This window comes from Arthrobacter sp. zg-Y919 (assembly GCF_030142045.1).
In the GTDB taxonomy this organism is placed as follows: Bacteria; Actinomycetota; Actinomycetes; order Actinomycetales; family Micrococcaceae; genus Arthrobacter_B.
In genome coordinates, this window is the sequence record NZ_CP126242.1 from 114,124 (window position 1) to 340,318 (window position 226,195).

The window sequence follows — 226,195 nt, forward strand, 5'->3', positions numbered from 1 at the left end:
GGCAGGCGCTGCCTACCTTCATGGCCGATCCGGCGGAGATTTCCGGCGGCGGGTTTGGACAGTACATCCTGCCCCTGGTCATCGGGACGGTCATTGCCGCCCTCATCGCGCTGCTCATCGCAACCCCGGTGGGCATCGGCGTCGCCCTGTTCATTTCGCACTACGCCCCGCGCCGGCTGGCACAGGGACTGGGATACCTCGTGGACCTGCTCGCCGCCATCCCGTCGGTGGTCTACGGGGCCTGGGGAATGACGGTGCTGGCCCCGGCCCTGGTGGGGCCGTATAACTGGCTGGCCGAAAACGCCGGATGGATTCCGCTGTTTGCCGGTCCGGCCAGCCAGACCGGCAAAACCATGCTCACGGCCGGCATTGTGCTCTCCGTCATGGTGCTGCCGATCATTACCTCGCTGACACGGGAAATCTTCCTGCAGACGCCCAAGCTGCACGAGGAAGCGGCGCTCGCAATGGGCGCCACCCGTTGGGAAATGATCCGGATGGCCGTCTTCCCGTTCGCGCGTCCCGGCGTCATCAGCGCGGTCATGCTGGGACTGGGCCGCGCATTGGGTGAAACCATGGCGGTGGCACTGGTGCTTTCCTCCGGCGGGCTGATCGCCAGCCTGATCCGGCCGGGCAACCAGACCATAGCCGCCGAGATTGCCCTGAACTTCCCTGAAGCGTTTGGGCTCCGGCTCTCGGAGCTGATCGCGGCAGGGCTCGTGCTGTTCCTGATCACCCTGGCGGTCAACGTGGTTGCCCGCTGGATTATCAGCCGTCACAAAGAATTCTCGGGAGCCAACTGATGCTCGATACATCCCCCGTCCTGAACCGTCCCGGCTCCCTGCTGACGAAGAACAGGCTGCCGCGCTACACGCCCTGGATCGTGCTGGCTGCGGCCTTGGTCCTGGGTGCGGCCCTGTCCGCCCTCCTCGGTTTCTCCGTTACATCCTTCGCCATCTTCACCGCCGTGCTTTTCGTCATCGGCGGCACGGCGGCCACCTGGGTGGTGGAGGGCAGGCGGCATGCAGTGGACCGCCTCGCCACAAACCTGGTCTGCGGTGCGTTCCTGTTGGCGCTGCTGCCCCTGGTATCGGTGATCTTTACCGTCCTGGCCCGCGGCCTGCCCGGCCTCAACCCGGACTTCCTGCTGACCTCCATGGGCGGAATGACCGGGGCCGTGGACAACGCCACTGTTGAAAACGGGACAGCGGTGCTCGGCGGCGCCTACCACGGCATTGTCGGCACCCTGCTGATCACATTCTGGGCCACGGTCATTTCCGTGCCGGTGGGCCTGCTGGCTGCCGTGTACCTGGTGGAATACAGCCGCGGCGGAACGCTTTCGCGGGCCATCACGTTCTTCGTGGACGTTATGACCGGCATCCCTTCGATCGTGGCCGGCCTGTTCGCCGCCGCGTTCTTCGGGCTGGTTTTCGGACCCGGCACGCGGACGGGCTTTGTTGCCGCTGTAGCCCTCTCCGTACTGATGATCCCGGTGGTGGTCCGGTCCACCGAGGAAATGCTGAAGATTGTGCCCAACGAGCTCCGGGAGGCGTCCTACGCCCTGGGTGTGAGGAAATGGCGGACCATCCTGAAAGTAGTGGTCCCCACCGCTATTTCCGGCATTGCCTCCGGCGTCACCCTGGCCATAGCCCGCGTGATCGGCGAGACCGCCCCGCTGCTGGTCACGGCCGGCTTCGTGAACACCATCAACTTCAACGCCTTCGCGGGCTGGATGAGCACGCTGCCCACGTTTATCTACCGGCAGCTGATGAGTCCCACCTCACCGACCAACACCGATCCCAGTACCCAGCGGGCCTGGGCGGCCGCCCTGATCCTGATCATCATGGTGATGCTGCTGAACCTTGGCGCACGCCTGATCGCCCGGATCTTCGCCCCCAGGACCTCCCGCTAGCCCGTCTTCGATCCACCGAGAAGGAAATCATGTCCAAGCGCATCGACGTCAAAGACCTCAACGTCTACTACGGCAGTTTCCTGGCCGTCCAGGACGTCAACATCAACATTGAACCCCGCTCCGTGACTGCCTTCATCGGCCCCTCGGGCTGCGGCAAGTCCACCTTCCTGCGTACCCTCAACCGGATGCACGAAGTCCTTCCCGGGGCCCGTGTGGAAGGCGAAGTGCTGCTGGACGGCGAGAACCTGTACGGCCCCGGCGTCGACCCGGTAACCGTGCGCAGCCACGTCGGCATGGTTTTCCAGCGGCCCAACCCGTTCCCCACCATGTCCATCCGGGACAATGTGCTGGCAGGCGTGAAGCTGAACAACAAGCGGATTTCCAAATCCGACGCGGATGCCCTGGTGGAAAAATCCCTCACCGGAGCCAACCTCTGGAAGGAGGTCCGGGACCGGCTGGACAAGCCCGGTTCCGGTCTTTCCGGCGGGCAGCAGCAGCGTTTGTGCATAGCCCGCGCCATCGCCGTGTCCCCGGAGGTGATCCTGATGGACGAGCCCTGTTCCGCCCTGGATCCCATTTCCACCCTGGCCATCGAGGACCTCATCGAGGAACTGAAGAGTGAGTACACGGTGGTGATCGTGACGCACAACATGCAGCAGGCGGCACGGGTGTCGGACAAGACTGCGTTCTTCAACATTGCCGGAACCGGCAAGCCCGGCCGGCTCATCGAATACGCGGACACTCCGGTCATCTTCAGCAACCCCGCGGAGCAGGCCACGGAGGACTACGTCTCCGGGCGTTTCGGGTAAACGCCGGCTATAGGAGTGGACTGAGGGCCAGCAGCAGGATTCCGCCGAGCACCGCCGTCACCGGTGCCGTGACCAGCCAGGTAACGAGGATTTCCCGCAGCGGGATCAGGCGGACGGTGGAGAAGCGCTGGTTGGTGCCGGCGCCCACGATGGCGGAGGTCATGGTCTGGGTACTTGAGAGCGGGATGTGCAGCCAGAGGGCGCCGAGGAAGAGCATGGTGGAACTGACCGCCTGGGCACTCATGCCCCGCAGCGGGTCCATCCGCACCAGCCGGTAGCCCAGGGTGTGGGTGATCCGCCAGCCGCCGAAGAGCGTGCCGGCGGCCAGGGCAAACGCTGCGAACAGCTGGACCCAGAGCGGGATCTCCGTTTCCACCGCCTGTCCGGCGGCCAACAGGGCCAGCACCACAACAGCCATGGTCCGCTGCCCGTCCTGGATGCCGTGTCCAAGGGAGAAGGCCGAGGTGAAGACGGACTGCGCTATCCGGTTTCCCGCATCGCCGCGGCGCGGGGAGCTGTAACGCATCAGCCAGGTGGCGGGGAAAACCAGCAGGTACGCCAGCGCAAAGGCAATTGCGGGCGAGAGCAGCAACGGCAGGGCCAGCTGCTCCCAGATCAACCGGTTGGACTCGGCGATGTTCTGCCCGCCCACCAGGGTGGAGGCCGCTCCGGAACCCACAATCCCGCCCACCAGTGCATGCGTGGAAGAGGACGGCATCCGCCGCCACCAGGTCCATACGCCCCAGCCGCAGGCCGCCAGCAATCCGGCAACCAGGATGCCCAGCCCCTCGGGGCCGGCCGGCAGGTCCACGAACCGCACGGTCAGGGCGACGGCCAGGGCGGTACTGACCAGGGCACCCAGAAGGTTGAACGCAGCGGCGAGGATGATCGCCACCGTGGGGGTCAGGGCCCGGGTGCGCACCGACGTCGCCACCGAGTTGGAGGCGTCGTGGAAGCCGTTGACGAAGGCATAGGCTCCGGCGAGCAGGACGACGCCGGCCAGCAGGAAAGCGGTCACCCTAGGATTCCCGGACGAGGATGCCGCCGACGAAGGTCGCTGCACGGCGAAGCTGGGCCGTGGCGCCGGAAAGCTGATCGGCCAGGTCCCGGTGCCTGGCGTAGGCCAGCGGCTTGTACTCGCGCATCAGTTCCGCCACCCAGATCCGGCGGGAGCGCTCCGCACGCCGGGCCAGCCGGAGCATTTCAATCCAGTACTCCTCCAGGTCCTCCAGCGAGGCAAGCCGGCGCATGGCGGAGGCCGTCAGTTCCGCCTGCCGGCCAATGACTTCCAGTTGCTCGGAAGCGCGGCGGGATACGCCGGTGAGCTTGTAGAGGGAAATAGTCTCCGCGGAGGCGTCCAGGCATTCCATTGCGGACATCAGGACCAGCGACAGTTCGTACAGGTCTTCCCGGGGCAGCGGGTTGATGAAGCTGGTCCGCATCTGCGTCATCAAGGCAAAATGCAGGTCCGTGGTTTCCGCATCGATCTGATGCAGCTGCTCGGTAAGCCGGTCGAATTCCTCCGGGCCTGCTCCGAGTATCTCGGCCAGAACACCGGTGCCGCGCAGCAGCTGCGACGCCATCCGGGAGAGCAGTTCAAGGCCCGCATTCTCTTGGGGAAACAGCTGAAGTTTCACGCCGTGCACATCATGCCGGCCGGAGGGGAGGTTCTCACAGGCCCAAGATTATCTGATCGCGGCGCCGGTTCAGCGAGCGGCAGGCCAAACCCGCGCAGTGCACGGCGGGTTTGACTCAGGAGGGGAAAGTAGCGGTGCCGGACCGGGAGCGCCTCTCGGCGGAAGGCCGCTCGAAGCGGCTCAGAGTTGAAGCCCGGGGGTTCCGCAGTCCGACACCGATTTCAGTTTTCTACTCTCTGCCGGTGATGTCAACACGGCCCCGGGGGACTGTGAGGACCGCCACTGGGGGATGCGTCACGAGCCCTTACCCAGGCGGCTGTCCTGCTCCCCGCCGGCTCCGGCTAGTCGAGTTCGCCCCGCCGCCAGGCGGCTGCCGAATGCTCCAGGTCCTCCGCCGTGTGCACCAGCTGGCGTGCGTTGCGGGTCAGCAGGGTCGCCCGGTCCCCGTTGGACGCCTCGGAGGAATCCGCGTGGTTGGCCTGGCCGAGGGCCACCACCCTGCAGAAGGCGGCGAAACGCTCCAGTGCGACGTCGAAATCACCCTCAAAGGCACCGGAGAGGATGGTGTCCGCCATGGTGCGTACCTCGTCCGCCCCCAGCGGTTCGGCTACTCCGGCAACGACTTTGGAAACCTGTGCAACGTCCTTCCCGGCCGCGTAGAACGCGGCAATGCGCTCGGGATTGCGCTGGATGGATGCACGGAGCGCGTAGAGGCGCCAGAGGGCTCCCGGCAGGGACCGGGCAGGGCTTTCAGCCCACATTTCGGCGACCGCTTCGACTCCCTGCTGGTCGGTCAGTTCCACCAGCCGGCGGGTGACTTCCGGATCGGTGCTCCTGCGGCCGTGGTGGACGAGCGCCTGGGCGGCCAGATGGGCCGCCTCGGAAACGCGTGCCGGATCGGCACCGCCGGGGAAGTTGGCGAAGTCCACGGGTGCAAGAGGCTTTGGCTTGTGATGGCGCGGCATTGAATTGGACTCACTCATGCTTTGAGAATACTCCGGGATCAGCACCGAATCGAGGCGGGTTGGAGGTGCCCGGGAACTGCCCGCCGGGGCGCCGCACCGGCTGTATCCCGCGGTCCCCGCCCGGGGTTTTCCACGATCTGTGCGGTGTGCGATAAAGTGGGACAGTCGGTCCGCGCTGTAACCAGCCGGAGCCGGTGGCGCGCCTATAGCTCAGTTGGTAGAGCAACGTCCTTTTAAGTCGTGGGTCGCAGGTTCGAGCCCTGCTGGGCGCACCGCAAACAGAGCACCGAAAAAAGAGCACCGCAAAAAGAATGGCTTGCCGAGGCAAGCCATTCTTTGTTTAAGCCCTTTTCCTGGCCGGCGGGACTGTTCCTTCGCTTAGCCTGCGGCTTCTTCCGCGGCCCGCCGCGCCGGTTCCGGTACCGGACGACGCCGGGTGGTATCGAACTTCATCAGCTTGTGGGTGCCGTCGCAGTACGGTTTGATCGCGGAGCCGCCGCACCGGCACAGCGCCACGGTTTCCCGGTCCCGCGGCACGGGGACCCCGTCAGGCGTGACAATTTCGAAGTCGCCGCGGACCAGCAGGGGACCATTGGGGCAGGCCACGATGGACGCCGGGGCGCTGCCTTCCCGGGTCTCCCAGGCCTGGAGCCCGGCAGCCTCAACCTCAGTCGCCGGGTCCGGCATGGCCGCCGTGTCCTCCGCGGGGGATCCGCTGACCGTCACGGCGTGACACCGCCGGCCATTGCCGTAGCTGCCAGTGCGGCACCTGCGGTGCCGCCGCCGTCGTTAGCCAGGGGCGTGAGCAGCGCGGTCTCGCCTGCCTGCCAGGCCGTGAGCTGGTCTTCGGCGAGCATGGCGTCGATGGCCAGGACGGTAGCGGCGCCGAAGATGATGTCTGCCAGCAGGTCGGGTTCGGCCTCGGCCAGTCCACCGGCCAGGTCGCGTGCGGCGATCTGCTCGTGCACCGCGTCCGCTTCAACGTGTTCATCGAAGTAATACGTGACCTCATCGCTGAAACCGTGCCGCCGGAATCCGCGGGCGTAGAACGAGTTGGGGATGGAGGAGGTCATTTCGAACGCCGCCAGGTGCCCGGCAATGGCGCCGCGCAGCCGCCGGTTCAAGCCAAAGAGGGACATGGCGTTGGAGGAAGCCAGGGTCAGTGCGGGAACCAGGTCGATGTAGTACCCGTAGCCGGAATCCAGGCCGAGACCCTCCATGGTGGTGCCGAACAGCTTCGAGTGCATCCGCTCCACGCGCCCGCCGCCGTATTCATCTGCCTGGATCTCCACCAGGGCCGCCTTGGCGCGTCCCACAGGAAGCCGCGGGATGGCCCAGCTGTGCGGGTCCGCCTCCTTCAGCTGGTACACCGAGCGCAGGATCAGGAATTCCTGCAGCTGTTCGACGCTCGCCTTCCCGGCCACGAAACGCGAAGCGCCGGGACTCTTGTCGTCGGCCGCCAGGCGGAAGAGGGACTCTGCAACGGCTTCGCTCTCCGGCGCGGGCAATGCGGGGACGGGCACTACCGCGCGCAGCACGTCCTCGAACGCCGCTTCCATCCGGGCGCGCACGCGGATCAGCTCGGGATCCCATTCAGCCGCATCCTCGACTCCATCCAGTCCGCTGTAGTGCAGCTCGTAGAGGCAGAACAGGGCCAGCTGAAGGTCTTCGTCACGGAGCAGGTCCGGGGTGCCGGCCAGGGCTTCGTCCACCAGGAGATTCAGGGAGCCGTAGGCGTTGGCGTGGCCCGCGCCGCCGCGGTTCTGGAGGAGGTCTAGCAGGGTGGCGCTGACGCGCCCCCTCGGGGCGGGAATCTTCATTGCTTTCCTTACATCTGCAGGCGCTTTTCCGGCGGTTTTCATCGGATTTTGTCGGGCTGCGGGACACAAGCCACAAGTCAGCATACTTGGTGTTCCCCCACCCGGCCCTTTTTCAGGTGCACCGTACCGCCATTGACCTTTGCAGCCGGGTTCGGTGCAATGGAGGCACAAGGCGCAGGAAGGCAACAGGGCGGAGCGGCGATGGTGGAGGGTGTTTTTCCGATCCTGCTGCTGGTGCTCGCGCTCACCGCCGGTGCGGCCGGTATTGACCGGGCCCTTCGCGCCGGAGACGGCGAGAACCTTTTCTGGGCCGGGTTGACGGCGTTCCTGGCGGTCCTGCTGATTGCCGCGTGGGCGTCGACTGCCACGGATGCCGGAGCCGCTGCAGCGGGGTCGGTTGTGATGGCCGGCAGCATCGCCGCGGCACTCTGGGTGGCCCGGCGGGACCGCCGTCGTCGGCTGATCCGTGAAGACCGGCAGCTGCAGGCCGAACTACACGCTGTGGCGGCCCGCCACGAGGAGGTCCTGGCCCGCTGGCGCGCCTATGAACTGGATCCCTGGCTCGCCGCGGAGCACCCTCAGCTCCTGGATGTCCGGGCCCCGGAAACACGCAACTTCATCCGGGCGCTGAAGGCGGCCGAACAGCTGCGCCCCGAAGCAGGGAAGGCGTCGGATGCGGCTGCGTATGCCCAGGCCGTCGGCAGGCTGGAAGATTCCTTCCGCCGCGCCGAAACCGCCGCAGGCGGCGGAAGGGCCGCATAACCGCGCGAAGGGCATTGGGCTGGACCACCGGGGGATTGCGTGACAGTCTCGGCCCATGACTACCAAGGACATCAGCGTCTCGCGCAATGACGGGCTGGACAGGTACGAACTGCGGCTGGACAGGAAGTTGGTGGGGATTGCCGACTACGAGGTGCACCCGGACGGCGTAGCGCTTACCCACACGGAAATGGAGCCGGAGTTCCGGCACCAGGGCTACTCTTCGCAGCTGGCCCGGTATGCGGTGGAGGACATCGTCAACGGCGGGCGGAGGATCAAACCCTACTGCTCCTATATGGCCGAATATCTCGGCAAGCACCCGGAATACAGCCATCACGTTTCGTGGCCCCAGGGGGAATAAGGACGGCGGGGCATTAACGGCCGGAATCCGGCCGTTCTCCGTGCCGCCGTTCTCCGTGCCAGAGCCAGTCCCAGCGCAGGCAGCCAAACGGCCCGTGCGTTAATTGAAGCTGGTGCCTTAATTGAAGCTGGCTTCCCGCTCTGCATATGGGGGGAACGCAGAAGGGGAAGCCAGTCCCACCAGTATAATTCTATTTGTCCGGGTAAATCCAATCGAGGGGGGCAAAATGGCAGTGCCTGCCAGGTCCTTCCAAAGTTGGCGGGCAGTGGTTGCCCCCGGAGCCTCAAATGCGGACCTCTGCCGCCGGACGGGGATCAAGCGTTCCACCCTTGGCCAGCAGATTGTCCGGGGCAAGGTCTCGGAGATCACTGTGGTCCGGGTGGCCCGGGCGTACGGGAAAAATCCAGTGGAGGCACTCTCCGAATTCGAGGAATACTCGGATCTGCTCGGCGGGCCGTGGCGGCCCAGTGCCGCGGAACTTATCAGCCAGGTTTCCTATATCTGCATCCTGCAGGTAATCCTCTCCAGGGCCACTCCGAGTGACGGTGTTGGGCAGGGGTGGCCGGACCTGGTCCGGTATCCGCATCGGAACGCCATCCGCTCCTGGTTCGAGGCAGTGGACCCCGGGGACCTGCGCCAGCGCCTTAGTGCCAAGACGGGTGTGGCACCCCAGAATATTTCGGCCCAGCTCTCAGCAGCCCGGCTGGCACCCGAGCTGGCGGTGGAGGCTGCACGGATTGCCCAGGCATCACTGCCGGGAGGCCTGGTGGCGACCGGCCTGGTCACCGCTGACGAGGCCGGCTGGCCCCCCAACGGGCAGGAAGAGGCGTTGGCAGCGCTCACAGATTCTGAGCTGCTTTTCCTTGCCCGGGACCGCTTGGACGGTGCAGGAAAACAGCTGCGGAAGTACGAACACGATGTGGAAAATGATCTAACGCTTTTGGAGAACCTGGGATGAGTATCGTTTCCGCCATTCAATATGGCGCACTGGCCGTTGCGGCCGTTTTTACCCTGGTGCGGCTGCCCCTGGCTGTCCAGGGCCGCAATCCGATGCTCTTCTGGGGACTTGCGTTCGCCACCATTGGCGTTGCGCTTAGTATTCCCTCGATTTACCTTCCGGTGGATGCATTGCTTGGCGGAACAAACCAAGCCAACCTGATTCTCCGTTATGCCACCTACGGTGTGGTGGCGATGATCGGCGGCAGCGCCGCAGCGGCGTTCCGTGCCCCCCGGGTGCGCGGGCTCATTCTCGGAATCCCCGGACTCGCAGTGCTGGCAGCGACGGCCATCACGACCACCGTGCTGTTCAGCATGTGTGACCTGCCTGTGTCCTCACCCGGCCTCAACGGCTACATGGGCCAGGAGTCGGTCTGGGCGTACTCCGTCCTCGGTCGGGTCTACCCTGCCTACATCGCCGCGTGCCTGATCATCCCGGCATTCCGCGTTGTTGTTACCGCCCGCCCGGCCGCCCTGCGGATCGGTTCCGCCCTGATCGGCGTTGCCCTTGTGGAGATTGTCGTCTGGTCCGCGTTGTGGGTCACCGGACAGCAGACGGGCGTGTGGGACTACATCCTGCCGCATTCGGCAGTGATTGTGCTGGCAGCGGGACTTGCATCTGTGGCTTTCTACGGGGCGGCAGCGAATAGGCGGAAAAAGCAAAGCCTGCTGACTTCCGACTACGTATGGTGACAATTAGATAAACTTGTTCACGGTTTCATGTTTGTGTGCCAGAATAATGAATATGTAACGTCCGCTGCCTGTGGGGGGTCAGCGTGAAGTTGCAACGAAGCCAGCGGCAATGCCGTTGGCTTCGTCATTTTCCGGAATCACCCGGTTCTGGAAGCAAGGGCGGGACATTCATAGAACGGTGAATGCCCCGCCTCTTGCCGCCTACGTGGCGTCCAGATCCGTTTCCAGGATTTTCGCCAGCTCCTCAAGTGCTGCTTCCGCCCCTTCGTCCTCCGAGCGCAGCACCACAACGTCTCCGTGCGATGCGCCCAGGCTCATCAGGGAAAGCATGCTTGAGGCATCCATCGCCTCGTCGGCCGGGTCCCCTTCCCTGGCAATGGTGACTTCAACGGGTTGGGCCGCTGCCGCTTCCGCGAAGATCGACGCCGGCCGTGCGTGAAGCCCTACCCTGCTGGCTACTGTGGCTTTGCGTTCTGCCATTGGTGTTCCTTCCGTGGTTTTTACGCTGTGGTCGTCGTTGGGTCCCGTCCGGGCCGGCTACAAGCCAAGCTGCTCGAGGACGGGCAGCCGGCTGCGCACAATGGTCCGGGCCTCGGCGGCGGAATGGGCAGCCAAGGCGCGGGCCGAGAGCTCCTGCGCCTGTTCCAGGGTGACGGATTCCAGGACTGTGCCCACGCCGGACAAGGCGCGCGGCGTCATGGACAGCGTGTTTACCCCCATTCCGGCGAGCACGACGGCGAGGGCAGGGTCCGCGGCCGCCTCGCCGCACACTCCCACGGTCCTGGCGCCGGCTGCCGGCTCCGTCCCCGCAGCCGTGGCGCGGGCTGCACCGGCAACGGTGGCGGAGATCAGCTGCAGGACGGCCGGCTGCCACGGATCGTTCAGCGAAGCGAGCGAACCCAGCTGCCGGTCCGAGGCCATGGTGTACTGCGTGAGGTCATTGGTGCCCAGGCTGGCAAACCGGACCCGGGCCAGGATGGCTTCGGACATAATCGCCGCCGCCGGGACCTCGACCATCACGCCGGGCATGCCGAGTCCCGCGCCGGCACACATCACGGCGAAGTCGGCGGCCTCCTCGGCGGTGGACACCATGGGTGCCATGACCCAGACATCCGCGGTGTGCGCGCCCGCGGCGGCGGCAATGGCTTCCAACTGGCGGGCGAGCACCCCGGGGGAGGTGCGGTCGGTACGGAATCCGCGTACCCCGAGTGCCGGATTCGGCTCGGAAGCGTCCGTCAGGAACGGCAGTGGCTTGTCCGCCCCGGCGTCAAGGGTGCGGATCACTACCTTCCGGCCCGGAAACGCCTCGAATACCGCTCCGTAGGCGGCCACCTGTTCCTCGATGGTGGGTTCCGTGTCACGGCCCAGAAAGCAGAACTCCGTGCGGAGCAGCCCGATTCCCTCCGCGCCGGCTTCCGCTGCTGCACGGGCGTCCTTCCCGGAACCCACGTTGGCCAGCAGTGGCACCCGGTAGCCGTCAGAGGTTTTTCCGGTGCCGTTGAACACCGGCAGCGCGGCGCGCGCGGCGTACTTATGCGCGGCTACGCGTTCCTCGTCGCCGGGATCCACGACCACGCTGCCGGCCGCGCCGTCCAGATAGATTTCGGCGCCGTCGGGAACCTCGTCCGCGCCGGCAGCCCCCACCACGGCGGGCAGGCCCAGGGACCGGGCAAGGATGGCCGTGTGAGACTGTGGCCCACCCTCGCTGGTGACCAGGCCGATTACCATGGCCGGGTCCAGCGTCGCAGTGTCCGCCGGTGCCAGCTCCACGGCCGTGAGGATAAAGGGAACCTGGGACCCCGGAATCCCCGGCGCCGGCAGACCGTTCAGTTCCGCCACGATCCGGGCGCGGACATCGAGCACGTCCTGGGTCCGTTCCGCCATGTAGCCGCCCAGGCTTTGGAGCATCGCGGCGACTTCCATGCCCGCTTCCCAGATGGCCCTGTCCGTGGCCATGCCCGCGTTGATGTGTTTGCCCGCGGCTTTGAGCAGCATGGGATCGGAGGCCATCATTGCCGTGGCATCCAGCACCGCTTTGGCGTCCCCCGAGGCGGTTTCCGCCCGGCGCTTCAAATCCCCACGGACTGCTTCAGCGGCATCCTTGAGACGTGCCTTTTCGCCGTCCACGGTGCTGCCCGGCGCCGGCTTCGCGTCTGCATCGGGCTCGGGCACCGGAGGCGGCATTCGGCGCGAGGGACCAATGACGCGTCCGGCACTGACTCCGATTCCCTGGATGGTCCGCATCATCTAAGCCTTCCTCTTCGTGGGCGTTGCCTTACGCAATGGCCGGTTCCTCTGCCTTCTTCCGGGGCCGGACGTACCGTTTCAGGGCCACGTAGACGAACCCGGTGACGGCAGCCCCCGCCAGGATGGCGACGACGAACATGAGGAGGTTGCCGATGGCAAAGAAGACAAAGATGCCGCCGTGCGGAGCCTGGGAGGTGACTCCGGTTCCCAGGCAGATCGCGCCGGCCACCGCGCCGCCCAGCATGGTGGAGGGAATGACCCGGAAGAAGTCGGAAGCGGCAAACGGAATGGCACCCTCCGAAATGAAGGCGGCACCCAGCAGCCACGCAGCCTTGCCGTTCTCCCGCAGGGCCATGCTGAACTGGTTTTTCGCCAGCACAGTGGAGGCAAAAGCCATGCCCAGCGGCGGAACCATGCCGGCTGCCATGACGGCCGCCATGATTTCCCACGGCACCTGGTTCTCGAAGCTGCCTTCCCCGAGCCCGGCTACGGCAAAGGCGTAGGCAACCTTGTTGATCGGGCCGCCCAGGTCCGAGCCCATCATCAGCCCCAGGATGATGCCCAGTCCGATGGCAGCCACTCCGGTGAGGCCGGTGAGCCAGTTATTCAGGCCCAGCGTCAAGGCCGCAATGGGTCCGCCCAGGACCAGCATCATCAGGCCGGAAGCGATGATCGACGCCAGGAGGGGGATGATGACCACCGGCATGAGCCCGCGCATCCAGGAGGGAACATTCCAGGAGCCGATCCACCGGGCCGCGTAGCCGGCCAGCAGGCCGCCGATAATGCCGCCGATGAACCCGGCGTCCATAAACACCGCCACGGCCCCGGCGGTGAAGCCCGGGGCAATGCCGGGCCGGTCGGCCAGGGCATAGGCAATGTACCCGGCCAGGGCCGGCACCAGGAAGCCCATCGACAGGGAGCCTATTTTCCAGAACACGGCCCCGAGATAGGCGATCAAACCTTCGGGCGGCGGACTCAGGATCGAGGTGCCGTCCAGCATCCGGTCGCCGTTGGCGACGTCGTCCACTGAGAGCGCCAGCTCGTAGCCGCCCAGCAGGAAGCCCAGGGCAATCAGCAGGCCGCCGCCGGCGACAAACGGAATCATGTAGCTGACGCCGGTCAGCAGTGCCCGCTTGAGCTGTCCGCCGAAACCTTCCCCGCCGGACCCGGAGCCGCCTTCATTTTCGTCTCCGCCGCCGCCCCCGCCGGACACGCGCCGTGCGTTCGGGTCGTTGACCGCGTTGAGGGCTTCGTCGATCATCACGCCCGGCTCGTCGATTCCGCGTTTCACCGGTCCGCTGATCACCGGCTTCCCGGCGAACCGCCCCTTGTCCCGGACATCGACGTCGACGGCGAAAATCACCGCTTCCGCATTGCGGATAACCGTCGGATCCAGGGGAGTGGATTTTGCCGATCCCTGTGTTTCCACCTGAAGATCGACGCCGCGCTCGGCGGCTGCAGCGGCCAGGGAGTCAGCGGCCATGTAGGTGTGCGCAATCCCCGTGGGGCACGCGGTGACAGCGACCAGGTGACGGGACCGCGAGGTGTCGGTCTCCGTTGCGCCGGTGCCGCCCTCGGAGGCCGGAGCATTGGCTCCGTGTCCGCCGTCGTCCGTGCCCCCGGGTTGCCTGCCGCCCGTGGAGCCACCGTCCGCACCCACTGCCGTTGCTCCGGTGGTTGCCCCTGCTGCTGCGGCGCCGCCCGCTCCGGTACCCGCCGGTGCAGGGCCCAGTCCGAGGGCCCCGTCGACGAGTTCCACGATCTGCACCGCAGATGTGGCCGAGCGCAGGGAAGCGGTGAAATCCTTGCGGATCAGGGACCGGGCCAGTTTGGCGAGCAGCTGCAGGTGTTCCTGGTCCGCGCCCTCCGGGGCCGCAATGAAAAAGACAATATCGGCGGGGCCGTCCTTGGCTCCCCAGTCCACTGCGGGCCGGATCCGTGCCATCGCGAGCGTCGGCTGGGTGACCGCCGCGGACCGGCAGTGCGGAATCGCAATGCCGCCGGGCACGCCGGTGGCCGTCTTCGATTCCCGGCCCATGGCATCGGCGTATAGGTCCTCGTAACTGGTCGCGCGCCCTGCGGAAACCACCCCGCGGGCCAGATGACCGATGACTGTTCCTTTGTCTGTACCCAGATTCTCGTCCAAAGTGACCAGATCCGGTGTGATGAGGTCCGACATCAGCTTTCCTCCTCCTTTGACGACGACGACTGCCGTGGGGTGGCGCTCCCGGCAGGGGAAGGCCCCCGCAGGGTACCTTCGGGGCCATTGAGGGCGGTGACGGTCACAGCCCCTGGATCCGTTGCTGCCAGCGCGGGAACGGTGGTTCCGGGAAGGGACGCCGCAGCCGCCCCATGGGCCACGGCCTGCCGCAGGCAGTCCGCCGGCGAAGCCCCCGCGACGTCGGCCAGGAGGTATCCGGCCAGTGCCGAATCCCCCGCGCCGACGGTGGAGCGGGCCTGCACCGGCGGTCGGGTTGCCAGCCAGCTTCCGGAGGCCGTGACCAGCAGCGCGCCCCTCGCGCCAAGGGTGGCAAGCACGGCACCGACGCCGCGTTCAATGAGCATTCCCGCGGCACGCGCCGCCAGCAAGGGGTCTGCCTCCAGTGCCGCCTCCGAGGAAAAGCCGGTGGCCTCGGCGAGTTCCTCCGCATTCGGTTTGAGCAGGTCCGGCACCGCTCCGTGCAGCAGCGCGCCAAGCAAAGGCGGTCCGGAGGAATCGATCGCGATGCGCGGAGCGGCGCCCCCAAGCCGCTCCCGTACGGCGTGTGCCACTGAGGCATAAAAATCCGGCGGTACCTCCGGCGGGAGTGAGCCTGCCAGCACCAGCCAGGAAGTGCCGCGGCCTTCCTGGGCGGTGCAGGCGCCGATGAGCAAAGCGATCAAGGCCTCCTGCTCCACGGGCCTTAAGGGCGGTCCGGGCGCGTTGATCTTCGTGGTGGTGCCATCCGGCTCAGTAAGGGTGATGTTGCTCCGCAGGGGCGCCCCGATGGGCAGGTTCAGGTAGTCCACTCCCGCGGTCCGCAGGCCGGCCATCACGGGATCGCCGTCGGCCCCCGGAAGCACCGCAAGGGACCGGACACCCGAGGCAGTGAGCGCCCGGGACACATTCACGCCCTTGCCGCCGGGTTCCTCTCCGGCTGACACGGCCCGTTGGACAGCCCCGCGCGCAAGTGCGCCGGGGAGCTGGACCGTGCGGTCCAGGGAGGGATTGGCGGTGAGGGTGAGGATCATGAAGGGGATCCGTCCAGGCCGTGCCTGCCGGGGCCGGCCGGTGGTGGGATGAAAACGGCTTGCCGGTGCGGTTCCCGTTTTCCGTTGGGGTTTGTGCACATGCATACCCGCGATCTGTGGCGCTGGCCACTGTTTGTGCGCTGATGCGACTTTACTTTTGCGGCACCGCCCGTGGCAATGGCCGCCGGGCGCCGCCCCGCCGGCATCGGGGAAACCGCAGCGCACCGCTAGGCTGAATCGATGGAAAACGTGACGTGGTCCAAGCCCTCCGATCAACGGCGCGGGCGCGAACTTGTGGTCCTGCTGCACGGCTACGGATCCGGCGAACAGGCCATGGAAAGGCTTTTCGCTGCGCTGCCGGATTCCGCCGTGGGAGCTGCCGTCCGGGGACCGTTGGATGTAGGCGGAGCCAGCGGCTGGTTCCTGTTGGACCCGCTGCTGAATTCGGACACCGCGGAGGTCATGGAATCGGCGCTTTCGCTGCTCTCCTGGCTGGACCGGACCCGGAGGGAATACGGTTTCAGCGGTATCTCCCTGCTGGGTTTTTCCCAGGGTATGGCGATGGCCGGGACGCTCCTGCGGCTGCGGCCGCAGGATTTCCGCGCAGTCGTGGGCCTTTCCGGTTTCATTGCCCGCAATGAGCTCCTCGCAGCAGCTGAACCCCTGCCCGTCCGGGTGCCGTTCTTTTGGGGGCGGGACCGGCAGGACTGGGTCATCAATGCCGATGCGGTTGATTACACGGCGCAATGGCTTGAAGAGAATGTCGCGCTGACGGCACGGACATATTCCGGGATGGGGCATTCCATCGACGCCCGCGAAATCTCGGACGTAGCCGTATTCCTCCGCCGATACCTTGCCTCCGACACGCCGGAGAGGACAATGGGGCACACACGCCCGCGGTAACTACCACAGGACCCGCGGAATGGAAAATTCCGTCCGATCTACGAGCTAAGGCTGCTGATCAAGTAGGCTGGGGGAAAGCGTGGCTCAAAAGGCTGCGCAAAAAATCACTGTCACTCACATAGCAAGGAGAATCTCATGGGTTTCATTGCGTTCCTTATTCTTGGTCTCGTCGCAGGTGCAATTGCAAAGATGATCCTCCCGGGTCGTCAGGGCGGCGGCTGGATCGCCACTCTGGTTCTGGGTGTCATCGGCGCCCTCCTGGGTAGCTGGCTCGGCAGCCTGTTCATGGGCGACGGCGGCGAGCTCTTCAGCCTGACGTCGCTGTGGACCTGGGTCCTGGCCATCGTCGGCGCCCTCATCGTCCTCGTGATCTACGGCTTCGTTACCCGCAAGAGCGGCAACCGCGCCTAGTATCATCAGACGCCGCTGATGCGGCGTTGATTCAAAGGGCGGGGCCCGGACGGAATATTCCGCCGGACCCCGCCCTTTGCTTTAAGTAGGCGCCCGTAGAGTTGAAGCCGGCATCGGATTTCCCCAAGGAGAGTTCTTGTGAAGCGACGTAAGTTCAATCCCGCAGCGAAACTGGCCGGACGGGCCACCTTCGACGCGGACGGCAAGCCCAAGCCGCAGGTAGTTCGAGCCATCGAGCGTGCGGTGGAAGTCCAGCGCCCCCTGGTACTGGCAAACATCCGCAGGATGCAGCGCAAAAACCCGTCCGCCAACGCGGCCGAACTGATCAGCATCCTGGACCGGCACTACCTCAACGCGGTGACGGGAGGCGGTGCAGCCATCGGCGCCACCGCCGTGGTCCCGGGCGTGGGCACGGCCGCGGCACTTGGCCTTTCCGCCGCAGCAACGGTCGGCTTCCTCGAGGCCACTGCCCTGTACGCGCAGTCAGTGGCTGAACTTCACGGAGTGCGGCTGGCCGACCCGGAGAAGTCCCGCACCATGGTGATGGCCGTCATGCTCGGCGAGGAGGGCACCTCGATGATGCAGCAGCTCTCCGGACGCGGGAGCGCCAAGGCGTGGGGCAGCACCATGGGCAGCATGCCCCCCGGCCTGATGGGCTCGGTGGGCGGCAGCATCCGCAGGCAGTTCCTCAAGCGGTTCATGGCCCGCCAGGGCACAGCCATGCTGGGACGGGCCCTCCCGCTGGGCGTAGGCGCCGTCGTCGGGGGCGTTGGCAACCGTGCCATGGGCAAGGGAGTCATCACGGCCACCCGGACGGCCTTTGGCGAACCCCCCACGTCCATCCCCGGCCAGTTGGCCGACGAACTGGACCAGATTGAGAAATCCGCCTAAGGATTCAGACGAAAAGGCCCGCCGGCGTTGCAGCCGGCGGGCCTTTCTTGTCTGACGTTTTGTCTGACGTATTGCGTGACGGCGCGCGCCTACCCGAAGACCGCCGTGGCGACGGTGAAGATCGCCAGGCCGGCCAGCGACCCCACCACGGTGCCGTTGATCCGGATGAACTGCAGGTCCTTGCCGACCTGCAGCTCGATCTTCTCCGACGTTTCCTTGGCGTCCCAGCGTTCCACCGTCTCGGTGATGACGCCGGCAATATCGCTGCTGTACGTGCGGACCAGATAGCCTGCGGCGTCGGCCACGTAGCCGTTTACCTTGGCGGCGAGGTCCGGCTCGTTGATCAGGCGCGTGCCGAAGTCCTGCAGCGCTGACTTGAAGTTACGGGTGAGTTCGCTGTCCGGATCATCCGCAGCAGTGATCAAAGCGTTCTTGATGGTGGTCCAGGTGTTGGTCATCAGCTCGCGGACCCGGGGATCGTCCAGCACCTGTTCCTTGACCGCATCGGCCTTGGCCATGGTCTTGGGATCCTCCTGCAGGTCCCGGGCCACTCCGGTGAGGTAGTTGTCCAGCGCCACGCGCAGCTGGTGGTTGGGGTTTTCCTGCACATCCACCAGGAACCGCTCGGCCTGGATCTGCACCCGCTCGCCCACCAGGTCATCCACGAAGGCCGGAACCCACGACGGCGACCGCTCGGTCACGAGCTTGCCGATGACTTCGGGGTTCGCCAGCACCCAATCCGCCAGGCTGTCCACGACCAGGTTCACCAGCTGGTGGTGATGGCCCTCCTCGAAGATCCGCTGGGCCATCCGCCCGGCGGGCGGTCCCCACTGCGGGTCCACGACATGCCGGCGGAACATGGATTCCAGGACGTCCCGGACGGCGTCGTCATCAAGAACACGCAGGGCTCCGCGGATGGCTGCCGCCCCCTCCGTGGCCACCCGTTCCGCCCCCTCGGGACGGGCCAGCCAGGCGCCCGCCTTGGCTGCTACGTGCATGGAGTCGAGCTTCTCCCGGATGATTTCCTCGGCCAGGAAGTTCTGCTCCACGAACTGGCCCAGCGAGGCCCCGATCTGGTCCTTCTTTTCGGGAATGATGGCCGTGTGGGGGATCTTCACGCCCATTGGATGCTTGAAAAGCGCCGTTACGGCGAACCAGTCGGCCAGGGCGCCCACCATCCCGCCCTCGGCGGCGGCGCGGACATATTCCAGCCACGGGTACCTGTCCTGCAGGGCGAAGGAGAAAACAAAAATGACAGCCAGGAGGATCAGCAGGCCTGTGGCCAGCATCTTCATGCGCCGCAGGGCGTAGGCACGCTGTTCGTCGGTAGGCGGGGCAACCACGCTCACGCGTGTACCTCCTTCGCGGATAAGGACATCTTTGAGGTTGACGCGTGTTTCACTACCGCTCCCTAATCCAGTGCGGTCCGCCGCCGGAAGTTCTGCGCGGGACCACCCCAATCTAATCAGTGATTGCGGCCGACGCGCTACGAGCGCCGGATCCGTGCAGGGGCCTTGTGGTTGAGTAGTGCCATGGCATCCCCAATAGAGGATTACGCGCTGGTTTCGGACCTGCACACCGGAGCACTTATTTCGCGGAACGGCAGCATGGACTGGCTCTGCCTGCCCAGGTTCGATTCGCCGTCGGTCTTCGGCGCGCTGCTGGGGGACAGTGACCACGGCAGGTGGCTGCTGGCACCGGACGACCCAGCGGCGACCGTCACGCACCGCGGCTATGTTGAATCCACCTTCGTGCTCCGCACACACTGGCAGACCCCCACCGGCGCGGTCCGGGTCACGGATTTCATGCCGGTGAAGGACCGGCGGGCGTCCCTCGTGCGGCGGATTGAGGGCCTGAGCGGCAGTGTGGAGATGCGGCAGGAACTGAAAATCCGCTTTGATTACGGCACGGTCATTCCCTGGGTTTTCCGGGGGCGGGACGACACCGGCGAACACCTTTCCGCCATCGCGGGTCCCGGTGCGCTGGTCCTGCGCGGCCCCAGCCTGCCGGAAGCGGACAACCACCGCCACGTGGGGCGGTTTACGGTCCGGGCAGGGGACTGCGTGGACCTGGACCTCACCTGGTACCCCTCACACCGGCCCGTGCCGCCTCGGATGGACGTGGACGCAGCCCTGCTGCGGACCACCGCCTACTGGCAGGACTGGGGGCGGCGCGGCCTCCGGGATGTTCCCTACGAACAGGCGGTACGGCGTTCCCTGCTGGTCCTGCGCGCCCTGACCCACGAGGACACCGGCGGGATTGTCGCGGCACCCACCACCTCACTGCCGGAGCTGGCAGGCGGGGACCGGAACTGGGACTACCGGTACTGCTGGCTGCGGGACGCTGCCCTGACGCTTGAAGCCATGATGACCCACGGATATGAAGACGAGGCCCTGCAGTGGCGCAGCTGGCTCCTGCGTGCCGTAGCCGGCGATCCGGAGGACCTGCAGATCATGTACGCCGTGGACGGCGGGAGGGAACTTCCCGAGAAGATCCTTGCGCAGTTCCCGGGGTATGCCGGAGCCTCACCCGTGCGGATCGGCAACGGCGCGGTGAACCAGTACCAGGCGGATGTTGTGGGTGAAGTGATGGTGGCCTTGGATCGGCTGCGGGACCGGGGGGTGCCGGAGGACCATTTTTCCTGGCCCCTGCAGCGGGCCTTGCTGACCTTCCTGGAAAAGCATCTGGAGGAGCCGGACCGCGGCATCTGGGAAATACGGGGGGACCCCCGGCACTTCACCCATTCGCGGGTTATGATGTGGGCCGCCTTCGACCGGGCGGCCAAGGCAGCCAGGACGTACGGGCTGGACGGCCCGGTGGAGGTCTGGGAAGGGCTGCGGGACGGGCTGCGTGACGAAGTGATGGAACGCGGGTGGGACCCTGCCCTGAACTCCTTCACGCAGTACTACGGCAGCGGCACGGTGGATGCTGCCCTGCTCCAGCTCCCGCACGTGGGTTTTCTTGCCTACGACGACGAAAAAATGCTGGGCACGGTCGCCCGGCTGGAAAAGGAACTGCTCGACGGCTCCGGACTGCTGCTGCGTTACACCACCGACTCGGGTGTGGACGGGTTGTCCGCGGGGGAGAACCCGTTCCTGGCCTGCAGCTTCTGGCTGGTGGAACAGTACGCCCACACGGGCCGGCTGCCCCAGGCCCGCGCACTGATGGACCAGCTGGTGGGGTACGCCAACGAGCTCGGCCTCCTCAGTGAGGAATATGATGCAGACAACGCCACGATGGCCGGGAACTTCCCGCAGGCGTTTTCCCACCTGGCCCTGGTCCGGGCAGCCGATGCGATTGCCGTCGCCATCGCTGCACAGCGGCCACCCCTGCCGTCCCGGCCGGCGGCAGCATCCACAACCGAAGGAAACCGATGAACCGACAGACGCTCTCGGCAGCGGCCATGGCGGCCCTGCTGGCCACCAGTGCCGTCAACCATTTCCGTAACCCGCGCTTCTACAATGCTGTGGTTCCACGCAGCATCAGCACGGATACGGAGGGGAAGTACGGCGTGCTGTCGCGGCGGCAGTGGACCCACGTCAGCGGTGTCATCGAATTCGCGGCCGCGGCCGGCCTGCTGCTCCCGGCCACCCGGCGGGCAGCAGCCACCGGTACGGCTGCCATGTATGTCGCTTTCCTTTCGGGGCACGTCACCGCCCTGCAGCGTGCCTTCGGCCCCCGCGGCAGCGACCGGGAGAAACTGATCCACAGCCTGCGTCTGCCGCTCCAGCTGCCGTTGATCCTCTGGGCGTGGAACCTGCGGAAATAGCGGATGGCCACCAAGCTCCTGCTGCTGTCGGACACCCACCTGCCCAAGCGGGCCAAGGTGCTGCCGGAAATCCTCTGGGCGGATATTGAAGCCGCCGACATCGTGGTGCACGCCGGCGACTGGGTGAACGAGGAACTGCTGGACCAGCTCCAGTCCCGCTCCCGGCGCCTCATTGCCTGCTACGGCAACAACGACGGCGCCGGCCTGCGGGCACGGCTGCCGCTGGTGGCCCGCGCCGTGGTCGAGGACGTGCGGCTCGCCGTCGTGCATGAGACCGGTCCCGCCGCGAAGCGCGGGGAACGGATGGACGCGGAATTTCCGGAGACCGACCTGCTGGTCTTCGGGCACAGCCACATTCCCTGGGACTCGGTCACCCCTGGGGGAATGCGGCTGCTGAACCCCGGTTCGCCCACGGACCGCCGGCGGCAGCCGTTCTGCACCTACCTGCGGGTGGAGATTGACGGGAAGACAGTAACGCCCGATCTCCGGCGGCTTCCACCACGGGAGACCGGGCGTTCCTAGGGACGCACCGTGTGCCGCTTATCGGCGGCCCGTCGGCTCAGGCTGGGACAGTGTCCCCGCGGAGCGCGGCTCCGGCGGCCTTCCGGCGGGTTCCCCGGAGGCAGGCAATGGCTGCACCGCCCACCAGCATCGGGACAATGAACAGGAAGTAGAGGTTGCCGGGTTCCCAGCCGCCGTCGATCAGTGCGCCCGCCACGATCGGGGAGATGATGGCACCCACCCGGCCCATTCCGGTGATGAATCCGACCGCCGTGGCGCGGACATCCGAGGAGTAGTACACGGGGCCGATGGAGAACATGCCGGCGATGCCGGCGTTCACCAGGAAGCCCAGCAGTGCTGCCGCCAGCAGGGCCGTGGGCAGGGCGCCGGTGGAGACGGCGTAAACGGCAAATCCGCCCGCAGCGAGGACAAAGAACGTGACCAGGACCCATTTGACCGCGAAGCGGGCAGCGATCAGCCCGAAGACGATCGAACCGATGATTGCGCCGAGGCTGAAGAGCACACCCGCGTCAATGCCGTCCTGCGCCGAGAAGCCGCTGGCGGTCACCAGCTTGGGCGTCCAGGAGTTGGCGAAGTAGAAGCTCGCCATCAGCATCATGAAGGCAATGGACAGGAAGACAGTGGTCGCGGCGTACTTGCCGGAGAACAGTGCCTTCCAGCGTGAGCCCGTGGTCAGTGCCGTTCCCGTGGGAATGGCGGGCAGTTCGGTGATCTGCGGCTGGTCCAGGCGGGCCAGGATGCGGTTGGTTTTATCCAGGGCGCCGTCCGGGCGGCGGGTCATCAGGTAGTCCAGGGATTCCGGCAGGAACTTGAGGATGAACGGAATCATGGCCAGCGTGACGACGCCGCCGAAAATGAACGCCGCGTGCCAGCTGTAGGCGGAGATAAGGATGCCGGCAATGATTCCGCCCAGCATGCCGCCGATGGGCTGGCCGGCGCTGTAGAAGCTGATGGAGGTGGAACGCCGCTTGGCCGAGGAGTACTCGGAGACGAAGACATTGAGGCTCGCCTGCATGGTGCCGATAGCCAGGCCGGTGATGAAGCGCAGGATGAACAGGACCGTGTAGCTCGGCGCGAAGGCAGAGGCGAACATGCCCGCGGAAATCACGATGGCGCAGATCAGGATGGTTTTCTGGCGGCCGATGATGTCTGCCACCTGGGCCACCAGGATGGACCCCACGGCCATGCCGAAGAGGGCGGAAGAGAGCAGCATGCCCAGCTGGGCGCCGCTGAGGTCCCAGTCCTCGCTGATGGCGTTGGCGCTGAACGCCATGACCAGGACGTCGAAGCCGTCGATCATGTTCAGGGCGACACAGATGGCGACGATGCCGACCTGCATGCGCTTCATGGGAGACGCTTCGATGCGTTCCTTGATTTCCATGGGGTGTACCTAACTTGCTCTGGGGTCGTGGGGGTACGGCGGTGTACGCCTAGCGAACGAGTGTTCTCAAGAAGAACCTCAATGAGTGTAGGGCCACATCCCAATGTGGCGCTAATTACAGTGACTGTGCCCCGGGCGGCCTCGCCGGGCACTTAAACACCGGAAGCCGGGACCCGCGGTGAGCGGGTCCCGGCTTCCGTGAAGTCCGGCTAGTTCTGGATGCCGGGCTGGAACACGACCTTGATGCAGCCGTCTTCCTTCTTCTGGAACTTCCGGTACAGCTCCGGGGCGTCGTCCAGGCCGGCCTGGTGGGTCACCAGGTTGGTCACGCCCAGCGGATCGGCGGAATCCTCGACTAGCGGCATCAGGTCATCGGTCCAACGCTTGACGTTGCACTGGCCCATCCGCAGGTTCAGCTGCTTGTCGAACATGGCCATCAGGTTCATCGGGTCGGCCGTGCCGCCGTAAACGCCGCTCAGGGACACGGTGCCGCCGCGGCGGACGGCGTCGAGTGCTCCGTGCAGGGCAGAAAGGCGGTCCGTGCCTGCGGTTTCCATGGCCTTTTGGGCCAGCTTGTCCGGGAGCAGGCCGACGACGGTCTGGGCGGCCTTGCCGGCGGGGGAGCCATGGGCTTCCATGCCGACGGCGTCCACCACCGAGTCCGGTCCGCGGCCGTCGGTCATTTCACGCAGCTCGTCCGCGACGTCCTTATGCAGATCCAGCACCTCGACGCCGTACTGTGCAGCGAGGGCTCGGCGCTCCGGAACCGGCTCCACGCCGATCACGCGGTAACCGAGGTGGGTGCCGATGCGGGCAGCGAACTGGCCCACCGGTCCCAGGCCGTAGACGGCGAGTGTGCCGCCGTCGGGCACGTTGGCGTACTGCACGCCCTGCCAGGCGGTGGGCAGGATGTCGGAGAGGAACAGGTAGCGGTGATCCGGGAGTTCGGTGCCAACCTTGATGGGGTTGTAGTCGGCCAGCGGAACCCGCAGGTACTCGGCCTGGCCGCCGGGAACGGAGCCGTACAGCTCGGAGAAGCCGAAGAGTGCGGCGCCGGAGCCCTTTTCGCGGACCTGGGTGACCTCGCACTGGGTCTGCAGGCCCTGGCGGCACATGTAGCAGCTGCCGCAGGCGATCTGGAAGGGAATGACCACGCGGTCACCCTTCTTCAGGCTGGTGACGGCCGATCCGACCTCTTCAACGATGCCCATGGTCTCGTGGCCGAGGATGTCGCCTTCCTTCATGTACGGCATCAGGACGCCGTAAAGATGAAGGTCCGAGCCGCAGACGGCCGTGGAGGTGACGCGGATGATGGCGTCGGTGGGTTCCTGGATGGTGGGATCAGGTACCTGCTCCACGCTTACGGAGTTTTTTCCCTGCCATGTAACTGCTTTCACGTGCGATCCTCCTGCTGGTTGCATTCTGAGTGCGTCGAAAGAACTAACTCCATTGTGCCTATTGGTAAGTGTACTGACAAAACGGGCGGCGGTTCGGAGGGGTGCACCCAGTGGCGGCAGGAAATGCGGGGCGGCTAGGGGTTTCCGGCGGGAAGAACGGGCCGGTCCGGGAGGGTTTCACTGCTCCAGCCGGCGTCGGGAACGACGTGCGGGCCGGCCAGCACGCGGGAGTCCCGGCGAAGGACTAATTCCAGTGCCTCGTCGTTGTCCAGGGGCAGCTGGTCCGCTGGCGGCTGGCTGGCGGGAGTCTCCGGAAGCTGGATCCGGACCCGCAGCGGGGGATCGGCAGGCGCCGACCGTTCGACGTCGCCCGCGACTTCGGTCAAGACGGCCACGGCGGCGGCATCGATCCGCGCCGCGCGCGTGAGGTTGATGGTGATGTTGGCCCCGAGGGTGGCGGTATGCCGGAGGATGTTCAACAGCGTGCCGCAGCTGGGCCCCGTCAGCGCGCCCCGGACTTCGATTGAGGCGGCGGCATTACGGGTGTCTATCTGGACCAGGACACGCAGGGGCTTTTCCATGTCTTCTCCACGCTGACAGGTGCCCCCGGCCGCTCCTTAACCGGGTATCCAACCGTATCAACGCGGTGCCCTGCTGTCTTGGGTTCTCCACCATCCGGCGTGCAAAAGGTGCGTAACTGCCGTCAGAAGGACTCCGCGGCGTCCTTGCTGCGCGCAACGACGGCGGCCGTCGCCTCCGCAATGGCTTCCTCTTCGTCGGTGGGCACCACCAGTACGGAAATGGCGGAATCCGCCGAACTGATCCGCCGGGCCTCCTTTCCGGCCGCCCGGTTGGCCTCCGGATCAAGACGGATCCCCAGCGGGCCCAGCTGGTTCACCACCAGTTCGCGGAACATCCACCCGTTTTCGCCGATACCTGCCGTGAAGACCACCGCCTGCGCGCCGCCGACGGCCACGTGGTACGCCCCGATGTACTTGGCCAGCCGGTAGGCGGCGATGGCCAGCGCCAGCCGGGCCTGCTCATTGCCGTTGCCGGCTGCTTCCTCGATGCTGCGCATGTCGGATTCGCCGGCCAGGGCACGCAGGCCCGACTCCCGGTTGAGCAGGTCGTCCAGGGCGTCGGCGTCGTAGCCCTGCCGGGCCAGGAAAACGAGGATGGACGGGTCAATGTCGCCGCTGCGGGTGCCCATCACCAAACCTTCCAGCGGAGTGAAACCCATGGAGGTGTCGATGCTCTTGCCGCCCTTGATGGCCGCCACCGAGGCGCCGTTGCCCAGATGGGCGATGACGCCGTCGAACGCCCCGGGTTCGAGGCCCAGGAAACGGGCCGCAGCGGGCGCAACGTAGGCGTAGCTGGTGCCGTGGAAGCCGTAGCGGCGGATGCCGTAGCGCCGGTACAGGCTGTTGGGCAGGGCGTAGCGCCAGGCGCGTTCGGGCAGGGTGCGGTGGAAGGCGGTATCAAAGACGGCCACCTGCGGGATATCGGGCCATTTGTCGTGCACGGCCCGGATGCCCATGGCGCTGGCGGGGTTATGCAGCGGAGCCAGCGGGCTGAGCCGTTCAATCGAGCGGACAATTTCGTTATTGACCAGCACGGGTTCGCTGAAGCGCTCGCCGCCGTGCACTACCCGGTGCCCGACGGCGTCGACCGGACGTCCGTCCAATTCATCCCGCAGCCGGCGGCTGAGTTCTTCCAGCGCCGCGGCATGGTCGGGAACCACATCGCCGATCCGGTCGATGATGCCCTTCGTCAGCAGTTCCTGGGTGTCGGTCTCCCGGACCTGGTACTTCAACGATGAGGACCCGGAATTGATGACCAGAACCAGCATTTAATCCTCCTGTGCCTGCACCGCGGTGATCGCCACGGTATTCACGATGTCTTCGACGGTGCAGCCGCGGCTGAGGTCATTGACCGGCTTGCGCAGGCCCTGCAGGATCGGGCCGACGGCCACGGCTCCGGCGGACTGCTGCACGGCCTTGTAGGTGTTGTTGCCGGTATTCAGGTCCGGGAAGATAAACACCGTCGCCTGCCCGGCCACCGACGATCCGGGTACCTTGGAGGCGGCTACCGAAGCGTCCACGGCGGCGTCGTACTGGATGGGCCCTTCCACCGGCAGGTCCGGGCGGGCTTGGCGGACCAGCTCGGTGGCCTTCCGCACCCGGTCCACCGACCCGCCCGTGCCCGAGGCGCCGGTCGAGTAGGAAAGCATGGCCACCCGCGGCGTGACACCGAACTGTGCGGCGGTGGCTGCGGAAGCGAGGGCAATGTCGGCCAGCTGCTCGGCGTCCGGGTCCGGATTCACCGCGCAGTCGCCGTACACCAGGACCCTGTCCTCGAGCAGCATCAGGAACACCGAAGAGACGATCTTGACGCCCTCTTTGGTGCGGATGAATTCCAGTGCGGGCCGGATGGTATTCGCCGTGGTGTGCGCAGCACCGGAGACCATGCCGTCCATCCGGCCCAGCTGGACCATCATGGTGCCGAAGTATGCGCCGTGCAGCATACGTTCGTTCGCGTCCTCGAGGGTGACGCCCTTGTGCTTGCGGAGGGTGGCGTATTCCCGGGCAAATTCTTCCCGGAGCGCACTGGTGGCCGGATTGATGAGGTTGATGTTGGAGAGGTCGATGCCCTCGCTGGCAGCCAGTTCGCGGATCTGACCCTCCGGTCCCAGCAGGGTCAGGGCACAGACATCCCGCCGGGTGAGGATTTCCGCCGCCTGCAGGACCCGCACGTCCAGGCCCTCCGGCAGGACAATCCGCTGCCGGCCGGCACGCGCCCGCACAATCAGTTCATTGAGGAACCGCAGGGGCGTGGTGGTTGCGGGGCGGGGAAGGGCCAGGCGTTCCAGCAGTTCCGCTTCGTCCACGTGCCGGGACCAGGCTCCCAGTGCCGCTGCCACCTTCCGGCGCTCGCCGCTGGAGATCTCCCCACGGACGCGGCTGACCCGGCGTGCGGTCGTATAGGTGTCCGCTTCGACCTCGAACACCGGGAAGGGTGCCGAGGCGAGCAGTTCCAGGATGGCCGGTTCCACGTCCAGGCCGCCGGTAAGGATCATGCCGCTGGCCACCGGGAAGTCGGAGGAGAAGGAGGAGGCCAGGGTCGCCACCATCACGTCGGCCCGGTCAGCCGGAACAATCACCAAGGTGCCGTCCGAGAGCTGGGGGATGAAGTTGCCCACCGTCATCGCGGCAACCTTAACGGCCGAAACGTCCCGTTCCAGGGAGGAGCTGCCGGCCACCTGCCGCGCCTGCAGGGCGCTCTGCACTTCGGCGATGGAGGGCTGGGAGATTTCGCTGTGCTCCGGAATGACGTACACCGGCCGTCCGCTGTGTCCGGGCCGCATCGCTGCGCGGATGGCCTCGACGTCGGGCGGCGCCGCCCGGTTAACCAGCACGGCCAGCAGGTCGCACTTTGCCTCCGCCAGCTGGCGGCGGGCCACGTCCACCGCGTCGGCGGTTTCCGCAGCGGTCGTCTCCTGGGCATTAACGACGGCGAGCACCACAGTGCCCAGGTCATTTGCCAGCCGGGCGTTGAGGTCAAACTCCAGCGCGACGTCGTGCCCGGAGAGATCGGTGCCTTCGACAATCACAACGTCGCAGTTGGCCGCGATTTCGCTGTAGATGGCCAGGCAGCGGGCGTCCACCTCCCCACGCTCTCCGGCGACCAGCAACGCGCGCAGCTGTGCCCTGGTCAGGCCACCCCGGCAGGTGGCCGGGCCCAGGTTGAAGCGGCTCTGCATCAGCTCCACCATGGGATCCTGTGCCGGATCCTCACCTTCGACGATGGGCCGGAAGAAGCCCACGCGGTCCGCATGCCGGCCGAGCATGTCTGCCAGCCCCAGGCTGATCAGGGATTTGCCGGATCCGGGCGTCATGGCACTTACATAGATTCCGCGGGCCATAGCTGCTTGTCCGATCGTTGCGGTGGAGTGGTCCGCCATCCCAGGTGTTGGGGGAATGGTGTGCGTCACATCCATCCTCCCAAAAGGCTGCGGTACTTGCCAGCAGCCGCGTCGTGGAGTGCCCGGCAGGCGGGGTTTCGTGGAATGCGCAGTCTCAGCATTTGAGACTAAAATTATTCACGCGTACGGCCCAGCCTACGATTATTTGGTTAGTTTCCCCTCAGACAAGTCGAGGAACCACGTGAGTCTCTTCCGTACCAAACCCATTGAGAGCTCCCTCGCGGATGCCGACGAGCCCGGCCGCCGGCTGAAGCGCTCGCTCACCACCTGGGACCTCATGATTATGGGTGTCGCGGTGGCTGTAGGCGCCGGGATCTTTTCGGTCGGTGCCCGCGCCGCCGGGCAGTTCTCCGGCCCCGCTGTCACCCTTTCGTTCGTACTGGCCGCGATAACCTGCGCGCTCGCCATCATGTGTTACGCCGAGTTTGCCACGGCAATCCCGGTGGCAGGGTCGGCCTATGTGTTCACCTATGCCACGATGGGCGAGCTGGCTGCCTGGATCATCGGCTGGAACCTCATCCTGGAGCTGTTCACCGCAGCCGCCGTGATTGCGAAGTACTGGGGTATCTATCTCAGTGAGGTCTTTGGGCTCATTGGGTGGGACATCCCCGCCACGCTGGAACTGGGCGTCATTTCGCTGACCTGGGGCCCGTTCCTGATTGTCGCGGTGTTCACCTTCCTCCTGGTGATGGGTACAAAGCTTTCCGCCCGGGTGGGCAACGTCTTCACCATCATCAAGGTGGGCGTGGTGCTCTTCGTGATCGTCGCCGGCTTCTTCTACGTCAAGGCGGAGAACTACACGCCGTTCATCCCGGACCCGGTCTCCACGGCCACCGGCGAAAGCTCGGGAGTGCTGCAGCAGTCCCTGTTCTCCTTCCTTACCGGCGCCGCTCCCGCCCAGTACGGACTGTTGGGTGTCTTTGCCGGCGCTGCCATCGTGTTCTTCGCCTTCATCGGCTTTGATGTGGTGGCCACTTCCGCCGAAGAGGTCAAGGACCCGGGCAAAACCCTTCCGCGGGGTATCTTCGCAGGCCTGGCCGTGGTCACCCTGCTGTACATCGGCGTTTCGCTGGCACTGACCGGTATGGTCCCGTACACCGCCCTGGCTGCGGCCGAAGACCCCAACCTCGCAACGGCCTTTGCTCTGGTGGGCAACACCGGTGCGGCATCGGTCATCGCCGTCGGATCCCTGATCGGCCTGACCACCGTGATTATGGTGCTGCTCATGGGCCTGGCCCGCGTGGTGCTGGCAATGTCCCGGGACGGCCTGCTGCCGCGCTCGCTCTCCCGGACCAGCGACAAGCACTCCACGCCGGCGCGGCTGCAGATTCTCCTCGGTGTCCTGGTTGCCGTGGTGGCCGGGTTCACGCGGGTGGACGTGCTCGAGGAAATGATCAACATTGGTACCCTCTCCGCCTTCGTGGTGGTCAGCCTGGGCATCCTGGTGCTGCGGAAGAAGCGCCCGGACCTGCGCCCCGCCTTCCGGGTCCCCTTCGGTCCGGTGATCCCGGTCCTCTCGGCCGTTCTTTGCCTGTACCTGATGACCAATCTGGCCGTCGAGACCTGGATCTACTTCGCGGGCTGGCTGCTCATGGGCTTCCTGCTGTACTTCGCTTACGGCCACCGGCATTCCCGTCTGAACGAGAAGTTCCAGAACGTCGCCGCCGCCGGCGCACCCACGGATACGTCCGTCTAGTTCCGGTCCATCAGGCCCGCGCACGCTGACCACAGCGTGCGCGGGCCTTTTCGTGCGTCGAGTGGCACACTGGGCAGATGCTCGCAGCCTTCTCCGTCGCTCCCTCCGGTACCGGCCCGCAGACACCCGCCGGCGGTCCTTCCCCGGATGCCTCCGTGCACGATGCCGTGGCCGCCGCCGTCAAAATCGTCCGGGAGTCCGGCCTACCGAATTCCACTGACGCCATGTTCACAACCCTTGAAGGCGAGTGGGACGAGGTCATGGATGTTATCCGCCGCGCCACGGAAGCCGTGGGCCAGTACGGCAGCCGCGTCTCACTGGTGCTCAAGGCGGATATCCGGCCGGGACACACCGGCGAACTGGCCGGCAAGGTGGAACGGCTGGAACAGGCGCTGGGTGAAATGGACGAGTACGGCGGGCACGCGTAGCTGCCGGACGTGCCGGCGCGGACAGGAGGAAGACCATGCAGCAGTGGGCACAGGTCGAGGAGTATCTGGGTAACCGCGTGGTCCGGCCGGACGGCCAACTGCAGGCCATCGTTGCCGCGACCACTGCAGCCGGGCTTCCACCAATAGAAGTGTCGGCAGCGCAGGGCAAATTCCTGATGCTCCTCGCCCGGATCTCCGGTGCGCGGCGGATCCTGGAAATCGGCACCCTGGGCGGGTTCAGTACGGCGTGGCTGGCCCGGGCACTGCCCGACGGCGGTGAACTGGTCACGTGCGAGTATGAGCCCCGCCATGCGGAGGTGGCCCGTGCCAACCTGGCCGCTGCCGGGCTCCTGGACCGCGTCACCATCCGGGTGGGGGCTGCCCTGGATACCCTGCCGGAACTTGCGGAGTCGGAACCATTCGATCTGTTCTTCATCGACGCAGACAAGGTCAACAACCCCGCCTATCTGGAGTGGGCGGTCAAGCTTTCCCATCCGGGGAGCGTAATCGTTGTGGACAACGTGGTCCGCGGCGGCAGCATCCTGGACCCGGACGGCGATGACGCCGTGCAGGGCACGCGGGCAGCCGTGGACATCCTGGGGTCGCATCCGAGCCTGGATGCCACTGCCCTGCAGACGGTGGGGACGAAAGGGTGGGATGGGTTCGCACTCGCCCTGGTGCTGTGATTTCCGCTGCCGTCGGCCGGAGCGGAGTCCTGTCCCGCCCTAAGCTGGAGGTATGAGTTTCAGTATCCGGCGCGCAGCCCCCGGCGACGCCGAGGACTTCGTGTCCGTCCATCTGCAGTCCTGGCGGGAGAGCTACGCCCACGTGCTGGGGGAGGAGGTGTTCCAGCGCCGGGAAGCGGACCGGAGCGCCGCCGTCGAATTCCGGCGGGCAGCCCTGGCCCAACAGGCATCGGATCCGGCCATTCGAAACTGGTTGGCCCACTCCGAAGACGGCCGGCTCCTCGGTTTCGCGTCCGCCGGTCCCGCCCGGGACAGTGACGTGGAGGTACCGCTGGAACTCTGGTCCATTTACGTCCTGGCGGAAGCGTACGGCACGGGCGTTGGCCAGGCCCTGCTGGAGCACGCGCTGGAAACCGATCCCGCCTACGTCTGGGTGCTGGAGGATAACGTGCGCGCCCAGGCGTTCTACCGGCGCAACGGCTTCGTGGCGGATGGACTGAAAAAGGACCTGCCGCAGGTCTGGGCCGGTACGGGCATGGTTGAGATCCGGATGGTGAGGAGCTGATGGGCCGCAAGCGCCCGGGTAAGGACCCGGTTGAAGCAGCCGCAGGGACAGGCCCGGTAGCCGGGACCTATCCCATTGATACCGGAACCTGCGAACTGGTTCCGGATTCCCTCAGCCCGGACGGCTGGATCCTGATGGTCAACGGGGTGCACAGCTCCCACATCGACCTGGCGGACCCCCGCCACCTGGACTTCGAATACATGCGCTGGATCGCCGCCCTGGTGGAATCGCGCTGGCGCCCGGACGCCTCCCTCCGCGCCCTGCACCTCGGTGCCGCGGCGTGTTCGCTCGCCCGGTACTTCTCCGCGGTGTATCCCGGCGCGCGGCAGGTGGCGGTCGAGTTGGACGGACGCCTCGCCGAGCTGGTCCGCGGCTGGTTCGACCTGCCCCGGGCGCCGCTGCTGCGGCTGCGGGTGGGGGAGGCGCGGGCCGTCACGGAAACCCTGCACGAAGACAGCCGCGACCTGGTGATCCGGGATGTCTTTGCCGGGGCCAAGACGCCCGTGCCGTTGACGACGGCCGAATTCACCGCCCACGTGGCCCGCGTGCTGGCCCCGGGCGGCGTGTACGTGGTCAACTGCGGTGACACTCCGGACCTGCGCGGTGCACGGGCCGAAGCGGCAACCATCTGCGCGGCCTTCGAGTACACGGCGGCAATTGCCGATCCGGCAATGCTCAAGGGCCGCCGGTACGGCAACATCATCCTGGCCGGCAGTGACACCCCGTTCGCGGAGGATCCGTCCCTGCCCCGGGCCCTGCTGGGGGGAGCGGTCCCCGCACACCTGTGGGCGGATGAAAAAGTACGCAGCTTCGCGGCAGGTTCCCGCCCCCTCCATGACGCCGTTGAGCCGGCAGAGCGGCCGGTGGGCACCCGCCGCTTGTAGCGCCCACGGGAGTCGAAGGACGGCTCAGTCTCCGGCTAACAGTCAGCATGCTTACTTCAGTAGGGTGGGTAGATGGCCGCGGCCTTCGGGCGGCGGCTGGACCAACCACGATGGAGGCTTACATGTTCAGCAAGAGCAAAACCGACCTGTCCGTCCCGGGCGCACCGGCGCCCCAGGCCCCCGAATTGGCCGAACCGACGCAGCCACGCGAACCGCTGCCGCCCAAGCCGGATCAGGATGGACCGGCGACCGTTTCCGCCACGGGTGTGGACACCGGGGCGCCGAAGACCTCCAACGCGCAAAGCGGACAATTTCTCACCACCGCCCAGGGTGTGCGCGTGCGGGACACCGACCACTCCTTGAAGGCCGGCCCCCGTGGACCGGTGCTGCTGCAGGACCACCACCTCCGGGAGAAAATCACCCACTTTGACCATGAGCGCATTCCCGAGCGTGTGGTCCACGCCCGCGGCGCTGCCGCCCACGGTGTGTTCACCGCCAACGGCGCCGCCGAAGGAGTCACGCAGGCCGGGTTCCTGGCCAAGGGCGTGGAAACCCCGGTCTTTGTTCGCTTCTCCACCGTGCTGGGCTCCCGCGGTTCCGCGGACACAGTCCGGGATACCCGCGGCTTCAGCACCAAGTTCTACACGGACGAGGGCAACTACGACCTGGTTGCCAACAACATTCCGGTGTTCTTCATCCAGGACGCCATCAAATTCCCCGACGTCATCCACGCCGGCAAGCCCCACCCGGACCGTGAAATCCCGCAGGCCCAGAGTGCGCACGACACCTTCTGGGACTTCGTTTCCCTCCACACCGAGGCGCAGCACCACACCATGTGGAACATGTCCGACAGGGGCATTCCGCGGTCTTACCGCACCATGGAGGGCTTCGGCGTCCACACCTTCCGGCTGGTCAACGCCAAGGGCGAAACCACGCTGGTGAAGTTCCACTGGAAGCCCCGCCAGGGTGTGCACTCGCTGGTCTGGGAAGAAGCGCAGATCATCAACGGCATGGATCCGGACTTCCACCGCCGCGACCTCGCCGACTCCATTGAAGCCGGCGCCTTCCCGCAGTGGGACCTGGGTATCCAGGTCTTCCCCGACACCGAAGATGAAATGTTCGAGGGCATTGACCTGCTGGACCCGACCAAGCTCGTTCCCGAGGAGCTGGCACCGGTACAGGTCATCGGCACCATGACCCTGAACGCCAATGTCACGAACTTCTTCGCCGAAACCGAGCAGGTGGCCTTCCACCCGGGGCACCTGGTGCCGGGTATCGACGTCACCAACGACCCGCTGCTGCAGGGCCGGCTGTTCTCCTACATCGACACGCAGCTGACCCGGCTGGGCGGCCCGAACTTCAGCCAGATCCCCATCAACCGCCCGCATGCACCGGTCAACGACATGCTCCGGGACGGGTTCCACCAGAGTGCGGACCATTCCGGCGTGGCGCCGTACCAGCCCAATTCGCTCGACGGCGGCTGCCCCTTTATGGCCGGAGCGGACATGAGTGCCTTCATCGATGTTCCCGTCGAGGTGCCTGCGGCCCGCAAGGTCCGTGAGAATCCGGCCACCTTTGACGACCACTACAGCCAGGTCCGGATGTTCTTCCGCTCCCTGACCCCCGTGGAGCAGGATCACGTGGTCCAGGCCTACACGTTTGAACTGGGCAAGTGCTATGAGGAAAACATCCGGCTGCGCCAGCTGCAGTCGCTGGCTAACATTGACGAGCGTCTGGCCTCGGAAGTGGCCACGGGCCTGGGCCTGGAGGCACCGGCACCCAACGTTGCCGTCGAGGACACGGAACCGAGCCCTGCACTGAGCCAGCTGGGCGGATCGTGGCCGGTGGCCGGCCGCATGATCGGCGTCATCGCCGATGAATCCACCGATCTGGACGCCCTGGCCGAGGTGCTGGCTGCAGTGGACGCCGAAGGCATGGTGCCGCTGGTTGTTGCTCCGCACGGCGGCAAGCTTGGCGGCGCGGTGACCGTTCAGCGGACCTACCTCACCGCCCGCTCCACCGAGTTCGACGCCGTGGTGGTGGCAGCCTCGGGTGCCCCGGCCCCCGACGCCGTCGACAGCCTGGATGCCAAGGCCGGAAACCCCGAGGGGCACCCCTCGGTGGACCCGCGCATCACCCTGCTGCTGACCGAAGCGTTCCGCCACGCCAAGGCCATCGGCGCCTGGGGCAACGGCGCTGCCGTGCTGCAGGCGGCCGGCGTTCCGGTTGAGGCACCCGGCGTCGTCGTGGGGGCCGGTGCTGACGTAGCCGCCGGACTGACCGCGCTGCTGGCCAAGCACCGGGTGTGGGAGCGTTTTCCCACTGCCTAGCTGACCTGGCGGCCGGTGCCGAAGCCGGTAAACAGAAGGGATCCCCGGCTGCGGCCGGGGATCCCTTAGCGGTACAGGTGAACGTCCCGCCTAGATTCCCGCTATTTCCCTGATGGGACCGATGCCGAAGAACAGGGCGAATGCCGCAGCCACCACGTACATCAGGGGGTGGACTTCCCGGCCCCGGCCCTGGAAGAGGCGGATGAGGGTGAAGGAAATGAATCCGGCACCCAGGCCGTCAGCAATCGAGTACGTGAACGGCATCATCGTGAAGGTCAGGAAGGACGGCAGGGCGAGCCCGATGTCGCTCCAGTCGATCTTGCCCACCTGGGAGACCATCAGGTAGCCCACCACCACCAGGGCGGGTGCCACGGCCTCGAAGGGAACCAGGTAGATCAGCGGGGTCAGGAACATGGCCACGATGAACAGCAGGCCCGTCACTACGGAGGCCAGGCCGGTGCGTGCGCCCTCGCCGATGCCCGCGCCGGATTCCACGAAAATCTGGTTGGAGGAGACGCCGGCACCGCCGCCGGCCACCGCGCCTGCGGCGTCGACCAGGAGGACACGCTCCACGAGGGGGATGTTGCCGTCCTTGTCGATGCTCCCTGCCTCGGTGGCAAGGCCCACCATGGTGCCCATCGCGTCGAAGAAGATGCTGAGGAGGATCACGAAGACCAGCAGGGTGGCGGCAACTCCGCCCAGGGTCTGGAAGGAGCCCACCAGGCTGACATCGCCGATCAGGGAGAGGTCAGGTGCAGCCCACTGGGGCATGCTCGGGGTCACCAGCGACCATCCGGTAGCCACGCCGGCACCCTGGCTGCCCGGTTCGGCGAGCCATTCGACGATGACGGCGAAAATGGTGGAGGCGACAATCCCGATGAGGATCGCGCCGCGGACCTTGCGCGCCATCAGCACGATGGTCAGCAGCAGGCCAAAGACGAACACCAGCGTGGGCCACCCCAGCAGTTGGCCGCCGTTGCCCAGGCCGAGCGGAACGGTGGTGCCGGCCGCATCCGGGTTACGCCGGACAAAGCCGGCATTGACCAGACCGACCAGCGCCACAAACAAGCCGATGCCCACCACGATGGCGGTTTTCAGGCTGGGCGGAACGGCCCGGAAGACTGCGGTGCGGAAACCGGTAAGGACCAGGATCACCATCGCCAGGCCGGCAATCACCACCAGTCCCATCACATCCGGCCAGGTCAGTCCCTCATTCGAGGCGACCGTGACGGCTATGAAGGCATTGACGCCCAAACCGGTGGCAATGGCGAAGGGGTGCTTGGCCCAGATGCCCATGATGAGCGTCAGGATGCCCGCCACCAGTGCGGTTCCCGCGGCGATTGCCGGTCCGGGCATGGTGTTGCCCATCGAATCCTCGCCGCCGAGGATCAGCGGGTTGAGGACCACGATGTAACTCATGGCGAAGAACGTGGCCAGGCCGCCGCGTATTTCGGTTGATACGGAGGAACCCCGCTTGGTGATTTCGAAGTAACGGTCCAGCTTTGAACCTTGTTTGAGCATGGCGCGTCCTCTGAATGGAACCAGCAGTGGGATAGTGACGGAATCCTGCCCTTAGATCTTATCCCGGCACTGCGTCCGTGCCCCGGGCCCGGGCCGGTTAGGCTGAAACGGTGATGAATACCGTGAGCACATTCTTCTCCAAAACCGGTTTCGCCGCCGCCGCGGCGGCATTCCTGCTGGCTCTATGCGCGGGGCTGCTGGTGTCCGCACCGCCCGCTGCGGCGCATGACGAGCTCACGGGAAGCACCCCGGCCGCCGGCGCGGTGCTGGACGCGGCCCCGAAGTCGGTGGAACTGACCTTCTCAAGCATTCCGGCCGCCATTGGCTCCCAGGTGCGGGTCCTGGCTGAGGATGGGACCGACTGGGCCGAAGGACAGGTGCGGATCCTGGACAACACCGCCACCCAGTCCGTGCGCCCCGAAGCGCCCGCGGGCGAGTACACCGTGCAGTGGCGGGTGGTTTCCTCCGATGCCCACCCGATCGAGGGGACGTTCGGCTTCACCGTCTCGGGCGGTGGTGCCGGAAACGGAACCGGCACTGAGTCCAACACTCCGTCCAACGCTCCGGCGGGCAGTCCGTCGAACAGCCCGTCGAGCAGTGCGTCCCAGCCGGCCGACACCACGCCGACGCCGGTGCTGAACCAGTCCGACGACGCCGGCTCCCCGTGGCTGGTGATTGTGCCGGCCGCGGTGGTGCTGCTCGCGGTGGCTGTGCTGATTGCCCTGATCATCCGACGGCGGCTCCGCGAGGACTGATCTTTAGGTGCGGCTGTGCGTCTATGTGGGGCACTCCCAGGCCGGAAGAGCGGCATCTGCGATGGCTGTTCCAGCAGCCTTCGCCTGCCGCACGAGCCCGTGGAGTGACGGCAGCAGGTTTCCGCCGACCCCCACCAGATACACCCCGATGTCCCGCAGTGCGGCGACAGCTTCCGGTCCGGCGCCAACCCCCAGGCTGCGTGCCAGCTTCCGCAGATCGGACCGCGAGCAACTGGTGAGCACCACATAGTCGGCCAGCAGCAGTTCCCTGCCGGTGCGTACCGCCCATTTGCCGGTGCCGGCCACGGGCGTGGGCAGCAGGCCGGCGGCATCTGCCCGGGTCATCTCCCGGGCTGCGGAATCCTCCCGGACATCCAGGCGGTGGCTGACTGCGTAGGCATGCAGCAGGCGAAGCAGTTCGGCCCGCTCGGGGAGCACCTCCGGCTCCACCGCTGCCTCCCGTATGGTGGCTGCGGCCGGCGCCGGACCGTGGACCACTATGGAGTCCACCCCCTGCCGGTCCAGTTCAGTGGCGACGGCCAGGCCGCTGAGTCCGCATCCGATCACCACGGCTCCGGTCAGCTGGGTCGGCGCTGCCTCAGGCTGGGTTTCGCCATGCAGGGACTCCGAATATTCAATGGAACCGGTTTGCTCGCTCATGGGCGGTCCTCCTGCGGTCCTGGTTTCGTTCCTGGTTTCGAAACCTCCCCAGAGGCTTGGGTCCTGAGGCGGAACCATATATCTGCCCGCCCCGGGGCGGTAGCGTAGGCCGGTACCCGGAGCGGTACGCTACTGCTAACGACAGCCGGAGGGGGAAGCGCCGGTTGGGGACCCGAAGGAGCGGCATATGACTGATTCGACCTGGGGTGCCGGGGCCGGCGAGGACGGACCTGCGGGCATTGTCGTCGGCGTGGACGGATCCGATCAAAGCATCTGCGCCCTCTTCTGGGCGGCACGGGAGGCACGACGGCGGCAGTGTCCGCTGCACGTGGTGACCGCCTATACGGTGCCCATCTTCGCGGCGTCCTCCATGGATGCCGGCTACACCACTGTTGATGACGCGATGATCCGGGACGGCGCCCAGCAGGTGCTGGACGAGGCCATTGAGCGGATCAGCCACTACGGGGTGGAAGTGATACCGCGGGTGGAGACCGGAGACGCGGCTGCCGTCCTGCTGGAGCTCTCCGAAGACGCCGACCTCATGGTGGTTGGCTCGCGCGGCCGCGGCGGATTTGTTGGACGCCTGCTGGGCTCCGTCTCCAGTGCCCTGCCGGCGCATGCGAAATGCCCCACCGTCGTCGTGCCGCTGCGGACTGCGGGACGGCTGCCGGATTCCGGGATACGGCCCCCGGCCAACTCACCGGACCCCGACGCCGTCCACCACGCCGTCGTTGTGGGTGTGGACGGTTCGGAACAGGGCCGTGCCGCGTCCCTGGTGGCCGCAGAGCAGGCCCGGAGCATGGGCCTGCCGCTGCGCATCCTATGTGCGCTGCCGCCGTTCACCGGCTCGCTCGCCTGGGTGCCTGCCCCCTTGGACATCGAGGCGCTGCATGCGGAACTGCGTGAACAGCTCGACGCCGGCCGGGACTGGCTGCAGAGCCATTTCCCGGGATTGGAAATGACCGTTGAACTGGTGGACGGCACCCCGTCGGAGATTCTGGTGGAACGCACGGCAAGGGTTGAACTGCTGGTGCTGGGCACCCGCGGCCGCGGCGGCTTCGCCGGCATGCTGCTGGGCTCCACCAGCCAGAGCGTGATGCACCACGCCAAGGGTCCGCTCATGGTGGTGCCGGACCACGATGATCCGCGGCTGCTGGACCGGGCGAACTTTGGGCCGATGATCGCCGAATAGCTGCCGGTCGCCGGATAGCGGCCGGGTGAAGCGCCTATGCGTGCTGCTGGCCTTCGTGGACCGCGTGGCTGGCCGGCTCGAGCTGGAACGTGCAGTGGTCGGTGTCGAAATGGCTGCTGAGGCACCGGGTCAGCCGGTCCAGCACCAGGTCCAGCCCGTCCGGGGTCAGGTGCTCCTCCTCCACCACCACATGTGCCGAGAACACCGGAACCCCTGAGGTGATGGTCCAGATATGGATGTCGTGCGCATCGGACACACCGTCCACCGAGACGATGTGGTCCCGGATCAGCCCAACATCCACCCCCTGCGGGGTGGCCTCGAGCAGCACATCGATGACCTCGCGCAGCAGTGACCAGGCACGCGGCAGGATCATCACGGCAATCAGGATGGAGGCCCAGGTGTCGGCCTGCTGGTAGCCCGTGGTCATAATGACGACGGCGGACACCACCACCGCCGCAGAGCCCAGTAGATCGCCCAGTACCTCCAGATAGGCGCCCCGGACGTTCAGGGAGTCCTTCCGGCCGGCATGCAGCACCAGCAGGGAGACGAGGTTCGCCAGGCCGCCCACGATGGCGAAGGGCAGCATCAGCCCGGTGTCGACGTCGGGAGTGCCGCCCAGCCGGCCCAGCGCCTCGACAAAGATCACCACCGCTATAACGATCAGAAGCACCGCATTGGCCAGCGCGGCCAGGACCTCGGCCCGCTGGTAGCCGTAGGTCCGCCGGGACGTGGCAGGACGTGCGGCAAGCCAGGCCGCTACGAGGGCAATGGAGACACCGGCGGCGTCGGAAAGCATGTGGCCCGCGTCGGCCAGGAGTGCCAGCGATCCCGAGAACAGGGCTCCGGCCACCTGGATGAGGACCACGGAGATGGTAATGAGGAAAACGATCAGGAGGCGCTGCCGGTGTTTACCGGTCGCCGTGACTATGCCCAGCCCGTGGCTGTGCCCGTGATGCCCGCTCATGGTTAAAGGCTAGCCCCAGCCCAGTTCGTGCAGCCGCTCGTCGTTGATGCCGAAGTGGTGGGCTACCTCATGGATGACGGTGATCCGGACCTCGTCCACTACTTCCTCCCGGCTTCCGCACATCCGCAGCAGCGGCCCGCGGAACACCACAATCCGGTCCGGCAGCGAACCCGCGTCCCACCAGGAATCCCGCTCGGTCAGCGGTGTTCCCTCGTAGACGCCCAGCAGCTCGGTGTCCGGATCTTCATGCGGTCCGGGCAGATACTCGTCCTCGATGAAGACGGCCACGTTGTTCATGGCGCGGGACAGATCCGCCGGAATGGAGTCGAGGGCTGCTTCCACGCAGGCGTCGAACTCGTCCGGGTTCATCTCGATTGGCACCCCTCCACTGTAGTGGCGCAGCACTCACCCGTACGGTTTTGGATATTCCGGAATTAGGCCCTATAGTTTTAGAGGTCCACAACGGAGAGAAACGACTGGAATCCAGCCGCTTCAAACCATGTGTGTTCTGTTGGCCCCCATCGTCTAGCGGCCTAGGACACCGCCCTTTCACGGCGGCGGCACGGGTTCGAATCCCGTTGGGGGTACTCAGGAGTGGTAAATCAAGCCGGTGAGAATCTGGTAGAGTTTACACTCGTGAAAAGCAAGGCCCTGTAGCGCAGCTGGTTAGCGCGCCGCCCTGTCACGGCGGAGGTCGCGGGTTCAAGTCCCGTCAGGGTCGCTCAGATTTTCTGAAGCGATTTGGAAGATCTCGGTGATCATCGGTTGATGATGCCAGGCTCTGTAGCTCAGTTGGTAGAGCGTTCGACTGAAAATCGAAAGGTCACCGGATCGACGCCGGTCGGAGCCACCAGCTAAAACCCCGTAGCTGTCTCGCAGGAGACAGGACGGGGTTTTTCTTTTGCCCGCTGACGGGCTGCCGTCTGCTGATGTCGCGGACGACGGGGTCGCGGCGGCCGCGGATCTCGACTGCCAAGCGGGCCAGGCGTTCTATCCCCTCCTCCACGCGGCTATGGCAGCCTTCCCCAGGCGCTGAAGCCTGGTAGATATCAGTTCTCTGCGCCCTTGCCGGCGGCGGGACGGTTGGAAGGTTCCTGTCAGTTTTAAGTAACAAAACAATCTATTCGCCGGAAATTACGCCACTAACCAGTCGGCCAGTCTAACGAACAGGGGCTCCGACTTGTATGAACCGACTGCCTGAACCGCGCTCTTCAGTGCTCCCTCCACGGCATCGGGAGTATGTAATCCAGCGTTCTTTTTGAGCTCTTTACCGTAGACAGCTAATAGAAGGGCCGCTATGTCGTGACCGTAGGCGTACCGACGAACGTCTTCTTCGGAGGAGCGGTCGTATTTGGCACACGCAGACGCAATCGAAGGATCCACGGTCTTGGCGACTTCGAACTTTGATAGATCCTTACCTTTCTTTGGGAACCCTGCGTCATAGTTTGGTTGCTTAAGGTGGGGGTGCTTCGCGCGTACTGCGTACAGTTCTCGTAAGGCATGTCGTAGACCTTCAAACACTTCCCTGGCGGGCGGCAACCGTCCCGCAAAACTAAGGAGATTAGCCCGCTCAAGCGTGGGTATATCAGCGGCGTAGCTTTCCAAGGAGGGGTAGTCGGTCCAAAGCAGCGTTGCGTACTGGTGCTCCTCAATACCGTATCCAGTGTCGCGGTCCGCCACGCAACGAAGATGCGAAACGATTGTCGGACTCGTTCGCGCTAATTCTTCGGCCTCTCGGGCGACAAAAATTACCCTGCTCCGGTTTCCGTCGTTGAGGCCGGCGTCGACCAGACAACTAGCAGGAACATCCAAATCTTCCACGCACGTTACTTCGAGAGAGTCAGGATTTGGCATATCCGCTGACCAAGCACGAAAAAACCGGGAGTCATTTCGCCCCTCCACAATCAGGTATCGAGTACTAGTGAGATCGACCCCCAGCAAGAACTCGCCAAGATTCATTCGCGGGACCGAAGTAGGCTCTTTCATGCCTTTTCGCTCGGCTGAATTATCGTCTCCCGGGCGACGGCATTCATTACCTGCAACGAATGTGAAGCCACGACGAACTGAACATTGCTGGACCGACTGCATCTCAGCAGCTCGGGGAGAAGATCCCGCTGCCATTCAATCCCGAGAGAGATTTCAGGCTCGTCGATGAGGAGCAGGCTCTCATCTGCCGTGGCCAGGACGGCGCGGGACAGAAGAACAATGAGGTGACGCTCGCCGCTCGAGAGGCTCTCCGGATCAAGTGGTTCCCCGTGCCTGTCTACCAGGCTGATGCCATCGGCAGCTGTGAATCGGAGGCTCTTTCGATCCAGAAATTTATTGACGCCCGTCACGTAGGTATCGATAAGATTGTGAACCGTAGTCATAGCTTCGATTTGGTCTTCAAGACTTTCAAAATAAGGTTCAAGAATCTGATGAATTACTGGAAGTTGCCGGCTATTTGCTCGAGTGTTCCTGATCTGAGTAGCCACATTGCGGACTTGCCGGAGATTGAGTAATCCGTACTCTTGCAAGGGACTGCCGGCAGACAGCAGGCGGTCGATCTGTTGTTCAAGCGCTTCCCGCGCACCAGTCGTAGTTAATGCAGTCTTTCCCTGAAGCGTGGTTTGCGTTATCTGTTCGTAGACCCCTGCTTCACTTCCCCCACGGGATAGTCCACCGATTGCAGCTCGGGTAAGCATGCGTTCCACTGTTTGCAACAGACTTGATACTGCACCTCGACGCCTTGAAGCTAAACGTCCTGTGTCGCTTCGAAGGGAGTCGTGACCATCATCCATTTGAAGGGCCAGGCGATCATCACCGATGTATACAGCGCCTCTGCTCAATTCGGCCATCGATTTCGCGAACTGGACATACTCCTTGCGCTCATCCCAAACTCGGCGATACAGACGCCCAGCAAAGTCAGCTGGGTCAATATGAACGGTTTGTATTGGACCTTCTGGCGCCAGACATACACTGATCTCGAATGATCCCAGTTCAGCTCTATCCCGGACTAACTGTGCCCATCCGCCGCTATAAAAGTCGATTTTAAGGCTTGTAATTGGAATGTCTATAAGTGTCTGCAGCGCCTCTGGCGTGGGTGTCAACATGGAAGCGATCCCGCGCAGGAGATTGGTCTTACCTCTGCCATTCGGGGCATAGATGACACGCATTCGACCGTTGTCAGTGCTGTCGGGGAATGCAAGATCATAGGAGAATTCCCCTAAAACTCCTGCAGCTTGGATCCTGCTGATTGTCTTTGCGTGGTCAATTGCCACAAGATCCCCCAAAGCTGATATCACCTGAAATTCACCAACCGGGATGGCTAGCAACTCGAAGACACGATATATCATCTGCATCGCGAGTCTCGTTCACTGGAAATTGGAGGGTCGCGCGTCGGGATCGAACCTGCCTGCGGGCCGACGGGACTCATGAGGGTGCCGGGGGCCGCCCCGAAAGGCCCGGAACAGCTGCAGCCGCTGCGGCCTGCACAACGTTCCGCCCCCGGGATACGCTGAACCCATGGATGAGCCCCGGAACACTTCAGCGAACGCTTCCGTCACTGCGGCACCAGCCGTGCCTGCACCCGCCCCGCCCGCACCCGCCGCGTATGCCGACGCCGACGGCGTCCCTGCCGCCGTCGGCGGCCGGACATCCATCAGTGAACAGGCGGTGGCCAAGGTCGCCGCAATTGCAGCCCGGGCTGTTCCCGGCGTCTTTACGCTCGGCAATCCTTCGGGGCGGGCGCTCGGCGCGGTGCGCGACGCCGTCGGCGGAACAAACGCCACGTCCGGCGTCCATGTGGAAGTCGGCGAGCGTGAAGTCGCCGTGGATATCAGCCTCGTCGCCGCCTACGGAAATGCCCTGACCGTCGTCGCGAACAACGTCCGTGCCGCCGTTTACGGAGCGGTGGAGGAACTTGTGGGTCTCCGCGTCGTCGAGGTCAACGTGGAAATCTCCGACGTGCACCTTCCCACCGATCCGCCCGCTCCCGTACCGGTCTCCGGAGCCAAAGCGGTATAGGCTTTCAGCACGTTCCACCCAGGACGTACCGGTGATGCGTCAGGCAAGAAGGCAGGGGAAATGAAACCGACAGTGGTGGGAATGGCAATTGGAGCCGTACTGGCTTTTGCCGCACTGATTTTCGACTTTTGGGGCTTTCTGCTGACCGCCCTGTTTATTGCGGCCGGAGCGCTGCTGGGCCGCGCTGCGGAGGGCAAGATTGATTTCCGCAGCGTCTCCGATGCGCTGACCGGCCGCCGCTCCTCTTCGTGAGCACCATAGCTGCGCCCCCGGCGGCGGAAACCGCCGCGCACCTGGCGGGACACAACCGGATCAGCACCCAGGCCCTGAGCAGCACCGCTAAGGCGGCAGCATCCGAATACTTCGGTGTGCCCGCCCAGCAGGTGCGTGTCCAGTGGACGGATGACCGGGGGAAGCTCGCCCTGTCGGTGTCCCTGCCCATCACGCTGCCACCGCTGCAGGCGCTGACCCCCGGCATGCTGGACCGCGCCGGCGGAACCGTCTGGGAACGGGCCCACGCCGCCAAACCGGTGCTGATGCAGCGCGTTGCCGAACTTACGGGTTCCCGGCTCTCCCGGGTGGACATCCGTGTCACCGGCGTCCTGCCGGCCGAAGGAAGGCGGGTGCGGTGAAGCAGGCGGACCTGGCGGTAACCAACAGAATCCTTCGGCGCGAGACACATTCGGCACGCACGGCCGCGGCCGCCGCGGTCGCTGTCCTGGGCATCCTCTTTTTCAGCTATGTCCTGCTGGAATCCGTGCTCCAGGTGCTGGGACAGGAGGCCTGGCTGATCGATCCGCCTACCTTCGGCAACTGGCTGGCGGGCCTCCCGGCGGACTCCGACCCGCTGATCCTCGGCCTGTCCGGGGCCCTGATCTTCTTTGCGGGCCTGCTGTTCTTCCTGCAGGCCGTACTTCCGGGCCGCCGGGCCCGCTATTCCCTGCCCAACCCCCGCGCCGCCGTCGTGGTGGACGGCGAAGTGCTGGCCGCGTCGCTGGCCCGGTGTGCCCGGATGCGGGCAGGCGTCACCCCGCAGCAGGTGCTGGTGACGGTTGGCAGGACCGTTGTGGAGGTGCAGATCCGTCCAACGTCGGGTACTCCCGTGGACGCCGAAGCCGTGCGTACGGCAGTGGAGGATGAGTTGCTGCTGACCAAGCTTGACCCGCAGCCGGCCGTCCGGGTCCGCGTTGCCGAAACCGGGGTGATCGGACAGTGAACGCCACACCAAGGGCCTTGAACCGGTTCCTGCTCGGACTGCTCGGACTGGTGCTGATGGGCATCGGCGGCGGTCTGGCGCTCATCTCCGCCTGGCCTGCCGCCGCGCGGGCCTGGCACGGGTTTGCCGCCGACGCCGGTCCCGCCGTCTCCTCCTCGCTCGACGCCACGGCCCTGCCCGGGGGCAGAGGCAGCTGGATCTGGGTGGCGCTTGCCCTGCTGAGCTTCCTGGGCATCGTGTTGATGGTGGTGTGGATGGCCGGGCAGGGCGGCGGCCGGACCGGAACCCTCGTCTCCGAATACGACGACGACGGCGCGCCGGGCCGGGTTGAGATCAGTGGAACCGTCGCCGAACAGGCCCTGCGCAGCGCACTGCAGGAGAACCCGGATGTCGCTGCGTCTTCGGTCAACGCCTACTCAGTGAAGGGCCGCAGCGCCCTGCGGGTGCGGATCACTCCGCGGCAGGGAGCGGCTCCGCACCTGATTGCGGCCGACGCCACGGCCCTGGTGGAAACCCTGGACACCGTCCTCGGGCACCAGACCCCGGTGCTGCTGAGCCTGGAGGCCGGACGCCGGCTGCGCTTCGGCAGGGAAGACCGGGTCCGCTAGGACGTCCTAGGAGGCCCGGGCCAGCTGCCGGATGGGAATCCAGCGCGAGGCCAGCCGGCGGTAGGCGGCCGCGGCACCCGTCATGTCGCCGTCGGCCAGTGACTCGATGCCCAGCCGTACATCGGACGGGGAGTCGTCGGGGAAGACCAGGTCCGCCACCGGACCGTAATCGAGCTCCAGCACCGCCTCCGGATCAAAGACCTCCAGCCAGGCCGTGAGCTCGGCCAGCTCATCCAGCAGGTCCAGCTCCGGTGCTGCCATGGCCAGGGCAGCCGAGGCCGAACGTGCCCGCTCGATGCACTGCAGCACCGGGGCGGAGAGCCGCACGGTCTGGACATGCCCGTCATCCTCCACCACCTCGGTGTGGTCCTCTTCGTGGAGCAGGACAAACCAGCCGAAGGGAACACCCCAGGTAGCGGAGCGGGTGTGCAGCTTGGCCAGGGAATCGGCGAAGGAATCCGGATCCAGGCGCGCGGCGTGGGCCTCCCGGGCGACTTCCGGCACCAGCACATCCACCAGGGGCCCGCGGATGGAATCGCCCAGGGATTCGGCGGCCAGGGAGGTGCGGACCGCCAGCTGGTTCGGGCAGTACAGGCGGGTGGTGACACCTTCCTGCGCCGGATAATGCAGCACCCGGACCAGGTCCGTGGCGTTGTGCGGGAACGGATCGGACACCACCCGGACCAGCCGGCGGACGGCATCGGTACGTTCGAGGACTTCGGTTTCGTGGCGTCCGCGGGCGCGCTGTTCCATGATGGCCAACTGCTGGGTGTCATCAAAGGCGTCCAGCGGCTCGTAGACGCGGAGGTAGGAGACAAACGGGAAGGTGCGGTACAGCGACTGCTGCGGATGCCGCGTCACGGCTAGTCCAGTTCCACAATCACGGGAGCGTGGTCCGACGCACCCTTGCCCTTGCGCTCTTCCCGGTCGATGACGGCGCCGGTGACCCGCTTGGCCAGGGCGGGGGAGCCCAGGACAAAGTCGATGCGCATGCCCTGGCGCTTGGGGAACCGCAGCTGGGTGTAGTCCCAGTAGGTGTAGACGCCCGGCCCGGGGTGGAAGGGACGGACGACGTCGGTGAACCCGGCGTCGAGGAACTCGTTGAAGGCCTGCCGCTCGGGCTCGGTGATGTGTGTGGCGTTCTGGGCACGGAACCAGTCGATGTCCCACACATCGTCATCCTGCGGGGCAATGTTCCAGTCACCCATCAGCGCCAGCTCCAGGGAGGGGTTTTCGGTGATCCACTCGGCGGCATGGTTCTTGAGGGTCTTGAGCCACTGCAGCTTGTACGGCATGTGCGGATCATCCACGGCACGGCCGTTGGGCACGTACAGGCTCCACACGCGGACGCCGCCGCAGGTGGCGCCGATGGCACGGGCCTCGGCCACGGTGGTGTCCTCGGTCTTGCCGAACATCGGCTGGTCCGGGAAGGTGCGTTCGACGTCGTCGAGCCCCACCCGGGAGGCGATCGCCACGCCGTTCCACTGGCTCAGCCCGAAGTGCGCCACCTCGTAACCGTTCTTTTCAAACAATTCCCAGGGGAAATTGTCGTCCTTCGCCTTGGTTTCCTGAATTGCCAGGACGTCGACGTCGGAGCGCTGCAGCCAGGCCTCGATGCGGTCGGCGCGGGCGCGGATGGAGTTCACGTTCCAGGTAGCTATCTTCACACTGCTACGTTACCGAATCCCGTCCGCCTCCACACTGCGCCCTGCGCCACACGGCCGGCGGCTGCTATTTCCACCAGGTGTCGGAAAGGGTGACCGGGATGGTGCGCTTATGCCGGGTCATCACAAAGCGGGCCTCGATCTTTTCGGCGGCGTCAGTGGGGATGTCCCCGCCTTCCAGATAGCTGTCGATGGTGTCATAGCTCAGGCCCAGCTCCGTTTCGTCGGTCTGGCCGGGCCTGTCATCCAGCAGGTCGGCGGTGGGGGCCTTGGCGATCAGGGTTGCGGGGGCACCCAGCTCGGCCAGCAGCGCCCGGTTCTGGCGCTTGTCCAGGCCGGAGAGGGGCAGGAGGTCCGCGCCGCCGTCGCCGAACTTGGTGAAGAATCCCGTGACCGATTCCGCGGCGTGGTCGGTGCCGATCACCAGCAGGTTGTGCTGGCCCGCCACCGCGTACTGCGCGGTCATGCGGACGCGGGCCTTGATGTTGCCCTTGTTGAAGTCGGTGATCTTTTCGCCGGTCATCTTCACGTACTCGTCTTGGAAACCGTCCACGGCCGGTCCGACGTTGTAGACCAGGGACTCCGCCGGAGCAATGAACTCCAGGGCGGCCTGGGCGTCCTCCTCGTCATGCTGGACCCGGTACGGCAGGCGCAGGGCGATGAACCGTGCTTCGGTGCCTTCGGCCTTCAGCTCGTCCACGGCCAGCTGGGCAAGCTTGCCGGCAAGGGTGGAATCCACCCCGCCGCTGATGCCCAGGACAAAACCCTTGGAGTGTGAGGCGTGCAGATAGTCCTTGAGGAAGTCCACCCGGCGGCGGATTTCCGCGGCCGCATCAATCGTGGGCTGAACTCCCAGCTCGGCAATGATTTCCTCTTGTAGTTTCCGCATGGACCACAGCCTATATCCGTCTGCCGCACCGTGCCCGGGAAAGGTCCGCGGAAGTTTGACGGCGCCAAGGCCGCAATCCGGGCCGCCACCCACCGGTCCAGCGACCGTGGCTAGGATTGGCCCATGACATCGCCCGCGATTGCCCCGTCCCGCGCCCGCCTGCTTGAACTGATCAAGGAACTGGCGGTGGTCCGCGGCCACGTGGTGCTTTCCTCCGGCGCCGAAGCGGACTATTACATCGACCTGCGCCGCGTCACGCTGCAGCACGAAGCGTCGGTGCTGGTGGGCGACGTGATGCTGGAACTGCTGGACAACGCCGGGATCGGGTTCACCAATGCCGGCGGCCTGACCATGGGTGCCGACCCGGTGGGCACCGCAGTGATGCATGCCGCTGCCCGTGCCGGCCGGGCCGTGGACGCTTTCGTGGTGCGCAAGGCGCAGAAGTCCTACGGCATGGGCCGCCAGGTGGAAGGCCCCGACGTCGCGGGGCGCAACGTGGTGGTCCTTGAGGACACGTCCACCACCGGCGGATCGGCGCTGACCGCCGTCGAAGGCGTACGGAAAGCGGGCGGCAACGTGGTGGCCGTGGCAGTGATCGTGGACCGGGACACCGGCGCGAAGGAGCGCATCGAGGCCGAGGCCGGCGTGCCGTACCTGTTTGCGTTTGGCAAGGACGAACTCGGCCTCGACTAGCCGCAGGATCAGATGGTGTTGATCAGGTCCGCCACGGAATTCATGATCTGCGTGGGCCGGAACGGGTACCGGTTGATGTCCTCGCGCTGGGTGATGCCGCTGAGCACCAGGACGGTGTGCAGTCCCGCCTCGATGCCTGCCACGATGTCGGTGTCCATCCGGTCACCGATCATGGCCGTGGTTTCGGAGTGGGCGTCAATCTTGCGCATGGCGGACCGGAACATCATGGGGTTTGGCTTGCCCACAATATAGGGCTCCATCTTGGTGGCCGCCGTGATCAGCGCCGCAATGGCTCCCGTGGCCGGGAGTGGACCCTCCTGCGAGGGACCGGTGACGTCCGGGTTGGTGGCGATGAACCGGGCGCCGTCCAGGATCAGCCGGATGGCCTTGGTGATGGTCCCGAAGGAATACGTGCGGGTCTCGCCCAGCACCACGTAGTCCGGTGCGGTGTCGGTGAGGATCATGCCCGCCTCATGCAGCGCCGTCGTCAGGCCGGCCTCGCCCACCACGAAGCAGCGCCCGGGCGTCCCGGAGTTCTTCACCTGGTCCTTGAGGAACTCCGCGGTGGCCAGCGCCGACGTCCAGAGGTTTTCCTCCGGCACCTCCAGCCCCGAGGCCCGCAGGCGGGCGGCCAGGTCCCGCGGCGTGTAGATGGAGTTGTTGGTCAGCACCAGGAAGCGCTTGGACGTTGACACCCAGCGGTCAATGAGTTCCGCGGCACCGGGGATGGGATGGTTCTCGTGAACCAGCACCCCGTCCATGTCCGTCAACCAGCATTCAATGTTCTCGTTTTCGCCCACGGTCTCCCATTTCTCGCATACTGCATTACTGCTTCGGCTTACAGTGCACCGCACGGCCCGGGAACCTGTCCCGGAGGCACTGGAAGCGGGCGCTGCCAGTCTTTCACCTTAGGCTGGAAGGGTGATAGACAGCCCCTCAGAACTTAGTGACGACACCGTCGATGAAGCCGCAGCCCCGACCCACCAGATAGGCGTGGGTCCTTGGGAGGGTCCGTTGCCCGAAGGGGATCACTGGGACCCGGAACTGCTGGCCAACGGCGACGCCCGCAACGTGGTGGATGAGTACCGGTACTGGAAACATGACGCGATCGTGGCGGACCTGGATACGCGCCGGCATCCGTTCCACGTGGCGATCGAGAACTGGCAGCACGATTTCAACATCGGCACCGTGGTGCGCACGGCCAATGCGTTTATGGCAAAGGAAGTGCACATCATTGGACGACGCCGGTGGAACCGCCGCGGCGCCATGGTCACCGACCGCTACCAGCACATCCGCAACCACCCCACCGTGGAGGACTTTGTTCAGTGGGCCCGCGGCGAGGGCCTGAGCATCATCGGCATCGACAACTTCCCGGACTCGGTGCCGCTGGAGACCTATGAGCTGCCGGAGAACTGCGTCCTGGTGTTCGGGCAGGAAGGTCCGGGCCTGAGCCCGGAGGTCCATGCCGCCGCCGACGCCACCCTGTCGATCGCCCAGTTCGGCTCCACCCGGTCCATCAACGCCGGTTCCGCGGCGGCCATTGCAATGCACGGCTGGATCCGGCGGCACGTGTTCGGCCAGAAGGTGAACTAAAGCGCGTGCCCGGGCCGACGTCGTAATCCGTCAGCGGTACCTGATGCCGCGACGGCACTTGTGGCTAGGATGTAAGGAGCCAACGAGGGCTGAAGGCCCTGCCGTATCGACCTTGGAGTCAGCATGCCTATTGCAACCCCGGAGATTTATGCCGAGATGATCGACCGAGCCAAGGCAGGGGGCTTCGCGTATCCGGCAGTCAACGTCACCTCCTCGCAGACGCTCAACGCTGCACTCGCGGGTTTCGCCGAAGCAGGCTCGGACGGCATTGTGCAGGTGTCCACAGGCGGTGCGGCTTACTGGTCCGGAGCCTCCGTGAAGAACATGGTCGCCGGTTCCCTAGCCTTTGCGGCGTACGCCAAGGAAGTAGCCAAGAGCTACAACGTGAACATTGCGCTGCACACCGACCACTGCCCCAAGGACAAGCTGGACGACTTTGTCCTGCCGCTGCTGGCCGCCTCCGAAGCCGCCGTCAAGCGCGGCGAGGACCCGATCTTCAACTCCCACATGTGGGACGGCTCGGCCGAGACCCTCGACGATAACCTGCGCATCGCGCAGGAGCTGCTGGCCCGCACGGCGGCCGCCAAGATCATCCTCGAGGTTGAGATCGGCACCGTCGGCGGTGAAGAAGACGGCGTGGAAAACGCCATCAACGACAAGCTCTACACCACGGTCCAGGACGGCATGGCCACCATCGAAGCCCTCGGCGACGGCAGCAAGGGCCGCTACATCACCGCCCTGACCTTCGGCAACGTCCACGGCGTGTACAAGCCCGGCGGCGTGAAGCTGCGTCCGGAAATCCTCAAGGAAATCCAGGACTCCGTGGGTGAATCGATCGGCAAGGACCGCCCGTTCGACCTGGTCTTCCACGGCGGCTCCGGCTCCTCCGCCCAGGAGATCGCCGACGCCGTCTCCTACGGCGTCGTGAAGATGAACATCGACACCGACACCCAGTACGCCTACACGCGTCCGGTGGCTGACCACATGCTGCGCAATTACGACGGCGTGCTGAAGGTGGACGGCGAAGTGGGCAACAAGAAGCAGTACGATCCGCGCGTCTGGGGTGCAGCCGCTGAAAAGGGCATGGCCGCCCGCGTGGTGGAAGCAGCACAGAACCTAGGATCGGCAGGTAAGGCACTCTAATGTCAGACGAATTCCGCAAGAACCTCCTCGGCCCCGACGCCACCTACCTTCCGGAGGAGACCGACGTCGTCGCCCGCCTGGAGGCAGGCGACGAGCCGGTGGACCTCGCCGCGAAGTACCCCACCTCCTCGCAGGTGTGGGCCGCGCTCGCGGACGAAGCGTTCGAGGAGGGCCAGAACGTGGAGTCCTATGCGTACGCCCGGGTGGGTTACCACCGCGGACTGGATTCCCTGCGCCGTGCCGGCTGGCGCGGCATCGGCCCCATCCCGTGGTCGCACGTGCCTAACCGCGGTTTCCTGCGCTCGCTGTACGCGCTCGGCCGGGCCGCAGCGGCGATTGGCGAAACCGAGGAAGTGGACCGGATCCGCAAGTTCCTCGACGATTCCGATCCGCAGGCCAAGGCGGCCATCGAAGGTCTGTAGGCTCCTGCTCCAACGCTAAAAACGGCGGTCCCCGGTTTCCGGGGGCCGCCGTTTCTTTTCGGTTGGGAGTCCGGGTTTGGTGCGGCCGGACCTCCCGGGAACGGGGAGGTCGTGCCTACGCTGGGAAGCCGGCCGGAAGGTGGTGTGTGCGTGGAAAAATTCGACCTGAAACGGTCCTATCCGGAACTCTATGCACCCCGCGGCGGCGACTTCACCCTGGTGGACGTGCCGATCATGCATTACCTCGCCGTGGATGGGCACGGCGACCCCAATACCTCGGCTGAATACAGCCAGGCCCTCGAGTGCCTCTATCCGGTGGCGTATTCATTGAAGTTTGCCTCCAAGGATGAGCTGGAGGCGGACTTCACCGTCGGCCCGCTGGAAGGTTTGTGGCGGGCCGAGGATCCGGAGGTATTTACCCGCCGGGAGAAAAGCACCTGGGACTGGACCATGCTGATTGCCCAGCCGGAGTGGATCACGGAGGACATGGTGGAGGCCGCTGTGGCTTCCGTTGCCGCTAAGAAACCGCTTCCGGGTCTGGACCAGCTGCACCTGCTCACGCTTACGGAGGGCCTGGCGGCGCAGATCCTCTTTGTGGGGCCCTACGACACGGAGGGTCCGGTCCTTGCCCGGCTGCACTCCACCTGGATGCCCGGGCGCGGGCTGACGTTCAACGGAGACCACCACGAGGTGTACCTCAGCGACCCGCGCCGGGCAGCGCCGGAGAAGCTGCGCACTGTGCTGCGCCAGCCGGTGCGTCCTGTGACGGGCTGACCGTTCCGCCGGTCCGTCCTGTTTCCGGGGGAGTCAGGGCAGGATCGTGGTGGTGACGGCGACAATCTGCGGGGCGGCAGGCACGGAACTGAAACCGAACTGCACCGGCGGCTCCACAGGACGCAACCCGCCGAGGTCAGCGCCGTCCCACGCGGCCGTCGCGGCGGCCAGGGACCGGATGGACCGGACGCCGTAGAACTCCCGCCGTCCACCGCCCGCCGATCCGGCCGTCCGGACCCCCGGAACCAGCAGCCCGGCCACGGGGTTGATCAGCTTCAGCCACCACGGGGCCACAGCCAGCGGGGCGGGCACGTGTTCCAGCACCCGGCCCAGGAAAGTCACCGGTCCCAGTACGGCCTCCATCCGCAGCGGCCCTGCGGCCACCCGGAGCGCATCCCGGGAAAGAACGGCGTCCACGGGGGTCACCACGGTCCGGTCGAACCGGTAGGTCCCGCCGACATACTCTGCTGGCGCCTCGGAGGGTGCCAGCAGAGTCCGCACACCGGTGGCGTCCTCCGCCATCACGTCCGTGAAGGGGCCCAGCGGGGACTCAAGCCAGTGCCCCACCACCAGCCTCGTGCCGGAGGAGGTGCCAAGACCGGCAATGTAGCCGCGGAATCGGTCCATGCGCCCACGCTACCTGCGAAGCGCCGCGGATAGTTCCCCCTACAGCGCATTCCTAGAGTGAGCAACGGCATGATCGGCTAAACTTGGCAGGTAAGAGCCCCGCAACTTGCGCCGAGGTATGCCGTGACGGCAGGAGGTGCGAGTCCAGGGGCGTTCTCATGCACGGTAGCGGATCTGCAACCAAGCAGCTTCGCCCCGTATCTAATGGGGGAGGATCCCATGCCAGCTATTGTCATCGTCGGCGCCCAGTGGGGCGACGAAGGTAAAGGTAAGGCCACCGACCTGCTCGGCGGCCGCGTCGACTACGTCGTCAAACCCAACGGCGGAAACAATGCCGGCCACACCGTCGTCGTCGGCGGTGAAAAATACGAACTTAAGCTGCTGCCCGCGGGCATCCTCAGCCCCAACGCCATTCCGGTCATCGGCAACGGCTGCGTGGTGAACCTCGAGGCGCTCTTCGCCGAGATCGACGGCCTCGAATCCCGGGGTGCGGACACTTCCAAGCTGCGGATTTCCGCCAACGCCCACTTGGTGGCCCCGTTCCACCAGGTGATGGACAAGGTCACCGAACGCTTCCTGGGTAAGCGCGCCATCGGCACCACCGGACGCGGCATCGGCCCGGCCTACATGGACAAGGTGGCACGCCTGGGCATTCGTGTGCAGGACATCTTCGACGAGTCCATCCTGCGCCAGAAGGTTGAAGGATCCCTGAAGCAGAAGAACCAGCTGCTGCTCAAGGTCTACAACCGCCGGGACATCGATGCCGAAGAGGTCGTCCAGTACTTCCTCTCCTACGCGGACCGCCTGCGCCCCATGGTCATCGACTCCACCTACGAGCTGAACAGCGCCCTGGACGAGGGCAAGGTGATCCTCATGGAGGGCGGCCAGGCCACCTTCCTGGACGTGGACCACGGCACCTACCCGTTCGTGACGTCCTCCAACCCCACCGCCGGCGGCGCATCCGTGGGCTCGGGCATCGGCCCCACCCGGATCACCCGCTCCGTGGGCATCATCAAGGCCTACACCACCCGCGTCGGCGCCGGGCCGTTCCCCACAGAACTGTTTGACGACATGGGCCTGTACCTGCAGAAGACCGGCGGCGAGTTCGGTGTGAACACCGGCCGACCGCGCCGCTGCGGGTGGTACGACGCCGTCCTGGCCCGCCACGCTTCCCGCGTCAACGGCTTCACGGACTACTTCGTGACGAAGCTGGACGTGCTCACCGGCATCGAGAAGATCCCGGTCTGCGTGGCCTACGAAGTTGACGGCGTGCGCTTCGACGAGATGCCGATGACGCAGACCGATTTCCACCACGCCAAGCCGATCTTCGAGTACTTCGACGGCTGGACCGAGGACATCACCGGTGCCAAGTCCCTCGAGGACCTGCCGGACAACGCCCGGAACTACGTCCTGGCGCTGGAGAAGATGTCCGGTACCCGGTTCTCCGCCATCGGCGTGGGTCCGGACCGTGACCAGACCATTGTGGTGCGGGACCTGATCAGCGAATAAGTCCCTCCCCCGCCGGAAGGCCCCGGAGCCGTTGAGGCTGCGGGGCCTTCCTGTGTTGTGGACGCGCACTGTTGCCGGGCATTGGTCCCGCCGCTAGCCTGTGGGCGTGCACAAACGGTGCGCCCGCAGATGAGGGGATAGCGAATGGTCAACGACAATGCGCAGCTGTACAGCATGGACGTGTCCGCCACTGCGGATCAGGCCTGGAAGGCACTCACCGATCCCGAAGTGGTCCGCCGCTGGTACTTCGGCACCGCGCCGAGAACCAGCTGGGAGGTGGGCTCCACCATCGATTACGTCGACGACGACGGCGGCACGCAGATCACGGGCATCCTGCTGGAAGTAGATGCCCCACGCACGTTTTCACACACGTTCATCGCCACCTGGTACGGAACCGAGAACGACCAGGGGTCGCTGCAGTGGCAGCTGGAACCGGCCGCGGAAGGAACCAGGATCATCCTGGTGCACCGCGACCGGCACGCCGGCTCCCGGGAGGGCAGCGAGACGGACGAAGGCTCACAGCGGCTGATGGACAGCCTGCGGAAGGTGCTGGAGGACGGGTAACGGCTGGGGCTGATTCACCGGGCCGGACCATCGGGCCGGACCACGCGCCCTGACCGGCTACCAGCGGTTGCGGGCCTCCTCGATCCAGCCGCCCAGCCCGTCCAGCGAATACCCGGTTCCGTCCGGGGTGCGGGCGGTGCCGGTCCAGGTGCCGAACGCCTGCCAGGTCCGGGCGCTGATCACGACGGCGTTCGTCGCTGCCACCCGCCGGTGGAACGGGGTCAGTACCGCGTCAATCCACGGACCGTGCACCCGCCAGGACGACGCCGGGTCGGCGAGATCGTACTCGAACTCCAGTTCGCCGTCGTAATGGTGCAGCTGCCCGTCCACGATCAGGGCGTTCTCCGTGGCCGGGGTGCCGGCGGTCCATTTCCCGCCGATCTGCAGTCCGAGCCGGGTGCCGTCCACCGTGCCCGACCCCACTCCCCAGTTCCAGCGCTGCGAGTACGGCCAGCGCCCGCGGCCGCGGTCCAGGACCGCGAACGAATCCTGCCCGCCCACTGCATATTCCCGTCCGTCCACGGTGACGGTGCCCGAAACCCGGCGGGCTACGTCCTTGAGCGTGTACTGGTAGCGGTGGGTGGACCACGGCACCACCACTCCGAGGACGTCGCCGTCAGCTTCCGCGAACAGGTCCGCGGAGACCCGCGGGGAGGACGCCTGCAGCCGGGTGCCGCCGTCGGCGTCGTGGAACCGCAGGCTGGCACCGCCAAAGGCCCCGAAGGCGGTCAGGGGCGGGCGTGTATCCGGCAGGGAGACGTCCGCAGGGGAGGGCAGGATCTTCAGCGGTTCCACGCTGATCTCCTTGCCGGTGCTGCGTTCGTACACGTACAGCTGCAGGGTGGACGCGTAGTCCAGGTGGGCAATGGTCAGGCCGACGGCGAGCTCGGGGGTGAGGACACCCCAGTACTCCCAGCGCTTGGTCCGCCAGCCGCCCTTGAGGCCCGAGGGGACCACCGGGTGGTGCAGGGCGCTGCGGGCAAAGCCCACGGCGGCCGGATTCAGCACCCCGGCAGGTGAGCCGAGGTCAACGGGTGCGGCGATTTCATCCATGCCGCCCAAGTCTAGGGCGGGCGTAGGGTGAAGACGTGCCGGAACGCCGCCGCAGATCGTGTCGGGTGTCCCGATCCGGCCGGGAAAGGCAGACATGACCAGCACAGCTACGGCCGCCGTCCTGCGCGGCACCAACCAGCCCTTCGAACTTGCAGAAGTGAGGCTGGATGATCCCCGTCCGGACGAGGTACTGGTCCGGGTGGTGGCCAGCGGAGTCTGCGGCACCGACCTGGGTGTGCAGGCAGGTCACATTCCTTTTCCGCTGCCCGGTGTCCTTGGCCACGAAGGTGCTGGCGTGGTGGAAGCCGTGGGAAGTGCCGTGACTTCGGTGCAGCCCGGAGACCACGTCCTGCTGACCTTCACCAGCTGCGGAGTGTGCCGCAACTGCCGCAGTGCCCACCCTGCGTACTGCGTTGAATTCCTGTCCCGCAACCTCCTCGGCGGGGAACGCGCGGACGGCAGCTCCACTCTTTCGGAAAACGGCACCGACCTGCACGGGCACTTCTTCGCCCAGTCGTCCTTCTCCAACCGGGTCCTGGCGGACGAACGCGGCGTAACTAAGGTGGATCCGGCCGCGGATCTATCCCTGCTGGCACCGCTGGGCTGCGGCATCCAGACCGGCGCCGGAGCCGTGCTGAACGTCCTGAAGCCCGAGCCGGGATCCGTTCTGGCCGTGTTCGGCGCCGGCCCCGTAGGCCTGGCCGCCGTAATGGCCGCGGCCCTGTCCCCGGCCACGCGCATTATCGTTATGGACCTGGTGGATTCCCGGCTGGAACTGGCCCGGGAACTGGGGGCCACCGACGTCGTGAACTCCGGGAACACCGACGCCGTCCAGGCGCTGATGGAACTGACCGGCGGCCAGGGCGTCACCCACGCCCTGGAGACCACCGGCAGCGTCAAGGTGGCGGAAACCGCCGCCTCGGTGCTGGCACCGCTGGGCAAGCTCGGACTGATCGGTGCACCCGCCGCGGGCAGCACCATGAGCCTGGACGTGAACTTCATGCTCAACGGGCGCCAGATCCTGGGAATTACCGAGGGGGATTCCAACCCGCAGCTGTTCCTGCCGGCGCTGGTGGATCTGGTGCAGCAGGGCCGGTTCCCGCTGGAAAAGATGATCACCCGTTACTCGTTCCGGGACATCAATGAGGCGGCCGCGGCAGCCAAGAGCGGAAGCGTCCTGAAACCCGTCCTCCACTTCGAGGACCTGGTCTAGGCTGGGGACAAGCGAGCTCGAGTGAAGGTGGTCGAAAGTGTTAGTCAGCGTCGGTCAGTTCAGCCCTTCCGGCAACGTCCGGGAAAACCTGGACACCATGCGTTCCCTGACCGGAAAGGCCCGGGCCGAGGGGTCGGAACTGATTATTTTCCCCGAGGAATCCATGTTCAGCATCGGCAAGGTGGAAGGCTCCCTGGCCGCCGCCGTCGACGCTTCCTGGACCACCTTCGTTTCGCAGCTGTCCCTGCTGGCGGCGGAACTGGAAATCGCCGTGATCGCCGGCGGCTATGAGTCCAGCGGGGAGGAACGCCCCTTCAACACGCTGGTCCTGATCGATGCGGCCGGACGGATAGTGGACACGTACCGGAAGCTGCACCTCTACGATGCTTTCTCCTACGCCGAATCCACGCGGATCAAACCGGGCGACGGCGGCGTGAAGGTGATGCGGGTCGGGGACCTCCGGGTGGGGGTCATGACCTGTTACGACCTGCGCTTCCCGGAACTGGCCCGCGCGCTCGCCGACCTCGACGCCGACCTGCTGGCCGTCCCGGCGGCCTGGTTCAAGGGTGAACACAAGATTGACCACTGGGAGACCCTGCTCAAGGCCCGTGCCATCGAGAACACCCTCTGGGTGGCCGCTGCGGGAACATCCAGCCGCCACACCGTGGGCCACTCCGCCATCCTCGACCCCATGGGGGTCCCGCAGGCGGCGCTCGAGGACGAACGCGAGGCGGTTGTGACAGCCGATGTCACCCGTCAGCGGATCGATGATGTCCGCCGGTTCCTGCCGGTGCTGAAGAACCGCCGTTTCGCGGAAAACGCCCAGATTGTGGAAGCGCACTAGGGCCGGGACAGACCCGCCGGAAAAAGCCGGGCCGGGTGCGTAACCTTTTCCTACCTGCGGGCGATTACCTGTTTGTAACGGCCGCGCCGAGGCTTATCCCCCCAACAAGCATCGGTGCGGCCGTCCAACGTGTGTTTACGGCATTGGTCCGACGGCGGAGGCGGTAGCATGTGGATCACTCCGCATCCTAGGAAAGTGATTCCGCCGTGCCCTCATCGCTTACTGAGCAGACGCTCCGTGATGCGCGCGCCCGGAAACCGGTGGCCCTGCGGGAAATCTACGACGATTTTGCACCGGGAATCCTGGGTTACCTCCGTTCCAAGGGGTGCCAGGACCCCGAATCGCTGACGCAGGAAGTCTTCCTGACACTGTTCTCCAAGCTGGACACGCTCGACGGCGGCCTCCGGGGGGCCCGCACCTTCGCCTTCTCCGTAGCCCACGCCCGCATGGTGGACGATGTCCGCCGCCGCGAGCGCGAGCCGGCAACGGCCGTGTTTGATCCGGATTTGGACCGCCGTGCAACGGAGTCGGCGGAAGAGAGCGTGCTGGGTGCCGGTGTCGGAGTCGACGCTCTCCTGGCAGGACTCACACCGCAGCAGCAGGAAGTCCTGCTGCTCCGCGTGGTGGCCGATCTATCCATCGAAGAATCGGCGAAGATCATGGGACGCAGTACAGGAGCGGTCAAGCAGCTCCAGCGCCGCGCACTGGGAATACTGAAGAACCAACTGGAAGGGAAGGAGGCACCGGACAATGAGCGAGCATCCTGAGGAACAGGACAGACTTTCCGTCCGCGGCCTCCTGGCCGAATCCGGCGTCGAGGAATCCCCGGAGCTGGTGGAGGGACTGCTGGTCCTGCGCCAGGAATCCCGCACGTCCGCGCCGGAGCCGAGTGGGGAACTTGCCGCCCTGTTGGCGGGAACACCCGTACCGCTGCGCCCCCGGCCTAAGCGCGGCCGCGGGATCATTCTCGGTGCAGCCCTCGTTGGCGCGATGGCAGTAGGCGCCGGTGGAGTGGCGGCACATCCTGATTTCCTGGTGCGGGCGGACCCCTCGCCGTCGGTCAGTTTCACCCCGGAAGCTCCCGAGTTGCTGCGGTCCACGCCGGCCCCGTCCGCTCCGGAGGAAACCCCGGTTCCGGCGGCCCCCGCCGCGGAAACCGTACCGGAGCCCGCTGCGCCGGCGGCCGTCCCCGCCCCTGTGCCGGCTCCCGTGGCGGTGCCCACTCCGGAAACGCCGGCCCCGGCCCCGGCCGTGGTTCAGGGAGATGGGTCCTCCCCGGGAAACACTCCGGGGATCAGCAGGGACGCCGTCCCGGGTCCCACCACCGGATACATCCACCCGGAAAACCGCCGCGCCGACGGCCTGGTCCGCGAGACCATGGGCCCCGGCGGGGGCGCGGTTTCGTACGGGGGCGCGGTTTCGTACGGCGGCCGGGAGAACCAGCGAAGCTACGGCCGGGACAGCTTCGATCGTTCCGGCACCTCCCACTGGGACCGGTAACGCTAGACCGTCAGCTGCCGCTTCGAGGAGATCACGCCGGTGTTGAAACCGGCCAGGTTCAAGCCCCCGTGGAACCGGGCATGTTCGATTTTCACGCACCGGTCCATCACCACATTGAGGCCCGCCGCTTCGGCCTCCCTGGCTACTTCCTCATGCCAGGACCCCAGCTGCAGCCACAGGGTCCGGGCTCCGGCGTCTTTCGCCTCGGCCAGCACTCCCGGCAGGTCCCCGTGCCGGCGGAACACGTCCACGATGTCCGGCACCTCGGGCAGGTCAGCCAGCGAGGGATACACCGGCCGCCCCAGGATTTCCTTCACCACCGGGTTCACGAAGTACACCCGGTACTGCGAGGAAGAGAGCAGATACGTGGCCACGAAGTAGGACGCGCGTGCGGGTTTGTCCGACGCACCGACGATGGCGATTGTCTTGGCTGAACGCAGCAGCGAAAGCCGCTCCGGCGCCGTCGGGCCCGTCCAGGTACGTGCCGGTGAACCGGTGTCAGCGGACATGGGTTGTCTCCTCCAGGAAGTGGACGGCAGGCGCGGCTGTGAAGCCCTGGTCATCGGCGGCCGCCGTCAGTGCCGAGTCCAGGTCCCAGAGGATATCCGCCAGGTCTTCCAGCCCTACGGAAATGCGGATCAGGTCCTCGGGAACACCGGCACTGGGGAGCTGCTCCGGTGAGAGCTGCTGATGGGTGGTGGACCCCGGATGGATCACCAGGGTGCGGGAATCACCCACGTTGGCCAGGTGCGAGGCCAGCTGCAGCGACTCAATGAAGGTCTGCCCCGCCGCCCGGCCGCCCCGGACCCCGAAACTGAACACGGAGCCGGGTCCCTTGGGCAGATATTTGCGGGCCCGCGCGTAGTGCGGATGGGAGGGCAGGCCTGCATAACTGACCCAGGACACCCGCGGATCAGCTTCGAGCCATTCGGCCACGGCCTGGGCGTTGCGCAGGTGTTCATCCAGGCGCTGGGCCAGGGTCTCCACCCCCTGCAGCAGCGCAAAAGCGGAGGTGGCACTGAGGGCGGGACCAATATCGCGCAGCTGTTCGGACCGCAGTTTGGTCAGGAAGCCGTATTCGCCGAAGTTCCCCCACCAGGAAATGTTCCCGTAGCTGGGGACCGGCTCGGTCATGGCGGGGAATTTGCCGTTGCCCCAGTCGAAGCGGCCGCTTTCCACAACGACGCCGCCCAGCGTGGTGCCGTGCCCGCCCAGGAACTTCGTGGCGGAATGGATAACGATGTCCGCGCCGTGGGCGAACGGTTGAACCAGGTACGGAGTACTCAGGGTGGCATCCAGGATCAGCGGCACACCGGCGTCGTGGGCCACCCGTGCCAGCGCCTCAATATCGGTAACCTCGCCGCTGGGGTTGGCGACGACCTCCGCATAGACCGCCTTGGTGTTTTCCTGCACCGCGGCGGCGTAGTCCGCCGGATCGGTGCCCGGGACGAAGGTGGTATCGATCCCGAACCGGCGGAGGGTCACGTCCAGTTGCGTGAGCGTGCCGCCGTAAAGCTGGGCGGACGCGACAATGTGGTCCCCGGCGGAGCAGAGCGCCGCGAAGGTAATGAATTCCGCAGACATGCCCGACGCCGTTGCCACCGCTCCGATCCCGCCCTCCAGGGAGGCGATGCGCTCCTCGAACGCGGCGACGGTGGGGTTGCCGATCCGCGAGTAGATGTTGCCGTACTTCTGGAGCGAAAACAGGTTGGCGGCGTCGGCGGTGTCCTTGAAGACGAACGACGTCGACTGGTAGATGGGAACGGCGCGGGCACCGTGCAGGGCATCGGGGGTGCCGCCTGCGTGCAGGGCACGCGTGCGGAAACCGAACTGGTGGTCGCTCATGGGAAAGGAATCCTTCCTCGGGTGGTGCCGGACGGAATCGGGCCCGCCCCCGTTGTGCTTCGGGGTGGGCATGGGTTTAGGTTGCTGTCAGGGACGCGGGCGCCGCAGGCACTCAGGAGGCCGGAGTGGACGAATACGTGATTGTCATCGAGACGGGCTACAAGCTGGCCTCCGCCGCCCACCGGGTGATCTACACCGAGCCGATGGCACGGGCGGAGGCCACCCGGCTGTTCCTGGACCTGATGGCCGGCCAGCGTGAGGACCTGCTGCCCGGCCGGCTGGACAGCACAATCCTGGAGGTCTCGCCCACCGAATTCCTGCAGGTCCACCAGGCCATGGGCGGCTCGGTGGTGATGGACCGGGTCACGCTGACCCGCCGCCTGCACTGACCGGGCGGCCGCAGCTGTAGCTGCCGCACTCAGGCCCATCTCCGCACCGCCCGCCGCTCGGCGATTCCCAGCAGGGCATCCGTGGCCTTGCCGATGACGGCCAGCGCAATGATGGCGAGGAACATGCGGTCCGTCCGCCCGTTGTTCTGCGAGTCCATCAGCAGGAACCCCAGTCCCATCGAGGACGCAATCAGTTCCGCCGCCACCAGGAACAACCAGGACTGGGCGAGCGCAAGCCGCAGGCCGGAGAAGACCGCCGGTACCACGGCCGGGAGCTGCACGGTGGTCAGCAGCTTCACGCCGCGGAGCCCGAAGGCCCGGGCCGCCTCCACCAGGTTCCGGTCAACATGCCGCAGGGCCAGGGCCACTGTGGTGAAGACCGGGAAGAAGGCTCCGATGGTGATCAGCGTGATTTTGGAGTCCTCGCCGATCTTCATCCACAGGATCAGCAGCGGCACCCACGCCAGGGATGGAACTGCCCGAAGCGCTCCAATCGCCGGTCCCAGCAGCGCGTCGGCCAGCCGGGACAGGCCGAGCAGGGCACCCAGCACCAGTCCGAGCGCGGAGCCGAGGGCAAAACCGGTCAGCACGCGCTGGGTGGAGATGGCGATGTGGGTGCCGAGCTGGCCGCGCCGCACCAGATCCGCAGCCGCCTCATAGACCGCGCCGGGGGAGGGAAGCTGCACGGCGCTGAAAATCCCCGCGGCGGCGGTCAACTGCCAGGCCGTGAGCAGCAGAGCCGGGACCAGTAAACCCAGGCCGAGCCGTGGAAGCCACCGGCCCAGCCGGGCCCCCGCCGGCGCCCCTGCGGCCCGGGTTGCTCCGGCCCGGGTGGCCGGGGCGGTAACCGGGGCGGCAGCAGGGGTGCTCACGAGGAGGCTCCGAGCGCATCCGGGTCAGCATTCCGCACATAGGAGTCCTCCAGGAGGCTGTCCAGGGCCTCGTCAATCTGCTCCTGGCTGGCCACATCCCCGGTCTCCACCAGTGTGGGGCCGATCTTCGCCAGGACGCTGCGCTGCGCCGCGCCGGGGGCCGGCTCAACGTCGAGGTTGCTGCGTTCCAGGATCACCGTCTTGGCGACGGAGGGATCCAGCCCGGCCACCTCGGCCAGGATCCGGGCAGTTTCGTCCGGGTTCTCCGCTGCCCAGGCGCGGGCTTTTTCATACGCGTTGACCACGGCCTGGGCCTGCTCGGGGTCCTCATCCAGGAAGGATTCGTTGGCCGCGAGCAGGCCGTAGGTGTTGAAGTCCAGGTTGCGGTAGGCCAGCCGGGCACCGTTCTGCTCGGCGTCGGCCATGATCGGGTCCAGTCCGGCCCACGCGTCCACCGATCCGTTGTCCAGGGCGGTGCGGCCGTCGGCATGCTGGAGTTGTTCCACGGTGACGTCGGAGAGGCTCAGGCCCGCTTCGTCCAGGGCCTGGACCAGGAAGAAGTACGGGTCCGTACCCTTGGTCGCGGCGACGGATTTGCCCGCCAGATCCGCCACCGAGGTGATTCCGGAATCGGGGCCCACCACCAGGGCTGACCATTCCGGCTGGGAGAACACGTCGATGGCCTTGATCGGGGAACCGTTGGCGCGGTTAAGCAGTGCTGCGGAACCGGCGGTTGAACCGACGTCGATGGCGCCTGAACGCAGGTTTTCGTTGGCCTTGTTCGAGCCGGCGGACTGGACCCACTCCACCGTGACTCCCTCATCCGCCAAGCCGTCCTCCAACCAGCCCTGGTCCTTGATGATCAGGCTCAGCGGGTTGTAGGTGGCGAAGTCGAGGGTCAGGGTTCCGCCGTTGGTCTCCTGCACGGCGGAGGTAGCGGTGGAGTCCTCGCCGGCAACGCATCCATTGAGGGTGAGGGCGGCGACGGCGGCGGCGGCCGCTGCGAAAGCTCTGGGGTGCCGCGGGAGGGGTCGGGAAGAAGTGCTGGTCATGGGGATTCCTTAGGGGAGCAGGGTGCACTGAGGGCACCCGGGGGCTGAAAGGGGGTAGGTGGAGACAGTTCCGCCCTCACACGGGCAGGGGGATACCCGCTCGGGGGAGAGCTTCGGGGGAGTGCTAGTGGCGCTCGACGCCCAGGAGGGTGAGGAGCTCGCCGCGCATTCGGGCCAGCTCCGCCGAGGCGCGGTCCCGCGGACGGGAGCCCGGGACGGTGACGACGTCGGTGATGGTGGCACCGGGGGTGCCGTCTTCGGTCCCGAGGACGATAATGCGGTCAGCCAGCTGCAGGGCTTCATCCACGTCATGGGTGACCAGGAGGACGGTGGCAGGCGCCGCCCGGTGCAGGGCGAGGAGCAGGTCCTGCATCTTCAGCCGGGTCAGCGCATCCAGGGCGCCGAAGGGTTCATCCAGCAGCAGGACCCCCGGTTCACGTGCCAGTGCCCGGGCAAGCGAGGTCCGCTGGGCCATGCCTCCGGACACCGCCCGGGGCCGGTGCTTGGCGAACGGTGCCAGCCCCACCAGGTCCAGGAGTTCGGCAACCTTGGCTTTCCCCCGCTTGGCGCTCGCGGACTTAGGCAGCCCGATCGCGATGTTGGCCTGGAGGGTCTGCCACGGCAGCAGACGCGGCTCCTGGAAGGCGACGGCGCAGCGGTCGTCGATTCCGCGGACGGACTCGCCATCAATCTGGATGCTGCCGGCGGTGGGCAGGTCCAGGCCGGCTGCGGCCCGCAGCAAGGTGGACTTGCCGCAGCCGCTCGGACCCAGGATGGCCAGCACCTCCCCCGGATGGACCTCGAAGGTGATGTCCCGGAGGACAACGTGTTCATCCGGGCCGGAACCGAAACTGCGGCCGAGTCCGGCGAACCGGACAGGCAGGGCGGCGCCGGAGGGAGCAGCGGGTCCGGTGCCGGAAGCGGACGTGGAAGAGGGCAATACTGCGGTCATAGAAACACTCCATCGATCCTGGCAGTAGCACCCTACGGAAGGTGTCCTGAGCCGGGGTAACGGCTTCCTGCGACACCAGCCTCGCTATTGCCGCGCCTCAAGGAGGAGATGCGGCAACCAGGGTTGCTGCGGCTTCATCGATCCAGGTCTCTCAGCCGCTCGGGATGGTCAAGGACTACTAAACTCCGGAACGGCGGATCCGACAACCCCCTGCAGGTGGCCCCGGTTCACATAAAGAAATGTTCGACGCCGGCACTGCCGGGCAGGGGCATTGACCTCCCGCGGCGGCGGCTCCTAGTTTTGATGCAGGGTGTGGATGGAGTGGCTTAGCGTCCGGCACCCGGCTCTTCCCAGCGTCTTCCCCCAAAAAAGAGCAGGAGCCTGCCATGGAATCAGCCTCGGGTGCCTCCGGAATGGTGACGTCCGCTGACGGAACCCCCATTGCCTGGTCACGGCAGGGAAGCGGCCCGCCGCTGGCGATCGTGGGCCCGCTCCTGGCGCACCGGAGCAGCCCCGCCACGGTGGTCCTTGCGGACGCCCTTTCGCGGAACCACACCGTCTACACCTATGACCGGCGGGGAATCGGGGAAAGCGGCATGGGCGAGGAATACACCGCGGAATCCGACGTCGACGACCTGCTCGCCGTCCTCCAGGTAGCGGGAGAATCGACCGATCTCTACGGCTTTGATGAGGGGGCGTTCCTTGCCCTGCGGGCGGCGGAGGAGTCCACGGTGGTCAGCAGGGTGGTGGCCCTGGAGCCAACCCTTTCGCTGGCCGACGGGGAGGATGAACTGATGGTCCTGCAGAGTGAGATCGAGGGCCTCAGCGGCGTCCGCATCCCTGTCTTGGTGATGGCAGGGAGCAGCAGCGGCGATGACACCCAGGACCTGGCGCGGCAGACGGCCGACGCACTGGATTCCGGCGAGTTCCTGCTGGTCGAGTCGGACACCACGGGCATCCCGGACGCAGTACTTGCCGAGGCCATCGAGTCCTTCCTGGATTAAGCTGGATGTCTCACTCCGGCTCCCGGCAAAGGAAGAACCTGTGGCACACGTCAACGACCCTGCGGTAATCGAACGGCTGCTTCGGAACAAGGGCGCCCGGTGGGCGGTGGTGGGCCTGTCCAACAACCCGCTCCGTCCCGCCGTCGGCGTCTCCCGCTTCATTCAGGACCACCTGGGCATGGAAATCATCCCGGTAAGCCTGAAGGGGGACGAGGTCCACGGCAACAAGGGGTACCGCCGGCTCAGCGAGATTCCCGGCAGCGTCGACGTGGTGGACTGCTTCGTAAACTCCGCCCGGGTGGGGGACATCGTGGACCAGGCCATTGAAGCGGGTGCCAAGGCCGTCTGGCTGCAGCTCGGCGTGGTGGATGAAGCCGCCGCCGCACGTGCCGCGGCGGCGGGGCTCGACGTCGTTATGAACGCCTGCCCGGTGATTGAGGCCCCGCGCTTCGGACTGTAGGCCTACAGTTTGGCGAACCGGGCCCGGATGATCCCCATGTAGAGCCCGTAAAGGATCAGCCCGATTCCCACGGCGGCCAGTGCCACAACACCGAAAGGCTGGCCGCGGAGCGTATGCAGCGCACCGTCCAGGCCCGTGGATTGCGCCGGATCCGCATGCACGGCGGCCAGCGTCAGCAGCACGCCGAGGATGCCCAGCGAGACTCCCTTGGCGATGAAGCCTGCCACGCCGGTGACGTCCACCGCCTTCGACCAGATACCTCCGGGGATGCCCGTCAGTTTCCGCCGGAAGCGCCGGGTGGCTCCCTTGAAGATGAAGTAACCGCCGATCCCCACCACGACCAGGCCGGTCAGGCCCAGCAGCCACTGGCCGGCCGGCACCGACAAGAGGCGCGCAGTCCAGTTGACCGAGGACGAGCTGCCGCTATTGCTGCCGCGGCCAAGGGCAAAGGTGGCGAAAGTGGTGCCGACGGCTGCGTACACGAGCACCTGTCCCGCGTTAGACGCCCGGTCCTTCCACAACTCCTTGTCCCGGAGCTGCTTTCCAGCCAGGAAAATCCGGCTCAGCTGGAACAGTGCCAGGGCGTAGCAGCCGAGGAAACAGAACCAGACCAGCGCGTAGCCCGCGGGCTGTGCGGCCACGGCGGCGACGGCGCCGCTGGTGTCCGCGTTGCCGGGATCTCCGGCATTGATCCGCAGGGCGAGCACCCCGATGACGACGTGCAGGATTCCGCTCGCCACGTAGCCTGCGCGCGCAAACCGCTCGAAGGCCTTGGAGCCTGCGGCACGCTCCGCTGCCCCGCTTACGGACCTGCCACTGTGCTTGATCTGGTTCAAACCGTTAGTCCTCCGCTGTTCTGCCGGACGCCCCGGCGGTACCCGATCTCCCAATCCTGCCATCTGCCCGGCCGGAGCGGTGCCATGACGGGGCCTGCGGCGATAGGATTCCGGCATGGACGCAGGTGAACTTCGGCAGTTGTGCCTGGCCCTGCCGGGAAGCTTTGAAGATTTTCCCTTCGGCCCGGAGTCCTCGGTCTTCAAGGTCAGGGCTGCGGGTGGGAAAGCGAAAATGTTCGCCCTGACGGAGCTTGACGGTGAGCCCCTGATGATCAGCCTGAAATGCGAGCCCGAACTGGCGCTGCAGCTTCGCGCCGCACACCCGGAGATTACCGGGGCCTGGCATATGAACAAGACGCACTGGAACCAGGTGGAGGTTGCTTCCGGTCTGCCGCACGGCATGATCCGGGACATGGTGGAGGACTCCTATGACCTGGTGGTGGCTTCGCTGCCGCGCAGGGACCGGGAGTCGCTGGCCTGGAAGGGCCTGGCCGGCGGATGAGGGGTGGCCTTACCTACGGCGAGCCGGGGCGGACCGAGCGGCCATATCCTGAGCCGATGACGGACCGTTGGCCGCCGGGCTACCGGCTTGTGCTGCGCAAGGAGGAGCTGGACGTTCCCGACCCGCAGGCCGGGTTCCTCCGGCTCACCAACGGGCTGCTCGACTGGGACCTGCACCGACGGGCGGGACTGCGCGTGGCCGCCGGAACACCCCGGGCAGCGCCGGGGGTGGAGATGGCCTCCGGAGTGGGACTGTGGCGGGTGCGTTACTACGCGCCGTGCCGGGTCATCTGGGCGTCGGAGGCGGTGCTGGACGACGGCGGCGCTCCGGTCCACGGGCAGCGCAGCGGTTTTGGCTACGGCACCCTGCCGGGACATCCCGAAAGTGGTGAAGAGGGTTTTTACGCCGAACTCGACGGGGACGGACGGCTGTTTTTCCGGATCGCCGCGTACAGCCGTCCGGGCAGCCGGCTGGTGCGTGCCGCCAACCCGGTGAATGTGCGGGTGCAGCGGTTTTACACCAACCGGTACTTCGCCGCCGCCTACGGCGTGGCGTCGGGGAGCTGATCCCGCCGGAGCGTGAACTTCAACGTCAGCTCGTTTTCCTGTTCAGGCATAAAACCGGCGCTCAGGAGCAGGGACTGGGAGGCGTCATTACCGGGTTCGGTATAGGCAATGATGGTCTCCACCTCGGGGCTGGCGAGGGCGAAGTGCGCCAGGGCCAGCAGCGCCTCCGTGGCATAGCCCTGCCCCTGGCAGGAGGGGACCACGTTGTAGGTGACTTCCACCGTGCCTTCATCGGGAACACCCTCAAAGCCAATGGTTCCCACCACCAAGGAGGTGGAGTTCTCCCGGAGGAGCCGGGTGCCGAACGTTTCCGCTGCGGGACCCAGCAGCCCGGCCTCGAAGAACTGGCGGGCGGCGTCGTAGTCCGTTGGCTGGGGGAAGTCTTCGGCCCAGTCAGGGCGGCGCGTCTGGATGATCAGGGCGTCGACTTCGGCCACGGTCATCAGGTCCAGCGACAGGCGCTGGGTAGGGATGCCGGTGCTGGCCGTCAGGTCCTCGGGGATTGTGCTCACGAGCTAATTCTGCACGTCTTTTCGGGATTTGTTTCATCCGGCGGATCGGGACGCGCCGGGCCCGGCACCGAATGGCACCGGACCCGCCTGGAGTACTAGCCGAAATGCTTCGGCAGGGTCCCTTCGTGCGCAGCCTTCAACTCATCCAGCGGCAGGACGAAGTTGCTCTGGAAGTCCAGGGCCCCGATCTCGGTGTCCACGACGCCGATCCGGCTGTGCGCGAAACCGCGCGCCGAACACATGTCCTTGAAGCGGACCTCCTCGCTCCGGGCCACCGCGACCACGGCACGGGCCTGGGACTCGGAGAACAGCAGGGTGAACAGGTCCACCCCATCGCGTTCGCACACCTCGCCCAGGCCGATCCGGGCACCCACACCGAAGCGCAGGGCCATCTCGGACAGCGCGGCGGCGAGGCCGCCTTCGGAAAGGTCGTGGGCTGCGTCGATCATGCCGTCGCGGGAGGCATTGACCAGCAGTTCCCCGAGCAGCTTCTCCGCCTGCAGGTCCACCTTTGGCGGCTGCCCGCCCAGGTGGCCGCGCAGGTTCGCGTACTCCGAACCGTCCAGCTCGTCCTGCGTGGTGCCCATCAGGTAGATGGCCTGGCCGTCCTGCCGCCAGCCCGACGGCGTGCGGCGCGCAACGTCGTCGAACACACCCAGGACGCCCACCACGGGGGTGGGATGGATGGCGACGCCGCCGGTCTGGTTGTACAGCGAAACGTTGCCGCCGGTGACGGGGACACCGAGTTCACGGCAGCCGTCGGCCAGTCCGCGGACGGACTCGGCGAACTGCCACATAACCTCGGGGTCCTCGGGGGAGCCGAAGTTCAGGCAGTCGGTGACCGCCAGCGGCTTCGCTCCGGCGGTGGAGACGTTGCGGTAGGACTCCGCCAGGGCCAGCTTTGCGCCCTCATACGGATTCAGGTAGGAGTAGCGGCCGTTGGCGTCGGTGGAAATGGCCACGCCCAGTCCGGTGGTTTCATCCACCCGGACCACACCGGCGTCGTCCGGCATCGCCAGGGCGGTGTTGCCCTGCACATAGCGGTCGTACTGGTTGGTGACCCAGGATTTGTCGCACATGTTCGGCGAGGCCATAAGCTCCAGGATTGCGTCCTTGACCGCGGCGCTGCCGAAGGGCCGCTCGGCGCTGAAGGAGTTGGACTGGATGCTGTCCTGCGCGGCCGGGCGGGCCATGGGCCGCTGGTACACCGGGCCCTCGTGGGCGACGGTGCGCGGATCCACGTCCACAATGGTTTCGCCGTCCCAGTCGATGATTAGCCGGCCGGTGCCGGTGACCTCGCCGAGCCAGGAGTACTCCACGTTCCACTTGTCCATGATCGCCTCGAACGCTTCAACGTTCTCCGGCGTCACCACGGCCATCATGCGTTCCTGGGATTCGGACATCAGGATCTCGCCCGGGGTCAGGGTGGGATCGCGCAGCAGCACATTGGTCAGTTCCACGTGCATGCCGCCGTCGCCGTTGGAGGCGAGCTCCGACGTCGCGCAGGAAATACCGGCCGCGCCCAGGTCCTGGATGCCCTCCACCACGGAGGATTTGAACAGTTCCAGGCAGCACTCGATGAGCACCTTTTCCGCGAACGGATCGCCTACCTGCACGGCGGGGCGCTTGGAGGGCTTGCTGTCATCGAAGGATTCGGAGGCCAGCACGGAGGCGCCGCCGATGCCGTCGCCGCCGGTGCGGGCCCCAAAAAGGACCACCTTGTTGCCGGTGCCGGACGCGTTGGCCAGCCGGATATCCTCGTGCCGCATCACGCCCACGGCCAGGGCGTTGACCAGCGGGTTGCCCTGGTAGACGGAATCGAAGACCAGTTCCCCGCCGATGTTCGGCAGCCCCAGGGAGTTGCCGTAGCCGCCGATGCCGGAGACGATGCCGTGCACCAGCCGGGCGGTGTCGGGGTGGTCGATGGCGCCGAAGCGCAGCGGATCCATCACCGCGACCGGGCGGGCACCCATGGAGATGATGTCGCGGACAATGCCGCCGACGCCGGTGGCAGCGCCCTGGTACGGCTCCACGAAGGAGGGGTGGTTGTGGGATTCGACCTTGAAGGTCACGGCCCAGCCCTCGCCGATGTCGACGACGCCGGCGTTTTCGCCGATGCCCACCAGCAGGTGTTCCTTCATCTTGTCGGTGACCTTCTCGCCGAACTGCTTTAGGTGCACCTTGGAGGACTTGTAGGAGCAGTGCTCGGACCACATCACCGAGTACATTGCCAGTTCCGCCGCGGTGGGGCGGCGGCCCAGGATTTCCCCTACCCGGCGGAATTCGTCTTCCTTCAGGCCGAGTTCGGCCCAGGGCAGCGGGGTATCCGGGGTGGCGGCGGCGTGCTCCACGGTGTCGATGTTGAACTTCTGTGCGGCGGGGGAAACGGTCATGACTGGCCTCCGGCAACGAGCGAATTGAGGACTGAGCTGAAGATCCGGAGCCCGTCGGTGCCGTAGCCCAGGCCCACTTCACCGTAGGCGGAGGAATCCGGGCCGAAGCCGGGTTCGACGGCGTGTTCGGGGTGGGGCATCAGCCCGACGACGTTCCCGGCAGCGTTGGAGATGCCGGCGATGCCGCGGCGGGACCCGTTGGGGTTTTCGCCGTCGTAGCGGAAGACCACCCGGCCTTCGCCTTCCAGCTCGTCCAGGGTCTTCTCGTCCGCAACGTACTGGCCGTCCTGGTTTTTCAGGGGAACAACCATTCCGGCGCCCTGCCCGTAGGCGTTCGTCCAGGCGGTGGTGTTGTTTTCCACGCGCAGCAGCTGGTCCGCGCAGGAGAATTTCAGGTGGTTGTTCTTGATCATGGAACCGGGCAGCAGGTGCGCCTCGGTGAGGATCTGGAAGCCGTTGCAGATGCCCAGCACGGGCATGCCGCCGGCGGCGGCGTCCACGATCTTTTCCATCAGCGGGGCGAAGCGGGCAATGGCTCCGGCACGGAGGTAATCCCCGTAGGAGAAGCCACCCGGAATGATCACGGCGTCCACGGACTGCAGGTTCGCTTCGGCATGCCAGAGCCCGACGGCGGTGCCGCCGGCGATGGTCACGGCACGGGCGGCGTCGCGGTCATCCAGGGTGCCCGGGAAGGTGATCACACCTACCCGCACCGCACGCAGTGCATCGTTTTCTGGGGCGACAGAGAAGTCGCCAATCAGGGGAGTACTCAAGATCAGGCCTCCGGGATTACTTCAACGCGGGTGACGTCCTCGATCACGGGATTGGACAGCAGGGTGGCTGCCGCCGTGCGCGCCTGTTCCAGGACTTCGGGGGTAACCTCCCCGTCCACGGTCAACTCGAACCGCTTGCCCTGGCGGACTCCGGCGAACCCGGTCAGTCCCAGGCGGGGCAGTGCCCCTGCAATGGCCTTGCCCTGCGGATCGAGGATTTCAGGCTTGGGCATAACATCAACAACGATCCGGGGCATCCGGCAGCTCCTCTAGACGAGATGGGTGGCCGCGGACCTTGCCGTCTCACGCTGATTCAGCGCTCCGCGAGCTTGCACTTGTCATTCTAGCGGCGTTACCTACGTTACGGTGACGGCTCCGGGCTAGGCCGGAATTGCCAGCTGGAAGCCGCAGGCGCAGCGGAGCACGGTGGTTTCCAGCTGCACCTCCACCGGCTCCTGCGGCATGGATTCCACGCTGATCGGTTCGAAGATGGAGAGCTGCCGGCTGTCCCGGGGCTGCATGGGTTCACCGCAGTGCATGTAGTCGGCGTCGTCGGTCTCGAGGATCCCGCGGGCCCAGAGATATTGGTCCTCAGGGCTTGCTTCAATAGACAATTTCTGTGCTTTCAGTTGGTCCGGAACTCCGTTGTCCGGAAGAATACTAAGCATGCTTATTCAATAATAGGCCATGAGGTGCAGGATCAGGTGCAGGTCGGGGCCGTTGTGTGAGCTGGGTTACCTCTGGTTAGAGTGGGGCCGTGAGACTCCTGCAGGCAAGCCCGGCCACGGTCCGCCGGCTAATGAACGTGTGGCCGCCCTTTGCCTTTACCGGCATCCGGATCACCCGGCTCGATCCGGACTATCTGCGGGTGTCCGTGCGGCTGCGGTCCTACTGGTGGAACAAGAATGTGGCCGGCGTGCATTTCGGGGGCTCCCTGTTCGCCATGACCGATCCGTTCTGGATGATGATGCTGCTCCACCACCTCGGCCGTGACCACGTTGTCTGGGACCGTGCAGCGGAGATTGATTTCCTGAAGCCGGGAAAGGGCGAGGTGCGGGCCGAGTTTGTCCTGGACCCGGCCGACGTCGAACGTTTGCGCAAGCAGGCCGAGGGCGGGGCGAAGGTCCTCGAATGGTTCTCGGTGGACGTGACCGACGGCAGCGGTGACGTGGTTGCTCGGATACGCAAGCAGGTGCATGTGCGGCGCAAGCGGGACCGGCCCGGTGTGCAGGAGCCCAGCGGAGCGGCGGCAGCTCATGAATAACGGTGCCAACCCGATCATCCCGGCCGCCGATACACTCCTGGTTTCCGGCATCACCGCAGCGCTGCCGGTAACTAGAGGGAGCCGTCCGCGGGGCCCAGCAGGGCGGTAAGCCGCTCCCACCGGGAAATCTCGCATCCGTCCGTGAGGGCAAAGGTGGTGTCCACCTGCTCGCCGTTCACCGTTCCCGTGACGTGTGCGCGCTGCATTCCGCGGATCTCCTGGGTGCACATGAGGTCCGCAGCCGGCTCGGCGAAGGCGTCACTGCCTTGTTCCGCAAGCAGGGCACAGGCAGCAACTGGGTCCGGCACATCGGAGCCTTCCCGTGGCTCGGCGCCGTCGCACTGCAGTGTCCAGGTGCCGCTCGGCGTCGTCCCGTCCGCACGGAAATCGATGGTCAGGGACACCGGGGCCCCGGCGTCACCGGCGGGCGGGGCGGAGGATCCGGACGGGGTAGGAGAGACGCCGGGCGTGGCCGATTCGCTGGGGGACTGCGGAGACTGCGGAGACGGGCCGCCGGAGTCGGCAGCGCAGGCTGCCAGCAGGACCGCGGTGCACAGCAGCAGCGGGATTACTACGGTTCCTCGAATGATGCGCACGACGCGGCCTCCATTGGTAGCGGAGCCACCAGCCTAGCCAACCCTGTCAAGCAGGGCCGGGGGAACCCGCGGCAGCCAGCTGCTCTCCAAAGGGTTCCAGCAGGCTTAGGATCCGGGCCCGCAACTGCTGCGATTCTTCGGTGAAGCCGCGCTGGGCGGCAACGTACTCTGCCCGGCCTGCCGGTGTCTCCACCGCGATGGGGGTGTACCCCCAGTCGGCCAGTTCATAGGGGGAGGCACGCATGTCCATTTCCCGGATGCGCCAGGAAAGTTCGAAGGTATCCATCACCAGCTCGCTGGGCAGCAGCGGGACCAGCTTGTACGCCCACTTGTACAGGTCCATATTGGCGTGCAGGCAGCCCGGCTGCTCCAGGTCCCGCTGGTTTTCGCGGGTCGGCGTGAGCTCGTTCAAGGGAGCTGCTTCCGGCGTGTAGAACCGGAACGCATCGAAGTGGGTGCAGCGGATGCGGCTGCGCTCCACCAGCTCGTCGGTGCCCGTGGCGCCGAGCCGGAGCTGGAGGTAGTCGTGCCGGATTCCGTTGTCCTCCGACTTGTAGGCCATGGCCCACTCATGCATGCCGAAGCAGCCCAGTACGGGTTTCCGCCCGGCGGTGCGGGAGAGCAGCATGGTGGTGAACCCCAGCGCGTCACCCCGCAGCGCCGCGAAGGCGTCCAGATCGACGGTGACGGCGGGCGTCCCGGCGTCGAGCCCCGCGGCTTCGCGTTCGGTGTCCGTCAGCGTCCGGTAGAACTTCCAGCCGACGCGCTCCATTGCTGCCGGACCGGACAGGACGACGCCGGCGCCAGGGTGCCAGCGCAGCAGCTGCCCGGGTTTCTGCGAGTAGTAGGTGAACAGGAAATCCTCCACCGGGTGCTTCCGGCCAGCGGAGCGCCGGGCGAGGAATCCTTCGGTGAACGGGCGGACGCGTGCTTCGTGCGCTGCCTGGCGGGGCAGCCATTGATCCTCGGTCAGGACAGCGGGGCGGGCGGGGGCAATCACCGTTCCATTATCCTGCCTCGCCGGGCGTCCGTCACCCGGTGCGCGGACCGGCTCACGGGCAGTGCCCGGGCCCCAGGGCAACGGACCAATCCTTAGTACGATGGGAGCGGCAATGCCCGTTGGAAAGGTGCAGCATGGTTGAGAAGGAAAGCTTCGTGTCCCGGTTCATGCGGACCACGGGCAAGGTGCGGCTGATCTTCGGACCGGCGCAGCAGGGGTCGCTGGACCATCCCATGACCGAGGAGAACAAGGCCCTGCTCAAGGTGCAGCAGGAGCAGGAGAAAGCCATGTGGGAAACGGTCACCCGCGCGGACGGCAGCAGCTACATCGTCTCCCGCGAGCGTCATTAGCCACTTCCTGGGCACCCATATGTGGCTGGTGCAGACCGCGTTCGTAGCGCTCGTCATCGTCGGACCCCTGCTGGGGGCGTGGCTGATACCCCGGGTGCGCGCGGCCCGCGTGCTGCTGAATCTGTACACGGCCGCCATCCTGCTGCTGACCCTGTTTCCCACTACCTACCGCACCGTGGATACGCGGTGCATGGTGGACGGCGGACTGGCGCGTCTGTTGGACCCGGAGCCGCTGGCCAACATCGTGCTCTTTGGTCCGCTGGTCCTGCTGGCCGGCATCGTAACCCGCAGGCCCCTGGCCATGTTCCTTGCCGGCGTGGCCTTGTCGGCATTGATCGAGGCGGTCCAGGCGTTCGTCCCCATGCTCGGCCGCAGCTGCACCGCCACAGACTGGCTGGCCAACAGTGCCGGCGCCCTGATGGGAGCCGTGCTGGCGGCAGCCGCCCTGTGGATCCACCGTGCCCGCAGCAGGCGGGTCCTGCCGGCGGATTCCCCGCTCCAGCCGGTTAGGCCGGAACCCTAGCGCCCGGTGCCGCCGTAGACCGTGGCCTCGCTGTCGCCGTCGAGCCCGAAGGCCGCATGCACCGCACGTACGGCGGTGTCCAGCAGCTTCGCGCTGGTGACCACGGAGATGCGGATCTCGGAGGTGGAGATCATGTCGATGTTCACCCCGGCGTGGTGCAGGGCCTCGAAGAAGCGGTGCGAGACGCCCGGGTTGGACCGCATGCCGGCGCCGATGAGGGAGAGCTTGCCGATCTGCTCGTCGTAGTCGATGCTGTCGAAGCCCACGGCTTCCTTGGCGGCGTTCAGCGCGTCGATGGCTTCCTTGCCGTCGATGATGGGCAGCGTGAAGGAGATGTCGGTCCGGCCGGACCCCTGCGTGGAGACGTTCTGCACGATCATGTCGATGTTGGAGTTGGCACCGGCCACGATGCCGAAGATCTCCGCGGCCTTGCCGGGGATATCCGGGACCCCCACCACGGTGACCTTGGCTTCGGAGCGGTCGTGGGCGACGCCGGAGATGATGGGCTGTTCCAAGGGTTCTCCCTTTTGAATCTTGATTTTGTCATCGGGACTGGGCAGCACCCAGGTTCCCTCGTGTGAGCTGAAGGACGAGCGGACATGCAGGGGAACACCGAACCGGCGGGCGTATTCCACGCAGCGCAGATGCAGGATCTTGGCGCCGGAGGCGGCCATTTCCAGCATTTCCTCGCTGGAGATCTTCTCGATTTTCTGGGCGCTTGAAACCACCCGGGGATCGGCGGTGTAGATGCCGTCCACGTCGGTGTAGATTTCGCAGACATCTGCGTCCAGGGCGGCGGCGAGGGCCACCGCCGTCGTGTCCGAGCCGCCGCGGCCGAGGGTGGTGATGTCGTGGCTGTCCTGGCTCACGCCCTGGAAACCGGCAACGATGGCGATGTCGCCCTTTTCGATGGCGGTCTTAATCCGGTGCGGGGACACATCGATGATCCGGGCCTTGCCGTGGATCGCATCGGTGATCATGCCGGCCTGGCTGCCGGTGAAGGACTGGGCGGAACCGCCGAGTTCATTGATGGCCATGGCCAGCAGCGCCATGGAAATACGTTCTCCGGCACTGAGCAGCATGTCCATTTCCCGGGCGTTGCTCAGCGTAGTGATCTGTCCCGCCAGATCCAGCAGCTCATCGGTGCTGTCACCCATGGCGGAAACCACCACGACGACTTCATTTCCGGCGGCATGGGTATCCACCACGCGGGTGGCCACGCGCTTGATGCCTTCGGCGTCTGCCACGGAGGAACCGCCGAACTTCTGCACTATCAGGCTCATGCGTACACTTTCTCAAGTTTCGTTGTGGTTGCTGGTGCCCGGCATCTTCGGCGCGGCAGGATCTTTCCCCCGGGAAAAACGGGCCGTAGTACCCACGACGTCCGTCCAGAAAGTCTATCGCCGCCGTCGTGAAGTCCCGAAATACGGGCACAAAGCGCGCTTAACCTGCTGTCTCCGGCGAGTCTGCGCGGGGCCGCAGTGCCAGCTGACCCTAGGGTGGGCGTCATGGGGAAGAGAGCCGACACCGGCACCGGCGTGGTCGCCGAAGGTATCAAGCGCAGCTTCGGAAGTGTCGAGGCGGTCCGCGGTATGAATTTCACGGCGCCCGCCGGTGAGGTCACGGCGCTGATCGGTCCGAACGGCTCCGGCAAAACCACGCTGCTGCTGATCCTGGCGTCTCTGCTGGCTCCCGACGCCGGCACGGTGCGGATCAACGGGTTCGACCCCTTGGCCAATCCGCAGGAGGTACGGGCCGGGATTGGCTGGATGCCGGACACGCTGGGCACCTGGGGATCCCTGACGGCCCGGGAAATCCTGGAAACCGTGGGTGCCTTCTACGGCATGGAGCAGACCGTGGCCTCGAACCGCGCTGCGGAGCTGCTCGAAACCGTCCACCTGACCGATTTTGCCGACAAACCTGCCCGCGTGTTTTCCCGCGGTCAGCAGCAGCGGCTGAGCCTGGCCCGCGCCTTGATCCATGACCCCTCCGTCCTGCTGCTGGACGAACCGGCGTCGGGGCTCGACCCCGGATCCCGCGTGGACCTGCGGGTGCTGCTGCGCCGGCTTGCCGCCGAAGGCAAAACGGTGGTGGTTTCTTCGCACGTGCTTTCGGAACTGGACGAAATGGCAGACGGCGCGGTGTTTGTTGCGCGGGGCGAAACCGTGAAGTCCCAGACGATGGCCGACGCCGGAGCCCAGGAACGCTGGTACACCATCCGGTCCCTGAACACCGGTTCCCTGCTGCGTCAGATCGACGCACTCGGCATCTCCTACCGCCAGCAGGGCGGCTCGGCCCGGCCCGAAGTACAGGTCCGGCTCGCCGGGGAGCCCGCGGCCGCGCAGCTGCTGCGCACACTGGTGGAGGCCGACGTCGCCGTGACCGCCTTCGCGCCCGCCGGCGGCGCCTTGGAAGAGACCTACATGAGTTTGGATGCTGATCGCCGATGAGTACGCAGATCCTCAACCCCGATACTCCGGTGCTTGGCTACTGGAGCGGGGTGCGCTCGGTCTTCTCCCTGGAGATGAAACAGCGGCTGCGCTCACGCAGCTGGTACGTCCTGCTGATTGTCTGGTTTGTGGTGATCGGCCTCGTGGCCACGCTGACCGCCTTGAGCTCGTCATCCAGCGCGGGACCACGCGGACCGGTACTTTACGAACTGATCCTTGGCTTCATCCTGTTCTTCGGGCTCCTGCTGGCGCCGGCCCTTTCGGCCAATGCCGTCAACGGCGACCGTGCCGCCGGCACACTGGCCATCCTTCAGGTCACCCTGCTGCGGCCCGGCCAGATCCTCGCCGGCAAATGGCTGGCTTCGTGGGTGGCGTCGCTGGGGTTCCTTGTAGCCAGCATCCCCTTCCTCCTGTGGGCGCTGGCCCTGGGCGGGGTTCGGCCGTTGTCGGCCGTGGTGGCACTGGTGATGCTGGGCGTGGAACTGGGAATTGTCTGCGCCGTGGGTGTGGGTGTTTCTGCGCTGGCCGCACGCCCGCTTTTCTCGATTGTGGTTACCTACATGCTGGTGGCGATGCTGGGGCTTGGCACGCTGATCACGTTCGGGCTGAGCACGTTCCTGACCGAGGGAAAGCTCCAGGCCACGGCCGCAAGCTATGCCAACACCGGCACGGGAATGGGGGAGGTTACCTGCACGGGTGAGCTGACGGAGATTACCGTTGCCCACACGGAACGCATTGCCTGGATCCTCGCCCCGAATCCCTTCGTCGTGGTGGCCGATTCCATTCCCGTCACGCCCCAGTCGGACGAGAACGGAACCAACCCCAGTGGAGTGATGGAAGGGATCAGCTACGTGGTGCGCCTGGCCCAGGCCGGACCGGAGTACACCACCGAATGCCTCAACGGGGAACCCCGGCAGGGCGGCAGCGAACCCGATGTGCCGCCCATCTGGCCGCTGGGACTCACCCTCCAGGCCGCGCTGGCCGCGCTGCTGGTTTTCCTGGGCAGGCGGAAACTGCGGACACCGGTCCGCAACCTGGCTGCGGGAACCCGGATCGCCTAGGCGCGTAACGTCTGGTTAGGACATGCTCCGGCGGCCCTCGAAGGCACGTCCAAGGGTGATCTCGTCCGCGTATTCCAGGTCTCCGCCCACCGGCAGGCCGGAGGCCAGGCGGGTGACCTTGATCCCGAGGGTCTTGAGCATCCGCACGAGGTAGGTTGCCGTGGCTTCGCCCTCGAGGTTCGGGTCGGTGGCGATGATAATTTCCGAGATCTGTTCGTCTGACAGCCGGCTGAGCAGTTCGCGGATGCGCAGCTGGTCCGGACCGATGCCCGCGATGGGGTTAATGGCCCCGCCCAGCACGTGGTAGCGGCCGCGGAAGGACCGGGTACGCTCCACCGCAATCACGTCCTTGGATTCTTCGACCACGCAGATCATGGTCGGATCCCGCCTCGGGTCGCGGCAGATGGTGCAGGTTTCCTGCTCCGTGACGTTGCCGCAGACACTGCAGAACTTCACCCGGTCCTTGACCGTGACGATGGCTGTGGCCAGCTTCTTCATGTCATCGGGATCGGACTCGAGGATATGGAACGCGATGCGCTGGGCGGACTTTGGACCGACGCCGGGAAGACGGCCTAGTTCATCGATGAGTTCCTGAACCGCACCTTCGTACACGTAACCTTCTCTGCTGGGTTGAACTTAAGTAGTTGCTGGTGGCAACCAGTGGGAGCCGACGGCGGTCAGCGGCCGTCCAGGCTGCGTTCCTCGATCAGGCGGCCGCCCAGAATCCGTTCGATCGCCTTCCGCCCCACCATGCCGGAGTCTTCAAGCGTGATGTCATCCGCGCTGGGAACATCTTCGACGTATGTCGAGTCTACTGGCCGGCCACCGCGGACGGGGGCGTTGCCGCCGCACTGGGCAGCTTCGTTGAGCAGCTTTTGGTAGCGGCTCAACGGCTGGTTCGGCTTACCGCCGGGAGCTGCAGGGCTGGCTGCTGCCGGGGGAGCGGCCGTCACCGCCGGTGCTGCCGCCGGGCCGCTGGACTTAGCCGGTACGGCCGTGGTGCCGGGCTTGCTGGTCCGGTCGGTTAGGCCGGTGGGCGACGCCGACGCCGGTACACCGGTTCCGGGACCACGTGTGCCTGCTGCCGGTACGGGCTGTGAGGCCGGGGCGGCGTTGCCAGCTGCTGGCCGGGTGGTGGATCCGGTACCGGCCCAGTCGGTGCTGGCCCACTCGGAGTCCGAAAGATGCCCACCGGAGTAAACGTCCACAGGCGCCTCGGCGGTTTCCCAGGCATTGCTTTCCGGAGCGTCGTTGAACGGGTCGCTGGGTTCGTCCGGCCAGGGCTCGTCGGAGGCACGGTTGCCGCCGGACCGCCCTGCAGCCCGTCCACCGGCGGCGGTGCCGGCCTTTCCGCTCCTGCCGGAGTTGCTTCGGCTGGTGTTTCCCTGCCCGCCTGACGGGCTCGCACCGGAAGGAGACCCGCCGGAGGGAGTGTCAGTTCCGGCGTTCGCGTTTCCGGCGCGGCGCCGCAGGGCAGCCGTGGCTGCATTGACCGGGGCGGCGTTCGCCGGAGCGGCTGCTGCCGGTCCGGGGACATGCGCGGCTGATGCCACCGGTCCGGCGGGGGACGGAGCTTCGTTCGGGCCAACAGCTGCTGGCCAGGCCACCGGCGCGGCAGAAGGCTTCGCTGATGAAACCTCTGTGGCCGCAGCCTGCGGCTGCTGAGCCACAGCAGGTGCCTGATCCGCAGGTGCCGTGCCACTGTTGTTGTCCGCTGACCCCTGAGCGGGGTGCTCCGGCTGGGCCGGAGCAGGTGCCGTGCCACTCTTGTCCGCTGACCCCGGGACCGATCCCTCGACGCGTTCCTGGGGAGCTGGAGCCTGCACCGCCGGTGATGCCTGTACTACCGGCGGTTTTGCGGCCGGTGCGGATGCCGGCGGTCGCCGGCTATCGGCTTTTGGGCCCGACTCACCCGCTGACGCCGAGCTGTCATGGATCGGTTTGATCTGGCAGTCCAGCGCCAGGACCTGATGGATTGCCTTGCGCAGGTTCTCCAAGTGGTCGGGGCGGTTGAAGTTGGTGGCAGCGCCGGGATTGGTGAAGGCCAGTTCGAGCACCTTGCCGTCGAAGGCGCGGGGGCTTGAGTTCTTGCTGACGTTCAGCCAGGTGGCACGGCGGATGCTGGTGAGCGCGTCCATGATTTCCGGCCAGGCCCGGCGGATCATTTCGATCTGCCCGGCGCCAGCGGCGGGAGCACCGGTAGGTGCCTGCCGGGTAGCGTCCTGCTGCTGCGGCTGGCTTTGCTGTACCGGGGTGGTGCTGGTGGATTCGGCGGGTGCCGGGGTTGCCGCCGGCGCTTCGGCCGGTGCGGCTCCGGCCGGAGCCGCATCGGGCCGGGAGCCGTTGGAACCCTCTGCGGGCCGGGAGCCGTTGGAACCCTGCGCTGCTGCCTGGGTGGACGCAGCAGCTGATTCCGGCGCCTGCGCCGGGGTGGCCCAGGTGCCTCCCCAGTCCAGGGAACTTCCGGCAGGCTTGTTGTCCCCGCGTCCTGCCTCCGGGGCAGTGGGGCTGTTGGCTGCGGCTGCGTCCGGCGTGGGAGTTGCCGCGAAATCGATGCCCCGAGGTGAGGACGGAGCCTCATCCACGGCGGGCGCTGAAGCAGCGGACTGCGACGCCGTAGGTGCAGCTGCGGGAATGGTGTTCACCGGAGACGCAGCTGCGGCCGCGCGGCCCATCGCTTCGGTGGGATCGCCTGCATAGCTGAGGCGGCGCTCGAGGCGGTCCACCCGGGCGGCGGTTCCACGTTCGGCCTGGTCTGCGGCAGGAAGCAGGATCCGGGCGCAGAGCAGTTCCAGGTGCAGGCGCGGTGACGTGGCGCCGGTCATTTCGGTCAACGCCGTATTGGTGATGTCTGCTGCGCGGGAGAGTTCGCTGCCGCCCAGCTGAGTGGCCTGGGTCTGCATCCGGCTGATCTGGTCCTCCGGCAGCCCGCGGAGAACGGTGGCTGCACTGTCCGGCATGGCGTTGACGATGATCAGGTCGCGGAAGCGTTCCAGCAGGTCCTCGACGAACCTGCGCGGGTCCTGGCCGGTCTGGATGACGCGGTCCACGGCGCGGAACACCGTACCCGCGTCTGCGGCGGCAACTGCGTCGACGACGTCGTCGAGCAGGGACACGGGGGTGTAACCCAGAAGCGAGACGGCCAGTTCGTAGTCCAGTCCGTCGGGGCCGGCGCCAGCCATGAGCTGGTCAAGGACGGAGAGGGTGTCGCGCACGGATCCGCCGCCGGCCCGGATCACGAGGGAGAGGACGCCGGGGGCCACACTGACGTTTTCCTGGGTGCACAGCTTTTCCAGGTACGCCAGCAGCGGTTCCGGCGGAACCAGCCGGAACGGATAGTGGTGGGTGCGGGACCGGATGGTTCCAATGACCTTGTCCGGCTCCGTGGTGGCGAAGATGAACTTGATGTGTTCCGGGGGTTCTTCGACGATCTTCAGGAGCGCGTTGAAGCCCGCGGACGTGACCATGTGGGCCTCGTCGATGATGAAGATCTTGTAGCGGTCCCGGACCGGGGCGAAGGTGGCGCGCTCCCGGAGATCCCGGGCGTCGTCGACGCCACCGTGGCTGGCCGCGTCAATCTCGATGACGTCGAGGCTTCCGGAACCGTCACGGGCCAGCTCAACGCAGCTGTCGCACTTGCCGCAGGGTACGGGCGTGGGACCTTCAGCGCAGTTCAGGCAGCGGGCCAGAATGCGGGCGGAGGTGGTTTTACCGCAGCCGCGGGGGCCGGAGAAGAGGTACGCGTGGTTCACGCGGTTCTTCTGCAGGGCCGCCATCAGCGGCTCAGTGACGTGCTCTTGGCCGATCACGTCTGCGAAACTCTCGGGACGGTAGCGGCGGTAAAGGGCTGTACTCACAGATAGAAGCCTATCGGTCGGCACTGACGGTTTTTCCTCCGGCAGCAGGCACGGTGGAAGAACCACTTCCTCAAAAAATTAAAGACCCCCCATGCACCTGCCAGAGCCCGCTTACCCTTGCTACCTTCCGGTCCTGGGGGAGTTCACAGGATGACACCACATGAGGGGCCGCGAACCAGTCTACCCGATTTTTGGGGTGCTTTTGCGGGGCCCGGAAGCAGCGGGTTTTTCCGCCCTTATATAGCGGTACATGTCACGCCAGGCGGTGCCCACTTTCTGCCATGCCGGCAGCAGGGCGTCCCGCTGGTAGCCGGCCTTTTCCGCAGTGCGCCACGACCCCTCGTTCCACGGCTCTATATACAGGTCGATGCGGGGCATCTGCTGGACCGTCATCGCCCAGTCGGTCAGCACGGCCAGTGCGGCGCCGGCATATCCGCGTTTCCGGTGGTCCGGGCCGACCCAGTAGCCGATGGTGTCCGGGTTTCCGGTGCGGCGGGAGGACTGCCCCGGCCAGAGTCCGATTTGGCCGACGGCGGTGCCGGTGGCCTCATCCGCAATGGCGAAGGACCAACCGGCTCCACTCGAGGCCCGGTGGTGCTGGCGTTCGATGAAGGCGAGGGCTTCCTCCCGGCCGCCGGTGGACGGCACGCTGGTAATCAGGGGAATCAAGGGATCCGTTGAGGCTGACTGCACCAGGGCGACGTCGTCTGCCGTAAAGGCGCGGACGGTTACCCGGGGACCGGGGGAGTGCTCGTCGGCTTGAACGGCCGAGACTCCAGTGAGTACTGGGAGCACTAGAGGCCCGGTGATCCGTTGAATCCTGCTTCCCGGCGACATGCGTTCCTTTCGGATTCGGTGGGCTGCCCGGCCAGGCTGTTTCCCAGTATGCAGGCAGCTGCCAGGTCTGCACTTGACGGTGAGCGCTGGCAGGGGGGTTGCACGGGTCGCCATCGAGGGGGTGCCACCAGCGGTTTGTCGCCGCCGGGAGAGGGTCGACAGGGTGCTCAATGAGGCACGCCGGCACCGTCCGGGAGCCGATTTGCAGGCGGGTGGATTCGTGTGTAAAGTTTTAGAAGTCGCCGCGGCCGGGACGCTGGAAAAGCGCCCGAGCATGGCGGCCAAACCCCATCACAAAACAGAGTCCAACCAGTGCGCCCTTCACGGGGCAGGTGGAAAAGACTCCGGTAAGTGCTGGGTCCGGAACGGCGGAAACGCTTTTCACGGTGGTCCGGATCACGGATACCGCGAATTGCGGAAAACGCCGGAATGGAATAAGATATATAAACATTGCAGCGAAGAAGAAAAGGAAAACATTTGTTTTCCCGAGTATTTTCGGATTGCGTCTGTTGTTTGAGAACTCAATAGTGTGCCAAGTTTATTGATACCAATTTATTTATATTGATTGGTTGAACAGGCCGTTTCCGCCCACCCCGTGGGTATGGGACGGTTTTTTTAGCCGGTTTCGAATTTAGTGCAGGACGGACGACCAATTTTCCTTGGTCCCCGGACTGTGTCTGTAACACATTTACGGAGAGTTTGATCCTGGCTCAGGATGAACGCTGGCGGCGTGCTTAACACATGCAAGTCGAACGATGACTTCTGTGCTTGCACAGAATGATTAGTGGCGAACGGGTGAGTAACACGTGAGTAACCTGCCCCTGACTTCGGGATAAGCCTGGGAAACCGGGTCTAATACCGGATACAACGGACCACCGCATGGCGGTCCGTGGAAAGCTTTATGCGGTTTTGGATGGACTCGCGGCCTATCAGCTTGTTGGTTGGGGTAATGGCCCACCAAGGCGACGACGGGTAGCCGGCCTGAGAGGGTGACCGGCCACACTGGGACTGAGACACGGCCCAGACTCCTACGGGAGGCAGCAGTGGGGAATATTGCACAATGGGCGGAAGCCTGATGCAGCGACGCCGCGTGAGGGACGAATGCCTTCGGGTTGTAAACCTCTTTCAGCAGGGAAGAAGCGAAAGTGACGGTACCTGCAGAAGAAGCGCCGGCTAACTACGTGCCAGCAGCCGCGGTAATACGTAGGGCGCAAGCGTTATCCGGAATTATTGGGCGTAAAGAGCTCGTAGGCGGTTTGTCGCGTCTGCTGTGAAAGCCCGGGGCTCAACCCCGGGTCTGCAGTGGGTACGGGCAGACTAGAGTGATGTAGGGGAGACTGGAATTCCTGGTGTAGCGGTGAAATGCGCAGATATCAGGAGGAACACCGATGGCGAAGGCAGGTCTCTGGGCATTAACTGACGCTGAGGAGCGAAAGCATGGGGAGCGAACAGGATTAGATACCCTGGTAGTCCATGCCGTAAACGTTGGGCACTAGGTGTGGGGGACATTCCACGTTTTCCGCGCCGTAGCTAACGCATTAAGTGCCCCGCCTGGGGAGTACGGCCGCAAGGCTAAAACTCAAAGGAATTGACGGGGGCCCGCACAAGCGGCGGAGCATGCGGATTAATTCGATGCAACGCGAAGAACCTTACCAAGGCTTGACATGAACCGGAAAGGCCTGGAAACAGGTCCCCCACTTGTGGCCGGTTTACAGGTGGTGCATGGTTGTCGTCAGCTCGTGTCGTGAGATGTTGGGTTAAGTCCCGCAACGAGCGCAACCCTCGTTCTATGTTGCCAGCGCGTTATGGCGGGGACTCATAGGAGACTGCCGGGGTCAACTCGGAGGAAGGTGGGGACGACGTCAAATCATCATGCCCCTTATGTCTTGGGCTTCACGCATGCTACAATGGCCGGTACAAAGGGTTGCGATACTGTGAGGTGGAGCTAATCCCAAAAAGCCGGTCTCAGTTCGGATTGAGGTCTGCAACTCGACCTCATGAAGTTGGAGTCGCTAGTAATCGCAGATCAGCAACGCTGCGGTGAATACGTTCCCGGGCCTTGTACACACCGCCCGTCAAGTCACGAAAGTTGGTAACACCCGAAGCCGGTGGCCTAACCCCTTGGGGAGGGAGCCGTCGAAGGTGGGACCGGCGATTGGGACTAAGTCGTAACAAGGTAGCCGTACCGGAAGGTGCGGCTGGATCACCTCCTTTCTAAGGAGCACCTCAGGGTGGCATTGCCTTCCACAGTGTGGGTGGTGTGCCCTGCAGGAGATGCCCATATCGGAGACATATGTTCTCCGGTGGGTGCTCAAGGGTGGAATATCAATGGATAGGCGCCGGCATGCCGGTTTCAGAGGCCAGTACGTTCCCTTCGGGGTTCCTGGAAAACCTCCTGTTACCGTGTGGGTCCGGTTAGTCGTTTGGCACACTGTTGGGTCCTGAAGCAACAGGCACCCGCATGTCCTTCCCTTCGGGGCGGGGGTTGCGGGTAACCTGGTTTGTTTCTGTTTGTTCCTGCGCAGGCCGGAACCGTATCACTGACACCCTTTGCGGGGTTGTCCGGTGCGGGGACGGGTGTGACGGGGTTGTTGTTTGAGAACTACATAGTGGACGCGAGCATCTTAAAATATTAAGTGCAATTTCAGAAAAACCTGGTAGATCCGGGTGCCCTTCGCGGGTGCCTGGTGAGACCGTGGTTTTCTCGATAGCGATAATAAATTGATCTTAGTGGTCAAGTTTTTAAGGGCACACGGTGGATGCCTTGGCATCAGGAGCCGAAGAAGGACGTAGGAATCTGCGATAAGCCTGGGGGAGTTGATAACCGAACTTTGATCCCAGGATGTCCGAATGGGGAAACCCCGCCCGGCGCGCGAGTGACCGGGTGACCCGCATCTGAACACATAGGGTGCGTGGAGGGAACGTGGGGAAGTGAAACATCTCAGTACCCACAGGAAGAGAAAACAACAGTGATTCCGTTAGTAGTGGCGAGCGAACGCGGAAGAGGCTAAACCAGTGGTGTGTGATAGCCGGCGGGCGTTGCATCACTGGGGTTGCGGGACTTTCCGTACCGATTCTGCCGGATCGGTGAAGTGAGTGCAGGTGCATAGGTGAACTGGTTTGAAAGCCAGGCCGTAGAGGGTGTTAGCCCCGTAACCGGAATGTATGCTGCCGCTTGGAGAGGATCCCAAGTAGCACGGGGCCCGAGAAATCCCGTGCGAATCTGCCAGGACCACCTGGTAAGCCTAAATACTCCCTGATGACCGATAGCGGACAAGTACCGTGAGGGAAAGGTGAAAAGTACCCCGGGAGGGGAGTGAAATAGTACCTGAAACCGTGTGCCTACAAACCGTTGGAGCAGCCTTGTAGCTGTGACAGCGTGCCTTTTGAAGAATGAGCCTGCGAGTTAGTGTTACGTCGCGAGGTTAACCCGTGAGGGGAAGCCGTAGCGAAAGCGAGTCTGAATAGGGCGATGCAGTGGCGTGATCTAGACCCGAAGCGGAGTGATCTACCCATGGCCAGGTTGAAGCGACGGTAAGACGTCGTGGAGGACCGAACCCACTTCAGTTGAAAATGGAGGGGATGAGCTGTGGGTAGGGGTGAAAGGCCAATCAAACTCCGTGATAGCTGGTTCTCCCCGAAATGCATTTAGGTGCAGCGTTGCGTGTTTCTTACCGGAGGTAGAGCTACTGGATGGCTAATGGGCCCTACAAGGTTACTGACGTCAGCCAAACTCCGAATGCCGGTAAGTGAGAGCGCAGCAGTGAGACTGTGGGGGATAAGCTTCATAGTCGAGAGGGAAACAGCCCAGACCACCAACTAAGGCCCCTAAGCGTGTGCTAAGTGGGAAAGGATGTGGAGTTGCCCAGACAACCAGGAGGTTGGCTTAGAAGCAGCCACCCTTGAAAGAGTGCGTAATAGCTCACTGGTCAAGTGATTCCGCGCCGACAATGTAGCGGGGCTCAAGTACACCGCCGAAGTTGTGGATTTCAGATATTAGATAAGCCTTCGTGGTTCAGTCGTCTGGAGTGGTAGGGGAGCGTCGTGTGGGCAGTGAAGCCGCGGTGGAAACCAGCGGTGGAGCCTACACGAGTGAGAATGCAGGCATGAGTAGCGAAAGACGGGTGAGAAACCCGTCCGCCGAATGATCAAGGGTTCCAGGGTCAAGCTAATCTGCCCTGGGTAAGTCGGGACCTAAGGCGAGGCCGACAGGCGTAGTCGATGGACAACGGGTTGATATTCCCGTACCGGCGAAGAACCGCCCATACCAAGCAGGGGACACTAACCGTCCGGAGCCTGCCCGATCACCCTTGTGGTGTGAGGGTTTTGGCCGAGCACGGGACCTGATCCTGGGAGGTAAGCGTATTAACAGGTGTGACGCAGGAAGGTAGCCGGGCCAGGCGATGGTAGACCTGGTCTAAGGACGTAGGGTCCGTGATAGGTAAATCCGTCACGGTGTCTTGGATGACGAACCTGAGATCCGACGGGACCCCCTCACGGGGGGATCCGGTGATCCTATGCTGCCTAGAAAAGCATCGGCGCGAGGTTCCAGCCGCCCGTACCCCAAACCGACACAGGTGATCAGGTAGAGAATACTAAGGCGATCGAGAGAATTATGGTTAAGGAACTCGGCAAAATGCCCCCGTAACTTCGGGAGAAGGGGGGCCCCAACCTTGATGGACACTTGCTGTCCGGAGGGGATCGGGGCCGCAGAGACCAGGGGGAAGCGACTGTTTACTAAAAACACAGGTCCGTGCGAAGTCGCAAGACGATGTATACGGACTGACTCCTGCCCGGTGCTGGAAGGTTAAGAGGACCGGTTAGCCCTTACGGGCGAAGCTGGGAATTTAAGCCCCAGTAAACGGCGGTGGTAACTATAACCATCCTAAGGTAGCGAAATTCCTTGTCGGGTAAGTTCCGACCTGCACGAATGGAGTAACGACTTCCCCGCTGTCTCAACCATAAACTCGGCGAAATTGCAGTACGAGTAAAGATGCTCGTTACGCGCAGCAGGACGGAAAGACCCCGAGACCTTTACTATAGTTTGGTATTGGTGTTCGGTGTGGCTTGTGTAGGATAGGTGGGAGACTGTGAGACCCGGACGCCAGTTCGGGTGGAGTCATCGTTGAAATACCACTCTGGTCATACTGGATATCTAACTTCGGCCCGTAATCCGGGTCAGGGACAGTGCCTGATGGGTAGTTTAACTGGGGCGGTTGCCTCCTAAAGAGTAACGGAGGCGCCCAAAGGTTCCCTCAGCCTGGTTGGCAATCAGGTGTCGAGTGTAAGTGCACAAGGGAGCTTGACTGTGAGAGAGACATCTCGAGCAGGGACGAAAGTCGGGACTAGTGATCCGGCGGTACATTGTGGAATGGCCGTCGCTCAACGGATAAAAGGTACCTCGGGGATAACAGGCTGATCTTGCCCAAGAGTCCATATCGACGGCATGGTTTGGCACCTCGATGTCGGCTCGTCGCATCCTGGGGCTGGAGTAGGTCCCAAGGGTTGGGCTGTTCGCCCATTAAAGCGGTACGCGAGCTGGGTTTAGAACGTCGTGAGACAGTTCGGTCCCTATCCGCTGCGCGCGCAGGAAATTTGAGAAGGGCTGTCCTTAGTACGAGAGGACCGGGACGGACGAACCTCTGGTGTGTCAGTTGTACTGCCAAGTGCACCGCTGATTAGCTACGTTCGGATGGGATAACCGCTGAAAGCATCTAAGCGGGAAGCCCGCTTCGAGATGAGATTTCCATACACCTTGTGTGTGAGAGGCCCCCAGCCAGACCACTGGGTTGATAGGCCGGATGTGGAAGCGGGGACTAAAGACCCGTGAAGCTGACCGGTACTAATAGGCCGATAACTTACACCACAACAACACCTGGACGGACACGACTTCAAACGGTCCGTCAAAGTATAAAGGGTGTTGAAGATCATGCTGCTTGCGTCCACTATGTGGTTCCCGGACAACAACCCGTGTTGTTGCCGTAGGAACCGAACCCACTCCCTTGTCCGGGGGGTTGGTTCACCTTTTTTACCGCACTGCCGGCACCCTTGCAGCGTCTTTTGGCGTGATAGGGGTTCCGGGACGTGTTGTAACCAGAGATTTCCCCACCCCGCTTTGCGGGGGTGCGGGTAGCAGGGTTACGGCGGTCATAGCGTGGGGGAAACGCCCGGTCCCATTCCGAACCCGGAAGCTAAGACCCACAGCGCCGATGGTACTGCATCCGGGAGGATGTGGGAGAGTAGGTCACCGCCGGACAACATTTGTTCAGAGGGTCAGGTCCGCACCAATGGTGCGGGCCTGACCTGTTTAAGCGGCACTGTCTTTCCGGGCCTGCTCGACCAGGCCGATTCAACCCCGCCGATTCAACCCCGCCGATTCAACCCCGCCGGCCGGAAGCTATGGGATAAATAACAACCCCCGAAGAGCGGCCGGTTCGGTCAAAGCAACCCCAGACACGTTGTAGAATAGAAGAGTACTTCCCGCCGCACTGCGGCCGGGGCAAAAGTTACGGCGGTCATAGCGTGGGGGAAACGCCCGGTCCCATTCCGAACCCGGAAGCTAAGACCCACAGCGCCGATGGTACTGCATCCGGGAGGATGTGGGAGAGTAGGTCACCGCCGGACATCCTTTATAAAATGAAGGCTCGCACACTGATGTGCGGGCCTTCATTTGTTTAACATCCCGGCACTCCTGACCGCGGCAGCCAAGCGCGCAACAATGGGCCTGTGCCCGGTGTGAGCAGGAACCAGCTGTACAGGCGGGAGTTCAACTCAGGACCCGATGTTGACCGCACCGCATTCTTCAGTGATGCCGTTTTTGCGATCGCGATGACTCTGCTGGCTGTGGGGATCCAGGTTCCCCGGGTCCCGGCGGACCAGCTCGGTGAGGCTGTAGCCGGGCAGTTCCGGGAGTTCGCAGCATACGCGCTCTCCTTTGTTGTCACTGCCGCATACTGGCTAAGCCATCACCGGCTCTTCCGCAGCCTGCGCGGTTTCACCCAAAGCCTTCAGCGGCTGAACTTGTTGCTGCTGCTGTTTGTGGCCCTGATCGGATATGCCACGGATGTATTGGCGTTTTATGCTGACGAAGCGGTCGGCGTCGCCATCTATGCGGGGTTGCTGGGCCTCACCGGAACGGTGGACACACTCATGTGGCTCTACTGCAGCCGCCGGGGCCTGTTCCGGGACGGGTTGCCGCCCGAGTTGCTTCGCACGGCCTGGATCCGGGCCGGAATCGCTCCCGCAGTGTTCCTGCTTTCCATCCCCATCGCCTTCCTGGACGAGGACGCGGCGAAGTACTCCTGGCTGGCCATGGTGGTCATCAACCTCCTGGTCGGGATCCATGACCGCAGGCCATTGCCGGGTCTCTAACCCTGCTTGTACCACCCCCGATTCGTTGGTTTGGCCCCGTGTCGGGTAGTCTTATATCTGCTTCTACGGGAGCAAGCCTGGAGGATTCGCCTAGCGGCCTATGGCGCACGCCTGGAACGCGTGTTGGGTTAACGCCCTCGGGGGTTCAAATCCCCCATCCTCCGCCAGAGCAAAGAAACACCCCGGTCCTCGGACCGGGGTGTTTCTTCGTTAAGCCCCGCCTGCGTTACGGCCGCAGTGCCGTGCGCGTGGCTACCGCGATGGATCCCAGCCCCAGGGCCGCCGTCGCACCGGCCAGGCCGAGGTACACCGCCGGCACGATGGTGGGCAGCGGCATCCCCGAGACGCTGACGGCAATGCCCATCAGCGGGGGAAGGGCCAGGACGGTACCGATGACGATGGCAGCCGCGACGATCAGCAGGGACTCCGCTCCCATCATGCGCCGCAGCTGGGTATCCGAGGCGCCCAGGGTGCGCAGCAGCATCATTTCCGGCCGACGGCGTGCCGTGGCCATCACGAGCGTGTTGACCACGGAGACGGCCAGGTACCCCAGCAGGACCAGCATGGCGATGATGGAAACCCACTTGTCGGCGTTCCGCTCGGCCGCACCGGCGGCACCCAGTTCCTCCTTATCGAGCAGCGTCAGCCCGAGTCCGCTGACCGCGGTGGCCAGCTCAGCCGGATCGGTCTCCGGCTCCGCCGTCACCAGCAGGTAATCGTTCAGTCCGCTGGTGGTGTGGCTGCGCAGCGTTTCATTCGCCACGGCGACGTCGCCGAACCCCAGCCCCCGCTCGTACGTGGCGACGACGACGGCGGTCGCCTCGGTTCCGTCGCCGTAGTAGAACTCGAAGTCCTCACCCACTGCCGTACCCGCTTCACGGGCCAGTTCCGCGCTCAGCGCCACGGTACCGTCGTCGGACAGCCGGTCCAGCGACCCTTCCCGTACAGCGAGGTCCAGTGTCCCGTTGACGTCCTGTGCCGCCAGTCCTTGAATGGCGTAGGGTTGGACACCGTCCTCCATCCCGGCGAAACCGGCCTTGGCCAGGATCGCGGAACGGGCCACCGGTGAGGTCGCCTCCACCCCGGGCAGCGCCGCCACCCGGTCCGCCAGATCAGCGGAAACCCCGGATCCCGGAGCACTGACCAGGTACCCGGCCACCACCCCGTCGCGGGACTGCCGTTCGGCTTCCGATTCCACGGTGGTCGGCATAAAGAACTGCACCGATCCAAGGGCAATGGACAGGGCCAGCGGAACAATCCCGGATGCCAGCCGCCGCGGGAACGCGGAGGCGTTGGCTTCGGCCAGGGCCAGCGACGCGGAGGGGCTCCGGCGGACCAAGGGCTGCACCAGTTTCAGCGCGCCTGTAACCAGCCAGGGGCCCAGCAGCCCGGTGCCGATGACCAGCAGCAGGATGCTGGAGGCCGCTGCGGCAAGTCCTGCGGTGCCGGGGACTGCTACCGGCACCAGGGCCGCGACGAGGCCGGCGGCCAGCAGGGAAACGCCGGTGATGACCCGTCCGCGGCCCAGTTGGGAGGCTTCCGTGACGGAGTCCCGCAGGGCGTCGGTCGGCGCGGCACGGACCGTACCGCGGGCGGAGACCAGGGAGGCGCCCACGGCTGCGGCAATGCTGATGGCCACGGCGGCCAGTGCCGGCAGTGGGCTGAAGGCCAGCACAAAGTCTTCCGGAATCACGCCGGCAGCGGCGAACCGGCCGCCCAGGAACCAGGCGAGCAGGAAGCCGGGTGCAGCGCCCAGTACCGCGGCAGCGCCGGACACCAGCAGGACTTCACGCACTACGATGCCCAGGGTCTGGTTGGCTCCGGCCCCCACGGCACGCAGCATGGCGAACTCGCGCCGTCGTCCCATGATGGACAGGGACAGGGTTCCGGCGGTGACAAACACGGCGGTCATCACGGCAACCCCCGCCAGCGAACCGCTCAGCAGGAGCAGCGTCGACCGGGCGGCGGACCCGCCCAGGTTCTCCACATCTCCGCGGCGGTCTCCGGTGTAACCCACGACGCCGGCCACCTGCGCCTCGATGTCGGCGGAGAGCTGCTCGGGGCTGACACCGGACTCGGCCGTCACCCCTACCGTTGCCACCGTCTCGCCGTGCGGCCAGAGGGCCTGCGCCCCGGCGGTGCTGAGGAAGGCGGCAGGGCCGGAGGAGCCGGTCCCTGCGTCCGCCGCAACCAGGCCGGAGACGGTGTACTCGGACGGTTCGCCGCCATGGCTGAGGACCAGGCGTCCGCCCGGAGCCACACCGAAGGACTCATCGACCACGACGTCCGTCAGCGTCGTTGGTGCGTCCCCGGCGGTCAGCTCAAAGGGAGCCAGGGCAGCGGAGTCCCAGGCCGCCGCCGAAACAGCTGTTCCGTCGGTCGTGGCCAGCGGCACGTCGATGTTGCCCACCGCCCGGTCCACACCGGGGACGGCCGCAATCTCCTCGACTACGTCCGCGGGGAGCAGGACCCGCTCGGCGAAGGGGGCGTCCATGTCCTCGACGACGGGGTGCGACTGCGGCGCCCCCACAACGACGTCGGCGCCCTGCATCCGCTGCGGGGCGATGCCGCCGCGGGTGCCGGACTCAATGAGGACACCCATCGCGGTGATGAGCGCGGCGCACAGGAACACGGCCACGAAGACCCCGGCGAAACCGCCGCGGTGGTGCCGGATCGAAGCTTTGGCAAGTGTCCACATGTCAGTGCTCCCCAAGGGTCGCCATGCGTTCGCTGACATCCAGCGCCGTGGCACCGGTCAGGCTGCCGTCGAGGCGTCCGTCCGCCAGGAAAATAACGGTGTCGGCGGCGCCGGCGGCCACGGGATCGTGGGTCACCATCACCACCGTCTGGCCCAGGGCGGAAACCGTGTGCCGCAGCAGGTCCAGCACCTGGCGTGCGGTGCCCGAATCCAGGGCGCCGGTGGGCTCATCGGCGAAGACGGCGTCCGGGCGGGTGATCAGCGCCCGGGCAATGGCTGCGCGCTGCTGCTGCCCGCCGGAGAGTTCCTGGGGTTTCCGTTCGCCCAGTCCGGCCAGCCCCACTGCCTCCAGCACGTAGTCGAGCCAGACCTTGTCGGTGCCGCGTCCGGCCAGCAGCAGGGGAAGCGTCACGTTCCGCGACACGGTGAGCTGGGGGAGCAGGTTGTAGGACTGGAAGACGAAACCGACGTGGTCGCGGCGGAAGCGGGTCAGGGCCTTGCTGCGCAGCTGCGAAATTTCGGTGGTTCCCAGCAGCACCCGGCCGCGGTCCGGGGCATCCAGTCCGGCCGCGCACTGCAGCAGCGTGCTTTTGCCGGAGCCGGAGGGGCCCATGACCGCGGTGAAGGTGCCGGCCGGAACGGCGAGGGAGACATCCCGGAGGGCCGGGACGGTGGTGTTGCCGGAACGGTAGCTCTTGGACACGCCCTGCAGCTGCAGGGCTGCCGGGCCGGAGAATTCGGAAGCATCGGTAAACATCGGGTCATCCTTTGGTCGAAGCGGTGATGAATGGGGGAACCTGCTGTCTTCGACGCTACGGATTGCGGAAACCGGATCCGATACAGCCAACAGCCCGGTTTGGGGTATAGCTGGCTATACCGACAGCGGGAGGGACGCAGGGCATAATTCAACGGGTGAGACTCCCCAACCGCGCCAGAACCCGTATCCGGGATGCGGTGTACCTTGTGCGCGAGGGCGGCTACTGGCTCGTGTCCCTGTCCCTCCTGACGGCCGGGGTCGTGCTGCTTCCGTTCCTGCCCCTGGGCATCGGCCTGTACGCCGTCCCCACCCTTCTGGACGTCCTGGACCGGTTTGCCGCCCGGGCCCAGGACCGCGCCGCAAAGTTCTCTTCGGCCGTCATCCCCTTTGACCGGCGCCGCCTCACGGGCCGGTATTCCTTTGCCGAACTGGCGGCCCTGCTGAGTGCACCCGAAACGAAGCGGGATCTGTCGTGGCTGCTCTTCCACGGCGCGTTTGCCGTGCTGGCCGCGTTGCTGACCCTCGCGCTTCCCTTTGGCGCGGTGCTTTATGTGGTCGCGGCACCGTTGTGGCAGCTCTTCCCGCCGGAAGCACCGCTGGAGTTGACCATCTTCGTCCGGAACTGGGGCGACGCCTTCCTGATGATGCTGCTGGGCGGCGTGTATGCAGCCGCGACGTGGTTGCTGCTGCCCTGGCTCGCGCGCCGGTTCAGCGGGGCGACGCTGGCCATCCTTTCGCCCCGCCGGTACGCGGACCTGGCCCGCCGGATCTCGGACCTTTCCGCAGCCCGCGCCAGCGCCCTCGCCGCCCACGCGGCCGAACTGCGCCGGATTGAGCGGGAACTGCACGACGGCGCACAGAACCGGCTGGTCGGCGTCGTCATGATGCTGGGACTGGCCCAGCGTGCCGCCGAAACCGACCCCGCCGCCGCCGTCCCGTTCATCGGCCGGGCGCAGGACGCCGCGACCGAGGCGCTCGCGGGACTGCGCGCCGCCGTGCATGACATTTATCCGCCGGTCCTGGACGAACTTGGCCTGGGCGGGGCAGCCTCGGCGTTGACCAGCCGCTCGCCCATCCCCACCTCCCTGAACGTGGACGGACTGCTCCGTGCCCCCGCAGCGGTGGAATCAGCGGCGTATTTTGTCCTGGCCGAAGCCCTCACCAACGCCGCGAAGCACTCCGGTGCGTCGCGGATTGACGTGGTCCTGCGGACCGAATCAACCTCCCGGGAGGATGTCCTGGTGATCCTGGTGAACGACGACGGCCGCGGCGGTGCGACGGCGGCCCCGGCCGGCGGCGCGCAGGCTCCGGCCGATGCCAACGGGTCCGGAACCGGGCTGGCCGGGATCGCCCGGCGTGCGGCCGCGTTTGGCGGCAGGCTGCTGCTGAGCAGTCCCGACGGTGGACCGACGAACATAAGGGTGGAACTGCCATGCGCCTTCTAATTGCCGAGGACGACGCCCTGCTGCGGGCCGGCCTGGAACTGCTGCTCCGCGGGGAGGGGTTCGAGGTGGCGGGGTCGTGGGACAACGCCGATGATCTGCTGGCCGCCTTCGAGCCCGGCAGCGCCGATGCCGCCGTGCTGGATGTCCGGATGCCGCCGACCTTCACCAATGAGGGGCTGCGGGCCGCCCTGGAACTCCGGTCGCGGGTGCCCGGTTTTCCGGTCCTCGTCCTCTCCGCGTACGTGGAGGACCGCTACGCCAGCCGGCTGCTGGCCTCAGGTGCCCAGGGTGTGGGCTACCTGCTGAAGGAACGCGTCGGCAACGTGGGCGAGTTCGTGGACGGCCTGCGGCGGGTGGCCGGCGGCGGAACGGTGATGGACCCGGAAGTCATCGCCCAGCTGTTCAGCCGCCGCAGCAACCAGGACCCCATCCGGTCCCTGACCCCGCGGGAATTCGAAGTGCTGGGGCTCGTGGCCGAAGGGCTGGGCAACACCGCCATTGCCTCCGCCATCTCCGTGTCCGAGACCGCGGTCAGCAAGCACATTGGGAACATTTTCGCGAAGCTCGGGCTCGCCCAGTCGGACAGCGGCCACCGCCGCGTGCTCGCGACCCTCGCCTACCTGCGCTCCTGACCCGTTCCCCTGCGGCCTTTTCACAGCGGGTCTTGTTCCCGGACGGTACCGGTGACAAGGTGTGATGCACTACAGCCGGGCGCAGGAGGAACGCACGTGGAACACAGCGGCGGAAAGGTAGCGCTGATCACCGGTGCTTCGCGGGGGATCGGGCGGCGCGTGGCCGAGCGGCTCGCGGCGCAGGGGACCGCCGTCGTCGTTAGTTACCGCCGGAACGCGGAACTGGCCAAGGACGTGGTGGCCCAGCTGCAGGATCTGGGCGGCGGCGGAATCGCGGTGCAGGCCGACGTCGAAAACCCCGAAGACATCATCCGGCTCTTTGACGCCGCCGCGGAGGAGTACGGCCGGCTGGACTTTTTCATCAACAACGCCGCTGCCGCCGCGTTCAAGAACGTGGTGGACCTGAAAACCCACCACCTGGACCGGGCCTACGCGGTGAACGTACGCCCGTTCGTGCTCGGCGCGCAGGAAGCGGTGAAGCTGATGGACGACGGCGGCCGGATCGTCGCGCTCACCAGTTACGGGAGTACCCGGGCCTTCCCCACCTACGCCGCCCTCGGCTCCTACAAGGCCGCAGTGGAATCCTTTGTCCGTTTCATGGCAGTGGAATTCGGCCCCTACGGCATCAACGTCAACTCCGTGAACGGCGGCCTGATCGAGTCCGATTCCCTGGACTACTTCTACACGATGGACGGCATGGCACCGATGGGCAGCGTCATCTCCCGCCTGCCCAAAGGCCGCCCCGGCACGGTCGACGAAATGGCCGCCAGCGTGGAGTTTCTGCTGTCTCCCGGCGCCGAATACATCACGGGCCAGGTCCTGGCGGTCGACGGCGGCCTGTCGGTCATTGCCCCGCCGTTCCACGCCGACGCGTCCGGCCCGCCGGTCGCCCTCCCGGACCGGCCCACCCGGGGCCGCAGCCGGTAGCCCTCCCCGCCGTATGGAGTGAAAGGAAGCATCAGTGAGCTACGATCCCGCCCGCTACCGGAACTACTTTGAACACTCCCTGACCTACGCCGCGGGCTTTCGCCGCAATGTGTCCCGGTATGCGGACCGCGTGGCCCTGGTCGATCCGCCGTCGGGCCGGGAATGGACCTACGCCCAGCTCGGCGACGCAGTCGACTCGGTGGCCCGCGCGCTGGCCGAACGCGGCGTGGGGCGCGGGGACCGGGTGCTTTACCAGCTCTACAACGGGGTCGAGTTCGCCCTGCTGTACCTGGCCACGCAGCGTCTCGGTGCGGTCAGCGTCCCGGTGAACTACCGGCTGGCACCGGCCGAGACCGCGCACATCCTGAAGGACAGCGACCCGGCAGTATTCATTGTCGACGCCGAGCACACCGACGCGGCGGCGCAGGCGCTGGAACTCTCCGGGGTTTCCCCGGTGGTCCTGGTGGCCGGCGGCAGCGAGGCCGGGCACTGGGGGATGGGCTCGGGGCAGCTGGGACAGGATTTCGACGCCGCCGTCGACGCCGCGTCCGGAGACCTGCCGGACCTGCCCGCGGATTTCTCCACCTTCGAGGAGAGCACCCGCTTCTACACCTCCGGGACCACCGGCATGCCCAAGGGGGTGCCGCTGCCGTCCATCGCCGAGCTGATGAGCGCCCACGACGTGATTATGCACTTCCCGCTCAGCCCGTCGGACCGCACCCTGAACATGACCCCGTGGTTCCACCGCGGCGGGCTGCACTCCGGCGGGCCCAATCCCCTCTTCTACATCGGCGGGTCCGTGGTGCCGATGCGCAGCTTCAACCCGGCCACGGTGCTGGACTGGGTGGGGGAGCAGGGGTTGACCTACCTGATCGGGGCGCCCACCACCCTGGAGATGATCGCCGTCGAACAGGAAAAGGACCCGCGGAACCTGGACTCGCTGCGCGGCATCGTCACCATGGGTGCGCCGCTGGACCGGGCTGCGGCCATCCGGTACCAGGAGCTGCTCACGCCGCGGATCTTCAACGGTTACGGCACCACCGAAGGTTTCTGGAACACTTTCCTGCGGCCGGAGGACCTCCCGGCCCACGCCGGCAGCGCGGGACGGGCATGCACGGACGACGACGTCGCCGTCATCCGGGTCTTCGAATCCCGCCGGGGGCAGCCGCACGAACTGGCCGCCCGCGACGGCAGTGAAATCGGCGAGGTGATCATGCGCTCGCCGAAATCCGGGTTCAGCTACGCCAACCTTCCCCATGTGGAGGAGGAGAAATTCCACGACGGCTGGATCTACCCCGGCGACATGGCCACCTGGGACGCCGAAGGGTTCCTCACCATCATGGGGCGGACGGATGACATGATCATTTCCGGCGGGGAGAACATCCATCCGGTCCAGGTGGAAGCGGCCCTGGCGGACCATCCGGGTGTCCTGGACTCGGCGGTGGTCGGTGTCCCGGATGAGCGGTGGGGCCAGCGCGTGGTGGCCTACGTGGTGCGGCGGGATCCGGAGCTCGACGCCGACGGACTGGACGAGTTCTGCCGGGCCCACCCCGGGCTTGCCGACTTCAAGCGTCCCCGGGGCTACCGCTTTGTCGACGACGTCCCGCTGACCGCGACCGGAAAGAAAATGCACTACAAGGTAGCCGACGCCGCGGCGCAGGACTGGCTGGACGGCCGGATGGATGTTCCGGCGCCTGCGCGGAAGGCGGAATAGATGGACGAGCGCGTGGTCATCACCGGCATGGGGGCGGTGACCCCGCTCGGCAACACCTGGGGCGAAACCTGGGCGGGGCTGAAGGACGGGCGCAGCGGGATCGACAAGATCACCGCGTTCGACGCCTCGGAGTTCCCCACCCGGATTGCCGGGGAGGTGAAGAACTTCGATCCTGCGGCGTACCTGCCGGTCAAGCGGCTGCGGCGGTCCTCCCGCGCTTCGCACCTGGCGGTGGCAGCCTCACGCGAGGCGGTGGCCGACGCCGGACTGGGCACCACGCTGGAAGACACGGACGCGGCGGTGATCATCAACAGCGCGGTCTCCGGGTATCCGGAAATCTCCGCCGCCACGGAAATCTTCGGCCGCGACGGGCTGCGTCCGATCAGCCCCAGCTTCGTCGCCTCGTCCCTGACGAACATGCCGGCCTGCGAAGTGGCCATCGACCTGGCGGTCCACGGACCGGTGAATGCCAGCGCCCTGGCCTGTGCCAGCGGAACCGCCGCCCTGCTCGAGGCCCGCCGCACCCTGCTGGCCGGCGACGCGGACGTGGTGGTGGCCGGCGGCACGGACGCGGCGATCACCCCGGTGATGTTCGCCGGGCTCAGCGCCATGCGTGGCCTGTCCCGGAACAACGAGTCACCGCAGGAGGCCAGCCGGCCGTTCGACGCGGACCGGGACGGGTTTGTCTTCGGCGAGGGTTCGGTGGTGTGCGTGCTGGAACTGCTCAGCCATGCCCGTGCCCGCGGCGCCGAGGTGTATGCCGAGCTGCTGGGCGGTGCGCTGACCTCCGACGCCTTCCACATTGTTGCCCCGCACCCGAGCGGGCAGTACGCCGCCGAAGCGATCTGCCGCACCCTCGACCGGTCCCGGCTGAACCCGGAGGACGTGGACCTGGTCTGCGCGCACGGCACCTCCACCCAGGCCAATGACCGGACCGAAACCCTTGCCCTGCACACCGCCTTCGGCGGGCACGCGCCGTCGCTCGCTGTCACGGCCCCCAAGTCCATGACCGGGCACCTGATCGGGGCGGCAGGCACGCTCGGATCCCTGCTGTGCGTGATGGCCATTGTCGAGGGCGTCATCCCGCCCACCCTGAACTACACCACTCCGGACCCGGAGTGCGATCTGGACTATGTCCCCGGGACGGCGCGGGAAGCACCGGTCCGGTACGCCGTTACCAATGCGTTCGGGTTCGGCGGGCAGAACGCTGTGGCTGCCTTTGGGCCGGTGTAGGCGGCGGTTGTGCCGGTGAGAGCGGTGCCGGTGTCACCGCCGGGCGCCGGTGGGCGCCTGCGGGCCCGGAACGGCGGCAACGAAATTTCCGCGCTCGCAGAGCTCGCGGGAAATATTAAAGCCGCCTTCCTCCGGGCCCTCCGGTGCCCTCTTGCCCAGCTCCTCTTGCGCGTCTCCTGACGGAGCCTTCCTCCGGGCCCTCCGGCGCCCTCTTGTCCGGCCTCAAGCCGGAGCCGCCTTGCGTCTTCTGTACAGCTCATGCTGCCTGGAAGGTCGGTAGGGGACATGAGCTGTACACAAGGCAGTGCCGGCCTACCGGCGACGTCGTGCCGGGGACAGCAGGTGGTTACCGCACGAGAGTTATACCCCGGCGGTCTCGAGCTGCGGGAGCTTCTCTTCCGGTTCCGGCTTGAGGGGGGCTCCGCCGCCCACTGCCTTGGAGGCCAGCCAGACGGAGATGCCGCCGAGGGCGAAGCCGGCGATGCCGTCCACCACGTAGTGCCAGCCGAAGTACACGGTGGCGAGGGCGGTCAGGACCACGTAGGCCCACAGGACCCAGCGCACCACCTTCGGGAGGCGGGTCAGGTGCGCCACCAGGGCGGCCGTGAAGACAATGGAGACGTGCAGGGACGCAAAGGCGGCTATCCCGTGCACATCGTTCGTTGCGAACGGGTCGGCAAGGACCTCAATGCGGTTCTCGTAAAGGCTTTCCTGCAGGCCGCTGACGGCGGTTTCGGGCAGGTCCGTGAAACGCTGCGGTTCGGCGTAGATCGGGCCCAGGGAGGGCAGCGCGTAGTAGCTGACCGTGCCCAGGATCCAGTTGAAGGACAGCGCGGTGGCGTACCAGGCGCCGCGGCGGAGGTTGTCCGACCACACCAGGCCCGCGGCCAGGGTCGCCGGCACAAAGACCATGTACGCCATGTAGACGGCAGAGAGCACGTCAGCGGTGATGCCCGTGCCGAGGACGTCCTGCAGCAGGTCCCCGGGATGGGCGCCGAAGGCAAACCACTCGTCGGATTCGATGAGCATGCCGTCGGTGAGGCGTTCCTGCAGGAAGGGCAGGAAGCTCTTGAAGTTCCGGTAGGACAGGTACGCGAGGTAGAACGTGATCAATCCGGCTACCGCGACGCCCAGCCGGGAACCGGACCATCGGGTGCGCAGCACGTCCCAGACTGCCCTGCCCAGGCCGCCCAGTTCCGACCGCCGGGAGAAGGCGCGGGGGACGACGTCGACCGCGATCATCAGCAGACCAATCAGCGGCAGGCGGATAAAGCTGGGACCGAGGAAACCGTCCGGGTCACGGATCGGAAGATCGGCCCACACCGCTGTGGCCAGCATAAGCACGGTGAAGACAACGGAGACGCAGAGCGGGACGCCGAAGAGGCGGCGCCAGGCAGGGCGGACGGAGCCGGCTTCGATAGTCATGAGACATTTTTATCCCAAGATCGGTATAAACCTGTTATCGAAGCCCCCCAGTCATCAGTGTGCTTTCAATCACACTTTCGGCGACTGCCTAGTTGGGCAGGGCGGCGTCCAGCTGTTCCTGAATGGCACCGTAGTCAACGGCGTCGAGCTCCAGGATCCGGTTGTCGAGGATCAGCGAGGGAGTACCGGGCAGCTGGAGGTCCTGGGAGTCCTGCAGATCCTTGTTCACCCGGTTCTTAATCTCTTCCGAGGAGTAGTCGGTGCGGAACTTTTCCGTGTCCAGTCCGAGGTCCTCGGCGTAGGAGACGAAGAGGTCCTCGGCCTCCTCCGCGCTCAGGGTCTTCCAGTCCTGCTGGTGCTCGAAGATCGATGCAGACATTTCCTCAAACGCGCCCTGCTCCGCTGCGGCTTCCGCAGCTTGTGCGGCCGGTGCGGCGTTCGCGTGCTTCGGCAGCGGGTAGTTCCGCACCAGGATGCGGACCCGGTCTCCGTAGTTGTCCTTGACCTCTTGGATCACGCTGTCCATCTGCGCGCAGTAGGGGCACTGGTAGTCGGTGAAGAGGACCAGAGTGGCCTCGGGATTGGCCGGGTCGGTGATGGCCCGGGCGTCCGCGGGAGCGATCTGGTCCATGCGGTCAGCCGGTACGGTGACCTCTGCCGAGGGGCTGGCCGATGCTTCCGCCGTGGCGGTGTCTCCCGACTGTCCGGAATTCGACGTCGTACAGGAAACCAGGCCGACGACGGCGAGCAGCCCGGCAATCAGCAGGGCGAGGATGCTCTTGCGCATAGTTCCTTTCGGTGAAGTGTCGGGGGGTTGTTCTTTTCGATGTTCCCACCGGATCGGACGGCCGGGTAGCCCGCAATCGGGCATGGGTTTATATGCTTTTGATATGGCTGAAGCATGGCCGAACCTTCAGGTGCTGGATCTGTTCGTTGCCGTGGTGGATGAGGGCAGCGTCGGTGCCGGTGCCCGGAAAGTGGGCATGGCCCAACCCAACGCGAGCCGGGCCATTGCCGAGTTGGAAGCGGAGGTGAAGACTCCCCTGCTTGAACGCAGTCCGCGCGGTTCGGCACCTACGGCGACGGGACTCCTGCTGGCCGATTCCGCCCGGGAACTGCTGGAGGCGGCGCGGCACTTCACTGAAGTGGTACACACCCGGGGCGGCAGCGAGCCGTTGGAACTCAGACTGGGGGCCAGCAACACCATTGCGGAAACGCTGCTGCCTATCTGGCTCGCCGAATTGAAACGGCGGTTGCCGGAGGAACGCGTTGATGTTCAGGTGCAGAACTCGGCGCAGGTGATCCAGGAGGTGCAGCAGGGCACCCTCCCCTTGGGATTTGTGGAGACACCCGACCTTCCAGCTCAGCTCAACGCCCAGGTTGTCCGGGAGGACGAACTGGTGGTGGTGGTTCCCCCGACCCACGAATGGGCCAACCGCTCGGGCCGGATCGGTCTGCAGGAGCTGGCGGAGACACCCCTGGTGGTTCGGGAGCCGGGGTCGGGGACACGGAAAGCGCTGCAGGAAGCACTGTCCGGGTGCGACGTCGTCGAGCCCGCCCAGGTGCTGGGCAGCAATGCTGCGGTCCGGGTGGCCGTGGAAGCCGGAGCCGGTCCGGCCGTGTTGAGTGAATTGGCCGTGCGTAACCAACTCGCCAGTGGGGAACTGCTGCGGGTTCCTGTCGAGGGTGAGGGAATCACCCGTCCCCTGACGGCCATCTGGTCCGGTCCCCGCCGGTTGACTGGAGTCGCTGCCGAGCTGGTGGCGGTGGCGGCCGGGGAACTGTAGCTGTTCCTGGGCGACGCGCTGGCTGGACGCGCGGTGCGTATAGGCGGTGTGCCGCAGGCCAGCCTGTTCACCCCGGAGTGAGCCGCAGGGCCGGTTGGACGGTCTTGCGCATCACGGTTTTGCTCTTGCCGATGTGGCGTTCGAACGTGAATCCTGCCTTCTCGAACATGGCCCGCGTGCCGTTGTGGAGGAACGAGGATGACGTTCTCTTTCCAGGGGTGAGTTCGTTGGGGAACGAGACCACCTCGCCACCTCCGGCCTGCGCAATCAGGTCGAGCGCACCGTCCAGTGCCTCTCGTGCGATGCCGGAACGCCGGTGGTCGCGGTCGACGAAGAAGCACGTGATGCGCCACGGTGCCGGCCTGGTCTCGCCGGCGTCGTACTGCTTGCGGTGGTAGATCCCCGGCAGCTCGACCGGACTGCCGTACTGGCACCACGCGATTGCGTCGTCACCGTCGAAGACGAGTGCGGCGTGTGCTGCGCCTTCCGCCACGAGCCGCTGTTTAAACGTCGGCCCGTCGTAGTCGTTTTTGACGGTGGTTTCCGTGTCACCGTGGAAATACGAGCAGTAGCACCCGCCCCAGACCCCGTTGTGCTTCTGCGCGAGGGCAAGCCACGCCGGAAAGGTCTCCGGAGTGAGCGGTTTGATCACGTGCGGCAGGCCATGCCCACCTTGTTCCGGGTTCACGAAGGTTGGGATTCTGTCTTCGCCACTGGCGTCTCGGCAACACACAGGACGGCTGTGTTGCCGTCCTGGTCGGCGATCACTGTGAGTGACGGTGAACCGCTGTCGTCCACGACGGTTCCCCCTGCGGCAACCGCGGCGTTGATTCGGTGCTCGGCCACCTCGGGTGCAACGTAGACCTCAACGTGGAACCGCTGGCGCGGGGCTCCGTGCTCATCGGCGTCTCCGAACCAGAGGTTTGGTGTCCGTCCTGTGGCGTCCCGGATTTCGTCGCTGGGTGACCCGTGGCCCTGGGCGTCTGCGTTGCCTGTCAGCAGGGCTGCCCACACCGGGGCGATGGTCGCGGAGTGCGCCGTGTCCAGGCCGAGTTCCAGGACGCTGACCGAGGCAGGGTCGGCGTCGATCTGGTGGTCAGCAGCAATCTTCGTGATCACTCGTGCGAGGTCGACATCCTGCTGGGTGACCCATTCGACGACGTGTTCGGTGCCCTCGCCATCGCGGTAGATGGCGTCGGCGCTGACCAGTTTGAGGTCGACGTACCCCTTACCCATCGACTGGCCCATCGACACGCTGGGGTGGTGTCCGAGCGCATCGCCCGCTTCACCTACCGCAGTAACAAACCGTGCGCCAGTACCAAAGTCGTCGATCAGGTAGCGGGCATGCAGCCCTTGGGCTAGCTTGCGCCAGTCAGTCAGACGAGCCTCAGCGATGGCCCTACCCGTCAGCATGGCTCTGTTCGGAGATTCAATCAGTGATTCAGCTGCAGCGTTGGAACTCGTCATTGGTGAGTGCCTCCCGTAGGTGTGCGAACAGTAAATCCGACGTCGGAAGTATCTACAAGGGACATCAGCCACTGCAGTATTGGCTAATGGCCGCGACTGCCGCCTGCCGCCTGCCGACTGCCGACAGACGACAGACGACAGGCGACAGCCGGCGACCGGCGGCCAGCCCGCCGTGTCACCCTCGTGGCGCCGCCGTGCCACCGCCGTGCCACCCTCGAGGCGCCAATTGCGGTGAATGGTTGCCACGGCGAGGACCGGGGCCTGCCTAGAACGGTGGTGCCAACTCCTGCCTGGGTTCCGTCTGCTGATGTTCGATTGGTGGATCCGCGGATGGGTGCGGTGGATCCGGGGACGGGCGGGGCGGATCCACGGACGGGCGCGGTGGTTTCGGATGCCCCAGTTCCAGGAACGGCTCAGTCCGGTAGACCCGGCCGGTCGGCGAAGTCCACTCGATCACACCAGGTGTGGGTTGGCAGGCCTTCCAGTAACCGAGGGTCTTGAAGCGGTGGTGCCGGCGGCACAGGTGCGCCAGATTCCCGTGGTCTGTGGGTCCACCCTTTGCCCAGTCGGTGGTGTGGTCAATCTCGGTAACCGCGGTACTGACTCGGCAGCCGGGGAACCGACAGGTCGCGTCGCGAGCCCGTAGCCAGCGGGCCAGTCCTGCGGGGACTTTTCTTCGCCGCCCGACGCCCAGGATTTCCCCTGTCCGCGGGTCCTGCGCCAGCCCGGTCCAGCCGGCGGCGTTTCGGGCCAGCCTGCGGGCGGCGTCGGCGCTGATGGGTCCGTAGCCGTGCAGTTCCGCGGGCTGGTCATCGGCGCCGCAAAGGGTTTCGGCGTTGATCAACACCATGATTTCCGCCCGCGGCACCATGCCGGCGTCGTCGCTGTCGGGTTTGCGCGTACCGGTCTTTGCACTGACCAGTGTCGGGTCGAGACCGCCCATCAACAGCTGTGCCAGGATGTCGGCCCGCAGCTGATCCGTGGTCCGGGAATCCCCGCCAGCCTGCTCACCCCGTGCTGCGGTGCTCAGCGTGGTGTAGATCTGTTGGGCCTCTTCGGCGCGCAGATACGCAGACAGGCAGGACATGCCGTCCTCTTCCCGGTCCAGAGTCACTTTGCGCTTGTCGAACGCGGTCACATGCCGTTTGGCCACCGTGTCCGGATACCGCCTCTCCCGCAGCCGGCGGGCCTTGCAGGCGAACTGGGCCCGGGTTTTGCCCTCTGCAGCCTTCAGCAGGTCCGCCTCAAACTCCGGGAGCACCGCAGCGGGAACGTTCTCACACTGCTCCAGCACCACCTGCGCATGCTGGTACGACAAGCACCCGTCTTCCAACCCGGTCAGCGTAGAGGCATGGGTGCTGCACAGGCTGCCCGCTTCGAACATCATCCGCTGGGCGGTAACCTGCGGAACGCTCAGGACCGCGGCGCATTCAGACGACGCGAGGCTGAACGCCATGCCGGGTTCGAGCTGTCCCGACGCGGCATGGAAGTCATCCCGGAAAATCTCCTTCATCCGGTGCATCAGACGGGCCTGCTGGGCCTGCGCCCAGGAGATCAAATGAGCCATCCGGGACAGGGCATCGCCAACGGATTGCTCGTCGAAGGCTTCGAGGTTCTGCAGGGCCAGTGTGCCGGTGAAACCGTCCGGGTAATCGGAGACAGGTTCTGCAGGTGTGGTCTCGGCATCGTTCTCGGGAGCGGCAAGTTCCGCCCGGTAAACCGACACGGTGCAGGGTGGGAGTGGCCGCTCGGCACCACCAGCCTGCCCTTCCGGCTGCTGGTGTTCACTGCCTGGCTCTTCGGTTATCCGTTCGGTGTTCCCGAGCTGATCCATACCTCAGGATTTCATCCGGCACTGACATTTCGGGGCCAAAAACAGGCCGAAAACGGGTCTCCTGGAAATCAGAAACACCTGTCTTTTGAGCGCAATTACTTGGTGCACAAACGACAAATCCGAGGCTCCAAAGGCAGCCCTCCGGCCTGCTGGGGGCGATTGGAAATCTAAGGGGCGGTCCTGTAGCGAGCGCGACGGCGGCCTGGTCGACGTCGGCCGTGCAGGCCTACCCTCCCCCGCGACGCTACCGCCGGCTACCCCGCGGCGGAAAGCCGTGCAATGCGCTCGCGGGCGGAACGTTCGCTGGGTCCCTGCGGACCGAGTCCAAACCGGATAACACCCAATACAAGTTTCACGGGAAACGTCATCGGCACCGGTACCGGACCCAGATGCGGTGTCCGCAGCCCGAGCAGTTCCCGGTGCCGCGGTTCCAGGCTGGACACCGCCCCGGCAAACAGCACCCGGTAGCCGAGCCGTTGGCTGGCCGGCAGCGGCGGACGCTTCAGGAAGGCCAGGGCCTCCCGCACGTACTCGCTGCTGCGCAACTGGGAATCGTAGGCGGCCATCTGCTTCCGCAGCTCTGACTCAGAGCGCGGCGGATCCGGAATGCCCATCAGCTCCCCGGCCACTGCCCACTCGGCAACATAGGCATCCGGGCCGCCGGGGATTGGCCCGCCGAACCGCTGATGCGAGCTGAGGAACGCGTCGGTGAAGGCCAGATGGACCCAGCGGGCAATCTCGGGATCATTGGCTGAATAGGGCTGCACCTCGCCGTCCGCGTCCTGATAGGAGCCATGGACCTTTTGATGCAGCCGCAGCACCCAGTCCGAACCGGCGCGCGCCGTCGTCGTATCCCCGTAGGTGACGGTGAAGATCCACCGGATGGTCCCCGCAAGCCGGCCCAGCGGATCCTCCTTATAGTCGGAGAAGTCGTGCACCCCGGCCATCGCGCCGGGATGCAGGGCCTGGAGCAGCAGCGCGCGGATGCCGGCAAGGATCGGCGTCATGGACCCGTGCACCGCCCAGACGGCGGAATCCGGACCGAAGTGACCGACGTCGGACCCGCGAGCCAGCTCCAGCTCCCACTGCGGAACCTCGGCGGCGTTGTTGCTGAAGGTACCGATCAGCTGGCGCCGCCAGGATTCAATGAACTGCGGAGAACGAACGCTCATCTTCCCCAGTGTCGGCCTGTTCGGGCTTCCCCGCCAGCGCAGCAGAACACGGCCGGCAGGTTACTCCCCGGGCCGACGCCCGGAATCCGGACGACGGCGGATGTGCCGCGACCTGGTCACGGCACCAACGGCCGCCGCCCCGAACAAAAGCAGTGCCACCAGCCACAGGATGCCGGCGATGGTTTCGAACGGTCCGAACGTTCCCAGCAAAATACACACGACGCCTGCGGCCAGGGCCACGATCACTTGTTGTCTCATACCGGAACCTTTCCTAGCGCAGCAGGATATCCACGGACCGGGAGTTGCCCATGGCCCGTTCCATCACGCCGGAACGGTTGGTGACGTCGTCGCGCAGGATTTCCGTGACCGAGCCCAGGAAGCGGGAGAGGTCCACCTTGTCCTCCGGTGCCGCGAGCAGCAGCTGGAAGCCGAACTCGTGCAGCGCGTTGATGGACGCCTCGGCGAAGGACAGCGACGACTTCACGAACGCCTCATCCATCATCACCGTGCCGTATGTGCTGAAGCCCTGCGACACAATGCCCAGCTGGTAGGCCAGCGCCGAGGCCATGATGAACGCGGTGAACCGCTGGCCCTCGCCGCCGGACATCAGCGACGCCTGCAGGTTGGTGAAGGTGTGCCCGCTGGCAAGGCGGTGGGTGCAGGTGATGGTCACGTGCGAGCGGACATCGAGCACCTCGGCCCGCCAGCGCTTCTCGTCCGGGTCCTTCAGCCGGTCCACCAGGGATTCCAGCGCGGCGTACCGGGCGTCCATGTCCGCCTTATCCTGCCGCGAGCCCATCATCGGCAGCGCGTTCTTCAGTTCCGTGCGGAACTTGTGTGCGGCGTCGGGCACGGTGGTGGCGACGTCGATCTCCAGGTGGCTGCCGGCGGAGTATTCCACGCGGCGGAGCACCGAGTTCAGCGGCAGCAGACGTGAGGAGATGCTGCGGCGTTCCTCATCGAGCAGCTGCAGCAGGTCGCTGAAGCGTTCGTAGGTGCGGTTGTTGAAGTATTCGCGGAATTCGGCTTCGCGCTGGGGCAGGCCCTCGGAAATGATGTCCTCGAACCGGTCCTCGTACGCACCGGCGGATTCCACCGAAGTGCCGAAATCCGACCCCCACTTGTCGCTAAACGTCTCGAACGTGCGTTCCAGCTTCGCGCGGGTCTCCAACAGGGTCTTTTCCAGCCGGCCCTGTTCGGTGATCAGGGACCGTTCCACCTCGCCGGCGGCCTCCTTCAGGCGCGCCGGATCGGTCAGCTCCCCGAACGGTTCGAACAGCTCGGCCAGCGCGGAACGCAGGCCCTCGGACAGGGCCTCGGGTGCCTTGGCGGAGAGCGCGGTGCGGCGTTCGACGGCGGCGGCCAGGTCGGCGTCGAGCCGTGCGGCATCACCCTTGAGCACACCGACCTTCTCGGTGGCTGCGGTGAGGTCCAGTTCGGCGGTATCGAGTTCGAAGCGGATCTGCTCGAGGTCGGCGTTAGCGTCTCGGGCCGACTCCAGCCGGTCATTGGCGACGGCGACGGCGGCACGTGCGTCGTCCGCGGAGAGTTCCTCCCAGGTCCGCCGGTCGGCGGCGATGGTGCGGACCGCGGAGAGGCGGCGGACGAGTTCGTCCTGCTCCTGGGCGTGCTGCCGGGAGAGGGTGTCCGCTTCCTCGAACACGTTGCGCAGGGCCAGCAGCTCGTTGCCGAGGGCCGCCACGGTGTCCTTGTTATCGAAGCCCAGGACGTTGTCCGAGGCCTTGGTGTGCCGGTCGTCCTTTTCGGTGGTGCTGCGGTTGCGCTTGACCGCACCGCCGAGGCTCACGCCCTTGGCGACGTCGGCCAGCCCGGCCGGGTCCTCCACACACACGAAGTCGTAGTGCGCGGTGATCTTCCGGGCCACCCAGCGGCCCATGTCCGAGTCCTGGGTGATGAGCTTGGTGATCAGGTCATCGGGACCGGGTTCGGTGGGTCCGTCCACCGGCACGGAGACGTCGATGCAGCGGACGTAGCCGTGCATGTCGTTTTCGCTGAGGTAGCGGGTCACGGCGGTCATGTGTTCGCCGGGCACCAGCAGGGCGGTGGCGAGGGAACGCAGGGTACGCTCGGCGGCCGGACGCCACTGCGCGTGCTCGTTGGGCAGGTCGATCAGTTCGCCGGCAAAGGGCATGTCCGCTTCGTCGATGCCGGTGGCGGCGCAGATCCGGGTCCGCTGGTCCAGGGAGTCCTGGCGGATATTGGACTTGCGGCGCCGGAAGGAGCCGATCTCGTTTTCCAGCTTGGCGATCTGGCCCTTGAGGGACCAGGCCTCGCCGTGGGCGTTGCTGCTGCGCTCGCGGGCGGCATCGAGTTCGGTGCCGAGGGATTTCACCAGGTCCGTGGCACGGCTGCGGGCGGTGACCAGCCCGGCGGGGGAGAAGTCGACGTCGATCCCCGCGGCGGCGAGCTCGTCCTTGGCGGCGTTCTCCACGGTTTCCCGGGAGCGCAGCTGCGCGGCGGCGGCAGCGAGTTCGCGTTCCAGGGTGGCGATGGCCCCGCCGCCCTCTTCGGTGTACCGGGTGCTGAGCGCATCGCGCTGGTCCTTCAGCGTGGCCCGGCGGGTTTCGGCGGCGGACAGCGCGGAACGGGCTTCCGCTGCGGCGGATTCCAGTTTCTCGGCGGTGCGCTGCGCACCTTCCAGGGCCAGGCGCTGCCGGTAGGCGGGCAGCCCTTCCTTCGCCAGGGCACGGTTGTGCGCCAGGGCGTCGGCCGCTGCACGGTACCGGGTGTGCAGTTCGGGGACGTTCTGCAGGTGGTCACGCTGCTGCCGGGCACGTTCGAGCTGGCGGCGGATGCTGCGCAGGTGGCTGAAGTCCTCCACCGCCTCTTCGGCGGCGGCGAGGGTGCGCGGGGTGTCCAGCACGTTGTTGCGGAAGAAGTCATTGACGGTGCCGCCCAGGCCCTTGCCGGTCTGCAGGATGCGCAGCAGGTTGAACGCCTTCTCATCCTCCACACCCAGGGCATGCCGGTAGCGTTCGGCGAACATCTTGTGCGAATCGAACACGGACGCGCCGGGCAGCAGGGATTCGAGGCTGCCCTTGGTGAAGCGGCCGCGCATGCCGGCCTGCAGGGCGTCAATGTCCAGCGGCCGGTTGTGCACCAGGTAGTAGCGGCCCAGGTTGTGCTCGGTGCCGCTCGCGGGCAGATCCATCACCACGGAGAGGCTGGTGATCTGCCCCAGCCCGTTGTCGAACGTCAGGCAGACGGCCGACCAGGAGGCGCCGGGGCGCTGGTAGGCGGTGCCCGCGCCGTCGTCGGTCCCCTGCGTTCCGAGGCGTCCGCGCATGTAGGAGAACGCGTTGCGTTTTTCCTCGGCATTGGTGCCGGCGTTGTTCTGCGCGGCCTCGTTCATCCGCGGGCGGGCGTCCATGACCTGGAGCATGGCGTCGAAGACGGTGGATTTGCCGACGCCGGAGTCGCCGGTGAGCAGCGTGCCGGCGCGGTCCACGGAGATGGTGTGCGCGCCGTCGAAGGTTCCCCAGTTCACGATCTGCACGGAGGCGAGCCGGTTCTGGCCGGGGTTGATCAGGTCTCCCATGGGGAGGGTGGTTTCGATGCTCATGCCGGCTCCTCGCCGTCGTTCGTGGCGGGTTCAGTGTCGGCGGGCTCGACGTCGAAGGTCGCCGCGTCGTCGTCGTTATCCCCGCCGCCGAGGGTCTGCATAAAGGTGATGATGTCGCCGACCTGGCTGTAGGGCAGGGCCAGCGGCAGGGCGTTGGAGATGACCCAGACGTTGTCCAGTTCGGTGGGGAGCAGCAGCCGGCGTTCCTGCACGAGCTTGCGGATGGCGGCGTCGGCGGTGTCCTCGATGGACTTGGCGTCGCGCTGGCCCGGATCCACGTAGCCCTCGAGCACCTCGACGATGTCCTGCCGGGCGATGGTGGCGTCATTCCCGGTGCCGGTGTGGCGGTCCAGGATGAGCCGCATGCGCAGCAGCAGCAGGGTTTCCTCGCGGGTCATTTCGCGCTGGCGCTGCAGGGCGGAGGTGTGCGGTTCGGCCATTTCCACCGGGCGCAGCAGGGCGACCTTGCGGTCCTCGTCAATGACCAGGGACAGGAACAGCTCGCTGAGCCGCACGCGAAGCTGTTCCTGGTTGTCCACCACGGTCTCGTACACGTGGTCCGAGGAGTTGGCGTCCAGGTACGGGCCGCGCACCAGCCGGATGAGGGCCTGGCGCAGCTTCAGCGGCAGGGTGCCGGTGTCGCCGGGGAACAGTTCCGGTCCGTCGACGAGGAGGTCGCGCGGGGCATCCTGCTCTTCTTCCAGCTCCGGATCGAAGTCCTCCGGGGCTGCTGTTGCGGTGGTCTCGCTCATTTTTCGGTGGCTTTCGCGACGGCGACGGCGGGCAGCAGCGCGGTGCGCTCGCTGCCGTCGATCTGGGTAAAGGTGACGGATTCAAGGTGTTTCCTGGCGGCAGAGTCGGCGGCGGACCCGCCGGCGAGCAGGGCGCGGATGCTGTTCAGGTGCCGGTGTTCGGGCGGCAGCTGCTCGAACACCTGGGCCACGGTGGCATTGGAGCGTGTCGCCGTCGCCCGGGAGACGGCGTCGGCCAGTACCCGCCGGTCGGCGCGCGGGGTGCGGACCGAGCGGTGGATGTCCGCCTCGGTGAACTGCGGCGGTGCGGGCAGGGTGCGCGGGGCGGCGTGGTCTTCGGGGTTGTAGACCCGGACCATGCTGAGGGATTCGAAGCCCGAGCCGTGCAGCTGCGGTGCGGGTACGACGGCGGCCCGGCGGCGTCCGCGCGGAGCCTTGTGGATGGCAGTTTCGGCGGCGCGGATGAGCTGGCGCAGCTGGACGGATTCGCGGTACTCGTCGCTCTGCACGTAGGTGTGCATGGATTCGGAGAGCCGGCCGTAGATGCGGTGGATTTCCGTGGCCTGGTCGCGCATGTCGCTGATCAGCCGGTAGAGGCTCTGCCGGTCTTCTGGGCTCATGTCGTCGGCGAAATCGCGTTCCAGCACCTCGGCGATGGCGGCGCGGAAGCGTGCCTGCTGGTCGGCATCGTTCAGGAAGGCGGTGAAGCCCTCATAGGTGCGGCCTTCGGCGGTGCTGCGCAGCTTTTTGTCCGCTTCGAGGATTTCGCCCATGGTCAGGCCCTTGGCGGCGTTGGATTCCACCATTTCCTGGCGCAGGTCATGGAGCATCTTTTCCAGGCCGTCGCGCATGCGTTTGAAGTCTGCGGGCAGGGCGGCGGCCAGGTCGAGGATGTCGCGGGCGGCTTCGACTGCGGTGTCGTCCGGCAGCGGCGGGGGAGCCTCACCGGATTCCAGGGCGCGGATCATTTCCTCGCGGCGGGCAACCTCTTCTTTAAGGACGGCGATGCGCGCGGCCGGGTCCGGGTTGGATTCCTGCGCGAGGTTTTCCACCCGGTCCAGCAGGGTGGCCAGGCGGGAGGAGTTCAGGGACGTTTTGTCGCTGGTGTACGCGTCCAGATAGGAGAGGAAGCGGGCGGAGGATTCGGTGAGTTCGTAGACGAACTTCCCGTCCGCGCGGGGCCGGGCGAGGAAGCGGCGGGCCACCCAGTCATCGGCGTAGTTCCGTCCGGTCCAGTCTTCGCGCAGCTGCACGCCGTCCATGCGGAGGCGGGCCAGGAAGCTGTCCGTCATGGCGTGGAAGTCGTCCAGCGGAAGGCGCGGCCGGGTGCGGGTGAAGGCCTCGCGGAAGAGTGCCGGGACCCAGGCGTTGGCGTTGGTCAGTTTCCAGCCGGGGGCCGCCTGGAGCCGCTGCAGTTCGGCCCAGCGGGCAACGGCGTTCTCGATGAAGGACATTCTGCGCTTTCCGGCCGTGCGGTGAGGAGAGACGGGCCTCCTCGATTTTAGCCGGGCGGGAGGGCTGGGCGGGTCAGGGGCGTCCAAGTAAAAAAAGGGATTCTAGCTACCGGAGTGTGAAGAGGCACCTCGGAGACTCTTGACACTCGTGGGCCGTCGCGCTCACGCGACTTTGCAGAGAAACGGGGCGACCGGCGTGGGCGAATCGAGAACTCACCCATGGATGAGCGCTGCAGTGGCTCCACTCACACGTAAACGGTACTGTGGAGCCATAGTCCGAGGTGCGCGGGGGAGAAGAACATTAATATTCGACGAAGGCTACGGTTTGAGACTCACTTTCAAGACTCGTGAGCTTCGCAGAATATGCCTAGACCCGGACTATACTGTAACAAAACTGGGTGCTGCCCTCGGTGGATCGCTTCAAGCCCGCCTAGCGGACCTCGATGCTGCAGAGAGTCTCGCTGACGTACCCATCGGAATCGATTTGGCGGCCGCGACGCTTACATTCATTCCGATCCATCTAGCGGACGAGCACTACTTGATCGCAAGGGCAAACCACGTGAAGGTCTATGAATCGAACCGATCGGAGGGTGCGTGGGAAATGGTCAGACGGCTACAACTAACTCACTTCCAGGATATTCAGAAATGACCACTCCGCAAGAGTTCATGCCACGATGGGCAAGCTCACCCGGAGCTACGATCCAAGATCTGATGAAAAGAAACGGTGTAGCTTTAGCGGACATTGCGGACGCCTGCAATATGCCAGTATCGGAATTCGAAAGCGTGCTCTGCGGAGCAACTCCCATCACGAAACAAACCGCCGAAGCTCTAGCTTTTAAAGTCGGAGGGAGCTCCGCTTTTTGGCTTCGTCGGGAAGCGCGCTATAGAGAATCTGAAGAGATCGTCGAAGCGGATAAGTGGGTAAATTCGCTGCCACTAAAGTCGATGAAACAGTTTGCATGGCTAGATGTACCGAATGACTGGCGGACTCGCATAGACGCTTGTCTCGAGTTTTTCGGATCAGACAGCCTGGAAGCTTGGAACAGATCGTACGGAAAACAGCTACAAGGCGTGCGTTTCAGGACGTCCGCCACCTATCCGAATCAGGTCTCCTCGGTAGCGACTTGGTTGAGAGCCGGGGAAATAGCTAGCCGCGATCTTCCCGTTGGTCGGTTCAAGCCTAGGCTCTTGGAAGACTCAGTCCACGAATTCCGCAAACTTACTCGCGTTCCGGATCCCGCAAATTTCTTGCCTGAGATGCAAAAGATCGCTGCAGCTAGCGGTGTTTCCTGCATCATCGTTCCGGCGCCAGATGGATGTGCCGCGAGTGGCGCGAGCCGAATCTTGCAAAACGGTTCTGCACTAATCCAACTTACCGGACGCTATTTGTCGGATGACCAGTTTTGGTTCTCGGTCTTTCATGAGATCGGACATCTTGTACTTCATGGCGGGGCTGCACTTCACATCGACGGCGACGCAAGTGCGTTCGAGGCGAGCCAGGAAGAATCCGAAGCAAATACGTTTGCTGCTGATGTGTTGTGGCCATTCGAAAATCGACCCCACTTTCGAGTAAAGCTTTCCCGCCGCGACGTATTTCGGCTGGCAAGAGAGGCCGGGACAAGCCCAGGTATCTTGGTTGGGCAACTCCAGTCGAGCGGCGTGTTGCGTTATGACGAGTACAATAACCTCAAGCGACGTTATAAGCGTCTGGGATCAGGACTTGCACTTAAGATCTAGGTATTTACAATACAAAAGGTCTGAATACTGCCGGGCTTTTTTGCCAATTACAGACTGCGTCTTCGATTACGTCAGCGGTGACTCCTACGACATGTGAAAAAGTTTCTAAAACTGGTCGTAACCTCTTAGCGCTGGCTTTAGATCCGGCACCATCTAAGAGCAGTCGTGCCCCCATGAGGGGGCCGGTGGCCTTATCGAGGTATGCGTGACCAGGCAGAATATCGACGAACTCGAGTCGAGATAGGGTCATTAGGTAATCAAACTTGGCTATCCTGCCGAAGTCGACAACCACTTCCATGCTGTCGTAAAGAGACTGAAACCCATCCTGCGGTGAGGCTCCACTCATGTGCGCAGCATAAAGGGCGGCGTGATCACCATATGGCATCACCCATTCGACATAACTTTCAAATACCGATGCAGTACCACGGGCGCTATCGTGCTTGAGACTCGAGTATTTTCGGTGGTTTCCAAATCCTCGCCGCTGATCTGTGCGGAGTAGCTCCTGTTGATTATCGCGGAGCCAGAGCCGAAATTCTGGGGTATTACTCGATATCTCATCCCATGACCAATAAGGAAATTTCCCTAAACGTCCGTAGACTTCGCGGCTGAAGCGCCAGCCTGCCACAGGATGCTTACCAAAGTGCACAAAGAGGAAGACAAGCCAGCACGCCTCATCCTTTGCACCGGAATTCCAATGGCTTATTGCCGCTCTTAAGGGATCGAAGTCGCTTGTGTGCGGATCGACAGCGTTACTGGCAATATTCCTCTTAAGCAGGTGCTGGAAGTATGCGTTCCTTCTTTCACTGTCAATGAGCTGATTCACGAAGGTGGCGCGCTCTAGCGGGCCAGCGAGCCCAGGCATCGGAGCAACCGTGGCCTCGAAGAGCGCTATTCTCTGCATCAGTTCGTCGAATCGCTGCTGGTACTGCGGCCTGTGGCTCTTAGGACTTGTCATTTCTCAGCTTTCTCATGCCAAGGCGGTCGAGCCTGTCTTGAACAATCGGACCAAAATAGGAATGGTGAATCTGTTCGACCGCAGGAGCTAAGTCGGGTAAACGCTTCTCGGATATGAGCTTATGGATGTAAATGAGTAGTGTCAGATCTTTCCAATAGGGTTCCTGGGGTAGGATCAAATCCTCTATCGCCAGACCGGACGATAAACGTATCGTCTTTTCCGCTTCTAGTAGTTGATTTATTGCGATCCATGGATCCTCCTTGGGCATAGCGGGCATGGCTACGCCGTCGTGCCAGCCTTCGTTAAGATATTCTCGTGCTGCGTTCATATCCTTGTCGTAAAGATGCAGACTCCCAACGGAGTGGTAATACGTACCGAGATCAACATCCAATGATTTAGCAATAATTTCTTGAAGCATTGTAAATGCGAATACGTCGTGCGGGAAGCCGAGAAAAAGGTCGTTTGACCTCATGCTGGTCATCATGTTCAGCTTTCCCTCTCGTACAACAAATTGGAGGGCTAGGGTACAGGGCGCGTGGCGCGGGCCGTCCTCATGGTCGAACAGCTGAATTACTGCATTTCTAGATGCCGGATTGTTTTTCAAGATACTTATGACGGTCTCGATTTGGTTTACGCCATCGAAATCGATCAGGCGGGGACCATACGCACCTATTGCATGACCATCAATAGACACGTCAGGCCTTGTGTAGTACTTAACGTAGTGGCTGACGAAGGCTGGATCGTCGGATCCGGACAAATACCACAGTAACTCGCCGAGCGCGCTGAATATCCGCTCACGGTTCTGACTTCTGCTTATGCGTGCAAGTGGCTGAGTAAGTTCCAGCATCACTCCGAACAATTCGGCTGTAGACCCATTGGTTGGCTCGATACGCACCCCATGTCTGAGGACATCGGTATACGCCTTATTCAATATGTCATCAAGAGTCGCTGCGGATAAAAGGTGCTTCATAACCCCCCCTCCCATGTTCTATTGAGTGTAGCTGAGGTCACACGAAGGGTGGACTCCTTGATCAGTATGGGAACGGGATGTTGCGCCGGATCGGGCTGCGGCGCGAATTGACTCTTGGAGCGCTTAGTTGCTTCGACTTCGGATACTTCATGTCGAGCCAGTCGACTGATTCGCTTATTTTCAATTTCCCCCGACTCTAAGCTGCAGAGATGCATTGGAGGGTGTATGTCCGCCAGTGAACTTTGGAGCACATCTTGTGCTGCGTTTAGAACGAGGTGTCCTAGGTGGCCCGTCTTCCCGTTGTCGGTGCGACTACTAAGGTCAATCCGTTGCACCCCGAGGGCGGAAATGTATAAGAGCAACCCTGTACGGTCTCGAGATCCTCGCCGTGTGCACGTTCAAGAGGGCGTGCTCGTGAGAACGTTGCGCCAACCTGCCCCACCCCACCTCTGGCCCTGCCCGATCCCGCCGCCTAGACTGGCGGCCATCCGAGCGCGCCGAACAGAGGAGCAGCATGCCCACGATCGCCGAGACCGTCGTTCATAACCTCGCCGCCAATGGGATCCAGCGGATCTGGGGAGTCCCCGGCGACTCCCTGAACGCGGTGACCGAGGCGATCCGCCGGGAGAAGGGCATCGAGTGGATGCTGACCCGGCACGAGGAGGAGGCCGCGTTCGCCGCCGCCGGAGAGGCAGCGCTGACGGGCGAACTCGCGGTGTGCGCGGGCAGCTGCGGCCCCGGCAACATGCACCTGATCAACGGGCTCTACGACGCGCACCGAAGCCGGGTTCCCGTGCTCGCAATCGCTTCGCACATCCCGAGCGACGAGATTGGCAGCCAGTACTTCCAGGAGACCCGGCCCACGGAGCTGTTCCGGGATTGCACGGTCTTCTGCGAGATGGTCCTGAGCCCTGAGCAGATGCCGCGGCTGCTGGAGATCGCCATGCGGACCGCCATCGAGATGCGGGGCGTCGCCGTGCTCGTGATGGCCGGCGACACCGCACTGCAGGACGCCGCGGACGAGCGCGTCTTCACGGTCCGCCGCACCGACCCGGTCACCGTGCCCTCCCCTGCGGAGCTGCAGGAAGCTGCCGCTACGCTGAACTCCTGCGGGAACGTGACGATCCTCGCGGGCGCCGGCGTCGAGGGGGCGCGCGAGGAGGTCCACGCCCTCGCCGACGCTCTGGCCGCGCCGATCGTGCATGCCCTCCGCGGCAAGGAGGTCATCGAGCACGACAACCCGTTCGACGTCGGCATGACCGGGCTCCTCGGCTTTGCGTCGGGATACCGGGCGATGGAGGACTGCGACGCGCTGCTGATGCTCGGCACCGACTTCCCGTACCAGCAGTTCTACCCGAAGAAGGCGAAGATCCTGCAGGTCGACATCCGGGGCGAGCAGCTCGGCCGCCGCGTGCCGCTCACCCAGGGCATGGTCGGCGGGGTGGGACCGACGGCGGCGGCCCTGCTGCCGCTGCTCGAGCGGAAGTCGAAGCGCACCCACCTCGAGAAGTCGCTGGACCACTACCGCCGCACCCGCGCGCAGCTCGACGACCTCGAGAAGCAGGGCCCGGGCACCATCCATCCGCAGCACCTCGCCCACCTGATCGACAAGCTCGCCGACGATGACGCGGTCTTCCTGCCCGACGTCGGCACTCCCGTCATCTGGGCGTCACGTCACCTGCGGATCGGCCCGCGACGGCGCCTGATCGGCTCCTTCTGGCACGGCACCATGGCGGCGGCGACCCCGCTCGGTCTGGGCGCCCAGGCGGTGGACCGGAACCGGCAGGTGGTGGTCCTCGCCGGCGACGGCGGCCTCGCGATGATGCTCGGTGAGCTGCTGACGGCGGTGCAGCACAAGCTTCCGATCAAGATCGTCGTATTCGACAACGCGGCGCTCAGCTTCGTCGAGGTGGAGATGAAGGCGGCGGGCATCGTGAACTTCGGCACCGGGCTCGAGAACCCGGACTTCGGTGCGGTCGCGCAGGCGGTGGGGATGCACGGCGAAAGCGTGACCCGACCGGAGGACCTCGAGGGCGCCCTGCGTCGCGCGTTCGCGTACGACGGCCCCGCGCTCGTCTCGGTCGCGGTGGAACGGCAGGAGTTGTCCATGCCGCCGAAGATCGACGCGAAGCAGGCCACCGGCTTTGCGGTCTACGCGATGCGTACGGTGCTCGCCGGGAACGGCCGCGAGCTCATTGACCTGGCCCGAGCCAATGCGCGTCAGCTGCTCTGAGGAAGCTCCTCTGCGGTGGGATACGCTGAGCCGGTCGTCATTCTTCTGGGGGGAAATAATGAACCGTCCGCATCCGGTCGCCGGAATGTTCGCGGCCACGCTTGTGCTGTGGCTTGCGTCCATCGGCTGTACGCTAATCGCCGTATTTACAGTTGGATTTAACCCGACCGCCGGGTTCACCGGGCAGGCGTCGCTGCCAGCCATCCTCGGAGCCGTCGCCGCTCTGGGGTCCGCCCTGTTTGCTTTGTGGACTGGGTGGCGGGCCTGTCGAGCCCTGGATTATTTGGTGGACAAAGCGAGGTAGCTTGCCTGGGGCGCCTGGGTCCATGGCTTCGTGAACGGGGGAGACTCACAGCGGCTTCTCGCCGGCTTAGCTAGACCTTCGGGGCGAACGCCCGTTCAACATTCATCGCTGTTTCTATAACCATCGGCGCGATTTGCTCAACTCGTTCTGAGGTCATGTCGTGATCGAGTCCGGAACAGCTGATACCTCCGACGACCCTGCCGCTGCTATCCCGAAGTACTGTTCCTACGCAGCGGATGTGCAGTTCATTTTCTCCGTCATCCATTGACCATCCACGATCACGGATAACCTCGACCTGTTCCCACAAAGCTCGCTTAGACGTAAGCGATTGCGGAGTTCGGCGCTCTAAGGTCGCTGTCGCGATGAGGCTACGGCTCGACTTTTCGTCCATAGCGGCAAGAACTGCTTTTCCAATGGCAGTAGACCACAGTGGGATGGAGTCTCCGACTCGGGAACGCATTTGATAGGAGGCGGGCCCATCAATTTTGGCGATGTAGACAAGACCATCCTGCCCATAGCGAGCCATGTGAACAGTGAATCGAACTCGCTCACGCAGAGCTTGAAGGTAGGGAAGCGCCACATCAACCAGTCGCTCTTCATTTTGTAGCAGCGACACCAGGGTCTGGACCCGCAGGCCCGGCCGATATGTCCGGTCCTCACTCTGTTCGACCCACCCATGCTCCGTGAGGTCTCTGAGCATGCGGTGCACTGTGCTGACTGACAAGCCGGTCGCTGCGGAAATGTCTGAGACGCGTTGGTGCGAGGCAACGGCCTCCAGCACAGCGAGTCCCTTCATGAGGGACGAGCGCTGTTGTGGATCGGAAGGTGCTTCAATTGCGGTCATCGACCCATCCAACCACCATCAACGACCAAGGTGTGGCCATTGACGTATCCAGCTTCCGGCCCGGCTAGGAATGCAACTGCCCCGGCAACATCCGCGGGCTGGCCCCACCTTCCGGCAGGGATGCGCTCGCGAATTGCTCTCTCCCGGTCGACATCGTTCCGCAGTGCTTCGGTGTTGTTGGTTGCTATGTACCCGGGCGCGACGGCGTTCACCGTGACTCCTTTGCCGGCCCACTCGTTCGCCAAGGCTTTGGTCAGACCGACGACGGCATGCTTGGACGCCGCGTAGGACGGGACGTTGATTCCGCCCTGAAACGAAAGCAGGGAGGCAATCGACACGATTCTTCCATAACGGCGTTCGACCATCCCGGCGCCCAGGATCTGGCTCAGGTGCCAGATGGTGTCTAGATTGACCGAGAGCACCTGCCGCCAGGCATCGGGCGCGTGCGCGACAGCTGGCTCGCGGTGAATGATGCCGGCGTTGTTGACCAGGATGTCAACGGGACCCATCCGCCCAGCTTGAGCGCGAGCAACGAGAGGGTCGGAGAGATCCGAAAGGACAAGCTCGACCTCCCCGCCGTAGGAGGCAACCGATGCTAATGCGTCATCCATGTCGCGGTGTCCCCACAGGGTGACGTGGGCACCTCCTTGAGCAAGGCGTTGGGCACAGGCCAACCCAATGCCCGTACGCGCACCTGTGACCACAGCCCGCTGACCCTCAAACAGGCGAACAGAGTTGGCATTCATCGCAGATCTCCTGGCTTTACAGCCTCGACATCGGTGTAATCGAGGTTCTCTCCGGCCATCGCCCAGACAAAGGAGTAGTCGGCGATGGCGCTTCCGCTGTGGATTGACCAGGGCGGTGAAACAACGGCGTCACGGTCGCCCAGAATCAGTTGACGTACATTCTGCGGTTCACCCATTTGATGAAACAAGACAGCGTCACCCAGTCCGTCATACAGGTAAATTTCGGTCCGGCGATCGTGCAGGTGGGGTGGCATGGTATTCCATACGGAACCTGCGCTTAGCGTGGTGATGCCTAGCACCAACTGGTTTGAGTTGATGCCGTCGGCGTGGATGTACTTGCGGATGGTGCGTTCGTTTGCTTCCTGCGCCGAGCCGAGGTGCAGCGCCTCCACCCCGTCGCGCGAGGCGAGGAGCGCCGTTGCCGCTTTGTAGGCCGACGCCGAAACAAGGTATGCAGTCCCCTCACCGGAGAACGAGACGGAAGTTGTTCCGCACGGCAGATAGAGAACATCGTGCGAATTAAGATCCCAGGATCCGTTACTGGAGGTCACGGTGACGGTTCCGTCGAGTCCAACAATTCCCAACTCGCGTCGATCCAAAAAGTTCTCTGCCCGCAATTCCGTGGGGCTGGTGAGGTGAAGGGTTTCTCCGGTGACGACAACGCCGCCGATCACCATCCGATCATCGTGGATGTAGGCGAATCGGACTTCTCCCGGCACGAACAGGTCCGAAACCACGAACCTCTCCCGCAGGTCGTCATTGCTCAGAGCGTTTATCTCGTGGGGATGCGTACTCCATATGCGCCTCAAGACTCAGGTACTCCTTTGATTGGGAGAGGAGGGTGTCAGCTATCGCCGCCGGCCCTCTCGTGGGATCACCATGCCATGTTTTCTATTCTGCGGAAAGACTCTTTCCATTTTTGTCGCGATGGGTCATTCTCTAGGTGTTCGCGACATAGCGCACTGTTTTGCTGAGGCGGGATCACCCATCAAGGAGGATGCAAGTGGCCAGGAAGAAAACCAACACAGCCCGCCTGCTCATTGCAGCAGGGGCGACGGTACTACTCGCAGCATGTGCGCCCGGCGAAGTGACAAACGAGGGCAGCAGCTCTGAAGGCGCCGCACCTGAAGTGCAAACTGTTGATCCCGCTGAGTTTGCCGGCGAAACACTCAGCTATGTGTATTTCACAGACGGGCCCGATGAGCAGGCAACACGCGACCTAATCGCAGGGTTCGAGGATGAATATGATGTCACCGTCAATCTTGAGATCCTGCCGTATGCAGATCTGGTGACCTCGGTCCAGGCGCGACTCTCTGGTGGCAACGCCCCCGACGTCGTTCGCCTTACTTCACTGACCGACTTCCGCGCCGACCTCTTGGACCTGCGCACTTACCTTGGCGAAGACTACGCCGAGGAGTTCCTGCCCGGACCGGTGACCGGCGCCACCGGCGATAACGGCGAACTTCTCGCTGTTCCTTCAGACGCCACGCTGAACGGACCTTTCGTGAACGTAGACATGTTCGAGGAGGCCGGAGTTGAACTTCCGGACCCTGCCGACCCGTGGACATGGGAGGAAATGGTTGACGCAGCGACGGAAGTCCAGGAAGCCACTGGCTCTGACTATGCCTTTGCCATCGACAAGTCGGGTCACCGCCTATCCACTATTCTCAGCCAATATGGCACGGCTCTGGTAGACGGAAACGAGGTGGCGCTGGATCCCCAAAAGGCGGAACAGGCGCTTGCCCCTCTCGTTGAGATGATGGCCGACGACCGGATGCCGCGTGACTTCTGGCTTGGTTCAGGTACCCGTTATGAGGGCGCGAACGAGATCTTCCTCGCTCAAGCCACTCCTGTGTACCTCTCCGGTAACTGGCAGGTGGGGCAGTTTGCGGCTAACGCCGAGTTTAATTGGGCGGTCGCGCCAAATCCCTGCGCCGATGAATGCGGCGGTTTTCCAGGCGGCAAGTACATGGCCGCTCTTGCCGAGGGGCCTAACCCCGCCTTGGCTGCCGAGTTCATCCGCTACATGAACACGGCCGAAAACCAGGAGACGTTCGTCGCTGCCGGCGGTTTCCTGCCTACCCGAGCTGACCTCTCGGAGGAGGGCGTGCAATACCCCGCCCGGCAGGCAGACATGGATATGTTCCTTCAAGACCTGGAGCGCACGCCCGAGCTCGGCTACGAAGCAAATGCAGCTCCCGCCTTCTCCGGAGCCGGAACCGCCTTGGTGGAGGCACTTTCGCGGGTAGTAGCCGGAGAGCAGGATCTCGGGACCGCGATGAGCGACCTGCAGCAGAGCACCCAATCGCTCGTCGAGGAGCTCGCCCCATGATCAAGGCGTCAACCAAACAGGAACAGCGACGGCGCAAGCCGCCCCTGGGCCTGCGCCTAGCACCGTATCTGTTCCTGCTGCCCAACACGGCCATCTTCGTCCTCTTTACCATCTGGCCCGCCATTAACGGCTTTAACATCTCCCTCTACTCGTCCTCGAACGGACGGACCTTCAGATGGGAAGGAACAGGAAACTATCAGCGCATCCTTAGCGATGATGGGTTTTGGGGCGTTGTAATGAATACCGCAATTTATGCGGTGGCCTTCGTTGTGCTCTCGGTCGGCATAGGCATCTTCCTGGCCGTTCTGGTAGACCAGCAGGGCCGCGGCCGCTCATTCTTCCGTGCCGCGTTCTTCATCCCCGTTCTGATCTCACCTGTTGTCGTAGGACTGATCTGGAACTGGATGCTGGAGCGTCAAAACGGCCTCGTCAACACCTTCCTCGGCATGGAGATACCTTGGCTGGTTGACGACAACCTCGCACTTGTCGCCATCATCGCGGTCGGCGTATGGATGCAGGTGGGCTTCTACATGCTGATCCTGCTCGCGGGTCTGCAAAGTATCGATCCAACCCTGTACGAGGCCTCCGGTATGGACGGTGCCTCGCGTTGGCTCCAATTCCGCACCATCACCCTTCCACTACTCCAGCCGAGCATCCTCGTTGTGGTGGTACTTGCCACCATTCACGGCTTCCAAGCCTTCGACTACATCTACACCCTGACCGGTGGCGGACCCGTTGGCGCAACAACGCTGATCGTTCAATACATCTATGAGAACGGCTTCGTCTCCCCTATCAGGTATGGCGCCGCCGCAGCGGGAAGCGTCTTGCTCTTCTGCGTCGTATTCGCGATCACGATCGTCAACTACATGATCGGCCGCAAGAGAGAGGCAGTATGAGCATCCCCCAAACCGTCTCGCCGCCCACACAGGAACCTGGCCCTAAGCGCTCCTGGACGTCAACCGGCCAGCGGCAGATCACAGCCACTGACGCGCTGCGCGTAGTTATTCTGACCACAGCGGCGCTCGTTGCGCTTATCCCGATCCTCTGGCTGGTGTTTGGTTCGTTCAAGACGCCAACGGAACTATCCGAGCGGCCACCAACCCTACTTCCGCAATCGTGGGGGTTCGGGAACTACACCGAGGCTCTCACACGGTTCGATTTCGGGACCTACATGATGAACAGCGTCATCGTTACGGTCGCAGCCACAGTCCTGACGCTTTTGATCAACTCGATGGCGGCATATGCCTTGGCCAAGTACAACTTCCGCGGCCGTAACGCACTGTTCCTACTTACCCTCGCGACAATCATGATTCCACTTCAAGTGATCCTGATCCCCGTTTACCAGGTGGTCGCGTCCTTCGGGATGGTGAACACTCTGTGGGGTCTCATCATCCCGGCGGCGGCAACGCCTACCGGAGTGTTCATTCTTCGCCAGTACATGCTGTCCATCCCGGATGAGCTGATAGAAGCTGCGCGGGTCGACGGTGCCGGAGAGTTGAAGATTTTCCTGCGAATTGTTTTGCCAGTCTGTCGGCCGGCCCTCGCCGTCGTTGCCATTCTGTCAATTATGTGGCGGTGGAATGACTTCCTTTGGCCACTGGTCGTCGCACAAAGCGAGTCCGTCTATACCCTGCCCGTTGCCTTGGCCCGGTTCACCGCTCAGGAGACTGTTCCATTCAATCTCATCATCGCGATGAGCGTGGTGAGCATCCTTCCGGTCATCATCCTTTTCCTGTTCTTCCAAAAGCAGATAACGACAGGCATCGCCAATACCGGTATCAAGTAACCCCGCCCTCCAGTGGAGCCTCACGACCCTGAGAAGGAGTAGCGAAACCCCATGAGTGAAGTTTTGATGCCAACGAACAGGACCGTGCACTATACGGATCCGGATGGCACCGTCCGCGACTGGCTGGTTTCGCCCGCCTGGGCCGTACCGTGTGAGGACCTGGAGGACTTCCTTTCCCCGGATGGCGAACCTTGGGGGGAAGGCCGCTGGGTACTCTCCCAAGGCCCCGACGTCGGCGAACTCAAGGAGCGCCTTTACCAATCCCATCCCATCAACACCTCCCATGAGCTGCCCGAGCCTGTAGAGGGAGGCAGCATCCACTGGACTGCAGAAGGTTCGACGTTTGAGAGCGTCTGGCGGCGGACGCGCACGGGCAAAGATGGGTTCCTGGATTGGTCGGCATTCTGTTTCACCCCTGAATACCGGTACTCCCTGGCAAGCACGGTCCTTGAGGTGGACCAGAGCGACTGGCGGACAATTGAACTGCACACCACGGGTCCGTTTGTCTTGTGGCTGAATGGCAATGTCGCACTGCAGGGCGGCCAGGTTTCCTACATGGAGCCGGAGTTCCACTCGATGAGAGTGCGCCTGCCCTCCCGCACAACGACGGTGCACTTGGCGACCTGGCAGGTCGCCTTCCGCGAGTGCCGTCAGATAGCCCGCCTGCGTGTTGTGGGGCTGCCGGTTCGGGTCGTCGTACCCTCACCCGGCGCCGACGAGACGGTGGCGCGCCTAGCCGAAACCATCCTGGCTCAAATCGCCTCACCTTCCTGGGCGAAGGAAAGCAGCGAAGGCACTCTGCAGGCGCCGGCGGGGACCGCCCTTCGTATCCGGGTCGGAGAGCAGGCAGCATGGCAATTCGTTCGCGCCGACGTGCATGGGCGCGTGACCTACCTCCTCGGGGACGCACCGGAGGAGGAGGACGAGGGCGCCGACGTCGCCCGCACGGCAGGAGCGTCCATGCTCTCCAGCGGCGAGAGCATCGTTGAAGTTGGCCTGAACGATCCCCGCAGCCCACAAATTCTACGGATGCGTGTCGCTGTCCTGCCACCACTAAGCACCACTGAACCGTCAGGTACCCCCGAATCCTGGCGGCACGAAGTCCTGCAGCACATTACCGGTCAGGGTGCATACCCTCCGAGTGAAACCGGGGTTGCCGGTCTCCTCGGGCGCTATGCTCTCGATCCGACGACGACGGTCAACACCGAAGACCTCGAATCCGCCCTTCACCGTGTGCTCACGCGCGGTGATTGCGCAGACTTCGAGGTTGTCTCCCTGTTGCTTGCCTGGCATTGGATCCCGGAGGAGCAATGGAACTCCGCTGCCCGCAAGGAAGTCGCCGCAGCCATCACCGGAATGAAGTATTGGATTACCCAACCGGGGCTGGACGCCATGTGCTATTTCACCGAGAACCACCAGTTCGTGTGGCACGTCGCAGAGCTCCTCGCCGGTGAAACCTTCGCGGACGCAATATTCGATGTCGATGGGCGGACCGGTTCTGAACATGCCGCCGAAGGGCACGCCCGTGCGGCAGGCTGGCTTACCCGCAAACTGCGTGGAGGCTTCAGTGAGTTCGACTCGAATGCTTATCTGGCGATCGACAGTTACGCACTCTGTGCGCTTGTCGAGCTTAGTCACGACGAGGCGTTGGTGAACGCTTCCCGAACCCTGCTGGACAAGGTCTTGGTAACGCTGGCAACAAACTCTTGGCGAGGCACGCACGGTGCGGCCCACGGCCGTTCCTACGTCCACACGCTGCGCAGCTCACGCTTCGAGGAAACTTCACCGATCCTTCGACTGATCGCTGGAGTCGGCACTCTCAATGACGCCGTCCTGCCGGTGACGGCACTTGCGTTGGCTCGCAAGTATGAAGTTCCTGACGTGGTCCGTGAATTGGCCAGCAGCCAGCCAAATGAATGGTGGGGTCGCCAGGTGTACCGCGGCGAACTGGCCTACGAACGTGATCTCCTGGAGCGCCCGTACCGCTCTGATCTTCGTATCTATAAGACGCCTGACGTCATGCTATCCAGTGTTCAGGACTATCGGGCTGGTCTTCCCGGGCTTCAGGAGCATGTCTGGGGCGCAACCCTCGGTCGCGAACTGCAGGTGTTCGTGACCCACCCAGCAAACTCCGACACCGGTTCCTCTGCCCGTCCGAACGCTTGGGCAGGCCACCGGATCCTCCCACGGGTGAACCAGCATCGCGGGACGCTGGTCCACATGCAGCGGTTTACGACCACAGACCCACAGCGCACTACCCATTTGTGGCTGCCAATTGCACAAGCCGACGAATACGTCGTGATAGGGGACTGGATTGTGGCTCGCCGCGGAGAGGGATATGTCGCGGTGGCCACCCCGGGTGGTGTCCGTCCAGTCCTCGAGGGTGAAACGGCGTGGCAGGAGTGGCTTCCCGGTCTGGATGGCTCGGTGTGGGTAACCGTCGTCGGCCGCACGCCGGTCGATGGCAGCTTCGCTCAATGGGTTGACCGGGTCACTTCCAGCCCCCTTCAATGGAACCCTCGAGGACGCGAAACCCCAGGCGTCCACTTTGAACTGACCGGCAAGCCGGTCCTGGAAGTCACCTTCGACACGGCGTTCCTGGTCGACGGCGTCCCCGACGGTCTGGTCAACGGTGTTCCCGAAGAAGAGCCGCACTTGGATAACCCTGCCGTACACGCAGAGTTCGGCGATGCGGTCACCGAGGTGAACTGGAGAGGTAAATCCCTGACACTGGCAGTTGCCGACGTGCTTTCCGTTCTGGCCGGGCAGTACCCCCTCGACGCTGGCGGCACCCCCCTCGACGTCGTAAGAGGAGCCTCCTATGGCCGGTGAAGACACCACCTCCGCTGAGCTCTCAGCCCCTCCGCTCAGCCCTTTGTCCAAGGGGCAATTGGTCGAGGACCTCGACCGCCTCGAAGAATCGCTGATCACAGGCACCAAAAACATGGGTATTAAGCGCTGGTTCTGGGGAGAAGGTGTATGCCTGCTGGCACTCTGGCGAGGTGCATCTGCTCGCGGTGCCGAGATTCCGGACCTCATTACCGCCTTCGCGGAGTCCTACGCGCTGGCTCCTCCGGTATTGGAGCACGTCAACAATCTGGCGCCCGGTGCCACAGTCGCTGAGCTTCACCGACGATCGCCCGACATCGCCTGTCAGGAGCTTTTGGAGGCCTGCATCCGTTGGTACGAGGGGGCCTCCGAAGCAACGCGGGCGCCGAATGGAGCGCTCGAGCACTGGCCCGGTGGTGTTTGGGCTGACACCGTATACATGGCGGGAGAGTTCCTGCTGCGTGCCGGCCTCAGCCTCGAGCGGCCGGAACTCGTGCAGGAGGCAGTTACTCAGTGGCTTGTCCACGCCGAACTGCTTCAGGACGAAAAGACCGGGCTTTTCGTGCACGGCACTCATGGTGGTGTCCGGATCGAAAACTTTTGGGGACGAGCCAACGCATGGGTTTCCCTAGCTGCAGCTGACCTCCTCACCCTCGCACCCACGGCCAACGGGATTCATGAGGTCAAGCAACGCCTGGAACAGCAGTTGAACGCACTCGCCGCACTCCAACCCGAACACGGTGTCTGGGATGTCCTCGTCGACAGTCAGGTGGAAGTACGGGGAGTTCTCGAAAGCTCTGCAGCGGCAGGCATAGGCGCAGCCATGCTTCGAACGGATGCTTTCCTGAACGGCAACGCCATTCAGCAGAGCTCCCCGAGCCGTCTTCGGCAGGCGGGTGAACGTGCCGTCCGCGGGGCCCTGGCGTACATGGATAACGGCGTACTTACCCGAGTCAGCGCCGGGACTGTCCTGCAGCTGATCCCGTTCGGCTACTCGGTGATCCGCGATGACCGAATCCAGCCGTGGGGCCAGGGCCTGGCCCTCGAAGCAATCGCTGCCTGGCGCGAAACAACTAGAGAGCAGAAAAACGCATGATCGACGACCGATACGCACACAACCCCGCCGACGTCGCTCACATGACAACACGCGAGCTTCGGGAAGCTTTCCTTGGCCATGGCCTGTTTCAGCCCGGACAGGTTAGTGGCATACACACCCATCACGACCGCATCCTTGTCTTTGGGATCGTTCCCCTGGACGAGCCGCTGTCGCTGCCGGTACCAGAGCAGGCCCGAGCCCAGTATCTGCTGCAGCGGCGTGAAGCCGGCGTGATTAATATCGGAGGTCCGGGGGCTGTACATGTCGACGGCACTGACTACGAATTAGGCCATACCGGGACCATGTACCTGGGCCGCGGTACAAATGATGTCTCATTCTCCTCCGATGATCCCGATAACCCAGCCGCGTTCTACGTGTTCACCGCAGCCTCTCACCAGGACCTCCCAACCACGCTCATCACGCCCGGCATGGTGAACGTGGTGGAGCTGGGATCCGACGACGGCGCGAACCGTCGCACGCTCAACCAATGCATCTATGAGGGTGGCACGAAAAGCTCGCAGATCGCGTTCGGATTCACTCAGGTACACCCGGGCAGCGCTTGGAACACTATGCCGGCGCACACGCACGACCGCCGAACCGAGTGCTACCTCTACTTCGATCTCGATGCCAATGAACGCGTGTTCCACATCATGGGTGAACCAAGCGAAACTCGCCATCTGGTGGTAGCCAATCGGGAGTTCGTCATCTCACCGAGCTGGTCCTTGCACTTCGGTGCAGGAACCGGCGCCTACTCCTTCGTATGGGCGACAGCGGGCGAAAACACAACGTACGACGACATGGACAGCGTCCGGGTTACGGACATGACATGACTCAGCGCAACGCGGTATTGGATATGATCATCGAGCTGAAGGTCGTTCCCGTCGTCGTCATTGACGATGCCGACGACGCCGTCCCCCTATTGACCGCACTCCGCGAGGCCGGGTTGCCCGTGGCTGAAATAACCTTCAGAACGGCGGCGGCATTGGACGCCCTGCGGGCAGTCCGCGATGCCGGCCTCACTGAAGGACCCAACCCCGTACTGCTTGGAGCAGGGACGGTGACCACTATTGAGCACGTCGACACCGCCATCGCAGCGGGTGCTCAGTTCATCGTCTCACCTGGATTCAGCCCGAAAATTGTGCAGCACTGCCAGGATCGCGAAGTGGTCGTCGTTCCAGGTGCCGTGACCGCGTCCGAAGTCCAGGCCTGTCTCGAGCTGGGCCTGACCACGCTGAAATTCTTCCCTGCAGCTACATCCGGCGGTCCCGAGGCGGTTCGAGCGTTGGGAGGCCCCTTCCACGGAGTCCGGTTGATCCCCACAGGGGGGATCGACCTCAGTAACATCGAGCGCTATCTCAGGTTGCCGAACGTCATCGCGATCGGAGGAAGTTGGATGGTGCCCCGCCCGGCGATCAAAGCGAAAAACTTCTCCGCCATCCAATCCTTGACCAAGGAAACGGTGTCTGCTGTGCAGGCACTCACCCCAAAGGCGACGTCGTGATTCCCGACGGCAGTGCTGAGCGCCCACTGGGCGCCATCACCATCGGCGAGACCATGGCTCTGCTCAAAGCGGAAACCGTGGGTCCCTTCTCGTACGGAGGGTCCCTGTCCCTTGGAATCGGTGGGGCCGAGAGCAACGTTGCCATCGCCCTCAAGCGGCTTGGTGTCCCCACAGCCTGGATCGGCCGAATAGGAAACGACAGTTTGGGACGGCTGATCGAGAGAGAACTACAGGCTGAGGGTCTGGACATGCACTTTACCCACGATGACGCAGCTGCCACTGGTCTCATGCTCAAGGAACGGCGCACTCCCAGTACCACAAGGATTTCCTACTACCGCAACGACAGCGCAGGCTCCCGGTTAACGAGGAATGACATTCCTGCCGACCTGTTTCCGAAGGCACGGATTCTGCACCTCACCGGCATCACGCCAGCGTTGTCGGCATCTGCTGCCGGTGCTGCCCAATACGCCATCAACTGCGCGAAAACAGCAGGCCTCGCTGTCTCCTTCGATCTCAACTACCGGTCGGCCTTGTGGTCGACAGACGCGGCACGGGCCGCGTACTTAGACCTAGTCGCGCAATCTGACATCGTCTTTGCCAGCGAAGACGAGGCAACCATCATCGTCGAACCCAGTGACGATCCACTCCTGCTAGCCGAACAGCTCGTCCAACTCGGTCCAAGCCAGGCAATCATTAAGCTCGGCGCCGCGGGATGCGTGGCCCTCGTCGACGGCGAGCCGTACCGCCAAGCTGCAATTTCCATTGAGCCGGTGGACACCGTCGGGGCCGGTGATGCTTTTGTCGCGGGCTACCTGTCCGAACTGCTCGCCGATGAACCAGTCCCACAGCGGCTGCTTACAGCAGTGAGAACAGGGGCCTTCGCCTGCCTTGTTCCCGGGGACTGGGAAGGCATGCCCTATCGATCAGAGCTGCCGCTCCTCGAATCTTCCGAACCGGTCATCCGTTAGCAGTTCCCCTAGAACAGCGGCCAGGGAACCGCAGGCATGTCACCGCTCGGAGCCGGGAAAACCCCGGCCGAACGCAGCCGGGCACAACGGGCAGCAAGCGAAGCAACTTCCTCGGCAGTGAGCAGCTTCGCCAGCTGCGAGCCCAACTCACCCTGCAACCCGTCGAGAACCCGGTCAATGCCCTCAAGCTCCTCGGCACTCAGCGCATCGCCGATCCAGCCCCACAGCACGGTGCGCAGCTTGTGCTCGTGATGGAAGGTGAGCCCGTGGTCCACGCCGTACCGGTGCCCGTCGGTCATGGCGAGGACATGGTCGCCCTTGCGGTCGGCATTGTTGACCAGGACATCGAACACGGCCATCCGCCGCAGCGCCGGAGTGTCCTCATGAATAAGGGACACGATCCGCCCGTTTTCATCCTGGCCCTGCAGGACTTCTTTCCACCCGGTGTCCGGAACGTCGTCCGCCAGGACCAGATCCACCGCGGTCTGCTCCGGGTCCGTCTCCTGCCAGAGCTGCACCATGCCCTCACCCAGCGGACCGTCCCGCAGCCAGGTGCGTGGCACGACATTCCAGCCCAGCACCTCCGACACCAGATAGGCGGCCACCTCGCGGTGCGCCAGGCACCCGTCGGGAAAGTCCCACAGCGGTTTCTCGCCGGCAATGGGCTTGTACACGACGGCCGCGTCGCCGATGCTGCCCAGGAAGGTGGCGTTCGACGCCGTCGTAATGCGGCCGGTGAGCGTCAGCTCGTCGGTTCCCAGGTCCGGCGCGGGCATCAGGCTTCGGGGAATTCGCAGGTGTGCCCGTCGGCGTCGATCGGCTGACCGCAGATCACGCAGATCGGACGCCCGGCGCCCACCACTTCCCGCGTGCGTTTCGCGAAGGCCCGGGCGGTACCCACCGGCATGCTGACCCGCAGCACCTCGGAGGCGTCGTCGGTCTCGTCGTCGTCATCCTCGAGGAAGCCGTCGTCGTCCTCATCCACGTCGTCGAGGGGGTAGGCCTCGATGACGAGCTGCGCCGTCGTCGGGTCCCAGCCCAGGCTCATCACGCCGGCGCGGAACTGTTCGTGGACGGCTTCGAGATCGTCGTTGTCGACGAGCTCGAGGGGAGTGCTCGCGGGAACGTGGAAGGGGTTGCCCTGGACGGTCATGAGCTGGTCGAGGATCTCGTCGATCTTCTCGGCGAGCTGGGCCGACTGCAGCTTCTCCAGGGCGATACTGACAATCCGCTTCCCGGTGCGCACCTGCAGGTAGAACGTGCGCTGCCCGGGGACGCCGACAGTGCCGACGACGACGCGGTCGGGCCACTCGAACTCGTGAACGGTTGTAGGCATAGAACTACTCTAGGCTCATCGGGCGGGCGGCGCCGCGTGACCTGCGCCACCGCCGACCGGGGCATCGTCCGACGCCGTGCTGGCCGCCAGCCAGGACAGGTCCCCGGCGTCGGTGTTGGTCGCGAGGACGGTGGGACGTCCCGTGCCGTAGTGCACGATCGACACGGAAGCCGGGCCCACATTGAGGCGCTGGAACATGTCCAGGTGCATGCCGAGCGCGTCAGCGAGGACCGACTTGATGATGTCCCCGTGGCTCACCGCCACCCACACGGCTCCCGGCCCGTGTTCGGCTTCGAAGGCTGCATCGTGGCGCCGGATCGCGCCCACCGAACGGGCCTGCATCGCGGCCATGGACTCGCCGCCGGGGAAGGAGACGGCGGAGGGCTGCGACTGCACTGTCGCCCACAACTTCTCCTTCGCGAGCTCCTCGAGCGTGCGGCCCTGCCAGGAGCCGTAGTCGCACTCGGTGAGGTCGACGTCGACCGGCGCATGCGGGGCGCCCGACTGGCGGTCAAGGATGAACTGTGCGGTCTGCCGGCAGCGCTCGAGCGGACTGGACACGACTCCGACCAGGGGAACGACGGCGAGCCGGCCGCCGGTCGCGGCCGCCTGGTCGCGGCCCACCTGGTCGAGTTCGACGCCGGGGGTCCGGCCGGCCAGCACTCCGGAGGCGTTCGCTGTGGTGCGGCCGTGCCGCACGAGGATTACTGTTGCCATGTTCCCAGCCTAGTCATGTGGTCGACGGCGGTGCGGACGCACGTTGGCGGTGCGGCTTGTGGGCACCGGGCCGCAGGCAGGCCCGTGGATGCGCAAGGCGTCAACTGCTGCTTGAGGGGGTGCGCTGCACGATCCCTGGCTGCAACTGCAACAGTGGACGTCAGCTGTGAGTTTCAGTGGTTCGGGAGTTGTGGATCTCGCTGAAAGTACTTGTGATGTCGCGGAGCGGCGTCGATGCGGGAAGCGGGACATCGGGTTGGATACCGATGAAGTCGATGGCAGTTCCCCAGTTATTGGCCTGAGACGGCACGTGTATTTGCATTCCACTAGTAGGTAGGTAGTAGGGGGTTGAGTTTCCGTAGTCGATGATTCCGTAACTGGGCGCACCTACGAGGACGGCGTCGAACGCGTTCTTTAACAGCAGGGCCGCTGATTCGCCGGAGGAACCCGTGCCACCATCGATGACAACGATCATCCGTCCCTGCCAGTGTTCCGTGCGGCCAGGCTCCAAGGTCGTCCCGGCATGATTGGCACCATTCTGGGAAGCGGTGACGATGACGCAGTCATCACGCCGGGGACGAAGGTGTTCTGCGGTGAACGCTGCTGGCACGGTGTGGTCGTTGAGCCGTAACCACGTCGCGTAATTCCAGTAGCCGATGGGTGAACCCGAGGATGACAGTGTCATCCCGTGCTCTTCGTACGGTCTCGTCCACGACTCGTTAACGTGGGGTGTGAACCAAGAGGTGACGTAGGAGTCATCTCCTCCTCCGTTGCCGCGCAGATCGACGATGATGTCCTGAAAGGTGAAGTCCTCGGCATGATTCTCTACCCCGGCTTGAAGGACGGAATCGACCCCGTCGGATCCGTCGAAGGTTCTGACTCGAATGATCCTGATGCTGTTCATCGTCGTCGTTTCCCACGCTGGACCGGGGTCCTCACCAAGAGTTTCCTTCTCCCTGCCGTGATGCTCGCCGTGGCGCACATGGAGGTGCCCGTCACCGAGGGCCTTCCCTAGTTCCCTCCCTAAGGATCCGACGCAGCCAGCCAACGTTGTGGGTTTCGAGGCAGATAACCCCTGGGCCCACCGATCGATGATCCCGTCGGTGGTGTGAGCCTTGTCGGGATCGAGTACGACGGCGATATGACGGGTACGCATCAGGTACTTCAACGCTGCCGCGTCATCGATGAAATCCCGGTAATCGGCGGCGTTGTTAGGTCCCAGGGACTGGCGGGCGGCGTGCCGCTGGAGGATTGGATCGGCCGGATCGAGCATCCATGCCGGCCCGGAAGACTGGGCCGAAAGATACCCGGCGCCGCGGCCCAAATGGTCTTGATCGTCCGGGACTGCTTGCGTACTCATGAAGATGACTCTCGCATGCGGGGACCTCTTCCTAGCAGCCGGGATCAGCTTTCGCGGTTGTGCTCATGAACCCACGACCACTAGCGATGTCCCGGTCGGTAGTTCTAGTTCGAGGTGTACCTCAGAGATGAACGGTTTCGCCGACGAGGAGGCGTCTGATATTGACTCCGGCACGTCGGGCTTCGATATCGAGGACGGAGTCCAATACTTGCAGCCCCCAATGGTTGAGCAACCCGTCATGAATTGCATAGACATGATCCCGTTGCCGTGTACGGATGTACTCGACCAGGGCAGGAACTGTCAGCCAGGGAGCTTGCCCGGGAGCCAGAAGGACGGGTGCGGGAACATCCGTCAGCGCGTCACCGGGGTGCAGAACTGTGTCATTGATGAGGAACCCGATGTTGTTCACAGGGCTAGCGTCAGGGTGGCTGTAAGCATGCGATGATCCAACGGCTGCTATCTCAAAGTCACCAATGGAGACCGTCTGGCCGTCCTCCATCACTTCCACATGCTCTCGAATGCGCTCGGAAGCCTCTAGCTTCTGGGCAACGCCTGCACATGTAAAAATCCGCAAATCTGGCCTGGACGCTACAGCGGCTTCAAGGATGCCTTGATCGAGGTGGTCGAAATGCTCATGAGTGATTAGTACTGCCTCGGCGCCGTGGCAGGCTTCGGGTTCCGGGGTCAAAGCACCAGGATCGATCGCGATCGTAGTTGTGCCCTCTGTGAGCTGAACACAAGCATGACCGTACTTCGTTAGATCCATACCAGAACCTTTTCTAGTTGCGGTGTCTTCGAGTAATTCACCCATTCGCTCTGACAATAGATCACTCCTGGGCCTGGTCTCCCTGCACCCTGAGGGATCCATTAGCGGGACATTTGGGCCTGCAACCCATTCCCGTTTACAGGCACCCTCGTTTGATTCATAGTCTAGGCATGAGACTGGTTGGCATTATCCCCGAGGACGCCCCCGACCCCCGTGCTGAATGGGCCGAGAATCTGAAGCGCATGCCTATTCCGGTGCTGGGGCTTATTCCCCAGCCGGCACTGGAGGACACGGACTTAGTCAGCCTGAACTCCGTCATGGATGAACGTGGGTACAGCGAAATGACAGCGAGCATCACCTACACTCTCTGGCGAAACCCGGACGATCGCTCCGACCCGGTCAACCTCGCGGACCTCGACGAGGAGACCCGAAGGGCGATCGAGGAAGTTCCGCCATGGCCCCGGCCCCCTTGGCTGATCGAACAGGTGGAGCGAATGCAATATCCGCAGCTGTGGGAGGCCGTGCGAACCACTTGGCACCGGGAGCCGTCCGAGCACTCGCTTCAAAGCCTCCTGGCTGACCATGTCAACCACATCTTGATGAACCAGTACCGGCAGGAGCTCTGGCCCGGCGGCAAACCCTGGGACCAGCACGCCCCCGCAGTGACCGGCCGGATGGTCAATGGCCAAGCCAGAACCGTCGTCAACGGAGTCGACGTACCCGGTGCAGAGGTCGATACTGACCCGTTCGTGTACGGTATCGGAACCCGTCTCGCAGGCGGCGGCGTCGTGACCGCAGTACTTCCACGCGCTGAACTCAAACGAATCCAGGTCCGGTTTGCGACCCGGAGCTAACGGCCACACCCCTGCGTCCGAGTGGGGACCCCGCCACGACGTCTAAACGCCATTCCTCGGCTCCGTCGGCGACGGATGGCTACCCATCGAGGTCCCGACGGCGAAAACCAGTGAAGCCGATCAGCAGGAACACCGCGGTGACGGCGGAGATTCCCGCCAACCCAGCCCAGCCGGCGTCGTCGACGGAAACGTTGGGAACGTGCCAGAACGGACTGATCGCCAGTACCCAGTCCCAGAGCCTGAACGTCGGGCCCAGCAACGTGAGCACGAAGGAAATAAACACACCAGCCCAGGACGCGATTACCACCTGCGGCCGCGCACCGACGACCGCCACCGAGACAGCGGTGGCCGTCCATACGGCCGGAACCGTCACGATGGCCTGCAGCAGAACCTTGCCGGCGTCGATGCCCAGATCCCCGGAGGCCAGTGCCGTGATGATGGCTCCTGCGAGAAGCAGGTAGATGGTTGGTGTGGCCAATGCGAGCATGACGTTTGCCGTGAAGTAACGGGAGCGCGGAACGACGGCGGCCAGAACGGGCTCCAGCCGGCCCTCCAGTTCCTCGATCCGCACCTTCTGCAAGATTTGCACGCCGGGAATGGCGGCGAGAATACCGACCAGGCTCAGGATCGTCACCAGGAAGGCCGGCGCGAGGTCATCCGGCGTGGCTGCACCGGATGCGAGAACCGAGGCGGCTGCACTGTCACCGCTCAGGATGTCCTTAAAGGAGCGGGCAAAAAACCCGAAGACCACCCCGATAATCATGAAGGCAACGGTCCACGTCAGGAGCGGGGCGCGGTTCAGCCGGATCGCCAGGCTCCACGGAGTTCCAACCCTGCCCCGGGTGGGGCCGGGTCCGGGGACGATTGCCCCCTGCCCGAAGTCTCGCCGGGACTGCAGCAGGAAGGCTATACCGAGCAGGACCAGGGCGAGGGCCATTGCGGGGAGCAGCGGCCACCAGTGGTTGCCGCTGGCCGGCCGGATTTCCGTCATCCAACTCAACGGATTTATCCAGGACGTCCAGTCCGGTGCCTCCACCGAATACAGGAAGCCGCGCAGCAGGAACAGCGCGCCGAAGGTACCCACGGCCAGTGAGTTGGCCGTCCGCGCATCGGATCCCAGCTGCGCGGTCACAGCGGCGACCGCAGCGAACATCCAACCGGTGGCAGTGAACGTTGCTCCCAGCAGCAGGGAGGCATTCCAGCCGCCGCCGCACCAGGACGTGACGACTCCGGCGACGCCTCCCAGAGCCATCGAGCCGATCAGGGCCAGGCTCACTCCCGCCAGCAGACGGCTGCTCCGGCCCAGCACACCGGATGCCAGAAGCTCGGCCTGTCCGGAGTCCTCCTGGCCCCGGCTGGACCGGGTGACGGTGAAAATCGATCCGAGTGCGGCGAGGAATCCGCCCAGGGCGAGGCTGCGCCAAGCGTTGAAACCGTCGTCCGTGCTCAGATCGTAGGCCGGCCCGAAGATCAAGCCCAGTGCCGGGTTGGAGCCAATGGCAAGGGCTAGTCCGAGACGGTCCTGCTGGGTGGGAAAGATCCATGGGTAGACGAGCACGGAGGACGCAGAGAGCGCCGTCGCGATCAGGATCCACGGCACAAAGCTACGTCCGTCGAACCGGACAGTAGCACGCAGCAGGGGCCCGGTACCCGTCAGGGCGTTACCCATGGGCGCGCCCGTGTGGAGGGGTGTCATCGTCGTACAGCCGCAGGAAGAGGCTCTCCAGCGAGGGCGGTTCAACGGTCAGCGATGTGATGCCGAACGGGGTGAGTGCTGCCATTGCCTCACCCACCCGTGCGGACTCCACCACAGCCGTGAGTTTGCCGCCGTCCAGGTGCACGTCCCCGAACGCGGTCAGCTGGCCGGGCTGTGGGTTCCGTTCCAGAGTGGCGTGGACGGCGGCGGTGGTGTGCCCGCGAAGCTGGGCCAGCGTGCCTTCCTCCACGATCCGTCCGTCCCGGATAATGCTCACCCGGTCCGCGAGGGTTTCGACTTCGGCGAGGATATGGCTGCTGAGCAGCACCGTGGTGCCGCGTTGCTTTGCCTCACCGATCACTTCCTGGAAGACGTTCTCCATCAGCGGGTCCAGACCGCTCGTTGGCTCGTCGAGGATCAGGAGCTCGACGTCGGAGGCCAGGGCGGCGACGATGGCTACCTTTTGCCGGTTCCCCTTGGAGTACTGGCGGCCCCGCTTCGCGGGATCCAGCTCAAACCGCTGGATCAGTTCCGCCCGCCGCCCCTCGTCCAGCCCGCCGCGGAGCGATCCCAGCAGATCGATGGCCTCGCCGCCGGTCATGCCCGGCCATAACGCGACATCGCCCGGCACATAGGCAAGCCGCCGATGCAGCGGCACGGCCTCCCGCCACGGATCCTTTCCCAGGACATGCAGGTCTCCGGCGTCGGCCTTCAACAGCCCCAAGAGCACGCGGATAGTTGTTGACTTCCCTGCACCGTTTGGCCCCAGAAAACCGTGCACCTGCCCACGCTCAACCTGTAGGTTCAGCCCGTTCAGAGCCTGGAATCTCCCGAAAGCCTTCTCCAGCCCCTGAACACTGATGACCAACTCCGCGCTCATAGCCTCCCCGTTCTCTAGCCGTCCCTGCAGCTAGTGTGCGGGCAAATCCGCCATGGTGACCATTGTTTTCCTCTACCTGCCGACCGCGCGTTGGGCTTCGACGTGACCGATGACCGGAGAACTACACAGCAGATCCATCAGCGGATCGGCTTATTACATACGTTGAGACGCGAAGTTTTAGGTGTAGATCAGCGGAAGTCGCCGACCTGCCTCTCGACCGGAACGGTGCCCTCCACGACGACGTCGCCGGTGTGCGCGGTAGAGACGGTTTCGATGAGGACGATCTCGACCTCCTCGTCCGCGATCGGATTGTGCTGAACCCCGCGGGGAACGACGTAGAACTGGCCCGGCGTGAGTACGACCTCCTCAGCATCGGGCAGCTGGATGCGCAACCGACCGGAGATGACGAGGAACATCTCGTCCTCCGCGTCGTGGGCGTGCCAGACCAGCTCGCCGAGCAGCTTCGCGACCTTCACGTACTGATCGTTCACGCGCCCGATGACCCGTGGGGTCCAATGAGCGTGGACCTGCCGGAGCTCAGCGGCGACATCGATTCCGTGGAGAGAATTCATGGGCCCATCATCGGCCCCAAGACGCGCGTACGCCGAATCGACCAACCGACGATAGAAACTCCCCGTCATTAACTTGCAGGATCGGACTGTCCCGCAAGGAGGGGTCCCCTGGGTGGAACGCCAGCATGTCTGCGCGCCAGGTGACGGTGAGTCGTTGTGGACAATTACCCCCTAAGGCAGAAATACGCCATCCCGAGGACGCCCCGGTAGCCATCTTCATATGCAGCGCGCTGTTCCTCATATTGCCGACGGACCTGCCATGCGGCGGGATGGTCGGCATCGTGCGATTCCAGCCAACGGGTAAATCTGTCGCGGTATCCGGTCTCGAAGACGTCCCATTCCTGAACGCTTGCTTGGTCGTCGTCCACCACCTCGAAGCCAGCGGCCTGAATCTGCTCACGTAACGCATCTGCTGTCAGGTACTCGTCATCACGTCCAGCCAGAGGGGCGGTAGCAGCCGGATGAGGTGTTGCTGACCAGATCGCCTCGCCGTAGACGAGCCGGCCGCCGGGGAGCACCAGAGCTCGAAGTGCACGCAGGGCCGCGGCGTAGTCGAGCGGCTGCGCGTCCTCTACCGGCGGCCCCCAGATCTGGCTCGCGCCGATGCAGATGACAGCGTCTGCGGGGCGATCCTGAGCTTCCAGCCCAGGCATCGAATCAAACGTCACTCTGTTAAGCAGCCCACGAGTCAATGCCTGTTGCCTCGCCCGGTCGATGGATGCGGAGGCACTGTCCACTCCGCGTCCCCGTGCCTGCGGGGCCGAGGCCATAACCCGAAGTAGCAGTTCGCCCCATCCGCACCCCATGTCCAGAACCTCAGCCGGCGCCGGGTCGGACAAGAACGCCACAAGGTGAGCGGCACGTTCCTCGGAAAGCGGAGTGAGCCAGGTCAGGGACTCATATAGGGGCGGCAGCTCAAGCGAAGTGGCGTCGGTCACTCGATGATGTTCTCACGAGTCATAGAAGCGCCTGCTTGGGATATCCGCTTGTCCGGCAGTGGACCGGCTTACGGGGCACAAAGTTTCGTTGGCAGGAGGCTGACTCTGCGAGGATACGCATGTGAAAAAGAGCCCAAAACCGCGACGACCGGACGTGACGGCGCTGGAGCTGATCGGGGGCCCCGAGAGACTCGAACTTCCCCTCCGCAGCTACGACGACCGGTGGCCGGGGATTTATCTCACTCACCGTCACCGCATTGAGGGTTCCATCGGGACATCGCACATCGAAATCGAGCACATCGGCTCGACGTCGGTTCCGGGATTGGCAGCCAAGCCGATCATCGACATCGTGGTTGCAGTGGACGACATCACGGCCGAGGAGGACTACCTCGACCCGCTTCTCGCAGCCGGATACGATCTGCGAGTCCGAGAACCAGGGCACCGGCTGGTGCGTACGCCGGAACGCGATGTTCACGTTCACCTATACGAACGGGATGATCCCGCAATCGGCGAGTATCTACTTCTTCGCGATCATTTGCGCCGCAACGTAGAGGACCGTGTCCTGTACGAAAGCACCAAGCGATCTTTGCTCGAGAAGCAGTGGGACGACATGAATGACTACGCCGATGCCAAGACCGAAGTCATCCTGGCGATCAAGGCGCGGGCAAGGGCAGCCTGCAGGTACTGACGCTATATAAATTCGAGGGACGGGATCCTTCACCGGACAGCGGACGTCATGCTTCAGGCTACGAAGATGCAGAACGGATGACCGGCCGGATCGGCGTAAACGTACAACGGCTCGTCCAGGTCGTCCGTACGATCGAATCGGAGCTCTGCCCCCAACGCCAACGCCCTGGAGTGGTGATGCTCGAGTGTCGCCCGGTCAGGAACTGTTAGGTCGAGGTGCATCTGCATCGGCACATCAGGCAGCGGCCATGTTGTCCTCTTCAAATGATCAACGTGCTGAAAAGCAAGCTTGCGGTTGCCCTGCCCATCAGTCAGAACGAGCCAATCGACGTCGTCAGGCATGCCCTCACCCACGGGCGGCTCATCTCCTGGCCGATACTGGAGTCCGAGCAGATGACGGTAGAACTCTGCCAGCCCGCGCACATCGGTAGTGTCGAGAACCGTGTGAAGCACCTGTGGGAATACGCTCATGGGCTGAGACTAACCCTGGTGGCTGCCGATAGGTTTGCCAGCCGGTAAATAGTGTTCGTCTACTTACCTCAAGGCTTTGGTGCACTGGATTTCGCCCAAGTAGTTGCGCAGGGACCGCAAACGGAATCCAATAGCCCAATGACAAAGGATCCCGGCACAACCACGCCAGAATCATCACCCGGGCTGAAGCGGGCCATCGGCGCGCTGCTGTTGTACGGGTTTATCGTGGGTGACACCCTCGGTGCCGGCATTTACACCCTGGTGGGCACCATGGCAGCCGACGTCGGCGGCGCGATCTGGATCCCCCTGCTGATCGCCCTGGTCGTCGCCCTGCTCACCGCCACGACCTACGCGGAACTGATCACCAAGTACCCGCACGCTGGAGGAGCCGCGCGCTACGCCGACCGGGCTTTTGGCATCCCCTACGTGTCATTCCTCGTTGGCTTCCTGATGATGGCCTCGGGAATCACCACAGCCGCTGCTCTCGCGAACGCCTTCGCCGGCGATTACCTTACAGCGCTCTTCGATGTGCCGTCGGCCCCCGCAGCGGTCGCCTTCATCATCGTGCTGACCCTGATCAACCTGCGCGGCGTCAAGGAGTCCCTTACCGCGAACCTGATAGCTTCCGTCATCGAGGTCTCCGGCCTCGTCCTCGTCATTGTCGTCTGCGCCATTGTTTTCGCCGCCGGCAACGGGGAACCGGCGCGGCTCCTGGAATTCGCGCCGGACGTACCGCCCCTCGAAGGCGCGTTCGCCGCATCGATCGTCGCGTTTTTCTCCTTCCTCGGCTTCGAAGCGGCAGCGAACATGGCCGAGGAAGTACGCAACCCGTCCAAGGCCTACCCCCGCGCACTCTTCGGAGCCATCTGCACCGCCGGGTTCGTCTACCTTCTCATCGCCCTCGGCGCGGTCATCGTGGTGGAGCCATCCGAGTTGGCCGAGTCCACCGGCCCCCTGCTCGACGTCGTCGCAGCCAGCGGTGTGGGCATCCCGCCCTGGCTTTTCAGCATCATTGCCCTGATCGCGATCGCCAACGGAGCGCTGCTGTTTATGGTCATGGCCAGCCGCGTCGGTTATGGATTGGCGGAAGCGGAACTGCTCCCCAGCGCCTTCAGCCGCGTGCTGCCGGGCCGCCGCACCCCCTGGGTCTCCATTGTTGTGGTTGCCGGACTAACGATCATTTTGACCCTTACCGGAAATGTCGCCTCATTGGCCGAAACCACCGTGCTGCTCCTGCTGCTGGTGTTCCTGTCCGCCAACGTCAGCGTCCTCGTCCTCAAAAAGGACAAGGTCGACCATGACCACTTCTCCGCGCCCCGGTTCATGCCGGTCCTCGCCATCATCGCGAGCATTGCGCTCCTCTCCCAGCAAAGCGCGGCCATCTGGCTGAGTTCGGCTGTCTACGTGGCGATCGGATCCCTGTTGTTCCTGGCGGCCCGGGCCCAGCGCAAACGCGAGGACCGCAAGAGCGCGGGCTGACTCGCGGCTCGCGGACTGCCGGGGAGCCAAGGGGACGGTGAATCCCTTGCCGCGTCCGCGCGGTTGACGGGTCGTTGACTTGAAGTTCGAGGCCCTGTCGTGCGCCAACACGGCCCACCGTCCTGCCATGGCAATGAAACGGAGAGGCTGTCTTTCCAGATAAGATAAGCGCACTTAGGACTGACAGCCGATATGAAAGTGAATGAATGGAAGACGCCCTTATGACGGGTACCAGCGTGGATTCGAGTGGAGAAGGCAAACACCGGCCAGCTGGCCCGGCCCGCCAACGGCACCTCAGCGACTTCACGGCTTTGACCCGGCAGATCCAGGAAGCCGGCTATATGCGCCGGAACTACGGCTACTACTGGGCCAAGCTGATCGGGGTAACCCTGATGGGTCTGGTGCTGGCCCTGGCTTTCATCCTGCTGGGGGACACCTGGTGGCAGATGGTGACCGCGGTGGTGCTGGCGTTACTGATGACGCAGATCGCGTTCCTGGGGCACGACGCCGCACACCGGCAGATCTTCGTGTCGCCGAAGTGGAACGAGTGGGTCTCGCTGATCGTGGTTAATCTCTTCGCCGGCATGGGCCTTGGCTGGTGGAATGCAAAACACAGCAAGCACCATGCCGCACCGAACAAAATCGGCACGGACCCGGACATCGCTCCCGGCGTCCTGGCCTTCACCCCCGAGGCAGCCGAAGCACGCACGAACCGTTTGACGCGCTGGCTTGCCACCAAACAGGGTTACTTTTTCTTCCCGCTGCTCCTGCTTGAGGGAGTCAACCTGCATGTGCAGGGCATCAAGCGGGTACTGGGCAAGGGCCGGATCAAGCGGCGGTGGGTGGAACTTAGCTTCATCGCTGTGCGCCTGGTCAGTTATGTGGTGCTGGTCTTCATGGTTCTTTCACCGGGCAAGGGTGCAGCGTTCATCGGCGTCCAGCTCGCCGTCTTCGGGCTGTACATGGGTATCTCCTTCGCCCCGAACCACATCGGCATGCCGATCGCGCCCAAGGACGCGGGCATCGATTTCCTGCGGCGCCAGGTATTGATGAGTCGCAACATCACCGGCGGCCGGTGGGTGGATACCTTTATGGGAGGACTGAACTTCCAGGTTGAGCACCACCTGTTTCCCTCCATGTCCCGCCCGAATCTGCGCAAAGTCGCCCCGCTGGTCCGCCAGCACTGTGAGCAGCTGGGGGTGCGGTACACCGAAACCGCGTTTGGGCAATCCCTGCGGGACGTCACCACCTATATCAACAGGGTGGGCCGCGGCGGGGTCGATACGTGGGCCTGCCCGCTGGCCAGCACGCACCGTGTGTAAGTTCCCTGTCACCGTGCACTGCTTTTAGATCGTGAACAAAAACCGGACCACCCCTCAGGGGGTGGTCCGGTTTTTGTTTTTGGCGGCCACCGTCCTGTTAGGTGCTGGGCGGGGCAACGCCCGTGTTCATCGGGCCGAGACGGAGTTCGTACCCTCGGTTTCGATCACGGGGTCCCCGGAGGTGTACGTGACGGTGTTGTTCTCTCCTTCGACGTCGATGTCACGGGTCTCCTCGACGCCGACAGTGTTCGCGGTTCCGTCCACATCGATATCGGGCACATTGCTGAGGGTGGCTTCATTATTGCTGCCCTCAATCTCGAGGCTTTCCGCGTCCTCGCCACTGACTGTGTTGCCATTGCCCTGGATATCGATGTCCTCACATTGACCCGTGGTCTGCACGGAGGAGCCACTGGTCTCGACGTCGATGTCCCCGCCGCCGGAGCAGGTAATGCTGACGCTCGTGTTCGCTTCCGTAATTTTATGTTCCTGCCCGCGGCTGAGGGTGATCGTCGCACCGGAGCCAGCGGGTGCGGTTGATGCGCTTAGGTCCGTCGGGGAGGCCGTGGAGGTGTTTTCGGGTGTTCCGACGCTGGTTGATGAGGGTGTTCCGGTTTCCTCCGGGGACGGGGCCGGGTCCGCGGTGCATCCGGTGATGACTGCCAGGCCCGCGACGGCGGTGAGGACGGGTGCGGTGATGCGGAAATTGCGGTACATGCGGGTTCTCCTCAGCTAGGCGGGGCTGGGTGTTGTGTTGGCCTGCCCGGAGAGAACCTGCAGCTGCCCGAGCAATCCCTCATTTGGGGCTCTTCCGCTTGCATGTTTTATTTTCCAGCATCTTGAACGGGATGGCCACGTAACTCCGCAAAACGCTGGGCGGATAGTCCCTAAGGGACCTAGGAGGCAGCCGGCCGTCGGGTGAGACGCTCGGTGAGGAGCCGGTTGGCCCAGTTCGGAGTCACCTGGGAGAGCGCGGCCAGGAAGCGTGCCTGCGATCCGACGGCGTGGTGGACGTTGCGGGGCCACTTCGGGTTGCGGCGGGACCTGATGCTGCGTTCCACGGCGGCGACAGCGGCTGCGGCAACATCGGTTTCGTTCAGCCGCACGCCGAACGACTGTATTGCTCCGATATTGACGCCCTTGACCATCCCGGTGTTGACGAACAGAGGCCACAGATCGAGCACGGCAATGCCATGCTCCGCCCATTCCAGTTCCAGTGCCTCGGTCAGGCCGCGGACCGCGAACTTCGTGGCGCCGTAGGTGGCAAGATCGGGCTGCCCGTAAATGGCTGAGGCGGATCCCAGGTTGAGCAGCACCGGTCTGTCAGCGTTCTTCAGGTACGGGAACGCGGTATGGGCACCGTTGATGGTGCCCAGAACGTTGACGTCCACGAGTGCCCGGTGCCGTTCAAGATCGGTATCAACAAACGGTCCGGCGGCAAGCAGCCCGGCGTTGTTGACCAGAAGGTCCAAGTGATCCTCGCAAACGGACGCCAGGGCTTCGCGCCACTGCTGGGCATCCCGGACATCGAGCGTTCCGGTGACGACGGTGGTGTCGTGCGCGGCAGCGATGTCCTTGAGCTCAGATAGGCCGTGACTTTCGATGTCGAACGCGCCGACTATCCATCCGCGGCGCAACAGACGGGCTGCGGTGGCGTGCCCGATGCCGCGGGCGGCGCCGGTGACGACGGCGACGCGGCGTGAGTGCTGCTCAGTGTTCCCGGCCATGTCAGGCCCCCACACGGTCGGTTGCGGCCTGCGCAGCGGTTCTGCGCCGCGCTCCGGCATCGCGCTCCCTGCGTAGGGCACGCATGTAATCGACGAAATCCACCTGGATGGTGTGCCGCTTGCTGGCGACGTACCTTTTGGTGATCGCCTTGCGGTGGCGGTCGATCTCGGCGTCCATAGCGGCCCGCTCGGGCAGGGCGTAACGGCCCTGGAGATGGTCGGCGGCGAGCTCGGACTGCCGCTCGGCGATCGGCATGACCGCACCGAGCGGCTGGACCAGTCCGATGAAGTACAGCCCCGGCACCGTCGGGTGGAACATCCGCTGGTAGAGCCGGATCTCGTTATCTCCGGACGGGTCGAGGAAGCCGGCGTCAAAGAACGGGAACGAGATCTTGTAGCCGGTGCAGTAGATCACCAGGTCGGCCGCGACGCGGGTGCCGTCGGTGAAGACGACGCTGTCACCGTCGAAACGCTGGATGTTGGGCTTCGGGACCACGTCGCCGTGGGCCAGCCTGTCGAGTATCCGGCTGGAGACGGTCGGGTGGGCCTGGGCGAACTTGTGGTCGGGTTCCTGAAGGCCGTAACGCGACATTGGGCCGGTGGCGGCGCGCATGACCACGCGGGCGACGCCCCAGCGGACCCGGGACGGGATCAACTCGTGCGCTCCGATCTCGTCGAAGGGCTTGCCGAAGACGTACTTAGGAATGATGTGCACGCCCCGGCGGTGGGAGAGGTAGGTCTCGGCCGCGTGGTAGCTGGCATCTGTACAGATATCCATGGCCGAGTTGCCCATGCCGAGCACCACGATCCGCTTGCCGGTGAGCTGTTGCTCGTCCGTGTAGTCGTGGGAGTGCATCTGCTCACCGGTGAAGCCTTCGGCGCCGGGGAAGGTCGGCTCCGGCATGCGCGGGTCCCAGTGGTGGCCGTTGGCTACTATGACCGAGCCGTAGCGCCGGGTCTCTCCGGTGCTCAGCCGAACCTCGAAGCCGCCGTCGGGCAGAGGCTGCACGTGCTCCACGCCGGTGTTGAAGGTGATCTTGTTTCGGAACCCGAAGTGGTCGACGTAGGCGTCGAAGTACGCCGCAACCTGATCGTGGCGTGCGAAATTGGGCAGGTTCGCGGGCATCGGAAAGTCGCTGAACTCCATCCGGCTGCGCGAGGTGTTGATGTGCAGAGACTTGTAGGCCGCGGACACTCCGTTGCTGTTGCCCCACACCCAGTTGCCGCCGACCCGGTCCGAGAGTTCAAAGCAGTCGAAGGCAAGTCCCCGTTCGTGGAGAACTTTGGCCGCCGTGATTCCGGAGCAGCCGGCGCCGATGACACACACGCGCTCGCTGCTGCCGAGCTCGTGGGTGGGCGGTGTGCTGTGGGCAGTCGTCATTGGCGCTCCAAGCAGGTGGATGTGTCCGGACTTACGTGATGTACGTCACTGTAAGCTCACCCGGCCGCGCCCAGCGTTATCAACACCCCGGCAGCAGCATCGCTGCTGGGAACGGGGTCGGGCAACCTGACCTCCCTGGAGAAGGCCATTAACGAGCAGGCGGCAAAGGGCTACCGGCTCCACACCATCACGACCGCGAGCAGCGGGAGCAAGGGTTTCGGTGGCGGAGACCGCATCCAGGCGACGATGGTGTTCGAAAGCCTCGGATAACCTTCCTAGCTGAAGTCCGCCTTCCGGATCAGCCCGTGGATACCCACGGTCCGGTCCACCACCTGGGAGATGGCGAAGTCCGCAGCGGCGGAAAGGTAGGCGTAGGCAACGGCGCGGTCCATGCCTTTCTCCTGCTCGAGGAAGTCCAGGGCATTGACCACCGCCCGCCGCATGGCAATATCCAGGTCGCTGTTCACGCCGCCGCCACCGAGACCGTCGGGGTCGGACAGGCCAATGGGGATCCAGGCGTCCGCCGTCTCGGCGAACGGATACCGGTGGGCCAGTTCCGGAGCGTCGCCGGAGCCGGGTTTGCAGACGGTCAGCCGGAAGGTGCCGCGCAGGGACCCCTCCATGGCGGTCAGCGCCACCTCGCCGTCGCCCATACCCATGTGCGGATCGCCCACGTAGAACAGGGCGCCGTCGGCCTTGACCGGCAGATAGAAGGTGGATCCTGGACCGAGGTGGCGGATGTCGATGTTGCCCCCGCCGAGCGTTGGCGGCACCGAGTTAGCTTCCGGGTCGGTGAGGCCGCTGGTTTCGGCAAAGGCCACACCCATCATTCCCATGAACGGGCGCAGCGGAAAACGGACCTTCATCTCGCCGCTGGTCATCACCCCCTTGCCGTCCTCAACCGCGGTAAAGACGGAGACGTTGTGATAATCCGTGGGAACGCCGGAGCCGCGGTTATCCGTATCCACCGGCGGCATGACTTCCTCCAAAGTGATGCCCGCCGGTGCTTCCGGTCCGGGCTGCACAGCAAGCGAACCTTTACCGTGGCGGCTGGAGACGACGCCGTACGGAACCCGGGGAACGGCGTCGAGCGTTTCGATTTTCAGGACATCGCCGGGCTCCGCGCCCTCGACCGCGACGGGACCGGTGACGACGTGCGGTCCGTCGGTATCGAAGTTCCGCGGCGTGCGGTTGTAGCCGGCGGCAATGTCGACGGCGTCCTGAAGCACCCCGCTTTCTTCAACGCCGTGGCTGCCGAAGAAGGACACCGGGTCCCGGCCCTGGTCTTCCAGGATCCCTTCATGGGAAAGGGCGTCGATGGTGATGGTCTCGCCGGATTTCATCCGTGCCACCGGCGCCGCATGCACGGTGGGCACGTACCCCCACAGCACTTCGTCGGGGGTGGAGACGAGGTAGTGGTCCCCGGGGATATCGCCGGAGTGCGGCTGCAGGATGTCCTCCGGCTGGGCGCCAGGCGATCCGGTTTTTCCCGCTCGGGCGGCCGCCGCCGGGGACGGCGCGTGGGGGCCGGTTGGGTTGTGCACCCGGTGGTGAAGGCCAGGGCGCCGATGCCCGCCGCGGCTCCGAGGAATCCCCGGCGGCCCAGTCCTTTGGTCAGCACCTCGGCGGCGTCCCGCCCGATCAGCATTCTGTCCATCGTGTCCTCCTCTACCTGGTTTCATCACGCTAGCCAGCTGGAGTTTCGAGGCTGTTTCGGGCGGGTGAACAGGCTGTGTGGGAGGTTGCGGGGCGGGTCGGGCAAGGGTGAGCCGACGACGGCGGGGCGGCTACTTGATACCGAAGTCGAAGCCGGCCTGGCGGTGCCCAAACCGTTCCCGAAGGAAGTTGCCCGTGGTGGTCAGTTCCGCAGAGGTGCGGCGGTGGCGGCCCGAGTACAGTGTGTCTGCTTGTCCGGCGAGGAGCTGCAGCTGCTCGACCAGTTCCTCGTTGGGGGTCCTTCCGCTCGCCTGTTTGGTCTCCAGCATCTTCGGCGGAATGGCCACGTAATTCCGAAGAACGCTGGGCAGGAAGTCACGCACCATAGCTGTGAGTTCGTACTCGAACTGGGGATCGCCGAGCGGCTGGCGCGTTTCGGCGTCGATCACCGCGTCCAGCGTCTGGCAGGTTTCCAGGATGCTGACATACGCCTCGGTGGGAATCCGGTTCTTGTTCTGCCGGGCGAGGGCGGCTGACCAGGCCAAAGCCTGTGGCAGGTCCTCCGGGGGCGAAGGGTTCGATGCCCCCGGCGTAGACGGGTGCTGGACCTGCGGCCCCGAGGTCGCGGGCTGGGTCATAACCTGCGGTACTCGACCGCGCGGGTGCAGCCACAGGTCCCGGAGCATGTAGGACCGCATGGCCGACACGGCCACGACCCCGAGAATCACAAAGAACGAGAGAACGGCCAGCGCGCTGTACCCGGCGACGGCGGCGGCAGCCAAGACAAGTGCTACGTACAGGCCACCCTCAAGGATCACCTTCCAGTTACTCCTGCGCACCCCGATCATCAACACCAGGAGAGGCATAAAAGGAAAAAACAGGAGGGCGACGGCGACTTTGAAGATGTTCCCCACGGTAAGTCGAGACATCATGATCCTCTCGTTATGGCGTGGTGGCAGACCCACAATTCCAGATTACAACTCCACCGCGTCCCCCGCTGTGATGTACCTGACAGCGCCTGCGAAAGCTAACCTATTGTGCTTTTAAGCTAAGTTGGTTAGCTTTATGGCATACACCGAGTGCCTGGAGGGCATCATGACTGAGTACCTGAGCATTGGAACGAACCGGCTGGCCTACGACCTGCAGGGGGAGGGCCCGCTGGTGGTCCTCGCGCACGGCATGGGCGACAGCCGCCGTTCGTACCGCTTCGTCGTGCCGGCATTGGTCGCCGCCGGCTACCGGGTGGCAAACCTGGACATCCGCGGCTGCGGTCAGTCCAGTACCGGCTGGGACGGCTACAGCCGCACCGACATCGCCGGAGACCTCGTGGCGCTGGTGGAACACCTCGGTGGTCCCGCAGTCCTCGTAGGCCAGTCCATCAGCGGCGGCGCCGCCACGATCGCCGCTGCCGACGCGCCGGACCTCATTGCCGGCGTCGTCGAGATTGCACCGTTCACCCGGAAGCAGTCCATGGACCTCGGCGGCATGTTCCGCGTTCCGCGCTATCGGGCCGCCTCCCTCCAGCTGCTGCAGACCATGCTCCGCGGGAGTGTGTCCAACTGGCTGAAGTACCTCGACATCGCCATACCCGTGAAGCCCACCGACTGGGCAGCTGAACGGTCGCAGATTGCCGCGGTGATGCAGGACCCGGCTCGCATGAAAGTCCTGCAGGCCATGATGAAGACCGCCCCCACCGACGCCGGGGCGCGGCTGGCCGACGTCCGCAGCCCCGTCCTCGTCATCCAGGGCAGTGCCGACCCGGACTGGGCCGACCCGCGCGCGGAGGGCGAACGTGTCATTGCCGACCTCCCCGCCGGTCTGGGCACCCTCGCCGTCATTGACGGCGCCGGCCACTACCCGCACGCCCAGACACCCAACGAACTCCTTGACCTGGCGCTGCCGTTCCTCGCCCGGGTCCTCGGGGCACACACCAACCGCGGAACCGACCATGCCTAGGGCGGGACTCAGCGCGGCCGCCGTCGTCGAGCGCGCGGCACAGATGCTCGACGAACCCCATAGTGAGGGGCTGAACCTCGCGGCCATCGCGGACAGCTTCGGCGTCCGCGTCCCCTCGCTCTACAAGCATGTCGACGGCGTCGCCGGCCTCCAGCGGGGCGTGACCCTGCATGCGAAGCGCTCACTCACCCGCGTCATCGCGCAGGCCGCAATCGGACGTTCACGGGATGATGCGATCATCAACATCGCGCACGCCTACCGCGGGTGGGCGCTGGAGCACCGCGGCCTGTACCCGTTGGCCATGCTGCCCGTCGACAGCGGGGACCCCGAGGAGGTGGAGGTCGCGGCGTCGTTCCTGGACGTTATGACCGGCGTCCTGACGGGCTACCAACTCTCGGGCGACGACGCCATCGACGCGATCCGGTTCCTCCGCGCGGCGCTTCACGGCTTCGTCTCGCTGGAAACCAGCGGCGGCTACGAAATGCCCCGTGACCTGGATCGGAGCTTCAACCGCCTGGTCGGGAGCATCACCACCGCGCTGGACGGCTGGGCGCGGTCATGACGCGTGCTGCCTCCAGTGGCGCCATGAGGCCGCGTCCCTACAGCGAAGTTGATGTCTTTTCCTCTGAGCCGTATCGGGGCAACGCCTTGGCGGTTGTTCACGACGCCGACGGCCTAAGCGCCGAGGAAGATGCAGCGCTTCGCCACCTGGACGAACCTGTCGGAAACGACGTTCCTGCTGGCTCCAAGCAGTCCGGCGGCCGATTACCGGGTGAGGATCTTCACCGCGACGGAAGAACTGCCGTTTGCCGGCCATCCCACGCTCGGCTCGGCCAGGGCCTGGCTGGATGCCGGCGGGTCGCCGCGGGCAGGCGGAACGCTCATCCAGGAGTGCGGCGTGGGGCTGATCCCGATCCGTATCCAGGAGGACCAGCTGGCCTTTGAGGCGCCGCCGCTCACCCGTTATGAACCCGTGGATGAGGTGCTCATCGGCCGGATAGCGGCAATCCTGGGGATCCCACGGGAGAACATTCTTGATGCGTCCTGGCTGGTCAATGGTCCGCAGTGGATCGGCGTCCGGCTTGCCTCGGCGCAGGAAGTGTTGAGCCTGCAGCCCGACCCGGCAAAGGCCGGCAGCCTGGAAATCGGTGTGGTGGGCCCGTGCGGGTCCACGGCGGAAACCCAGCTCGAGGTGCGTGCGTTCATCGGCGGCGACCCCGTCTGGGAAGACCCCGTGACCGGCAGCCTGAACGCGGGCCTTGCACGCTGGCTGACCGACGCGGGTCTGGCCGCGCCGCCGTACACGGCGTCACAGGGAACAGTCCTCGGCCGCCGGGGCCGCGTGCACATCAGCCTCCGCGACGGGAACATCTGGGTCGGCGGCCAGGTCACGAGCTGCATCGAGGGAACCGTCCGGCTGTAGCGCGCAGCTAACGGGCGAGGGGACTGACAGGGTCGCTCAGGGCCCGGTGCACGGACGCGACGGCGCTGGATCCTTCGCCGACCGCCGCCGCGACGCGCTTCATGGAGCCGTGGCGGACATCGCCGGCGGCAAACACCCGTGGGGTCGAGGTCTCGAAGGGCATCGGTTCGCGGCCCAGCGGCTGCCATCGATCCAGCGCCTGAACCGCAATGTCGGTCCCTGTGCGGATGAATCCCGCATGGTCCCTGTCGAGCGTGGGCAGCCACGTGCTGGCAGGGTCGGCGCCGATGAAGCAGAACAGGCCGCGCGCATCGACGGGCCCGGCGGTGTCGATGCGGACCGAATCCAAGGCGGAGCCGCCGTCCAGCCCAACGATGTTCGACTCCGTATGGATAGCGATGCGGGGATCCTCCCGCAGCCGGTCCACGAGGTAGGAGGACATCCGCGCCCCAACGTCCGTTCCACGGACCACCAGATGGACCGGGCATCCGTGGGACGCGAGATAGAGTGCGGCCTGGCCGGCCGAGTTTGCCCCGCCGACGACGACCACCGGGTGCCCGGCGACTTGGCGCGCCTCGAGGCTGGTCGCGGCGTAATAGATTCCGTGTCCCTCGAAGTCCTCCCACCCCTGAACTCCGAGACTCCGGTAGGCGGCCCCGGACGTGATCAACGCGGTGCGGGTATGGAGGACAGCACCGTCCCCCAGTGTGAGCTTGAGGCCATCATCCATGGTCTCGAGAGACACCGCATCGCAGGGTGCCCAGATCCTTACCCCGAACTTGATCGCCTGCAGTGTCGCTTGGCGGATGAGGTCTCCACCGGCAACGCCAAAGGGAAAACCAAGGAAGTTCTCGATTCGGGAGGTCGCCGCTGCCTGCCCACCCGGCGCGACGGCGTCGAGCACCACCGTGTTCAGCCCTTCGGAGGCTGCGTAGATGGCGGCGGCGAGCCCGGCGGGTCCGCCGCCAACGACGAGCAGGTCCGTGGCGCCCTCCTGGTGGGGCTGGTAACTCAATCCGAGGCGCTCGGCGACGGCTCCCGGCGTCGCACGTGTCATGAGCTTGCCCTGGATGAGTGCTGCCGGCAGATCACCGGCCGCTATACCGTGGCCATCGAGGGCGCCCATGCCGTCGGGCGGGACGACGAAGACGGTATGAATCAAGTCCAGCCGTTCCGCGAAGCGGCGAAGAGCCAGCAATTCGCTGGACGCTTCCGTCCCGATGAACTTGAGCGTCATGGCGGCCGGTCCCCGCCGAAGGGCTTCGCGGCGTTCCCACAGAGTATGGAGAACAATCCCCCCGAGATCGTCGTCCTGGTTCATGACCAGCCGCAGATCTTCGCGGGCCAGGCGCCGGATGCGCCCGGGCTCCTTCACCCGCGCCGACAGGAGCGCGGCCTGTCCGTTGAGCAGCCCGAGTTCACCGCCGAACGAGCGTGGCCCGAGCGTGCTGAGAACGGTTTCTTCGTCCCACCACAACGGGTCCCGCACCATTTCAATGGCCCCCGATTCCACGAGGATCATTGGATAGTTCAAGTCCCCGGCGCGGAAAACGTAGTCGCCCGCGCCGACGTCGGTTGGTGCGGCCATGCCGAGGAGTCTTTCCCACTGCGAGTCGGAAAGACGAGGCACGTCACTGGTTCGCTTGGCAGACTGCTCACTGACATCCGTCATGTCGGTCCTTCGAGCTAGACGGTGGATTCAGAATGCAGTGAGATTACCTGATTGAACCTGCGAATGGATGGCCTGCCGGAACGTTTAGCTGTCGCGGGCGGCCGCGATTTCGAGAACGCGGTCGCGACAGAGCCGCCAGCCGAGCATCAGGGCCGGGATGATGACCACCAGGGAGGCGATCGTCCAGGTGCCCACGGGGGAATCGAAGGCCATCAGGATCAGCACGGCGAGAAGGAACGCGAGCGTAATCCAGCCGGTGACGGGAGCGCCGGGCATCCGGAAGGACGGGCGGGACAGTTCCCCGCGCTGGGCCCGCCGGGTCAGCGCCATCTGGCACAGGACGATCATGGCCCAGGTACTGATGATTCCCAGGGATGCCACGTTCAGGACGATCTCGAACGCCTGGGCGGGAACGACGGCGTTGAGGACGACGCCGAGCAGGGCAACGAACGCGGTCAGGGCGATACCGCCGTACGGGACGCCCGCCTTGTTCATCCGCCCGGCGAACTTCGGCGCGGAGCCGGCCATGGACATGGAGCGCATGATGCGGCCGGTGGAGTACAGGCCGGCATTGAGTGAGGACAGGGCGGCGGTCAGGACCACCAGGTTCATGATGGCGTCCACACCGCCCACCCCGATGGACCCGAAGAACGTGACGAACGGGCTTTCGCCGGCCTTGTAGGAGCTGTACGGCAGCAGCAGCGAGAGCAGGACGAGCGTGCCGACGTAGAACACGGCAATGCGCACGATCACGGTGTTGATGGCCTTGGGCATAATCTTTTCCGGGTGTTCGGTCTCGCCCGCAGCGGTGCCGATGAGCTCGATCGAGGCGTAGGCGAACACCACGCCCTGCATGACGACGACGGCGGGCAGCAGGCCGTTGGGGAAGAGGCCGCCGTTGCCCGAGATGAGGCTGAAGCCGACCACCTGACCGTCCACGGGGGTGCCGAAGAGCACGAAGCAGATGCCCACGATCAGGAAGGCGACCAAGGCCACGACCTTGATCAGCGCGAACCAGAACTCCAGTTCCCCGAAGACCTTGACGCTGATGAGGTTCAGCCCCAGCACCAGGACCAGGGCGGCCAGGGCCCAGGTCCACTGCGGGATGTCCGCGATCGGCGGCCAGTATTTCCGGAAGAAGTTCATGTACAGCGCGACGGCGGTGATGTCCACGATGGCGGTCATGGCCCAGTTCAGCCAGTACAGCCAGCCGGTGACGAAGGCCGCCTTCTCGCCGAAGAACTCACGAGCGTAGGAGACGAAGGAGCCGGAGGAGGGCCGGTGCATCACCAGTTCACCCAGGGCCCGCAGGATCATGAAGGCAAAGAAGCCGCAGACGGCGTAGCTGATGACCAGTGAGGGGCCTGCCGCTGCGAGGCGGCCGCCCGCTCCCATAAAGAGCCCGGTGCCGATGGCGCCGCCGATGGCGATCATCTGGACCTGGCGGGGCTTGAGTCCCTTGTGGTAACCCTCCTCCTCGTGGTGGAAGGTGGGTTCGGGGGTGCCTGCCTGGACGGTGGAGTCCGGGAGGGCCGGCGGAGCCGGGGGTGGCGTGATCATGGGTTCCTTTGCTCAGCCTGGCGGGGTGCCGCGGGCTGAAGAGTTCGGGGGGGGGGGAGGCTGCTCGCCGGTGGGCAGCCCTTTTTGAGGAGGGGGGACGGCTCGGGGGTCGGGCGCGGCGGCGCCGGATCAGGGCATGGCCGTGTAGGGCAGGGTCTTCGGAAGTTCTTCTGTCAGGTGCCTACTGGGCCTCTATATCGCCGCGGAAATACCGCCCCGGAGCGCATTGACGAGCGCTCGCAGGAACTGACTTATGCTGTCCGATTGTTCGGCTCCCTGGCAACTTCACCCGAAAACTATGGCAGGAGTCACAGCACAGCGTCAAAGCGGGGATGAGCCCTTCACCACCCGCCGCGCGTAGGCGTATGACCCTTCCGCGCGTCGTCGGGCATGGCCATTTCGGCGCGCAGGCCCAATAGCCGGATCGGCCGACCGGGCTCGATGGCACCGGCCAGGTCCAGTGTCCGGGCCAGGACATCGTCCCGGTCGAAGGTCTCCGGGATCTTCTTCGCGTGCGTTTTGGTGGTGAACGGCGCGTACCGGACCTTGAGGGTCAGCCCGATCACCGGCCGCCCTTCGGCGGCTACATCCGCCAGGACCTGCGCCGCCAGCTGCCGCACGGCGTCGTCCACCTGTCCCGGCTCGGTGAGGTCGGTCTGGAAGGTGGTCTCGCGGCTGTGCCCGCGGGCCACCCACGGGGTGTCATCCACCGTGCTGGCACCGTCGCCGCGTCCGAGCTCCGCGTACCAGGGACCCATCTTGGGCCCGAACTCCGGCACCAGGGTCGGAGGATCTACTGTGGCGAGCTCGGCCACAGTATTGATGCCCAGCTTCGCCAGCCGGCCCGAAATCTTGCTTCCGACGCCCCACAGTTCCTTGGTGGGCCGACCGCCCATCACCTCGAGCCAGTTCGCGGCGGTCAGCTGGAAGACGCCGGCCGGTTTGCCCAGGTCGGTGGCGTTCTTGGCGCGGACCAGGGTGTCGCCGATACCCACACTGCAGTGCAGCTGCGTCTGCTCCAGCACCGCGGCCTGCAGCTCCCGGGCGTAGGCCTCCGGATCCTCCGTCACCGTGCCGACGAAAGCTTCGTCCCAGCCCAGGACCTGCACGACGGCGCCGGGCTGGGCGCGCAGCGTGGCCATCACTGCATCCGAGGCCTCGAGGTAGGCCTCGGCATCGACGGGCAGGATCACGGCGTCGGGCACCTTGCGGGCGGCGATGCGCAGCGGCATCCCGGACCCGACGCCGAACGCGCGGGCTTCGTAGGAGGCGGTGGAGACCACGGCACGTTCGGTCGGATCGCCGCGGCCGCCAACGATGATCGGTTTACCGGCCAGCTCCGGGCGCCGGAGCACTTCGACCGCTGCGATGAACTGGTCGAGGTCCACGTGCAGCACCCAGGGGATAGCGTTCACGCGACCAGTGTGCCCTAAACGTTCCGGACAGGCACCCGCCTACCGGCCGATGCTGTCCAGCTCGGCCGCATCCTCCGCGGAAAGCGCGAGTCCGGCACCGGCCACGTTCTCCCGCAGGTGCGCCACCGATGAGGTGCCCGGAATGAGCAGGATGTTCGGGGAGCGCTGCAGCAGCCACGCCAACGCCACGGACATGGGCGTGGATTCCAGCCGCGCCGCCACGGCGGAGAGCGCTTCGGACTGCAGCGGGCTGAACCCGCCCAACGGGAAAAACGGCACGTAGGCGATGCCGTCCTGCGCGAGGGAATCGATCAGGTCGTCGTCCCGGCGGAAAGCAAGGTTGTATCTGTTCTGCACCGAAACGATGGGGACAATGCTGCGTGCTTCGGCGACCTGCTCCGGCAGCACATTGCTCACTCCGAGGTGCCGGATCACCCCCTGCTGCCGGAGATCGGCCAGCGTCTCCAACGCTTCGGCGAGGGAGCCGGGCACTGTCCCCTCGCCGTCGCCCATCCGCAGATAAACCAGGTCCAGCACATCAAGGCCGAGTGTTTCCAGGTTCTCCTCCACCGCCCGGCGCAGCTGGTGGGGCTCCCGCGCCGTAGGCCATCCGCCCTGGTCATCGCGCGTGGCGCCCACCTTGGTCACCACGTGCAGGGCGTCCGGATAGGGATGCAGTGCCTCACGGATGAGCGAATTGGTGATGTGCGGGCCGTACGCCTCGGCGGTGTCGATGTGCGTGATGCCCAGTTCCACCGCCTCCCGCAGGACGGCGAGGGCGCCGTCGCGGTCTGCGGGCTGTCCCAGGGCCCAGGGTCCGGCGAGCTGCATGGCTCCGTAGCCGAAGCGGGTAACCTCGAGGCCGGCTAGGTCCAGGTCCCGCCGGGGAGGGAAGCGGTAAAGGTGCTCATGTTCTGCCTTTCAGGGGTGGAGTTCCTTACTAACGCAGTCCACTATGGTGACGTAACTTCCCAGCAGGAAGTAGGCACCTGGAAGTGCCTAAGTAACCCGAAAGGCAAGGGCGGTAATGGCCACGATCACGGCGGCAGCGAAACGGGCCCAGGAAAAGGCGAACTACAACGCCTTTCTGGATGTATGCCCCAGCCGGAAACTGCTCGACCGGATCTCGGACAAATGGGTGACGCTGGTCCTGGCGGCTCTCGGAAGCGGACCGGACTGCGACGGCGGTCCCCGGCCGTTGCGGTTCTCCGAACTTTCCCGCGTGCTGGCCGGCGTGAGCCAGAAAATGCTGACCCAGACGCTGCGCTCGCTGGAGCGGGACGGGCTGGTCACCCGCACGGTTACCCCCACGGTGCCGGTGACCGTGACTTACGAACTCACCGACCTTGGACTGTCCCTGTACGGGCTGACCCGCAGTATCAAAGCCTGGGCCGAGCAGCACATGGATGACGTCTTCGCTGGGCGTGCCGCCTACGACTCCCGCAGTGCCTGACCTTCCGCACCCGGCCCGCCGTGGCTAGCTGCCCTCGGTCAGCGAACCGACGGCGAGCAGAAGCTGGTTGCGGAATCCTTCCGGCGGGGTGGCGGCGTCGCGGCCGCTGAGAGCGCGCAGGGACCAGGAGGCATTGGACCAGCTGGTGACCAGGGAAATGGTCATGGCCATCAGCACCACGGGGTCGTGGCTGCCCGCGATCTGCCCTCGGTCCTGTGCCTCTCGGATGGCCGCGATCTTGCTCCGGTACGCCTGCACCTCAACGTCCAGCGGAGCCGGACGTTCCAGGACTGCCCAGGACGTCAGCCGGCCGACGTCGGGGTTCAGCTGGAGCATGTCGAACAGGCTTGCGGCGTATTGGGGGAGCGAGGCGGCCTCAAAGGGAACCGCATCAGCCAGTTCCAGCAGGGCCTGGCCCACGACCAGATCGAACAGCTCTTCCTTGGCGCCGAAGTGGACGTAGATGGAGCGCTTGTTGGCCTGCGCCTCCTCCGCAATGCGGTCCACCCGGGCACCGGCGAGTCCGTTCAGGGCAAATTCCGCGCGGGCCGCAGCCAGGATGCGGCGCTTGGTGGGGGTGGCGTCAGGAGGCATACCGCCATCGTATGTAACCAGATGGTTGCTTACCAAGCCGGAGTCTGCCACCCTGTACGTAACTAACCAGTTACCTACAGGAGGAAGACATGCCCCGCACCTGGTTCATCACAGGCACTTCATCCGGATTCGGCCGCCATCTGGCCGAACAGCTCCTCGAGCGCGGCGACCGGGTGGCAGCTACTGCCCGCCGCGTGGAATCCCTCGACGACCTGGCCTCCCGGTACGGCACGCGGCTGTGGCGCGCAGCCCTCGATGTCACCGACACGGCCACCCTGCGGACAGTGGTGACGCGGGCGTTCGACGAACTCGGGCGGATCGACGTCGTCGTCTCGAATGCCGGGTACGGCCTGTTCGGGGCGGCCGAGGAGCTAAGCGACGAGCAGATCGACCGCCAGCTGGCCACCAACCTCACCGCCTCCATCCAGCTCGCACGCGCCGTCATCCCGCATCTGCGGCGGCAGGGCGGCGGCCGCATCATGCAGGTCTCCAGCATCGGCGGCCAGGTCGCTTTCCCTGCCATGAGCCTCTACCACGCCACCAAATGGGGCATCGAGGGGTTCTGGGAATCCACGGCAGCCGACATTGCGCCGTTCGGTATTGGTGTCACGCTTGTCGAGCCGGGGGTGGCCCGCACCGGGTTCGGCAGCACAAGTGCGGACATGGGTGCGGCCCTGCCCGAATACGACGGCGGCGCTCCGGGGCAGCTCCGCCGCATGATTGCCGGCGAACTTCCGCCGCTGCCCGCACCGGGAGACCCAGCCAAGATTGCGGCGGCAATCATCGCTTCAGCCGACGGTCCAAGTGCCCCGTTGCGCCTCACGCTCGGTTCGGACGCCTACACCCTGGCCACCTCGGCACTACGGGAGCGCCTCGCCAGGCTGGAAGAGGGGAAGGATCTGGCCCACTCGACGGACGCCGACGACGTCGCGGCCCACCAGCCGAGCGGCTCCGCCTACCCCCCGCCTGGCCCCGGCGGTTAGGAGGTCAGTGCCACGTGCGGGTAGGCCGGCTCCCGCTGCTGGAACTGCAGCACGTCCTTGTTCCGGATGACGCCGTCGCGGATTTCGATCGCCCGGGCAATGGTCTCGTTCTCCGCCCACGCGGCGGGACCGCTGATGACCGTTTCCAGGAAAGGCAGCAGCGCCTCGCTGATTTCCCAACTGGCGGAGTTCCAGAGGTAGGACGGGCTGTGGTCGACAGCGTAGTAATTGATGTGCTCGCCCACCTCGAACATGGGATCGGTGAAGGTGGTGGATTTCGCCCACTCAAAGCCCATGCCCTCGTCGCAGGAAACGTCCACGATCAGGCTGCCGGGCCGGAAAGCCGCAAGATCCTCAGTGCGCAGGTAGGTCAGCGGGGCATTGGGGTCCTGCAGGGTGCAGTTGACCACGATGTCGCTCTCGGCAAGGAACGGGGCCAGCGGCACCCGGCCGTCTTCGGTGATGACCTCGCTGAGGAACGGTGATTCCGCCGCGTCATGGTCGAACTGCACCATCCGGGCCGAGTGGATCGGTGCTCCGACCGCTGCAACACCGCGGTTGGTCAGGACCTGGACGTCATGGATGCCGTGGGCGTTCAGGGCAGTAACCGCCCCGCGCGCCGTGGCGCCGAAGCCGATGACGACGGCGCTGAGCCGCCGGCCGTAGTCGCCGGTGGATCCGGTCAGGCTGAGGGCGTGCAGTACGGAGCAGTACCCGGCCAGTTCGTTGTTCTTGTGGAACACGTGCAGGCCGAAACCGCCGTCGCTGGCCCAGTGGTTCATCGCTTCGAAGGCGATCAGGGTGAGCTTCTTGTCGATGGCGAGCTGGGTGATGGCGCGGTCCTGCACGCAGTGCGGCCAACCCCAGAGGGTCTGCCCGTCCCGCAGCTCGGCCAGGTCCTCGGGCTGCGGCTTGGGCAGGAGGACGACGTCGGCCTCCGCCACGATCTGCGCCCGCGGGAGTACGGCGCGCACGAATGTCTTCAGCTCGGCGTCCGAAACGCCGAACTTCTCCCCATAGCCTTCTTCGAGAACCAGCTGTTCCCGAATCTCCGGGGCGATGCGTTCCAGATGAAGCGGGTGGATGGCCAGCCGCTGCTCGTCGGGCTTGCGCCTGCTGGAAAGGACACCGAGGGTGAGGCGCTCCACGGGGGAGTTCACTTCTTTTTCGGCGGTGTAGGTTTGGCGGCGGCCGTGTCGAGGGGCCCGGAACCGGCTGCGGCGGCCTTCTTATCTGCGCGCTTTTCCTTTATGGATTTGCCGGACTTCTTGGATGCTGCTTGGCGCGGGGACTTGTCAGACATGTTCGCTCCTGTAGCGGAACCGAGGCGGTTCCTGACCCTGAACCCTACAGGTACGGCTGACGGGCGCTGCACCGGGGCGTCGGGTACCTTCCGGGTGGCAATGCGCAGCGGCATCCCGGCCCCGACACCGAACGCGCGTGCTGCAGCACCCAGGGGGGGGGAGCGTTCAGGCGACCTGTGTGCCCTAAGCGTTGCGGACAATCACCAGTTCGTCACACATCAGCTGCAGAATTGTCAACCGGATCACTCGTCAGTGCAGCCGGCAGGGGCAGGTCATACTTCTCGCAGAGGAACCGCGTCTGGCAGTACCTCTGGGCATCCGCTGCGACTGCGCCGAGGATCCCAGCATTGGCACCGGCACCGATGAGGACACCCACGAATGGCAAAACCTTGGCAACGTTTTGAACCGGCACCCTGGAGCCAGCCGGCCCGAGCTGCTTCATCAGTTTTTCAAGCACGGCCACAAGACGGTGATCCGCGCGAAGCTTCTCGGACCACTTGACGCGTCCCTTGAGCGCGTCAGCGGCGTGCGCAACGTCCCTTATCGGCTTAGCCTTGGCTGCCTGCTTCATGAAGGATCTGTTCACGAGACGCTGGATGAATAGTTGTTCCTCGGGGTCCTTGGCGTCATAGCCGTACGAGTACGCTATCCGCGTTGCAATCGAGGTACTCAGAACCTGGATGACAACGATGTCTGCAGTTATCGCCACGGGCATCCCCGCGACCGGAACCAAGGCCAGCATGCCCATGGCGCCACCTTCGAGTGCACCGGCGGTCCGCCATCGAAGGGTGTTTAGCGTTAGTAAGCGGTCGCATGACTTCAGGTCCTGCTTCTGCAATTCGCTGAAGTTGTCTATATCAAGGCCACGTTTGCGGGCAAGCTTTTCGACGCTCTTTGGGTCGTTGAGCTCAAGCGCCCAGTCGTTGAACAGCTCAAGCATTGCTATTGCACTTTCAATAGCTGGGCGCATGGCTTTGTCCGCCACCGCTCCCCCCGCGCGCTGGAGGGGATCCATGACCTTCTCCGGCACGGCTTCTGCCAGCCGTCGGCCGGTGTTTCCAGCCACCTCGCCCGTGCGGCTGATCGCGGTGTTCGCCCAGTTCGGCAGACCCCGGCGGTTGCTGCGGCGCTCCCAGTGGTTATTGAGGCTGTCCCAAACCTGTTGGTCGTACGCGCTCATCTCGGTAACAGCGTCGGGGAGCAACGGGTCTGCGTCAGTGCTCAAGGAGGGTCCATTTCGATGGTGGTGTGTGAGTCGAGGATGACCCTACCAGCCGATATGTCGCCGCCCACGTGACAGCAGGCTGTGTCCTGGGCCCCCGCTGGACGCGCGACGGGTCCCAGGGTCGGACTACCGGCCGGTCCAGGCCTCCGCGTAGAACCGTGGGGACAGGGAATCCAGCAGCTCGGTGTAGGGTTCCGGCTCCATGGCCTGCGCCGAACGGGCAGGGATTTCCGAGGCGAACGCGGACACACCCAGCCCGGCCTCCCGGTCCTTCAGGGTCAGGCCGGCGGCTTCCAGGATGGTCGGGTACATGTTCAGCTGGTCCACGCCGGGACGCAGCGTCACCGTGGGGTCCTGGCCCGGGACCCAGATCCGGTTGAAGATGGTGCGGTTCTCGTGGTGATCCAGCTGCTCGTGGAAGGCGTCGCCGGCACTCATGTGCTTGAGGTGGTCGCCCATGATCACCACGGCCGTGTCCTCGAGGTAGCCCTTTTCCTTCATGTAGTCCACGAAGCCGGCCACCTGCGTCATGGAGCAGGAGAACACGGAGGTGACCTTGTTCTCCGTATCCACGTTGCAGTAGTCGTAGACGTGCACCGGTTCATGGGTGTCCAGGGTCAGCATGGAAAGGTTGAACGGCTGCCCGGTCTTTTCCGACTCGGCATGGAGCCGGTCGATTTCCTCCTTGGCGTGGGCCATAAGCCGCTCGTCGCTCAGGCCCCAGTCCTTGCGGAAGTTCTCTTCCGGCTCGTCGAGGGCACGCCAGTCGGAGAGGCCCTTTTCCTCGGAGTAGCCGTGGGTGCTCAGGTAGGTGTCCTTCGCGGCGAAGGAGGAGTTGGCGCCACCGAGGAAGACATTGGTGTAGCCATGCTTTGCCAGCACATCGCCCAGGCAGGTCGACCCGCCCAGGTACGTTTCGCCGTCGTCGTCGAGGTCGCCGGTGGCGCTGCTGTCATCAGAGGAGCCCACGCCCTTCAGCGGTACGCCGCACTGCGTCGAGACGAGGCCGGCCATGGTCCAGCCTCCGCCCTCGTACTGCTGGAAATCCGCCACGCTCTGCCAGCCCGCTTCGGCGGGCGTGGCTTCCTTCAGGGGTGCGAACGAGTCTTTTTCGAAGAGCTGGTCATCCGCAAGGGTGGCTTCGCCGGACTCGAGGTAGATCAGCACCAGGTTGCGCTTGTTCTCGTCACTCGTGACCGTTGGCTCCACGTAGTAGTCGCCGATGTCGTACTTGGAGTTCGCTGCCTTGATGTAGTCGGCCACACCCACAGTTGTCGCGAAGGCGGTGGCGCCGCCCACGAACACCGCGGCCACCAGGGCGGCGGCGACCGCCCGGCGAATCCACTGCGGGCGACTGGAGTGATCCTCGCCGCCGCCGCCGGCTGCGCGGCGCTTGCGGCGCCGGGTGTACTGCCATAGGGCAATTCCGAGGGTGAGAAGCAGGGGTAGAACGCCGACGCCCAGGATGCCGAGCCAGACAATGGCTCCTCCGCCACCGTCGGTTTCCACCGAGACGAGGTTCAGGAGCATCTGCCCCACGGAGATCCTGCCCCAGAAGAAGCGGATGCCGGCGGCGGCGATGAGCAGGGCGAGCCCCGCCCAGATCAGGACGTAAACCAGGACGCGGCCAGCAACGAGGCCGACCCGTCGGGTCACGTGAAGAATCCGGCCGGACATTGCAACACCTCGTTCCAGATGCCGCGTTTACGCCGAACACCCTTGACATCCCACCCGATCTCGGGCGTTTAGAAGACTAGTACCGCCACTTTACCCGCTCACTACTGGTTTTGCCGGGAGAAAGGTGCTTCCACAGCGGTGTATTCCACCTCCACCGTGATAGGTTTTGTTCGTTTCCGTGCGGAGCCGTTCGCTTGTTTTACTCATCTTCAGGAGGATCATGCTTGCAGCGGAGCGCCATGCGGCCATCCTGAACCGGCTGGAACGCCAGCCGGCCGTCCGGGTCAGCTCGCTCGCCCGCGACCTCGCCGTGTCGGAGATGACGGTCCGCCGGGACATCGACACCCTGGCAGCGCGGGGAGCCCTGGTGCGGGTGCACGGCGGCGCCGTCCGGCCCGGCAGCCTCAGCGCGGTGGAGCCCGGCTTCGATGCCAACCGCACGCGCGGAGGCGAGGCCAAGCAGCGGATCGCGGCCGCAGCGGTGTCCCTGCTGGCACCCGGCATGACCGTGTCCATCACGGGCGGGACCACTACCTACGCATTGGCGCCGCTCCTGGCCAAGGTGCCGGGCCTGACCGTGGTCACCAATTCCCTTCCCCTGGCGGACGAACTCCACCGGCTGCGTGCCGCTGCCCCGGCCAACGGAGCGCCCGAGGTTCTCCTCTCCGGCGGTCAGCTCACGCCGTCGAAGGCCCTTGTCGGTCCGCTCGCCACCCGCGCCATTTCCACTCTCCGCGCGGACCTGTGCTTCATGGGGGCGCACGGAGTGGACGCGGTAGGTGGCATTACGACGCCGAACCTCGCGGAGGCGGACACAAACACCGCCTTCGCGCAGGCCTGCGACAGCCTTGTGATCCTCGCCGACGCGACGAAGATCGGCGTCGTCAGCCTGGCCCAGGTGGCTCCGCTCGATGCCGCGGCCGCCCTGGTCACCGACCGGTACCCTGAGGGCGAATACGCCGCCCTCACCCGCATCCTCTGTGACCCCGTATCCGACTTCGAACTGGAAGAGCGCCCATGACCTTCGTGACTCCCACCCGGCTGTCCGATGGGCGGGAACTGATCTACTTCGACGCGGGGGAGGACAGCGCCGCACGGCACCGTGACGCAGCAACCCGGGACGTACGGGGACTTCCCGCACGGGGGCCGGCGGGGACCGTCCGATATGACGCGCTTTCCGGCGAATGGATCGCCGTCGCCGCGCACCGCCAGTCGCGAACCCACCTGCCGCCTGCGGACCAGTGCCCGCTGTGCCCCGCAACGCCCGGAAACCTCTCGGAAATCCCGGCCGCCGACTACGAGGTGGTGGTGTTCGAGAACCGGTTCCCCTCGTTCGGGCCGGACCTCGGCGAGCTGCCGGCCACCCCCGGATGGGGTACGACGGCGGCGGCGTACGGACGCTGCGAGGTCGTGGCCTTCGACCCCGCGCACGAGGGTTCCTTCGGATCCCTCACCCCCGGGCGAGCCCGGACCGTCATCGACGCCTGGGCCCAGCGCACCGAAGCGCTCTCCGCGATGCCCGGGATCAAACAGGTCTTCTGCTTCGAAAACCGGGGTGCCGAAATAGGCGTCACCCTCCTGCACCCGCACGGCCAGATCTACGCCTATCCATTCATTCCGCCCCGTGCCGCCATTCTGGCAGCCAGGGCAGCGGAGTTTTTTGACGCCTCCGGCGGAAAACAGACGCTCATGGGACATGCCCTCGCGGCGGAGCGCAGCACAGGGGACCGGATGGTTCTTGAGGGGAAGCACTTCAGCGCCTTCGTGCCCTTCGCCGCCCGGTGGCCGCTGGAGGTCCACCTGGTCCCGCACCGCCAGGTCGCCGATCTCGCCGCCCTGACGGGGGAGGAACGCGACGAACTCACCACCGTCTACCTCGACCTCCTGGGCCGGATCGATGCCCTCTATCCCACGCCGACGCCGTACATCGCCGCCTGGCAGCAGGCGCCGGTCGATCCGGTCCTCCGGCCGGCGGGCTACCTGCACCTCCAGCTCACCTCACCGCGCCGGGCCGCCGACAAACTGAAATTCCTTGCCGGCTCGGAAGCGGCAATGGGAGCCTTCATCAACGACACCACCCCCGAGGCCGTCGCCGAGTCGCTGCGCACTGCCGTCCCCGCCGCCGCCCTTCCCGCCGTCCATGCAGACACCCACGCCCGAAAGGACCAGGCATGAATCCCACGACGCTCGCGGCTGCCTTTACCGAACGCTTCGGTGCCGAGCCGGACGGCCTGTGGTCCGCCCCGGGCCGCGTCAACGTCATCGGTGAACACACGGACTACAACGACGGCTTCGTCCTGCCGTTCGCCCTTGAGCACTCGACGACGGCCGCCGCCGCCGTCCGCAGGGACCGGATGGTGCGGGTCGCATCCACCCTCACGCCCGACGACGAACCCGTGACCGCCGATCTCGACCTCCTCACCGAAGGCAGCGTTGAGGGATGGGCGGCGTATCCGCTCGGGGTCCTGTGGGCCATGGAACAGTCCGGGTACCGCTGCCCCGGCATGGACCTGCTGATCGATTCCTCCGTTCCCGTGGGCGCCGGACTCTCCTCCTCCGCGGCGCTCGAGTGCGCCGTCGCCGTCGCCGCCAACGATCTTTCACAGGCGCAGGTGTCCCGCCGGGAGTTGGCTGCCATCGGGCAGCTCGCGGAGAACCGGATGGTGGGTGCGCCTACCGGCATCATGGACCAGTCCGCCTCACTCCTGGGCGAAGCGGGCCACGCCCTTTTCCTCGACTGCCGGTCCGGGGAATCCCGGCTGGTTCCCCTGGACCTCGAGGGCGCCGGGCTGGAACTCATGGTCATTGACACACGGGTCAGCCACGCGCACTCCACCGGCGGGTACGCTGCCCGCCGCCGCTCCTGCGAACGTGGCGCCGAATTGATGGGTGTTGCCGCACTCCGGGATGTTTCGGTCGGGGACCTCGAGCGGGCAGCCGGGGTAATGGACGAGGAGACGTTCCGGCGCGTGCGGCACGTGGTGACCGAGAATGCGCGGGTTGAAGCCGCCGTCGAGGTGCTCACCGGAAGCGGTCCCGCCGGACTCGGACCGCTGCTCGTGGCCAGCCACACGTCGATGCGCAACGACTTCGAAATCTCCTGCCCTGAACTCGATGCGGCGGTGGACGCAGCCCTCGCTGCCGGGGCGCTCGGTGCCCGCATGACCGGCGGCGGTTTCGGTGGTTCCGCCATCGCGCTGGCCCGCGCGGGGGACGTGCCTGCCATCCGCTCCGCTGTGGAGCAGGCATTCTCCAACGCAGGCTTCCGGTCACCGGTCATCTTCAGCGTGCTCCCCGGGACCGGTGCGGGCCCTACCGCCTGAGCCTTGTGCCGTCGCGGAAACTCAGGCCAGCGGAAGCTGCTGTTTCGTGCCCGCGGCCGGGAGGACCGAGGAGGCAAGCAATGCGAGCTTCTCGGCATGCCCGGAGCCGGCGTCGGGGTGATAGACCACCAGCATCAGGCCATCCGATCCACTGATGCTCAACCGCTCCCGGTTGAGGGTCATTTCGCCGACCACCGGGTGGTCCAGCCGCAGCGGCGTCCCCCGCTGCCCGCGTACTTCGTGCCGCGCCCACAGCTGCCGGAACAGTGGACTGGCCAGGGATAGCTCGCCGACCAGTTCGATAAAACGCGGATTCTCGATGTCGTTGCCGACGGACTGCCGCAGGTTGGCAATGAAGCACTCGGTCACCCCTTCCCACTCCGGGTGCAGGGCCTGCTGGGACGGGTCAAGGAACATGTCCCGGAGCTGGTTACCCCCGACGTCGAGGCGGGGGGAGAGCGCTTTGGCGAGCCGGTTCGAGGCCAGGATGTCGAAGTACCGTCCCTCGATGAAGGCCGGCTGCGCGAGGGAGTCCATCAGCTTGAGCGCACCCTCGGGCGGTGTTTCCTTCGGCGGGCGGCGGACCCGCTGCTTCGGGATGTCCGCGACGAGTGTCAGGAGGTAGGCCAGGTGCTCGTCGTTGAGCTTCAGCACGCGGGCGATGGACTCGAGGACCTGCACGGAGGGACGCCGGTCCCGCCCACGCTCCAACCGCAGGTAGTAGTCGGTACTGATGCCCGCGAGCATGGCTACTTCCTCGCGGCGCAGCCCCGGCACCCGCCGCACGCCATGGTCCGGGATGCCCGCCTGCTGAGGAGTTACCAGCTCGCGCCGGGCACGAAGGTATTCCCCAAGGGTGTTCGGTGTTGAACTCATAGGGCCAGCGTAGGGGGTCACGGGGCAGGCGGGATAGGTGCGGAGGGGGTCCTGCCGCACCCTAGGCTGGGCAGGGCTCTGGCTGGAGAAAACAGGCATCCGTAGCGTTCTCAACGGCTCATCCGAGCCGGATTCGAGAGGACAATACATGACCGTCACACTGATCACCGGTGCCAACAAGGGCATCGGCTTCGAGACCGCCAGGCTGGACGCCCTGGTGAACGAGGACGAGGAGCTGGAATTTTGAGCTCCCTGACCACCTCCGCACCAGCGAAGCCGAAGACGTCCTGGGCCGGCGTCGTCTCCCTGGGGCTGGGAATCTTCGCCATCGTGATGTCGGAGTTCCTGCCTGCGAGCCTGCTTCCACATATTGCCGGCGACCTGGGCGTCACCGTCGGCGCGGCGGGACAAAGCGTGACAGTTACCGCTGCCGCTGCTGTCTTTTCGGCCCTGCTGATCGCCGTGGTCCTACCCCGCGCTGACCGCCGCCGCGTGATGATCGGCCTCACGGCATTCGCCATTGCCTCCAACATCATGGTGGCGCTGGCACCGAACCTGTTCCTCCTTCTGTCCGCGCGGTTGCTGCTGGGTATCGCCCTCGGCGGATTCTGGGCCATGGCCACAGCCATGGCCGCGCACCTGGTGCCCGCCGACCATCTGGGCCGGGCACTGACCGTCGTCAACGCCGGTGTAGCGCTCGCAACCGTCGCCGCCGTTCCACTCGGGGCATGGCTGGGGGAAATCTGGGGCTGGCGGGCAGTCTTTGTTGTCGCCGCCGTAGTCGGAGCACTGGCCCTGGGCGTTCAGGCAGCCACCCTGCCGCACATCATGCCCACCGTGGTGAGCGGGCTCCGCGCTCTGGGATCAACCCTGCGCTCCGGCGTCGTCGTCGTGGGCCTGATCGCCATCCTGCTGGTGTTCGGCGGACACTTCAGCGGGTACACGTACATCCGGCCGACCGCGGAGAGCCTGTCCGGTATCGACGCCGGTGGGCTCGCGTTGCTGCTGCTGGTCTTCGGAGCCGCCAGCGTCCTCGGCACCGTGATCAGCGGACCACTGGCAGACAGCGCCCTTCGTGCCGCCGTCCTCGTTTTCCCGTCAGTGGTGGGGATTGGAATGCTGACGATGCTTCTCACCGGCGGATCGGTCCTGGGCTGCTTCATCGCCGCAGGACTCTGGGGCTTTGGCTTCGGCGGCCTGCCGACGTCGGTGTTGAGCTGGGGCGCCAGGGCGCAGCCGGAGCGGCTTGAGCAGATCGGTGCCCTCGTTGTGACCGTCTGCAATATCGCGATCGCTCTCGGTGCCGTCGTCGGCGGAGTCCTCGTTGACGGCGCCGGCGCCAGCACCACCCTGATTGTGGGCGGCACTGCGGCGCTTCTCGGTGCGGTGATCCTTACCAGCCTGCGCACGTCGAGGACCGGTTCGGAGCAGGTCCTGGATCGCTGAGGGTTTCCGGGGGGTTCCTTAACGCAGAAGAGCCGGACCGCCACGGGGGTGGTCCGGCTCTTCTTGTACTGATTACTTACTTCTTGTCGTCCTTGTTGCCGTCGACGGCGTCCTTCGCCTTGTCTTTGGCCTGGTCGACCTTCTCCGGATGGTCCTTGGCTGCGTCCTTCGCCTTGTCTGCCATTCCGCCTAGATCTGCCATTGGATAATGCCTTTCCTCTGTGCGGTCCGGGACTCGTGCCTCCCCGGCTGGGTACACCCATCCTGTACCCCCAGAGCGGTTTGGAACCCGGGTGTCCGTGTTTTTTCGTTGCGACGTAGGCTGGGAACATGCGAAGCGAAACTCTCTGGGAAGCAAAAAAGCGGCAGAATCCCGGGCATTCCGCCTGGTACATTTCGCGGTTTGAAGAGATGCGGGAGCAGGGCAAGGATCTGGACGGCGAAGCGCGGCTGATCGACGCGATGCTGCCGCGGGGAGCCCGGATTCTCGACGCCGGCTGCGGTCCCGGCCGCGTGGGCGGGGAACTGGCGCGACGCGGCCACAGGGTCGTCGGCGTCGACGTCGACCCCGAACTGATCGAGGCAGCCCGGCAGGACTTCCCGGACCTGCAGTGGTTCGTGGGCGACCTTGCCGAACTGGACCTGCCCGCAGAAGGCATCACCGAACCGTTCGACCTGATTGTCTGTGCCGGCAACGTGATGACCTTCCTGGCGCCGGGCACCGCCGTCGACGTCCTGACCCGGATGCGCGGGCACCTCACTGCCGACGGCCGCGTGGTCATTGGGTTCGGCGGAAACCGCGGTTACGCCTTCGAGGCGTTCTTCGACGACGCCGCCACGGCAGGCCTTGAGGTGCAGCAACGGTTCTCCACCTGGGACCTGCGGCCGTTCAACGGGGACTCGGACTTCCTGGTGGCGGTGCTGGGCCGCGCCTGATCGGCATTGACGCCCCGGCGGCGGACAATAACGTCCATCAGCAAGTCGAGGGAAGGCGGGGCACTGTGAACCTGGAAGCGGATCCGGAGCGGGCCTCGCAGATGTGCGTTGAGGCCCAGGCGCGATTGTTGGACAGGGTGGCGACCGTTACGGATGTCCGGTCGCCGAGCCGCTTGCCCGGCTGGACAGTGGGCCATGTCCTGTCCCATCTCGCCCGGAATGCCGATGCCCACGCCCGCCGGCTGGCCGGCGCCCTCGACGGGCATGATGTCCCGAGGTATCCCGGTGGTTCCGAACAGCGGGCCCGCGATATTGAGGAGGGGGCCGGACTGCCGGCAGCAGCGATCATTGCCGATCTCCGCTCCAGCATGCTGCACCTCGAACAGGTCCTGGCTTTGTCTGCCGCGGCGGGATGGCCCAACGGCCACCTCATGGGTAACGACGACTATCCGGTGGCAGGTTGTCCGGCGCATCGGCTCCGCGAAGTCGAGATGCACCACGTGGACCTGGGGCTCGGCTATACGCCCTCCGACTGGCCGGAGGAGTACGTTGCGTGGGACCTTCCGCTCCTGCTCGCCACTGTTCCGGAACGGCTGGGCTCACTCGGCCAGCGGAGGGAATTCATGGCGTGGCTGGCGGGCAGGGGGCCGCTGGCTCCGGACACGAAGCTGGCGGACTGGTAAGTCGAGGGTTCGCGGACTCCCGCTTAGGCGGCGGACTTCCGCTTAGGCGGCGGCGTCCATCGTGCCGGTAATCCGTGCCCTCAGTTCCTCCGGCTGCACATGCCGGCTGATCAGGGATAAGGCTGCCGGGTCGGCACCACGCAGCACCCCCAGCAGGAGATGTTCCGTCCCAATGTAGCCGTCCTTCCGGGCGATTGATTCGCGCAGGCTGTTCTCCAGGACGGCTTTCGCGCCGCGGTTGAACGGTATGTGTCCTTTGCGAGAGCCGAATAGGCCGCGTCGGCGTTCGGAGGGTTCTGCTGCATCGAGCGCGCCCTCGCCGAACTGGGCCTCAACGGCGCGGCGCACTTCATCCAGGTCGATGCCCACGGATTCCAGTGCGGCGGCGTCGTCGAACCCCGCGTCCTGTCCCATCGCCTGAAGGTCGGCGCGGAGCTGCGCCGGGGTCAGGCCGTATCCGGTGAGCACTGATGCCAGCGGGGAGGGGGATGCTTCCGCCGTCGCCACTGCGCTGAGCAGCACGTGGACCGGGAGGATCTGGGTTGCCTTCAGGGTGCGTGCCTCTTCCTGGGCGGCAATCACGCTTTCGCGGGCTTGCTTCGTAAACCGTTCAAACATGGCGTCACTTCGCTTTCCGGTTGTACTTCTGGTGCACTGCCTGCTTGCTGATGCCGAGCTGGTCTGCGATCGACTGCCAGGACCAGCCCTGTGCCCGGGCATTGGCCACCTGGACGGCTTCGAGCTGGTCGCGCAGCCGGCCGAGGGCGACGACGGCGCGCAGCCCGGTGGCGGGGTCGGGGCTGGCTGCTGCGGCGGCCATTCGGGATTGGTCTTCCATGGCTGTCAACTTAGATTGACGGGTGGGGTGTGTCAAGGGGTCGTGGGAAGTCCGGAGGGAAGGGCAAGGGCTCGCCTTCGCCGTGGGGAGCGGGGCGGGGTCGCTTTGTGTCCTCGGTGACGTCGCTTTTCGCCCGGCGAGACTGCCTTTCGTCCGGAAAAGCCCCCTGCACCGTGGGCAGGTAGTGGGGGCCAAAAGACGGGTATTTTTGGGTTCGAGAACTGGCCGGTTATGGCCTGTTTTTGGGTCGGGAATGTCAGTGCGGGATGAAATCCTGAAGCATGGACCAGCTCGGGAACACCGAACGGATAACCGAAGAGCAGGATGGCGAAGACCAGCAGCCGGAAGGGTTGGATGGTCAGGCGGATGCGTCATGCACCCTGGCGGTTTACCGTGCGGAAACGGATACCGATTCTGGCCCCGGCCCCTCGCCCTCGCCAGCCGCAGCCGAGCCGGCCGCCGCCTGTTCCACTGCTGCTGGAAGTCCTGACCGTGTGTATCCGGACGGCTTCACCGGCACGTTGGCGCTGCAGAACCTGGAAGCCTTCGATGAGCAAACAGTCGGAGATGCTCTCAGCCGCGTTGCACATCTGATTTCCTGGGCGCAGGCACAGCAGGCCCGGCTGATGGACCGGATGGAGGCGACCTTCCGGGACCGCTTCCACGCTGCCTCTGGCCGGCTCGAACCAGGGATGGGGTTCAGCCTCGCGGCCGCCGAATGTGCCACTATCCTGAACGTTCCCCAGATGACTGCGCAGCGGTTGATGTTCGAAGCGGGCACCTTATGCAGCACCCATACCGCGACCCTGGCCGGTCTGGAAGAGGGACAGATTAGTTACGCCCACGCGCAGGTGGTGCTGGACCAGTGCCAGAACGTCCCCTCCGCTGCGCTGCCGGAATTCGAAGCCAGCCTGCTCAAGGCCGCTGAGGGGCAGACCCGGGCGCAGTTCTCCGCGAAGGCCCGGAGACTGCGCGAGAAACAGTACCCGGAAACCATCGCGAAAAGGCACCTCACCGCGTTCGAGCAGCGCAAGGTCACTCTGGATCGTGAAGAGGATGGCATGTCCTGCCTGTCGGCTCATCTGCGGGCAGAGGAAGCCCAGCAGATTTACGCGACCCTCAGCACTGCGGCCCGAGGTGAACAATCCGACGGGGACCCAAGGACTGCGGACCAGCTGCGTGCCGACATCCTGGCGCAGTTGCTGATGGGCGGGCTGAGTTCACCCCGCGCCGGCGGGCCTGGTGAAGCGGGTCGAAGGGCTGGCAGGGCAGACAGTGTCGCCCGCAGGACGGCTGGGGGAGCCTGGGTTGTTGGGGAGGGTGTCGGCGGGCTCGGATCAACCAGTGTTGGCGGCCACGGTCCAGTGGGCGGTAGTGGCTGCGAAGACGCCGGTGTCGTCCCGCGGGCCGAAGTTATGGTCTTGATCAATGCCGAAACGCTCTTCGGGGCCGATGATCGGCCGGCGGAACTGCACGGCTACGGTCCTATCAGCGCCGAAGCAGCCCGACGGTTGGCCCGCAACGCCGCAGGTTGGACCGGATTGGCGCGGGACCCTGAGACAGGGGAGATTCTGGGTGTGGGGAAACGGAGGAAAGTTCCTGCCGGGCTTCGCCGCTGGCTGCGGGCCCGGGATGGAACCTGCAGGTTCCCCGGGTGCCGGGTCAGCACCGCAAATGCGGACATCGACCACACGATCGACTGGGCGAAAGGCGGTCCAACGGTCCACGGGAATCTGGAACATCTATGCCGGCGGCACCACCGCTTCAAGACCCTGGGTTTCTGGAAGGCCTGCCAGCCGGTGCCTGGAGTTATCGAGTGGATCTCGCCGACCGGACGCGTGTACCGGACCGAGCCCTTCCTGGAACTCGGACCCCCGCAAGTGGATGCCGATCAGCCGAAGCCGCCGTTCTAAGCCTCGCTGCTACCGGCAGGGAGGTGCGCCGAAGCCGACCAGGCGCCGTGACCAGTTAGAAAATCGAGCATCACGCCCGCGAGCCTGCCCGGTGCTTCCAGCGCTGCATAGTGCCCCACGCCGTCGAGTTGGACCGGGAAAAGCGGCCCGTCGGTGACCTGCTGCATAGTAGTTTCCGTAAACGGACCACCGCTGGCCCCAACCGTGAGCACAGGCATCGACACCGGGTTCGATGCCGCCAAGGCCTTCAGCTCGTCGCCCTCGCTGAGCATGGACCGATACAGGCCAGCCGCACCGTTCCATCCGCCGGCACGGGAGTAACTCCGCCCGAACTCGTCATAATCGTTCTCGGTGATTGCCCCGGCAGCGGCGGTCATCCCATTAAATGCCCATTGCAGGAACTGCCGTTCGCGGCCGGCCAGGAGCAGTTCCGGGATGCCGGGGGCAGCCAGCACGCCGATATGCCAGGAACCACCATGCGTAACGTCGGCCAGGCCCTCCAGCCCGAAGCCAGCCAATCCCATTTCTATGGCTGTGAAACTTCGGACAAGCTCCGGATGCAAGGCGGCCAGCCGAAATACCGCCCCGCCGCTGATGTCCTGGCCGCTGAGGTGCACCGGTCCGACGTCGAGATGGGCAATCAGCTGACGCAGATCCTCAGCAGCCACCGCACTGCTGTAGCCGCTGTCGGCGATGCTTGAGTCGCCGAAACCTCGAAGGTCAACGGCGAACACACGGTGGTCTTCGGCAAGCAGCGGAATGAGTTCGTGGAAGGCCCACCAGGTCTCAGGGAAACCGTGGACCAGCAGGAGAGGGGGCCCGGCAGTACCAGCAGAGACGTAGTGGAGCTCGGTTCCGTTGACGGCCGCCAGATGATGCGTGAGTCCGTGCGCCGTGCCGCTTGTTGGGGTGATGGCCATGCCGCTCCTCAGATAGACAACCAGGTTGTCGAAAACGTTAGACACCTCGGTTGTCCATGTCTAGACCCTGCGCCTACTCTGAGGGCATGTCCCGATCCGGCGCCGACCTGGCCCTCCTGCTGCTCGGCGGTTACCGTCGGCTAGTCGACGAGGCGATGGCTCAGCTCGACGAGCAGGGATTCGAGGACTTCCGGCCGGCCCACGAGTTTGCCCTGCGAACGATCGCGTCCGGCGCAGACAATGCTTCCGAGTTGGGACGGGGGCTTGCCGTTTCAAAACAGGCAGCGGCTAAAACGATCGCAACCCTCCTGGACCGGGGCTATGTGATGCGCGACGCCGACCCGAAGGATGCCCGCCGGAAACATCTCGCGGTGACACCGCGGGGATTCGAGGTGATGCGGCAGGGCGAAGCCGTCTTCGAGAGGCTCCGGGAGGAATGGTCCGAGCGTCTCGGCCACGGAGAACTGGAGAAGCTGGAGTCGACCCTGGCAAGGCTGGTGGGGGATGCAGCCGTACGGCCAGTCGCTCCCGGCTGGATTGCACAGGCGTAGAAAAGCGCCCTTCCCAGCAATATCTGGTTGCCCGGAACGAAAAACAATCCAAAGGATTGTTCCCGCTCCCAGGACTGCGTACTCTCCGGCATACCTTTTCATTTCCTCCTGATCCCTTGGAGCACCGAAGGGAACACCATGAACGGTTCCAGCACCCCTGACACCATCGTGCTCGTCCACGGTCTCTGGGTGACGCCCCGCAGCTGGGAAGGGTGGAAAGCCCACTATGAGGCGAAAGGCTTCACTGTCCTGACGCCCGCGTATCCGGGATTCGACATAGAGGTAGAGGCACTGCGTGAAAACCCGGACGTGATTGCCACGCTGACCGTGCCGGAAACCCTGGATCACCTCGCGGGCGTCATTGAGTCTCTGCCCCGTCCGCCCATCATCATGGGACACTCCTTCGGCGGTCTTCTGACGCAGATGCTTCTCGCGCGCGGTTTGGGTGTTGCTGGTGCTGCCATTAATTCGGCACCAACCGAAGGGGTGAGGGTTACCCCGCTGTCCCAGGCCCGCTCACTCTTCCCCGCACTGAAAAATCCTGCCAACTTCCATAAAGCGGTGGGGTTCACCCCGGACGAATGGCACTACGCCTTCACCAATACGCTGAGCCGGGAAGACTCCGATGCTGCCTACGAACGGTATGCCATTGCCGCTCCCGGGAATTGGGTGTGGGCGTACGGATTGCTCGCGAATTTCCAGCCGGGACATCAGGAGACGTGGGTGGATTACTCCACCGACAGGGCACCGCTGCTGTTTATCGGAGGCAGTGAAGACCACATCATGCCCCCGTCGGTGAATAAATCCAACGCCAGGCACTGGGCCAAATCACCCGCCCTGACGGAATACCACGAGTTCGATGGCAGGGCGCATTGGACCTGCGCTGAACCGGGGTGGGAAGAGGTGGCCGATTATGCGCTGGATTGGAGCCTCGGCCATGCGCAGCCCTCAGCTCTCTAGGATGTGACCGGGCTAAGCAGCCAGACCGGTCCGGCGCGGATCAGTCCGTGCTGATCTGGTGGCGGAACGTGTCCCGGCGGGTGTGGAGGTCCCAGAGGACGCCGGCGAGAACGTCGGGATCCTTTTCCGGGTCACCCTCGATGATGCGGCCGCCGATAATCAGCTGGGACACGTGGATGCCCTCCTCGCCGAGGACCTCGTTGAGCAGCTGCGCGTAGGCGGCCTGGCCGGCAAACGCCACCGAGGTTCCGGTGACACCGCGCCCGGGCTTCACGGCAGAACCACCGTTGACGAAGAGGATGGTGCCCCGGTTTTCGCCAAGGAACCGCATTCCGGGCAGCACCTGGTGGACTGCGGCGACCGGCCCGTAGATGGAGAACTCGACCGGGCCCCTGAGGTCAGCCACCGTCGTCTCAAGGACGGGCCGCATAAAGTCCTTCTGCGGAAGGGGGCTGTACTGCAGCACCTCGACGGGGCCGAGGGTTTCGGCCGCAGCCTCGAGGGCCGCGGCGATCGATTCCGGGTTGCGGACGTCGGCGGCGAAGCCCCGGGCCGGAATGCCGGCCTTGCCGAGGTCTTCGGCGAGGGCATCCACCTTGGCCTGACTTCGGGAGATCAGCGCAACGGAGAATCCCTCCGCACCGAATCGCCGAGCGACGGCGGCACCTAGGCCGCGTCCTGCACCAATGATCGCGATAGTAGTCATGGGGGAGCTAACCGGCTGGGGTGCCGAATAATTCCGGAGTTTCCTTCACGGAGCAGCTCCGGGCGTACGAAAACCAGGTGTACGAAAGGCGTACAAAAAGGCGTACAAAAAAGGAACCGGTCCCGCTTTCACGGGAACCGGTTCCTTTCCATCACTGAGGGGCCGATCTAGCCGACGGGCGCCACGTCCGGAACCTTCAGCAGGTCCTCCTTGGAGGGGCGAATCATGAAGTACCCGATCGGGGCAGCGAGGAACAGTGCGACGCCGGCCCAGATGAACGCGGTGGAGTAGCCGTTCACGAGTGCCTCGAGCTGCGCGGTGGGCTGGCCGCCGTTGCTGCTGCTCAGGTAGGACGTGATGCCCGCCGTGTAGACGGCCGTGAACAGCGCGGTGCCGATGGACCCGCCAATCTGCTGCGTGGCCGAGACAGCGGCACTGGCCACACCGGCGTCGTGCTCATCAATGCCGGCCAGCGCCACGTTCTGCAGCGGCACGAAGATCATTGCGAGGCCGAAGCCCAGCAGTGCCAGTCCGGGCAGGACTTCCAGGGCGTAGTTGCCCTCCACCGAGATGAACGAGAGCCAGATCAGGCCGGCAGCGCCGACGATCGGTCCCACGGTCATGGGCAGGCGTACACCGGTGCCGGGAAGGAACTTGGACAGGACGCCTGCGCCGACGGTGATGGCGATGGTCATGGGCAGCGACGCCAGGCCGGACTTCAGCGGCGAGTAGCCCAGGACAATCTGGAAGTAGAAGATCAGGAACAGGATGCCGCCCAGCAGGGCTGCGCCGGTCAGTGTGGAGGTCAGGAAGGCGCCGCCGCGGACCTTGTTGGTCAGCACGCGCAGGGGCAGCAGCGGGTTCGAGACCCGGCTTTCCACGAACACGAAGAGCGCCAGGATCAGCACGCCGGCAACCAGGAAGGCAATGGTTTCAACACGTGCCCAGCCGTTTTCGGCCTGGGAGAAGCCGTACACGAGCGAGGCCAGTCCGGCCACCACAAGAATGGCACCGGGCAGGTCATAGCGGGTGTTGCCGTGCGCCTTACTTTCGCGGATTAGGGGCAGGCCGGCAGCCATGGCGGCGACGGCGATCGGCACGTTGACCAGCAGGCACCAGTTCCAGCTGGCGTACTGGGTGAGAATCCCGCCAAGCAGCAGGCCGATGGCCGCGCCGCCGCCGCCAATTGCGCCGTACACGGCGAAGGCTTTGATGCGGTCCTTGCCCGAGGGGAAGGTGATGGTCAGGATGGCGAGCGACGCCGGTGCGAGCAGTGCGGCGAAGGCGCCCTGCAGGCCGCGGGCGGCCAGGAGCATTTCGGTGCTTTCCGCAAAACCGCCGATGGCGGAGGCCACGGCAAAACCGGCCATACCTACCATGAAGGTGCGCTTGCGGCCCCAATAATCGGCGATGCGTCCGCCGAGCAGCAGCAGCGAGCCGAAGGCGAGCGCGTAGATCGTGACCACCCAGGTGCGGTCGCCGTCGGACATCCCCAGTTCGCGCTGCGCATCCGGCAGGGCGATATTCACGATGGTTCCGTCCAGGACCACCATCAGCTGGGCGAGTGCCAGAACGGCCAGCAGCAGCCAGCGGTGTGGATGTGCCGAGTGGTCGACGGCGGCGGCCTGCGGCAGGCCGGAAGGGGTGGTGCGGTCCATATAAAGGGGGATCCTCATCAAACGAAACTGGTGGGGTGGCTTAGAGAGCCTACAGGCATCCGGCTCGACCGCGTGCCGCTGCACTGTCCGCAAACGACGCCGGCAGGCCGCTATTGCTGCGGCCTGCCGGCTTTCTTGCGCCTCCGAAAGGCCACGTGCTGCTGCCGGCCTAGAGGGCGGTGGCTACCTCCCAGGAGGAGTGGATGGCGCCGTGGATGTAGTTGACCGCACCGGCGTCGCCCACCACGTCGCAGGTGATGTCCGCGGCCCGCAGCTCGTCCGCCAGGGGAGAGGCCGACGTCGTGCCGTCCGCGTAGACCACCATGTCCGCGGGGGCGGAGAAGCTTTCGCCGCCCACGGTCCACTCGACGCTCTTCTCGGTGATGCGGGTGATCGAGGCGTTGCGGTGGATCTTCACACCGTGCTTTTCGGATTCCTTCACCGCGGTCCAGCGGCGCGGCATGGCCAGCGGGAGGCCGAGCTGCTGCGTCTCATGCAGCAGCGTCACCCGGCGGCCGCGCTCGGCGAGGAACTCGGCCAGTTCCAGGCCCACCAGGGAGCCGCCGATCACCACAACGTCCTTGCCCATCGGCAGCCAGACCTTGGTGAACTGGCGGACAAACTCCGGGCTCTTCGTCACGCCGGAGAGGCGGCCGAGCTTGCCCAGGGTGCTCAGCACCGCGCCGGCTTCCTCAGCAGTTGCCGTACCGAGCATCATGGCCCGCAGCGTGTCGCCGGTCTGCACAATGGGCAGGTCACCGCCCGGGAAGTCCGGCTTGGGGCGCACGGCGCCGGTGGCTACGATCACGTGGTCCGGGTGCAGGGCGCGGATGGATTCCACCGTGGCCGGGGTGTTCAGCTTGACCGCGATGTTTAGGCGCCGGATTTCAGACTTGAACCACTTCAGCAGCCGTTCGTTGTCCGGGGTGGTCATGGTGGAGAACCACATGGTCCCGCCCAGACGGTCGGACTTGTCCACCACGGTGACCCGGTGGCCGCGTTCGGTGAGGACCCGGGCGCTTTCCAGTCCGGCGGGGCCGGCGCCGACAACCACTACGTGCTTGGTCGCGGAGGCGGGCTTCAGCGGCAGCAGGGCCTCGTTGCCCAGCGCCGGATTGACCGCGCAGAACGGGGTGTCATCGAAGAAGTTCTCGGCGACGCAGAGGTAGCAGTTGATGCAGGGGCGGACCTGGTCGAACTTGCCGTCACGCAGCTTGTTCGGCAGCTCCGGATCGGCCAGCAGCTGGCGTCCCATCGCGGCGAAGTCGATCTGCCCGGCGGCCAGCGCCTTCTCGGAGACTTCCGGCAGCATCCGGCCGACGGCGATCACCGGCACGTTCACGTGCTTCTTAATCTCCGCGGCGTTCTTCAGGTACGCGCCCACCTTGTTGGGCAGCGGACCGTCGGTGAAGTTGTCGAACGGATTACGTCCCCAGCCGGTGACGTGGATGGCGTCGGCGCCGGCCTGCTCGAACAGCTTGGAGGCTTCGATGGCCTCGTCGAGGGTGAGGCCCCCTTCCTGTCCGTATTCCTCGCCGGCCACGCGGACCAGGATGGCCAGGCGGTCGCCTACCCGCTCCCGGACGGCACTGATGACTTCGCAGGCGAGCCGGGCCCGGTTTTCCAGGGTGCCGCCGTATTCATCCGTGCGCAGGTTGTCCCGCTGGTTGAGGAAGACGCCCAGAATGTAGCCGTGCGCCACGTGGATCTCGATCGCGTCGGCGTCGGCCTTGGCGACGCGCTCTGCCGCATCGGCCCAGGTGGAGACCAGCCAGGAAATGTCCTCGGCCGTCATCTCGTGGTACGCGGTCTGCTTGCCGGCGGTGGCCGCACCCATCTTGCCGAGCTCTTCGCGGGTGCTGTCGGCCAGGGCGGACATGTCATAGGTGTAGTCCGGCTGGTTGGGTGCCAGCACCGGCCGGTCATTGGCGACGTCGACGCGGGCTACCTTGCCGTGGTGCGTGGACTGGATACACAGCTTGCTGCCGGCGGCATGGACGGCGTCGGCCAGTGCCTTGAGCCCGGGAATGTACTTGTCATCCGAGAGCCCCGGCTCCTTCATGGAGGCCGCGCCGTGCGGGAAGGCAATGGCGCAGGCACCGGTGATGATCAGCCCGGCGCCTCCCGCGGCGCGGGCCACGTAGTGGTCGATTTCGGGCTGTTCAATCTCGCCGTGCTCGGAGACATTCATGTCCATGGCAGGCAGGACGATTCGGTTATGTGTTTCCATGGGGCCCATGCGCCCCGGGGCCATGAGGAGGGGGAAGTTTTTGGTATTCACAGGGGTATTTTAGCCCCGATGTGTACACCGTAAACACGCGGCGCGGCGTGCCGGGGCGCCGTCAAAGCGCACCGCTGGTCAGGTACTGCTGGCCCGCGGCGCTCCAATGCCCGGATCGATCTGGAACGGTCCGGCCGCGGAGGGGCGTACATCGAAGTCGAAAATGGACGTCGGGATGTACACGGTGGAACACGAGTTCGGGATGTCGACGACTCCGGACAGCCGGCCTTCAATCGGTGCGGCGCCAAGGAGCAGGTAGGCCTGTTCGGGGCTGTACCCGAACTTCGTCAGGTAGTCGATCGCGTGCAGGCAGGCCCGCTGATAGGACAGGTGCGAGTCGAGGTAGCGCTGCTCGCCGTCGAGCGTCACCGAGGTGCCCGAGAAGGCGATCCACTCGCTGAACTGCGGATCCACGTTCCCCGGCATAAAGATGGCGTTTTCGGAGACACCGTAGGTCTCCATACCGCCCCTGATCAGGTCCACCCGGAGATCGATGAACCCGCCCATTTCAATGGCGCCGCAGAAGGTGATTTCGCCGTCGCCCTGTGAGAAGTGCAGGTCGCCCACGGAAAGGTTCGCGCCGTCGACGAACACCGGGTAGAAGATCCGGCTGCCCTTGGACAGGTTCTTGATGTCCTGGTTTCCGCCGTTCTCCCGCGGCGGCGCAGTGCGGGCGGCTTCCCCGCCCACCCGATCCCATTGGTCCCGGGGCAATCCGCCGAGGACGGCGTGCCCGGCCTCCGGCGGCAGGGCCAGCGGCGGAACACGGTGCGGGTCGGTGGCGATCAGGTCACCTTCCCGCTGGTTCCACTTGGCCAGCAGGGCCGCCGACGGCGCGGTCCCCATCAATCCGGGATGGATCATGCCGGTAAAGGAAACCCCGGGGACGTGCCGGGAGGTGGCGGTCTGGCCGCTGAAATCCCAGACGGCCTTGTACGCGTCGGGGAACTGATCGGTGAGGAAACCGCCGCCGTTCTCGCGGGCGAAGATCCCGGTGTACCCCCAGCCCTGTCCCGCCAGCGGACCGGAGTCCTCCTGCGGAATGGGGCCGACGTCGAGAATGTCCACCACCAGCAGGTCGCCGGGACGGGCGCCTTCCACGGCGAACGGGCCGCTGAGTTTGTGCACGGTCAGCAGCGGGGCGTTGAGGATGTCTTCGGCGGAATCGTCATTGACGATGGCACCGTCAAACCACTCGCGGCAGTCCACCCGGAAGGCCTCCCCGGGGCGCAGCACCGCAACCGGAGGTATTTCCGGATGCCACCGGTTGTGCCCCAGCTTCTCCTGGTCCTCGAATTTCCTGGACGAATCAAGGGGAAAGACGACCTTGGGCATGGCTTCTCCTCTAACTGGGGCGGGCGTTTGTGCGGAGGTTTAGTCGGGACGGGGCAGCTTTCGGTGGAGCGGATTGGTGGTGATGTTGCCGGCCGGACGGGCGCCGGACACCGGGCCGGGGGAGCGGACGACGGCGGGCTCCGCCGCGCTGCGCTGGGTGGACTCGATCAGCCGGTACGCACTGGAGGAAGAGCGCGAGAGGTTGGGTGAGGTGAAACGGCGCCGGGCCGGAGCCCCGCACGCGGGGCAGGGGAGGGATCCGGGGGCGGACCCCATGGCGAGCTGGACCTCGAAACCGGCGCAGTCCGGCCCTGCGGGGCCCTCCGGGCCGGCAGCGCAGCGGTAGGCGTAGAGCGGCATGTCGAAAGCCTTTCGATCACCGCGGGAGCGTCATGGTCTGGAAACAGCGGTGCCGCTCCGGCTTGCCCGACAGCCTAGGGATGGGGCCGGAGCGAGTCAACGGTAGCTGCGCGATGGCGATAATCGGCCGGCTGGAATTGTTTCCGGGAATCCAGAAACAATTATAAAGGGATATTAATATCAGGACTTCCGCTATTCCTGTCGATTGCATCGGTGAGTAAAGGTGCAATACTTTCGCGGCGCAGGGCTGGCGGTGGAGTATGGTTCGAGCGCTTTCGAACGATTGGTCCTGCCGTGGTATCAGTGCTATGCAGACGCTTCTGCGGCTGATCGAGGGGGCGCCGTTGCAATCCATGATTTACGGTAATTGACGCTTTATGCACTAAAGTTTAGCGTTATGAATTCCGAGTCTTCACCTCCAGAGCACGTCTCAGGCAGTACCGACGGTTCAAGCGTGTCCGGGTCTCCGGTACGCAAGGCTGCCGGCCGCCCCGTCGAGCGTGTCAAAAAAGCGCTGCGTACTGCCGCTTCCGCCCCAGTGCTTAGCCTCCATCCCGGGCTGGTCCCGGGCATCAGCGTTGAGGACACCGGGGTCAGCTACCCGACCCGGCGCGGGGTGTTCATTTTTGCCATGGCCATCTCTCTCGCCGTTCTGGCGTGGGCGATTTTTGCGCCCAGCAACCTCAGTTCCGTGGGCACCGGCATACAGGCCTGGGTGGTTGTGCATTTCGGCTGGCTGTTTAACGCCACCATGGTTGCCGCCGCGGTCTTCATGCTGGTGGTCGGCTTCGGTCCGACCGGCAAGATCCGGCTGGGGGCCGACGACAGCACGCCGGAGTACTCCACGACGTCCTGGATCTCCATGCTGTTCGCAGCTGGTCTGGGCATTGCGCTGATCTTCTACGGGCCGATGGAACCGCTCAGCCATTTCCTCTCCCCGCCGCCCTCGACTGATGCCGAGGCCGGCAGCTCCGCCGCCATCCTGCCGGCCATGTCGACCACCTTCCTGCACCAGGCCAGTCTCGCCTGGGTCATCTACGCCCTGGTGGGCGGCGCCCTGGCCTACGCCTCGTTCCGGCGCGGCCGGCTGCCGCTGATTTCGTCGCTGTTTGAACCGGTCTTCCCCGACGGCAACAACCGGGTGCTGGGAAAGATCATCGACGTTTCCGCCGTGCTGGTGACACTGTTCGGCACCGCGACCTCGCTGGGTATCGGCGCGATCCAGATCCGCACCGGAGTCTCGATCATCACGGGCAAGGAGCTGGGCAACGGCTTCGTCGTCGTCGCCATCAGCCTCCTGACGGTTGTCTTCACCATCTCCGCGGTCGCCGGCATCAAGAAGGGCATCCGGCTGCTCTCCAACCTCAACATGACCCTGGTCATTCTGCTGACGCTCTTTGTCCTGCTGACCGGGCCGACGTTCTTCCTGCTCGATCTGCTGCCGGCCTCGCTCATCGCGTTTGTCGGCAACATGCCGGACATGCTGACCGTCTTCGCCGGCCAGGGCGCCGAGCAGGAGGCCTTCCTGACCGGCTGGACCACCCTGTACTGGGCCTGGTGGATCTCCTGGTCGCCGTTCGTGGGAATGTTCATCGCCAAGATCTCCAAGGGCCGCACCCTGCGCCAGTTCGTCACCGTCGTCGTCTTCGTTCCCTTGTCCATCTCCGTCTGCTGGTACACGGTCTTCGGCGGCACCGCCATCTGGATGAACCAGAACGGGCTGGACCTGACCATGAAGGGCTCCGGAGAGAACGTCATGTTCGATCTGCTTGCCAACCTGCCGTTCAGCTCCGTGACGCCCATCGTGTGCATGCTCGCGATTATGGTCTTCTTCGTCACCGCCGCGGACTCGGCGGCCAACGTCATGGGTTCGATGTCCCAGTCGGGCCGGCCCGTGCCCTCGAAATCGGTGACCATCATCTGGTCGGCGGCACTCGGGCTGATGGCCATGTTCCTGCTGCTGGCCGGGGGCCACAACGCCCTCTCGGGACTCCAGGCCATGATGGTGACCAGCGCCCTGCCGTTCACCATCATCCTCGTCGGCGTGATGATCTCCTGGGCCAAGGACCTGCGCAACGACCCGCTGATGATCCGGCGCCGGTATGCAATGGAGGCCATCAGCGGCGGCGTGCGCCGCGGCATCGACGAGCACGGAGACGACTTCGTCTTCGGCACCGCACATGTGCCGGAGGCGGAAGGCGCCGGTGCCGACTTCGAGAGCGACGACCCCGCGCTCACCGATTGGTACACGGACAACGTGCAGGACGCGGACGTTGTAGAGGGCCCGGAGGAGGAGCATTCGGACAAGGTGAAAGCCGGCGCCGCCGACTAGCGCTCCTGCCGGATTGAAAGCGGAAGCGGGAACACATGGTTCCCGCTTCCGCACGGCAAGAGCCGACGCCACAGAGACAAACTAGTTCCGCAGTGCGTTGCCCTCGGCGTCCAGATAATCCCGCCAGGACCGCTTCGGCCGCCAGCCGAGCAGCTTGTGTGCCTTGGCGCTGGAAATCCCCGAGGCGTCCGGCCGGTCCAGGCCGCGCAGCTGGATCTGGTCGCCGTAGTGCTCCGACAGGATCTCTGCAAAGTTGTGGCCGCCGACGTTGTCGGGTGAGGCGATGTAGAAAACCTCGTGCCCGGGCAGGTCCGATTCGGTGGCGAGGACGATGGCGTCGGCCAGATCGTACACATCCACATAGCTCCACAAACCGGGGCTCAGCACCGAGCTGTCGCGGATCTGCGGCCCTAGGTTCAGCTCGTAATTGCCCTCGAACTGCACCCAGCTGGGCCGGATGGTGATGCACTGGATGTCGGAGCGGGCCACGGCGGCGTCCATGAGCTGTTCGCCGAAGTGCTTGGAGAGCGCGTACGGGTCCTGGGGATGCACCGGATGCTCTTCGTCCACCGGCGCGTAGTCCGGCAGGAAATCGCGTTCCGGGAAGAAGAACCCGGGCACGGTTTCGCTGGAAATGTAGACGAAGCGCTTCACCCCGAAGCGGACCGCGGCTTCCAGGATGTTGAACGTGGCCATGAGGTTGTTCTGGAAGACGACATGCGGAGGATGGCCGGTGGGTTCCGGGATGGCAGCCACGTGCACCACGGCCTCCGCACCGCGGACGACGGCGAAGGCGTCGCCCGCGTCGGTGAGATCGGCCCGCATGTACTTCGGGGTTCCAGGCAGTTTGCGTTCGAAACCCGGCTGTGAGAGGTCGGTGGTCATGACCTCGTGTCCGGCGTCCATCATGGCCTGGGTGACGGCGCGGCCTACTTTTCCGTGGGCACCGGTGATGAGGACTTTCATTCGTTCTCCTGGGGTTGCTGGGAGTGCCGAGACTACCCCTAACTTCCGTTGGCGGCTGCAGCATGCCGCTGCTGGCTCAGGCAGCCTGCCGGGTTCCCTCCACCGAGGACTTGGGCAGGCGTCCCGCGCGGGAATGACCCTGCATGGTGTCGCCCGTGACGAGAACCTCGAAGTCGAGGTTCAACCGGATTGGCTTCGTGATCGACTGGCTCCAGGTGACTGTTTCCCCGGCAGGAGAGATCGCCGTACGAAGGTTTTGCAGCGGCACTGTCTCCGCCGCTCCCGCCGCGGTCCCGGTGAGGACGCCGTCCGTATCGGTGAAAGTCATGGTGGCGTTGATGCTGCCGATGGGTGTGCGCATGGTCAGCGCCCAGGTTCCGGGAAGGGAAGTCATGGAGGATACGTCTCTCTGCAGGTGATGGTGGTGGGTAGCGGGGCTTATGCGGACGTCAGGCGACGAGAGGCTCGGGGCCCCGTTCATGCCAGACGGTTCCGCGGCGGTCATAGGAGAAGAGCTGCTCAACAGCGTGGGAAATCCGCGGACCGTAAAGCCGTTCGAGCAGATAGAGGGCCAGATCCAGGCCGGAGGTGACGCCGCCGCCGCTGACGAGGTTGCCGTCGTCGACCACCCTGGCCTCGATGACGCGCACGCCGGTGGCTTCGAGTACGGGGTTGCCGAGAGGGTGGGTCACAGCGGTCCGGCCCTCAAGCAGGCCGGCCATGGCGAGCACCAGCGATCCGCCGCAGACGGTGGCTACCAGAGTCTCCGGGGCGGCGAAGGCGCGGCTTATCAGGGCGGGCAGCGCTGTACCGCCGAGCCGGGCAATCATGACCGGGATGGTGTCGATTTCGTCCGGATCCCCGGCGATGGGTCCCGATGCCCCCGGGACAATAACGACTCCGGGTGCTTCCGGGTCCAGGGTATGGGTGGCCTTGAGCCGCAGCCCGCGGGTGCCGCTCGTCACTGCGCCCGGCTTGCCGAGCGCCACGAGCCGCACGTCCAGATCACCCCCGACCGCGTCTGATCCGGCGCAAAGCACCTCGAACGGGCCGATGACGTCGAGCGGGTCGAAGCCGTCGAAAAGGACAATCTGAGCGAGCACGGTGCTGCCTTTCGGTTGAAGGGGACTCTTCAACGTTAGAAGCGGGCCGCAGCCCGGACGAGTGGCTGATACGCCGTCATGCGCAACGATTCCGCCACCGCTACGCTTAGGATGTCAGCATGCACACCATTGCTGTTCTTGCCGTAGACGGCGTCATCGCCTTCGACCTGGCCACGCCCCTGGAAGTTTTCGGCCGGAGCGGCGGGGGAGAGCCGCTGTACGACGTGGTGGTGGCCGGCCCCCGGCGGCAGGCAGGCGCCGGCCCGATCTCCATCACTGTCCCGCATTCCCTGGCCCGGATTGCCGAGGCTGACACCGTGATCATCCCGGGCCGCTCCGAGGGCAGCAGTCCCCTGGATCCCCGCACCATCGCAGCCATCCGCAGCGCCGCCGGAAACGGCGCGCGCATCGCGTCGATCTGCGTCGGAGCGCTGGACCTGGCAAGTACAGGGCTGCTGGACGGGTTGACCGCCACCACCCATTGGCGTGCGGCGGACCTGCTCGCCGCCCAGTACCCCGGCGTCAACGTAACCCCCGCCGCGTTGTTCGTCGACAACGGACAGATCCTGACGTCTGCGGGTGCGTCGGCCGGCATTGACCTCTGCCTCCATATGATCGCCCGCGACCACGGCGGCGCCGTCGCCGCCGACGCCGCACGCGCTGCGGTGATGCCCCTCACCCGCGACGCCGGCCAGGCCCAGTACGTGCGCGATGACACGCTCGGCGCCAATGGGCTGGGGGACACCCTGCGGTGGATCGATGAGCACGCCTCCGAGGCCATCACCGTCGTCGACATTGCCCGGTCGGCGGCGGTCAGCACCCGCACCCTGAACCGCCGCTTTGCGGCGGAACTCGGGCTGACACCGAGCCAATGGCTGACCCGGGCCCGTGTCCGCCGTGCCCAGCGCCTGCTGGAGACGACAGATTATTCAGTGGACCGCGTGGCAGCGGATTCTGGTCTCGGAACCGCCGCCAACCTCCGCGCCAGGTTCGCCGACATCGTCGGGACCAGTCCCACGCGGTACCGCACTGCGCTGACCGCCCACTGAGCTCCGCGCACTGAGCTCCGCTCACCGACCTCGCCCGCGGGCCGAAGCCCCTATTTCCCCACAAGCTCCGGATGGTGCAGCTTGGCCACCTGCGGGTGGGCCCGCAGCCAGCCCTTCAGGACATTGGCGCCGTAGGAGGCGAGCATGGGGTTGTCGGGATCGTCGGAGATGCCGCGGGACTGTCCGGCCAGTTCGGCGGGCAGCGTCACGGGATCAATCACCGAGTCCAGCCGCGGCGACCAGAAAAACGGAATGGCGTACCGGTCCACGCCGGGCGCCGGAGCCAGGACGCGGTGGATGGTGGCCGAGAGGTAGCCCTGGGTAGCCACCTCGAGCATTTCACCCAGATTCACTACCAGTGCGCCGCGAATGGGCTCTACCGGAAGCCAGGTATCGGACTCGTGCGGCTTCACTTCCAGCCCACCCACCGAATCCTGCAGCAGCAGGGTGATAAAGCCGTAGTCGGCGTGCGCTCCGACGCCCTGGGTGCCGGCTTCCTTAACGACACCGCCCACATAGTGGATGAGCTTGGCCATCCACGCCGGGGTGTCCTCGAAGGGTTCGGTGAAATGGTCCTCGGGCAGTTCCAGGGACACGGCGATGGCACTGAGCAGCTCGGCACCCACCCAGCTCATGGCCTCGGCCCAGTCCATGGCGGTGGCCCGCAGCTCGGGGAGCACCTGGTCCGGGAACTGGTTGGGTCCCTGCACCAGCCAATACGGCTGGTCTGCCGGGTACTCCGCCACCGGCGCGCGTTCGGGACCGAAGTCGACCTGCTCGCGGGCGTCGGGGCGGCCCTTGGTGATTTCGGTGCCGAGCCGGGTGTAGCCGCGGAAGTGCGGGGAGTTCCGGTTGTCCAGGGCCAGCCGGTCCTCGAGTGGCAGGCCGAAGAACCGTTTGGTGACGTCGAACAGCTCCTCCACCTTCGTCTGGGCGGCACCGTAGCCGACCAGCTGGAAGAAGCCGATCCGGTGCGTGGCATCACGCAGCTGATCGATGAATCCGGGGTCGAAGGAGCCGTCGGCACTGCGTGCCGTGCTCAGGTCCAGGACGGGTATTGACTCGGGAATTGCACTCATAGCGGCAAGCTACCACCGGGTTTGGCCAGCTGAATCCGAATATTACGAAGTGCTATGAATCACGTCCCGGTGTTTCATCCGGGTAAGCGCAGAAGCCGGAATTGGGTGTTCCGCCGGGAATGGGATGCAATGGAAGCAGACCAATCGAAAGGGATTCCCGTGGAGAGCAACGCCGTGAACGAGAACTTGTACGACATTCCCCTCACCATGCTGGACGGCACCGAAACCACCTTCGGCGAGCTGTTCCGCGGCAAGGCCGTACTGGTGGTCAATGTGGCCTCGCGCTGCGGTTTCACGCAGCAGTACGAGGGCCTGCAGGCCCTCTACGAAACCTATGAACGCCGGAACTTCTCCATCCTCGGCGTGCCCAGCAACTCCTTCGCCGGGCAGGAACCGGGCAGCAACAAAGAGATTGCCGAGTTCTGCTCGCGGAACTTCGGTGTGACCTTCCCGCTGACGGCCAAGGCCGAGGTCAACGGCCCGAACCGGCACCCGCTCTACGCCGCGCTGACTAAGTTCCACGACGGTGAGCTGGGCGATGACATCGGATGGAACTTTGAGAAGTTCCTGATCACCGACAGCGGCGAGATCGTGGGCCGGTTCGCGTCCGCCGTCGCCCCCGGGGCACCAGAAATGCAGGAATCCGTGGAGGCCGTCCTGCGTCTGGAGTAGGGCTGGAGTTCCGGGGGAGCGCTAGACGACGACGGCGTCGTCCGTCGCTTCCCCGGAAGCCATGGCCACCCAGCGCTCAAAGTAGGCAGCGCCGGCGTCGTCGTGGATCAGCGACCCGGCCGTGAGCACCGGATACGGCACGGTTGGCACGCCGTCCGCCGGCCGTACGTCCACGTGCGCGACGTCGTAACCCTGGGTGTGCAGTTCGTCCGCCATTGCGTAGTCGGTGCGGGAGTCGCCGACCGTGCGCCAGATCCGCGGAATCGGCGTGCCTTCCGCTTCGAGCAGTGACAGCGCGCGGCGGGCGCCCAGGTCCTTGCCGACTCCCAGGGCTTCAATGTCCGTGGAGATGATGGTGGGGTCAATCCGGAAAGCCACGGTTCCGCGGGCATCCGGGATCGCGTGCTCCAGCCGCTGGGCGCCCATCCCCGCCAGGGACATCTGCTCCAGCGCGTCGGCGTCGAAGCGGCGCTGGTCCGTGAGGTAGTCGGCGTTGTCCACCCGCACGTGCTGCTCCACTGACACCATGGCCAGCTTGGTCTCGTCAAAGAACATGGTCCCGGAGTACTTGGCCGCGACCAGGCCGCGGATGGTTTCGGCATAGTCGCCGGGGACCTTTAGATCCGGGTCCACCTGCGGCTGGCCCGCTCCGGTGCGGTCGAAGGAGAACCAGACCGCGCCCTTCTCACAGACCGCGTGCAGCCGCACCCCCTCCGGCAGGCCGGCAGCCATCATCGGCTGCATCACCTGCTCCCGGATGAAGGCATCGGAGCGTCCGGTGTTGAAAATGACCGGCCAGCCCGCAGTTGCCAGGGTGACGAGGTTCCGGATGATGGAGGGGCGGACGCTGCGGGAGACGGGGCTGGCCACGGGACCGTCGACGTCGAGCAGGAGACCGATTCGGGGAGCAGAGGTGTTCACCTCCCCAGTATCCCGTCTCTGCCGCCAGGACCGCATTTTGGGGGACCGCAGCACCGGATGCGGCTTAATCCGGGGTTTTGCCTGCGCCGCGCCCGAGCGTCGCTGTTTCTTTGGATGCGGATGTTCTCTACTCTGTACTAGTGATCTTCAAAGCTGTTGGCGACGTACGCCCCTACCCTGACCATGGATATGTAACACCGAAGGACTGGGCGGCTGTACCTCCCCGGCAGGTTCGCCTGGATGAACTGGTGACCACGAAGGGCACGCTGGACCTCGGCGCTCTGCTGGCCGAGGATTCCACCTTTTTCGGAGACCTGTTCCCGCACGTCGTCCAATGGAAGGGCACCATGTACCTCGAAGACGGACTTCACCGGGCCGTAAGGACGGCATTGCACCAGCGGACCATTCTGCACGCCCGCGTGCTGGTCCTCGATGACTAACCAGCCCCCGGACGGGGATCCCGGCGGGTACTCTGCCAGGAACGATCCGAGGGAATGGCACGGGCACCGGATTGTCACCGGCGGGGACCTTGGGGCGGTGTTCGCACCGACCGAGGAGCCGGAGCTGGTTCGGCGTGCGAAACGGCGCCGTCGGCTGCATAACTCGGTGGTTGCATTTCTGGTTCTCCTCCTGCTGGTGGCAGGGACCCTGGCGCAGGGTTTGATTTCGGGGTGGGTGCGGCTGCCAGCGGCGGCGCCCAGTACCTCAGCAGGTCCGGTGGACGAATGTCCAGCCGGGCCTTTTCCGTATCTGGACACCGCCGCAGTGGAGGTGAACGTGTACAACGCGACGGCGAACCCGGGTCTGGCGGGAATCGTCGGGGATGCCCTAAACCAGCGCGGCTTCCGCGTGGACAGGGTGGGGAACAGCAGTGTGAACCGCTCCGAGATGACCGCGCTGGTCCTGTCCGGACCTTCCGGCTTCGCGGCCGCCTACACGCTGCAGCAGCACATTCCGGACACTCAATACGTTCGCGACGAGCGCACGGACGGGTCCGTGGACGTGGTGATCGGTTCCGGGTTCTCGGAGCTGGCGCCGGCGGAGCAGGCAGCCGCAGCCGGCCCGGGTGCACTCAGCTGCCCGCAGTCCGAAACGCCGGCGCCGGCTGGCCAGTAGCACGGTGTCCTTTCAGTGCTTAGCAGCCGTCGGGTCCGCAGGCAGGTCCATCCACTGACTCCGGCGTGAGGCTGATCAGCGGGTGGGATTCCTGCCAGGCCTGTTCCAGCGCGGAGGTGAACAGATCGGCGGGCTGGGCACCGGAAATGCCGTACTTGTCATCGAGCACGAAGAACGGCACACCGCTGATGCCCAGGGAACGCGCCTGCGCAATGTCGGCGTTGACGTCATCGGCGTATTCATCGGAAGCCAACATGCCCGTCACGCGGTCTGCGTCCAGGCCGACCGAGGTGCCGATCTGCACCAGGTCCGCCGCCGCCCCGATGTCCATACCCTTCTCGAAGTGGGCCGAAAGCAGGGCTTCCTTGGCGGCGTCGGCGGCCTTGAGCCCGCCCTCGGCCTTGGCCAGATGGATCAGCCGGTGCGCGGAGAAGCTGTTGGCCACGACGAGGGAGTCGTAGTCATAGGACAGGCCTTCGCCGGCAGCCTGGACCGTCACCTCATCCAGCATCCCGGCGAGCTGCTGAGGATCGATGCCCTTGCGCTCGCTGAGGTACTGGACCTCGGTGCCGTCAAAGTGTTGTGGCAGGGACGGGTCCAGCTGGAAGCTGTGCCAGCGGACCTCCACCTCGTCCCGGTGCGGAAAGCGGGCGAGCGCGGTCTCGAAGCGGCGCTTGCCGATGAAGCACCACGGGCAGGCAATGTCGGACCAGATATCAATCTTCATATCCGGTGCAACGCGAAAAGGACCGAAAGCCATTCCCGCGCTGCTTGAAAAAGCGAACGGTCATGGTTTCCGGTCCTTGCCGCTGCGGATACTGAAGCGGTATCCGCAGTTCCCCTCCCCCCAGGGGTTATGCCGGTGCCAGCTCCTGTGATTCATGCAGGAAGCGGGCATAGGCAGGCACGGTGAGGAAGGTCGGGAAGTGTTCCCCGCAGGCTACTTCCTCAAAAAGTTCACGGGCATCGTCGAAACGGTCCCCGTCGAAACGCTGCAGCCGGGCGAACTCTTCTTCGAGCAGCTCCTCGACCCACTGGTGCGTCACCAGGTCACCCTCGTCGGTCACAGCCGAGCAGTGGATCCACTGCCAGATCTGCGAGCGGGAGATTTCCGCGGTGGCGGCGTCTTCCATCAGGTTGTTGATGGCAGCCGCACCGTTGCCGCGCAGCCAGGACTCGATGTAGCGGATGCCCACCTCGATGTTGCTGCGGATACCGGCCTCGGTAATGACCCCCGGGGTGGAGGCGATGTCCAGCAGTGCCTTGTCGCTGGGCACCACATCCTCGCGGGTCTTCTCCAGCTGGTTCGGGCGCTCGCCGAGTACGCCGTCGAACACCTCCATCGCCACCGGCACCAGGTCCGGGTGGGCCACCCAGGAACCGTCGAAGCCGTCGCCGGCTTCGCGGGTCTTGTCGGCGCGCACCTTCTCCATCGCGATGTCGTTGGCTGCGGCGTCCTTGCGGTTGGGAATGAAGGCTGCCATACCGCCGATGGCGTGGGCACCCCGGCGGTGGCAGGCACGCACCAGCTGCTCGGTGTAGGAACGCATAAACGGCGCGGTCATGGTCACCATGTTCCGGTCCGGCAACACGAACCGGGGTCCGCGGGTACGGAAGTTCTTGATCACCGAGAAGATGTAGTCCCAGCGGCCGGCATTCAGCCCGGCGGCATGGTCCCGCAGTTCGTAGAGGATCTCCTCCATCTCAAAAGCGGCGGTGATGGTCTCGATGAGCACCGTGGCGCGGATGGTTCCCTGCGGAATACCCAGCAGGTCCTGCGCCAGGACGAAGATGTCGTTCCACAGCCGGGCCTCGAGGTGGTTTTCAATCTTGGGCAGGTAGAAGTACGGGCCGCGTCCCTGCGAGATCAGGCGCTGGGCGTTGTGGAAGAAGTACAGTCCGAAGTCGACGAGGCCGCCGGCGATCGGGGTGTTGTCCACCAGCATGTGCTTTTCCGGCAGGTGCCAGCCGCGGGGGCGCACCACGATGGTGGGCAGGTCCGTCAGGGAAGCTCCCTGTACCCGGTACTCCTTGCCTTCCGGAGAGGTGAAGTCGATGCGGCGGTCCAGGGCGTCGCGCAGGTTCAACTGGCCGTTGATGACGTTGGACCACGACGGCGTGGAGGAGTCCTCCATGTCGGCCAGCCACACCTTGGCACCGGAGTTCAGGGCATTGATGGTCATCTTCCGGTCGACCGGTCCGGTGATTTCCACCCGACGGTCCTCCAGCCCGGGGGCGGTCGGAGCCACCCGCCAGGAGCTGTCCTCGCGGATGCCGCGGGTCTCCGGGAGGAAGGTCGGATCGGCGCCGTTGGAGATCTGCTGGCGGCGCGCCTGGCGCTGCTGAAGGAGTTCCTGCCGACGGGTGGTGGTGGCCCGGTGCAGTGCCTTGACGAAGTCCAATGCCTGCGGGGTGAGGATTTCCTCCTGGCGCCGTACTACCGGGGCGGTCAGGGAAATACCGTTCAGGGTGATCGGGTCATTCATGGCGTTTCTCCTTGGGGTCTTTCAAAACTGGGGGTGGTGCTGCGGGGCCGGTCGAGCCGGCCCCGCAGCACCGGGGTGCAGTGAGCGATGCGGTGCAGCAAGCGGGAGCCGCGGGTTTAGTGGAGCCCGGGTTTAGTGGAACTGGGCGGACTCGGTGGAGCCGGCCAGGGCCAGGGTGCTGCCGTTCGGGTTCAGCGCGGTGGCGATGGCATCGAAGTAGCCGGTGCCCACCTCGCGCTGGTGCTTCGTGGCGGTGTAGCCGCGGGATTCGGAAGCGAATTCCTTCTCCTGCAGTTCCACGTAGGCGCTCATGCCGTTGCGGGCGTAGCCGTGGGCCAGATCGAACATGGAGTAGTTCAGGGCGTGGAAGCCGGCCAGGGTGATGAACTGGAACTTGAAGCCCATGGCACCGAGTTCGCGCTGGAACTTGGCGATGGTGTCGTCGTCCAGGTGCTTCTTCCAGTTGAACGACGGCGAGCAGTTGTAGGCCAGCATCTGGTCGGGGAACTCGGAGCGGACAGCTTCGGAGAACTTGCGGGCCAGTTCCAGGTCCGGGGTGCCGGTTTCCATCCAGATGAGGTCTGAGTACGGTGCGTAGGCCTTGGCCCGGGCGATGCAGGGTTCGATGCCGTTGCGGACCTTGTAGAAGCCTTCCGCGGTGCGCTCGCCGGTGATGAATTCCTGGTCACGTTCGTCGACGTCGGACGTGATCAGCGTGGCGGCCTCGGCGTCGGTGCGGGCAATCACCACGGTGGGGGTGCCGGCGACGTCGGCCGCGAGGCGGGCGGCGTTGAGGGTGCGGATGTGCTGGCTGGTGGGGATCAGGACCTTGCCGCCGAGGTGGCCGCACTTCTTCTCCGAGGCGAGCTGGTCTTCCCAGTGAACGCCCGAGGCGCCGGACTGGATCATGGACTTCATGAGCTCGTAGGCGTTGAGCGGGCCACCAAAGCCGGCTTCGGCGTCGGCCACGATCGGGACCATGTAGTCGTCCACGCTCTGGATGCCTTCGGCGAACTCGATCTGGTCGGCGCGCAGCAGCGCGTTGTTGATGCGGCGGACCACGGTGGGAACCGAGTTGGCCGGGTACAGGGACTGGTCCGGGTAGGTGTGGCCGGAGTTGTTGGCATCGGCGGCGACCTGCCAGCCGGAGAGATAAATGGCCTTCAGTCCGGCCTTGACCTGCTGCACGGCCTGGTTGCCGGTGAGGGCGCCCAAGGCGTTGGTGTAGCCCTCATCGCCGGCATTGCTCAGCTGGTCCCAGAGCTTTTCGGCGCCGCGGCGGGCCAGCGTGTGCTCTTCCTGGACACGGCCGCGCAGCTTGACGACGTCGTCAGCGGTGTAGTCGCGCTCAATGCCGTCCCAGCGGGGGTTGTTCTCCCAGTCCGAGGTGAGCTGCTCTGCGGTGGGGGCGGTGTTCTGGTCCTGGCTCATTGCAAATCTCCTTGAATTCATTCATTCGTCCCGGCCGCTTCAACCGGAATTTCCTGCTGTGCACTAAGCCTGTGCCAACAACAACCCCTCTTCTAGGGTTTTTCTATGGAAAGAAACGCAGTTCTTCGCGTATCGTGAAAATGTGACGCCTACTACATGGAACCGGCCCGCTCCGACCCCCCGAAAGGACGGATCGGCGCCCGACGCCGACAGCACCCTGGATGTGATCAGTCTCGGCCGCCGGGTCCGGCACCTGCGCAAAGCCAAGGGCATGACGCTCGATGACCTGGGGGCCGCCGTCGGAACGGTCGCCTCCCAGCTGTCCCTGATCGAGAATGGAAAACGTGAACCCAAGCTCGGCATGATGCAGGCATTGGCTGCTGCCCTGGACGTCAGCATCGATTCACTGCTGGGGTCGGAGCCGCCCAGTCGGCGCGCTGCACTGGAAATCGAACTGGAGCGGGCGCAGCGGGGACCGCTCTATGCTTCCCTTGGCCTGCCGAAGGTGCGGATCGGTTCACGGCTGCCGATCGACGTCCTCGAATCCCTGGTGGGGCTGCAGGCCGAGTTGGAACACCGGCTCAACGAGCAGGTGGCCACCCCCGAGGAGGCCCGCCGGGCCAACGGTGAACTGCGGGCCATGATGCGGGAGCGCAACAATTACTTCCCCGAATACGAGGCCGAGGCGCAGAAGGTGCTCGATTCGGTGGGGCACACCTCCGGTCCGCTGTCCCAGCATGTGATCGCGGATATTGCGGCGCACCTGGGCTTCACCCTGCACCATGTGAATGACCTGCCGCATTCCACCCGATCCGTCACCGACCTGAAGAACCGGCGGATCTACCTCACCCAGTCGCAGCGTTCGGACCATGACCCGCGTTCGGTGCTGCTGCAGGCGCTGGGGCATTACGTGCTCCAGCACCAGACGCCGCGCAGCTACGGCGAGTTCCTGGGCCAGCGGGTAGCCACGAACTACTTTGCCGCTGCGCTGCTGCTGCCGGAGAAGGCGACGGTGGAGTTCCTGCAGCGGGCCAAGGCTGCCAAGGAAATTGCGGTGGAGGACATCCGGGATGCCTTTGCGGTCTCCTATGAAACGGCCGCGCACCGGTTCACCAACCTTGCCACCCAGCATCTGGGCATTCCCACCCATTTCCAGAAGGTGCACGAGAGCGGGATTGTCTACAAGGCCTATGAGAATGACGGCGTGACGTTCCCGGCCGACCATACCGGCGCCATCGAGGGCCAGCCGATCTGCCGGTACTGGACATCGCGGGAAGTCTTTTCCGTGCCCGACCAGTTCAGCGCGTTCAACCAGTACACCGATACTCCGGCAGGTACGTACTGGTGCACGGCCCGGATTGAACGCGGTTCGGCGGGCAAGTTTTCGCTCAGCATCGGCGTGCCGTACCAGCACGTGAAGTGGTTCCGGGGCCGGGACACCACCGAGCGGTCCAAATCCCGCTGCCCGGATCCGGACTGCTGCCGCACGCCTCCCGGTGAGCTGGCCTCCGAGTGGTCCGGGTACGCCTGGCCGAGCGCCCGCGCGCACTCGCACCTGTTGGCGGCGCTGCCGCCCGGGGCGTTCCCCGGGGTGGACGAGACCGAGGTGTACTCGTTCCTGCAGGCGCATTCGGCGGGGTAGCGCTACACCGCAGGCATGTCACAGGCGCAGCGCCTGTTTCGTCACTCTGATGTAGGTATTTCCTCATCAAGGAGTGGACGATGAACCTCATACTGTGGATTGCCACTGCGCTGCTGGCGGCTGTAGCCCTTGCCAGCGGACTGCTCAAACTACTCGTTCCCAGGGAGAAACTCGCTGCAAGCAAGGGTGGGGGATGGGCTGCCGATGTCAGTGGCGGCTTCGTCAAGACCCTTGGTGTCCTCGAAGTCATGGCTGCGGCGGGCCTGATCCTGCCTGCTGTCTCCGGGGTTGCACCCTTTCTGGTGCCGGTGACGGCTATCTGCTGGGTCCTGCTTATGATCGGCGCGATGATTACGCACGGCCGGCGCAGCGAAACCCCGTTGATGCTGGTCAATCTGGTGTATTTGGCACTTGCCGCCTTCATCGCGTGGGGCCGGCTGGGGCCCGGGTCTTTTGCCGCGTGAGCGGAGCCCGGGACTGCTGCGGGGCTTGAAAGTCGTTGACCCATCGCCGAGGGTGGTGGTCACACCAGCGGTGCCGCCCGGCTGTGGGCGGCACCGCCCACGGAAAGAGGTATCCCGGTGGGCCGGACCGAAGAGTTCCTGGCGTTACGGCCGCTGCTGTTTTCGATTGCCTACCGCATTCTGGGCAGCGTGAGCGAGGCAGAGGACGTGCTGCAGAATACGTGGCTGCGGTTCGAGGCTTACCCGGGGGAGCCCCGCTCTCCGAAGTCTTTCCTTTCAACCGCGGTGACCCGGAGCTCGATCGATGTGCTGCGTTCGGCACGGGTCCAGCGGGAGGAATACGTCGGCACCTGGTTTCCCGAACCGCTGGTCGACGATCCGTATGAGGATCCGGCGCGGGCTGCTGAGCTTGCCGATTCGGTGTCACTGGCGTCGCTGCTGCTGCTGGAACGCCTCAGTCCGCTGGAACGTGCGGTCTTCGTCCTGCGGGAGGTCTTCGACTTCGGGTACCCGGAGGTCGCCTCTGCGGTTGGGCGGTCGGAGGCAGCCTGCCGCCAACTGGCGGTGCGGGCGCGGGACCACATGGCAGCAGGCAGGACGCGTTTCGCGGCGGACCGAACCGAGCATTCCGAACTGGCGTCGCGGTTCTTTGATGCCCTCCGTGACGGTGACCTCGCCGGCCTGCAGAAAGTGCTCGCCGCGGACGTGTCGATGGTCGGCGACGGCGGCGGCAACGCCCCGCAGCTGGCCCGCGCGATCATCGGTGCAGCAAATGTGGCCCGCCTGCTGGCCTCGGTTTTCCCCCGCATGGTTCGGCTGGACATCACCATCGAGCAGCACGAGATCAATCGGCAGCCCGGTGCGATAGTCCGTGACCGGGATGGGCGGGTGCTCACCACGGTGGTGCTTGACGTGCTCGATGGGCGGATCCAGGCGATCCGCTCGGTCATCAATCCCGACAAGCTACGGCATCTGGGAGCAGTAGCGGACGCCTGGGAACTCAATCGTGAAGTACGAGCGATGGGGAACTGAGCCACCAGCGGGGTGGACTGCCGGCTGGATTGCGGTCCCGGATGGGTGCTGGTTCAGGGTTTTGGTTTCGCCTAGGGTGAGGGCATGCCTGAGATGCCCGAGGTGCAGGGACTCGTCGACTTCCTGCGGTCCAAGCTGCTGCCGCCCGATGCACCCGCTGCGGTGATTTCGGAGGTTGAAGTGCTGTCTTTTCCCGTGCTGAAAACCGCGGCGGTGCCCGTGGAGGAGCTGTACGCGGGGCCGGTGTCCGACGTCGAGCGGCGGGGCAAGTTCCTGGTCCTCACGGTCGGCGGGGTGCACCTGGTGATGCATTTGGCCAAGGCCGGCTGGCTCCGTTGGTCGGATGCGCTGAAACCGGGCCGGCTGCGCCCGGGCAAGGGACCGATGGCCCTGCGGGTGCGGTTTGCGGCCTCCGGCGACGGCGGTGCCGAGCCCGGCTTTGACCTGACCGAAGCGGGAACGCGGAAATCACTGGCGGTGTACGTGGTCCGGGACCCTGCGGACGTTCCGGGGGTTGCCCGGCTCGGTCCGGAAGCGCTCGACGTCGGCGCCGACACCTTCGCTGCGCTGGTCGGCGCACACCGTGGCCAGGTCAAGGGACTGCTGCGGGACCAGTCGGTCATCGCGGGGATCGGCAATGCCTACAGTGACGAGATCCTGCATGCGGCGCATCTGTCCCCGTTCGCCATCGGGGCCAAGCTCGACGCCGGCGAGGTGGACCGGCTGTTCGAAGCGATGGGCGCTGTCCTGGACTCTGCAATCAGCAACGCGTCCGGGCGTCCGGCGGCGGAGCTGAAGGATTCCAAGCGGCAGGCCATGCGGGTGCATGCACGGACCGGGGAGCCCTGCCCGGTCTGCGGGGATACCGTCCGTGAGGTGGCCTTTGCCGATTCCTCGCTGCAGTACTGCCCCACGTGCCAGACCGGCGGCAAGCTCCTGGCCGACCGGAGGATGTCCCGGCTGCTGAAGTAGGTCCGGAACGGCTGTAGGCCCCGGATTCCTCCGGGGCCTACAGCTTTATCGAGTGCGGTTTCCTAGTGCGGCACTAGGTTCTAGCCGCGGCCACCGCCGTGGCCGTCACCTCGACCGTCACCCCGGTTGTCACCGTGGCCGTCTCCGCGACCATCGCCGCGTCCATCGCCCCGGTTGTCACCGTGGTCATGGCCGCCCTTGCACTTCTGGGCCTTGAAGGAGGCCTTGTAGCTGGCCTTTTCGACCTTGCCCTTGCCGGTGAAGGTGTAGCTCGCAGTGACGTCGCCGGCCTTGATGGAGGACTGGCGGGTCTTGATAACTACAGACTTGCTCTTGCCCGGAGCCAGGTTCCGAACCGACGCGGTGCCGTAGCTCGACTTCACCACGACGTCGGCTTCCCGGGTTCCGGTGTTCTTGACCGTCACGGCAATCTCGGCACCCGAACCTGAACACTTACTGACGGCACTGACCGGGTTGGCCGGTGTCGGTTTGGGCGTCGCTGTCGGCTTAGGTGTTGCCGTGGGCTTCGGCGTTGCCGTCGGGCTCGGCGTGGGCTTGGGCGTTGCCGTGGGGCTCGGCGTGGGCTTGGGCGTTGCCGTGGGGCTCGGCGTGGGCTTGGGCGTTGCCGTGGGGCTCGGCGTGGGCTTGGGCGTTGCCGTGGGGCTGGGCGTCGGCGTAGGCGTCGGAACTGCCTTAGCCGGTACCTTGATCGGCACCACTTCGGCCTTGCCGCCGTCGCCGTTTGTACCGCTCAGATCCCCGGTGGCGTTGTGCAGGTGCAGGAACAGTGCCTTGGCATCGGTGGTTCCCGCGCTGCGGGTGACATCGATCTGGCCGCCGTCGACATCCGCGAACAGGCTGTCCGGGGTGGCGCCGGTGAAGGTCAGTGCCGGGTTGGCGGCATCGAAGGCGATGTACTCGGTGGTGTCGACGGGAACACTGTTGCCCTGCTCGTCCGCGTTGTAGGGGTGCCACGTGCTCACCCGGTAGCGGAGCGGCGCCGAGACGGCGTTGACGTCCAGGCCCAGCGCCGCGGCCGAAACCGGCAGCGTGACCGCGTTGGTGTCGAACGTGTTGCTATCGGTATTGCCCAGGACGCCGTTGGCGCCGGTCTGGTCCACCAGCGTGGCCGTGCCGTCCGGGTTCAACCGGTAGGTCGAAACCAGCACCAGGTCCAGGTCGGCAGCCCGGGTGGTGAAAGTGACAAAGTCCGGAACCGAGTCACCGTTGGTATCGATTTCCACGTCGATCTCGGCCGCACCGCTAAGAATCGGCCAGTTGGCCCAGGTGCTCACACCGAAGTTCACCAAGGAGTTCTGCAGGTTCCCGCCGGCAGCCTTCACCGTTGGAACAGTAGACGAGGCGCCCACTGCCTGCAGGTCCATGGCGTACATGGAATCCATCTTCACGGAATCCAACCGCGGGCTCTGCGCGCCCAGGACCAGGGGAGAAACCAGCGAGAGGTAGCGCGAAGCGCCCGCACCTTGGTTCAGCTCGCGGCCCTCCAGGGTGACCGTGCTCGCCAATGCCTCGGAGTCGGCGAAGGCGATTTCCTTGCCGGCACTCATATCCGAGGTCGGCTTCGGGGCTGAGTAAACCGGAACCCGCAGCGTGGGCGTACCGGTGCCGGCAAACTGCACCCGGCCGGAAACATCGGCCAGGAACTGCCGATACAGGCCCAGCTGCTCAGTAGCAGCAGCCGGATCCATGGTCTTGGTCAGCGCCGCCGGATCGGAAATGCTCAACGTCACGTCCACTGTGGCCTTGCCATTGGCGGGAACACTCACCGAGGGGGTGGTGCTCACGACGACGCCGGGCATTGCGGACGCCTGCAGGTAACTGACGTTGTACGCCACCGGCCGGTCTGACTTGTTTTCCACGGTGACCTGACGGGTCAGCACCAGGGCTTCCTTGCCAAGTTCCAGCACCCCAAAGTTGACGCTGGTCAGTGCCTGATCCTCTGTTGCATAGGCAAGGACCTTATTGTCCAGCGCATCGAGGGCATCAACACGTCCCGCACCGACCCGGTTGGGACCCTGCACGGCACCACCCGCAGCAAGCACGTCGTGCGTGGCGGTATTCATGATGGCCGTCTTGACCTCGTACGGGTTCAAGTCCGTAGCCGCGTAAACCAAGGCGGCAATACCAGCCACATGCGGGGTAGCCATGGAGGTTCCGCTGCTGACTGCTGCACCGGTACCGGACCCGACGGCGGCCGAACCGATGGAGGAACCCGGTGCCGCGACGTCGGGCTTGACGATGCCATTTGAACCGTGCACCCCACGTGAGGTGAACGGGCTGGCGGTATCGCCGGCACCCGACGGGGCGCTGATGGTGGCCCGGTAGGCCGAGGATAGACGAAGGGTGAGGGTTCCCGCCGACGCAGCCGGACGCAGCAGATCCGAGGACGCCGCATTCAACTGGATTCCGGGGATGGTGGTGTTGCCGGCGATGCCTGCGTCAAAGACCGAACGCGGGGAATCCAGCACCACACCGGTTGCACCGGCGGTCTGGGCGTTGTTGAAACGGACACCCGACCCGCAGGGGAACGCCCCGTTATCCTCCCACTGGAGCCAGACCCACTTACCGGTCAGAGAGCCGGCGGGGAAAGCGTTGCAGCCAAAGCGGTTGTCCGCCGGGGCCATAACAACGTTGCCGGTGAGCTGCGCTTCGGTGACCGCCGGGTCCGAGTAGTTGAAGTTGGCCGAGTACTGCCCTGCAGCGCGTCCGGCCAGCTCGGCAGGCGCGAGGACATCCGCTCGGTCCAGGGCGACCTGGGTACCGATGGTGCTGGCTACGCTCAAAGCCGACTTCGCGTTGCCCGGGGACCCACCGACGTCGTACACATCCCCGGCGTTGCCCGCGGCGACGACGGAAAGGATGCCCTGCTCGGTGAGTTTGTTAACAATGTCGTTATCGGGATCGTCGACCGGTGAGTAGTCGGTGCCCAAGGACATGTTCACTACCTGGGCACGGTCGGAGAAATCACCGTCGCCGTTGGGGTCCAGCACATAGTCCAGGGCTTGTCCGACGACCTCGGAGGAGCCGCTGCAGCCGAAGACCCGGAGGCTTACGAGCTGGGCCTCGGGCGCTGACCCGGGACCGATCCGCATCGAATTGACCTGTTCCGCCGTGAGCGTGGAGTAGTCGCCACGGAAGGTGGAACCGTCATCGTTGGTGCCGTAGCCGGCAGCGGTTCCGGCGACGTGGGTGCCGTGCCCCTCGCAGTCGAGCGGATTCAGGTCCGGCCGCGGAACAGGCTGGTACGTGGGGTCAGTGGAGGTGGCATTGTAGTCATCGCCGACGAGGTCGTAGCCGCCGATGAACTTCTCCGGGTCAAGCAGGCCGCTTGCTGCAGAGGGGATGGCTGGGGACGCCTGGGCGGCCTGGTAAGCCTCAACGGTTCCGGGGCCGCCGAAATCGCTGTGGGTATAGTCGATGCCGGTGTCCAGGACAGCGATGGTGATGCCTTCGCCGGCCTGGTTTCGCTCCACCCAGGTGTTCAGTGCACGGGTGTCAATATCCGCACCCCTGTTGTCGATGTGTTTTGGAACGATCTTGGTGATCCGGACGACGTCAGCGCGTCCGGCCAGCTCGCGGATGGCCGCAGCGTCGCCCACGATGGCGGTGCCGGGAAGTGTATTGGTGGTGGTGTAAAGCGTGCTCGCATCCGCTTCCGCCGCTACGGACTCGGCCTGGGACGTGATGTTGCCGCGGATCTCCTCGACCAGCGGCTTGTTCACCACGGGCTCCGCTTTACCGTCCTTGACTGCGTCCGGCTGCGTTTGTTCAAAGGCGCCCTCGCCGGTGAACTGCACGTAGACGGACACCTGGCCGGAGGCATCCCGCAGGCTGGTGGAGACTTTTTGTTCGGCGAACCGCTGGACCGAGATGCCCTCGGCCAGTGAGGTGCCGCTGACTGGTGCCTCGGTAGCCTGGGCCGGTAGGCCCAGGCTCGCTGTAAGTGCGATTCCGGCGAATGCGGCAGTGAGGACCGCGCCGGGTTTGTAATGACTGGACATTGGGCTCCTTGAACGTTCCACCGAGCGCTACCGGCACGTCCAGGAGACAGTTGCACGGCTGCTGACACACGCGGCAGGTTTTCCGTTGTGCCTCCAACCCCCGCGGGGAGCGTCAGCGTGCACGTAACGGCCCCCAAACCAAGCAGCCGTAGGGTCACAATAGAGGACCAATCGTGTGGTGCATAGGTTGGGGTTTTTTGGTGCCAATTACGCGCTGGACCATTGTTTTTCAGGAAGACTGCCTGTAGTTTTCCTCGCCTGCCGGGGTAGATTCACGCTAATTGCTGAGGTGTGTTCAACCACCGAAGGATCAGTACAGACGGACCAACACAGAAGGAGCCGTCCCGTTGCCGGGAGGCTCCTTCTGAAGGTTCTGCGGATCTCGGGCTCGTGCCCGGCTCGCGCTCGAGGAAGTTACAGTGCCGGACCCTGTCCCGCGTTGCCCTGCCACAGGGCATCGAACGGAGCATTGGAGGAAACGCGGTTCCGGATTCCCTCGGTGACGAACGCCTTGGCGGTCCTGGCTGCTTCGAGCGGGGTTGCGCCCTTGCCCAGTTCGGCGGTGATGGCTGCGGCCAGCGTGCAGCCCGCACCGCTGACGGCTACCTCGCCCACCTTGGGTGCGCGCAGGACCTCCATGGTTTCGCCGTCGTAGAAGACATCGACAGCGTCGGCACCTTCCAGCCGGACGCCGCCCTTGGCCAGAACCACTGCGCCGCTGGCTTCATGGATGCGGCGGGCCGCTTCCTTGAGCTCCTCAACGGTCTCGATGGAGTCCATGCCGGACAGGGACATGGATTCGAAGTGGTTGGGGGTGACGAAGGTGGCCAGGGGAAGGATCTGGGCCTTGAGTGCCTTGTCGGTGTCCAGCGCGGCACCGGGTTCCTGGCCCTTGCAAATCAGCACGGGGTCCAGGACCAGGTTCTTCCAGTCATGGTCCTGCAGGGCCTTGGCCACGACGTCGATGGTTGCGGGGGTGCCGAGCATGCCGATCTTGACCGTGTCCAGGTCATAGGCGGTCATGATGGCTTCGAGCTGGTCGGTGATGACCTGCGGGTCAACGGGAACGAAGCGGTGGTTCCACGAGTCCTTCGGATCGAAGGACACAATGCAGGTCAGGGCGGTGATGCCGTAGACACCCAGTTCCTGGAAGGTCTTCAGGTCGGCCTGGGCGCCGGCGCCGCCGGTGGCTTCAGAGCCGGCGATGGTGAGCGTGACGGCCGGTGCTGAGGCCGCAGAGGAGGATGTGTTTGCAGACATGGGTCCATCTTCCACCCAAAGCCCCGGAACGGGCCACCCTTGCAAGACGCGCTGTTACGGCGCGCCGTCGTCGTACCGGCTCACTTCGCTGCGGGCTCCCCGTCCCGGCGGACGCCGCGGAGCACGTGGACTACGTCCTCCACGATGTTCCGGACCACGGGAAGACGGGACAGGATCACGAGCTTGGCCACCAGCGGCGCCACCCCGGCAGCCAGGCGGTGGGACCGGCGCTGCCCCGGCGAACGGTCATACACCCAGAAGAACGTGATGCCCATGTACATCAGCCACAGCAGTTCGGGCAGGTCTGTGCGGATTGCCACGGGCGGCTGCGGCCGGGCAGTGGCGACGGCCTGGCGGAACATCGCGATGGACTTGCCACGCCCGACGGCGGCATCTTCCCTGCGGTCCGGTGCCATGGCGTCCCGCAGGAAATGCACACCAAAGGCGTGGTACGGCTCCATCGTCGTCAGGCCCGTGGACAGGATGGCCGAGAGGTTCTCGCCCAAGTTGTGGCCCTCACGGATCAGCGGCAGGGCCCGGGAACGATGCTCGTCCTGCAGGAACCGGTACAGCTCATGGATGAGGTCATCCTTGGAACGGAAGTAGTAATAGGCGTTGCCCACGGAGACATTCGCTTCCAGTGCGATGGCCCGCATGGTGGTCTTTTCGAAGCCCTGGGCGGCGAAGAGGCGAAGTGCCGTATCGATGAGGAGCCGGCGCGTCTGTTCGCTCTTGACGGTGACGGCCAATGTTGCTCCCTTTTGCAGTGTTTTCAGGGTCCAGTAGACCATGTTTTTGAACATGTTCAAAAACATGGGCATCACTGGTTCCGGCCGGTCGTGGCACAATGGATGCGGCCCACGTGGGCCGCCCGGGGCAGCGGGCAAGTGCTAATACAGCCGGCGACAGCCAGGCGAACCACTACCGGAACGGAAAATGCCATGGACGTACAGCCACGGGCAGCAGGAAAAACCGCTGCAATTTACGCCTCCCGCGGGAGCTCCCACTATGACCTGATCCTCACTTTGATGTGCGTGGTCATTGTCATTTCAAATATCGGTGCCACCAAGGGTGTGCAGTTCGCCCTTCCAGGCGGCTGGGAGATTGTCACCGACGGAGGCTTTTTCCTCTTTCCACTCGCCTACATTCTGGGCGACGTGGTCAGCGAGGTGTACGGCTTCAAAGCCGCCCGGCGCGCGATCTTTGCCGGGTTCACCATGGCGCTGCTCGCCGTCGTGAGTTTTGCGGTGATCATTGCGCTGCCGGGGTTCAATGACGCCTACGGCATGGAAAAGCAGGCCGCCCTGGAAGCGGCGTTGGGACCGGTTTGGCAGATTGTCCTGGCCAGCCTGCTGGGGTTCCTCGCGGGGCAGATGCTGAACTCCCTGGTGCTGGTGCGGATGAAGGAGCGGTTCCGGGAGAAGGCCCTGGCCGGACGCCTGATGGTCTCCACCGGAGTGGGCGAGTTTGCCGACACCCTCATCTTTTGCGCCATAGCCGCTCCGGTGATCGGCATTACCGACGCCGGCGGGTTCTTCAACTATGTACTTTTCGGCTTCCTCTACAAGACGCTGATCGAGTACCTCTTTGTGCCGGTCACCGCGATGGTGATCCGGGCCATCAAGAAGCGCGAACCCACGTACGTGCCGGCCGGTCTGGAGCCTGTGGCTGCCGGGCACTAGGTTCTCCGGCGGGCTTGGGCCGGCAGCTGCCGTTGCCGACGCCGGTAGGCCGGCCATTCGCCGGGGGTTTCCGCTGCCGGTTTGTACATCCGCTGCCATTTCGGGATTTTGCTGCCGTGCAGGACAGCAGCAAAAACCCAAACTGGCAGTAGTTTCTCAAACCGGTCGGTTTTTGGAGTGTCGGGACTGCCCGAGGGGGCCCTGCGGTGCGGGATCCGCCGCCCAGGCCGGGCGAAATCCCCGGCCAGGTGTGCAAGGGTTGGGGAACGCACGCGTTTCACTTTCCCGTACGGCAGGAGACAAGATGAGCAATCAGGAACCAGTTTCGAACCCCGGTGCCAAGGCAGTGGATGAAAACCTTGCCGGAACCGCGGACGAATTCAACGACGCTGTCACACGGGCAATGGTTGAGGATGCACAGCAGGCTGACTCGAAACCAGGTGACGAAGAGCGGGACTCGCAGGAAGCGCTGGAAGTCGACGAAGAGACTCAGGCCAAGCCGGACAATTCCTAACCCTTCTGCAGCAGGTCCGGGCAGTACTGCAGCGGTAGGTCCAGTTACTTACCGCTGTAGTACTTGCCCAGCACCTCTGCCTTGAAGTCGAAGAACGTCCCGTCGTCGATGGACAGCCGGGCATCATCCACGAGTTTCACGGTGAAGCGTTCGTTGTGGATGGAAATCAGCGTGTGGCTGACCATCTCGTTGGCCTTGAACAGGTGCTGGATATAGGCGCGCGTGTAATGGGTGCAGGTGTAGCAATCGCAGCCGTCAACCAACGGCCCGAAGTCCCGCTTGAACTTGGCGTTGGACAGGTTCTTGCGGCCGTACGGTGTGTAGAACGCGGAATTGCGGGCCACCCGCGTAGGAGAAACACAGTCAAAGGTGTCGGCTCCGTTTTCGATGGCCGTAAAGATGTCATCCGGCTCGGAAATTCCCAGCAGGTGGCGCGGCTTATTCTCCGGAAGCTCCTCCGTGCACCAGCGGACGATAGTGCCCAGGTTTTCCTTTTCGAAGGCACCGCCCAAACCGAATCCGTCAAAGTCCATGGCACCCAGGTCCCGGGCCGCTTTCCGGCGCAGGTCCTCGTACTGTGCGCCCTGCAGCACCCCAAACAGGGCCTGGTACGGCTTGCCGGCGCGTTCCTCGGTCAGCCGCTGGTGCTCCGCGAGGCACCGCAGCGCCCAGAGCCGGGTCCGTTCCAGGGACATTTCCTGGTAGCCGCGGGAATTCATGAGTGTAGTCAGCTCATCAAAGGCGAACATGATGTCCGCACCAATCTTGTGCTGCACCTGCATCGAAATTTCCGGACTGAAGCGGTGCTTGTCCCCGTTGAGGTGGGACTTGAACCAGACGCCGTCGTCGTCGATGTGCGCCAGGCGCTCCTTGCCGGGCGCGACGTCGTCATCCGCGCCGGTGGCATGCGTGGTGCCGTCGGCATTCATGTTGATGACCTTCTTGAACCCGGCGCCCAGGCTCATGACCTGGAATCCGCCCGAGTCGGTGAAGGTGGGGCCGGACCAGTTCATGAACTTCCCCAGGCCGCCGGCCTCGTCCAGGATGTCCGGACCGGGCTGCAGGTACAGGTGGTAGGCGTTCGCCAGCACCGCCTGGGCGCCCAGATCCGCTACGGATTCGGGCAGCACAGCCTTGACGGTGGCCTTGGTGCCCACCGCAATAAACGCCGGGGTCTGAATTTCACCGTGTGGCGTGGAGATGGTTCCGGTGCGGCCCTGGAAACCGCCGCCGTTCGCCTCGACCCGCTGTTCGGCCGCTGCAGGGGCGGTTTCGCGCAGGCGCTTACCGAGGGTGAAGGAAAAGGCTGAGGAAGACACCCCTCCATTTTGCCCTACCCGGAGCGAACCTCCCGCCGGGCGCGGCTGCTGGGAGATGCACCACATTTATTCAGCCCTGCGCTTTTCCGGGGATAGGTTGGATGGGCGGAATTTGAACCCGCTGGGGAACCGGCGGAAATTATGCCCGCACCCATCTATTCCAATGGAACGAAAGTGCCAGTGGTACGAAAGTCAGAGGCCGTCCCCTTGACGCACCTGCAAGAGATATTCAGGATTGCTCCGGCGAACAACGACCATCAGGCGGCCATCCGCTGCGCCGTTGGCCTGGGAGCACCGCTTCTCCTGCTGTTGTTCACTGGGCGGATAGATCTGGCCATATTCGCAACGTTCGGTGCCTTCACGGGAATTTACGGCCGGAACGAACCGCACCGCCAGCGTCTGGGCCATCAGGGCCGTGCAGGCGCACTGATGCTGGCCGTGATCCTGGCCGCCGCGCTGTGCGCCCGCCTGGACCTGGACGATTGGGGAACCGTGGTGGGCACCACCGCGGTAGCCGGGCTGGGCACCATCGCCACCGGATTCTGGCGGCTGCGTCCAGTGGGTTCCCTGTTCCACATCTTTGCCTTCGCGGCTATCTCTTCCGTACCGAACCAGCCACCGCTCTGGGAGGGCATGCTCACCGCGGTCCTCACCGTGGGGTTCTCCCTCCTGCTGGGTCTCTCCGGGATGCTGGTGCGGAAGTACCGCACCGAATGGGCCAGGCACGAGCGCCCGCGGTTCTCCCGGGTCCAACGCCGCCTCATCTACATTGACGGGCTGCAGTACGCCACGGCAGCGGTGCTGGCCGGTTCCATTGCCACCCTGCTCGGCATCGGGCACAACTACTGGGCCATGGTTGCCGCGACCGTCCCGCTGGTCGGGGCGACAGTCCGCCACCGGGTCCACCGGGGACTGCAGCGCATCCTCGGCACGTTCGGCGGCCTGCTGCTGACAGCCCTGATTCTCTTTCCCGGGCTGGAGCCCTGGCAGATGGTCCTGGTCATTGCCGCCTGCCAGTTCGGTGCCGAGATGTTTATTGCCAGGCAATACGCACTGGCGCAGGTGGTGGTCACCCCCCTGGCACTGGTCAGCACGGAACTGGCCCACCCGAGCGATCCGCTGGAGCTGCTCCGGGACCGGGGTCTGGAAACCCTGATCGGCGCTGCGGTGGGCATGGCCGTGGTGGTGGCCGTGCATCTGCGGCAGCAGCATCTGCGCGAAAAGCACGCGCGCCGGAAGCAGGACCAGGTAGGGCAACTCCGCTAGCCGCGCACCGCAATAAGCTCGGTGCGGATCCGCCGGTCCAGCTCGGCGTCGGCCAGTGTCTGCGATCCGCCGTGGGCACGCAGGTACAGGAGGGCGTTCAGGCGCAGGAGCCGCCATTCCCGTTCGCTGGCATCGTTTCCGGCCTCGGCGGCGCGGTGGATTTCACGGTCATACAGGTTCGGCTCGTTCAGCTGGCGCTGCAGCAGCTCAGCCGCCAGTTTCGCCTTCAGCGGGTCCGTTTCGGAGGTGTCCGCAGATCGCACGGCATGGCTGTAGGCAGCTGCGCTCTCCGCGTCGCCGGCCTCCTGCGTAATGTGCGCGGCCAGGGCAAGGGCACCCTGGATCCAGTTCCACCGTCCGAAGTTCCCGTCAAAGGGCAGCCCGGTGATGACGTTGCAGACCTTGAGTGCGTGCTCTGCGTCGCCAAGATCGATAAAAAGAATGTGGGCAAGGTCTCGGACATCCTGCAGATGACTGCCGGATTTCACGTTCAATCCGCGCTCCAGACGTGCCGCGATTTCCTGCACCGCAGCGTTGTCCGGATGCGCCGCCGAAGCTTCGGCAATGATTTCGGCAGCGTTGTCCTCTTCGGAAGGCACCTGCTGGACGGCGTCCGAAGGTGCACTCTCCGGAGCCGGTGCGGCTACCCGGACGGGGGACCCATAAGCCAGCCGGAGCGAGGATCCGTCTTCCAGTTTGGCCAGCACCAGGGCCGGAATCCCGAAGTCATCGGCCTCCACAGTGGTTCCGGCTACGGGAGCCAGTGGTGCTGCGGCACCGTCGCCCGGGACCAGCATTTGTCCTGGGGCAAGCAGTTCCGCATTGACCCGGAATGCGTACGTTTCCGGTTGGCTCTCAGACATGGCGATTCCTTCGTGGTTGGACCCGGCTCCCCCCAGAACCCCCATTATATAAAGCTTGGGCTACGCCCCTTTGTCAGCGCCCCCAGCCGGCAGACGCAAGCGCCTGGCGCAGCAGGTCCCCGCGGCCGCCGGAGAACTCGGCGTAGATGGCCGGGCTAAGTGCTTCCTCGGGCGTGAGCCAGGACAATTCCAGGGCATCCTGGCGCGGGTCACATTCACCCGTTACGGGGATCAGGTAGGCCAGCGCGACGGCGTGCTGGCGTTCATCGGTCAGCCCGCTCTGGGAGGGGGAGGGGAAGTACTCGGCGACGGCGAACGGGACCAGGGTGGGCGGAAGCTGCGGCAGCGCCATGGGGCCGAGGTCCTTCTCCAGGTTGCGCAGCAGCGCGCCGCGGATGGTCTCGCGGTACAGCACCCGGCCCGAAACGAAGGAACGCACCATCTGCCCCTCCGGAGTTGCCTGCAGCAGCAGACCGACTTCGGTGACGTAGCCCAGCGGGTCACACCGCACGGGCACCGCCTCGACGTAAACCATGGGCAGGCGTTGCCGGGCTTCGTAGAGATCTTCCTCGGAAAGCCAGCCTGGATACGGGTCAGGAGTACGAACGTTCATAGCAGTGTTCTACCTCAAAGGTGCCGTGTCCGTCACATGGAACGCTGCGCTTCGGCCATTGGCTGAACCGGCAGGGCCCTTCCGGCGGGCCGGACCCTTTCAGGCCGGCAGGTGCTTCCCTAGACTTGGACCATGACACGGGAGCTCCCCGAGCTTCTCCTGCCCGACGCCGGGGCGTGGCGGGAGTGGTTGGAGCATAACTACGGGTTGTCCTCCGGCGTACGGCTGGTCCTTGGCAAGAAGGGTGGCAACGTCACCCGGCTGACGTATCGCCTGGCACTGGATGAAGCGCTCTGCTTCGGCTGGATCGATGCGCAGGCTGACAAACGCGATGAGGAAAGTTACCTGCAGCGGTTCCAACCCAGGGGGCGCCGCAGCATCTGGTCGCTGCGGAACGTGGGCCACATCAGCCGGCTGGAAGCGGAAGGCAGGATGCACCAGGCAGGCCGGGATGCCGTGCTCAGTGCCAAGGTGGACGGGCGGTGGGACGCTGCCTACGCCGGTTCGGCGACGGCGGAAATCCCCGCGGACCTTCAGGCGGCCATCGCAGCTGTTCCGGCTGCCCAGGAAATGTTTGACGTGCTGACCTCCCAAAACCGCTTTGCCATGTACTTCCGGCTCCAAGGACTCAAGACGCAGGCAGCCCGCGAACGCCTGATCGCCGACTACGTACAGATGCTCAGCGAACACCGCGCGCCCTATCCGCAGAAACGGAAGCCATCACCCGCGCCTGCGGGCGATCAACAGCGGGGCAGCTAGGCGCAGCCCGCAAGGCTGCCCGGCCCGTCCCCTGTCCATCAGGAGGTCCACATGTGCCGACTCTTCGGTATGCACGCCGGGAAAACTCCGGTCCGGGCAACGTTCTGGCTCCTCACGGCGCCCGACAGCCTGGCCCAGCAGAGCCGCAGGGAAGCGGACGGGTTCGGGATCGGCACCTTCACCCCGGACGGCAGCCCGTCGGTCGACAAGGCACCCATCGCGGCGTACGAGGACATCCAGTACGCCCAGGCCGCCCGTGAGCTGGAGAGCACCACCTTCCTTGCCCACGTGCGTTATGCCAGCACGGGCGGGGATACGGACGTCAATACGCACCCTTTCGTGCAGGACAACCGCCTTCTGGCCCACAACGGGGTGGTGGAGGACCTGGACAAGCTCAACGACCGGCTGCGCCAGCTGGAGGTGTACCACCTGGTCCGGGGTGAAACGGACAGCGAACGGCTCTTTGCCCTGATCACCGGGGCAGCGCGGGTGAACGGCGGAGACGTTGAGGCTGCGATTGTGTCGACGCTGGCCTGGATCGCGCAGAACCTGCGGCTCTACGCACTGAACATCATCCTCACCACCGCCACCGACCTGTGGGCCGTACGCTACCCCGACACACATCCGCTGTATGTCCTGCAGCAGGGGCCGCAGGACATGCTCGAGGACCAGCACAGCAACCGGATCAGCCTTCGCAGCGACCAGTTGCGCGAGGACAAGCGCTCAGCCGTGATGGTGGCGACGGAAAAAATGGACTCAAATCCCAACTGGAGGCTGTTGGATTCCGGCGAAATGCTGCATGTGGACAGTGCGCTCCACGTCCAGCGCAGTTTCCCGCTCCCGCATCACCCGCAGCACCTGATCACCCTGGCGGACCTGGACCCGGTGGCAGCAGCATCGCAGCACCCGCTCAAGGCCGGCTGACGGCCGGCTCACGGTCCGCTTAGGCCGTGTCCGTGCCGGCCCGCCGCACCCGCGCCGACGCTTCCAGGACCATCCATGCCTGCAGCTGGGTGGAAAGTTCGACGGCGGTGCCGCCGGGATAGGTTGCCGCCGCCGGTTCCAGCGGTCGGGAGGAAAAGAGGATCCAGTCCGCACGTTTGCCCCGTCCCTCCCACAGCGCCTGTGCGGTGGCTTCCACCAGGCCGGCAGCGGTCCGGCGGGCCGGCTCCGGCAGGGCGGGGGACACGGCCGCCTGGGCGAGGTAGCGGGCCAGGATGCCGGTGAAAAGCCCGGCGTCGCCCGTGCCGTGGGTGCGCAGGACACGCGCGGACCCGCCGTCGTCGGTCAGGTGGGTGGAGACTGCCTCCACCAGCTCCGCGGCGCGGGCCAGGTTGGTGCTCCCGCCAAGCTCCAGCAGGGCACCCATAACGGGGCCCTGGTTGTAGGTGAACACCGTCCGCTCCAGCTTCGTTTCCACCGGCCCCGAACGGCGCCCGACCATCTTGATCCCGTCCAGGTAGAGGCCGGTTTCCGGGTCCAGCACGGTGGCGTTCAGCCAATCCACCAGTTCCTGCGCGCGGTCCCGGGAGCCGGTCCGGACAAAGTGCAGGGCCGCGGGAGCGGTGGCCGGAGTGTTCTTGAAGTTGCGGTCCCGGTTCCAGTAAATGCCGCCGCCCAGCTCGGGAGTGTGCGCGGATTCCAGTGCCGTGTTTAGGGACGCGAGGATTTTCCGGTACGGCCGCTGACGGTCACGTGATCCGGACAGGGCGTTCAGGCGGCCGACGGCGAGGGCGAGCCAGGCCATGTCGTCATAGAACCTGTTGGTGTAGTGCATGCGGTTCCGCAGCCCGATGGTCCGGACCAGTGCCGGTGCCAGGTCCGCAGCCGAAGGATGCTCGGGGCCGCGGAAGGGTGTGCCGGTCCGGCGCTCCCGCAGGCCGGCGTCGATCAGGGCATCGAGATAGTGCGCCTGCCACCAGTAATGCCACGGCTGGCGCAGCTGTTGAAGCCGGGACGCAGGGCGGCTGGTGGCGGCCAGATGGGTTCCGGGCAGGCCGGCCAGCTGGCGTCCAAAAGCACTGCTCACGGTGCGGGCAGCTGCCTCGGCGCGGTCGTCGGCATCCAGGTCGGCATCCTCGAAGAGCATGCGCCAACCCTATGCCAGACGCCGAAGATGCGGCACCAGCCGGGGCACAGTAGGCTCGGATCCTGCCGGTGTGACATAGACGACACTGCCGGTGAGTACCCACCAGGAGGATTGCATGGACATCGCAGGCGCATCGGCCATAGTCACAGGGGGAGCCTCGGGCCTGGGGCGGGCCACGGCACGGAGACTGTACGACGCCGGCGCGTCCGTGGTGTTGGTTGACCTCCCGCAGTCGGAGGGACTGGCCTACGCGGCGGAACTGGGGGACAACGCCCGTTTCGTACCTGGCGACGTGACCGACCCGGACCAGATGCAGGCCGCCGTCGAGGCGGCAATGGCCGCAGGACCGCTCCGGCTCGCCGTGAACTGTGCGGGCATCGCCACACCGGGAAAGGTACTGGGCCGCGACGGCGTCCTTCCGCTGGAGGACTTCGCCCGCGTCATCAGCGTGAACCTCATCGGTACCTTCAACGTCACCCGCCTGGCTGCTGCCGCCATGGCCGAAACCGACCCCGTGACGGCCAACGGTACCGAGGAACGCGGCGTCATCATCAACACCGCCTCCGTGGCTGCTTTTGACGGCCAGATCGGCCAGCCCGCCTACTCCGCCTCCAAGGGCGGCGTGGCCGCGATGACCCTGCCGCTGGCCCGCGAACTGGCCCGCCACCTGATCCGGGTAGTCACCATCGCGCCGGGCATTTTCGAGACCCCGATGATGGCCAGCCTGCCGCAGGCCGCCCAGGATTCCCTGGCCGCGCAGGTGCCGCACCCCTCGCGCCTGGGCCGGGCCACGGAATACGCCTCCCTGGCCGCCCACATCATCGAGAACCAGATGCTCAACGGCGAGACGATCCGCCTGGACGGCGCCATCCGGATGGGACCGCGCTGACCTTGACGAACCGCCCCGTACCACTGGACCAGCTGCCTGACGCCGACTTCTACGGCTTCGAAGACCTTCTCAGCGACACCGAAAAAGACAAACTCGCCGAACTCCGGCAGTTCCTCGCCGAGGAAGTGCTGCCGCACGCCGTGGACTGGTGGAACGAGGCACGGTTCCCCTCCGACCTCCTGCCCAAGCTGGCGCAGCTGGAGTTGTCCGCACCGGTCCACCAGGGGTACTCGCCGCTGTTTGCCGGACTCGTCATTGCGGAAATGACCCGTGCGGATACCTCCCTCGCCACGTTCTTTATGGTCCACCACGACCTGTTCGTCGAGGCGTTGCTGGCCTTCGGCTCCGCGGAACAACAGGCCCGGCTGCTCGACGACGCCCGCGCGCTGCGGATCACCGGTGCCTTCGCACTGACCGAGCCGGAACACGGCTCCGACGTGGCCGGCGGAATGTCCACCACCGCAGTGCGGGACGGTGACCACTGGGTGCTGAACGGCGCCAAACGCTGGATCGGCAACGGAACCTTCTGCGACTACATGGTCCTGTGGGCGCGGGAACCGGAAACCGGATACACCCGTGGTTTCCTGCTCGATGCGACCCTGCCCGGAGTGGTCCGGACCCGGATCGAAAACAAGACCGCGCTGCGCACGGTGCAGAACGCGGACATCGTGCTGACCGATGTCCGGGTGCCCGCGGCGGACCTGCTCGCGGGGGTGGAAAGCTTCGATGACACCAAGCAGCTGCTGCGTGGTTCCCGCATCATGGTCGGGTGGCAGGCGGTGGGGGCGCAGCTGGCCACGTTCGACGTCGCCCGCGCCTACGCCGTCGAACGCACGCAGTTCGGCCGTCCTCTGGCCGCGTTCCAGCTGGTCCAGCAGCAGCTGGTCTCCATCCTCGGCAACGTGGTGGCCAGTACCGGGATGCTGGCCCGCGTCACCGAACTGGAACACGGCGGCTACCAGCTGCCGTCCGGAGAAAGCGGAGTGCCTGAAGCCCGCGGCGACATGGCACGGGCTGCACTGGCCAAGTCCTACGCCAGCGCGAAGATGCGCGAGTCCGTTGCCCTGGGCCGCAGCATCCTCGGCGGCAACGGGATTGTCACGGATTACCGGATGGCCAAGATTTTCGCCGATGCCGAGGCCATCTACACATACGAAGGCACCTACGAGATCAATACCCTGATTGTCGGGCGGGACATCACCGGGGTGTCGGCTCTGCGATAGGTGTGTGGCCCTCCGGCAGGGTTGCCCGGCTGGGGCCCCTCCGGCCGTTCCCGTTTTTGCTCCGTTATGGGAGAAATCGACCGGTTTGGGAAATCGCTGCCGTGGCAAAGCGGAGGGATTTCCCAAACTGGCAGCAAATTCACAAACCGGAGCGAAATGGCATGTCCGGGACCCTGGATGTGCCGGCGACGGCTTCCAGCAGGAGCTCCCGGCAGAGCTGCCGGGTGGCATGCCATCCCCAGGATCAGTAGGCTTACTAAACGGGTCGTAGAAACGGCGGCCCGGTTTACCGGACGTGAAAGGCATGGTTTATGACCGAGCAGAGCATTCCTGATCCCGAGCTGGGCGACGATCCGGTTCTCGCCGACGACGTAGCCGCAGTTGCCACGCCGGATGAACTGACAGTGGTTTCCGAAGACGAACTGCTGGAACAGGACGAGCTGGTGGACGCTGAGGACCTCACGTACCCCGGCGCGGCGGAAGACAACCCGGACAACTGGCAGGACGATCCGCTGATCCGCGAAGAAGCACCGCTGAACGAGCCCGGCGAACTCTCCGACCAGACCCTCCGCGATGACACCGCCGAAGAGCGCTTCCTCAACGGCGACACCCAGGTCCCGCCGGAAGCACCGACCATCGGCGAGGCAGCCAACGACGTCGACTTCGGCGATCCTGCGGCCGGCGACGAAGACGCCAGCGACGACCCCGCACACCGCGGCGGCGATCCGCTTGCCGGCTTCAACCCGGACGACGTCTAAGACGAACACCAGAGGCCGTGGCAGCTCGCCCCGGCCGAGCCACGGGGCCCGGCAGTGCCGTCTACGGACGGCCGCCGGGCCCTTCGGCTTGTGCCCGGCGGGATCTGGACCCGCTCCACCGTCATAGCCGGACACATGAACTTCGCAGACGGCTCACCCGGTGCCCTTGAACCCCTCGCCAAGATCACCAAGGGTACCGCAGCCCCAGCCCCCACCCCCTAAAACAGAAAAGACCGCTGAAGCCATAGCGTCAGCGGTCTTGGTCGCAACAGTAGACGGGATGGTTTCACGGCATTTCATGGCCGGCTGATCTCGTAAGCGGATCCCTCAACGGGCCGTGCACTTAGGAGATTACGGATTTCGAGCCGGATCAACGTCACAACGTCTGGTTAGGATTTGGGGGTGACCAGCCCAGCCACCTTGTGGCCACCCTTCGGATTAGTTCTCTCCACTCCACGTTTGGTTCTGCGACCGATCCAAGATGCGGACTTGCCCGCTGCCGTGGAAGCCGCGGAGGCTGGCATACATCCCCCAGGGCAGATGCCTTTTTCCCATCCGTGGACGGAGGCACGCCCTGAAGATCTTCCCGCAAACACTGCACGACGGATTTGGCGGGCACGTGCAGAATCGACACCGGAGAAGTGGGCACTCCACTTCGGAGTCTGGAGAGGCAACGACTTTGTCGGATGTCAGGACTTGAGTGCCGAAGGATTTGGCACTCTCAAGACGGTGTCAACGGGCTCCTGGATCCGCCAAGATGCTCAGGGCCAAGGCCTCGGCAAGGAGATGCGAACAGCAGTCATCCTCTACGCATTTGATTGGTTAAAGGCGAACACCGCTGTCTCCGAGGCAGCAGTCTGGAACTCGGCTTCTCTAGGTGTGTCAAAATCTTTGGGTTACGAGCCCAATGGGATTTTCAGGGAATCATGGAAACCTACGGAAGTAACAGAGGTTCAATACCTGCGCCTTAGCTCGGAAAGGTTTATACGGCCCGCCTGGAACCTCGACGTGAGAGGACACGTACGCTCCGCAGACTATCTTGGGATTCTCCTCAGCGACGGCTAGGTTCGGCCGCTGGGATTTTTTGAGAAACCACCCACACTCACAAGGCGACCTCGAGTGCCCGTAAGCCTGTCGGCTTACGCGCACTCGATGGCGGCGCAGGCCGCGCGCGGATCGCACTAGGCTGGTCCCATGCCTTCCTTCCGTGTCCAGCTGAATATCCTCGGACTGAAGCCGGGCAACCCACCCGAAACCGTCATGGAAACGGCGGTAGCCGCACTCGGGGCCGCTCACCACGTGGAGGCTAACCAACTGGATATCGTCTCCGGGGTTCCGCGGATCACCCTGCGCTTCACCGTCCCGGATGATGAATGGTCCGTGGAAAACTCCCGGGCCCGCCGCGCGGCGATCAATATGCGGGCAGCCGTCGAAGAAGTAGCGAACGGCCAGGACCTCCGCGTGCTCCGACGGATGCGCGGCCGCTGGACCGTCCTGTAGCCGGGATGCAGTAGAAGGGTAGATTCACCCGGTGTGCAGTAGTCGGGCAGCCTCAGCCGGGAAACGCCTCGAGCGACAGCCGGCTGCGGTACTCCACCGGTTCGTGGGTCAGCGGATCGGTGAACTGGACCGACCGGGCCAGGAGCTGAAGGGGCTTCGAATAGTCGTCGGGCGCCTGGGGCAGCAGTTCCGGATAGAACGAATCGTTCAGGATCCCGATGCCCTGCGAGGCCATATGCACCCGCAGCTGGTGGGTTTTGCCCGTGTGCGGGAGCAGCCGGTACCTCCCCAGACCGCCACTGCTTTCCATCAGCTCGATCCGGGTCTCCGCATTCGGTTCACCCTCCACTTCCTGGGCCAGCAGGTAGGTGCGGGACTTGATCATCCGGCTGCGCACAATCCTCGGCAGCTCGAGGTCCTCCCGGACGGGTGCGACGGCCTCGTATTCCTTGCTGATCCGGCGCTTCTCGAAGAGCGTCTGGTACTTGCCCCGGGTCTCCGGGTTCGTCGAGAACAGCAGCAGGCCCGCGGTCATGCGGTCCAGGCGGTGCATGGGGATCAGGTCCGGAATCCCCAGCTGGACCCGCAGCCGCACCAAAGCCGACTCGGCCACATACATGCCGCCCGGCGTCGTCGGCAGGAAATGCGGCTTGTCCACCACCAGCAGGTTCTCGTCCTGGTGCAGGATGCCGATCTCCACCGGAATCCGCTCTTCGGGCGGGAGCTCCCGGTAATACCAAATGAACGTGTGCTCGGCCAGGGGTGTCGTAGCGGTCAACGGCACGCCGCCCAGGCCGACGACTTCACCGCGTTCGAAGCGGTTCACGATGCCGTCCGGATCCACGTGGCCGAAGCGTTCGAGCACGTAGTCCATGGCGGTGTCCCAGGGGCCTTCGCCGGGAAGGCGCAGGCGGGTGGCATTGACTCCGTTGCGCACGGGAAGAGGGGACTGCATCACGGTTTCAGGATATCGCGCGTCCGGGCTTAAATTGGGCTGGGTTGTTCTGGCCGGACACCTGTCCGTCCTGACACACCCGCCGGCACTTGTTGCCGCAGAATCTGCAAGCCGAAACGGAGCCCGGTGGCCACCAAACCAGTTCTTTCCCCTTCTGAGCCGGCGACGCCGACGAAGGCAACACCGACGGCGGCAGCGGCCCCGACGCCGGAGGAACGCCAGTCCGTCCTGCGTACCCTGCGTTCGCCGAAGCTGCTCAAGACCGAGGTCCTGGCCGGGCTGGTGGTGGCGCTGGCCCTTATCCCCGAGGCCCTGGCCTTCTCCGTCATCGCCGGAGTGGACCCGCGGATCGGGTTGTTCTCCGCGTTCACCATGGCCGTCACCATTGCTTTCCTCGGCGGGCGCCCGGCGATGATCTCCGCGGCCACCGGTGCGGTGGCCCTGGTGATCGCCCCGCTGGTGGCCTCCCACGGTGTGCAGTACATGATTGCCGCAGTACTGCTGGCAGGTGTTTTCCAGGTGCTGCTGGCGCTGCTCGGGGTAGCCAAGCTCCTGCGCTTCATTCCGCGCCAGGTCATGGTCGGGTTCGTGAATGCACTGTCCATCCTGATCTTCATTGCGCAGGTGCCCGAACTGCTGGGGGTGCCCTGGCTGGTCTATCCGCTTACGGTCCTCGGGCTGCTGGTGGTCTTCGGACTCCCGCGGCTGACGACGGCGGTGCCGGCGTCGCTGGTGGCCATCGTCGTCCTCACGGCCATCACGGTGGCCGCCTCCCTCGACGTCCCCACCGTGGGGGACAAGGGAGAGCTGCCGCACAGCCTGCCGTCCCTGCTGCTGCCGGATGTGTCGTTCACCCTGGACACCCTGAAGGTGGTCTTCCCGTACGCGCTGGCCGTGGCTTTCGTGGGGCTGCTGGAGTCGCTTATGACGGCAAAGCTGGTCGACGACGTCACCGACACCCGTTCGAATAAAACCCGTGAGGCCTGGGGCCAGGGTGCGGCGAATCTGGTCACCGGGTTCTTCGGCGGCATGGGTGGCTGCGCGATGATCGGCCAGACCATGATCAATGTGAAGGGTTCCGGTGCCCGGACCCGGATTTCCACCTTCCTCGCCGGTGTGTTCCTGCTCCTGCTCGTGGTGGTCCTGGGCGACGTGGTGGCGCTCATTCCGATGGCCGCCCTGGTAGCGGTCATGATCTTCGTGGCCGTGACCAGCTTCGACTGGCACAGCATCCGCCCGTCCACGCTGAAGATGATGCCCAAGAGCGAAACCGCCGTCATGCTGGTCACCGTGGCCGTGACGGTCTGGACCAACAACCTGGCCAGCGGCGTCGGCGTCGGCGTGCTGGTCGCCATGGTGCTGTTCGCACGCCGGGTGGCGCACTTTGTCACGGTGGACCGCACGGTTACCGGGGACGGGGACGGGGCCGACGCCACCGCCACCTACAGGGTCAACGGTGAGCTGTTCTTTGCCTCCTCGAATGATCTGTACTTCCAGTTCGAGTACGTCCTGGATCCTGCCTCTGTGGTCATTGACCTGAGCGGTTCGCACGTCTGGGACGCCTCCACCGTGGCTGCGCTCGACGCCGTGACCGAGAAGTACCGCCGCCGCGGAACCGAGGTGCGGATCACCGGATTGAACGACGCCAGCGTGCAGATGCGCGAGCGGATGGCCGGAAAGCTTCCGTAGCCGCCGCCGTCGCGCGTCAGGCAGCTGCTGAATCCGGGAGCCGATGGCGCAGGGACGCCACCTCCCGCAGGCACTGCTCCGCGGTGGGCCGGTCCTGCGGGGACAGGGAGGTCATGGCCGAAAGCAGTGACCGCCAGCCGGCCGGCAGTGCGGACGGGATGTCCGGACCGTGGACCGTGCGGACCATCAGGGATTCGGTCTGCGGCAGATCGAAGGCGCGGGCTCCGATCAGGCATTCCAGCAGGACGAGTCCAAGGGAGTAGATGTCCGTGGCGGAAGTCAACGGGGCACGGCGTACCTGCTCGGGGCTCAGATAGGGCAGGCTTCCGTACGACTGCGCCCCACCGTTAGGCACCAGGGTGCTGACGGCGATGCCGAAGTCCGTGATCTTGGCGGCGCCGGTCTGGGGGTCCAGCAGGATGTTCGATGGCTTCACGTCCCGGTGGATGTAGCCGGCAGCATGCACTCCGGCCAGCCCCGAGGCCAGGTCCAGGCCGAGGCGTGCCGTGGCGGCAGGGGTGAGGACGCCAGTGGTGGCAAGGGTCCGCTGGAGGTTGGTCCCCGGCACCAGTTCCAGGACCAGGTACGGCGTCTGCATGTCGGTCAGGGGATGGCTGATGGTGCCCGTGGAAATCATCCGGACAACGCGCGGATTCGCGACGGCCCGCAGAGCAGCAGCCTCCCGCAGGGCTTCATGACCCTCAGGAACATGGCCGAGCGGCGCGGAGAAAATCTTGACCGCCACCTTCTCCAGGGACGCGAGATCGGTTGCCCGCCAAACGTAAGCGGCGGTGCCGTGGCCAATCGGTTCATCCAGGCAGAACCGCCCGTCCACCAGGACGTGGGCACTGAAACCGGAGGCGTCGGAGGCGGGCGGGGCTGCTGGGCCTGGCTTTGTATCCATCACCGTTCCCCGCCCACTAGTGCCCGCTATTAGCTAGCTCGTCTAATTAGTAGTTCAGCTAACAATATGGGGGCATGGTGGCAGTGTCCAGCATGGGGATGCGGATGCGGAGCGCGGATTACTGGTGTGGCGGGGTGGGTGCTGTTGCGGGCGCATCCAGCGCCTCACGCAGCCGGTCCATAAAACGGATCACGGTCTCGGCATCCTGTGGGGACAGCTCCGCCGCTGCCTGCATCATCCGCTGGTGCATAGTGCCCACAGTTGCCCGCACTTCCGTGTCCGAGGTATCGGTGGGGACAATTTCCCAGGCCCGGCGGTCGTGGGGCCTGGCACGCCGCTGGACATATCCGCCGCGCTCCAGCCGGTCGATGAGTGCCGTGGTGGACGCGGTGGAGATCCCCAGGAGCCTGCTCAGGTCCTTCGGGCCCAGGCTCCCGCCGGTCTGGCGGGCCTGCATCAGGTACCGCATGGCCAGGAGGTCGTTCTCATTCATACCCATGGCGTCCTGCGTGCGGCGGCGGATCCGGGTTTCCGCCGCACGGTAACTCCGTACTGCTTCCAGTACCTCCCGGGCTTTTGGATGCTCGGGGCTGGACGCGTACCAGTAGCCGTCTGCCGGCTGGTTGGGGGTGTTCACCCAACTAATCGTAGCCTTCCGAAAAGGTAGGACAGCTAGCAAAAGATGCGAGGCATTTCACACCGTAATTAGGGCATAAAAACGTGATCTAATCTCTTCGGCTGTGGTCAGATGTTAGGTGTCCGCTTATGTATTCCACCTTCCGTCCCGTGAGGAATGTCCTTGACTGCACCCGAAATTTCCCTGTCCGGTCCAACATCGGGACTCTCACGACGCAACATCCTGGGCGGCGCCGGCCTCGGCTTCCTGGCACTGGCGCTGGGGGCCTGCTCCGGCCGTGACACGGTGGCTGCGGCGGGGAAGGCGGCAGGATCCGGCGGTTTCACCGTGACCGATATGCGCGGCGTCGAGGTTTCCTTCGACGCTCCGGTGCGGAAAATCGCCACCACGGTCATTCCGTCTCCTTCCATGCTGGCTGCTGTGGACGGCGGGTACGGAAAGATCGTGGGCATTAACGAATCCACGGCGCAGGCCAACCGGCAGGGTCTGTTCGGGGAAATGTTCCCCGAGTCCAAAACCACCACCACCATCTCGCCGTCGAGTTTCACCCCCAACATCGAAACCATTACGAAGCTGGAACCCGACGTCGTATTCCAGTGGGCGGACCAGGGTGAGGGCCTCGTGGAGCCGCTGGAAAACGCCGGGTTCAAAACCGTTTGCCTGCTCTACGGAACGCAGGAATATCTGGAAACCTGGGTATCCCTGTTCTCCACCATCCTCGGCAAACCCGAGCGCGGCACTGAAATCGTGGACTGGATGCACAGCGAAATCGCC

General features: G+C 65.1%; 216 protein-coding genes, 5 tRNA genes, 4 rRNA genes, 1 other RNA gene and 2 pseudogenes (2 of these 228 running past the window's edge). 115 read left to right on the forward strand and 113 right to left on the reverse strand.

Going from position 1 to position 226,195, the window contains the following annotated elements; genetic code table 11:
* The 3 genes in view from pstC to pstB are tightly spaced (at most 29 nt apart) and all read left to right on the forward strand, a layout consistent with a single transcriptional unit that may run on beyond the window.
* A protein-coding gene (gene pstC / locus QNO10_RS00560; protein ID WP_229945642.1) for a phosphate ABC transporter permease subunit PstC crosses the window boundary here: on the forward strand, positions 1-800 show its 3' portion. The gene continues 130 nt to the left of window position 1, outside the view; only the last 800 of its 930 coding nucleotides appear in the window; its start codon lies beyond the left edge, outside the window; it ends in the stop codon at positions 798-800.
* The gene (gene pstA, locus QNO10_RS00565) at positions 800-1,909 is read left to right on the forward strand and encodes a phosphate ABC transporter permease PstA (RefSeq protein ID WP_229945640.1); all 1,110 of its coding nucleotides are present in this window, start codon (positions 800-802) and stop codon (positions 1,907-1,909) included. The genes pstC and pstA overlap by 1 nt, the downstream gene beginning before the upstream one ends.
* A gap of 29 nt (positions 1,910-1,938) precedes the next feature.
* The gene (gene pstB, locus QNO10_RS00570; protein WP_229945638.1) at positions 1,939-2,718 is read left to right on the forward strand and encodes a phosphate ABC transporter ATP-binding protein PstB; all 780 of its coding nucleotides are present in this window, start codon (positions 1,939-1,941) and stop codon (positions 2,716-2,718) included.
* 7 nt (positions 2,719-2,725) lie between these two features.
* On the opposite strand, the gene QNO10_RS00575 is transcribed toward pstB, so the two are convergent.
* From QNO10_RS00575 to QNO10_RS00585, 3 genes are all read right to left on the reverse strand, one after another.
* Entirely contained in the window at positions 2,726-3,736 is a 1,011-nt protein-coding gene (locus QNO10_RS00575; RefSeq protein ID WP_229945635.1) for an inorganic phosphate transporter, read from the reverse strand.
* Between the two features lies 1 nt (position 3,737).
* Positions 3,738-4,355: a DUF47 domain-containing protein gene (locus QNO10_RS00580; protein WP_229945633.1), complete on the reverse strand. Its 618-nt coding sequence runs from the start codon at positions 4,353-4,355 to the stop codon at positions 3,738-3,740.
* Between the two features lie 341 nt (positions 4,356-4,696).
* On the reverse strand, positions 4,697-5,338 hold the full coding sequence (locus QNO10_RS00585) for a hypothetical protein (RefSeq protein WP_229945630.1): 642 nt from the start codon (positions 5,336-5,338) through the stop codon (positions 4,697-4,699).
* Positions 5,339-5,519: 181 nt separating this feature from the next.
* Here QNO10_RS00585 and QNO10_RS00590 point away from each other — a divergent pair.
* A tRNA-Lys gene (locus QNO10_RS00590) sits at positions 5,520-5,592 on the forward strand.
* Between the two features lie 106 nt (positions 5,593-5,698).
* Here QNO10_RS00590 and QNO10_RS00595 read toward each other — a convergent pair.
* Together QNO10_RS00595 and QNO10_RS00600 are read right to left on the reverse strand one after the other, a co-directional pair.
* On the reverse strand, positions 5,699-6,046 hold the full coding sequence (locus QNO10_RS00595) for a CDGSH iron-sulfur domain-containing protein (RefSeq protein WP_442860207.1): 348 nt from the start codon (positions 6,044-6,046) through the stop codon (positions 5,699-5,701).
* Positions 6,043-7,140, reverse strand: coding sequence for an iron-containing redox enzyme family protein (locus tag QNO10_RS00600; RefSeq protein ID WP_229945628.1), 1,098 nt, complete (start codon positions 7,138-7,140; stop codon positions 6,043-6,045). Before QNO10_RS00600 ends, QNO10_RS00595 begins: the two co-directional genes overlap by 4 nt.
* A 132-nt stretch (positions 7,141-7,272) precedes the next feature.
* Between QNO10_RS00600 and QNO10_RS00605 the strand changes: the two genes are divergently transcribed.
* The 4 genes from QNO10_RS00605 to QNO10_RS00620 all read left to right on the forward strand — a co-directional run bounded on the left by QNO10_RS00605 (position 7,273) and on the right by QNO10_RS00620 (position 9,949).
* Positions 7,273-7,902, forward strand: coding sequence for a hypothetical protein (locus QNO10_RS00605; protein WP_229945625.1), 630 nt, complete (start codon positions 7,273-7,275; stop codon positions 7,900-7,902).
* 55 nt (positions 7,903-7,957) lie between these two features.
* Positions 7,958-8,260: a GNAT family N-acetyltransferase gene (locus tag QNO10_RS00610; protein ID WP_229945623.1), complete on the forward strand. Its 303-nt coding sequence runs from the start codon at positions 7,958-7,960 to the stop codon at positions 8,258-8,260.
* A gap of 226 nt (positions 8,261-8,486) precedes the next feature.
* Entirely contained in the window at positions 8,487-9,218 is a 732-nt protein-coding gene (locus tag QNO10_RS00615) for a hypothetical protein (RefSeq protein WP_229945621.1), read from the forward strand.
* Positions 9,215-9,949 (forward strand): hypothetical protein, encoded by a 735-nt coding sequence (locus QNO10_RS00620; protein WP_229945619.1) that lies wholly within the window; start codon positions 9,215-9,217, stop codon positions 9,947-9,949. The genes QNO10_RS00615 and QNO10_RS00620 overlap by 4 nt, the downstream gene beginning before the upstream one ends.
* 201 nt (positions 9,950-10,150) lie before the next feature.
* Here QNO10_RS00620 and QNO10_RS00625 read toward each other — a convergent pair whose 3' ends face one another.
* Genes QNO10_RS00625 through QNO10_RS00640 form a run of 4 tightly spaced genes read right to left on the reverse strand, consistent with a single transcriptional unit; the run spans position 10,151 to position 15,427 of the window.
* Complete coding sequence (locus QNO10_RS00625) at positions 10,151-10,429, reverse strand: HPr family phosphocarrier protein (RefSeq protein WP_229945617.1); 279 nt, start codon at positions 10,427-10,429, stop codon at positions 10,151-10,153.
* A 57-nt stretch (positions 10,430-10,486) separates the two neighbouring features.
* On the reverse strand, positions 10,487-12,193 hold the full coding sequence (gene ptsP / locus QNO10_RS00630) for a phosphoenolpyruvate--protein phosphotransferase (RefSeq protein ID WP_229946611.1): 1,707 nt from the start codon (positions 12,191-12,193) through the stop codon (positions 10,487-10,489).
* Positions 12,194-12,224: 31 nt separating this feature from the next.
* Positions 12,225-14,375 carry a PTS fructose transporter subunit IIABC gene (locus tag QNO10_RS00635; protein ID WP_229945615.1) on the reverse strand — a complete coding sequence of 717 codons (2,151 nt, stop codon included), beginning with the start codon at positions 14,373-14,375 and terminating at the stop codon, positions 12,225-12,227.
* Entirely contained in the window at positions 14,375-15,427 is a 1,053-nt protein-coding gene (locus QNO10_RS00640; protein WP_229945613.1) for a 1-phosphofructokinase family hexose kinase, read from the reverse strand. Before QNO10_RS00640 ends, QNO10_RS00635 begins: the two co-directional genes overlap by 1 nt.
* A gap of 240 nt (positions 15,428-15,667) precedes the next feature.
* On the opposite strand from QNO10_RS00640, the gene QNO10_RS00645 reads away from it, so the two are divergent.
* The 3 genes from QNO10_RS00645 (at position 15,668) to QNO10_RS00655 (ending at position 17,632) form a co-directional block, all read left to right on the forward strand.
* Complete coding sequence (locus QNO10_RS00645; protein WP_229945611.1) at positions 15,668-16,330, forward strand: alpha/beta hydrolase; 663 nt, start codon at positions 15,668-15,670, stop codon at positions 16,328-16,330.
* A gap of 135 nt (positions 16,331-16,465) precedes the next feature.
* Entirely contained in the window at positions 16,466-16,741 is a 276-nt protein-coding gene (locus tag QNO10_RS00650) for a GlsB/YeaQ/YmgE family stress response membrane protein (protein WP_229945609.1), read from the forward strand.
* Positions 16,742-16,879: 138 nt separating this feature from the next.
* Positions 16,880-17,632 carry a hypothetical protein gene (locus tag QNO10_RS00655; RefSeq protein ID WP_229945607.1) on the forward strand — a complete coding sequence of 251 codons (753 nt, stop codon included), beginning with the start codon at positions 16,880-16,882 and terminating at the stop codon, positions 17,630-17,632.
* Positions 17,633-17,721: 89 nt separating this feature from the next.
* On the opposite strand, the gene QNO10_RS00660 is transcribed toward QNO10_RS00655, so the two are convergent.
* Positions 17,722-18,927: a DUF445 domain-containing protein gene (locus QNO10_RS00660; RefSeq protein ID WP_229946609.1), complete on the reverse strand. Its 1,206-nt coding sequence runs from the start codon at positions 18,925-18,927 to the stop codon at positions 17,722-17,724.
* Between the two features lie 219 nt (positions 18,928-19,146).
* On the opposite strand from QNO10_RS00660, the gene QNO10_RS00665 reads away from it, so the two are divergent.
* From QNO10_RS00665 to QNO10_RS00675, 3 genes are read left to right on the forward strand one after another with little or no spacing between them, the layout of a single operon-like run.
* Positions 19,147-21,009, forward strand: coding sequence for a glycoside hydrolase family 15 protein (locus tag QNO10_RS00665; protein ID WP_269437781.1), 1,863 nt, complete (start codon positions 19,147-19,149; stop codon positions 21,007-21,009).
* On the forward strand, positions 21,006-21,401 hold the full coding sequence (locus tag QNO10_RS00670) for a DoxX-related protein (RefSeq protein ID WP_229945603.1): 396 nt from the start codon (positions 21,006-21,008) through the stop codon (positions 21,399-21,401). Before QNO10_RS00665 ends, QNO10_RS00670 begins: the two co-directional genes overlap by 4 nt.
* A 3-nt stretch (positions 21,402-21,404) precedes the next feature.
* Entirely contained in the window at positions 21,405-21,923 is a 519-nt protein-coding gene (locus tag QNO10_RS00675) for a metallophosphoesterase family protein (RefSeq protein ID WP_229945601.1), read from the forward strand.
* A gap of 37 nt (positions 21,924-21,960) precedes the next feature.
* Here QNO10_RS00675 and QNO10_RS00680 read toward each other — a convergent pair whose 3' ends face one another.
* The 5 genes from QNO10_RS00680 to pta all read right to left on the reverse strand — a co-directional run bounded on the left by QNO10_RS00680 (position 21,961) and on the right by pta (position 28,623).
* Positions 21,961-23,304, reverse strand: a complete 1,344-nt coding sequence (locus QNO10_RS00680) for an MFS transporter (protein WP_229945599.1) — start codon at positions 23,302-23,304, stop codon at positions 21,961-21,963.
* A gap of 209 nt (positions 23,305-23,513) precedes the next feature.
* On the reverse strand, positions 23,514-24,701 hold the full coding sequence (locus QNO10_RS00685; RefSeq protein ID WP_229945597.1) for a zinc-dependent alcohol dehydrogenase: 1,188 nt from the start codon (positions 24,699-24,701) through the stop codon (positions 23,514-23,516).
* 134 nt (positions 24,702-24,835) lie between these two features.
* Positions 24,836-25,282 (reverse strand): hypothetical protein, encoded by a 447-nt coding sequence (locus tag QNO10_RS00690; protein WP_229945594.1) that lies wholly within the window; start codon positions 25,280-25,282, stop codon positions 24,836-24,838.
* Positions 25,283-25,404: 122 nt separating this feature from the next.
* Positions 25,405-26,550: an acetate/propionate family kinase gene (locus tag QNO10_RS00695; protein ID WP_229945591.1), complete on the reverse strand. Its 1,146-nt coding sequence runs from the start codon at positions 26,548-26,550 to the stop codon at positions 25,405-25,407.
* A complete protein-coding gene (gene pta / locus QNO10_RS00700; protein WP_229946607.1) occupies positions 26,551-28,623 on the reverse strand; it encodes a phosphate acetyltransferase in 2,073 nt (690 codons plus the stop codon).
* Between the two features lie 241 nt (positions 28,624-28,864).
* On the opposite strand from pta, the gene QNO10_RS00705 reads away from it, so the two are divergent.
* The 6 genes from QNO10_RS00705 to QNO10_RS00730 all read left to right on the forward strand — a co-directional run bounded on the left by QNO10_RS00705 (position 28,865) and on the right by QNO10_RS00730 (position 35,272).
* Positions 28,865-30,379: an amino acid permease gene (locus tag QNO10_RS00705; protein ID WP_229945589.1), complete on the forward strand. Its 1,515-nt coding sequence runs from the start codon at positions 28,865-28,867 to the stop codon at positions 30,377-30,379.
* Positions 30,380-30,456: 77 nt separating this feature from the next.
* Positions 30,457-30,807 (forward strand): thiamine-binding protein, encoded by a 351-nt coding sequence (locus tag QNO10_RS00710; RefSeq protein WP_229945586.1) that lies wholly within the window; start codon positions 30,457-30,459, stop codon positions 30,805-30,807.
* A gap of 35 nt (positions 30,808-30,842) precedes the next feature.
* Positions 30,843-31,493: an O-methyltransferase gene (locus QNO10_RS00715; RefSeq protein WP_229945583.1), complete on the forward strand. Its 651-nt coding sequence runs from the start codon at positions 30,843-30,845 to the stop codon at positions 31,491-31,493.
* A gap of 52 nt (positions 31,494-31,545) precedes the next feature.
* On the forward strand, positions 31,546-32,058 hold the full coding sequence (locus tag QNO10_RS00720; protein ID WP_229945580.1) for a GNAT family N-acetyltransferase: 513 nt from the start codon (positions 31,546-31,548) through the stop codon (positions 32,056-32,058).
* The gene (locus QNO10_RS00725; protein WP_229945577.1) at positions 32,058-32,942 is read left to right on the forward strand and encodes a spermidine synthase; all 885 of its coding nucleotides are present in this window, start codon (positions 32,058-32,060) and stop codon (positions 32,940-32,942) included. Before QNO10_RS00720 ends, QNO10_RS00725 begins: the two co-directional genes overlap by 1 nt.
* Before the next feature lie 122 nt (positions 32,943-33,064).
* Positions 33,065-35,272 carry a catalase gene (locus QNO10_RS00730; protein WP_229945573.1) on the forward strand — a complete coding sequence of 736 codons (2,208 nt, stop codon included), beginning with the start codon at positions 33,065-33,067 and terminating at the stop codon, positions 35,270-35,272.
* A 90-nt stretch (positions 35,273-35,362) separates the two neighbouring features.
* On the opposite strand, the gene QNO10_RS00735 is transcribed toward QNO10_RS00730, so the two are convergent.
* Positions 35,363-36,793 carry an NCS2 family permease gene (locus QNO10_RS00735; protein ID WP_229945570.1) on the reverse strand — a complete coding sequence of 477 codons (1,431 nt, stop codon included), beginning with the start codon at positions 36,791-36,793 and terminating at the stop codon, positions 35,363-35,365.
* Between the two features lie 122 nt (positions 36,794-36,915).
* Here QNO10_RS00735 and QNO10_RS00740 point away from each other — a divergent pair, with 122 nt between their 5' ends.
* Positions 36,916-37,548 (forward strand): copper resistance CopC family protein, encoded by a 633-nt coding sequence (locus QNO10_RS00740; protein ID WP_284162275.1) that lies wholly within the window; start codon positions 36,916-36,918, stop codon positions 37,546-37,548.
* A gap of 21 nt (positions 37,549-37,569) precedes the next feature.
* On the opposite strand, the gene QNO10_RS00745 is transcribed toward QNO10_RS00740, so the two are convergent.
* The gene (locus QNO10_RS00745; RefSeq protein WP_229945568.1) at positions 37,570-38,208 is read right to left on the reverse strand and encodes an NAD(P)/FAD-dependent oxidoreductase; all 639 of its coding nucleotides are present in this window, start codon (positions 38,206-38,208) and stop codon (positions 37,570-37,572) included.
* A gap of 187 nt (positions 38,209-38,395) precedes the next feature.
* Here QNO10_RS00745 and QNO10_RS00750 point away from each other — a divergent pair, with 187 nt between their 5' ends.
* Positions 38,396-39,400: a universal stress protein gene (locus QNO10_RS00750; RefSeq protein WP_229945566.1), complete on the forward strand. Its 1,005-nt coding sequence runs from the start codon at positions 38,396-38,398 to the stop codon at positions 39,398-39,400.
* A gap of 34 nt (positions 39,401-39,434) precedes the next feature.
* Here the strand turns inward: QNO10_RS00750 and QNO10_RS00755 are convergent, their stop codons facing one another.
* Complete coding sequence (locus QNO10_RS00755) at positions 39,435-40,364, reverse strand: cation diffusion facilitator family transporter (RefSeq protein WP_229945564.1); 930 nt, start codon at positions 40,362-40,364, stop codon at positions 39,435-39,437.
* A 9-nt stretch (positions 40,365-40,373) separates the two neighbouring features.
* The gene (locus QNO10_RS00760; protein WP_229946601.1) at positions 40,374-40,733 is read right to left on the reverse strand and encodes a metallopeptidase family protein; all 360 of its coding nucleotides are present in this window, start codon (positions 40,731-40,733) and stop codon (positions 40,374-40,376) included.
* Positions 40,734-40,878: 145 nt separating this feature from the next.
* Here QNO10_RS00760 and QNO10_RS00765 point away from each other — a divergent pair.
* The 3 genes from QNO10_RS00765 to QNO10_RS00775 all read left to right on the forward strand — a co-directional run bounded on the left by QNO10_RS00765 (position 40,879) and on the right by QNO10_RS00775 (position 41,217).
* Positions 40,879-40,951, forward strand: a tRNA-Glu gene (locus QNO10_RS00765).
* 60 nt (positions 40,952-41,011) lie between these two features.
* Positions 41,012-41,085, forward strand: a tRNA-Asp gene (locus QNO10_RS00770).
* Positions 41,086-41,141: 56 nt separating this feature from the next.
* Positions 41,142-41,217 (forward strand) — tRNA-Phe (locus QNO10_RS00775).
* Between the two features lie 281 nt (positions 41,218-41,498).
* On the opposite strand, the gene QNO10_RS00780 is transcribed toward QNO10_RS00775, so the two are convergent.
* Both QNO10_RS00780 and QNO10_RS00785 read right to left on the reverse strand, forming a co-directional pair.
* On the reverse strand, positions 41,499-42,044 hold the full coding sequence (locus QNO10_RS00780) for a hypothetical protein (protein ID WP_229945562.1): 546 nt from the start codon (positions 42,042-42,044) through the stop codon (positions 41,499-41,501).
* Positions 42,045-42,346: 302 nt separating this feature from the next.
* The gene (locus QNO10_RS00785; RefSeq protein WP_229945558.1) at positions 42,347-43,705 is read right to left on the reverse strand and encodes an AAA family ATPase; all 1,359 of its coding nucleotides are present in this window, start codon (positions 43,703-43,705) and stop codon (positions 42,347-42,349) included.
* A 163-nt stretch (positions 43,706-43,868) separates the two neighbouring features.
* Here QNO10_RS00785 and QNO10_RS00790 point away from each other — a divergent pair, with 163 nt between their 5' ends.
* Genes QNO10_RS00790 through QNO10_RS00810 form a run of 5 tightly spaced genes read left to right on the forward strand, consistent with a single transcriptional unit; the run spans position 43,869 to position 46,193 of the window.
* A complete protein-coding gene (locus QNO10_RS00790) occupies positions 43,869-44,369 on the forward strand; it encodes an Asp23/Gls24 family envelope stress response protein (protein WP_229945556.1) in 501 nt (166 codons plus the stop codon).
* 60 nt (positions 44,370-44,429) lie between these two features.
* Complete coding sequence (locus QNO10_RS00795) at positions 44,430-44,621, forward strand: DUF2273 domain-containing protein (protein WP_229945553.1); 192 nt, start codon at positions 44,430-44,432, stop codon at positions 44,619-44,621.
* The gene (locus tag QNO10_RS00800) at positions 44,618-45,001 is read left to right on the forward strand and encodes a hypothetical protein (protein WP_229945551.1); all 384 of its coding nucleotides are present in this window, start codon (positions 44,618-44,620) and stop codon (positions 44,999-45,001) included. Before QNO10_RS00795 ends, QNO10_RS00800 begins: the two co-directional genes overlap by 4 nt.
* Entirely contained in the window at positions 44,998-45,585 is a 588-nt protein-coding gene (locus tag QNO10_RS00805) for a DUF6286 domain-containing protein (RefSeq protein WP_229945549.1), read from the forward strand. Before QNO10_RS00800 ends, QNO10_RS00805 begins: the two co-directional genes overlap by 4 nt.
* Positions 45,582-46,193, forward strand: coding sequence for a hypothetical protein (locus tag QNO10_RS00810; RefSeq protein WP_229945547.1), 612 nt, complete (start codon positions 45,582-45,584; stop codon positions 46,191-46,193). Before QNO10_RS00805 ends, QNO10_RS00810 begins: the two co-directional genes overlap by 4 nt.
* Positions 46,194-46,199: 6 nt before the next feature.
* Here the strand turns inward: QNO10_RS00810 and QNO10_RS00815 are convergent, their stop codons facing one another.
* The 3 genes from QNO10_RS00815 to nadE form a co-directional block, all read right to left on the reverse strand.
* The gene (locus QNO10_RS00815) at positions 46,200-47,054 is read right to left on the reverse strand and encodes a DUF8083 family protein (protein ID WP_229945545.1); all 855 of its coding nucleotides are present in this window, start codon (positions 47,052-47,054) and stop codon (positions 46,200-46,202) included.
* 2 nt (positions 47,055-47,056) lie between these two features.
* Positions 47,057-47,860: an exodeoxyribonuclease III gene (locus tag QNO10_RS00820; RefSeq protein ID WP_229945543.1), complete on the reverse strand. Its 804-nt coding sequence runs from the start codon at positions 47,858-47,860 to the stop codon at positions 47,057-47,059.
* A gap of 64 nt (positions 47,861-47,924) precedes the next feature.
* Positions 47,925-48,746, reverse strand: a complete 822-nt coding sequence (gene nadE, locus QNO10_RS00825; RefSeq protein WP_229945541.1) for an NAD(+) synthase — start codon at positions 48,744-48,746, stop codon at positions 47,925-47,927.
* A 123-nt stretch (positions 48,747-48,869) separates the two neighbouring features.
* Between nadE and pyrE the strand changes: the two genes are divergently transcribed.
* Complete coding sequence (gene pyrE / locus QNO10_RS00830) at positions 48,870-49,439, forward strand: orotate phosphoribosyltransferase (protein ID WP_229945537.1); 570 nt, start codon at positions 48,870-48,872, stop codon at positions 49,437-49,439.
* An 8-nt stretch (positions 49,440-49,447) separates the two neighbouring features.
* On the opposite strand, the gene QNO10_RS00835 is transcribed toward pyrE, so the two are convergent.
* Positions 49,448-50,200 carry an HAD-IIA family hydrolase gene (locus QNO10_RS00835; RefSeq protein ID WP_229946599.1) on the reverse strand — a complete coding sequence of 251 codons (753 nt, stop codon included), beginning with the start codon at positions 50,198-50,200 and terminating at the stop codon, positions 49,448-49,450.
* Between the two features lie 226 nt (positions 50,201-50,426).
* Between QNO10_RS00835 and QNO10_RS00840 the strand changes: the two genes are divergently transcribed.
* The 4 genes from QNO10_RS00840 to QNO10_RS00855 all read left to right on the forward strand — a co-directional run bounded on the left by QNO10_RS00840 (position 50,427) and on the right by QNO10_RS00855 (position 53,371).
* Entirely contained in the window at positions 50,427-51,032 is a 606-nt protein-coding gene (locus QNO10_RS00840) for a TrmH family RNA methyltransferase (RefSeq protein WP_442860218.1), read from the forward strand.
* Positions 51,033-51,155: 123 nt separating this feature from the next.
* On the forward strand, positions 51,156-52,175 hold the full coding sequence (fbaA, locus tag QNO10_RS00845; RefSeq protein WP_229945535.1) for a class II fructose-bisphosphate aldolase: 1,020 nt from the start codon (positions 51,156-51,158) through the stop codon (positions 52,173-52,175).
* Positions 52,175-52,597: a DUF3151 domain-containing protein gene (locus QNO10_RS00850; RefSeq protein ID WP_229945533.1), complete on the forward strand. Its 423-nt coding sequence runs from the start codon at positions 52,175-52,177 to the stop codon at positions 52,595-52,597. Before fbaA ends, QNO10_RS00850 begins: the two co-directional genes overlap by 1 nt.
* 150 nt (positions 52,598-52,747) lie before the next feature.
* On the forward strand, positions 52,748-53,371 hold the full coding sequence (locus QNO10_RS00855) for a GyrI-like domain-containing protein (protein WP_229945531.1): 624 nt from the start codon (positions 52,748-52,750) through the stop codon (positions 53,369-53,371).
* Between the two features lie 33 nt (positions 53,372-53,404).
* Here QNO10_RS00855 and QNO10_RS00860 read toward each other — a convergent pair whose 3' ends face one another.
* Positions 53,405-53,998 (reverse strand): hypothetical protein, encoded by a 594-nt coding sequence (locus QNO10_RS00860; protein ID WP_229945528.1) that lies wholly within the window; start codon positions 53,996-53,998, stop codon positions 53,405-53,407.
* Positions 53,999-54,217: 219 nt separating this feature from the next.
* On the opposite strand from QNO10_RS00860, the gene QNO10_RS00865 reads away from it, so the two are divergent.
* Together QNO10_RS00865 and QNO10_RS00870 are read left to right on the forward strand one after the other, a co-directional pair.
* On the forward strand, positions 54,218-55,507 hold the full coding sequence (locus QNO10_RS00865) for an adenylosuccinate synthase (RefSeq protein WP_229945525.1): 1,290 nt from the start codon (positions 54,218-54,220) through the stop codon (positions 55,505-55,507).
* Positions 55,508-55,651: 144 nt separating this feature from the next.
* Positions 55,652-56,071, forward strand: a complete 420-nt coding sequence (locus QNO10_RS00870) for an SRPBCC domain-containing protein (RefSeq protein ID WP_229945523.1) — start codon at positions 55,652-55,654, stop codon at positions 56,069-56,071.
* A gap of 57 nt (positions 56,072-56,128) precedes the next feature.
* Here the strand turns inward: QNO10_RS00870 and QNO10_RS00875 are convergent, their stop codons facing one another.
* The gene (locus QNO10_RS00875) at positions 56,129-57,124 is read right to left on the reverse strand and encodes a DUF2804 domain-containing protein (RefSeq protein ID WP_229945521.1); all 996 of its coding nucleotides are present in this window, start codon (positions 57,122-57,124) and stop codon (positions 56,129-56,131) included.
* Between the two features lie 94 nt (positions 57,125-57,218).
* Here QNO10_RS00875 and QNO10_RS00880 point away from each other — a divergent pair, with 94 nt between their 5' ends.
* The 4 genes from QNO10_RS00880 to QNO10_RS00895 all read left to right on the forward strand — a co-directional run bounded on the left by QNO10_RS00880 (position 57,219) and on the right by QNO10_RS00895 (position 60,681).
* On the forward strand, positions 57,219-58,337 hold the full coding sequence (locus tag QNO10_RS00880; protein ID WP_229945519.1) for an NAD(P)-dependent alcohol dehydrogenase: 1,119 nt from the start codon (positions 57,219-57,221) through the stop codon (positions 58,335-58,337).
* Positions 58,338-58,374: 37 nt separating this feature from the next.
* Positions 58,375-59,181: a carbon-nitrogen hydrolase family protein gene (locus QNO10_RS00885; protein WP_229945518.1), complete on the forward strand. Its 807-nt coding sequence runs from the start codon at positions 58,375-58,377 to the stop codon at positions 59,179-59,181.
* Between the two features lie 206 nt (positions 59,182-59,387).
* Complete coding sequence (locus QNO10_RS00890) at positions 59,388-59,948, forward strand: RNA polymerase sigma factor (protein WP_229945516.1); 561 nt, start codon at positions 59,388-59,390, stop codon at positions 59,946-59,948.
* Positions 59,932-60,681 (forward strand): hypothetical protein, encoded by a 750-nt coding sequence (locus QNO10_RS00895; protein WP_229945514.1) that lies wholly within the window; start codon positions 59,932-59,934, stop codon positions 60,679-60,681. Before QNO10_RS00890 ends, QNO10_RS00895 begins: the two co-directional genes overlap by 17 nt.
* 2 nt (positions 60,682-60,683) lie before the next feature.
* Here the strand turns inward: QNO10_RS00895 and QNO10_RS00900 are convergent, their stop codons facing one another.
* Complete coding sequence (locus tag QNO10_RS00900; protein ID WP_229945512.1) at positions 60,684-61,190, reverse strand: CoA-binding protein; 507 nt, start codon at positions 61,188-61,190, stop codon at positions 60,684-60,686.
* Positions 61,180-62,526, reverse strand: coding sequence for an O-acetylhomoserine aminocarboxypropyltransferase/cysteine synthase family protein (locus tag QNO10_RS00905; RefSeq protein ID WP_229945510.1), 1,347 nt, complete (start codon positions 62,524-62,526; stop codon positions 61,180-61,182). Before QNO10_RS00905 ends, QNO10_RS00900 begins: the two co-directional genes overlap by 11 nt.
* A 125-nt stretch (positions 62,527-62,651) precedes the next feature.
* On the opposite strand from QNO10_RS00905, the gene QNO10_RS00910 reads away from it, so the two are divergent.
* Positions 62,652-62,915, forward strand: a complete 264-nt coding sequence (locus QNO10_RS00910) for a hypothetical protein (protein ID WP_229945508.1) — start codon at positions 62,652-62,654, stop codon at positions 62,913-62,915.
* 29 nt (positions 62,916-62,944) lie between these two features.
* Here QNO10_RS00910 and QNO10_RS00915 read toward each other — a convergent pair whose 3' ends face one another.
* The 3 genes from QNO10_RS00915 to QNO10_RS00925 all read right to left on the reverse strand — a co-directional run bounded on the left by QNO10_RS00915 (position 62,945) and on the right by QNO10_RS00925 (position 65,791).
* Positions 62,945-63,787, reverse strand: coding sequence for an ABC transporter permease (locus QNO10_RS00915; protein ID WP_442860206.1), 843 nt, complete (start codon positions 63,785-63,787; stop codon positions 62,945-62,947).
* Entirely contained in the window at positions 63,784-64,839 is a 1,056-nt protein-coding gene (locus QNO10_RS00920; protein ID WP_229945506.1) for an aliphatic sulfonate ABC transporter substrate-binding protein, read from the reverse strand. The genes QNO10_RS00915 and QNO10_RS00920 overlap by 4 nt, the downstream gene beginning before the upstream one ends.
* 124 nt (positions 64,840-64,963) lie before the next feature.
* Positions 64,964-65,791: an ABC transporter ATP-binding protein gene (locus QNO10_RS00925; RefSeq protein ID WP_229945502.1), complete on the reverse strand. Its 828-nt coding sequence runs from the start codon at positions 65,789-65,791 to the stop codon at positions 64,964-64,966.
* A 386-nt stretch (positions 65,792-66,177) separates the two neighbouring features.
* Here QNO10_RS00925 and QNO10_RS00930 point away from each other — a divergent pair, with 386 nt between their 5' ends.
* Complete coding sequence (locus tag QNO10_RS00930) at positions 66,178-66,795, forward strand: alpha/beta fold hydrolase (protein ID WP_229945500.1); 618 nt, start codon at positions 66,178-66,180, stop codon at positions 66,793-66,795.
* 40 nt (positions 66,796-66,835) lie between these two features.
* Positions 66,836-67,255 carry a CoA-binding protein gene (locus QNO10_RS00935; protein WP_229945497.1) on the forward strand — a complete coding sequence of 140 codons (420 nt, stop codon included), beginning with the start codon at positions 66,836-66,838 and terminating at the stop codon, positions 67,253-67,255.
* A 2-nt stretch (positions 67,256-67,257) separates the two neighbouring features.
* On the opposite strand, the gene QNO10_RS00940 is transcribed toward QNO10_RS00935, so the two are convergent.
* On the reverse strand, positions 67,258-68,091 hold the full coding sequence (locus QNO10_RS00940; protein WP_229945494.1) for a DUF1206 domain-containing protein: 834 nt from the start codon (positions 68,089-68,091) through the stop codon (positions 67,258-67,260).
* A gap of 115 nt (positions 68,092-68,206) precedes the next feature.
* On the opposite strand from QNO10_RS00940, the gene QNO10_RS00945 reads away from it, so the two are divergent.
* Positions 68,207-68,593, forward strand: coding sequence for an MmcQ/YjbR family DNA-binding protein (locus tag QNO10_RS00945; RefSeq protein WP_229945493.1), 387 nt, complete (start codon positions 68,207-68,209; stop codon positions 68,591-68,593).
* A gap of 56 nt (positions 68,594-68,649) precedes the next feature.
* Positions 68,650-69,159: a DUF1990 domain-containing protein gene (locus QNO10_RS00950; protein ID WP_229945490.1), complete on the forward strand. Its 510-nt coding sequence runs from the start codon at positions 68,650-68,652 to the stop codon at positions 69,157-69,159.
* Here QNO10_RS00950 and QNO10_RS00955 read toward each other — a convergent pair.
* The 5 genes from QNO10_RS00955 to QNO10_RS00975 all read right to left on the reverse strand — a co-directional run bounded on the left by QNO10_RS00955 (position 69,135) and on the right by QNO10_RS00975 (position 73,451).
* On the reverse strand, positions 69,135-69,671 hold the full coding sequence (locus QNO10_RS00955) for a GNAT family N-acetyltransferase (RefSeq protein WP_229945487.1): 537 nt from the start codon (positions 69,669-69,671) through the stop codon (positions 69,135-69,137). The two genes, QNO10_RS00950 and QNO10_RS00955, sit on opposite strands and share 25 nt — an antisense overlap.
* A gap of 95 nt (positions 69,672-69,766) precedes the next feature.
* Entirely contained in the window at positions 69,767-72,064 is a 2,298-nt protein-coding gene (gene purL, locus QNO10_RS00960) for a phosphoribosylformylglycinamidine synthase subunit PurL (RefSeq protein ID WP_229945486.1), read from the reverse strand.
* On the reverse strand, positions 72,061-72,840 hold the full coding sequence (gene purQ, locus QNO10_RS00965) for a phosphoribosylformylglycinamidine synthase subunit PurQ (protein ID WP_442860217.1): 780 nt from the start codon (positions 72,838-72,840) through the stop codon (positions 72,061-72,063). The genes purL and purQ overlap by 4 nt, the downstream gene beginning before the upstream one ends.
* The gene (gene purS, locus QNO10_RS00970; RefSeq protein WP_229945483.1) at positions 72,840-73,094 is read right to left on the reverse strand and encodes a phosphoribosylformylglycinamidine synthase subunit PurS; all 255 of its coding nucleotides are present in this window, start codon (positions 73,092-73,094) and stop codon (positions 72,840-72,842) included. The genes purQ and purS overlap by 1 nt, the downstream gene beginning before the upstream one ends.
* A 123-nt stretch (positions 73,095-73,217) precedes the next feature.
* Positions 73,218-73,451 carry a hypothetical protein gene (locus QNO10_RS00975; RefSeq protein WP_229945481.1) on the reverse strand — a complete coding sequence of 78 codons (234 nt, stop codon included), beginning with the start codon at positions 73,449-73,451 and terminating at the stop codon, positions 73,218-73,220.
* A gap of 143 nt (positions 73,452-73,594) precedes the next feature.
* On the opposite strand from QNO10_RS00975, the gene QNO10_RS00980 reads away from it, so the two are divergent.
* Positions 73,595-74,101 (forward strand): DUF4442 domain-containing protein, encoded by a 507-nt coding sequence (locus QNO10_RS00980; protein ID WP_229945478.1) that lies wholly within the window; start codon positions 73,595-73,597, stop codon positions 74,099-74,101.
* Positions 74,102-74,172: 71 nt separating this feature from the next.
* On the opposite strand, the gene QNO10_RS00985 is transcribed toward QNO10_RS00980, so the two are convergent.
* Together QNO10_RS00985 and QNO10_RS00990 are read right to left on the reverse strand one after the other, a co-directional pair.
* Positions 74,173-74,697: a hypothetical protein gene (locus tag QNO10_RS00985; protein WP_229945477.1), complete on the reverse strand. Its 525-nt coding sequence runs from the start codon at positions 74,695-74,697 to the stop codon at positions 74,173-74,175.
* Between the two features lie 46 nt (positions 74,698-74,743).
* The gene (locus QNO10_RS00990) at positions 74,744-75,694 is read right to left on the reverse strand and encodes a 3-methyladenine DNA glycosylase (protein WP_229946592.1); all 951 of its coding nucleotides are present in this window, start codon (positions 75,692-75,694) and stop codon (positions 74,744-74,746) included.
* A gap of 137 nt (positions 75,695-75,831) precedes the next feature.
* On the opposite strand from QNO10_RS00990, the gene QNO10_RS00995 reads away from it, so the two are divergent.
* Both QNO10_RS00995 and QNO10_RS01000 read left to right on the forward strand, forming a co-directional pair.
* Positions 75,832-76,047: a hypothetical protein gene (locus tag QNO10_RS00995; protein WP_229945474.1), complete on the forward strand. Its 216-nt coding sequence runs from the start codon at positions 75,832-75,834 to the stop codon at positions 76,045-76,047.
* Between the two features lie 19 nt (positions 76,048-76,066).
* Positions 76,067-76,570: a VanZ family protein gene (locus QNO10_RS01000; protein ID WP_229945471.1), complete on the forward strand. Its 504-nt coding sequence runs from the start codon at positions 76,067-76,069 to the stop codon at positions 76,568-76,570.
* Here the strand turns inward: QNO10_RS01000 and QNO10_RS01005 are convergent.
* A complete protein-coding gene (locus QNO10_RS01005) occupies positions 76,567-77,853 on the reverse strand; it encodes an aspartate kinase (RefSeq protein ID WP_229945469.1) in 1,287 nt (428 codons plus the stop codon). The genes QNO10_RS01000 and QNO10_RS01005 overlap by 4 nt on opposite strands.
* Before the next feature lie 225 nt (positions 77,854-78,078).
* Between QNO10_RS01005 and QNO10_RS01010 the strand changes: the two genes are divergently transcribed.
* Positions 78,079-79,020, forward strand: a complete 942-nt coding sequence (locus QNO10_RS01010; protein WP_229945467.1) for an ABC transporter ATP-binding protein — start codon at positions 78,079-78,081, stop codon at positions 79,018-79,020.
* A complete protein-coding gene (locus tag QNO10_RS01015; RefSeq protein ID WP_229945465.1) occupies positions 79,017-80,081 on the forward strand; it encodes an ABC transporter permease in 1,065 nt (354 codons plus the stop codon). The genes QNO10_RS01010 and QNO10_RS01015 overlap by 4 nt, the downstream gene beginning before the upstream one ends.
* 15 nt (positions 80,082-80,096) lie before the next feature.
* On the opposite strand, the gene recR is transcribed toward QNO10_RS01015, so the two are convergent.
* From recR to QNO10_RS01035, 4 genes are all read right to left on the reverse strand, one after another.
* Positions 80,097-80,693 carry a recombination mediator RecR gene (gene recR / locus QNO10_RS01020; RefSeq protein WP_227920863.1) on the reverse strand — a complete coding sequence of 199 codons (597 nt, stop codon included), beginning with the start codon at positions 80,691-80,693 and terminating at the stop codon, positions 80,097-80,099.
* Between the two features lie 65 nt (positions 80,694-80,758).
* A complete protein-coding gene (locus tag QNO10_RS01025) occupies positions 80,759-83,938 on the reverse strand; it encodes a DNA polymerase III subunit gamma and tau (protein ID WP_229945464.1) in 3,180 nt (1,059 codons plus the stop codon).
* 77 nt (positions 83,939-84,015) lie between these two features.
* Positions 84,016-84,111: signal recognition particle sRNA small type (gene ffs, locus QNO10_RS01030), an RNA gene on the reverse strand.
* Positions 84,112-84,118: 7 nt separating this feature from the next.
* Positions 84,119-84,733 (reverse strand): GNAT family N-acetyltransferase, encoded by a 615-nt coding sequence (locus tag QNO10_RS01035; protein ID WP_229945462.1) that lies wholly within the window; start codon positions 84,731-84,733, stop codon positions 84,119-84,121.
* Positions 84,734-84,938: 205 nt separating this feature from the next.
* On the opposite strand from QNO10_RS01035, the gene QNO10_RS01040 reads away from it, so the two are divergent.
* The 7 genes from QNO10_RS01040 to QNO10_RS01070 all read left to right on the forward strand — a co-directional run bounded on the left by QNO10_RS01040 (position 84,939) and on the right by QNO10_RS01070 (position 92,313).
* A complete protein-coding gene (locus QNO10_RS01040; RefSeq protein ID WP_229945459.1) occupies positions 84,939-85,292 on the forward strand; it encodes a hypothetical protein in 354 nt (117 codons plus the stop codon).
* A 170-nt stretch (positions 85,293-85,462) separates the two neighbouring features.
* Positions 85,463-86,989 (forward strand): 16S ribosomal RNA (locus QNO10_RS01045).
* Positions 86,990-87,507: 518 nt separating this feature from the next.
* Positions 87,508-90,642, forward strand: a 23S ribosomal RNA gene (locus tag QNO10_RS01050).
* A 272-nt stretch (positions 90,643-90,914) separates the two neighbouring features.
* A 5S ribosomal RNA gene (gene rrf / locus QNO10_RS01055) occupies positions 90,915-91,031 on the forward strand.
* A gap of 251 nt (positions 91,032-91,282) precedes the next feature.
* Positions 91,283-91,399, forward strand: a 5S ribosomal RNA gene (rrf, locus tag QNO10_RS01060).
* Together the 16S, 23S and 5S rRNA genes form the textbook arrangement of a ribosomal RNA operon.
* Before the next feature lie 111 nt (positions 91,400-91,510).
* Positions 91,511-92,146, forward strand: coding sequence for a TMEM175 family protein (locus QNO10_RS01065; protein WP_284162276.1), 636 nt, complete (start codon positions 91,511-91,513; stop codon positions 92,144-92,146).
* A 79-nt stretch (positions 92,147-92,225) separates the two neighbouring features.
* A tRNA-Ser gene (locus tag QNO10_RS01070) sits at positions 92,226-92,313 on the forward strand.
* Positions 92,314-92,372: 59 nt separating this feature from the next.
* On the opposite strand, the gene QNO10_RS01075 is transcribed toward QNO10_RS01070, so the two are convergent.
* Together QNO10_RS01075 and QNO10_RS01080 are read right to left on the reverse strand one after the other, a co-directional pair.
* Entirely contained in the window at positions 92,373-94,844 is a 2,472-nt protein-coding gene (locus tag QNO10_RS01075) for an ABC transporter permease (protein ID WP_229951357.1), read from the reverse strand.
* Position 94,845: 1 nt separating this feature from the next.
* A complete protein-coding gene (locus tag QNO10_RS01080; protein ID WP_229951356.1) occupies positions 94,846-95,601 on the reverse strand; it encodes an ABC transporter ATP-binding protein in 756 nt (251 codons plus the stop codon).
* Positions 95,602-95,756: 155 nt separating this feature from the next.
* Between QNO10_RS01080 and QNO10_RS01085 the strand changes: the two genes are divergently transcribed.
* The 5 genes from QNO10_RS01085 (at position 95,757) to QNO10_RS01105 (ending at position 101,552) form a co-directional block, all read left to right on the forward strand.
* Entirely contained in the window at positions 95,757-97,046 is a 1,290-nt protein-coding gene (locus tag QNO10_RS01085) for a sensor histidine kinase (RefSeq protein ID WP_229951353.1), read from the forward strand.
* The gene (locus tag QNO10_RS01090; RefSeq protein WP_229951351.1) at positions 97,034-97,678 is read left to right on the forward strand and encodes a response regulator; all 645 of its coding nucleotides are present in this window, start codon (positions 97,034-97,036) and stop codon (positions 97,676-97,678) included. The genes QNO10_RS01085 and QNO10_RS01090 overlap by 13 nt, the downstream gene beginning before the upstream one ends.
* A 96-nt stretch (positions 97,679-97,774) precedes the next feature.
* The gene (locus QNO10_RS01095) at positions 97,775-98,605 is read left to right on the forward strand and encodes an SDR family oxidoreductase (RefSeq protein ID WP_229951349.1); all 831 of its coding nucleotides are present in this window, start codon (positions 97,775-97,777) and stop codon (positions 98,603-98,605) included.
* A 34-nt stretch (positions 98,606-98,639) separates the two neighbouring features.
* Positions 98,640-100,319: a class I adenylate-forming enzyme family protein gene (locus tag QNO10_RS01100; RefSeq protein ID WP_229951348.1), complete on the forward strand. Its 1,680-nt coding sequence runs from the start codon at positions 98,640-98,642 to the stop codon at positions 100,317-100,319.
* Entirely contained in the window at positions 100,320-101,552 is a 1,233-nt protein-coding gene (locus QNO10_RS01105) for a beta-ketoacyl-[acyl-carrier-protein] synthase family protein (protein WP_229951346.1), read from the forward strand. It abuts the gene before it with no gap.
* Positions 101,553-101,912: 360 nt separating this feature from the next.
* Here the strand turns inward: QNO10_RS01105 and QNO10_RS01110 are convergent, their stop codons facing one another.
* Both QNO10_RS01110 and QNO10_RS01115 read right to left on the reverse strand, forming a co-directional pair.
* The gene (locus QNO10_RS01110; RefSeq protein ID WP_229951344.1) at positions 101,913-102,977 is read right to left on the reverse strand and encodes a phosphatase PAP2 family protein; all 1,065 of its coding nucleotides are present in this window, start codon (positions 102,975-102,977) and stop codon (positions 101,913-101,915) included.
* Positions 102,978-103,065: 88 nt separating this feature from the next.
* Positions 103,066-103,764, reverse strand: coding sequence for a DsbA family protein (locus tag QNO10_RS01115; RefSeq protein ID WP_229951342.1), 699 nt, complete (start codon positions 103,762-103,764; stop codon positions 103,066-103,068).
* Between the two features lie 103 nt (positions 103,765-103,867).
* Between QNO10_RS01115 and QNO10_RS01120 the strand changes: the two genes are divergently transcribed.
* Positions 103,868-104,764: a LysR family transcriptional regulator gene (locus QNO10_RS01120; protein ID WP_229951340.1), complete on the forward strand. Its 897-nt coding sequence runs from the start codon at positions 103,868-103,870 to the stop codon at positions 104,762-104,764.
* Between the two features lie 67 nt (positions 104,765-104,831).
* On the opposite strand, the gene QNO10_RS01125 is transcribed toward QNO10_RS01120, so the two are convergent.
* The 8 genes from QNO10_RS01125 to QNO10_RS01160 form a co-directional block, all read right to left on the reverse strand.
* Positions 104,832-105,425: a GNAT family N-acetyltransferase gene (locus QNO10_RS01125; protein WP_229951372.1), complete on the reverse strand. Its 594-nt coding sequence runs from the start codon at positions 105,423-105,425 to the stop codon at positions 104,832-104,834.
* Positions 105,426-105,448: 23 nt separating this feature from the next.
* Positions 105,449-106,231, reverse strand: a complete 783-nt coding sequence (locus QNO10_RS01130) for a 4a-hydroxytetrahydrobiopterin dehydratase (RefSeq protein WP_442860290.1) — start codon at positions 106,229-106,231, stop codon at positions 105,449-105,451.
* 265 nt (positions 106,232-106,496) lie between these two features.
* Positions 106,497-107,957, reverse strand: coding sequence for an HNH endonuclease signature motif containing protein (locus QNO10_RS01135; RefSeq protein ID WP_229951338.1), 1,461 nt, complete (start codon positions 107,955-107,957; stop codon positions 106,497-106,499).
* Positions 107,958-108,319: 362 nt separating this feature from the next.
* On the reverse strand, positions 108,320-109,237 hold the full coding sequence (locus tag QNO10_RS01140; protein ID WP_229951336.1) for an oxygenase MpaB family protein: 918 nt from the start codon (positions 109,235-109,237) through the stop codon (positions 108,320-108,322).
* A 60-nt stretch (positions 109,238-109,297) separates the two neighbouring features.
* Positions 109,298-109,495 (reverse strand): hypothetical protein, encoded by a 198-nt coding sequence (locus QNO10_RS01145; protein ID WP_229951334.1) that lies wholly within the window; start codon positions 109,493-109,495, stop codon positions 109,298-109,300.
* A gap of 13 nt (positions 109,496-109,508) precedes the next feature.
* On the reverse strand, positions 109,509-112,820 hold the full coding sequence (locus QNO10_RS01150; protein WP_229951332.1) for an ATP-binding protein: 3,312 nt from the start codon (positions 112,818-112,820) through the stop codon (positions 109,509-109,511).
* The gene (locus QNO10_RS01155; protein ID WP_229951329.1) at positions 112,817-113,572 is read right to left on the reverse strand and encodes a DUF4194 domain-containing protein; all 756 of its coding nucleotides are present in this window, start codon (positions 113,570-113,572) and stop codon (positions 112,817-112,819) included. Before QNO10_RS01155 ends, QNO10_RS01150 begins: the two co-directional genes overlap by 4 nt.
* Entirely contained in the window at positions 113,569-115,026 is a 1,458-nt protein-coding gene (locus QNO10_RS01160; protein ID WP_229951327.1) for a DUF3375 domain-containing protein, read from the reverse strand. The genes QNO10_RS01155 and QNO10_RS01160 overlap by 4 nt, the downstream gene beginning before the upstream one ends.
* Positions 115,027-115,671: 645 nt before the next feature.
* Between QNO10_RS01160 and QNO10_RS01165 the strand changes: the two genes are divergently transcribed.
* The gene (locus tag QNO10_RS01165; RefSeq protein ID WP_229951325.1) at positions 115,672-116,763 is read left to right on the forward strand and encodes an ImmA/IrrE family metallo-endopeptidase; all 1,092 of its coding nucleotides are present in this window, start codon (positions 115,672-115,674) and stop codon (positions 116,761-116,763) included.
* Between the two features lie 4 nt (positions 116,764-116,767).
* On the opposite strand, the gene QNO10_RS01170 is transcribed toward QNO10_RS01165, so the two are convergent.
* Positions 116,768-117,718 carry an alpha-glutamyl/putrescinyl thymine pyrophosphorylase clade 3 protein gene (locus QNO10_RS01170; RefSeq protein ID WP_229951323.1) on the reverse strand — a complete coding sequence of 317 codons (951 nt, stop codon included), beginning with the start codon at positions 117,716-117,718 and terminating at the stop codon, positions 116,768-116,770.
* Positions 117,705-118,688, reverse strand: a complete 984-nt coding sequence (locus QNO10_RS01175) for a thymidylate synthase (RefSeq protein WP_229951321.1) — start codon at positions 118,686-118,688, stop codon at positions 117,705-117,707. Before QNO10_RS01175 ends, QNO10_RS01170 begins: the two co-directional genes overlap by 14 nt.
* Positions 118,689-119,202: 514 nt before the next feature.
* On the opposite strand from QNO10_RS01175, the gene poxB reads away from it, so the two are divergent.
* On the forward strand, positions 119,203-120,921 hold the full coding sequence (gene poxB, locus QNO10_RS01180; RefSeq protein ID WP_229951319.1) for a ubiquinone-dependent pyruvate dehydrogenase: 1,719 nt from the start codon (positions 119,203-119,205) through the stop codon (positions 120,919-120,921).
* Positions 120,922-121,295: 374 nt separating this feature from the next.
* On the opposite strand, the gene QNO10_RS01185 is transcribed toward poxB, so the two are convergent.
* Genes QNO10_RS01185 through kduI (QNO10_RS01195) form a run of 3 tightly spaced genes read right to left on the reverse strand, consistent with a single transcriptional unit; the run spans position 121,296 to position 123,552 of the window.
* The gene (locus QNO10_RS01185; protein ID WP_229951317.1) at positions 121,296-122,069 is read right to left on the reverse strand and encodes an IclR family transcriptional regulator; all 774 of its coding nucleotides are present in this window, start codon (positions 122,067-122,069) and stop codon (positions 121,296-121,298) included.
* On the reverse strand, positions 122,066-122,815 hold the full coding sequence (locus QNO10_RS01190) for an SDR family oxidoreductase (protein WP_229951315.1): 750 nt from the start codon (positions 122,813-122,815) through the stop codon (positions 122,066-122,068). Before QNO10_RS01190 ends, QNO10_RS01185 begins: the two co-directional genes overlap by 4 nt.
* Complete coding sequence (gene kduI / locus QNO10_RS01195) at positions 122,812-123,552, reverse strand: 5-dehydro-4-deoxy-D-glucuronate isomerase (RefSeq protein WP_229951313.1); 741 nt, start codon at positions 123,550-123,552, stop codon at positions 122,812-122,814. Before kduI (QNO10_RS01195) ends, QNO10_RS01190 begins: the two co-directional genes overlap by 4 nt.
* Positions 123,553-123,818: 266 nt before the next feature.
* Between kduI (QNO10_RS01195) and QNO10_RS01200 the strand changes: the two genes are divergently transcribed.
* From QNO10_RS01200 to QNO10_RS01235, 8 genes are read left to right on the forward strand one after another with little or no spacing between them, the layout of a single operon-like run.
* Entirely contained in the window at positions 123,819-125,147 is a 1,329-nt protein-coding gene (locus QNO10_RS01200; RefSeq protein ID WP_229951312.1) for an ABC transporter substrate-binding protein, read from the forward strand.
* On the forward strand, positions 125,144-126,043 hold the full coding sequence (locus QNO10_RS01205; protein ID WP_229951311.1) for a carbohydrate ABC transporter permease: 900 nt from the start codon (positions 125,144-125,146) through the stop codon (positions 126,041-126,043). The genes QNO10_RS01200 and QNO10_RS01205 overlap by 4 nt, the downstream gene beginning before the upstream one ends.
* Positions 126,040-126,933 carry a carbohydrate ABC transporter permease gene (locus QNO10_RS01210; RefSeq protein WP_229951305.1) on the forward strand — a complete coding sequence of 298 codons (894 nt, stop codon included), beginning with the start codon at positions 126,040-126,042 and terminating at the stop codon, positions 126,931-126,933. The genes QNO10_RS01205 and QNO10_RS01210 overlap by 4 nt, the downstream gene beginning before the upstream one ends.
* Before the next feature lie 51 nt (positions 126,934-126,984).
* Positions 126,985-129,765, forward strand: a complete 2,781-nt coding sequence (locus QNO10_RS01215; RefSeq protein WP_229951299.1) for a hypothetical protein — start codon at positions 126,985-126,987, stop codon at positions 129,763-129,765.
* Positions 129,755-130,858 carry a glycoside hydrolase family 88 protein gene (locus QNO10_RS01220; protein WP_229951297.1) on the forward strand — a complete coding sequence of 368 codons (1,104 nt, stop codon included), beginning with the start codon at positions 129,755-129,757 and terminating at the stop codon, positions 130,856-130,858. The genes QNO10_RS01215 and QNO10_RS01220 overlap by 11 nt, the downstream gene beginning before the upstream one ends.
* Positions 130,855-131,688 carry a 5-dehydro-4-deoxy-D-glucuronate isomerase gene (gene kduI / locus QNO10_RS01225; protein ID WP_229951295.1) on the forward strand — a complete coding sequence of 278 codons (834 nt, stop codon included), beginning with the start codon at positions 130,855-130,857 and terminating at the stop codon, positions 131,686-131,688. The genes QNO10_RS01220 and kduI (QNO10_RS01225) overlap by 4 nt, the downstream gene beginning before the upstream one ends.
* Positions 131,685-132,359, forward strand: coding sequence for a bifunctional 4-hydroxy-2-oxoglutarate aldolase/2-dehydro-3-deoxy-phosphogluconate aldolase (gene eda / locus QNO10_RS01230; RefSeq protein WP_229951293.1), 675 nt, complete (start codon positions 131,685-131,687; stop codon positions 132,357-132,359). The genes kduI (QNO10_RS01225) and eda overlap by 4 nt, the downstream gene beginning before the upstream one ends.
* Positions 132,356-133,327 (forward strand): sugar kinase, encoded by a 972-nt coding sequence (locus QNO10_RS01235; protein WP_229951292.1) that lies wholly within the window; start codon positions 132,356-132,358, stop codon positions 133,325-133,327. Before eda ends, QNO10_RS01235 begins: the two co-directional genes overlap by 4 nt.
* A gap of 8 nt (positions 133,328-133,335) precedes the next feature.
* Here the strand turns inward: QNO10_RS01235 and QNO10_RS01240 are convergent, their stop codons facing one another.
* The 5 genes from QNO10_RS01240 to QNO10_RS01260 form a co-directional block, all read right to left on the reverse strand.
* Positions 133,336-134,103, reverse strand: coding sequence for an SCO1664 family protein (locus QNO10_RS01240; protein WP_229951291.1), 768 nt, complete (start codon positions 134,101-134,103; stop codon positions 133,336-133,338).
* Complete coding sequence (locus tag QNO10_RS01245) at positions 134,103-134,663, reverse strand: DUF3090 family protein (protein ID WP_229951289.1); 561 nt, start codon at positions 134,661-134,663, stop codon at positions 134,103-134,105. Before QNO10_RS01245 ends, QNO10_RS01240 begins: the two co-directional genes overlap by 1 nt.
* A gap of 15 nt (positions 134,664-134,678) precedes the next feature.
* Entirely contained in the window at positions 134,679-135,380 is a 702-nt protein-coding gene (locus QNO10_RS01250; protein ID WP_229951276.1) for a histidine phosphatase family protein, read from the reverse strand.
* Positions 135,381-135,540: 160 nt separating this feature from the next.
* On the reverse strand, positions 135,541-136,740 hold the full coding sequence (locus QNO10_RS01255) for a S41 family peptidase (protein ID WP_229951274.1): 1,200 nt from the start codon (positions 136,738-136,740) through the stop codon (positions 135,541-135,543).
* A gap of 121 nt (positions 136,741-136,861) precedes the next feature.
* On the reverse strand, positions 136,862-137,551 hold the full coding sequence (locus tag QNO10_RS01260; protein ID WP_229951272.1) for an MBL fold metallo-hydrolase: 690 nt from the start codon (positions 137,549-137,551) through the stop codon (positions 136,862-136,864).
* Between the two features lie 125 nt (positions 137,552-137,676).
* Here QNO10_RS01260 and QNO10_RS01265 point away from each other — a divergent pair, with 125 nt between their 5' ends.
* A complete protein-coding gene (locus QNO10_RS01265) occupies positions 137,677-138,360 on the forward strand; it encodes a hypothetical protein (protein WP_229951270.1) in 684 nt (227 codons plus the stop codon).
* A 79-nt stretch (positions 138,361-138,439) separates the two neighbouring features.
* Here the strand turns inward: QNO10_RS01265 and QNO10_RS01270 are convergent, their stop codons facing one another.
* The 4 genes from QNO10_RS01270 to QNO10_RS01285 form a co-directional block, all read right to left on the reverse strand.
* Positions 138,440-140,029, reverse strand: coding sequence for an ABC transporter permease (locus QNO10_RS01270; RefSeq protein ID WP_229951269.1), 1,590 nt, complete (start codon positions 140,027-140,029; stop codon positions 138,440-138,442).
* Complete coding sequence (locus QNO10_RS01275) at positions 140,022-140,936, reverse strand: ABC transporter ATP-binding protein (RefSeq protein ID WP_229951267.1); 915 nt, start codon at positions 140,934-140,936, stop codon at positions 140,022-140,024. Before QNO10_RS01275 ends, QNO10_RS01270 begins: the two co-directional genes overlap by 8 nt.
* A 188-nt stretch (positions 140,937-141,124) precedes the next feature.
* Entirely contained in the window at positions 141,125-141,508 is a 384-nt protein-coding gene (locus QNO10_RS01280) for a cupin domain-containing protein (protein WP_229951265.1), read from the reverse strand.
* Between the two features lie 164 nt (positions 141,509-141,672).
* Positions 141,673-142,446 (reverse strand): cyclopropane-fatty-acyl-phospholipid synthase family protein, encoded by a 774-nt coding sequence (locus QNO10_RS01285; protein WP_229951264.1) that lies wholly within the window; start codon positions 142,444-142,446, stop codon positions 141,673-141,675.
* 121 nt (positions 142,447-142,567) lie between these two features.
* Between QNO10_RS01285 and QNO10_RS01290 the strand changes: the two genes are divergently transcribed.
* Positions 142,568-143,134 (forward strand): GrpB family protein, encoded by a 567-nt coding sequence (locus tag QNO10_RS01290; protein ID WP_229951262.1) that lies wholly within the window; start codon positions 142,568-142,570, stop codon positions 143,132-143,134.
* A gap of 53 nt (positions 143,135-143,187) precedes the next feature.
* On the opposite strand, the gene QNO10_RS01295 is transcribed toward QNO10_RS01290, so the two are convergent.
* The gene (locus tag QNO10_RS01295; RefSeq protein WP_229951260.1) at positions 143,188-143,604 is read right to left on the reverse strand and encodes a VOC family protein; all 417 of its coding nucleotides are present in this window, start codon (positions 143,602-143,604) and stop codon (positions 143,188-143,190) included.
* A gap of 138 nt (positions 143,605-143,742) precedes the next feature.
* Between QNO10_RS01295 and QNO10_RS01300 the strand changes: the two genes are divergently transcribed.
* Entirely contained in the window at positions 143,743-145,083 is a 1,341-nt protein-coding gene (locus QNO10_RS01300; RefSeq protein WP_229951258.1) for an APC family permease, read from the forward strand.
* Between the two features lie 206 nt (positions 145,084-145,289).
* Positions 145,290-146,405 carry a fatty acid desaturase family protein gene (locus QNO10_RS01305; RefSeq protein WP_229951256.1) on the forward strand — a complete coding sequence of 372 codons (1,116 nt, stop codon included), beginning with the start codon at positions 145,290-145,292 and terminating at the stop codon, positions 146,403-146,405.
* A 126-nt stretch (positions 146,406-146,531) separates the two neighbouring features.
* On the opposite strand, the gene QNO10_RS01310 is transcribed toward QNO10_RS01305, so the two are convergent.
* The 3 genes from QNO10_RS01310 to QNO10_RS01320 all read right to left on the reverse strand — a co-directional run bounded on the left by QNO10_RS01310 (position 146,532) and on the right by QNO10_RS01320 (position 149,510).
* Positions 146,532-147,119, reverse strand: a complete 588-nt coding sequence (locus tag QNO10_RS01310; RefSeq protein ID WP_229951254.1) for a DUF3060 domain-containing protein — start codon at positions 147,117-147,119, stop codon at positions 146,532-146,534.
* Between the two features lie 179 nt (positions 147,120-147,298).
* A complete protein-coding gene (locus QNO10_RS01315) occupies positions 147,299-148,129 on the reverse strand; it encodes an SDR family oxidoreductase (protein ID WP_229951252.1) in 831 nt (276 codons plus the stop codon).
* 1 nt (position 148,130) lies between these two features.
* Positions 148,131-149,510, reverse strand: coding sequence for a flavin-containing monooxygenase (locus tag QNO10_RS01320; RefSeq protein WP_229951250.1), 1,380 nt, complete (start codon positions 149,508-149,510; stop codon positions 148,131-148,133).
* Between the two features lie 105 nt (positions 149,511-149,615).
* On the opposite strand from QNO10_RS01320, the gene QNO10_RS01325 reads away from it, so the two are divergent.
* Positions 149,616-149,780 carry a DUF4177 domain-containing protein gene (locus tag QNO10_RS01325; protein WP_269437895.1) on the forward strand — a complete coding sequence of 55 codons (165 nt, stop codon included), beginning with the start codon at positions 149,616-149,618 and terminating at the stop codon, positions 149,778-149,780.
* A 5-nt stretch (positions 149,781-149,785) separates the two neighbouring features.
* Here QNO10_RS01325 and QNO10_RS01330 read toward each other — a convergent pair whose 3' ends face one another.
* Both QNO10_RS01330 and QNO10_RS01335 read right to left on the reverse strand, forming a co-directional pair.
* The gene (locus QNO10_RS01330; RefSeq protein WP_229951248.1) at positions 149,786-151,054 is read right to left on the reverse strand and encodes an acetamidase/formamidase family protein; all 1,269 of its coding nucleotides are present in this window, start codon (positions 151,052-151,054) and stop codon (positions 149,786-149,788) included.
* A gap of 243 nt (positions 151,055-151,297) precedes the next feature.
* Positions 151,298-152,095 (reverse strand): hypothetical protein, encoded by a 798-nt coding sequence (locus QNO10_RS01335; RefSeq protein WP_284162288.1) that lies wholly within the window; start codon positions 152,093-152,095, stop codon positions 151,298-151,300.
* 136 nt (positions 152,096-152,231) lie between these two features.
* Here QNO10_RS01335 and QNO10_RS01340 point away from each other — a divergent pair, with 136 nt between their 5' ends.
* From QNO10_RS01340 to QNO10_RS01350, 3 genes and pseudogenes are all read left to right on the forward strand, one after another.
* On the forward strand, positions 152,232-153,122 hold the full coding sequence (locus QNO10_RS01340; protein WP_229951244.1) for an alpha/beta fold hydrolase: 891 nt from the start codon (positions 152,232-152,234) through the stop codon (positions 153,120-153,122).
* Positions 153,115-153,684, forward strand: a complete 570-nt coding sequence (locus tag QNO10_RS01345; RefSeq protein ID WP_229951242.1) for a TetR/AcrR family transcriptional regulator — start codon at positions 153,115-153,117, stop codon at positions 153,682-153,684. Before QNO10_RS01340 ends, QNO10_RS01345 begins: the two co-directional genes overlap by 8 nt.
* A 23-nt stretch (positions 153,685-153,707) precedes the next feature.
* Positions 153,708-154,545: pseudogene (locus QNO10_RS01350) on the forward strand (PhzF family phenazine biosynthesis protein).
* Between the two features lie 7 nt (positions 154,546-154,552).
* Here QNO10_RS01350 and QNO10_RS01355 read toward each other — a convergent pair.
* The 4 genes and pseudogenes from QNO10_RS01355 to QNO10_RS01370 form a co-directional block, all read right to left on the reverse strand.
* Entirely contained in the window at positions 154,553-156,133 is a 1,581-nt protein-coding gene (locus QNO10_RS01355) for an FAD-dependent oxidoreductase (RefSeq protein WP_229951240.1), read from the reverse strand.
* Positions 156,134-156,301: 168 nt separating this feature from the next.
* Complete coding sequence (locus QNO10_RS01360) at positions 156,302-157,777, reverse strand: amino acid permease (protein WP_229951238.1); 1,476 nt, start codon at positions 157,775-157,777, stop codon at positions 156,302-156,304.
* Between the two features lie 341 nt (positions 157,778-158,118).
* Positions 158,119-159,192, reverse strand: coding sequence for a DNA polymerase IV (locus QNO10_RS01365; RefSeq protein ID WP_442860289.1), 1,074 nt, complete (start codon positions 159,190-159,192; stop codon positions 158,119-158,121).
* A gap of 39 nt (positions 159,193-159,231) precedes the next feature.
* A pseudogene (locus QNO10_RS01370) lies at positions 159,232-160,103 on the reverse strand (oxidoreductase).
* A gap of 116 nt (positions 160,104-160,219) precedes the next feature.
* On the opposite strand from QNO10_RS01370, the gene QNO10_RS01375 reads away from it, so the two are divergent.
* Positions 160,220-160,645: a winged helix-turn-helix transcriptional regulator gene (locus tag QNO10_RS01375; protein WP_229951235.1), complete on the forward strand. Its 426-nt coding sequence runs from the start codon at positions 160,220-160,222 to the stop codon at positions 160,643-160,645.
* A 24-nt stretch (positions 160,646-160,669) separates the two neighbouring features.
* Here QNO10_RS01375 and QNO10_RS01380 read toward each other — a convergent pair whose 3' ends face one another.
* Positions 160,670-161,239 (reverse strand): TetR/AcrR family transcriptional regulator, encoded by a 570-nt coding sequence (locus QNO10_RS01380; protein WP_229951233.1) that lies wholly within the window; start codon positions 161,237-161,239, stop codon positions 160,670-160,672.
* 89 nt (positions 161,240-161,328) lie between these two features.
* Here QNO10_RS01380 and QNO10_RS01385 point away from each other — a divergent pair, with 89 nt between their 5' ends.
* The gene (locus QNO10_RS01385; RefSeq protein WP_229951231.1) at positions 161,329-162,222 is read left to right on the forward strand and encodes an SDR family oxidoreductase; all 894 of its coding nucleotides are present in this window, start codon (positions 161,329-161,331) and stop codon (positions 162,220-162,222) included.
* Here the strand turns inward: QNO10_RS01385 and QNO10_RS01390 are convergent.
* The 3 genes from QNO10_RS01390 to QNO10_RS01400 form a co-directional block, all read right to left on the reverse strand.
* Complete coding sequence (locus QNO10_RS01390; protein WP_229951229.1) at positions 162,219-163,382, reverse strand: N(5)-(carboxyethyl)ornithine synthase; 1,164 nt, start codon at positions 163,380-163,382, stop codon at positions 162,219-162,221. The two genes, QNO10_RS01385 and QNO10_RS01390, sit on opposite strands and share 4 nt — an antisense overlap.
* Before the next feature lie 355 nt (positions 163,383-163,737).
* Positions 163,738-164,751: an EcsC family protein gene (locus QNO10_RS01395; RefSeq protein ID WP_229951226.1), complete on the reverse strand. Its 1,014-nt coding sequence runs from the start codon at positions 164,749-164,751 to the stop codon at positions 163,738-163,740.
* A 126-nt stretch (positions 164,752-164,877) separates the two neighbouring features.
* The gene (locus QNO10_RS01400) at positions 164,878-166,407 is read right to left on the reverse strand and encodes a sulfatase-like hydrolase/transferase (protein WP_229951224.1); all 1,530 of its coding nucleotides are present in this window, start codon (positions 166,405-166,407) and stop codon (positions 164,878-164,880) included.
* A 241-nt stretch (positions 166,408-166,648) separates the two neighbouring features.
* Between QNO10_RS01400 and QNO10_RS01405 the strand changes: the two genes are divergently transcribed.
* From QNO10_RS01405 to galK, 3 genes are read left to right on the forward strand one after another with little or no spacing between them, the layout of a single operon-like run.
* Positions 166,649-167,449, forward strand: a complete 801-nt coding sequence (locus QNO10_RS01405) for a DeoR/GlpR family DNA-binding transcription regulator (RefSeq protein WP_229951222.1) — start codon at positions 166,649-166,651, stop codon at positions 167,447-167,449.
* Positions 167,446-168,603: a galactose-1-phosphate uridylyltransferase gene (gene galT, locus QNO10_RS01410; protein ID WP_229951220.1), complete on the forward strand. Its 1,158-nt coding sequence runs from the start codon at positions 167,446-167,448 to the stop codon at positions 168,601-168,603. Before QNO10_RS01405 ends, galT begins: the two co-directional genes overlap by 4 nt.
* A complete protein-coding gene (gene galK / locus QNO10_RS01415; protein ID WP_229951218.1) occupies positions 168,600-169,751 on the forward strand; it encodes a galactokinase in 1,152 nt (383 codons plus the stop codon). The genes galT and galK overlap by 4 nt, the downstream gene beginning before the upstream one ends.
* A 21-nt stretch (positions 169,752-169,772) precedes the next feature.
* Here the strand turns inward: galK and QNO10_RS01420 are convergent, their stop codons facing one another.
* The gene (locus tag QNO10_RS01420) at positions 169,773-170,627 is read right to left on the reverse strand and encodes a helix-turn-helix domain-containing protein (protein WP_229951216.1); all 855 of its coding nucleotides are present in this window, start codon (positions 170,625-170,627) and stop codon (positions 169,773-169,775) included.
* Positions 170,628-170,870: 243 nt separating this feature from the next.
* Between QNO10_RS01420 and QNO10_RS01425 the strand changes: the two genes are divergently transcribed.
* Positions 170,871-172,073 (forward strand): MFS transporter, encoded by a 1,203-nt coding sequence (locus tag QNO10_RS01425; protein ID WP_229951214.1) that lies wholly within the window; start codon positions 170,871-170,873, stop codon positions 172,071-172,073.
* Between the two features lie 76 nt (positions 172,074-172,149).
* Here QNO10_RS01425 and QNO10_RS01430 read toward each other — a convergent pair whose 3' ends face one another.
* Positions 172,150-172,275: a hypothetical protein gene (locus QNO10_RS01430; RefSeq protein ID WP_269437892.1), complete on the reverse strand. Its 126-nt coding sequence runs from the start codon at positions 172,273-172,275 to the stop codon at positions 172,150-172,152.
* Between the two features lie 128 nt (positions 172,276-172,403).
* On the opposite strand from QNO10_RS01430, the gene QNO10_RS01435 reads away from it, so the two are divergent.
* Together QNO10_RS01435 and QNO10_RS01440 are read left to right on the forward strand one after the other, a co-directional pair.
* Positions 172,404-173,009 (forward strand): class I SAM-dependent methyltransferase, encoded by a 606-nt coding sequence (locus tag QNO10_RS01435; protein ID WP_229951212.1) that lies wholly within the window; start codon positions 172,404-172,406, stop codon positions 173,007-173,009.
* A 65-nt stretch (positions 173,010-173,074) separates the two neighbouring features.
* Complete coding sequence (locus tag QNO10_RS01440) at positions 173,075-173,692, forward strand: maleylpyruvate isomerase N-terminal domain-containing protein (protein ID WP_229951209.1); 618 nt, start codon at positions 173,075-173,077, stop codon at positions 173,690-173,692.
* A 42-nt stretch (positions 173,693-173,734) separates the two neighbouring features.
* Here the strand turns inward: QNO10_RS01440 and QNO10_RS01445 are convergent, their stop codons facing one another.
* Complete coding sequence (locus tag QNO10_RS01445) at positions 173,735-174,310, reverse strand: Clp protease N-terminal domain-containing protein (RefSeq protein ID WP_229951206.1); 576 nt, start codon at positions 174,308-174,310, stop codon at positions 173,735-173,737.
* Between the two features lie 4 nt (positions 174,311-174,314).
* Positions 174,315-174,530 (reverse strand): helix-turn-helix domain-containing protein, encoded by a 216-nt coding sequence (locus QNO10_RS01450; RefSeq protein WP_229951204.1) that lies wholly within the window; start codon positions 174,528-174,530, stop codon positions 174,315-174,317.
* Positions 174,531-174,811: 281 nt separating this feature from the next.
* Here QNO10_RS01450 and QNO10_RS01455 point away from each other — a divergent pair, with 281 nt between their 5' ends.
* Positions 174,812-176,443: an HNH endonuclease signature motif containing protein gene (locus QNO10_RS01455; protein ID WP_229951198.1), complete on the forward strand. Its 1,632-nt coding sequence runs from the start codon at positions 174,812-174,814 to the stop codon at positions 176,441-176,443.
* Here QNO10_RS01455 and QNO10_RS01460 read toward each other — a convergent pair.
* Positions 176,440-177,408, reverse strand: coding sequence for an alpha/beta fold hydrolase (locus QNO10_RS01460; RefSeq protein WP_229951197.1), 969 nt, complete (start codon positions 177,406-177,408; stop codon positions 176,440-176,442). The two genes, QNO10_RS01455 and QNO10_RS01460, sit on opposite strands and share 4 nt — an antisense overlap.
* Before the next feature lie 41 nt (positions 177,409-177,449).
* Here QNO10_RS01460 and QNO10_RS01465 point away from each other — a divergent pair, with 41 nt between their 5' ends.
* Both QNO10_RS01465 and QNO10_RS01470 read left to right on the forward strand, forming a co-directional pair.
* The gene (locus tag QNO10_RS01465) at positions 177,450-177,914 is read left to right on the forward strand and encodes a MarR family winged helix-turn-helix transcriptional regulator (protein ID WP_229951196.1); all 465 of its coding nucleotides are present in this window, start codon (positions 177,450-177,452) and stop codon (positions 177,912-177,914) included.
* A gap of 138 nt (positions 177,915-178,052) precedes the next feature.
* The gene (locus QNO10_RS01470; protein ID WP_229951192.1) at positions 178,053-178,874 is read left to right on the forward strand and encodes an alpha/beta hydrolase; all 822 of its coding nucleotides are present in this window, start codon (positions 178,053-178,055) and stop codon (positions 178,872-178,874) included.
* Positions 178,875-178,914: 40 nt separating this feature from the next.
* Here QNO10_RS01470 and QNO10_RS01475 read toward each other — a convergent pair whose 3' ends face one another.
* The 5 genes from QNO10_RS01475 to QNO10_RS01495 all read right to left on the reverse strand — a co-directional run bounded on the left by QNO10_RS01475 (position 178,915) and on the right by QNO10_RS01495 (position 185,214).
* Entirely contained in the window at positions 178,915-179,580 is a 666-nt protein-coding gene (locus QNO10_RS01475) for an SDR family NAD(P)-dependent oxidoreductase (protein ID WP_229951190.1), read from the reverse strand.
* A 167-nt stretch (positions 179,581-179,747) separates the two neighbouring features.
* On the reverse strand, positions 179,748-181,256 hold the full coding sequence (locus tag QNO10_RS01480; protein WP_229951188.1) for an MFS transporter: 1,509 nt from the start codon (positions 181,254-181,256) through the stop codon (positions 179,748-179,750).
* A 151-nt stretch (positions 181,257-181,407) separates the two neighbouring features.
* On the reverse strand, positions 181,408-183,519 hold the full coding sequence (locus QNO10_RS01485) for an NAD(P)/FAD-dependent oxidoreductase (protein ID WP_229951185.1): 2,112 nt from the start codon (positions 183,517-183,519) through the stop codon (positions 181,408-181,410).
* A 78-nt stretch (positions 183,520-183,597) separates the two neighbouring features.
* A complete protein-coding gene (gene fmdA / locus QNO10_RS01490; RefSeq protein WP_229951183.1) occupies positions 183,598-184,854 on the reverse strand; it encodes a formamidase in 1,257 nt (418 codons plus the stop codon).
* 39 nt (positions 184,855-184,893) lie between these two features.
* A complete protein-coding gene (locus QNO10_RS01495; protein WP_229951181.1) occupies positions 184,894-185,214 on the reverse strand; it encodes an FmdB family zinc ribbon protein in 321 nt (106 codons plus the stop codon).
* Positions 185,215-185,668: 454 nt separating this feature from the next.
* On the opposite strand from QNO10_RS01495, the gene QNO10_RS01500 reads away from it, so the two are divergent.
* Positions 185,669-187,546 (forward strand): BCCT family transporter, encoded by a 1,878-nt coding sequence (locus QNO10_RS01500; protein WP_229951179.1) that lies wholly within the window; start codon positions 185,669-185,671, stop codon positions 187,544-187,546.
* A gap of 81 nt (positions 187,547-187,627) precedes the next feature.
* On the opposite strand, the gene QNO10_RS01505 is transcribed toward QNO10_RS01500, so the two are convergent.
* The 3 genes from QNO10_RS01505 to QNO10_RS01515 form a co-directional block, all read right to left on the reverse strand.
* The gene (locus QNO10_RS01505; RefSeq protein WP_229951178.1) at positions 187,628-188,512 is read right to left on the reverse strand and encodes an NAD-dependent epimerase/dehydratase family protein; all 885 of its coding nucleotides are present in this window, start codon (positions 188,510-188,512) and stop codon (positions 187,628-187,630) included.
* 76 nt (positions 188,513-188,588) lie between these two features.
* Entirely contained in the window at positions 188,589-188,906 is a 318-nt protein-coding gene (locus QNO10_RS01510; protein WP_229951177.1) for a hypothetical protein, read from the reverse strand.
* Positions 188,907-188,961: 55 nt separating this feature from the next.
* Positions 188,962-189,615, reverse strand: coding sequence for a DJ-1/PfpI family protein (locus tag QNO10_RS01515; RefSeq protein WP_229951176.1), 654 nt, complete (start codon positions 189,613-189,615; stop codon positions 188,962-188,964).
* Between the two features lie 119 nt (positions 189,616-189,734).
* Between QNO10_RS01515 and QNO10_RS01520 the strand changes: the two genes are divergently transcribed.
* Positions 189,735-190,664, forward strand: a complete 930-nt coding sequence (locus QNO10_RS01520; protein WP_229951175.1) for a GlxA family transcriptional regulator — start codon at positions 189,735-189,737, stop codon at positions 190,662-190,664.
* A 50-nt stretch (positions 190,665-190,714) separates the two neighbouring features.
* Here QNO10_RS01520 and QNO10_RS01525 read toward each other — a convergent pair whose 3' ends face one another.
* A complete protein-coding gene (locus QNO10_RS01525; RefSeq protein ID WP_229951174.1) occupies positions 190,715-191,743 on the reverse strand; it encodes an isopenicillin N synthase family dioxygenase in 1,029 nt (342 codons plus the stop codon).
* 159 nt (positions 191,744-191,902) lie between these two features.
* On the opposite strand from QNO10_RS01525, the gene QNO10_RS01530 reads away from it, so the two are divergent.
* Complete coding sequence (locus QNO10_RS01530) at positions 191,903-192,415, forward strand: glutathione peroxidase (protein WP_283995905.1); 513 nt, start codon at positions 191,903-191,905, stop codon at positions 192,413-192,415.
* 21 nt (positions 192,416-192,436) lie between these two features.
* Here the strand turns inward: QNO10_RS01530 and QNO10_RS01535 are convergent, their stop codons facing one another.
* The gene (locus QNO10_RS01535) at positions 192,437-193,372 is read right to left on the reverse strand and encodes a Cof-type HAD-IIB family hydrolase (protein WP_229951362.1); all 936 of its coding nucleotides are present in this window, start codon (positions 193,370-193,372) and stop codon (positions 192,437-192,439) included.
* A gap of 104 nt (positions 193,373-193,476) precedes the next feature.
* On the opposite strand from QNO10_RS01535, the gene QNO10_RS01540 reads away from it, so the two are divergent.
* Both QNO10_RS01540 and QNO10_RS01545 read left to right on the forward strand, forming a co-directional pair.
* Complete coding sequence (locus tag QNO10_RS01540) at positions 193,477-193,776, forward strand: type II toxin-antitoxin system VapB family antitoxin (RefSeq protein WP_229951172.1); 300 nt, start codon at positions 193,477-193,479, stop codon at positions 193,774-193,776.
* Entirely contained in the window at positions 193,769-194,452 is a 684-nt protein-coding gene (locus tag QNO10_RS01545) for a LytR C-terminal domain-containing protein (RefSeq protein ID WP_229951170.1), read from the forward strand. The genes QNO10_RS01540 and QNO10_RS01545 overlap by 8 nt, the downstream gene beginning before the upstream one ends.
* Positions 194,453-194,471: 19 nt before the next feature.
* Here QNO10_RS01545 and QNO10_RS01550 read toward each other — a convergent pair whose 3' ends face one another.
* The 3 genes from QNO10_RS01550 to aceA all read right to left on the reverse strand — a co-directional run bounded on the left by QNO10_RS01550 (position 194,472) and on the right by aceA (position 198,369).
* Positions 194,472-195,179 carry a DsbA family oxidoreductase gene (locus QNO10_RS01550; RefSeq protein ID WP_229951169.1) on the reverse strand — a complete coding sequence of 236 codons (708 nt, stop codon included), beginning with the start codon at positions 195,177-195,179 and terminating at the stop codon, positions 194,472-194,474.
* Positions 195,180-195,306: 127 nt separating this feature from the next.
* Positions 195,307-196,938, reverse strand: coding sequence for a malate synthase A (aceB, locus tag QNO10_RS01555; protein ID WP_229951167.1), 1,632 nt, complete (start codon positions 196,936-196,938; stop codon positions 195,307-195,309).
* A 132-nt stretch (positions 196,939-197,070) separates the two neighbouring features.
* Positions 197,071-198,369 carry an isocitrate lyase gene (aceA, locus tag QNO10_RS01560; RefSeq protein WP_229951158.1) on the reverse strand — a complete coding sequence of 433 codons (1,299 nt, stop codon included), beginning with the start codon at positions 198,367-198,369 and terminating at the stop codon, positions 197,071-197,073.
* 142 nt (positions 198,370-198,511) lie between these two features.
* Between aceA and QNO10_RS01565 the strand changes: the two genes are divergently transcribed.
* From QNO10_RS01565 to QNO10_RS01580, 4 genes are all read left to right on the forward strand, one after another.
* Positions 198,512-200,011 (forward strand): helix-turn-helix transcriptional regulator, encoded by a 1,500-nt coding sequence (locus tag QNO10_RS01565; RefSeq protein ID WP_229951156.1) that lies wholly within the window; start codon positions 198,512-198,514, stop codon positions 200,009-200,011.
* An 80-nt stretch (positions 200,012-200,091) separates the two neighbouring features.
* A complete protein-coding gene (locus QNO10_RS01570; RefSeq protein ID WP_229951154.1) occupies positions 200,092-200,475 on the forward strand; it encodes a DoxX family protein in 384 nt (127 codons plus the stop codon).
* 117 nt (positions 200,476-200,592) lie between these two features.
* Positions 200,593-201,507, forward strand: coding sequence for an RNA polymerase sigma-70 factor (locus QNO10_RS01575; RefSeq protein WP_229951152.1), 915 nt, complete (start codon positions 200,593-200,595; stop codon positions 201,505-201,507).
* An 84-nt stretch (positions 201,508-201,591) separates the two neighbouring features.
* On the forward strand, positions 201,592-202,479 hold the full coding sequence (locus QNO10_RS01580; RefSeq protein ID WP_229951150.1) for a DNA-formamidopyrimidine glycosylase family protein: 888 nt from the start codon (positions 201,592-201,594) through the stop codon (positions 202,477-202,479).
* 80 nt (positions 202,480-202,559) lie between these two features.
* Here the strand turns inward: QNO10_RS01580 and QNO10_RS01585 are convergent, their stop codons facing one another.
* From QNO10_RS01585 to QNO10_RS01595, 3 genes are all read right to left on the reverse strand, one after another.
* On the reverse strand, positions 202,560-206,501 hold the full coding sequence (locus QNO10_RS01585; protein WP_229951148.1) for a S8 family peptidase: 3,942 nt from the start codon (positions 206,499-206,501) through the stop codon (positions 202,560-202,562).
* A gap of 414 nt (positions 206,502-206,915) precedes the next feature.
* Complete coding sequence (gene thiD / locus QNO10_RS01590; protein ID WP_229951146.1) at positions 206,916-207,761, reverse strand: bifunctional hydroxymethylpyrimidine kinase/phosphomethylpyrimidine kinase; 846 nt, start codon at positions 207,759-207,761, stop codon at positions 206,916-206,918.
* A gap of 80 nt (positions 207,762-207,841) precedes the next feature.
* Positions 207,842-208,564, reverse strand: a complete 723-nt coding sequence (locus QNO10_RS01595; protein ID WP_229951144.1) for a TetR/AcrR family transcriptional regulator — start codon at positions 208,562-208,564, stop codon at positions 207,842-207,844.
* 138 nt (positions 208,565-208,702) lie between these two features.
* Here QNO10_RS01595 and QNO10_RS01600 point away from each other — a divergent pair, with 138 nt between their 5' ends.
* Both QNO10_RS01600 and QNO10_RS01605 read left to right on the forward strand, forming a co-directional pair.
* Positions 208,703-209,443 carry a queuosine precursor transporter gene (locus QNO10_RS01600; RefSeq protein ID WP_229951142.1) on the forward strand — a complete coding sequence of 247 codons (741 nt, stop codon included), beginning with the start codon at positions 208,703-208,705 and terminating at the stop codon, positions 209,441-209,443.
* Positions 209,444-209,747: 304 nt separating this feature from the next.
* On the forward strand, positions 209,748-209,957 hold the full coding sequence (locus QNO10_RS01605) for a hypothetical protein (RefSeq protein WP_229951140.1): 210 nt from the start codon (positions 209,748-209,750) through the stop codon (positions 209,955-209,957).
* A 44-nt stretch (positions 209,958-210,001) separates the two neighbouring features.
* Here QNO10_RS01605 and tgt read toward each other — a convergent pair whose 3' ends face one another.
* Positions 210,002-211,276: a tRNA guanosine(34) transglycosylase Tgt gene (gene tgt / locus QNO10_RS01610; protein WP_229951138.1), complete on the reverse strand. Its 1,275-nt coding sequence runs from the start codon at positions 211,274-211,276 to the stop codon at positions 210,002-210,004.
* 207 nt (positions 211,277-211,483) lie between these two features.
* Here tgt and QNO10_RS01615 point away from each other — a divergent pair, with 207 nt between their 5' ends.
* Positions 211,484-212,542: an FUSC family protein gene (locus tag QNO10_RS01615; protein ID WP_229951137.1), complete on the forward strand. Its 1,059-nt coding sequence runs from the start codon at positions 211,484-211,486 to the stop codon at positions 212,540-212,542.
* Here the strand turns inward: QNO10_RS01615 and QNO10_RS01620 are convergent.
* Both QNO10_RS01620 and QNO10_RS01625 read right to left on the reverse strand, forming a co-directional pair.
* Positions 212,539-213,405 (reverse strand): DUF6707 family protein, encoded by an 867-nt coding sequence (locus tag QNO10_RS01620; RefSeq protein ID WP_229951135.1) that lies wholly within the window; start codon positions 213,403-213,405, stop codon positions 212,539-212,541. The genes QNO10_RS01615 and QNO10_RS01620 overlap by 4 nt on opposite strands.
* 73 nt (positions 213,406-213,478) lie before the next feature.
* Positions 213,479-214,018 carry an NUDIX hydrolase family protein gene (locus QNO10_RS01625; RefSeq protein WP_229951132.1) on the reverse strand — a complete coding sequence of 180 codons (540 nt, stop codon included), beginning with the start codon at positions 214,016-214,018 and terminating at the stop codon, positions 213,479-213,481.
* Positions 214,019-214,150: 132 nt separating this feature from the next.
* Between QNO10_RS01625 and QNO10_RS01630 the strand changes: the two genes are divergently transcribed.
* Together QNO10_RS01630 and QNO10_RS01635 are read left to right on the forward strand one after the other, a co-directional pair.
* On the forward strand, positions 214,151-214,777 hold the full coding sequence (locus QNO10_RS01630; RefSeq protein WP_229951130.1) for a YdeI/OmpD-associated family protein: 627 nt from the start codon (positions 214,151-214,153) through the stop codon (positions 214,775-214,777).
* A 51-nt stretch (positions 214,778-214,828) separates the two neighbouring features.
* Complete coding sequence (locus QNO10_RS01635; RefSeq protein ID WP_229951128.1) at positions 214,829-215,701, forward strand: class II glutamine amidotransferase; 873 nt, start codon at positions 214,829-214,831, stop codon at positions 215,699-215,701.
* Between the two features lie 19 nt (positions 215,702-215,720).
* On the opposite strand, the gene QNO10_RS01640 is transcribed toward QNO10_RS01635, so the two are convergent.
* Complete coding sequence (locus QNO10_RS01640; RefSeq protein ID WP_229951126.1) at positions 215,721-216,866, reverse strand: glycoside hydrolase family 76 protein; 1,146 nt, start codon at positions 216,864-216,866, stop codon at positions 215,721-215,723.
* Between the two features lie 115 nt (positions 216,867-216,981).
* Between QNO10_RS01640 and QNO10_RS01645 the strand changes: the two genes are divergently transcribed.
* From QNO10_RS01645 to QNO10_RS01670, 6 genes are all read left to right on the forward strand, one after another.
* Positions 216,982-217,755 (forward strand): 3-hydroxyacyl-CoA dehydrogenase, encoded by a 774-nt coding sequence (locus QNO10_RS01645; RefSeq protein ID WP_229951125.1) that lies wholly within the window; start codon positions 216,982-216,984, stop codon positions 217,753-217,755.
* A 2-nt stretch (positions 217,756-217,757) separates the two neighbouring features.
* Positions 217,758-218,978 carry an acyl-CoA dehydrogenase family protein gene (locus QNO10_RS01650; protein ID WP_229951123.1) on the forward strand — a complete coding sequence of 407 codons (1,221 nt, stop codon included), beginning with the start codon at positions 217,758-217,760 and terminating at the stop codon, positions 218,976-218,978.
* Positions 218,979-219,289: 311 nt separating this feature from the next.
* Positions 219,290-219,736 carry a hypothetical protein gene (locus tag QNO10_RS01655; RefSeq protein WP_229951121.1) on the forward strand — a complete coding sequence of 149 codons (447 nt, stop codon included), beginning with the start codon at positions 219,290-219,292 and terminating at the stop codon, positions 219,734-219,736.
* Between the two features lie 54 nt (positions 219,737-219,790).
* Positions 219,791-219,958 carry a hypothetical protein gene (locus tag QNO10_RS01660; protein ID WP_229951119.1) on the forward strand — a complete coding sequence of 56 codons (168 nt, stop codon included), beginning with the start codon at positions 219,791-219,793 and terminating at the stop codon, positions 219,956-219,958.
* A 180-nt stretch (positions 219,959-220,138) separates the two neighbouring features.
* Positions 220,139-220,801, forward strand: a complete 663-nt coding sequence (locus QNO10_RS01665) for a GNAT family N-acetyltransferase (RefSeq protein ID WP_229951117.1) — start codon at positions 220,139-220,141, stop codon at positions 220,799-220,801.
* 129 nt (positions 220,802-220,930) lie between these two features.
* Positions 220,931-221,236, forward strand: coding sequence for a hypothetical protein (locus QNO10_RS01670; protein WP_229951116.1), 306 nt, complete (start codon positions 220,931-220,933; stop codon positions 221,234-221,236).
* Between the two features lie 52 nt (positions 221,237-221,288).
* Here QNO10_RS01670 and QNO10_RS01675 read toward each other — a convergent pair whose 3' ends face one another.
* Positions 221,289-222,191, reverse strand: coding sequence for an RluA family pseudouridine synthase (locus tag QNO10_RS01675; protein WP_229951165.1), 903 nt, complete (start codon positions 222,189-222,191; stop codon positions 221,289-221,291).
* Between the two features lie 126 nt (positions 222,192-222,317).
* Between QNO10_RS01675 and QNO10_RS01680 the strand changes: the two genes are divergently transcribed.
* A complete protein-coding gene (locus QNO10_RS01680; RefSeq protein ID WP_442860288.1) occupies positions 222,318-223,880 on the forward strand; it encodes a SulP family inorganic anion transporter in 1,563 nt (520 codons plus the stop codon).
* 16 nt (positions 223,881-223,896) lie between these two features.
* Here the strand turns inward: QNO10_RS01680 and QNO10_RS01685 are convergent, their stop codons facing one another.
* Together QNO10_RS01685 and QNO10_RS01690 are read right to left on the reverse strand one after the other, a co-directional pair.
* Positions 223,897-224,784: a serine/threonine-protein kinase gene (locus tag QNO10_RS01685; protein ID WP_229951115.1), complete on the reverse strand. Its 888-nt coding sequence runs from the start codon at positions 224,782-224,784 to the stop codon at positions 223,897-223,899.
* A gap of 118 nt (positions 224,785-224,902) precedes the next feature.
* Entirely contained in the window at positions 224,903-225,421 is a 519-nt protein-coding gene (locus QNO10_RS01690) for a MarR family winged helix-turn-helix transcriptional regulator (protein ID WP_229951113.1), read from the reverse strand.
* A 162-nt stretch (positions 225,422-225,583) separates the two neighbouring features.
* On the opposite strand from QNO10_RS01690, the gene QNO10_RS01695 reads away from it, so the two are divergent.
* Positions 225,584-226,195 carry the 5' portion of an ABC transporter substrate-binding protein gene (locus QNO10_RS01695; protein ID WP_229951110.1) on the forward strand. 537 nt of this gene lie beyond the right edge of the window, so 612 of the gene's 1,149 nt are visible here — the first part of the coding sequence; it begins with the start codon at positions 225,584-225,586; its stop codon lies beyond the right edge, outside the window.

Coding starts and splice junctions, on each gene's coding strand:
- pstA (WP_229945640.1), top strand. CDS start 800: ATGCTCGATACATCCCCCGTCCTGAACCGTCCCGGCTCCCTGCTGACG.
- pstB (WP_229945638.1), top strand. CDS start 1,939: ATGTCCAAGCGCATCGACGTCAAAGACCTCAACGTCTACTACGGCAGT.
- QNO10_RS00585 (WP_229945630.1), bottom strand. CDS start 5,338: ATGAGTGAGTCCAATTCAATGCCGCGCCATCACAAGCCAAAGCCTCTT.
- QNO10_RS00600 (WP_229945628.1), bottom strand. CDS start 7,140: ATGAAGATTCCCGCCCCGAGGGGGCGCGTCAGCGCCACCCTGCTAGAC.
- QNO10_RS00610 (WP_229945623.1), top strand. CDS start 7,958: ATGACTACCAAGGACATCAGCGTCTCGCGCAATGACGGGCTGGACAGG.
- QNO10_RS00615 (WP_229945621.1), top strand. CDS start 8,487: ATGGCAGTGCCTGCCAGGTCCTTCCAAAGTTGGCGGGCAGTGGTTGCC.
- QNO10_RS00620 (WP_229945619.1), top strand. CDS start 9,215: ATGAGTATCGTTTCCGCCATTCAATATGGCGCACTGGCCGTTGCGGCC.
- QNO10_RS00625 (WP_229945617.1), bottom strand. CDS start 10,429: ATGGCAGAACGCAAAGCCACAGTAGCCAGCAGGGTAGGGCTTCACGCA.
- ptsP (WP_229946611.1), bottom strand. CDS start 12,193: ATGCGGACCATCCAGGGAATCGGAGTCAGTGCCGGACGCGTCATTGGT.
- QNO10_RS00635 (WP_229945615.1), bottom strand. CDS start 14,375: ATGTCGGACCTCATCACACCGGATCTGGTCACTTTGGACGAGAATCTG.
- QNO10_RS00640 (WP_229945613.1), bottom strand. CDS start 15,427: ATGATCCTCACCCTCACCGCCAATCCCTCCCTGGACCGCACGGTCCAG.
- QNO10_RS00645 (WP_229945611.1), top strand. CDS start 15,668: ATGGAAAACGTGACGTGGTCCAAGCCCTCCGATCAACGGCGCGGGCGC.
- QNO10_RS00650 (WP_229945609.1), top strand. CDS start 16,466: ATGGGTTTCATTGCGTTCCTTATTCTTGGTCTCGTCGCAGGTGCAATT.
- QNO10_RS00660 (WP_229946609.1), bottom strand. CDS start 18,927: ATGAAGATGCTGGCCACAGGCCTGCTGATCCTCCTGGCTGTCATTTTT.
- QNO10_RS00670 (WP_229945603.1), top strand. CDS start 21,006: ATGAACCGACAGACGCTCTCGGCAGCGGCCATGGCGGCCCTGCTGGCC.
- QNO10_RS00675 (WP_229945601.1), top strand. CDS start 21,405: ATGGCCACCAAGCTCCTGCTGCTGTCGGACACCCACCTGCCCAAGCGG.
- QNO10_RS00680 (WP_229945599.1), bottom strand. CDS start 23,304: ATGGAAATCAAGGAACGCATCGAAGCGTCTCCCATGAAGCGCATGCAG.
- QNO10_RS00690 (WP_229945594.1), bottom strand. CDS start 25,282: ATGGAAAAGCCCCTGCGTGTCCTGGTCCAGATAGACACCCGTAATGCC.
- QNO10_RS00695 (WP_229945591.1), bottom strand. CDS start 26,550: ATGCTGGTTCTGGTCATCAATTCCGGGTCCTCATCGTTGAAGTACCAG.
- pta (WP_229946607.1), bottom strand. CDS start 28,623: ATGGCCCGCGGAATCTATGTAAGTGCCATGACGCCCGGATCCGGCAAA.
- QNO10_RS00710 (WP_229945586.1), top strand. CDS start 30,457: ATGCTCGCAGCCTTCTCCGTCGCTCCCTCCGGTACCGGCCCGCAGACA.
- QNO10_RS00715 (WP_229945583.1), top strand. CDS start 30,843: ATGCAGCAGTGGGCACAGGTCGAGGAGTATCTGGGTAACCGCGTGGTC.
- QNO10_RS00720 (WP_229945580.1), top strand. CDS start 31,546: ATGAGTTTCAGTATCCGGCGCGCAGCCCCCGGCGACGCCGAGGACTTC.
- QNO10_RS00725 (WP_229945577.1), top strand. CDS start 32,058: ATGGGCCGCAAGCGCCCGGGTAAGGACCCGGTTGAAGCAGCCGCAGGG.
- QNO10_RS00730 (WP_229945573.1), top strand. CDS start 33,065: ATGTTCAGCAAGAGCAAAACCGACCTGTCCGTCCCGGGCGCACCGGCG.
- QNO10_RS00735 (WP_229945570.1), bottom strand. CDS start 36,793: ATGCTCAAACAAGGTTCAAAGCTGGACCGTTACTTCGAAATCACCAAG.
- QNO10_RS00745 (WP_229945568.1), bottom strand. CDS start 38,208: ATGAGCGAGCAAACCGGTTCCATTGAATATTCGGAGTCCCTGCATGGC.
- QNO10_RS00750 (WP_229945566.1), top strand. CDS start 38,396: ATGACTGATTCGACCTGGGGTGCCGGGGCCGGCGAGGACGGACCTGCG.
- QNO10_RS00755 (WP_229945564.1), bottom strand. CDS start 40,364: ATGAGCGGGCATCACGGGCACAGCCACGGGCTGGGCATAGTCACGGCG.
- QNO10_RS00760 (WP_229946601.1), bottom strand. CDS start 40,733: ATGAACCCGGACGAGTTCGACGCCTGCGTGGAAGCAGCCCTCGACTCC.
- QNO10_RS00785 (WP_229945558.1), bottom strand. CDS start 43,705: ATGCAGATGATATATCGTGTCTTCGAGTTGCTAGCCATCCCGGTTGGT.
- QNO10_RS00790 (WP_229945556.1), top strand. CDS start 43,869: ATGGATGAGCCCCGGAACACTTCAGCGAACGCTTCCGTCACTGCGGCA.
- QNO10_RS00795 (WP_229945553.1), top strand. CDS start 44,430: ATGAAACCGACAGTGGTGGGAATGGCAATTGGAGCCGTACTGGCTTTT.
- nadE (WP_229945541.1), bottom strand. CDS start 48,746: ATGCGGAAACTACAAGAGGAAATCATTGCCGAGCTGGGAGTTCAGCCC.
- pyrE (WP_229945537.1), top strand. CDS start 48,870: ATGACATCGCCCGCGATTGCCCCGTCCCGCGCCCGCCTGCTTGAACTG.
- QNO10_RS00835 (WP_229946599.1), bottom strand. CDS start 50,200: ATGGACGGGGTGCTGGTTCACGAGAACCATCCCATCCCCGGTGCCGCG.
- fbaA (WP_229945535.1), top strand. CDS start 51,156: ATGCCTATTGCAACCCCGGAGATTTATGCCGAGATGATCGACCGAGCC.
- QNO10_RS00850 (WP_229945533.1), top strand. CDS start 52,175: ATGTCAGACGAATTCCGCAAGAACCTCCTCGGCCCCGACGCCACCTAC.
- QNO10_RS00860 (WP_229945528.1), bottom strand. CDS start 53,998: ATGGACCGATTCCGCGGCTACATTGCCGGTCTTGGCACCTCCTCCGGC.
- QNO10_RS00865 (WP_229945525.1), top strand. CDS start 54,218: ATGCCAGCTATTGTCATCGTCGGCGCCCAGTGGGGCGACGAAGGTAAA.
- QNO10_RS00870 (WP_229945523.1), top strand. CDS start 55,652: ATGGTCAACGACAATGCGCAGCTGTACAGCATGGACGTGTCCGCCACT.
- QNO10_RS00875 (WP_229945521.1), bottom strand. CDS start 57,124: ATGGATGAAATCGCCGCACCCGTTGACCTCGGCTCACCTGCCGGGGTG.
- QNO10_RS00880 (WP_229945519.1), top strand. CDS start 57,219: ATGACCAGCACAGCTACGGCCGCCGTCCTGCGCGGCACCAACCAGCCC.
- QNO10_RS00895 (WP_229945514.1), top strand. CDS start 59,932: ATGAGCGAGCATCCTGAGGAACAGGACAGACTTTCCGTCCGCGGCCTC.
- QNO10_RS00900 (WP_229945512.1), bottom strand. CDS start 61,190: ATGTCCGCTGACACCGGTTCACCGGCACGTACCTGGACGGGCCCGACG.
- QNO10_RS00905 (WP_229945510.1), bottom strand. CDS start 62,526: ATGAGCGACCACCAGTTCGGTTTCCGCACGCGTGCCCTGCACGCAGGC.
- QNO10_RS00920 (WP_229945506.1), bottom strand. CDS start 64,839: ATGACCAGCACTTCTTCCCGACCCCTCCCGCGGCACCCCAGAGCTTTC.
- QNO10_RS00925 (WP_229945502.1), bottom strand. CDS start 65,791: ATGACCGCAGTATTGCCCTCTTCCACGTCCGCTTCCGGCACCGGACCC.
- QNO10_RS00930 (WP_229945500.1), top strand. CDS start 66,178: ATGGAATCAGCCTCGGGTGCCTCCGGAATGGTGACGTCCGCTGACGGA.
- QNO10_RS00945 (WP_229945493.1), top strand. CDS start 68,207: ATGGACGCAGGTGAACTTCGGCAGTTGTGCCTGGCCCTGCCGGGAAGC.
- QNO10_RS00950 (WP_229945490.1), top strand. CDS start 68,650: ATGACGGACCGTTGGCCGCCGGGCTACCGGCTTGTGCTGCGCAAGGAG.
- purL (WP_229945486.1), bottom strand. CDS start 72,064: ATGACCGTTTCCCCCGCCGCACAGAAGTTCAACATCGACACCGTGGAG.
- purS (WP_229945483.1), bottom strand. CDS start 73,094: ATGCCCCGGATCGTTGTTGATGTTATGCCCAAGCCTGAAATCCTCGAT.
- QNO10_RS00995 (WP_229945474.1), top strand. CDS start 75,832: ATGGTTGAGAAGGAAAGCTTCGTGTCCCGGTTCATGCGGACCACGGGC.
- QNO10_RS01000 (WP_229945471.1), top strand. CDS start 76,067: ATGTGGCTGGTGCAGACCGCGTTCGTAGCGCTCGTCATCGTCGGACCC.
- QNO10_RS01005 (WP_229945469.1), bottom strand. CDS start 77,853: ATGAGCCTGATAGTGCAGAAGTTCGGCGGTTCCTCCGTGGCAGACGCC.
- QNO10_RS01010 (WP_229945467.1), top strand. CDS start 78,079: ATGGGGAAGAGAGCCGACACCGGCACCGGCGTGGTCGCCGAAGGTATC.
- QNO10_RS01015 (WP_229945465.1), top strand. CDS start 79,017: ATGAGTACGCAGATCCTCAACCCCGATACTCCGGTGCTTGGCTACTGG.
- QNO10_RS01075 (WP_229951357.1), bottom strand. CDS start 94,844: ATGTGGACACTTGCCAAAGCTTCGATCCGGCACCACCGCGGCGGTTTC.
- QNO10_RS01080 (WP_229951356.1), bottom strand. CDS start 95,601: ATGTTTACCGATGCTTCCGAATTCTCCGGCCCGGCAGCCCTGCAGCTG.
- QNO10_RS01090 (WP_229951351.1), top strand. CDS start 97,034: ATGCGCCTTCTAATTGCCGAGGACGACGCCCTGCTGCGGGCCGGCCTG.
- QNO10_RS01105 (WP_229951346.1), top strand. CDS start 100,320: ATGGACGAGCGCGTGGTCATCACCGGCATGGGGGCGGTGACCCCGCTC.
- QNO10_RS01110 (WP_229951344.1), bottom strand. CDS start 102,977: ATGACTATCGAAGCCGGCTCCGTCCGCCCTGCCTGGCGCCGCCTCTTC.
- QNO10_RS01115 (WP_229951342.1), bottom strand. CDS start 103,764: ATGCGCAAGAGCATCCTCGCCCTGCTGATTGCCGGGCTGCTCGCCGTC.
- QNO10_RS01120 (WP_229951340.1), top strand. CDS start 103,868: ATGGCTGAAGCATGGCCGAACCTTCAGGTGCTGGATCTGTTCGTTGCC.
- QNO10_RS01130 (WP_442860290.1), bottom strand. CDS start 106,231: ATGACGAGTTCCAACGCTGCAGCTGAATCACTGATTGAATCTCCGAAC.
- QNO10_RS01140 (WP_229951336.1), bottom strand. CDS start 109,237: ATGAGCGTTCGTTCTCCGCAGTTCATTGAATCCTGGCGGCGCCAGCTG.
- QNO10_RS01145 (WP_229951334.1), bottom strand. CDS start 109,495: ATGAGACAACAAGTGATCGTGGCCCTGGCCGCAGGCGTCGTGTGTATT.
- QNO10_RS01150 (WP_229951332.1), bottom strand. CDS start 112,820: ATGAGCATCGAAACCACCCTCCCCATGGGAGACCTGATCAACCCCGGC.
- QNO10_RS01155 (WP_229951329.1), bottom strand. CDS start 113,572: ATGAGCGAGACCACCGCAACAGCAGCCCCGGAGGACTTCGATCCGGAG.
- QNO10_RS01160 (WP_229951327.1), bottom strand. CDS start 115,026: ATGTCCTTCATCGAGAACGCCGTTGCCCGCTGGGCCGAACTGCAGCGG.
- QNO10_RS01165 (WP_229951325.1), top strand. CDS start 115,672: ATGACCACTCCGCAAGAGTTCATGCCACGATGGGCAAGCTCACCCGGA.
- QNO10_RS01170 (WP_229951323.1), bottom strand. CDS start 117,718: ATGACAAGTCCTAAGAGCCACAGGCCGCAGTACCAGCAGCGATTCGAC.
- QNO10_RS01175 (WP_229951321.1), bottom strand. CDS start 118,688: ATGAAGCACCTTTTATCCGCAGCGACTCTTGATGACATATTGAATAAG.
- poxB (WP_229951319.1), top strand. CDS start 119,203: ATGCCCACGATCGCCGAGACCGTCGTTCATAACCTCGCCGCCAATGGG.
- QNO10_RS01185 (WP_229951317.1), bottom strand. CDS start 122,069: ATGACCGCAATTGAAGCACCTTCCGATCCACAACAGCGCTCGTCCCTC.
- QNO10_RS01190 (WP_229951315.1), bottom strand. CDS start 122,815: ATGAATGCCAACTCTGTTCGCCTGTTTGAGGGTCAGCGGGCTGTGGTC.
- QNO10_RS01205 (WP_229951311.1), top strand. CDS start 125,144: ATGATCAAGGCGTCAACCAAACAGGAACAGCGACGGCGCAAGCCGCCC.
- QNO10_RS01210 (WP_229951305.1), top strand. CDS start 126,040: ATGAGCATCCCCCAAACCGTCTCGCCGCCCACACAGGAACCTGGCCCT.
- QNO10_RS01215 (WP_229951299.1), top strand. CDS start 126,985: ATGAGTGAAGTTTTGATGCCAACGAACAGGACCGTGCACTATACGGAT.
- QNO10_RS01220 (WP_229951297.1), top strand. CDS start 129,755: ATGGCCGGTGAAGACACCACCTCCGCTGAGCTCTCAGCCCCTCCGCTC.
- kduI (WP_229951295.1), top strand. CDS start 130,855: ATGATCGACGACCGATACGCACACAACCCCGCCGACGTCGCTCACATG.
- eda (WP_229951293.1), top strand. CDS start 131,685: ATGACTCAGCGCAACGCGGTATTGGATATGATCATCGAGCTGAAGGTC.
- QNO10_RS01240 (WP_229951291.1), bottom strand. CDS start 134,103: ATGCCCGCGCCGGACCTGGGAACCGACGAGCTGACGCTCACCGGCCGC.
- QNO10_RS01245 (WP_229951289.1), bottom strand. CDS start 134,663: ATGCCTACAACCGTTCACGAGTTCGAGTGGCCCGACCGCGTCGTCGTC.
- QNO10_RS01250 (WP_229951276.1), bottom strand. CDS start 135,380: ATGGCAACAGTAATCCTCGTGCGGCACGGCCGCACCACAGCGAACGCC.
- QNO10_RS01255 (WP_229951274.1), bottom strand. CDS start 136,740: ATGAGTACGCAAGCAGTCCCGGACGATCAAGACCATTTGGGCCGCGGC.
- QNO10_RS01260 (WP_229951272.1), bottom strand. CDS start 137,551: ATGGGTGAATTACTCGAAGACACCGCAACTAGAAAAGGTTCTGGTATG.
- QNO10_RS01265 (WP_229951270.1), top strand. CDS start 137,677: ATGAGACTGGTTGGCATTATCCCCGAGGACGCCCCCGACCCCCGTGCT.
- QNO10_RS01270 (WP_229951269.1), bottom strand. CDS start 140,029: ATGGGTAACGCCCTGACGGGTACCGGGCCCCTGCTGCGTGCTACTGTC.
- QNO10_RS01275 (WP_229951267.1), bottom strand. CDS start 140,936: ATGAGCGCGGAGTTGGTCATCAGTGTTCAGGGGCTGGAGAAGGCTTTC.
- QNO10_RS01280 (WP_229951265.1), bottom strand. CDS start 141,508: ATGAATTCTCTCCACGGAATCGATGTCGCCGCTGAGCTCCGGCAGGTC.
- QNO10_RS01295 (WP_229951260.1), bottom strand. CDS start 143,604: ATGAGCGTATTCCCACAGGTGCTTCACACGGTTCTCGACACTACCGAT.
- QNO10_RS01300 (WP_229951258.1), top strand. CDS start 143,743: ATGACAAAGGATCCCGGCACAACCACGCCAGAATCATCACCCGGGCTG.
- QNO10_RS01305 (WP_229951256.1), top strand. CDS start 145,290: ATGGAAGACGCCCTTATGACGGGTACCAGCGTGGATTCGAGTGGAGAA.
- QNO10_RS01310 (WP_229951254.1), bottom strand. CDS start 147,119: ATGTACCGCAATTTCCGCATCACCGCACCCGTCCTCACCGCCGTCGCG.
- QNO10_RS01315 (WP_229951252.1), bottom strand. CDS start 148,129: ATGGCCGGGAACACTGAGCAGCACTCACGCCGCGTCGCCGTCGTCACC.
- QNO10_RS01320 (WP_229951250.1), bottom strand. CDS start 149,510: ATGACGACTGCCCACAGCACACCGCCCACCCACGAGCTCGGCAGCAGC.
- QNO10_RS01335 (WP_284162288.1), bottom strand. CDS start 152,095: ATGTCTCGACTTACCGTGGGGAACATCTTCAAAGTCGCCGTCGCCCTC.
- QNO10_RS01340 (WP_229951244.1), top strand. CDS start 152,232: ATGGCATACACCGAGTGCCTGGAGGGCATCATGACTGAGTACCTGAGC.
- QNO10_RS01345 (WP_229951242.1), top strand. CDS start 153,115: ATGCCTAGGGCGGGACTCAGCGCGGCCGCCGTCGTCGAGCGCGCGGCA.
- QNO10_RS01355 (WP_229951240.1), bottom strand. CDS start 156,133: ATGGCCGCACCAACCGACGTCGGCGCGGGCGACTACGTTTTCCGCGCC.
- QNO10_RS01360 (WP_229951238.1), bottom strand. CDS start 157,777: ATGATCACGCCACCCCCGGCTCCGCCGGCCCTCCCGGACTCCACCGTC.
- QNO10_RS01375 (WP_229951235.1), top strand. CDS start 160,220: ATGGCCACGATCACGGCGGCAGCGAAACGGGCCCAGGAAAAGGCGAAC.
- QNO10_RS01380 (WP_229951233.1), bottom strand. CDS start 161,239: ATGCCTCCTGACGCCACCCCCACCAAGCGCCGCATCCTGGCTGCGGCC.
- QNO10_RS01385 (WP_229951231.1), top strand. CDS start 161,329: ATGCCCCGCACCTGGTTCATCACAGGCACTTCATCCGGATTCGGCCGC.
- QNO10_RS01405 (WP_229951222.1), top strand. CDS start 166,649: ATGCTTGCAGCGGAGCGCCATGCGGCCATCCTGAACCGGCTGGAACGC.
- galT (WP_229951220.1), top strand. CDS start 167,446: ATGACCTTCGTGACTCCCACCCGGCTGTCCGATGGGCGGGAACTGATC.
- galK (WP_229951218.1), top strand. CDS start 168,600: ATGAATCCCACGACGCTCGCGGCTGCCTTTACCGAACGCTTCGGTGCC.
- QNO10_RS01420 (WP_229951216.1), bottom strand. CDS start 170,627: ATGAGTTCAACACCGAACACCCTTGGGGAATACCTTCGTGCCCGGCGC.
- QNO10_RS01430 (WP_269437892.1), bottom strand. CDS start 172,275: ATGGCAGATCTAGGCGGAATGGCAGACAAGGCGAAGGACGCAGCCAAG.
- QNO10_RS01435 (WP_229951212.1), top strand. CDS start 172,404: ATGCGAAGCGAAACTCTCTGGGAAGCAAAAAAGCGGCAGAATCCCGGG.
- QNO10_RS01445 (WP_229951206.1), bottom strand. CDS start 174,310: ATGTTTGAACGGTTTACGAAGCAAGCCCGCGAAAGCGTGATTGCCGCC.
- QNO10_RS01450 (WP_229951204.1), bottom strand. CDS start 174,530: ATGGAAGACCAATCCCGAATGGCCGCCGCAGCAGCCAGCCCCGACCCC.
- QNO10_RS01455 (WP_229951198.1), top strand. CDS start 174,812: ATGGACCAGCTCGGGAACACCGAACGGATAACCGAAGAGCAGGATGGC.
- QNO10_RS01465 (WP_229951196.1), top strand. CDS start 177,450: ATGTCCCGATCCGGCGCCGACCTGGCCCTCCTGCTGCTCGGCGGTTAC.
- QNO10_RS01470 (WP_229951192.1), top strand. CDS start 178,053: ATGAACGGTTCCAGCACCCCTGACACCATCGTGCTCGTCCACGGTCTC.
- QNO10_RS01475 (WP_229951190.1), bottom strand. CDS start 179,580: ATGACTACTATCGCGATCATTGGTGCAGGACGCGGCCTAGGTGCCGCC.
- QNO10_RS01480 (WP_229951188.1), bottom strand. CDS start 181,256: ATGAGGATCCCCCTTTATATGGACCGCACCACCCCTTCCGGCCTGCCG.
- fmdA (WP_229951183.1), bottom strand. CDS start 184,854: ATGCCCAAGGTCGTCTTTCCCCTTGATTCGTCCAGGAAATTCGAGGAC.
- QNO10_RS01495 (WP_229951181.1), bottom strand. CDS start 185,214: ATGCCGCTCTACGCCTACCGCTGCGCTGCCGGCCCGGAGGGCCCCGCA.
- QNO10_RS01505 (WP_229951178.1), bottom strand. CDS start 188,512: ATGAAAGTCCTCATCACCGGTGCCCACGGAAAAGTAGGCCGCGCCGTC.
- QNO10_RS01510 (WP_229951177.1), bottom strand. CDS start 188,906: ATGACTTCCCTTCCCGGAACCTGGGCGCTGACCATGCGCACACCCATC.
- QNO10_RS01520 (WP_229951175.1), top strand. CDS start 189,735: ATGCACACCATTGCTGTTCTTGCCGTAGACGGCGTCATCGCCTTCGAC.
- QNO10_RS01525 (WP_229951174.1), bottom strand. CDS start 191,743: ATGAGTGCAATTCCCGAGTCAATACCCGTCCTGGACCTGAGCACGGCA.
- QNO10_RS01535 (WP_229951362.1), bottom strand. CDS start 193,372: ATGCGGTCCTGGCGGCAGAGACGGGATACTGGGGAGGTGAACACCTCT.
- QNO10_RS01545 (WP_229951170.1), top strand. CDS start 193,769: ATGACTAACCAGCCCCCGGACGGGGATCCCGGCGGGTACTCTGCCAGG.
- QNO10_RS01550 (WP_229951169.1), bottom strand. CDS start 195,179: ATGAAGATTGATATCTGGTCCGACATTGCCTGCCCGTGGTGCTTCATC.
- aceB (WP_229951167.1), bottom strand. CDS start 196,938: ATGAATGACCCGATCACCCTGAACGGTATTTCCCTGACCGCCCCGGTA.
- aceA (WP_229951158.1), bottom strand. CDS start 198,369: ATGAGCCAGGACCAGAACACCGCCCCCACCGCAGAGCAGCTCACCTCG.
- QNO10_RS01570 (WP_229951154.1), top strand. CDS start 200,092: ATGAACCTCATACTGTGGATTGCCACTGCGCTGCTGGCGGCTGTAGCC.
- QNO10_RS01580 (WP_229951150.1), top strand. CDS start 201,592: ATGCCTGAGATGCCCGAGGTGCAGGGACTCGTCGACTTCCTGCGGTCC.
- QNO10_RS01585 (WP_229951148.1), bottom strand. CDS start 206,501: ATGTCCAGTCATTACAAACCCGGCGCGGTCCTCACTGCCGCATTCGCC.
- thiD (WP_229951146.1), bottom strand. CDS start 207,761: ATGTCTGCAAACACATCCTCCTCTGCGGCCTCAGCACCGGCCGTCACG.
- QNO10_RS01595 (WP_229951144.1), bottom strand. CDS start 208,564: ATGTTCAAAAACATGGTCTACTGGACCCTGAAAACACTGCAAAAGGGA.
- QNO10_RS01600 (WP_229951142.1), top strand. CDS start 208,703: ATGGACGTACAGCCACGGGCAGCAGGAAAAACCGCTGCAATTTACGCC.
- QNO10_RS01605 (WP_229951140.1), top strand. CDS start 209,748: ATGAGCAATCAGGAACCAGTTTCGAACCCCGGTGCCAAGGCAGTGGAT.
- QNO10_RS01620 (WP_229951135.1), bottom strand. CDS start 213,405: ATGTCTGAGAGCCAACCGGAAACGTACGCATTCCGGGTCAATGCGGAA.
- QNO10_RS01625 (WP_229951132.1), bottom strand. CDS start 214,018: ATGAACGTTCGTACTCCTGACCCGTATCCAGGCTGGCTTTCCGAGGAA.
- QNO10_RS01630 (WP_229951130.1), top strand. CDS start 214,151: ATGACACGGGAGCTCCCCGAGCTTCTCCTGCCCGACGCCGGGGCGTGG.
- QNO10_RS01635 (WP_229951128.1), top strand. CDS start 214,829: ATGTGCCGACTCTTCGGTATGCACGCCGGGAAAACTCCGGTCCGGGCA.
- QNO10_RS01640 (WP_229951126.1), bottom strand. CDS start 216,866: ATGCTCTTCGAGGATGCCGACCTGGATGCCGACGACCGCGCCGAGGCA.
- QNO10_RS01645 (WP_229951125.1), top strand. CDS start 216,982: ATGGACATCGCAGGCGCATCGGCCATAGTCACAGGGGGAGCCTCGGGC.
- QNO10_RS01655 (WP_229951121.1), top strand. CDS start 219,290: ATGACCGAGCAGAGCATTCCTGATCCCGAGCTGGGCGACGATCCGGTT.
- QNO10_RS01670 (WP_229951116.1), top strand. CDS start 220,931: ATGCCTTCCTTCCGTGTCCAGCTGAATATCCTCGGACTGAAGCCGGGC.
- QNO10_RS01675 (WP_229951165.1), bottom strand. CDS start 222,191: ATGCAGTCCCCTCTTCCCGTGCGCAACGGAGTCAATGCCACCCGCCTG.
- QNO10_RS01685 (WP_229951115.1), bottom strand. CDS start 224,784: ATGGATACAAAGCCAGGCCCAGCAGCCCCGCCCGCCTCCGACGCCTCC.